The sequence below is a fragment of the Cryobacterium glucosi genome (genome assembly GCF_004402235.1).
GTDB classification, from domain to species: Bacteria; Actinomycetota; Actinomycetes; order Actinomycetales; family Microbacteriaceae; genus Cryobacterium; species Cryobacterium glucosi.
Window position 1 is genome coordinate 1 of record NZ_SOFS01000012.1, and the last position, 227,876, is coordinate 227,876.

Sequence of the window (227,876 nt, forward strand, 5' to 3'; positions counted from 1 at the left end):
CCGCCGAATCCTGGTGGGCAGATCTGTTGGCCATGAGTGGGCAGTTTTCATGGCCATCAGCGGGCATTTTCCGTGGCCGCCAGTGGGCAGTTCTTCATGGCCCTTGACAAAGGTATCCAAGGGTTTTGAATATCTTGTTTCCGCGCCCTGCGGAAAAGGCAGCCGCGGGTCTGGCGGCGCCTATTTTTGCGACTGCGCGCTTAACAGAGGCCCGAACCCGCGCCTACTTATCAAACGGGCGCGGGATGAGATCTATAAGTTGACACTCAGGACATAGTTGACGCACCCGGAGCCCGTATGGTGTCTCCACCGTCGCCACGTTCATCTCGTGGCCGCAGGCAGGACATACCGGTCCCTCCCAGGGGATGCCGTCATCGTCCATCGTAGGATTCTGCCTCAAATTGTGAAGTCCCTCGCCGACGGGCGACGGACGCTTTCGCTTCCCTGGACTAGCCGCGCAGAAGGTCGATCATGTGTTTGTCGTGTGCGACGAGAGCGGCCGTGACCCTCTTATCGATCAAAGCCGTGAGCTCCGCCATGGCTTGGTGTGCATACTCGTCCGCGCTGAGCTCCGTTGTCGACGTTTTGAAAACATTCTCCGACGATCGTGCTTCTATGTAGCGAATGATCGCGTCTAGCAATTCGCGATTCGGCATTTCCTATCCCCCCCCCCCCCGAGCGTGGTTATTGATCCCAAACGTAGTCCCTCGTGGCATGGCTCGGCAACGAATGTTAACAGCCATGCCAGACTCGGAGCAGCGAGGCTAATCTCGACTCGCCAACCCCTAAGGGTAATCTGTGTGTAGACGACGGAGTCTTGTCGTCCACAGGGTGCGATCCAAGTCGCAATTTCACTGCCTATCCGCGCAGCTTCATTGGAGTCTTCAACGTCGACGACTTATTAAGATAGTTCGGTGCTGTTATCGGCAGAAACGACTCTTGACCATCCCAGGTCGCCCGTTCGCCTTAGTCCATTTCTATTGTCGGAGTCCAGAGCTGATATTCATTTTGACTCTCGTCAACCATTTTTTAGAAGACGATCTCAGCGATCGATGACTTTGGGTTTTGCCTTGACATAGAGCACAAGATGTTTGGTAGGCCTACGGCTTTATGATCCGCACACGGCTCAGTGAGAAGATAACAGCTCCGACGATTACGGTGGCGACGAAGATGACGATGGAATAGATCGCAACGCTTCCGTACCCAGTGGCGGGGTCGAGGAACGGGTAGGGCACCCAGCCGTCAGTTGCACCGCGGATGATGACGACGATGATCCAGAGCACCGGATAGATCAGGACGACCCAGAGTCGCTTCCACGCCAGGGCGGTGCGGTCGCCGAAGAGGATCCAGTCCAGTGCGGCGTAGATCGGGAATGCGACGTGGAGCACCCAGTTCGCCCACTCGAGTGAGACGCCTCCCTCGAGGCCGGCCAGGAGGAGATTATAGACGATGCCGACGATCACGATGTAGGTCGTCGCGCAGGCACGCGCGAACATGAGAAGTCGCGTCTGTGTGCGGCCTATGAATGTGGTTAGAGCGGCGAGGAGCAGGATTACCGCGGTGATGATGTTGCTCTGCATCGTGAAGAAGCCGAAGAAGTTGAACGGGTTGATGTTCGCTCGCGTCGCTGTGTCGAAGAAGGTGGCCACGATGGCGATCACAACTAGCGCGACGATGGCCACTCGGAGGACGGCAAATAGGTATTTCCGTGATCCGGTCGATGGTTCCGTCTTGATATCGCTGGTTGTCGTCATGCTTCTCTCCCCGCTAGATGTTGTGCGTATGTATGAAGCATGAGCGCGATGCTGTCAAGCCTACGAGTATCCGGGGGCATCAGATAGATCGTACCGACCCTTTACTGACGTCATCGCCGAAGGCGATGCGTCGTCCAGCCAGCACCTCTTGCACGTGGTCCCAGGCCTCGTCGTCCACGAGTGGTTCGTGAGTGCCGTCGTGATTGGACGGGCGACCGGATGGGTCGAGCGGACTTTTTCGATGGCCAGATTGATCAACTGTTGTCGGGTTGTCGCGTCAAGCACCGCGCCATATATGCGGGGCTGGCTTGCCCTCCTCGGGGAATCTCTGGGCCCAGACGAACCGATCCACTGGTGGCCAGTCATCGCGCTCGCGCTATCACCGCTTGCCTTCCTGGCAACCCCTGCCCTTCTGAACGACTTGCGCCTTCCTGAACTCATGACGCAGTCTCGCCGTTGGCAAACAAACGGCACGCCGGTAGAGACGGGCGATGTCGCCGGACCTGACTGCCGCCATTGCACGCGGCCAGGGAAACGAGATTGTGGCGATTCCAGCGCTCGGCGATGACGGCGAACCAATGGTTGTGAGTCTCGTTTTGGGCCCGACGAGTTCACTGATCAGCGTCCCGAAGGCGTGGAGTGAGCCAGTACCGGACTACACGGACGCGGTCGAAAGCCTTTACACACTTGCCTACGACGCACTCTCGGCTGGGCCAGGGGGATTTTCAGAAGCAATCGAAATGACCGATTTTGAACTGTACGACCCGGACGACACAGGTTAGGTGGCCCGTGCATCACCTAGCTTGGCAGCAGGTTTACGTGACGCAAGTCCGTTTTGCGACCGGACAGTTCGAGCGGGCGCGGGATCCTTCCGATGCCTTCCGTGCCTCGCCGTGATTGAACAACGCGACGAGAGGGAGGATGGGTCCTTGATTCCTGCGCTGTTCACCCCTAGTCAGCATGCGCCACGGCGGCATCCAGCAACGGTTGAAGAGTTTCACGACCGGTTTATCAGAAGGTAGGGGTTCCTCGAAGAGCGGCGGCGGCGGGGGTTCACCCCGCAGGAGGCTGATCTCGCCCTGCGCGAGGCGGCGGTCGCACTCGGCGTTGTGCCCGGGCCGGCCGCGGTCCTGCGGCTCATCTGGTGGTGCAGATCAGTTGTCGATGCTCACGTGCTGGGTCGCGGCCTCGGCCCGGAGGGTGGCGCCGTCGGCCGCGATTACCTGGATAACGTCGGCGATCGAGAGCGGGCGGCCGAGCAGGAACCCCTGACCGTCGTCGCAGGCGAGGTCGAGGAGGTCGTTGAGCTGGGCGACCGTCTCGATGCCCCCACCGACCACGCTCATGCCCAGGCCATGCGCCATCGCGATGACCGCCGCGACGATCCCGCGCTCATGCGATGACACGGTCAGCTGCTCGAGCTTGACGACACCCACCGGGAACTTCGGCAACCGGGTGAGTGAGGTGTACGTCGCGCCAAAGTCGTCGACCGCGAGCTGGACCCCGAGGGCGGCGAGCGCCTCGAGGGTCCTGCGCGAGTCCGGCCCATCGTAGACCAGGGCTCGCTCGCTGACCTCGAGGCATAGCTGGCCGGGCGCGAGCCCGTGCTGCTCGAGGGTACTGCGGACGAGGTCCACGAAGTGTCGCTCGCGCAGCTCCCGACCCGAGACGTTGACGGACATCGTCAACGAGGCGATGTTCGGGTCCCGATCGGCGGTCCACGCCGCGAGCTGCTCGCAGGCCGTGTCGAGCACCCAGCGCCGATCCGCACGATCAGGCCGCGGGCCTCGGCGACGGCGAGGAAGTCCGCGGGGCTGAGCGTCCCGCGCCGGGGGTGCTCCCAGCGGATCAGCGCCTCGAACCCGAGGACATGCTGTTCCGCCAACGAGAGCCGTGGCTGGTAAACGAGCCTGAACTCCTTGTTCTCCAGGGCAAGCCGCAGCTCGGCTTCGATTGCGGAGCCCTCGGCGGCCTCGATCGGCGCGAGCGGGTCGAAGATCTCGAACCGGTTCCGGCCGCCCTCCTTGGCCCGGTACATCGCCGAGTCCGCGTTGCGCAGCAAGCTCGAGGCATCGTTTCCCGGATCGTCGGTGACGACGGCTCCGACGCTCGCTGAGAGACGCAGAGTCAGGGTGCCGACCTCGAACGGCTCGGCCATGGCGTGCACGATGCGGTCGGCGACCTGCTCGACGTCGTCGGCGGTAGGTACCTGCTCGCACAGGACGATGAACTCATCACCACCGAGGCGGGCGATCGTGTCCGTGCGGCGTCCGGCCCGCTCCAGCCTGCGGGCGACCTCGATGAGCACGCTGTCTCCGACCTCGTGGCCGTACGTGTCGTTGACGTCCTTGAAGCGGTCGAGGTCGACGAAGAAGACCGCGAGCCGGTTCCCAGCGCGCTCCATGCGGACTAGAGCCTGACCCAGGCGGTCCGTCAGGAGGTGCCGATTGGCCAGGCCCGTCAGGGAGTCGTGCATGGCATGGTGGGCCAGGGCCTGCTCTGCACGCTTGATCTCAGTGATGTCCCGCATGGAGGTCAGCACCCCGACGAGGGCGCCGGTCGTGTCCCGGTCGGGTGACAGGGTGGTGTGGAACCACTTCTCGCCGCCCTGCAGGTCGCGCGCCGAGAACTCGATCTCGTCCGGTTCACCGGTCTGCAGCACTGCTCGCAATGCGGGCTCCCACATCGCGAGCAGACCTTGGTCCATCCCCGTCTCACGGTCGGTGCGACCGATCAGCTGCTCGAGCGTCGTGGCACGGGCGCGCTCACCGGCCGGGTTGACGTACCTGTAGCGCAGATCGCCGTCGTACTTCACGATCGCGTCGGTCGAGCCGTTCAGCACCGCCCGCAGCTGGGCCTCGGCCACTATCAGCCGCGCGTGCTCGTCGGCCGCCGCCTTCGCCATCCGCGCGACCTCCTGTTCGGCTCGCCCCTGGCGGGTGACGTCCCGGCTGGCGCCGAACGTGCCGACGATCGTGCCGGTGGCGTCGCGCAGCGGGAACTTGCTCGTCTCGACCCACGTGCCCGGCCGATCGACGAGCCGGTCGACCTCAGCCTTATCGATCAGTGGCTCACCGGTCGCGATGATGCGCTGCTCGTCGGCGAGGAGCTCCAGAGCGTGCGCCCGATCCGTCAGATCGAAGTCCGTCAGACCGACCAACTCCTCCGGCGTCCGGCCCGTGAGGGCCGCACACGCCGGACTGACCCGGATGAACCTGCCCTGCAGATCCTTGAAGAACACGATCGCCCCGGGGGCCTCGAGGAGGTTGCGGGTCCAGAACTCGCCCAGGTCCTCCTGGAGGCCGGGGTCTTCGGCGGCCTGAGGCGCGAGAGCGCCAGGGCCCTGCTCCGCACCGTCAGAGGTCCACGTGCTCATCACTTCACCAATCATCCAGTCGCGGAGCGCCTGAGGTTCGCGATCGCCGCAGATTCGCTCGTTGAGTAAGTCCTTTTGGGCTGGGTCCGCGTGGGCGCTATTAATGGCTGGCGGCGGGCGATAAACCCTTGGTGCGAACAACGAACTCAACACGCTGCCGACCATACTCTACGTCAAGCACCCGGCGTTGCGTCCCTGAGCGTGCTGTAACGGATCCCGGAGACCGTGTCGCCGCAAATGGCGACGGTCACCGCGGGATCCTTCGAGAACAAGGGGACGCCGGCCAGGGGTGACGGCCCAGATGGGACGCATTTCAGAGTTCGAATTCGTCCGGGGCACACATAGATCCCCAACAGACTGCGGCTTTGACGCAAGGTCATGCTGCACCCATCCCGCGTGATCACCCTGGTGTCTGCGCTCAAACCACGGCCATCTTGTTACCCGTCCGATCTGCACTGCGACGCGAGCCAGTGGAGGAACTTCATGGGCAGGAATCATTGGTGTGTCGGAGCACCGGGTGACGCGCGCGATGTCGGCGGGGGCGGCGGGGTGGCCGGAGCTGGCGACCGGGCGGACGGCGACCGAACTATCTAAATATCACTGATGTCCTGATGCACCAGCGCGGCGAGTTTCTCGCGGAGTGCCGTCACGACGCCGGGCTAGAATCACGCGCATGCGAACGATTCGCGAGCGCCGCCGATCAGTTCCCCTGTGGTGCGGCTTGATGAACGCGGTCGTCCTGATCTCGTCGCTCGCAGGGGGCACGACGGTGTCCGCTCGCGCCACTGAATTACCGTCGCCCGGGTGGGCATCGGCGTCCGAGATCAATGCTTTTCTGCAAAAGGAGCGCGCCGATCTGAAGCTGTCGGGCCTCGCCGTGGTCGTGCTGTCTGAGGGATCGGTCCTATTCGAGGGGGCATTCGGCGACGCGACACCGGGCGGGCCCGCCGTCACGCTCAACACACCGTTCGTGCTCGGGTCGACGTCGAAACAATTGGCGGGACTCGCGATCCAACAACTCATTGCACAGGGCAAGCTGTCTCTCCACGACACGGTTGGTACGCTGCTGCGCCGTCTCGGCAGCGAAAGCAGCCCCTTCGCTGACGTGACAGTCGCGGAACTCCTCAGCCACACGTCAGGAATCAGCACTGCCGCAGGCACGGCAGATGTGTTCGACCCAACGCCTGCGTTCACCTCACTCGGAACCGAGACACGCCATCTGTTGACGACCGCGTCGTCGTCGCTGGCGGGCACGAGGTTCGAATACTCGAATGGCAACTACACCCTGCTCGGATCGATCATCGAGGAGGTCACGAGGCAGACATTTGAGGCCGCCTTACAGAGCCTCGTGGCCCGGCCCCTCGGGCTCAACACGACCACGAGCGACCTCACAGCTGCCCAGGCGAACGGGCTAGCGCCGGGCCATTACACATGGTTCGGGATGATCGACTCGACAACGCCCGGCCCGCGCTGGCCGATGGGCGCACCATCCGCCTATACGAGCTCGACCGCGGTCGATCTCTCCCGCCTGCTCGAAGCCGAGCTGGGTCGGCCATCCGGCATCGACTCCGCCGTGTTCGCGGCCGATCACGTGCCGTTGGCCGCCGTCGATAAATACAGCAGGTATGCGAGTGGCTGGTACGTGCGCTCGTTCTGGGAATTACACGATGGTGACGAAAACTTCGACGACCCGGCCCTCCCGCTGATCTATGAGCACGATGGCGACACCACACGGGAAACCTCATACCTGGCGTTCTCTCCCGACCTTGGCTTCGGAGTCGTCGTGCTGAGCAACACCGGGCTCGGCACCGATTCGGGCCGATTCAGCGAATTCACCTACCAGCTCCTCCACACCATCGTCGGCACAACGGCGGCCCCGCATGTGGTTGATCCCGTTGTCGCCGCCGCGCCGATCATTATGATTGCGCTGCCCCTTCTCCAGCTGGCCGCTCTGATCCTTCTGACCGTCTCGTTCGTGCGCCGGCGCCTGGGCCGCCTCGCACGATCGATGCTGCGGGTCATCGCCGCGCTCGTAACAGTGGTCACATTGTTCGTCGCATTCGTTGTCGTACCGGAAAGGACGCACCAGTCCCTTTTCAATCGCGTGTGGTGGGCCGGAGTGCCGGACCTGGCGGTATCGACCGCGTCTAGCCTGTTATTCGCGACGGCGACCATCGCCGTGGGGGTCGTCGCGCTGATTCATGCGCAGCACAGGAGACGCAGCCTGTCTGTGAATGATCCCGCCGACAACGCATCCTGGAAGCAATAAGGAAACGGTTGCGGGTTCGAATCCCCCTGCCGCTCAAGCGGTTTTAGACACCACATCGTGCGCATAGAGAGGCTACCCAAGCCGCATCGATGGTCGGTCTCGGTCAGTCAGTCTCGGCGACCTCTGGATGAGCGGCAGCGTACCCAGCGTGACGACGGTGCCCCTGGAGGCCGTCATGGGTATCTTCATCCAACGAGCGCCATCGAGCGGGCAGCATCAACGCGGCCGCCCCTCCTTGCGACACGTGGGCGGCGAGGAGGATGTCGATGGACGCATCTGTCCGCGCTCACACCCTCCTGGAATGCGCAGGAAGTCTAATAGGACCCGTGCGCCGCATGGCTTGTCTCGGTGGTCGGGACCGGCAAGAATGTGGCCGAACGGAGTTACTTAGTCGACGCCGACGTAGGGCCTGACGGAAATGAGGAGCGAAATGAACAGACAAGATGGCCTTCCGCCCAAAGATCCCCGAGTCACCAGCGAGGCAGTCGCCGAACCGGATGAAAAGGGTGAGTACACCGACGTGGATCCGGACCTGGATTCAGTGAGCGCTGACACCGACAGCGTCTCCGATAGCAATGGGCCCGCGAAGCCCGGGGACGGGTCCGAAGAAGGGGAGTACACCGACAGCGACGAGCCGGACTGACAAATCTCACCGTGCCGGCAGTGGAAATGGAAGTGTCGCGAAGTGGGGCTAGGTTCGCAGTGCCCAGCAGTGGCCCAGGAACGCGGACGATTTCGTCATCACTTTTAGCCGGATCTCGGTGTCCATCCGAGTCATCGATGCTGTCGTTGGCTAAATGCCTAGGCTCTCGTAGCGAGGTCTGTGTTCGCGCGCACGACAAACGGCGGATTCTTCAGCGTCGGCATCTGGCCGCTAATAGCAAGCATGTGTCCGGACGTCGAGTTCGAGCTCGCGCCGAAGTGATGGTCGGCGAAAACGAATTCCTTGGCCAGCCAACTGTAGAACGGGTTCACCGTGTCATTGTCGATTTGGGCGGGCAGGGCCGGGTAGTCGCCCATCGCGTAGTGCACCCAGCTGTTGCGATCGTGAGGTTGATCGAAGTTCGGTCCCGCCGTCAAGAGGTTGCCGCGGTTCTCGACCAGGGCGCCCGAGGCTGACAGGGTTGGGAAGTAGAAATCGTTGGTCTTGTTCTCCTGCAGGAACACGATCACTCGATGCGCCGCTACTGCACCCATGTCATGCCCTCCCTAGTTGAGCGTCACCGATTGGCGCCGGAGACAGGAAAACACGCATGGCGTCAGGTCGCTACAACAACAAGGTGAATTCTTCTGGCCAGATCAAGATCCATTGCCGACACCGAGCGCGCGAGGCCGTGGTCTTTCTGTGCGCTGCTATCGCGATACTTTCCGCTCGACGAGCAGCCGTCGAGCGATATCGCGCTGCGACACGCATCGGAGTGGGTGTTTCCGCGGCGTTCGAGCCAAGCTGGAACAGTGCCAAGTAAATAGCGTTTGCTGTCGGTTTCGTGTGCATCACGCTCGGGCCCGGCAGGCCCCATTTCCTCCCCCGCTATATCGCCAGCGGTTTCCAAAAAAAGTAGTCCAGTCGCGCAGAACTGTATCTGTCTTCAGCTGGCGTTAGTAGAAGCGTTCAGGACCACCCGACCAAGTCCTGCCTGCCTGTATCTCAGGACGCTAATCCGGTGCATGATGACGCTGACAGACGCCATCAACATTGCCGGACTGTCGGTCCGGCCCAGACGCGCACTGATGAAAGGGCTGCCCGGAAACCGGACAGTGCCGAAGGACAAAGGCGGCCCGGTCCGGCGTGGTGCCGAATCCGTCGGGGAAAGCAAGCCGTTCTAAAACCACAAGGAGTGATAAGCATGCTGAAGGAAAATGAGGTCTTCGCGGTCCTTCCAGCGAAGGACATGGCCCGGGCTAGAAGCTTCTATCGGGACAAGCTTGGGCTTGAGCCCGCGGACGTCATGGACGAGGACAACGTCCAATATCGATGCGGGAACGGAACGACTTTCCTGCTGTACAAGACCGACAATGCGGGTACGGCCCAGAACACGCAGGTCGGCTGGAGAACCGACGACATTAATGCTGAGGTTTCGGATCTTCAGAGTCGCGGCATTGTCTTCGAAGAATACGATTTTCCAGGGCTCAAGACGGAGAACGGCGTCGCAACGACACCGGTCGGTAAAGCAGCGTGGTTCATAGATAGCGAGGGCAACATTCTCAACATCTTCCAACGCCCATAGCCCCGACGCCGTGCGTCACTTGATGTGCCTTTAGTGTCCCGTGGGAATCGGCAGACGCCTTCAGGTGTCAGGATCCTCCGAACGGCGCCGATAGCGTGGTGGCGGTGGCGCGGGAGAACTGGTCGAGCAGAGTGGCAAAGTCGGTCACGGTTTGGTCATCCCAGCCTTCCACGGCGTGCCGGAGGAAGCCGATTCGGAAGCCCTTCGCGGTCGCGTTCAATTCCTCACCGGCCGGGGTCAGGTCGAGGGTGACACTCCTCGGGTCATCGGGGCTGGGCGTGCGGCGGATGAAACCGGCCGCCTCAGTCGACGCCACGAGCCGGCTCGCAGTGGAGGGTTTCACCGTCAGGTTCGCTGCGATATCGGCGATCCGGGCCCGCTCCCCATTGTCCCTGAGACGTGCAACCGTGTCCGTGACGAGCATGGCCGACAGGTCGACCGTGCTGGTCAGGTGCGCCGGCAGCTCGAGCAGCCGTCGCATTCGGATCAGGGCGGCGTCAATCGTTTCCCAGGGACTCTCGGTCATAGGTGTACTCTACACATATGATCGAACGAAGAGGGAAGTCTGCTCGGGGGAGAGGAACCCGATGGCAGTCGAAGTGATTCTGGTCACGGGCGCGACCGGGAACGTGGGCAGGGTCGTCGTGGAGCGGCTCCTGGCCGCGGGGCGGCCTGTGCGAGCTGCCGGTCGTACCGCTGAGTCCGTTTCCCGGATGTTCGGCGACCGCGTGCAGGCCGTTCCGCTGGACTTCACGGATGAGTCAACCTGGGCCTCGGCGTTCGAGGGGGTTCACAGCATGTTTCTTATGCGTCCGCCGCAGCTCGGGAAGCCGAAGACCCAAATGGTCCCCGCCCTTGACTATGCCCGTGACCACGGCGTCCAGCAGATGGTGTTCCTCTCGCTACAGGGTGCCGAAGGGAACAAGATCGTGCCCCATGCTGCGATCGAGTCGTGGTTGCGCGCCTCGGGCATTTCGTGGACTTTTGTGCGCGCGTCCTTCTTCCATCAAAACCTCACGACCACCCACCTGACCGACATCCGCGATCTGAACGAGATCATGGTTCCCGCCGGCCGGGGCGCGACCGCGTTCGTGGACGCCGAAGACGTTGGCGCGGTGGCCGCGGCCGCACTTCTGGACCCGCTCTCCTATGCCACCGCTGCGTTGACGGTGACCGGAGATGAAGCGCTCACGTATGACCAGATCGCCGGGATCCTCACCCGGGAACTCGGCCGCCCCATCCGTTATGCCCGACCAGGGATGTTCCGCTACGTTCGTCACGCACGCCGCATTTTGGGGATGCCATGGGGGCTGGTCGCCGTCACGACGGCCATCTACACCACCGCCCGGCTCGGACTCGCCGCCGGTCGCACCGAAACCGTCCGCGAAGTCCTGCACCGCGACCCGATCGGCTTCGCCACTTTCGCCCATCGAGAACGCGACATCTGGAACAACACGTGACTATTGAGGAGATCCGGCGGGCCATCAACACGGATCCCGCGAATTCGGACTGGGCGAAGCAAGGCGCGGGGCCTTTGTTCGTTGCGGACCCTGCCGCTCGGATCGTGATCATCGGTCAGGCGCCTGGCCAGAGGGCGCAAGCCTCCGGCATCCCCTGGGACGACGCAAGTGGCGCAAAGCTCATGATGTGGCTGGGTGTGACAGAGACTCAATTCCGAGACCCCGAGCTGTTCGCGATCCTGCCGATGGACTTCTACTACCCCGGCAAAGGCACCAGCGGGGACTTGCCACCCCGAAAAGACTTCGCACCGAGATGGCATCCGCTCATCTTGAGCCAGCTGCCGCGGATTCGTTTGACATTGCTCGTCGGCAAGTACGCGCAAGACCAGTATCTGGTCGGCCGAGCCAAGAGCAACCTCACCGAGAACGTCCGAGCGTTTCGAGAGTACCTGCCCGAGGTGTTTCCCGTGGTGCACCCGTCCCCGCTCAACTTCCGTTGGCAAGCGCGCAATCCATGGTTCGAGGCTGACTTAGTGCCCGCGCTCAGGGCATCGGTCGCTGACGCGATCGGGTAAGCGCCAACGAGTCATCGACGGCGTCCGCGGCGTTTCGGGTCTGCATTGAGCAGATCGATGTCAGGCCTCGTGCCAGATGAAAAGCCGGAGGCGTGGGGATGGGAGCGGTTCACTAGGGGTATCGCCCTGAATCGCCTTGCCGAGGTCGCCGACGTCGCAGGCGTCGTCTCTTTCCTGGCCGGACCCGACTCCAACTACATCACCGGACAATCGATTCTGGTCGACGGTTGAATGGTCTTCAACTAGTCAGGTAAGAATCTCCGCCCCGTGCAAGATCGGGCAGCCGCACGACTTTCAGCGACAGCCTGAGAGAAATGGGGAATTGATGCGTGCACGTTTATTCAACGTTTATTGCCTCGAGACCGGCCGAGGCGGGCCGAGGGGTTGCGATAAAGTATGTTCCAAACATCGCAAGGAACTCTTGATCAGATCGAGATCAGTCAAGATGAGTCTAGGTTTCGAAAGCTGAGTCGCTTGGCCAAGAAGCGCCCAACGCAATCCGTCGGTCCCGGGTTCAAGTCCCGGCCGCCCTACTCCAAAGTATGGTTTGATCAGGTTTTCTTGTCCTCACAGAAGGGGCAAGACTTGATGCATGCAGTCTCTATCCATTGTTTATTCCGAAGTGCCCGCCTACTGACGGCGCTCATGGAGAAGGTGCGCGACCGAGTTCGCTCGGTCTGGAGTGACCTCGAACACCTACGGGTGGACATCATCGAGGTGATGCTCGGCACAGCGACACGCGCGCCGCTCAGCAACACGACGTTCTCTCCACGAGGCCTACAGTTCTCGCCACGGAGTCAGATCGGGATCGCGCTGTTCATTGTCGGGCTGGCAGTGCTCGCATTCGGTGCCGGCTGGATGCTCGGGCAACGTCAAGCGGCGAGCCAGCGACGATTGTCCGATCCGTGCAGGTCAGGCAACTGAAAGGTTCCGCTGCGTGGCCCGCGAGCCCAACCCCTATCGGGACGCTATCGAGAACGGTGTCACGGGTGATACCGTGTGTCCATGCCAATGACCCTTCGCTTGACCGATGACGAGGCGGACGCTCTGCGTCGCCGTGCCGAGTACGAGAGGCGGTCCATGCAGGACATCGCCAAGCAGGCGGTGCGTGAATACGTCGAGAACCACAGCCGACAGGACCTTCTGGGTAGTGTCCTTGACGAGGAGCTCCCGCGCTACGCCGAAGCGCTTGAACGCCTGGGAAAGTGATCTATCTCACCTACGCTGATCTCCTCTTCGTCGGGCAGCGGGCCCTCGGAGGAGACATGCCGGTCCGTGACCAGGGGCTGCTTGAGTCGGCGCTGGCCCGTCCGCGCGCGAGCGCATTCGGAAGGGATGCCTACGGAAGCCTCAACGAGAAGGCCGCGGCGCTGACGCACTCCTTGGCCCGCAACCACGGCTTGATTGACGGCAATAAACGCCTGAGTCTCGCTGCTCTGCTCGCTTTCCTCGGTATTAATGGAAGACGGCTGACCTGGTCGAATGATGAGGCCTATGAATTCATCATGGACGTTTCTTCCGGGCGGCTTGACGACGTTTCCGAGATTGCGGAACGCATTGATCTGGGAAGCGAGGAGCGCTGAGACGCAGGCGCCGTGGTCGACTCGAGAGTCGTGAAGGCTTCATTCCTCTCGCCGAGGTGTGGGTGACTGTCACTGGAAGTTGAGCCTCTGTCCCAGGGGACCTGCAAAGGCGTATCTGGTCGACTGGTCAGGCATGCCCTACATGCGATTCCTGCTAGGCAACATCGCAAAGGGAGAATCCCTCCCGCAACGGCTCAAGGTGATGGGCACTCTGCTCCGGGATACCCGTGGCCAACTCGCGAGCCTGATCCACTCGCACTGCACCTCGGCAGCTGCCCTGGGCCGGCAGATTGGGCTTTCCGCGGATGTCGAGAACACGCTCGCGTACACCTTCGAGCGATTCGACGGCGAGGGCCTGCCGGCGGCAGTTTCCTGCGACAAGATCCCGATCGAAATGAGAGTCGCCCAGTTCGCGGATGTCGCCGAAGTTCACTACCGGATATACGGGCTCGACGCCGTGATCGCGATGGCCAGAAGCAGGCGGGGCGGACACCTCGATCCCGACGTCGTCGATGCTGCGCTTGGCTCGCCCGACGAGATCTTTGCGCCCGTGCCCGCCGGTGACTCCTGGAGTGATGCTCTTGGCTATGCACCCGATCGGGAGGTCCGACTCACCGACGAGAGTCTCGACCGGTTGGTGTGCGCGATAGGCGACTTCGTTGACCTCAAGTGCCCCTTCGCCTTCGGCCACTCCCGGCGCGTGGCCACGCTGTCGGCGAAGGCAGGTGAATTGTTGGGACTCGACGCCGGTAACCTCCGAACGCTTCGACGAGTGGGATACGTGCACGACCTCGGCTGTCTGGGCGTCTCCAACCAGGTGTGGTCCAAACCGGGCGAGCTGACTCCGTCAGAGTGGGAGCGCGTTCGCAGCCGGGGCCGCCAATGAACGTCTTGGGATGCGCCTGCCGGAGCACACCGACGCCGTTAGGCACGACGAGCGTGCCGCTTCCTCGGCAGAGGAGCAGAATGCTCGTAGTCGAGTTTCAACGTTGACCGGGAGGAAGAATGAGCGACCTCGATGTGCGCGAATCTTTTCTGCGGGCAATCACAGACAACGATCCGGAGGCCATGCGCGAGGGCCTCGAGCGTTTGTTCGGCCTCACCAAGGAGGGGCTCTCACCTGACGCTGAGTTTCGGCTTCGTGATGAGACCTACGTGATGGAGATGCCGCAGTCGGGGGAGCGCATCCGTGGACGTGAGGCCATGCGGGCAATGCAGGAGGCTTTTCCTGTTCCCCCCTCGATCACCCTGCGCCGAGTCGTGGGGTCGGGGCAAATCTGGGTCGTCGAGGGGACGAATGACTATGCCGGGGATGTGTGGCACGTGGTGGTCATCCTGGAGTTCGGAGCGGACGGGTCGATCATCCGGGATACCCGCTATTACACGCGAAAGTCGGAGGCACCCGGATGGCGGTCTGAATGGGTGGAGCCCCTCGACTAGATGACTCTGCTCAGGGGTTGTGTCAGTTGTAATTTCTCACAGAACAGGACACTCCTGGAGCTGCATGAGACCACCTGTTCACTGGAACCCGTGAACCCCGACTGCGGAGTTTCTGTCATTCGCTCCGAGACCTGATCTCGACGGATTCCCCGTTTCCTGGGGAACCTCAAGCGGGCGACGTGCGTGTCAGCCGGGGTACGTTGGGAGACGTGACTAGCCGAAGCGGACGCATCGCCCTCATCGCCGTCGGCGTGATCGCTCTGATCCTTGGTGGCGTCTGGACCGGGCAGGGCATGAATCTGATCCCGGGAAGTTTCATGACGGGTAGCCGGATGTGGCTTTCCATCGGGCTCATCCTCGCAATCGTTGGCATCATCCTGATTTGGCTCGGCCTGCGACGGCCGGGGCACGGCCGCACGAGCAGGTGAGACGTGCCTTCCCCGCAGTCACTCAGCGAAGGTGACCGACGCCTCGTCGCAACCTGGGCTGCTGACTGTGCTGAGAGAGTCTTGGTCCATTTCGAAACGGAGGCGCCAACGGACGGCCGGCCACGTGATGCCATCGCTCGTACTCGGGCATTTGCTCAGGGTGATCTTGATACCGCCGGTGAAATTCGCAGGCGCTTCGTTGCTGGTCGGGCCGCGCAGGCAGTGAACTCTCCCTCGGCAGTGGCAGCTGCTCGGGCTGCCGGACAAGCTTCCGGCGTCGCGCACATGGGCGCGCACGCACTCGGCGCAGCCGCATACGCAGCGAAAGCCGCCGGGCTAGCCGCCGCTGATCAGGCTACGGCAGTCTCCGATGAGGTCTCCTGGCAGCTCGAGCACATGAATGCCCAAGTCAGGGCGGCGCTTCGGCAGTTGCCGCCCCTTGGTGAGGATTCCGCGGGCCCACTCGGTTCAGGTCTTCTCGCGTCGGGCATCCTCGGGTCGATCATTCGGAGGATTCAGGCCGCCTTGGGCAGTAGCTCGACAGAGCAGGGTCTCCGGTAGCCGGACGGCCACGGTGACATTTCAGCGCGGAAGTGCGATCGACCGGGACCGATGGATTGGCTGGAAGTTGACGATCGATTCTCTCCCCTGAGTGACATGCACCAAGCGTGAATTGCGGAGGCTCGAGGTTGCCCACATGTGGTGCCGGGGGAGCTGTTGCGACGGGCGAGCGGCTAGAGTCCGATCACGGAGTAGCGGCGTTCGATTCCCGCGGTGGCGTGACCCCACTCGCTGCTGGCGACACGTTCCTGGTGGGCTTCGAAGGCGGATGCGTGCTCAAAGCGCTCTTCGACCTGCCACACCAGGGGATTGCTCGTCCGGGTGACGTTGAACGACAGGCATCCCGGTTCGGCGCGGGTGAGGGCAAGGTGCAGTTGCAGGTATTCCCGGACAGTTTCCGCTTGGTCCTGGGTGCGACAAACAAGCTGCCCGCTGAGGGACACCTCGCCGCCGACTAGCTTCTTCTTCATCTTGAAATTGGTCAGCTGCACGCCGGCCGTCACCGGATGTTGTTCTGCCTCGACGGTGAATCCGGAGCGCTCAAAGAAGGGGCGGGCTGTAATGCTGACGTCAGCTGTCAGCTCTGTCAGCTGCTCCTGGCGCGCGCGGGCCTCCACGTGGCCGATCAGTTGCCGTGCCACCCCGCGTCCCAGGTAGCGAGGGGCGACGAACATCATGTCGATATGTCCCTCAGAGTCCACGTCGGAGAAACCCGCCGGCGCACCATCCACGGTTGCCACACAACTGTTCCGCGCCTGCATCGCCGTATGCCAAGCGGACAGCTCGCGCGCTTCTGGCCGCGCCCACGCCTGAATCTGCTCCCGCGAGTAGTCGGCGGCAGCGGTTTCTGTCACTGCGGCAAGGAAGATCGCTAACGTGTCTGCGGCATCCGCTTGACAATATGGCCGGATGATAACGGCCGGCGTGTCGGCACCTGTGTTCAGATCCACAGGATCAGCATCCCACGTGGACTGTGCATGACCGTGCGGCATTCACTGTGAATCAACGGGGGCAGTCCGCCGTCGTCGATCTGGTCGGTCGGCCGCAGGGTTGAACGATCCGACAAGGCGACCGAGCAGACTTGCTTACCGTCGTCGACCCGCCCGGTCCTGCGGTCGGCGATCGTGCGCCCAAGAATGCTGGTCTGGGTCTTTCGTCACCTGATCGGCGGGCACGGATTGCGCGCAGAGCTCGGCGTCGTTCTGGTTTCGGAGACGATTGACCCTGAGACACCCCTCGCCTACGCTGGCATCGTGTCCAGGATCTTCGGTACCCAGTTCTCAGCGGTGTATCCGCTCTACGTGGCGAAGGTGGAGCGCAAGGGCAGGACGAAGATGGAGCTCGATCAGGTGATCATGTGGCTGACCGGATTCGACGACACGACGCTTCGCCGTCACGCCCAGGGTGGAACAACGTTCGAGGAGTTCTTCGCAGAGGCGCCGATGAATCCCAGCGCGTCGCTGATCACCGGTGTGGTGTGCGGCATCCGCGTGGAGACCATCGAGGACCCGCTCATGCAAAAGATTCGCTATCTCGACAAGCTCGTCGACGAGATTGCGAAGGGTAAACCGTTGGAAAAGGTGCTCCGTGCACCCGCCACGACCAGGACGGCCTGAATTTCTGATCAGTTCCCGCTGGCTCGACTGAAAGCCACGAGGCGAGCCTGCATTTCCCAGTAGGACGTCGCGGTCGGTGCCTGACGGTTATCGCGCAGGGCCGTGACAGTGTCCACGGCCCTGTCTATGGCTGCACGGTACGGCAGCGACCCCGAGCTCACACGCTTCACCCCCAGATCGCCGAGCTCGGCCACAGTCAGGGAGGGGTGCGCGAGCACATTGACCGGCAGCGCCACAACCGCGGTGATCCTCCGGATGTCCTCAGGATTCACGAGGCCGGGCACAAAGATTCCGTCGGCCCCGGCGTCGGCATAGGTGCGTGCTCGAAGCAGGACGGCCTCGACAGTCGCGTGCTCGCCGAACCAGAGATTGTCCACCCGCGCATTGACGAAGATGTCGGGGCTGAGGTCTTTGACGGCGCTGATTTTGGCGGCAGCCGTCGATGCATCCACGAGATGCCCATCCCGGCTGTCCTCAAGATTGACGCCGGCCACGCCCAGGACCTCTAGCTCGGCCACAAACTCCGCAACCTCCGCTGGGTCGTCGGAGTAGCCGTCTTCGACGTCCGCTGTGATGTGGACCGACATGCGGCCCAGTCGCGCCGCAAGTGCGACGGTTGCCGCCTTGCTGGACCCGCCACCATCCGGCAGGCCGGCGCTGGCCGCGATGCCAAAGCTCGTCGTGCCGACGGCCGGAAATCCGGCGTCCGCGAATGCCAGGGCCGAGCCGACGTCCCAGGCATTGGGTAGCACGAGCGGTGAGTCACGGTAGTGGAGTTGCCGAAAAGTTGACATCGTTGTTCCCGTCCTGCGCCAGCCGAATCGATGAATTCTCGTCAGCGTACTAGTGGGTGGCGAGCGCGCAAGCCGGTCCGAACGCTAACGCTTCTCGTCGAGTTCTTCCGCGGGCCAATGCTCCTGCATTGTCGCCCACCAGCGGGCCAGTGCTTCGCGTTCCGGCTGCGCCGTGACAGCACCGGCTGCAACCAGGTCCCGCCCGATCGGGAGGTCGATGCACGCTCCATCGAGTACCTGTGCGTCGACATAGCCGAGTACCGATCTCAATGTGGCGAGTGCACCGTGCCCGCGTCCCGGTGAGGCCACGTTGATCCACGCGACCGGCTTCCTGGTCAGAACGCTGCTGCCGACAGTCCAATCCAGAAGATTCTTGAAGCTGCCCGGGAGTGTCCCGGCATACTCTGGCGTGCTGAACACCACCACGTCGGCGTTGTTGATCTGTTGTCGCAACTCCGCGACCGGACCTGGAACCGGGTCGTGGTCATCGTCCGGGTTGAAGGCGGGTAGTGCAGACAAGCCTTGGTACACCAGTGCGATCGAGCCTGCTGGCGCCAGGTCGCGCACCGTGGTCAGCGCCGCGTTGTTGGTTGAAGACTGCCGAGTGCTGCCCGAAACAAGGAGGAGTCTCATATTCGTACTTCCCATACAGGCCACAGGCGGAGGAAAGCAGCCGGAAGGATCATCTCGTCGGCGCATCGTCTCCGGCCCGGGCGCATCAGCGAGCCGTGAGTTCGTGTGCCGTACGCGCGGAGCGTACCGATTGGTAATGCCGCGCAGCGCGAGCGCGGTTGCCGCAAGCGACCGAGCACCATTCCCGTCTGGGGTGTGTCTTCACGAAGTAGAGCACGCATCCGGGCGCGTGGCATGCCCGCAGATTCGAACCGTTTTCGCCCAGCAGGTGCTGGGCGTGGTAGGCGACGTCGGCGAGGCCGGCAACCACCGGAGAAACCGCGGATTCGGGGGAGAGCGCGAGAGCCGCTCCGCTCAGCCGCAGCTGCGGGATCGGACGCTGGTTGGCGGCGGCGTTGATAGTGAGCAGCGCGTCCTCCACGCTCGCCATGGGCGATTCGGCAGTCCGACGATCATCGTCCGTCACGTGGGCTGCCAATCGGCGCACCGCGTCTCGCAGATTCCGTGCCGTCAGGAACTCGTCCCGAGTCGTTGCCGCGCCTGCCCGATCGATGCGGACGGCATCCAGCCAGGCGTCTACGCCTGTCGGTGTCGCGAAGTCGTCGTGAAGGCCCTCCGTGTCTGCCCAGATAGTCGCCATCAGGCGGACCGGCATCGGCTCGTCGGCGAGCGCCCAGCTGCGGTCCAAGCTCCTGTTTCCCATGCGGACAAACTATCACGGAAGAAATCACTTGCATACGTTAGAAAGATCGTGATAGTAATTGTCACGGATGAACATGAGTTCATGCATTAGTAAACGAGGAGAAGAACCATGACTGCCACCATCACTGCTATCGTCCCGATCCAGCCCGAAACCGCGACGGGCGTCGCCAGGGACCTGCTTGACCAGGTCCAGAAGGGACTGGGTCTCGTGCCGAACATGGCCAAGGTCATGGCCAACAGCCCCACCCTGCTGAAGGGTTACCTCGCTCTCTCCACCGCAGTCGGATCCGGCAGCCTTTCTGCTGCGGTGCGCGAGCGCCTCGCTATCTCGACCGCTCAGCTGAACGGTTGCGAGTACTGCCTCTCCGCCCATACCTTCATCGGAGGCAACATCGCCAAGGTCGATGCTGCCGAGCTCGACTCCGCGCGCCGAGCGCAGTCACGTGACCCGCATGTGGCCGCACTGCTGACCCTCTCCAACATGATCGCGGAGAATGCCGGTGACGTCGGCGATGACGCGCTTGGTGCAGCCCGTGCCGCTGGTGTGACCGACGCGGAGATCGGCGAGGTCGTCGCGAACCTCGCGCTGAACATTCTGACCAACTACTTCAACGTGCTCGCTCACGTGGAAAACGACTGGCCTGTCGTCGGGCTGTAATCCTCGACTCGATTCTCCAGGAGATGATGACGATGATCGGGACGCCCCAACTCGCCGACGTCGGCTTTCACGCCGGCGAACTGGCCGTGCAGCGCCAGGCCGGTGTCACAATCGACGCGGCCCGCCTGTCAGGGATGCTCGGGCCTGTCACTCTGACCGCCCGGATGGCCGGGTTTCTCAGCGATCGAACGTTTCTCGTCATCTCCGGGAGGGATCGCTCCGGACGCCTCTGGACGTCCCCGCTGGTCGGCCGTCCCGGTTTCTTGGAGGTGCTGTCCGACACCTCCGTTGCCGTTCATGCCGTGATCCCGCCGGGTGACCCACTCCGCGGGCTGCAGGCCGGTCAGAAGATCGGGATGGTCACGGTTGAATTCGCCACCCGGCGCCGGGTGCGTATCAACGGCGCACTCACGGTGAGCGGCGGCGATCTCCTTGTCGTGGACGTCGAACAGGCCTTCGGCAATTGCCCGCAATATATCCAGCAACGTGTTCTCGTGCCCGATGAGATCGATGGGGCGGGCAGCGAGCACGTCAGACACGGCAGCACGCTCTCGATGGAAGACCGTGAGCTGATCAGTGCCGCCGACACGTTCTTCCTCGGCACAGTGAATCCCGAGCGGGGGTCCGACGCGTCCCATCGTGGCGGTCCGTCCGGGTTCGTCCGCATAGACGGGCACGGGCTGTGGTGGCCCGACTACCAGGGCAACAACCTCTTCAACAGTTTCGGCAACATCACCGTCAACCCCGAAGCCGCCCTGTTGGTCATTGATTTCGCGACCGGCAAGTCGTTGCAGCTATCCGGCACGACCCAGATCGAATGGGGTGAACCCGGTCGGCCCGGAGATGACGGACATACAGGCCGCATTGCTCGCTTCACCCTGCAACGCCTCGTGGCCGGCCAGGTTCTTCCGGTCCGGGAGATCACTCACACCCCTTATCCGCGCAACCTCGCGCTGACCGATTGACAAGGACCGTTCCGTTGACACTGGCGGCCACTCCGCACCTACGCTGCAGCGCTGCTCTGGCGTTCCCTCAACGCCCCGGACGAGTTTTAATCGGACAACCGGAATGTGGCGCGGTGAGAGGCGCCGACTGAACTGAACCACGGAAGGAACGTGATCTGCATGAATGCGAATCAGGAGTCCAATGGCGAGACCCGCCTGGCCTACATTCTCGGCGTACCCCTGGCCGAGAATGTCGTGCGCCAATGGCCGCAAATGGGCGAAATCGTGCGCACCAGCACACTCATCGGCAGCGTCGAGGGCAACTTCGCGGAACTGACACTGGAAGTCGGCAGACGCCTGCGCCTCGGGGATGTCCTGGTGGTCGAGTGGACCTGCAACTACGGCGACGGACGCCTCTACCGCAACGTGACCATCGGCGAACTCGAGAACGGGGAAGCCGTGCGCGTCACGGACTACTGGGGCGAACCCACCGACACGCCTCTCTGGCGAGTGCCGCTGACCGACCGCCTCGACATGCCCGGCGACGGCATCTGGAAGGACAACGACCACCTGAGCCACCACTGACGCGAAAGCGACCTGACAACCGGTCCGCGGATTCCGAGCACAGGACGGTCGGGGTGCCGCCGTGCTTGCGGCGCCGTTCTCGGCGCCGATGGCTGCACTGCCTCAGCGGCGGCCCAGCCGACCGATGGCGAACCCGACGACGCCGATGAGCCCGCCGAGGGCGACCCAGCCCGCGGCGCGGCCGCCTCTTGCCGCGTCCGGTAGCGGATGCGGCGACGCGGCCTCCGTCGCCCCCGCCCCGACAATGGCCACGGAAGCCGCCTCTGCCAGCGGCACCGCGGCATCCGCTGCCGGGGCGACGACGGACGCGTTGCGCACGAACAGCACGAACCACGCGAACACGATCAGCACGGCGACGAGTTCGAGGGCGGTGAGGTTGTAGTACCCGATCGGGTACCAGAGCAGCACCGCACCGCCGATCGCGAGTACGAAGACCGTCGTCGTGACGACGAAGCTCCGGGGGAGGTCCTTCAGGACGAGCGGGACCAGCACGATGAGCGCGACGAAGCCGACGACGGCAGAGGTCGCGAAGGTGTTGTGCACGACGAAACTGACGTCGACGGGCACGAGGCCGACTCCGATGAGCGCAACGCCGACGATGATGATGATGATCCGCACGAGCGGGACGCCGCGGAGGTCGCTGCCTGCGGCGCTCCGCCGCGAACGCAGGTCGAGGGTCAGGTAGTCCGCGAGGGTCGTCATCACGAGTCCGGCGAGGAGGATCGTCAGGTTGAACGCGTATGCGGAGGTTGCGTCCCCCATTCCGAGTGCGCTGAAGTTCGCCTGCCACCAGCGCGGGTCGGCCGCCGTGAGCATGCTCGAGAATACCCCGGCGGCGAGGAAGAGGCCCAGGAGTGAGGCGAGGCGGGTCGTCGTGATCTCCGCGGCGAGGAGGAACAGCGCGAAGGTGCTCGCTGCGACCGTCAGCGTGACGAACAGGGTCGCCGCGAACGGGTCGAGCAGCAGTTCGCGGAAGGCCAGCTGGAACACCGCGTAGACCGAGCTGATCAGGAGGCCGGCCATTGCGGCACCGGTCACCGACAGCCCGATGGTGTCGAGGATGCGTCGGATGCGGGCACGACTGCGCCATCGCGGAGAGTGCCGGGTGAAACGGACATAGGACCATCCGAAGACCAGCAGTCCGATCAGTCCGGCGATCTGGGCCGAGAGCCCGCCGACGGAATTTTCGCCGGCGAGGCCGACGGCACGGCCACCGAACACGATCACGGCAGCGAGGAGCCCCGCGAGCGCGCCGACCGCAGCGGCGATCAGGGCACCGGATTCCACCTCGGATCGGCCGTTACCGGTGCGTTCGTCCTCCACCGGCGGTTCCGGGTCCGCGCGGGAAGGAGTCATCTCCCTATCCTGTCGCGCTTTCGAGGCTGCTGTGGCCGCTGAGCGAGGTGTCGGCCTATGCGGGCGGGGCCTCACTCACGAAGCAGGAGATTGCACTCGCGAGGTCCGGCCGGACCATCCGGGCGACCGGGGTGCCGAATTCGATGACCTCGTAGCCGTCGCGGTTCCTGGCGATGAAGCCGATCACGCTCAGCGCGTTGTCCTTCGCGATCCGGGAGTCGCTGACCCGCCACTCCCGTCTCGAGAGCGCGCGCACCTGGACGTCGCTGGGCGAACGGGACTGAAGTGCGGCGGCGATCATGGTGGGTCCTTTCCTCGACATGAACCGACCGTAGGTTCGGTTCCTATCGGTTGCCTTGGGGCCCGATGTGAAGCCGATGAGGCCCGGTACACTCCGATCCGGGACTCAGGTTCCGATCCCGAGCAGCAGGCTCACCGCGATCACGGTCATGATCACCGCGATTCCGATGTCGAGAATCCGCCACGACACCGGCCGGCCGAAGACCGGGCGCAGCAGCCGGGCGCCGAAACCGAGCGCTGTGAACCAGATGACACTGCCGAGCACCGCCCCGAGACCGAAGTACCAGCGTTCGTCGCCGTGGGCGGCGGCGACGGAGCCGAGGAAGACAACGGTGTCGAGGTAGACGTGCGGGTTGAGCCAGGTGAGCGCCGCGGTCGTCGCGAGGACCTGGGTGAGGCTCGCGGCAGTGCCGACGACCGAGGTGTCGAGCGGCCGAGGGAGAACGGCCCGACGTGCGGCGAGCGCCGCGTAGCCGAGCAGGAATGCGGCACCGACGATCCGGACCACGACGAGCAACCACGGCACCGTGCGGATCAGCGCCCCGAATCCGGCGACACCGACCAGGATCAGGACCGCGTCGGAGGCTGCGCAGACGATCACCACGGCGAGCACATGTTCCCGGCGCAGTCCCTGCCGCAGCACGTAGGCGTTCTGGGCGCCGATCGCAACGATGAGGGACAGGCCGAAGCCGAGGCCGGCGAAGGTGGTGAGGATCATTCTCCGACCGTACCTCGGCGGCGAAGGATGAGTACAACGAAACTTTCTTAGCAGGCATTAGTCTGGCTAATCATGACGATTGACAATGCGCAGCTCAGGGCCCTCGCGGCGACGATCGATTGTGGCTCCTTCGACCTCGCCGCCGCGACCCTGCACATCACGCCGTCCGCGGTCAGCCAGCGGATCAAGGCCCTCGAGACCTCCGCGGGCCGGGTGCTGGTGCGGCGGACGAAACCGACAGAGATCACGGATGCCGGCCTGCCGTACCTGAGGCTGGCCCGGCAGATCGACGCTCTCGTCCAGGACGTCGTCTCCGGGTCGGAGTCGGAAGCGCGCGCGGGCGTTCCGCTCGCCGTCAACAGCGACTCGCTCGCGACCTGGGTGCTTCCGGCACTCGCCGGCCTGCCCGACTCGATCACCTTCGACGTACGCCGTGAGGACGAGGATCACTCGGCCGAACTGCTGCGCGCGGGAACGGTGATGGCCGCGATCACGACCGACGCGCGTCCGGTGCACGGTTGCTCCGTCACCCGGCTCGGCAGCATGCGTTACCGGCCGATGGCGCACCCGCGCTTCGCCGCTCGATGGTTCGCCGCGGGGCCCACAGCGGATGCGCTGTCCCGCGCGCCCATGGTCGTGTTCGACGCCAAGGACGACCTGCAGGACCGCTTCCTCCGGGGGCGGAGCCGTCGGCCGCTCACGCCTCCCCGGCACTCGATCCCGGGGTCCGCGGACTTCGCGGAGGCCGTCCGCCTCGGGCTGGGCTGGGGCATGGTGCCCAACCAGCAGATCCTCAGCGGCGAGGCCGACGGTGTGCTCGTCGATCTCGCGCCGGGCCGGCACATCGATGTGGTGCTCTACTGGCAGCAGTGGACGCTGCACACGCCCGTCCTCGCGACGATTTACGAGGCGATCCGGGCCGCGGCCGTGGAGCACCTCGACTGAACCCTGTCGCCACCAACCACTGCCGGCAGGGACCTTGCCGTCAGTCGGCGAGGATTCCGTAGAGGGAACGTCGGAGGTCGTCGATCTGGGTGACGGCCTTCGCGCGCTGCTCCGGGGTCGCGGCGAAGCGGAGTTGGTGGATGACGCCCATGAGCTTGGCGACGCTCTCGTGGAGATTCGCTTCGGCTTCGACGCGTGCCGTCGAACTGTCCCAGACGCGGGCAAGGGCGTCCGCGTTCTCGGTGACGTAGGCGCGGCCGGGCTCGCTGAGCTGGAATTCGGTGCCGGTGCCGTCACCGGTCGGGGCGATGAGGCCCTCGTCGACGAGCTGCTGCAGCGTCGGGTACACCGATCCGGGGCTCGGGCGCCATGTGCCTCCCGAGCGCTCGGTGATCTCCTTGATCAGTCCGTAGCCGTTGAAGGGCGCTTCGGAGAGCAGCGAGAGGATGGCGAGGCGGACATCCCCCTTGAGCTTGCGCTGGGCACCCGGCGGCATGAAGCCGCGCGGGCCGAAGCCGCCGAAGCCCGGGCCGAAACCCGGGCCGAAACCGGCTCCGAAACCGGGCCCGGCGCCCCGGCCGAAGCCGCGGCGCTCGTGCCGGTCGCCGGAGTCGTGGGTATGGGGTTCGCGAAAATCGTTGTGCATGGTGGTGTCCAATCGGGAAGCGGGTGGTCGACGGTCGAGAGGATCGGCGATGGCTTAAAGATATATCGGTGAATAGTCCTGAGCAATGACTCTCAGTGAATACGCAGCCGGGAGGTCGAGCGTGATGCGCGGTGAGTGCGGCAGCATGGACCACATGCAGGCCGACCCAGAGTTCAATCCGGAGTTCTTCGAGATCAACCCACTCTTCTCTCGCCCGGGGGAGGACAGCGTTGCGCCGCGGTACGTCCTCGGCGCGGGCCCGATGGAACCGGAGACGGCATACCAGATCATCCACGACGAGATCATGCTCGATGGAAACGCCCGGCTGAACCTCGCCACGTTCGTCGGAACCTGGATGGACGAGCACGCCGGGCGGCTCTACGCGGAGTCCTTCGACAAGAACATCGTCGACAAGGACGAATATCCGCAGACCGCCGCGATCGAGGAGTATTGCTGGCGGATGATCGCCGGCCTCTGGCACGCGCCCGAGCCGATGGAGACCATCGGCACGTCGACGATCGGCTCCTCGGAGGCCTGCATGCTCGGCGGACTCGCCCTGAAACGCCGCTGGCAGCAGGCCAGGCGAGCGGCCGGGAAGCCGACCGCGCAGCCGAACCTCGTGATGAGTTCCGCGGTACAGGTGTGCTGGGAGAAATTCTGCAACTACTGGGACGTCGAGCCTCGATTCGTGCCCATCAGCGAAGAGCATCCGAGCCTGGACGGGCACGACCTGGCGAGCTACGTCGACGAAAATACCATCGGCGTCGTGGCGATCATGGGTGTGACGTACACCGGGGTCTATGAGCCGGTCGCGGCGATCAGCGCCGCCCTCGACGAGATCGAGGCGCGAACCGGAGTGTCCGTTCCCATCCATGTTGACGCGGCCTCCGGCGGGATGATCGCACCCTTCCTGCAGCCGGAGCTCGAGTGGGACTTCCGATTGGTACGGGTGCACTCGATCAACACCTCCGCGCACAAGTACGGCCTTGTCTACCCGGGACTGGGCTGGATCGTCTGGCGGTCGAAGGATTCACTGCCAGAGGACCTGGTCTTCCATGTCAGCTACCTCGGCGGGAGCATGCCCACGTTCGCGCTCAACTTCTCGCGTCCCGGCGCGCAGGTGCTCCTGCAGTACTACCTCTTCCTTCGGCTCGGATTCGACGGCTACCGTGCCGTGCAGCAGTCCGCCCAGGACGTTGCGCGGTACCTCGCGCGCGGCATCGAGAAGATCGGTGCCTTCACACTGTGGAATGACGGGTCGGACATCCCGGTCTTCGCCTGGCGCCTCACCCCCGGCCACACCCGGAACTGGAACCTCTTCCACCTGTCGGACCGGCTGCGCTCCCACGGCTGGCTCGTTCCCGCGTACTGGATGCCCGACAACCTGTCCGAGATGACCGTCCAGCGGATCGTCGTACGGAATGGGCTCAGCATGGACCTCGCTGCGCGCCTGCTCACAGTGATCGAGGAGGAGACGGCGTATCTCGACCGGCTCGAAGGTCCCATGCCCGTCGAGGGGCAGCATCCGGGCTTCACACACTGACTCCTGACGGGTGCCCCCTTGCCGGTTCGGGCGTCTCTTCCTATGCTCACGACGGGACCGCCGCCCAGGCGGGCCGACGTACAGAGGAGAATGCGATGACGCTCAAATACGGTGTGCTGGCTGTCGTTGAGGCCCGGGCCGGGCAGGAACAGGCCGTCGCGGATTTCCTCGCCGGTGCACAGGCACTGGCGGCCGCCGAGCCGGGCACCCGGACCTGGTACGCCTTCCGGGTCAATGACGATACGTTCGGCATCTTCGATACCTTCGACACCGAGGAGGATCGCCAGGCACACCTCACGGGGGCCATCCCGGCAGCGCTCGCCGAACATGGTCCGACCCTGCTCGTGAGGGACCCCGACATCAGCCTGATCGACATCCTCGCCGCCACCTAGTCGACGGCGAACCCCTCAGCCGCCGCCGACGTGGGTGCCCGGACGGCGGAGCGGGTCGGGTTCGACCTCGCGCATGATCTCCCGCACGACGGGGGCGGTGTCGCCCTGGCCGAGCAGGAGGTAGCGCATCAGATGGAAGAGCGGGTTCCCCTCCGACCATTCGAAGTAGACGTGCGGGCGTACCCCGGAGGCATCCCGCAGGGCGAGCAGGATCGCAGCGATGGCGTTCGGCGCCGCCGGGCTCTGCGCGCGCAGCACCCGGTAGCCTTCGATCTCAACTCCCCGGACGTGCACGATCTTGCTGAAGCCGGAGGGGTCGATGACCTCGATCTCGAGGAAGAGCACGTCCGCGGTTCCGGGAACCGGATTCATCCCACGCTGGTCGGCCTCCTTCGCCGCGTACTCGGCGCGGTCGCCGCTCTGGGGCTTGTTCGCGATGATGTTCAGGGCGCCGTCATAGACGAGGGAATCGGCGACGAACTGCCGGGCCATCCCGTCGAATTCGACGCTGTCCACCCGGAGCTCGGTCGTCCGTGTCACGCGTGAGATCAGGGACACGGCGATGATCGCCGCGATGAAGAACACTGAAATCGTGATCCCGTCCGGTTTCTCGACGATGTTCGCGCCGAGGGCGTAGAGGAGCGCGAGCGACAGGACACTGAAGCCGATGCTCGCGCGGCGTTGCCTGCGGCGGACGGCAGAGATGGTCACGGCGACGGCGCCGGACACCATCATGGCGAGGATCCCGGTCGCGTACGCGCCGGCCTGCGCGTTCACATCCGCCCGGAAACCGATCGTGATCAGCACACTCACCCCGGTGTACACGAGTACGACCGGGCGGATGGCGCGGCTCCAGTCCGGCGCCATCCCGTACGACGGCAGATACCGCGGCACGATATTGATCAGTCCGGCCATCGCGGACGCACCCGCGAACCAGAGGATCAGGATGCTGCTCACGTCATAGACGGTCCCGAAGACCTCGCCGACGCGCTCGTGGGCGAGGAAGGCGAGCGCGCGCCCGCTCGCCGCGCCGCCCGCCTCGAACTCGGCCGGTGGGATGAGCACGGTCGTCACGAAGCTGCTCGAGAGCAGGTAGACGCTCATGATGAGGGCCGCGGTCGTGAGGAGCCTGCGGGTGTTGCGGATCCGCGAGGCGAGTCGTTCCTCGGGGCTCCTGCCGTCCGCGGCGACGAGCGGCATCATGCTGACCCCGGTCTCGAAACCCGAGAGACCGAGGACGAGGAGCGGGAACGCGATCACGGCGGGCCCGAGGATATCGCCGAAACCGCTTCCCCGTGCGGTGAGTGCGTCCATCCAGTTCGCGATCACCCCGGGTTCGGTGAAGGCGTCGTGGAGTCCGACGCCGATCACGACTCCATTGAGCAGCAGATACACCGCGACGAGGGGAATGGCGACGGAGACGGCCTCGCTGAAACCGAGCAGGAAGACTCCGCCGAGGATGAGCAGCAGCACGACCGTGATCGGCACGGCCTGGCCCGCGAGGAAGCTCGGCGCAAACGGGTTCTCAAGGATGTGCACCGTCGCATCCGCCGAGGACAGCGTGATCGTGATGATCCAGCTGGTCGCGACGAAGCCGAGCAGGATGAGCACGAATATCTTGCCGCGCCAGAACGGCAGCAGCCGCTCGAGCATCGCGACGGACCCTTGCCCGTGCGGGCTCTCCTTCGCGACGCGGCGATACATCGGCAGCATGCCGAGGAGGGTGAGCGCGACGATGAGCAGGGTCGCAACGGGTGAGAGCGCGCCGGCGGCGAGCGCTGCGATACCGGGCAGGTAGGAGAGGGTCGAGAAGTAGTCGACGCCGGTGAGGCACATCACCTGCCACCAGGGGTGGGTGGATGCCGTCCCCTCTGCGCTCTCGAGACCCACCGGTTGCACCCGGTTGGCCAGGAGCCACCGGCCCAGGGGCCCATATGCTGCCTTCGTGCGGATCGGACTCGGAACGCTCGCGGGGATCTCGGGACGAACTGCACGGCCCGGAGTCTGGTCCATGGTCACACGAGCTTTCGGGCGTCATCCTCGTCGCGCACGTCGACGATGTCGTGGGCGGCCAGGTCGTGGTGGATCGGTGTCCGGCGGTCGCCGAGCGGTTCACCGGTGCCACCCCACATTCCGGAGATGACCTCGGCCATGATCGAGACCGCGGTCTCCTCCGGCGTGCGGGCGCCGAGATCGAGGCCGATCGGGCTGTGCAGCCGCGCCAGTGCGACCTCGGGCACGGCTGCCGCGCGCAGCCGGTCCAGGCGGTCGTCGTGGGTGCGCAGGGAACCCATGGCGCCGACATAGGCGAGGTTGTCGTCGGAGAGGGCCAGCTCGAGGAGAGGGACGTCGAACTTCGGATCGTGGGTGAGCACGCAGACGACGGTGCGCGCGTCGAGGAGGCCGGCGGCATTCTGCTCGGCGAAGTAGCGGTGCGGCCAGGCCACGACGACCTCGTCGGCTCCGGGGAACCGTGCAGGAGTCGCGAACACGGCGCGGGCATCGCACACGGTGACCCGGTACCCGAGGAAGTCGGCCAGCCGGGTCAGGGCCGCGGCGAAGTCGACAGCGCCGAACACGAGCATCCGTGGCCGCGGGGCGAAGCTCGTGACGAAGACGCGTAGTTCAGCGCCGTCGCGTTCTCCGTCCGGCCCGTAGCCGATCGTCGAGGTGCGTCCCGCCGCCAGGAGGCCGCGGGCATCGTCGCCCACGACGTGGGTGAGCCGTTCGGAACCGAGGTCTCCGGTCACCCCGTCGCCGCGCACGATGAGGTGACGGCCGAGGATGCGGGGGTCGGGGTGCTCGATGACGGTCACGATACCGACCGGAACGGACGTCGCGAGGTCGCGCAGGACTGTGTCGAGCTCCGCGAAGGTCTCGCGGGAGACCGGTTCGACGAAGACGTCGAGGATGCCGCCGCAGGTCAGGCCGACCGCGAAGGCGTCGTCGTCGCTGATGCCGTAGCGCACGAGGGCCGGCCGTCCGGTGCGGATCACCTCCTGCGCGAGTTCGTAGACGGCGCCCTCGACGCAGCCTCCCGATACCGAACCGACGACGGCGCCGTCGCTCGTGACGAGCATCGATGCTCCTGCGGGCCGGGGCGCGGAGTGGAACGTGCGTACGACCGTGGCGAGCGCCGCCGTCCGCCCGCGTTCCCAGGCGGGAACCAGTTCTTCGATGACGTCACGCATTGCGGAGTCTCACGGTCGGCGCCCCTGGCGGATGTCTGCGGCCGAGCGGGCTGCACCGTGCCGGCCGAGCCGGTAGCCGACGAAGCCGACGACGGCGAGCAGGCCGAGAAGCGTGGCCGGGTTGCTGAGGCGCTGCATGATCATCGCCCTGGCGAAGCTGAAGGCGTCGAGGCTCGATCCGGCGGCCGGAGGCGGCGGAGTCCTGGGAACCGGCCGGGCGGGAACATCCGCCGGGTGCGCGATGCCGATCGGTGCCGTCGCGCCCGGCTCGGCGTCCACGGGCACGGTGTTCGCAGGCACGGTGTTCGCAGGCCCGGTGTCCGCCGGCGCGGGGGCCTCGCTCAGCATCGCCTGGAGGTTCTCGGCGAAGAGCGCCATCATCTGGTCGGTGACACTGCCGATGATGCTCTTGCCCATCACGGCGACCTTCCCGGAGAGGTCGACGTCGGCGTTCACGGTGCCGTGGGTCGTCCCGTCCGCCTCGGTGAGCACGAGCGTCGCCGTGCCCTGCGCGGTGCCCTGGCCGCGCGCCTCCTGGGCGCGCCCCTCGAAGACCGCCCGGTGGGCGTCTGCATCCCGCTCGATCACGTTCATCATTCCTTTGTACTGCATTGCCACAGGTCCGAGCTTCACCTTCATGCCGACCTGATAGGCGTCGTCGGAGAGACGGTTCAGGATCTGCGCTCCCGGTACGCAACCGGCGACACGTTCGAAGTCCATCAGGGTCGCCCAGACCTCCTCGATCGGCGCGGTGACGGAAAAGGTGCTGTCAAGCTGCATGGTCATGTCCTTTGGTCGTCGGGTGGGGTCGAGTACGGGGATCGGTGCTGGATGCGGTGCCGGGACGAGTGCGGGGGTCGAGCCGTTCCGCGCGGATCAGGTCGGCGAGTTCGCCGAGCGCCGCGTAACTGTGGCCGCTCACGATGGCGTCGATGTAGGGCAGGGCGGCGTTCATCCCTCCGACGAGCGGCTGGAATCCGGGAGCGACCGTACGCGGGTTGACCCAGACGATCCGGTACGCGAGGCGGCGCAGACGGGCCATCTGGTCGGCAACGAAAGCGGGGTCGTCGAGGGCCCAACCGTCGGAGAGCACCACGATCACAGCGCCCCTGGCCAGTCCGCGCCGACCGTGGTCGTCGATGAACCGGCGGATGCTGTCGCCGAGCCGGGTGCCGCCGGCCCAGTCCGAGGAGCTCGCCGCGGCGTTCGCGAGCGCGGCGTCCGCATCCCGGACGGCGAGTTGGCGGGTCAGCCGGGTCAGCCCGGTCGAGAAGACGAAGGCCTCCGCGTGCGCGCCCGCAACGGCGCCCTGGAGCAGGGTGAGGAACACCCGGGTGTACGGTTCCATCGACGCCGACACATCGCAGAGCAGGACGAGCCTGCGCGGTTGTTCCCTGCGGCGGGAGGAGACCAGAAGGATCGGCTCCTCGCCGGTGCGGTGTGCGGCCCGGACGGTGCGCCTCAGGTCGAGCCGGGCACCCTCCGCCCGGGTCGGCCGAACCCGCCTGCTGCGCCGAAGCGGGGTCGAGAGCGAGATCCGGCGCACGAGGTTCCGAACCTGCTCTGTCTCCTCAGCGCTCAGGAGCGAAAACGAGGTCTCGTGCAGGCGGCGTTCGAGCGAGGCGAGCATCAGGATCGTCTCGCGTTCGACGGCGCCCGGATCTGAGGGCCCTGCTGCGAGAGCAGGCGTCGGAGCCCGGGTCTCTGGTCCTTCGCGCGGTTCCTGCCGTCTTGCGGCGAGGTCGTCGTGTGGCGCCGGGCGGGTCCTGGCCTGCGAGCCGATGGCCGGCGGCGCGTTCGGGTCACCGCGCTGGTCCGCCGGGTCGAGCAGGCCGTCGAAGACGGCAGAGAAGACCGCGTCGAACACCGGCAACTGGTCTCTCGACGAGAGGAGCACGATGCGGCACGTCCAATAGAGTGCCGAGCGATGGGTCGGCGGCACCACCTGGACCGCGTCAGCGAGCCGGGCAGCCCCGTCGACCGAAACCGGCAGGCCCGCGCGGCGGAGCGCGGTGACGAACCCCGCGGCGAATGCGGCCGGTTCAACCCGCGGGGCGGCATCCGCCGGTGCGCGCTCGGTGATCTCTGCCATGTCAGCTCCCGGCCATCCAGTCGGCCCCGCGCACGAGCGCGAGATCGAGGTCGTCCCTGTTCTTGATCAGGGAACCCCAGGTCTGGGCGACGTACTGCGGATCAAGACGGTCGGCCCCGAGAACGGCGAGCGCAGCCGCCCAGTCGATGACCTCGGCGATGCCGGGTGGTTTGACGAGGTCGAGGGAGCGCAACCGGGTGATCGCGGTCGCGGCGTCGAGGGCGAGGCGTTCGGTACTGCCGGGCACCCGGCGGCGCACGATCTCGGCGATCCGTTCCGGGCTCGGGTAGTCGATCCAGTGGTACAGACACCGCCGGGTGAGGGCGTCGTGCAGGTCGCGGGTGCGGTTCGAAGTCAGGATCACGATCGGCGGCACCGCGGCCCTGATCGTGCCGAGCTCGGGGATCGTCACGGCGGCCTCGGCGAGGAGTTCGAGGGTGAAGGCTTCGAACTCGGCGTCCGCACGATCGATCTCGTCGAGCAGCAGCACGGCGGGCCGGGGACCGGGGTGTTCGATGGCCTGCAGGAGGGGGCGTCGCAGCAGGTACTCCGGCCCGAACAGCGCATCCTCGTCGATCCCTGATCCGCTGGCCTCCGCGAGCCGGATCGCGAGGAGCTGGCGCGGGTAGTTCCACTCGTAGAGGGCCTCGCCCGCGTCGATGCCCTCGTAACACTGGAGCCGGAACAGGGGCGTGTCGAGAGCCCTCGCGAGCGCCTTGGCCGCCTCGGTCTTACCGACACCCGGTTCGCCCTCGAGCAGGATCGGCTGCGGCAGGCGTACCGCGAGGAAGAGGGCCGTCGCGAGGCCTTCGTCTGCGAGGTAGTCCTCCGCGGCGAGCGCAGCCTGCAGTGCAGGCACGTCAGGGACCAGTGCCCGGACAGCGGACGTCGCCCCGCCCCTGGCCGGGCTCGAGGGGATTCCCTCAACGCTCGGTGCCATGGTCAGTGCTCCACGGTCGAGGTGTGGACGTGGGTCTTCGTGAGGGCGAAGCGCTCTGGATCTGCGACGAAGGCCGCGCGACAGCCGGGGGAGCAGAAGTAGTGTGTTGCCCCCGCGTGCTCGTAGTGCAGGCTCGTGGGCAGGGCGGCAACCGTCATCCCGCAGACCGGATCGATGGCGCTCGGAGGCTCCAACGTCGCGTCGGCCTCCCCCGGGGACACCGGGAGCGGCAGGGCCCCCGCGGCCCCGGCGAGCCCCGCCGACCGGAGCCTGAAACGTTCGGCGACGAGTTGCGCGAAGACCGACACCGCGATCTCGCCGGGGGTCCGGCCGCCGAGGTCGAGTCCCGCAGGGTTGAACACCCTGGCGCGTTGCTCGGCGTCGACGTTGAGGGAGGCGAGCACTGCGGCGCCCCGGGTGGGGCTCGCGACGAGCGCGACATAGGGCACCCCCGCGCGGAGGGCCGCCTCGAGGGCGGGTTCCTCTTCCCGGCCATGGGACGCGACGATGAGTGCGGCGTCGTCCCGGCGCGGTGACGTGGCCGTGCCGGGGGCGCCGATCGTCTCGCTGAGCTCGACGTCGAAGCCGAGGTCGACCCCGATCGTGGCGAGGGCCCGCGCGACCGGTGTCGCGCCGACGACGATGACCCGCGGTGCCGGATGCCACGGCTCGAGGAAGATCTCGACAGCGCCCCCGCTGAGGCACGGGTTCCGCACCTCGACAGCGCCGTCCTCCGCCACGCCGGACGGGTCTCCTGGCACGACCCGGAGCAGGAGGGGCTCGCGTGCGGCGAGTTGCCTGAGCCCGTAGTACCGAACGGATGCCTCGACGCAGGCACCGCCGACGAACCCGTCGATCCGGCCGGCGGCATCCACAACGGCGGTGTCGCCGGCGTGTGCGCTCGTCGGACGCTGGGCGCGTACGACGGTGGCGCGGACGAACGGCTCGCGGCGTTCGGTGAGTTCGTGCGCCCTGCGGGCGAGGGCGTCCGGAATCGGTGGTGGCATCGGCACGGCAATCAGATCGGCGGGCGGGGACGACCCTGGATGGCCGCCCACACCCGTGCCGGCGTGCACGGCATGTCCATGTGCGTGATCCCGAACGGGGCGAGGGCGTCGACGACCGCGTTGACGATCGCGGGGGGTGAACCGACCGTCGCGGACTCTCCGATGCCCTTCGCTCCGATCGGGTGGTGCGGCGAGGGGGTCACGGTGTACCCGGTCTCCCAGTCCGGCACCTCCATCGCCGTCGGGATGAGGTAGTCCATGAAGGAGCCGCCGAGGTTGTTGCCCGATTCGTCGAATTCGATGAACTGCATGAGCGCCATGCCGACGCCGTCGGTCAGGCCCCCGTGCACCTGCCCCTCGATGATCATCGGGTTGATCCGGGTACCGCAGTCGTCGACGGCGACGAACCGGCGCACCGTGACGTGCCCGGTGCCGGGGTCGACGTCGACGACGCAGATGTAGGCGCCGAAGGGGAAGGTCAGGTTCGGCGGGTCGTAGGTCACTTCGGCGTCGAGGTTGCCGTCGATCCCTTCCGGCAGGGCTACGGTGCCGTATGCGCCCATCGCGATCTCGGCGATGGTCTTGCCGACACTCGGGTCGCCCTTGACGAACCAGCGGCCCTTCTCCCATTCGAGGTCTTCCGGGCGGGTCTCGAGCATGGCGGCGGCGATGAACCGGGCCTTCTCGCGCACCTTGCGGGCGACGAGGGCCACGGCGGCGCCACTGACCGGGGTCGACCGGCTGCCATAGGTGCCGAGGCCGAACGGCGTCTGGTCGGTGTCGCCGTGCACGACGTCGATATCCTCCGGCGGGATGCCGATCTCCTCGGCGACGATCTGGGCGAAGGTCGTCTCGTGGCCCTGGCCCTGGCTCTGCACCGAGATGCGTACCACCGCCTTGCCGGTCGGGTGCACGCGCAGTTCCGCGCCGTCGTTCATGCCGAGGCCGACGATGTCCATGTGCTTGCGCGGGCCGGCACCGACCGTTTCGGTGAAGAACGAGATACCGATGCCCATCAGTTCGCCGCGGTCGCGTTTGGCTTGCTGCTCCCGGCGCAGGTCGTCGTACCCGGCCATCTTCATCGAGAGCCGCAGTGCACGCTCGTAGTCGCCGGAGTCGTACTCCCAGCCGGTCTTGTTCGGATAGGGGAACTGCTCCGGCTTGATCAGGTTCTTCAGGCGCAGTTCCGCCGGGTCCATCTCGAGCTTCGCGGCGAGGATGTCGACGAGCCGCTCCACGAGGTAGACGGCCTCTGTGACCCGGAAGGAGCACGCATATGCGACACCGCCGGGCGCCTTGTTCGTGTAGACGCCGGTTACCGAGCAGTGCGCGGCCTGGAGGTCGTAGCTTCCGGTGAAGATGTGGAAGAAGCCGGCGGGGTATTTCGTGGGCTGCGCCGTGGCGTTGAAGGCACCGTGGTCTGCGAGGACCTTGGTGCGCACGGCGAGGATCCTGCCGTCTTTCGTCGCGGCGATCTCGCCCTGCATGATGTAGTCGCGGGCAAAGGAGGTCGACATCAGGTTCTCCGAGCGGTCCTCCATCCATTTCACCGGTTTGCCGGTCACGATCGAGCCGACGACGGCGAGGATGTAGCCCGGGTAGATTCCGACCTTGTTGCCGAAGCCGCCGCCGATGTCGGGGGAGACGATCCGGATCTTGTGCTCCGGGATGCCCGCGACCATGGCGAACAGGGTCCGGTGGGCGTGCGGGGCCTGGCTCGTCTCGTAGAGTGTGAGCTTGCCGGTCACCGCGTCGAAGTCTGCGACGGCGCCGCAGGTCTCCATGGGAGCCGGGTGCGATCGCGGGTAGACGATCTCCTGGCTGACGACGACGTCTGCTGCGGCGAAGACGGCATCCGTCTCGGCCTTGTTGCCTGCCTCCCAGTCGAAGATGTGGTTGTCGGTGCGCCCTTCCATCTCGTCGCGCACGACCGGTGCGTCTGCGTCGAGCGCCTTCCTGGCGTCGACGACAGGCGGGAGCACGTCGTAGTCGACCTCGATGAGTTCGAGTGCGTCCCGGGCGGCGTAGCGGTCCTCCGCGACGACGAAGGCGACCTCCTGGCCCTGGAAGCGCACCTTGTCGGTCACGAGCACCGCCTGCACGTCGGCGGAGAGGGTCGGCGCCCACGCGAGGCCGAGGCCGAGCAGGTCGGCCCCCGTGATGACGGCGACGACGCCCGGGTGGGCGAGGGCTGCGGTCGTGTCGATCGAGACGAGCCGGGCGTGCGCGACCGGTGAGCGCAGGATCGCGCCGTGCAGCATTCCGGGCAGCGTGATGTCGTCGACGTAGTGGCCGCGGCCGCGCACGAAACGGGGGTCTTCCTTGCGTTGCAGCCGGCCGTAGCCGATCGGGCGGCCCTCGTCGTCCGCCGCCGGGTTGGGTGCGTGTTCCTGCAGGATGGTCATGCGGTCACCTCTTCCGGTTCCGTCTGCGAGGCCGGGATCGCCCTGGCCGCTTCCGCGGCGGCGGCGCCCGGTTCCGTGGTCGTGCCCGCCGAGTCGTCGAGCGCTGCGGGGTCGCCACCTGCGGCATCCGCTTCGGTCATGCCCGCCGGGTGGTCTGCTGCCCAGTGCACCGAACGGACGATCGTCGCGTAGCCGGTGCAGCGGCAGATCTGCCCCGAGATCGCCCGGCGGATCTCGGTGTCGTCTGGGTGAGGGTTCACGTCGAGGAGAGCGCGGGCGGTGAGCATCATGCCGGGGGTGCAGAACCCGCACTGCAGCCCGTGTTCCTCCATGAAGCCCTGCTGCACGGGGTCGAGGGTGCCACCGGTGGCGAGGCCTTCGACCGTCGTGATCGCATGACCATCGGCCATCGCCGCGAGCACGGTGCACGACTTCACCGGCTGCCCGTCCATGAGCACGACGCAGGTACCGCAGTTGGAGGTGTCGCAGCCCCAGTGGGTTCCGGTGAGCCTCAACACGTCGCGGATGTAGTGCACGAGCAGGACGCGCGGTTCGACCTCGTTGGTCACGTCGGTCCCGTTCACCGTCATGGTGATCTGCATGGATTCAGCCTTCCTGCGGTGTGGTGGGGTGCCCGGTCGCGCCGGCGAACTCCGCGACACGATCTGTCGCGCGGCGCAGGACGCGGCGGGTGAGCTCGTCGGCGAGGTGCCGCTTGTAGTCGACCGGTCCGCGCTGGTCGGCGACCGGGTCGGCCGCGAGTGCTGCGAGGCGGCCGGCCTCGATGAAGAGCTGCTCGCCGGGGCGTTCACCGCGGAGCAGCTCCGTGACCGCGCCGACGGTGCCGTCGAGCCCCACGGCGGTCAGGCCGACGGATGCCTCCGCGATCGTGCCGTCCTCCGCGAACGAGAGCGCGGCTCCTGCCGCGGCGACGGCCCAGTCGCCGACCCTGCGCTCGACCTTTTCGTATGCGCTTCCTGAGCGCGGCCGGATCGGGATGCGCACTTCGCAGAGCAGCTCATCCGCGGCGACCGCCGTCTCGTAGGCTCCGCGATGGAACTCGGTCATGGTCAGCATCCGCTCGCCGAGGGGACCGCGAACGATCGCCTCGGCACCGAGCACATCGCAGACGGTCGCGAGGTCCTCCGCAGGATCGGCCTGGCAGAGCGAACCTCCGATCGTGCCGCGATTGCGGACGATCGGGTCTGCGATCACTCGCTCGGCGTCGCCGACGATCGGGAAGAGCGCGGCGATCTCAGCTGACTCGAGGAGGGTCGTGTGCCGGGTGAGGGCGCCGATCCGCAACCGGTCTCCGTCCCGCAGCACGAAGTCGAGTTCGAACAGGTCGTTGATGTCGATGAGCCATTCCGGCCTGGCCAGCCGGAGCTTCATCATCGGCAACAGGCTGTGACCGCCCGCGATGATGCGGGCCTCGGGGCCGTACCGGGAGAGCAGTGCGATGGCGTCGTCGACCGTGTCGGCGCGGGCGTATTCGAATGGTGCCGGAATTTGCACGGACCCTCCCCATTGAGGCATGCCCTGCGGAATGGGGGGCACTGGATGCCACACATAGTGGCCCCGGGCCCCAGCGAAGTCAATGACCCGCCGATCGGGCATTTCCTTTCGGTTCATGGCAAAGACCTAGACAACGCACAGGCTTCGGATTAATCTGCCAGCGTCGGCACCCGTGTGTGTGCCGGCCTCCCCGGGAGACGCTGTGCATCACACGTTCTCTCCGCGGTGCTTGACAACATGCAACCGTCATCTGCTCTCGGCGTACCTGCGCAGCGCTTGTCTTCCGGTGCTTCTGTCCCAGCGGTCGTGGCGAGAGCCGATCGTGAAGAGAACAGAGATCATGACCAGGACACTGCACGGAACAGGACTGCACGGAACGGCACGGCACGGAACAGCACGGCACGGAACAGGACTACGCAGGCGGCTCCTCGCGGGGGTGGCGTGCGCCTCCCTCGCGGTGGCGTTCTTCGGCGCCACCCCGGCATCGGCCGGACAGGGATCCGGACGCGGCGACGGCGACGGGGAAGGAACAGGCGCGCCGGTGACGCTCGCGGAGGGCCTGCTCGGCCCGCTCAGCCTCGAGGTCGGCCGGCACAACACCGTCTACGTCAGCCAGAACTTCGCCGGCGAACTCACGAGGGTGGCCCGCGACGGAACGACAGCGACCATCGCGAGCGCCCCGGGCGACGAGATCTCCGCGGTCACCGCGCGGAAGGGCACCGTCTACTACGCCCGGGTGGCGCAGGACCACAGCGCGGCCACGCTCAGGTCCATCGCGCCGGACGGCACGGACGCACAGCTCGCCGACATCTGGGCCTACGAGAATTCGGCGAACCCGGACCAGGACAACAGCTACGGGTTCGTCGACCTCGACCCGGCGTGTGCCGCCCAGTTCGATCCGGCCCAGCCGCCGTTCATTCCGGCGGCGTACACGGGGGTCGTCGACACGCACCCGTACGCGTCGCTCGCCCTCTGGAACGGGGTGTACGTCGCGGATGCCGGCGGGAACGCGATCCTGCACGTCGACTGGGACGGCACGGTGTCCACCACCGCGGTTCTTCCGCCGAGCGACCCGATCACGATCGATGCGGCGATGATCGCGGATATCGGTTTCCCCGCCTGTGCAGCCGGGCACGACTACCGCTTCGAACCGGTTCCGACGGATGTCGAGCTCGGCCCGGACGGTTGGCTCTACGTCACGTCGCTCCCGGGCGGGCCCGAGGACGCGAGCCTCGGCGCGCGCGGCTCGGTGTACCGGGTCGATCCGGACTCCGGTGACGTCGAACTCGTCGCGACCGGGTTCGTCGGTGCGACGGGCCTCGCGGTCTCGCAGGACGACGGCACGATCTACGTCGCCGAGCTGTTCGGGGGTCCGGACGGCACCGGCCAGGTGTCGGTGCTCGATTCCGGTTCGGACACGCCGAGTGCGCTCGTGGCGGTGTCGCAGCCGGCCGCGATCGAGTTGCGCCACGGTGCGCTCTACCTCACGACGGATGCGATCAGTCCGGACGCGAACGGAGCGCCGACCCCGGTCGGCAAACTCGTGCGCATCCCGCTGACGGGTGGCCACGCCGCGAGCGACTCCCTCGACGACACGACAGACTGACCCTCGCCGCCCACCCGGCCCTCCCGGTCCGGGTGGGCCGGGTGCGGGGATCAGGCAGGGGCCGGGCAGCAGGCAGGGCCGGCAGCAGACCGGCAGGGGCTACGGATCGGGGGTGAAGCGGTAGCCCATTCCGGCCTCCGTGAGCAGATAGCGCGGATGCGCCGGGTCGGGTTCGAGCTTCTTGCGCAGCTGGGCGAGGTAGAGGCGCAGGTAGCCGGAGTCCGTCGTGTGGTGCGGACCCCAGATGTCCGTCAGCAGCGACTGCCGGGAGACGAGCTTCCCCGGGTTGCGCAGCAGGAACTCGAGGATGCGCCACTCGGTGGGGGTGAGCCGGATGGCCTCGGGTTTTCCGGGAGCGCCCCCGGAACCCGTGCCCGTGCGCACGACGCTCCGTGCCGAGAGGTCGACGGCGATCGTGCCGAGCATGATCACCGGTTCGGCACCGGAGTCGACCGGGCCGAGCCTCCGGGTGAGCGCGCGGATCCTGGCGAGCAGTTCGTCGATGGAGAACGGCTTCGTGACGTAGTCGTCCGCTCCCGCATCGAGAGCGTCGACCTTGTCGGCGGCGCCGCTGCGCCCTGAGACGACGAGGATCGGCACCTGGGTCCAGCCGCGCAGGCCGGCGATGACCTCGATCCCGTCGAGGTGCGGCATTCCGAGGTCGAGCATCACGAGGTCGGGATGCTCATGCGCTGCAGCGGCGAGGGCCTCAGCGCCGTCCCTGGCGGTCACGACGTCGTACCCGCGCGCGCCGAGGGTGACCCGCAGCGCACGCAGGATCTGCGGGTCGTCGTCTGCGATCAGGATCTTCACTCAGGTCTCCTCATCAGTGCCAGTGCCAGTGCCAGTGCCCGTGCCAGTGCCCGTGCCCGTGGCTGCGGCCGTGCCGGCTGTCTGGCCCGCCGGCGCTGCGGGGTCGAATGCGGGCAGGGCGATGACCATCGTCAGCCCGCCGCCCGGGGTGTCCTCCGCCTCGAGCCGACCGCCCATGCCCTCGGTGAATCCCTTCGCGAGTGCGAGGCCGAGGCCGAGGCCGGTCAGGTTGTCGGTGTCGCCGAGGCGCTGGAACGGAAGGAAGACCTCATCGCGCCGGTCGGCGGGAATGCCGGGCCCGCGGTCCATGATCCGCAGTTCGACGACGCCGCCGAATTCGCTCGCCGAGACGAGCACGCGCCCGCCCGTCGGCGAGAAGCGGATGCCGTTGGCCAGCACGTTCACGACGACCCGCTGCAGGAGTCCGGCATCGGCGAGCATCGGCGGCAGCCCGGGAGGGAGCTCGAGTTCAACCGTGTCCGGCCCGACGCCGAGCTCATCGAGTGCGGGGAGCACGACGTCCGCAGCGTCGACGGGGCCCAGGGAGACCGCGAGGGCACCGGCCTGCACCCGGCTGACGTCGAGGAGGTTCGTGACGAGGCTGGCCAGCGACTCGAGACTCTCTTCGGCCGTCTCGAAGAGCTCCTCCCTGTCGGCGGGCGACAGCGTGAGTTCGGCCGAGCGCAACCCGCTGATAGCGGCTGTCGCAGCGGAGAGCGGCCGCCGCAGGTCGTGACCGACGGCGGCGAGAAGGGCGCTGCGCATCCGGTCGGCCTCGGCGAGCGGTCCGATCGCACTGGCCGTCTCTGCGAGGTCGCTGTGTTCGAGCGCGGCGTCGAGCTGGGTCGCGATCACGCCGAGCAGTCGTCGCTCGGACGCTGCGAGGTCGCGTCCGGAGAGCTCGAGGGTGCCCCGGGTGCCGACGGGGACCGTTGCGAGGGGGGTGTCCGGGCCGGCCTGGGCGGGCGAGCCGTCGGAGTACAACAACGTCCCGCCCGCGAACAGGCGCACCCCGGTGAGGTTGAAGGCCTCGCGGGTCCTGGCGACGAGCGCGGGAACGGCGTCCTCGCCGCGGAGCACGCTGCCGGCAACGGTGGCGAGGAGTTCTGACTCACCCGCGGCGCGCTGGGCGCTGCGGCTTCGTCGGGCGGCGAGGTCGACGACGTAGCTGACGACGCCCGCGTTGGCCAGGTACAGGACGAGCGCGAGGGCGTGTGCGGGTTCGGCGATCGTGACGGTGTAGAGCGGGTTCACGAAGAAGTAGTCGAGGGTGAGCCCGGAGAGCAGCGCGGCGAACAGGGCAGGCCAGAGTCCGCCGACGAGGGCGACGACGATGACGAGGAGTTGATAGCTGAGCACCTCGCTCGTGATCGATTCCTCGCTGTGGGTCGCCACGAGGAGCGCGGTGAGCAGCGGACCGCCGACGACGGCGAGGCCGAGGCCGGCCAGCCGTCTGCGGAGGCTCAGTGCACCGCCGATCCGGGGGAGGCGCATCCGCTCGCCCGCGGCGGAGTGCGTGACGACGTGCACGTCGATGTCTCCGGACTCCCTGACGACCGTCGTGCCGATTCCCGGCCCGCTGAAGGCCGCCTTGAGCCGGGTACGCCTGCTCACACCGATCACGAGCTGGGTCGCATTCGAGGCCCTGGCGAATTCGACGAGGGCGGTCGGGACGTCGTCGCCGACGAGCTGGTGGTAACTGCCGCCGAGTTTCTCAACGAGGGCCCGCTGGGCCGCGAGCGCGCCGGGGTGTGCGGAGCGGAGTCCGTCCTGGCTGATCACGTGCACGGCGAGGAGCTCGCCCCCGGCTGCGCGCCCGGCGATCCGTGCCCCGCGGCGCAGCAGCGTCTCGCCCTCCGGCCCGCCGGTGAGCGCGACGACGACACGTTCGCGGGCTTCCCACTTGCTGTCGATGCCGTGTTCGGCCCGGTAGTTCTTGAGTGCCGTGTCGACCTCGTCGGCGAGCCAGAGTAAAGCGAGCTCGCGCAGGGCGGTGAGATTGCCGAGTCGGAAGTAATTCGACAGGGCGGCGTCGATCCTGGCGGCGGGATAGACGTGGCCCTCGGCGAGCCGGTCGCGCAGGGACTGCGGGGCGAGATCGATCACCTCGACCTGATCCGCGGCACGCAGCACGCTGTCCGGGAGGGTTTCGCGCTGGGGGACACCCGTGATCTGCTGCACGACGTCGTTGAGCGACTCGATGTGCTGGATGTTGACCGTCGAGATGACGTCGATGCCCGCGTCGAGGATGGACTGGACGTCCTGCCACCGTTTGTCGTGGGCGAGTCCGGGGGCGTTGGTGTGGGCGAGCTCGTCGACGAGTGCGATCGCGGGTGCGCGATCGAGGACAGCATCCAGGTCGAGGTCGGTGAGTTCGATCCCGCGGTGCCGCCTGACGAGGCGCGGCACGACCTCGAGTCCTTCGAGCATCGCGGCCGTCGCAGGGCGGTCGTGGGTTTCCACGACCGCGACGACGACGTCCTTGCCCTCTGCGTGCAGCCGCCTGCCCTCTTCGAGCATGGCGTAGGTCTTGCCGACGCCCGGTGCGGCACCGAGCAGCACCCGCAGTCGACCGCGTTTCATGTCACGCCTTTCAGCCCTGGCCGGGCAGCGCCGCGAGGGCGAGGTTCAGTTGGAGCACGTTGACGGTGGGTTCGCCGAGGAAACCAAGGTCCCGTCCCTGAATCCTAGACTCGACCAGGGCGCTGACCGTCGCGACCGGAAGGCCGCGGGCCGCCGAGACCCTGTTCACCTGGATCCGGGCGTACTCCGCGCTGATCTGGGGATCAAGACCCGACGCGGATGCCGTGAGCGCGTCAGCGGGGATCTGGGCGGCGGTCACGCCGTCGGATCCCTCGATTGCGGACGTCCGGTCGGCGATCGCGGCGATCAGGTCCGCGTTCTCCGGACCGAGGTTACTGCCGCCGGAGGCCGCCGCATCGTAGCCGTCGCCCGCTGCGGATGGCCGGGACTGGAACCACTCCGGAAGGGCCGCTCCCTGGGCATCCGTGAATGACTGGCCGATCAGCGAGGAGCCGACCGCTCCAGAACCCCCCTGGATGAGGGAACCGTTGGCCTGGTTCGGCAGGGCGACCTGCCCGAAGGCCATGATCGCGAGGGGATAGGCGACACCGAGGATGACGGTGAAGACGAGCATGGCGCGAAGGGCGACGCCGTACTGGCGGGCCGAGCTGCGAGGGGAACTCATGGTGACGTTGTCCGTTTCCGTGGAAGTGAGGTTGGGGAGAGGTCCGGCGGGTCAGAAACCGGGGAGCAATGCGACGAAGAGGTCGACGAGCTTGATCCCGAGGAACGGTGCGATCACACCACCCAGGCCGTAGATCAGCAGGTTGCGGCTGAGCACGCTCGCGGCGGCGGCCGGACGGTAGGTGACTCCGCGAAGCGCGAGCGGGATCAGTACAACGATGATGATCGCGTTGAAGATGATGGCGGACAGGATCGCCGAGGCTGGCGAGTGCAGCTGCATCACGTTCAGCACGGCGAGGCCGGGGAAGACTCCTGCGAACATGGCCGGGATGATCGCGAAGTACTTGGCGATGTCGTTGGCGATCGAGAAGGTGGTGAGGGCGCCGCGGGTGATCAGAAGCTGTTTGCCGATTCGGACGATATCGATGAGCTTCGTCGGGTCAGAGTCGAGGTCGACCATATTGCCGGCCTCCTTCGCGGCGCTGGTGCCGGTGTTCATCGCGACCCCGACGTCGGCCTGGGCGAGTGCCGGTGCGTCGTTCGTTCCGTCGCCCGTCATGGCGACGAGATTGCCGCCCTCCTGCTCACGCCGGATGAGGGCGAGCTTGTCCTCTGGGGTGGCCTCGGCGAGGAAGTCGTCGACGCCGGCTTCCGCTGCGATCGTCTTGGCGGTCAGCGGGTTGTCGCCGGTCACCATGATCGTGCGGATGCCCATGCTGCGCAGTTCGGCGAATCGTTCGGCGATTCCCTCCTTGACGATGTCCTTGAGGTACACCACTCCCAGGATCCGCCGCGCCCCGGGTCCAAGGTCCGCCGAGTTGTCCGCCGTGTTGCCCGCAGCGCTGCCCTCGGCCACGACGAGGGGGGTGCCGCCCAGTTCTGAGATCCGTTCGACGGTCGCGTTCAGGTCGTCGAGGATCGTCGACTCGACGTTCGTGGTTTCGCTCACCCAGGCGAGCACGGCGGAGCCGGCGCCCTTGCGCACGAAGGAGCCGTCGGGCAGGTCGATCCCGCTCATCCGGGTCTGCGCCGTGAAGGGCACCACGACGGCGTCGAGGATTCCCGGATTCCCGAACCCGGTTTCGATGGCGAGGTCGACGATCGATTTGCCCTCTGGGGTCGGGTCGCTCAGGGAGGACAGTGCTGCTGCGTTGATGAGTTCGCCTCTGTCGACCCCGGCGAGCGGGGTGAACTCCCGTGCCTGCCGGTTGCCGTAGGTGATCGTGCCGGTCTTGTCGAGGAGCAGGATCGTGACGTCGCCTGCCGCCTCGACTGCGCGTCCCGACATGGCCAGCACGTTGCGCTGCACGAGCCGGTCCATTCCTGCGATGCCGATCGCGGAGAGCAGGGCGCCGATCGTGGTCGGGATCAGGCAGACGAGCAGGGCGACGAGGACGGGCAGGCTCACGGCGGCGGCGGAGTATCCCGCGATGGGGTTGAGGGTGAGGGTGACGACGAGGAACACGATCGACAGGCTCGCGAGCAGGATGTTGAGCGCGAGCTCGTTCGGGGTCTTCTGCCGGGAGGCGCCCTCGACAAGGGCGATCATGCGGTCGACGAAGGTCTCGCCCGGCTTGCTCGTGATGCGGACGACGATCCGGTCGGAGAGCACCCGGGTGCCGCCGGTGACGGCGCTCCGGTCGCCGCCGGACTCACGAACGACGGGTGCGGATTCACCGGTGATCGCGGACTCGTCGATCGACGCGATGCCCCAGACGATGTCGCCGTCTCCGGGGACGAGCTCCCCGGCGGTCACGATCACGGTATCGCCCAGTGTCAGGTCGGCGGAGGAGACGGCGGAGACGGTGGCCCGTTCGGCCGCGGCATCCGCTGCCTCGTCGTAGCCGGCCACGAGGTTGGCGATCGTGCTCGTTCGGGTCTGGCGGAGGCTGTCGGCCTGCGCCTTGCCGCGGCCCTCGGCGACGGCTTCCGCGAGGTTCGCGAAGATCACGGTGAGCCAGAGCCAGAATGCGATGCCGACGGTGAAACTCGCCGGTACGTCGCCGCCGCCCGAACGGGCCGGTCCGCCGAGGAAGGGTTCGACGATCGCGAGCAGCGTGGTGAGCGCGGCACCGACCTCGACGATGAACATGACGGGGTTCCGCCACATCAGCCGGGGGTCGAGCTTGCGCGCCGCCATCGGGAGTGCAGCGACGAGCTGGGCAAGGTTGATCGCGCTCGATGCGCGTTTCCGCGGATGTTCTCCAGCGGGCGCTCGGCCCTCGCCCCGTGGAGAGGTGGATGCTTCGGTGACTGTCGACATGATTACTGCTGCCCTTCCGTCGGGGAGTCCGGCGTGAGTGGTGACAAGGAGAGGAACGGGGGAGCCTGGGTGCCGGAGGCGGTGGTCATGGCTACTGCAGCCCTTCCGCGAGCGGACCCAGCGCGAGCACCGGGAAGTACGTGAGCGCCGTGATGATGACCGTCACGCCGACGAGCAGCCCGACGAACTGCATGCGGTGGGTCGGCAGGGTGCCGCGCGTCGCAGGAACGGTGTCCTGGGCGGAGAGGGCTCCGGCGAGGGCGAGCACGAGGACGATCGGCAGGAAACGGCCGAGGAGCATGGCAACGCCCAGCGCCGTGTTGAACCACGGCGTGTTGGCCGTCAGTCCCGCAAAGGCGGAACCATTGTTGTTGGCCGCGGAGGTGAAGGCGTAGAGCACTTCGGAGAGACCGTGCAGCCCGGGGTTCCAGATGGAGGTGCCCTCGACATCCGCTCGCACGGCGGGGATCGCGAAACTCAGGGCCGTTCCGGCGAGGACGAGGGTCGGGGTCACCAGGATGTAGAGGCTGGCGATCTTGATCTCGCGCGGGCCGATCTTCTTGCCGAGGTATTCGGGAGTGCGGCCGACGAGCAGGCCGGCGATGAAGACCGTGATCACGGCGAGGATGAGCATTCCGTAGAGCCCGGACCCCGTGCCGCCGGGGGCGACCTCGCCGAGCATCATGTTGAGCATCGGCATCAGGCCCCCGAGGGCCGTGAAGGAGTCGTGCATCGAGTTCACGGCACCGGTCGAGGTGAGGGTCGACGCCGTCCCGAAGATGGCGGACCCGATAATGCCGAAGCGCTGTTCCTTGCCCTCCATGGCGCCACCCGCTGCGAGTGGGGCCGTTCCGGCACCGCCGAGCTCGAAGAGGGTGAGCGCGGTGAGGGAGACCACGAAGATGGCGGCCATCGCTCCGAGAATGGCATAGCCCTGTCGTTTGTCGCCGACGATCGTGCCGAAGGTGCGGGGCAGGCTGAACGGGATCGCGAGCATGAGAACGATCTGGAACATGCTCGTCCACGCGGTCGGGTTTTCGAACGGATGCGCCGAGTTCGCGTTGAAGAATCCGCCGCCGTTCGTGCCGAACATCTTGATCGCCTCCTGCGAGGCCACCGGCCCGCCCGGTATGGACTGGGTGGCGCCCGTGATCGTGGTGACGTCCGTGAAGCCGGTGAGGTTCTGGATGACGCCGCCGGCGAGGAGGACGAGCGCGGCGAGAATCGCCACAGGGAGCAGCAGGCGCAGTACCCCGCGGGTCAGGTCGACCCAGAAATTGCCGATCGTGCCGGTCCGGCGCTGAGCGAAACCGCGCACCAGGGCGATCGCAACGGCGATGCCGACCGCGGCGGATACGAAGTTCTGCACGGCGAGGCCGAGCATCTGCACAGAATAGCCCATGGTCACGTCGGGTGAATAGGACTGCCAGTTCGTGTTGGTCACGAATGAGACGGCCGTGTTGAACGACAGGCCCGACGGGATGGCCGGAAAGCCCAGGGAATAGGGCAGTACCGCTTGGGCTCGCTGAATGACGTAGACGAAAAGCACGCCGATGAGGGAAAAAGCGAGCACGCTGCGCAGGTAGGACTGCCAGGTCTGCTGCGACCGGGGATTGACCCCGACCAGGCGATAGAAGCCGCGCTCGACCCGGTTGTCACGCGACGACTGGTAGAACGCCGCCATGTAGTCGCCCAGGGGGCGATAGATGAGGGCGAGGACAAGCGCAAGGGTGAGCGCCTGGAGAACGGCGAACCAGAGGTCCATCAGAACCTTTCCGGCTTCACGAGCGCGAGCACGAGGTAGGCCAGGGCCGCGACGGCGAGGAGGGCGCCGAGCAGGTCGAAGACGATCACAGTTTCTCGACTCCCTTGGCCACGAGGCCGATCAGGGCGAACACGGCGATCACGCCGAGAACGTAGACGATGTCAAGCACGAGGTCGGGCACAGGAGAACTCCATCCACACGGTGACCGCGCCGGTGCAGGCGCGGGTATCCCGGGGTCGGAACCGGGGTACTCCACAGGATTACGCCGGATTCGGGGCGGAGAATGGGGTCCTCACGGTATCCATACGGCGCACCGGCGGAACCTAACGGTTTCTCTGCGCTGGTGCGCGCTCCCGTGCAATGTGCGCGGTCGCTCGTCGCAGCGAGGGTCGTCGGTGCGCGCTGGCAGAATGGAAAGCGTGTACATACTGGTCGGTCGAAGGGGGAACGGGGAGTTCCTCGTCGAGGTGCTGAACGCCGGGGGTGTGACTCTCGGTGCCGCCCGCCCGGTGTCGGCGGACGACTTCCCCGGGTATGTGCTCCAGGAGGAACCCGGGTCGCCGCGCTGGGTCTGGGAGGACACCGCGAGCATCTACCCGGTCCTGCTCGAGGCCGGCGTCCGCGTCGAACGTGCCCACGACCTGCGGCTCTGCCACGCGATCCTGCGCCACTCCGTCCTCACCGCCGCGAGCGACCTCGCAACGGCGGCACCGAGCCGGTGGGATGCCGCCCTCGCCATCGTCGCGGAAACCCGCGATCCCGGAGCCACGCTTTTCGAACTGCTCGGAGAGGACATCGATCCCGCCGGAGAAGCGGACGCGGGCTTCACGGACGCCGGTGCCGAGTTCCGGCGCCAGCTCACGGCCGTCGCCGAGAGCGAGGAGCCGGGGCGGCTGCGCCTGCTGCTCGCCGCGGAGTCCGCCGGCGCGCTCATCGCCGCCGAGATGCGCTTCGCCGGACTGCCCTGGCGCACCGACGTGCACGACGAGCTGCTGACCAGGGTCCTCGGTCCGAGGGTCGGCCCCGGGATCCGGCCGGCGCTCCTCGAAAAACTGGTCGGACGCATCCGCCTGGCACTCGGAGACCCCCTCGTCAACCCGGACTCCCCGCCCGAGCTCACCCGCGCCCTGCGCCGGGCCGGACTCGCCGTGACCTCGACCCGGGCCTGGGAACTCAAGGAGCTCGACCATCCCGTGATCGAGCCCCTGCTCGAGTACAAGAAGCTCGCCCGGCTGCTGAGCGCCAACGGCTGGTACTGGATGGACACCTGGATCGTCGACGGTCGCTTCCACCCGGAGTACCTGCCGGGCGGCGTCGTGACCGGCCGGTGGGCGACCCGCGGCGGGGGAGCCCTGCAACTGCCCAAGCAGGTGCGCGGTGCTGTTGTCGCGGACTCGGGCTGGAAGCTCGTCGTCGCGGATGCCGCCCAGCTGGAACCGCGCATCCTCGCGGCGCTCTCGAGCGACACGGCCATGGCGGATGCCGGCCGTGGCACAGACCTCTACGCCGGCATCGTCGCGAGCGGCGTCGTCGAGACCCGCGCCCACGCCAAGGTGGCCATGCTCGGCGCGATGTACGGTGCGACGACGGGGGAGAGCGGGCGGTTGCTGCCCCGGCTCGCGCGGGCGTATCCGCGGGCACTCGCGTTGACCGAGACAGCCGCGCGCGCAGGCGAGCGCGGCGACCAGGTCACGACCAGGCTGGGCCGGTCCTCGCCGCCTCCCGGAGAAGAATGGTATGCCGCGCAGTCTCTGGCTTCGTCGGAGGGAGCCGGCGATGCCGATGAGCGGAGGGCGCGCACCCAGGCCAGGGACTGGGGTCGTTTCACGCGCAACTTCGTGGTGCAGGGGAGTGCGGCCGAGTGGGCGTTGTGCTGGATGGCGGAAATCCGGCGGGAACTCCGGAAACTGGCGTCGGACGTCGGCGCAGATGCCGGATCCGGGTTGGAGCCCCGGTCTCCTTCCCGGGCTCCTTCCGGGTCTTCTTCCGGGTCCCGTTCCGGTCGGGGCGGTGTCGTGTTCGCCGATATCCCGCACCTGGTGTTCTTCCTCCACGACGAGGTCATCGTGCATACCCCGGAGCATCTGGCGGCCAGGGTCGCGACCATTGTCGAAGATGCCGCGGCCACGGCGGGGAGGCACCTGTTCGGCACCTTCCCTGTCGACTTCCTGCTGACCGTCGCCACCGTCGACAACTACGGCGACGCGAAATAGCGCCCGCCGCGGCAATAAACCCGGGCCCGTGACCGTTGCACTGAAGACACTCACACGACGGGATGGCGCAGGCATGACACAGCAGGTAGAGCAGGGCAGCACAGACCAGGACCGGACGGACGCCGCACTCGCACAGCTCGCCGAATTCCGGGACGCACGCTCCCGCGCGGTCGTCGGCCCGCGCGGCAACCTCGCCCTCGTGAACACCCAGTGGATCACCGGTGACCCCGCGGTCGGCCAGCCGGTCTGGGGCGTCCCCGGGCTCTGGGCGCCGCTCCCCGCTGGGGTGTCCGGGCTCGCGCTGACAGCGGCAGCGAGCGAGGGGATCACCGTCGACGGTGACGTGGTCGATGGATCGGTGCTCGTGGCCGGACTCGACGCGATGCAGCCCTCGAGCATCCGCTTCAGCGACACGCTCACGGGAACAGTGATCGCCGGCGAAGACGGCGGGTATGCCCTCCGGGTCTGGGACGCCGCCTCCGAGGGAATCCGCGATTTCGGCCGGATCGATGCATTCCCCTACGATCCGGACTGGGTGGTCGAGGCGACGTTCACGCCGATCCCCGGGCGGGGTGAGGTCAGCATCGCACACCTGCAGGATGAGGGACGGACCCGCCAGCGCGCCCTGCCCGGCGAGATCACCTTCACCAGGGATGGCATCGACTACAACCTCGTTGCCTTCGAGGACGGGCCGAGCCTGCTCCTCGTGTTCGCCGACGCGACCAACGGGGTCAGCACCTACAGCGTCGGCCGATTCCTGCGCGTCTCACCGGAGGGCGACGGAACGATTCGCCTCGACTTCAACCGGGCCTACCTGCCGCCGTGCGCCTTCAGCTACAACTTCAACTGCCCGATCGCACCTGCCCAGAACCGACTCACCATCCCGATCGAGGCCGGCGAGCGCATGGTCCTGGCCACGGACGGCACGCCGCTGCACGACTGAACCGATCGTCTCGACTTTCGGCGAAGTCGTCCACGGGCTGCATCGTCCACGGGCTGCGTCTCATACTTCTTCCGGACTGGACGCCGTGATCGAGCTATGCCGCCACCGCCGGCCGCCGGCCGCGCCGTGGCTTCTGAAGATTGAGACCGTGCCCGAACTCGCCTGGGGCGGCGGCCAGCGTGCGCTCCGTGCTCTCGAGCCAGGCCAGTGCCGCGGTCGCGAGGGCATGCCGCGCCCCCGCGCCGAGCAGGTCCTGCCCGGCGCCCGGCCGGAGCTCCCCGCCGTGCGCCCCGGCGACGGTGGAGTCGCTTCCTGCGCCGGGACCGGAGTCCGCAAGGTCGGACTCCCACTGCGTGCGATAGCGGGCGATGATGCCGAGAACGTCCGTATCAGGGAGTGACGACGCGAGCAGCACCCGGTCGACGAGGTCGTTCCACTCCTCGCCGACGGCGCTCTCCGTCGCGGTCAGCCAGGCAGATGCTTCGCTCAATCCGGACGAGGTCGCCCGGTACAGGGGGAGTCCGTCGTCAGTGGTCCCTGCCGATTCCACGACTCCCTGTTTCACGAGTCGCTCGAGAGTGCCGTAGACCTGGCCGGCGTTCACGTTCCGGCGACCGGCCGTACGGGAACTGAGTTCAGCGTGAAGCTGGAATCCGTATGCCGGACCGATCGACAGGATCACAAGCAGACAACTGCGTACCGACACCGGGCCTCCGAAGCGAGAGATAACTATACCGAGTATAGCGAACCGGTCCACGGGAAAACGCGCGGGAACCGGTTGAACTGGTGGGATCAAATAACCCGATCTTCCTTGAATACCCACAGGCGGCTGAGGCATAATCCAAGGAGACGGCAGCAATTCCGTCGTAGCGACAAGTTCACACTCGCTTGCATCGTATTGAATCCGCAGTTCTGAGGTCGTTGGGGAAGACGCACCTCACAGAACGGAGAAAATCGATGACAGCAATACCTGCGCGCCGGCCACCAACTGCGCGAGGGGTGCTTTTGGTGCATTCGTCGCCACGGGCACTCAGCCCGCATGTGGAGTGGGCGGTCGGTCGCGCCCTCGGCGAGGCCGTCAACTTCGACTGGTCCGATCAGCCGGTGCTCACGGGTTCCCAGCGCGCCGAATACCACTGGGAGGGCGCACCAGGGACCGGCGCGTGCCTCGCATCCGCGCTGCTCGGATGGGACCACTTGCGCTTCGAAGTGACCGAGGACGCCGGGTTCGGCGTCGATGGCGGGCGGTGGCTGCACACGCCGGAGCTCGGCATTTTCTTCGCCCAGACCGACACCGTCGGGAACATCGTGATCCCGGAAGACCGGATTCGCTACGCCATGGAATCCGCCGGCGCGAACGCCGTCGAACTGCATCGCGAACTGCGCCTCGCCCTCGGGCAGGCCTGGGACGACGAACTCGAACCCTTCAGGCACGCGAGCGACTTCAATTCCGTGGTCTGGCTGCACAAGGTCGGCTGACAGTCCTCATTCGCACAAGGCCGGGGAAAGAGACACCTGGCGGAAACGAGAAAAGGCGGAAACGAGAACAGGCCCGACCCCGGGGGGTCGAGCCTGTTACTGATAGACGTCCGAAGGGACCGAGCTTGTCGACTAGACCGAGCGGAAGGCCACGACGGCGTTGTGGCCGCCGAATCCGAACGAGTTGCTGATCGCGAGCAGGTTGCCGCCGGGCAGGGTGCGCGGTGAGGTCACGACGTCGAGCGGAATGGCCGGGTCCTGCTCGACGAGGTTGATCGTCGGCGGGGCGGTCCGCGTCGAGAGCGCCATCACGGTGAAGAACGCCTCGATCGCACCTGCACCACCGAGCAGGTGCCCGGTGGATGCCTTCGTCGCGGAAACGGGGATGCCCTCGAGCAGGTCGCCGAACACGCGACGGAGTGCGTTGTACTCAGCGATGTCCCCGACTGGCGTGCTTGTCGCATGCGCATTGATGTGGGCGACATCACTGAGATCGGCACCCGCGTTGCGGATGGCGGTGACCATGGCCCGGGCGGCCGCCGATCCCTCGGGGTCGGGAGCCGTGATGTGGTACGCGTCACTCGTGACGGCACCGCCGAGCAGTTCGGCGTAGATGTGCGCACCGCGGGCCTTGGCGTGTTCTTCGGTTTCGACGACGAGTGCTGCTGCACCCTCGCCGAGCACGAAGCCGTCGCGTGACACGTCGTACGGGCGTGAGGCATGGGCCGGGTCGTCGTTCCGCTTGGACAACGCCTGCATCGCCGCGAACGACGCGATCGGCAGTGGGTGGATCGCGGCTTCCGAGCCACCGGCGATGACGACGTCCGCGCGGCCGGCCTGCAGCCGGTCATAGGCGTTGACGAGGGACTCGGTGCTCGACGCGCAGGCGGAGACGACGGTCGTGATACCGGCGCGGGCGTGCAGGTCCATGCCGATTGCCGCGGCGGGACCGTTCGGCATCAGCATCGGGACGGTCATCGGCAGCACGCGGCGTGGGCCGCGTTCGCGCAGGGTGTCCCAGGCGTCGAGGAGGGTCCACACGCCGCCGATGCCGGTGGCCCAGTCGACGGCGAGCCGGTCGGCTTCGACCTCGGGAGATCCGGCATCCGCCCAGGCCTCGCGGCCGGCGATCAGCGCGAACTGGCTCGAGGGGTCGAGACGCTTGATCTCGTGCCTGGCGAGGACCTCGCTGGCGGGGACCCGCGCCTGCGCGGCGAAGGTGATCGGCAGCTGGGTGCGTGCGACCCATTCCTGCTCGAGGGTGGTGGCGCCGGACTCGCCGCTCAACAGCGCAGCCCAGGTCTCGGCGGCAGTGCCTCCGAGAGGGGAGGTCGCACCGATTCCGGTGATAACGATCTTCTTGGTCATATGCAACTCTCCGTGGTACATCAAAACGGCGGGCGGAGCCCACAGCCCAGGCCGGTCGGCGATGCCGGCCGGCCTGGGCTCGTTAGTTTTAGTCCTGGGCCTTGACGATGAAGTCGACGGCGTCGCCGACGGTCTTAAGGTTCTTGACCTCTTCGTCGGGGATCTTCACGTCGAACTTCTCTTCTGCGTTGACGACAATGGTCATCATCGAGATGGAATCGATGTCGAGGTCGTCGGTGAACGACTTACCCATCTCAACCGTGTCAGCCGCAATGCCGGTCTCATCATTGATGAGCTCAGCGAGGCCGGACAGTACTTCTTCGGTGGACAATGCCATTTTTTTCTCCTTGGGGTGTCTCGTATGACCGAGATTCAGTTTAGAGGCGGTACGGGAAAACTACGGGAGCACGACGACCTGCGCGCCGAACACCAGTCCGGCTCCGAAGCCGATCTGCAGGGCGAGACCGCCACTGAGCTCAGGGTGTTCGGCAAGCAGGGTGTGCGTGGCGATCGGGATCGACGCCGACGAGGTGTTCCCCGTTGTGGCGATATCGCGCGCGATGACGACGGACTCGGGGAGCTTGAGCAGCTTCGCGAACTCGTCGATGATGCGCATGTTGGCCTGGTGCGGGATGAAGGCCGCGAGGTCGGCACTGGTCACGCCGGCGGCCTCGAGGGCCTGCTTGGCGACCTTGGCCATGTCCCAGACCGCCCAGCGGAAGACTGTCTGGCCCTCCTGGCGGAGCGTGGGCCACTCGGATTCACCGCGGTGGTATTCCTGCAGGGTGTGATTCATCTGGATCGCGCCGGCCTTGGAACCGTCGGACCCCCAGACGGTGCTCGAGATACCGGGGTAGTCGCTCGGACCGATCACGACGGCGCCTGCGCCGTCGCCGAGGAGGAACGAGATGCTGCGGTCGGTCGGGTCAACGAGGTCGGAGAGCTTTTCGGCCCCGACGACGAGCGCGTAGTGAGCGACACCGGTGCGGATGAGGGCGTCGGCCTGGGCCACGGCATATGCGTAACCGGCACAGGCGGCGTTGATGTCGTAGGCAGCGGCCGGGTTGGCGCCGACCTTGTCGGCGAGGACGGCGGCCATCGACGGGGTCTGGCGGCCGTTGCTGATGGTGGCGACGATGACGGCGTCGATCAGGGTCGGGTCGATGCCGGACTTCTCGATGGCCTCGGTGGCGGCAACGACGGCGAGGTCGACGGCCTGGACGTCCTTGCTGGCCCTGACGCGGCTGATGATGCCGGTACGCTGCTGGATCCACTCGTCGGACGAGTCGATCGGACCGACCAGGTCGTCGTTGGGAACGGTCAGGTCACCGCGGGCGGCACCGACCGACAGGATGCGCGTGAACGCGGGGCCGTGCGACTGCTGGAGTGTGGGCTTGGTCATGGTCTCTTTCCGTCGGGCTTACTGCTGGTCGATCAGTGCAAACGCGGCGGGCAAATCGTCCGGGGTCTTGATCGCGACGCTGGGTACGCCTTTGAGTGCACGCTTCGCAAGGCCGACGAGGGCGCCGGCTGGCGCGATCTCGATGATTCCGGTGACGCCGGCGGCCTCGAAAGACTGCATGCACATGTCCCACCGTACCGGCGAGGAGACCTGGTCGACGAGATATCCGACGAACCGCGCGCCGTCGGCGACCTGGCTGCCGTCCCGGTTCGTCCAGATCGGCAGGGTCGGGTTCGAGGGGGTGAGACGCGCGGCGACCGCGGCGAGCGAGGCGACGGCAGGCTGCATATACCGGGTGTGGAATGCACCGGCGACCTGAAGGGGGATGACACGCGAACGGGCAGGCGGAGCGGCGGAGAGACGGGCGAGTGCGTCGATCGCACCGGCTACGACGACCTGGCCGCCGCCGTTGAAGTTGGCCGGTTCGAGGCCGAGTTCGGTGAGGAGCGTGAGAAGTTCGGCTTCGTCGCCGCCGAGCACGGCGCTCATCCCGGACGGTTCGAGGGCTGCGGCCTCTGCCATCGCCGCGCCGCGTTCGCGCACGAACCCGAGGGCATCGGCGTCGTTCAGGATGCCGGCCCCGGCTGCGGCGGTGATCTCGCCGACTGAGTGCCCCGCGATCCCCGCGATGCGGTCGCGGCGACCGCCGGCGAAGAGCGCCCGCATGGTGAGGATTCCGGACGCAACGATCAGTGGCTGGGCGACGGCCGTGTCACGGATGGTGTCGGCGTCACTGACCGTGCCATGGGTGACAAGGTCGAGTCCGCTCGCGGCGGACATCGCGTCGAGTCCGGCGGCGAAGGCGGGGTCTTCAAGCCAGGGAACGAGGAAACCAGGGGTTTGCGAGCCCTGTCCGGGACAGACGACAACAATCATTCCCCTAGTCTCCCAAGCTCAATTCGCCGCGGAGTGTCGATGATCGACCAAGTATCCGGAAAACGTTTGTGTCTTCCCGCAGAAACAGGTCAAACGAGGGGTGTCAGCGTCGGCGGGTGGAGCCGTCGTGGTCGCTGATCGAGCCGAGGATGAGCGCGGACTGCAGGATGAGCGCCTCACGGGCGCCCGTCGCGTCATAGCCGATGACCTCGGAGACGCGCTTCAGGCGGTAGCGCACGGTGTTGGGGTGAACAAAGAGTTCCCTGGCCGTCGCTTCGAGCGAGCGGCCGTTGTCGAGGTAGCACCACAGCGTCGTGAGCAGTTCGGTCGAGTGCGCCTGGAGCGGCCGGTAGATGCGGTGGATGAGGGTGGCGCGGGCGAGCGGGTCGCCTGCGAGCGCACGCTCAGGGAGCAGGTCGTCCGCCTGGACAGGGCGCGGCGCGTTCCGCCACGACCTGGCTACGGCGAAACCGGCCAGGGCCGCCTTCGCGCTCTTGGAGGCGTCGACGAGGTTGGGCACTTCGTGTCCGAGCACGAGGTGCCCGGCACCGAAGCTCGGTTCCAGTTGCACCGCGATCTCCATGAACGTCAGGGCGGATGCCGTCCCGACGGTGTCCTCGGAGTCCGCTGAGGCGGGGTGCGCGCGACCGATCACGAGAACAAGCCGGTTTCCCTGCACCCCGATCAGCACGTCGGCGGCCATGTGCCGCGCGGAGCGGCGCAGCTGGTCGACATCGAGCATCTTCGGGGTGGTGCCGACGAGCACGCAGACCTCGCCGTGGCCGTGCCAGCCGAGTGCGGCGATCCGGCTCGGCAGTTCGTCGTCGTACTCGCCGCTGAGGATCGAGTCGACCACGAGGGCCTCGAGCCGCACGTCCCAGAGCCCGCGTGCCTCGGCGGCGCGCGCGTAGACATCCGCAGCTCCGAAGGCGATCTCGCGGGAGTAGAGCAGGATCGCCTCGCGGAGGATCTCGCCGCCGTCCTTGACGCGTTCCTCGACGACCTCGACGGAGACCCGGATGAGCTGGAGGGTCTGCTGCAGGCTCACCGAGCGCAACAGCTCCCGCGGCGCGGCACCGAAGACGTCGGCCGCGATCCACGGAGTGGATTTCGGGTCGTCGAACCACGCGATGAAGGACGTGATGCCCGCCTGGGCCACCAGCCCGACCGAGGACCGCCGTCCTGGCGGCATATCGCCGTACCAGGGCAGCGTGTCCTCGAGTCGTTTCAGGGTCGCCGTGGACAGCTCCCCTGAGATGGTGCGCAACCAGGCGAGCGTCTGCTCCTTCGTCTTCGGTGCCGGGGCCACGGTCGGGTTAGCTCTCGCCCCCGGCGGAGCCCGTTGTGCCCGCGGTCACGTCGTGCAGCTGGTACTTCTCGATGGCCTGGCCGACGACCGCCCTGTCGATCTCGCCGCGACGGGCGAGCATCTCGAGGGTGCGGACGACCATGGACGGTCCGTCGATCTTGAAGAACCGACGGGCGGCAGGGCGGGTGTCCGAGAAGCCGAAGCCGTCCGCGCCGAGGGTGGCGAAATCACCGGGGATGAACTGGCGGATCTGGTCGGGCACGGCGTGCATGAAGTCGCTGACCGCGATGAACGGGCCGGCGGCTCCGGCGAGCTTCTTCGTGACGTACGGCACCTGCGGGCCCTGGTCGGGGTTGAGGAAGTTGTGCTCCTCCGCCCGCATGCCGTCGCGGCGCAGTTCGGCCCAGGACGTGACGGACCAGACATCGGCCGAGACTCCCCAGTCGGAGGCGAGCAGGGCCTGCGCCTCGAGCGCCCACGGCACGGCGACACCGGAGGCCAGGAGCTGCGCCTTCGGTCCGGTGACCTGCGAGTGGTTGATCCGGTGGATGCCGTGCACGATGCCGTCGACGTCGACCTCGTCGGGCTCGGCCGGCTGCACGGCCGGCTCGTTGTACACGGTGATGTAGTACATGACGTTCGGGTCGTCGTGCAGGCCGCCGTACATCCGCTCGAGACCGGAACGCACGATGTGCGCGATCTCGTACCCGTACGCCGGGTCGTAGGACACGACGGCAGGGTTGGTGGATGCGAGGAGCGGCGAGTGGCCGTCGGCGTGCTGCAGTCCCTCACCGGTCAGGGTCGTGCGACCCGCGGTGGCTCCGATCATGAAGCCGCGGGCCATCTGGTCGCCGGCGGCCCACATGGCGTCGCCGGTGCGCTGGAATCCGAACATCGAGTAGAACACGTAGATCGGGATGAGCGGCTCACCCTGGGTGGCGTAGGTGGTCCCGACGTTCGTGAACGCGGCCATCGCGCCGGCCTCGTTGATGCCGACGTGCAGGATCTGGCCCTGCGGGCTCTCCTTGTACGCGAGCAGCTGGGCGTGGTCGACGGACGTGTACTGCTGGCCGTTCGGGTTGTAGATCTTGGCGTTCGGGAAGAACGCGTCGATTCCGAAGGTGCGGGCCTCGTCGGGGATGATCGGGACGATGCGGTTTCCGAAGTCCTTGGCGCGCAGGAGCTCCTTGAGCAGACGGACGAACGCCATCGTCGTGGCGATCTCCTGCGTGCCGGAGCCTTTCAGGGTCGGCGCGTACGTCGAGTCCTGCGGGAGGTTGACCTGGGTGTACTTGCTCCGGCGTTCCGGCACGTAGCCGCCGAGGGCGCGGCGGCGTTCGTGCAGGTACTGGATCGCCTCGTCGTTCTCGTCCGGACGGTAGTACGGCGGGAGGTAGGGGTTCTCCTCGAGCTGGGCATCCGTGATCGGCATGTGGGTGCTGTCACGGAAGGTCTTCAGGTTCTCGAGGGTGAACTTCTTCATCTGGTGGGTCGCGTTGCGGCCCTCGAAGCTCGGGCCGAGGGCGTAGCCCTTGACGGTCTTCGCGAGGATGACGGTCGGCTGGCCCTTGTGCTCCGACGCGGCCTTGAACGCTGCGTAGACCTTGCGGTAGTCGTGGCCGCCACGCTTGAGGTTCCAGATCTCGTCGTCGGTGTAGCCCTCGACGAGCTTCAGGGCGCGCGGGTCGCGGCCGAAGAAGTTCTCGCGAACGTATGCGCCGCTCTCGGCCTTGTACGTCTGGTAGTCGCCGTCGGGGGTGACGTTCATCAGGTTGAGCAGGGCGCCGTCGACGTCGCGGGACAGGAGGTCGTCCCACTCGCGGCCCCAGACGACCTTGATGACGTTCCAGCCGGCACCGCGGAAGAAGCTCTCGAGCTCCTGGATGATCTTTCCGTTTCCGCGGACGGGTCCATCGAGGCGCTGCAGGTTGCAGTTGATGATGAAGTTGAGGTTGTCGAGACCCTCGTTCGCGGCGACCTGGAGCTGGCCGCGGCTTTCGACCTCGTCCATCTCACCGTCGCCGAGGAACGCCCAGACCTGCTGGTCGCTGGCGTCCTTGATTCCGCGGTTGGTGAGGTACCGGTTGGTCTGCGCCTGGTAGATGGCGTTGATCGGACCGAGGCCCATCGACACCGTCGGGAACTGCCAGAACTCCGGCATCAGGCGCGGGTGCGGGTAGGACGACAGTCCCTGCGGCGCGTGCGACTTCTCCTGGCGGAAGCCGTCGAGCTGGTTCGCGGTCAGGCGGCCCTCGAGGAATGCCCGGGCGTAGGTGCCGGGGGAGGCGTGGCCCTGGATGAAGATCTGGTCTCCGCCACCCGGGTGGTCCTGGCCGCGGAAGAAGTGGTTGAAGCCGACCTCATAGAGGGCGGCGGATGAGGCGTATGTCGAGATGTGTCCGCCGACGGAGATCCCGGGTCGCTGTGCGCGGTGCACGAGCACGGCTGCGTTCCAGCGGATCCAGGCGCGGTAGCGGCGCTCGATGTCTTCATCGCCGGGGAAGTCCGGCTCGTTGCCGGCCGCGATCGTGTTGATGTAGTCGGTGGTGGGCACCATGGGGACGCCCAGGTGCAGTTCCTTGGATCGTTTGAGCAGGCTCAGCATGATCTCGCGGCCGCGTTCGTGTCCCTGGGCGGCCACGAGTGCGTCCAGAGATTCGGACCACTCTTTCGTCTCTTCCGGATCCGCATCCGTGCTGTTCACCGAGTATGGGTCCTGGTCGTTGACAGTCACAGTCGACCTCTCTCTATCGGGCAGGTCGTGTGATACGCGACCGTGCCTGGTTAGGCGTGCCGCAAAGCGGTCCCTGTGGACCGCTGGCACCACGCCAGCCTACAGATTCCAGCTGTGTGCCGCGCACGCGCGGCCGGTACGCGACGAACGCTGTCAGCGAAAGAATTGTCTAGGTTTCCCCCATCCCCGGGGCTAGGCTGTTCCGGCGCTTGCCACTGGTGGCTGACGCAGGAAAGGACGCACTATGGCTCTGGAGAATGACACCCAGGCACCCGACTTCGAATTGGTCAACCAGTACGGCGAGCACATCCAGCTCAGCCAGTATCGCGGTGACAAGTCGGTGGCATTGGTCTTCTTCCCTCTCGCGTTCTCGGGAATCTGCAGTGGCGAGTTGTGCACCCTGCGCGACAACCTGAGCCTGTTCGAGAACAGTGGTGTTGAACTCCTGGGTATTTCGGTGGATTCCCGGCACGCGCTGCGCGCCTGGGGAGAGCAGGAGAACTACGGATTCAACCTCCTCGCCGACTTCTGGCCGCATGGAGCCGTCGCCAAGGAATACGGCGTCTTCCTCGAGGAGAAGGGTTTCTCGAACCGCGCAACCTTCCTGATCGACCCGGACGGCATCATCCGTGCGAGCTTCATCACGGCTCCCGGCGAGGCGCGTTCGCTCGACGCATACCGTGCCGCGATCGGCGAACTCCAGCCCGCGTGACCCGATCGCCGCTCCCACCGGTATAGTGGTGTCGGTTCAACCCCGGCGGAAGTCGATACGCAGGGGCCTTTAGCTCAGTTGGTAGAGCGCCACGTTTACACCGTGGATGTCATCGGTTCGAGCCCGGTAGGGCCCACCAGTAGGTCAGCACCTCGGGGTGTCCGAGAGTGATTCCCCGGTTGACCGGGATCTGGTCTCGCGGGTTAGGCTTGGGGTAATTCGGTGAGTCCTGCCGGGACTCCCGTGTGAACCGGTCGCTCCTCCGGGAGCCGAAAGGTCGTGTGTGCCAGTGGCTCTCCTGTGGAGTGATCTGCGAGTGGATGTCCCGGTCGGCCGCAACAGGCATGCCCCCGGGGCACAGGACCCGGCCCGTGTCCCCCGTTAGCCGTGCGGCATTCGATACTGCCGCCCGGGAACTCGAAGCCTGGGACGACTCCGGCACGGAGCTCTGCGCCCCGTTCCTGAGAGTGCTCCCCATCGATGGAGCAGCGATCTCCACCCTCGGCGCGCCCTTCGGGACCGAGACGATCAGCGCGAGCGACGCGTTCGCCGCCCGGATCGACGAACTGCAATTCGATCTCGGCGAGGGACCGTGCTGGCGGGCGCTCGCGACCCGGCGCCCGGTCCTCTCGCCGGACATCCGCCTCGAGCAGAATCCGGCCTGGCCGATGTTCCGCGCGGCACTCGACGACGCGGAGGTCGGGGGACTGTTCGCCTTCCCTCTCGTCATCGGAACGCTCGAGATCGGCGCCGTCGACCTCTACTCGTCCGTTGCCGGCCCGTTGCCGCCGGAGGCTGTCGCCGACGCAACGGAACTCGCGGATATCGTCGCCCGGGTCGTGCTGCGCCGGGCGCTTCGAGACCACGTCTCCGTGGAACAGGATCCGGAGCGACTGGATGCCGACGGACCGAACCGTGCCGCCCCGACGCAACCGGAAGCCGAGGGATTCTCGCGCCGCGTGATCCACCAGGCCACGGGGATGATCCTTGCCCAGCTGAATCTCTCCGCCACGGATGCATTGCTGCTCCTCCGTGGTTACGCTTTCTCAAACGGACGATCGGTGCGGTCCGTCGCACACGATGTGGTCGCCCGGAAAATTGATTTCTCCACGGTTATCGCACCTTAGGATTACAACATGGTCACACAATCCCGGGAGGGTCAGCTCGTCGAGACGTTCGTCACGCTGGCCGACACGCTCGTCGTCGGCTACGACGTCGTCGACCTCCTGCAGACTCTCGTCGAGCGGTGCGCGCTCCTCTTCGGAGCGTCCGCGGTGGGTATCATCCTCTCGGCCGGTCACGGAGACTTCGAGGTCGTGGCCTCCACCAACGAGCGCACCCGGCTGGTCGAAATCCTCCAGCTGCGAGCGGGCGCCGGTCCCTGCGTCGAGTGCGTGACGACCGGTGCCGCTGTCGCCATTCCCGACCTCGACGTCGTCGCCCCGAAATGGCCCCTCTTCCGTGCGGGTGCACTCGAACAGGGATTCCTCTCGATGCACGCCGTTCCCCTGCACCTGCGGGCGACGACCATCGGCTCACTCAATCTTTTCTGGGACCGTCTCGGCGGCCTTGGCGCCGAGGACCTGCGCACCGTTCAGGCCCTCGCGGACACGGCGACGATCGGAATCCTGCAGGAACGCGCGATCCGCGAGAGCGACATCGCTCGCGCACAGCTCCAGCACGCGCTCAACAGCCGCGTCGTGATCGAACAGGCCAAGGGCGTCATCGCGTTCATGCACGACGTCGACATGAGCGAGGCGTTCACGATGCTCCGTGACTACGCCAGGAGCCACAACAGGCCGCTCGCCGAAGTATCCGCGGCCGTCGTCGATCGCACCCTTCGCCTCTGAACCGGTTCTGCATATACTGGGGTTGCGCCCCGGACCCTGGCTGCACATGGACAGTTCACTGAGCCAGTGAGGGAAGACGATGAAGCGCATATTCCACGCAGGGGGATCCGTCGTAACCGGGAGTGACCTTGCCGATGCTGTCATGCAGTATGCCGAGAGACTGAGTACCCGAGGCCAGGTCGAAGTTGTCGACATTCCCGTCATCGGCGACAGCGGTCAGGTCGGGAGGGCCCAGTTCCTGATCGGCGCGGCGAGCCAGTTGACGAGCGTCACGTCCCCGACAGGTTTCCGCGAACTCGTCGATACCGACATCACCGCGGGCCTGCGCAGGAAGGCGCTCGCTCCGATGGCGGTGCCCCAGGGTGCTTGGACCGGCGACGGTCTCGATGCTCCCCAGTTCGACGAATTCGACTACTGAGGACGTCCCGTCTGACCGCTTGACGACGTCCCGTCGATTCGGCGCGGAATGACCACGATCGGGCAGGGCAGGTTGAGCAGCACGTCGTGGCTCACCGAGCCCAGGATGAGGCTCCCGACCGAGCCGCGTCCGTGCGTGCCGACCACGAGCAGTTCAGCCTCGGCGGACGCATCGACGAGTGCAGGGGCGGCCGGCCCGGTGTCGAGGATCTCGACGACGTCGAGTCCTGGACGGGCGTCCCGCACCCGTTGGGCCGTGATCGCGAGCGCTTCGGCATTGGCTTCGCGGAGCGCTTCGAACGGCACCGTCGCGCCGAGGTCGATCGCAACCGTCATCGGAATCGACCAGGAGTGCACGATCCGGAGTCCGCGCCCGAGCCTGACCGCTTCGTCGGCAGCCCAGTCGAGGGCTTCCGTGCCGGCGGGGTCGTCGTCGAACCCGACGACGACAGGGCCGATCCGCGGTCGCCACGTCGCCGGAACGACGACGACCGGGCAGTGCGCGTGCGCTGCGAGGCGGAGGGGGAGCGTCCCGTAGACGGCGCCGGTCAGGAGCCCGGTCTTGTTCGAGCCGATCACCATCAGGTCCGCAGAAGCGGATGCCCTGACGAGCTCGTCGACGGGGACACCGTGTCGGATGTAGCTCGTCCTGCGGCACCCCGGAGCCCGGCGTTCCACTTCATGGGTCGCCGCGGCCAGCGCGCGTTCGTAGGCAGGCTGGAAGCTGAGGGCGACGTCGTGCGGCGACCAACCCAGCTCGACGACGGTCGTGAGTTCGAGCTCGATCGGTTGTGCGTCCGATTCGGCGGACGAGCGGTCGACCGCTCGGGTGATCGCCCAATCCAGGGCTGCAGCACTGGCCGGCCCGCCGTCAATCGCAACGATCACGTTCTCCGTCATGCCCGCAGTGTACGCCCGGGGTGCACTGCCAGCCCGCCGCCGGACCGCCGGGCTACTATGGCCCGATGACATCCGCACACAGGGACAGGGTCGTCCCCGGTCCCGGCCAGGAATCGGTGTGGGACTACCCGCGCCCGCCCAGGGTCGAGCCCGTCTCCGAGGAAGTGGTGATCCGCTTCGGTGGGCTCGAGATCGCGCGCACCGAAAACGCGGTCCGCGTGCTCGAGACGAGCCACCCGCCGGCGTATTACCTTCCCCGCGATGCCTTCCGCCCCGGTTCTCTCGTGCCGGCGGACGGCCGATCGGTGTGCGAATACAAGGGAACCGCGTCATACCTGACCGTCGTGTCCGGCACTGCTCGTGCCGTCGGCGCTGCCTGGACCTACCCTGAGCCCGAGCCTGGGTTCGAATCGCTCGCGGGCCGGATCGCACTGTATCCGGGGCGGATGGATCTTTGCACTGTCGACGGTGAAGTCGTCCACGCGCAGGCCGGATCCTTCTATGGCGGTTGGATCACCTCGCGGGTCGTCGGGCCGTTCAAGGGGGAGCCGGGCACCCTCGGCTGGTAGACCTGCCGCGATTTCGGGCATCTGGCTACACTCGGGGCATGTCCGACAGGTACCCGAGGGGGCAGGACGGCCCCGTTCCGCCCGAACCCGCCTCCCCGGCTGACGACGACGCGCTCACGGTGGAGTCACCGGCCGTGATCGAACTGGGCATCACGCCACTGGACGGGAGCGCGCCGAGGACGGCCGCGACCGAGATCGTCGGCTTCGGAGTCGACGACGACCTGCCCGACGACGCCGACGACGTACCGACGGGGGTGGCCGCGCCCGTGGCGAGTCCACGGGTCAGCGACGACGAAATCGTCCTCGTCGATGCCGCTCTCGCCGAGGAGCCGCGGCTCGTGATCGAGCGTTACGCACAGGCTCCGACCCCGGTGGTGAACCGGGTCGGACGCGGAAGCCGGGTCTTCCGTCTCTGGTTCGCGGTCATGGCATCCGTCGTCAGCGTCGCGGTCGGTGCGCGCCTCGCCTACCTCGGACTCAGCATCCGCCAGGTCGTACTCGTCACCGTGCTCGGCATCGTGCTCTCCCTGATCCCGCTCGGCCTGGGAACCCTGGCCGGTCGGCGCAACGGGCAGTCGATGGTCATGCTGTCGCGGGCAACGTTCGGCGTGATCGGAAACGTCGTTCCCACCGTGTTCGCCCTGCTTGTCCGGATGGCCTGGGGCGCACTGCTCCTCGCCATCCTGGGCCGGGCCGTGACCGCAGCAACGAGGCCGCCGACGCTGGCAGGTGGAACCAGGGACGGGTCCGTTCCGCTCCCCGCGCTGGCGGTCCTGATCGTGGCGACCGTGGTCGCGCTCTTCGGCTATGCGCTCATCCGCTCCGTTCAGGCCGTGCTCGCCGTCGCAGGTGCCGCCCTGGTGATCGCGGTGATGGTGCTCTCGGCCGGACTCGTCGACGTGGGCTCGGCGCTCACTGTTCCGGATGGAAGCGGTTTCACGGTGTTCGGCGGGGTCACCCTCGTGTTCGCCTACCTGGGACTCGCCTGGGCGTCGAGCGGCGCAGACCTTGCACGCTATCAGGGCAGGTCCGGTTCCGGATCGAATGCGGTTCTCTGGCTCCTCGCGGGGGTCGGGGTACCTGCCCTCGTCCTCGCCTCCTGGGGGGCACTGCTCGTCTCGTCCCAGGGCCAGCGGGGAGCAGACCTCGCCGTCGACCCGGTCGGAACGCTCGCCGCGCTCCTGCCCGCCGGTCTCGAATGGCCGTTGCTTCTGCTCGGAACGGTCACCGTGCTCTCCGCACTGATCCTGACGTTGTACTCGGGCGGCCTGGCGGCCGCGGCGCTGTCCTCCGGGCTCCCTCGGGCCGCGGGAGTCGCTCTCACGGCGATGGGCGCGGCACTGCTCCTCCTGCCGTCCGGTGGGTTGGGTGTCCGGGCGGCGTTCCTCACCGTGCCACTGACCCTCGCGATCCCGGTCGCGGCCTGGTCGGGGCTGTTCTCCGCCGAGACGTTCGTGCGCGCCAATCGGTACGACACCCGCAGCCTCCTGAAGCGCGGTGGAGCGTATGCGGACGTGCGCTGGGTCAATCTGGCCGCCTTCGTCGTCTTCAGCGTGGTCGGCTGGGGGCTTCTCGTCCCGGGGGAGGGCTGGTCGGCCTGGCAGGGATACCTCTTTGAACCACTCGGCATCGACCCCGGCGGGGAATTCGCGGCGACGAACCCCGGCGTCCTGATCGTCTTCGCCCTGGGCCTCGCGACACCCCTCCTCGCGGGCATTCCGGCGATCCGCAGGCAGGAGAACGCCAGGACCCCGGCGTCCGCGGGGTGAGTCCACGGGTCGCCGGGTGGGTGTCGTGAGACCGGCGCCTGCGAGTCGGCGCCCTGAGAATGGCCGGCGTAGCGCACGGGTAGGCTGACGGGGTGTCCTATTCGCTCGCAGAGATCACCCGGACCGTCCACGAGCTCTGGCCGTTGTCGGGTGCGGAGACGTGGGATGCACCCGGACTCGTGAGCGGCGACCCGTCGAACCGGGTCGATTCCGTCCTCCTCGCGGTCGACGCCGTCTCCGCGACCGTCGATGAGGCGATCGAGGTCGGTGCCGACCTCCTTCTCGTCCACCATCCGCTCCTTCTTCGCGGAGTCACGTCCATCGCAGAGGACCGGTACAAGGGTGCCCTCCTGGCCAGGTTGATCCGGTCGGACTGCGCACTCCTCGCCGCGCACACGAACGCGGATGTCGTCGTCGACGGTGTCTCCGACGTCCTCGCGTCGCGACTCGGACTCGTGGACGCCCAGCCGATCACCGCGGGAACCGTGCCAGGGACCGGTATCGGGCGGGTCGGGCTGCTCGGGACTCCGACCACACTCGGCCAGCTCGCCCGGCGCCTCGCGACGATCCTGCCCGCGACAGCCTCCGGGATCCGCGTCTCGGGGGAGTACACCGCACCGGTTCGCTCTGTCGCGCTCTGCGGTGGAGCGGGGGACTCCCTGCTCAGCGTTCCGTCCGTGCTGGCCGCGGATGTCTACATCACCGCCGACCTCCGTCATCACCCGGCCTCCGAGGCGAGGGAACAGGCGCTGCTCGACGGAAACACACCGGCGCTGATCGACGTGTCACACTGGGCGAGCGAGTGGTTGTGGCTCGACACCGCCGCCGACGCGTTGCGGAACGCTTTTCCGGGACTACGGGTGGACGTGAGCGATCTGCGCACGGACCCGTGGGACTTCGTCATCGTGCAGTAACCTGCACAACCCCACCGACAGTATCCGGCCACCGGGCCGGTCGAACTCAATACCCGTGAAGGTCAGGACTCAAGTGAAGGCATCCCCCATCGAGCAGAAGGAACTGCTCCGGCTCCAGGCTCTCGACATCAGGCTCCAGCAGGTCGACCACCAGACCAGGGCGCTCGCCCAGCACGCCGAACTCACCGCACTCGCCGGAACCGCGGACAAGACCCGGATGAACCTCACGACTCTCCACGGAGAAGTCGAGGACGTTCGTCTCGAACTGAACCGGATCGAGTCCGACGTCGAGGTCGTCGAGAAGCGCATCAAGCGCGACGACGAACGCCTGCAGACGACGAGTTCGGTCAAGGACGTCCAGGCGCTCGACACCGAACTCGCCGCACTCCGCAAACGGCTGCTCGCCCTCGAAGAGATCGAGATCGCCGTGATGGAGCGCCTCGAGGAACGTGAATCCGCTGTTGCGGTCGTCGAAGCGGAACGGGACGCGCTGGCCGCCCGAGTCGAGGAGACCGAGACCTCACGCGACGCCGACCTCGCCACCCTGCACCGCCAGCTCGAGGAACTCCGCCGCGACCGGGCCGTGATCGCAGGGACGATCGCGCCGGATCTCGCGAGCCTCTACGAGAAGCTCTTCGTGAGCGGCCACGGGAACGCTGCCGCGCTGTTGCGCCAGCGCACCTGCAGCGGATGCACCATCACCCTCACCGGAAGCGACCTCGAGTCCGTGCGGTCGTCTGCGGCCGACGAGGTGCTGTTCTGCCCGGATTGTGGTGCGATCCTTGTGCGCACGGAGGAGTCCGGAATCTGATCCTGTAGTCTGGGAGGAAGAATGGGTCGGCAAGACGGCCGCGTCAGCCGGTTCCCTTCGGGGGAGCGGCTGCCGAGGAACGTCCGGGCTCCACAGAGCAGGGCGGTGGGTAACACCCACCCGGGGTAACCCGCGAGACAGTGCCACAGAAAGTAGACCGCCACCGTTTTTCGGTGGTAAGGGTGAAACGGTGGTGTAAGAGACCACCAGAGGCCAGGGTGACCTGGTCGGCTCGGTAAACCTCGTCCGGAGCAAGGTCACACAGGAAACGTTAAGGCGGCTCGCCGAGTTTCCGGGTAGACCGCTAGAGGGCTGCGGCAACGTAGTCCCGAGATAGATGGCCGTCCCCGGTGAAAACCGGGACAGAACCCGGCGTACCAGCCGGCCCATTCCCCTTTTCCCCGTTGGGGCCGCTTCCCCCACGGGGTGCCGTCACCCGGCCACGGGACGAGACCGGTCCTGGTCTAGTCCAGGTCTTTCACGGCGAGGGCCGCAGCCCCGAGAATGCCGGCGTTGTTCTTGTGCACGGCCGGGACGATCGGCGTGTGCAGCGCGAGCAGGGGCAGGAAATCGTCGTGGTGCTTGGAGACGCCGCCGCCGACGACGAACAGGTCGGGGGAGAAGAGCGCCTCGAGCGTGGAGTAGTACCTCTGCAGGCGTGCCGCCCAGGCCGACCAGGAGAGATTCTCCCGTTCCCGCGCGGAGTACGAGGCGCGGGTCTCGTAGTCGACTCCGTCGATCTGCAGGTGACCGAGTTCGGTGTTGGGCACGAGCACCCCGTCGTTCAGGAGCGCCGTGCCGATGCCGGTGCCGAGGGTGGTCAGGATCACCACGCCCTCCACCCCCTGCGCGGCACCGAACTGGGATTCGGCGTACCCCGCGGCATCCGCGTCGTTCACGAACGTGATGGGTGCGCCGAGGCTCCTTGCGAACAGGGCCGCGGCCTCGAGGCCGATCCATTTCTTGGACACGTTGGCGGCCGACATCGTCCGTCCGTGCCTGACGATCGCGGGGAAGCAGATGCCGACGGGGACATCCGTCACGCCAGCAATGGCACTGACCCTTTCGAGGATGACGCGGGTCGTCTCGACGATGTCGGCAGGGCGCCCGCCCTTGGGCGTGGGGAGCTTGACGCGGTCGGTCAGCAGCGCGCCCGTCGCAAGATCGACGAGTGCCCCCTTGATGCCGGTCCCGCCGATGTCGATGCCGATGGCCGTCTGAGAACTCATAGTAGAAAACCTACCGTCTAGGGGAGGGTCAAGACCTCTGCGCCGCGTTCGGTCACGACAAGGGTGTGCTCGAACTGGGCGGTGATGCTCTTGTCCCTGGTCGTCACGGTCCAGTCATCCGCCCACATGTCCCAGTCCGTTCCGCCGAGGGTGAGCATCGGCTCGATCGTGAAGACCATGCCGACCTCCATCACGGTGTCGTACTGCGGGGCGGAGTCGTAGTGGGGGACGATCAGGCCGGAGTGGAAGGCCTCGCCGACCCCGTGGCCGGTGAAGTCGCGAACGACGCCGTAGCCGAACCGCTTGGCGTATGACTCGATGGTCCGGCCGATCACGTTGACCTGACGCCCGGGGGCGACGGCCTTGATACCGCGGGCGAGGGCCTCCTTCGTGCGTTCGACGAGGAGCGTCACCGCTTCGCTCGCCTCCCCGACGATGAACGTGACGTTGGTGTCCCCGTGGACGCCGTTCTTGAAGGCGGTGATGTCGATGTTGACGATGTCTCCGTCTTCGAGGACTGTCGTGTCGGGGATGCCGTGGCAGATGACCTCGTTGACCGAGCTGCACAGCGACTTGGGATAGCCCCGGTAGCCGAGCGTGGAGGGGTACGCGTCATGCTCGATCAGGAATTGGTGTCCGATCCGGTCGAGTTCTTCCGTGGTCACGCCCGGGCGGATGCCCCGGCCGACGGCTTCGATCGCCTCCGCGGCGATCCGGCCGGCCTCACGGATCAGTTCGATCTTCGCGGCGGGGTAGACGTCGGAACCGGTGAATCGCGCCGGTGCGGCGTGGCCGACGTATTCCGGACGGGGGATCCTGGCGGGGACGGGACGGATGGGGGATACCGGGCCTGGCAAGAGGTGACCGGCGGAATCCTTAGGCATAGGATCTAGCTTATGGCCGAAGATACTGAGCACCAGTTCTGGTACAACCTGCGCACGGGCGCCGTCGAGGAGGGAATGGTCTCTCTCGCCGTCGATCGGGTCGGGCCGTTCGCCACCCGCGACGAGGCAGCCCACGCACTGGAGAAGCTCCGCGCGAACAGCGCGAAATGGTCGGCGGAGGACGCTGCGGAGGACCGCTGACAGCTATTCGTAGCTGTGTTCCGGCCCGGGGTACACGCCGCTCTCGACGTCTGACTTGAACTGGTGCACGGCATCCGTGAGGACGCTGCGCACGTTGGCGTACTGCCGCACGAAACGCGGCACGCGGCCCTCGGTCATGCCGGCGAAGTCTGTCCAGACCAGCAGCTGGCCGTCGACGTCTGGTCCTGCCCCCACACCGATCGTCGGGATCTCGAGCTTGCTGGTGACCTCCGCGGCCACGGTCGCCGGAACCATTTCGAGGACGACGGCGAACGCGCCGGCGTCCTGCACGGCGAGGGCGTCTTCGAGGAGTTTCTCCGCGGCGTCGCCGCGGCCCTGGATGATGTGGCCGCCGAGACCGTGTTCGCTCTGCGGTGTGAAACCGATGTGGGCCATCACGGGGATACCGCTCGTCACGATTCTCTTGATCTGCTTGTGGCTGCGCACCCCGCCCTCGAGCTTGACCGCGTGGGCCTGTGCTTCCTTCATGAACCGCACTGCGGTGTGGAGGGCCTCCGTCTGGCCGGTCTCGTAGGAGCCGAAGGGCATGTCAGCGACGACAAGGGCGCGGGTGACGGCGCGGGCGACTGCACGGGTGAGCGGGATCAGCTCGTCGACGGTGACGGGAAGAGTGGTCTCGTAGCCGAAGACATTGTTCCCCGCCGAGTCTCCGACCAGGAGGAAATCGATCCCGGCCTGGTCGAAAATCTGCGCCGTGAGCATGTCGTAGCTGGTCAGGCCCGTAATCGGGATTCCATGCTGTTTCGCGTTCGAGAAATGGCGGGTCCGCACCCGCTTGGGTCCTGCGGGGGCGGGAACGAAGGGATTCAGGTCATTGACGGAACGGGGAGCATCTGACGCGGTCGACTCTGGCATGCCTCCAGTGTAGCCAGCGGCCGATTCCGCCCGCCGGGGCCGTTTTCGCACGCGAGGTCACGACAGCCAGTAACCTAGTGATCAACAAGAAAGGGCGTGGATGGACAAGCAGCGCGACTTCGTTCTTCGTACCATCGAGGAACGGGGCATCAAGTTCATTCGTCTCTGGTTCACGGACGTCGTCGGCACCCTGAAATCGGTGGCGATCGCACCGGCCGAGGTCGAGGGCGCATTCGCAGAGGGTCTCGGTTTTGACGGCTCGGCCATCGAGGGCCTGACCCGGTCCTTCGAAGCGGATGTCCTCGCACATCCGGATCCCACAACGTTCCAGATTCTGCCGTGGCGGGGCGAAGTCGACCCGACCGCACGCATGTTCTGCGATATCACGACCCCCGACGGGCAGCCCGCGGTTGCCGACCCGCGCAACGTGCTCAAGCGCACGCTTGCGAAAGCGGCGGATCGCGGCTTCACGTTCTACACGCATCCTGAAATCGAGTTCTACCTCCTGAAGTCGTCGAAGTTCGGCAAGGACGGGCCGGTGCCCGTCGACTCCGCCGGATACTTCGACAACGTCCCCGGCGGAACGGCCCACGACTTCCGGCGGCGTTCCGTGCGGATGCTCGAGGAGCTCGGCATTTCGGTGGAGTTCAGCCACCACGAGGCCGGCCCCGGCCAGAACGAGATCGACCTCCGGTATGCGGACGCCCTCTCGACGGCCGACAACATCATGACTTTCCGCACGGTCATCAAGGAGGTCGCTATCGAGCAGGGCGTCTACGCGACGTTCATGCCGAAGCCGATGTCCGACCAGCCTGGCTCGGGCATGCACACCCACCTGTCCCTCTTCGAGGGCGAGACGAACGCCTTCTACGAGGCGGGCGCGCAGTACCAGCTGTCCCGCACCGGGCGTCAGTTCATCGCCGGCCTGCTCAAGCACGCACCGGAGATCACGGCAGTCACGAACCAGTTCGTGAACTCGTACAAGCGGCTCTGGGGCGGGGATGAGGCGCCGAGCTTCGTCTGCTGGGGCCACAACAACCGGTCCGCGCTGATCCGCGTGCCGCTGTACAAGCCGAACAAGGGCAACAGCTCCCGCATCGAATACCGGGCGATCGACTCCGCAGCGAACCCGTACCTCGCATACTCGCTCATGCTCGCTGCCGGCCTCAAGGGCATCGAAGAGGGCTACGAGCTGCCTCCGGAAGCCGAGGACAACGTCTGGGGGCTCAGCGACACCGAGCGCCGCGCACTCGGTTACCGCCAGCTGCCGGCGAGCCTCGACCACGCCATCCAGTTCATGGAGGAATCCGAACTCGTCGCCGAGACCCTGGGCGAGCACGTGTTCAACTACGTGCTGCTCAACAAACGGCAGGAGTGGAAGGAGTACCGCTCCCAGGTCACTCCATTCGAGCTGCAAAAGAACCTCGAGATGTTGTAGCGCACGATGGCGCGAGAGGCGCTGACCCTCACCGAACTTGCGAGGGTCGGCTTCGCTGAACTCGGTGAGGTCCGGGCGTGCCTCGACGAGGTCGTCACCAGGGGCGGGCCCGATTCGGCAGAACTCTTGCCGTTGCTCGCCCGCACGGCGAGCCCGGACGCAGCACTCTCCGGCCTGATCGCCCTGCTGCGGCAGGCACCGGCGGAGCTCCTGGCCCTCCTGGCCTGCCCGGGCGCTCCGCTGCGCCTCCTGCTCGTGCTCGGCGCGTCCCGCGGCCTGACCGATTTCTTCCTGCGGCACCCGGAGGAGCTCGGCGTCCTGGCCACCCGCTCACGGTCCCTTCCCGGCCCCGAGGAACTCACCAGGGATCTGCTCGCCTCGGTCGGGGCCGTCGACGGCTTCGCTGCCCTCGTCGACGACGCCGGCTGGGTTGCGCTCCGGGTGCGGTACCGGCGGAGGCTCGCGGAGGTCGCCGCTTTCGATCTCGAACAGGCTGACCCCGTCGCCGGCCTTGACGGTGTCGCCAGGGCGCTGTCCGATCTCGCCGCCGCCGCGCTGGAGGGGTCCCTCGCCGTCGCGCGAACGATGGTGGCTGCCCCCGTTGCCGCCCCTGGCGTCTTCCCCGTCGACCAGGTGCGCTCCACCCGGCTCGCCGTGATCGGCATGGGCAAGGCCGGGGCGAGGGAGCTCAACTACGTCAGCGACGTCGACGTCATCTTCGTCGCGGAAGCAGACCCCGAAACCGGGCTCGAGTCCGGTCGTGCGGTCGACATCGCAACCAGGCTTGCGATCCTGCTGATGCGCGGCCTCAACCAGCCGACGCTCGAACCCGAACTCTGGGAGGTCGACCCGAACCTGCGTCCAGAGGGAAAGTCGGGGGCGCTCGTGCGTTCCCTCGACTCACACATCGCGTATTACGAGCGGTGGGCGAAGAGCTGGGAATTCCAGGCCCTGCTCAAGGCGAGGCCGCTCGCCGGCCATGCCGGGCTCGGTGAACGGTACCTCGCCGCGGTCGGTCCGAAGGTGTGGACGAGCGCCAGCCGGGAGAACTTCGTCGAGTCTGTGCAGCGGATGCGGGAACGGGTGACCGACAACATCCCCGACGACGAGGTCGATGTCCAGCTCAAGCTCGGCCCCGGCGGGCTGCGCGACATCGAGTTCACCGTGCAGCTCCTCCAGCTCGTTCACGGCCAGGCCGACGAAGACGTGCGACAGGCCGGCACCCTCCCCGCACTCGCGGCCCTCGCCGAGTCCGGCTACGTCGGTCGCGCGGAAGCGGCGGAATTCTCGCAGGACTACCGGATCCTCCGGTTGATGGAACACCGCCTGCAGCTCTACCGCCTGCGACGTACCCACCTCGTGCCGCGCGACGAGGCGAGCCTGCGCATCCTCGCCCGGGCGACCGGACTCGCCTCGGGAGCCGCCCAGCTCAGCACGCGCTGGGCGGACACCAAACACCGGGTGCGTGGACTGCACGAGCGCCTCTTCTACCGGCCTTTGCTCTCCGCCGTTGCCGCGCTGCCAGATGGTGAGCTCGTTCTCACGAGCGCGCAGGCCGAGGCCAGGCTCGCGGCGATCGGTTTCCGCGACACCAAGGGCGCCTTCGCCCACATCGCCGCGCTCACCGGGGGCGTTTCCCGTCGGGCGACGATCCAGCGCCACCTCCTTCCCGTCCTCCTGCAGTGGTTCTCCGAGGGTGCCGACCCCGACTACGGCCTGTTGGCCTTTCGGCGCCTCAGCGACAGCCTCGGGTCGACCTACTGGTTCCTGCGGATGCTTCGTGACTCCTCCGGCGCCGCCGAACGGCTGACCCGGGTGCTGTCCTCGTCCCGGTTCGTCGGCGAACTCCTCGAAACCATTCCGGAGTCGGTCGCATGGCTCGAGAACGAGAACGACCTGCGTCCGCGGCCCCTCGCCGTGCTGCGCGCAGAGTCCCGCGCGGTCCTGGCACGCCACCAGACGCCGGAAGCAGCGGCATCCGTCCTCCGTACGGCGCGGCGCCGCGAGATCCTGCGCCTGGCCTTCTCGTCCATCCTCGGCAGGATCAGCATCGACCAGCTCGCGACGGGCCTGACCGACGTCACCGCGACCGTGATCGAGGGCGTCACCGCGGCGATCCGCGGCACCGGCCTCCGGGGCGAGCCCGACGGCGACGCGGACGGCATCGAGTTCGCCGTGATCGGCATGGGCCGGTTCGGGGGAGCCGAGCTGGGCTTCGGGTCCGACGCCGACGTGATGTACGTGTTCCGGGCCGGAAAACTTACCGGCGAGGCCGCGCATGCCCGGGCGATGTTCATCGCGAGGGAACTCAAACGCCTCACCGAGGACAGCCGCCTGCCGCTCGACCTCGACCTCGGGCTGCGCCCGGAGGGCAAGAACGGGCCCGTCGCCCGATCCCTCGACTCGTACGAGGCGTACTACCGGCGCTGGTCGCTGACCTGGGAGGCGCAGGCGCTGCTGCGGGGCAGGGGCGTCGCCGGCGATGCCCGGCTGCTTGCCGACTTCGAGACCCTCGCGGACTCGGTTCGTTTCCCGCTCGCGATCGACGACCAGGCTGTCCGGGAGATCAAACGGATGAAGGCCCGCGTCGAGAAGGAACGGTTACCGCAGGGCGCAGACCCGAACCGGCACCTCAAGCTCGGCCGCGGATCGCTCAGCGACGTCGAGTGGTTCGTCCAGCTGTTGCAGTTGCAGCACGCCGCGGCGATCCCCGAGCTGCGCACGCACTCGACCCTCGGTGCACTGCACGCCGCCGCCAGGGCCGGGCTCGTGAGCGACTCGGATGCCGAGACCCTCCGGGCGGCGTGGATCTTCGCCTCCCGCTGCCGGTCCGCGATGACCCTGTGGATGAACCGGACTGCGGACACCCTCCCGACCGACCGCATCCAGCTCGAGGGCATCGCCCGCATCCTCGAATACCCGCCGGGCTCCGCCAACCGGCTCGAAGACGACTACCTCGCCGTCACCCGGCGCGCCCGCGCCGTGTTCGAGCGTCGCTTCTACGGCCCCGTCGAACACGCGGGCCCGTTCGCCGGCTGACCGGGGAACGACGAACGGGCCGTACCCCGAGAGGTACGACCCGTTAGGGTCAGGCTCGGTGCGGTTTAGACCCCGTAGTACAGTTCGTACTCGAACGGGTGCGGACGCTGCGCGAGCGGCTTGATTTCCTGCTCGCGCTTGAAGCTGACCCAGGTCTCGATCAGTTCGGGCGTGAACACGTTGCCGGCGAGGAGGAAGTCGTGGTCGGCTTCGAGGGCCAGCAGCGCCTCCTCGAGGGAAGCGGGAACCTGCGGGATGTTCTTGGCTTCTTCGGGCGGGAGCTCGTAGAGGTCCTTGTCGACCGGCTCGTGCGGCTCGATCCGGTTCTTGATCCCGTCGAGGCCGGCCATCAGCTGGGCGGCGAAGGCGAGGTACGGGTTGCCGGAGGCGTCGGGCGCGCGGAACTCGATGCGCTTGGCCTTCGGGTTGGTGCCCGTGATCGGGATGCGGATCGAGGCCGAGCGGTTACCGGCAGAGTAGACCAGGTTGACCGGGGCTTCGAAGCCGGGGACGAGGCGGTGGTACGAGTTCACCGAGGGGTTGGTGAACGCGAGGACGGCCGGGGCGTGCTTGAGCAGGCCGCCGATGTACCAGCGGGCGATGTCGGAGAGTCCGCCGTAGCCGGCCTCGTCGTAGAACAACGGCTTGCCGCCGGACCAGAGGGACTGGTGGGTGTGCATGCCGGAACCGTTGTCGCCGAAGAGCGGCTTGGGCATGAACGTCGCCGTCTTGCCCCACTCGTGTGCCGTGTTCTTCACGATGTACTTGAACTTGAGCAGGTCGTCCGCCGCGTGGACCATGGTGTCGAAGCGGTAGTTGATCTCGCCCTGTCCGCCGGTGCCGACCTCGTGGTGGCTGCGCTCGAGGATCAGGCCTGCGTCGATGAGCTTGAGGCAGATGTCGTCACGCATGTCGACGTGCTGGTCGACGGGGCTGACGGGGAAGTATCCGCCCTTGTACGGGGTCTTGTTGGCGAGGTTGCCGCCCTCTTCCTTCTTGCCGGAGTTCCAGGCGCCTTCGCTGGAGTCCACGGCGTAGAAGCTCGAGTACTGGTTCACTTCATAACGCACGTCGTCGAAGATGTAGAACTCGGCTTCGGGGGCGAAGAACGCGGTGTCGGCGATGCCGGTCGACTCGAGGTACTTCTCGGCCTTCTTCGCGACCTGGCGGGGATCCTTGGAGTAGATCTCACCGTTGCGCGGGTTGTAGATGTCGAAAAGCATAATGAGCGTGCGTTCGGCGCGGAAGGCATCGACGTATGCCGTCGTCACGTCCGGGATGAGCTGCATGTCCGACTCGTGGATGGACGCGAAGCCGCGGATCGACGAACCGTCGAACATCTGCCCGACCGTGAAGAATTCCTCATCGACGGTCGACGCGGGGATGTTGAAGTGCTGCTGCACACCAGGAAGATCGGTGAAGCGAATGTCAAGAAACTTGACGTCAGTGTCCTTGATGAACTTGAGTACTTCTGACGAATCGCGGAACATGCGGTTTTACTCCAAACGACGAGGGCGTTAATGACAGAAAGTCGCGCACGGCGGCTACCCAGAGAGTATTACGGCAGCATTACTCAACTGTGACGACTTTGTTTCTCACATGTTACAGGCGGGGCCCTTGGCTAGGATCATCCCGTGCCTCCCTCTGCCTCGCAACCGACCACCTTCGGACAGCTCCCGCCGAGCAGATGGCCGGGGGAGCGACTCGGGCTTCCCGACGCCGGCCCACTGTCCATCGGCCGCGCCGGGCGACGGATGCTGGGACTCCTGATCGACTATGCCCTCGCGATGGCGCTGGCATTCACGGTGTTCCGCTATACGTTCCTCGACTACAACGGTTTTGTCGTGACCGGGACCTATGTCCTGCTCCAGGTCGTGTTCATCCCGACGATCGGCGGCAGCATCGGCCACCGCCTCGTCGGACTCCGGGTGATCCCCCTCGCGGGCGGCTGGGTCGGTCCGTGGCGGCCGATTGTGCGTTCCGTGCTTCTCGGCCTGGCATTGCCCGCACTGGTCTGGGACTCCGACCAGCGCGGCTTCCACGACAAGGTCGCCGGAACCGTCCTCGTCCGCGGCTGAGCCGCGCGCCGACAGGCAGACGCAAGAACCCCTCGTCGTGACGACGAGGGGTTCTTGACGTACGGAATGGATGGGTGGACGCGCCTAGTTGCCGCGCTGGGGGCGGGCCTTGGTGGGATCGACACCCTTCGGGATCGGAAGCTTCTTCGTGATCGAGCTCAGCCGGTTGTTGACGGCGAGCACCTCTGCCTTGGTCAGGCTCGGCTTGATCTTGCGCAGACGGCTCGCGAGCTTGTGCAACGGCACGGCGTCGGAGTCCGGACCGACGGAGAGGACTGTGACGGGCACGTGACCGCCGAGACGGGTGACCGTGCGGCGTTCCTCCTCGAGCATGCGCGCGGTCCGGGTGCGCGGGCCCTCGCTGATCAGGACGACGCCGCCGCGACCGACCGCACGGTAGACCGCGTCCTGGGTCTTGCCGTTGACGGCGATGGGCATCTCGCTGCCGACCCAGCCGCCCTTGAGGGAGCTGCGCAGCACGGCGCCGACGGCGCCGGGCTGGCCTTCGATCTGGGAATAGGCGGCCTTCTCGGCACGACGGCCGAGGATGATCAGCACCGCGAGCACCCCGGCGAGGAGTCCGGCGATGATCCAGAGGACCAGCGTGAGAACGTTTCCGTCCGTCGCAACGATCGCGACGATGATCGACGCCACGAGCGGCACGAAGAAGCCCACGAGGAGGAGCGGAACGATTTTGGAATCGTACCGCCGGGTCATCTGGAACACCTGCCACATCTGCTTGATGCGGCCGGGTTCCTTGTGGGGTTTGGGAGTCTTGTCCTTGCTGCGTGCCATGATGTCGAGTTTACCGAGTCGCCAGAATCTCCGATGACCGATTTTCGGTCGAGTCAGCGACGATGCCGCCTGGGCGGGCGACGGCCTGGGCGAAGCCGAGGGAGGCATCCGCCAGGTGGCGGAGCTCGGCGGGCACCTCGCGGTTCGTCGCGAGCATCGACTGCGCCCAGAGGCGTCCTGCCCGGTAGGAAGAGCGCACGAGCGGACCGGAGAGCACCCCGAGGAATCCGATGGCTTCCGCTTCGGCATTCAGCTCGACGAACTCCTCCGGCCGCACCCACCGGGCGACGGGGAGGTGCCGGGCGCTCGGCCGCAGGTACTGGGTGATGGTGATGATGTCGGTTCCGGCGTCGTGGAGGTCCTGGAGCGCCTGGCTGACCTCGGCTCGCTCCTCGCCCATGCCGAGGATCAGGTTCGACTTGGTGATGAGGCCGGCGTCGCGGCCCTGGGTGATCACGTCGAGGGAACGGTCGTAACGGAAGGCCGGGCGGATGCGTTTGAAGATGCGCGGGACCGTCTCGACGTTGTGCGCGAAGACCTCCGGCTTTGCCGAGAACACCTCGCCGAGCAGGTCGGGGTTGCCGGAGAAGTCCGGGACGAGGATCTCCACTCCCGTACCGGGGCTCTGCGCATGGATCTGCCGGATCGTCTCGGCGTACAGCCAGGCACCCTCGTCGGGAAGGTCGTCACGGGCGACGCCGGTCACCGTGGCGTACCGAAGGTTCATCGCGACGACGGATTCCGCGACCCGTCTCGGTTCGTCGGTGTCGTACTCCGCAGGCTTGCCCGTGTCGATCTGGCAGAAGTCGCAGCGCCGGGTGCACTGCGAGCCACCGATGAGGAAGGTCGCCTCGCGGTCCTCCCAGCATTCGAAGATGTTCGGGCAACCGGCTTCCTGGCACACGGTGTGCAGGTTCTCGCCCTTGACGAGGTCCTGGAGCTTCCGGTATTCCGGTCCCATCTTGGCGACCGTCTTGATCCAGGCGGGTTTGCGTTCGATGGGCGATTCCATGTTGCGGATCTCGAGCCGCAGCATCTTGCGGCCCTCTGGCACGGCGCTCACGCGGCAGCCACCAGTTCCGCGGCGAAACGGGCCCGGATCGGTTCCACCAGTTGCTCCGGTGTCACCTCCCGGCCGAGGACGCGGGAGATCGTGGTGACGCCGGCGTCGCGGATGCCACAGGCGATGATGTGGTCGTAGGGTTCGAGGGAATTGTTGCAATTGAGCGCGAAGCCGTGCATGGTCACGCCTTCGGCGACCCGGATTCCAATGGCGGCGATCTTGTCCTCGAAGCCGGGACGGCCGACCCAGACCCCGGACCGTCCGGTGACGCGACAAGCGTCGACTCCGAACCCGGCGAGGACATCGATGAGGATGCCTTCGAGGCGTCGGACGTACCCGACGACGTCGATGGGTTCGGCGAGGCGGAGGATGGGGTAGCCGACGAGCTGGCCGGGACCGTGCCAGGTGATCTTTCCGCCCCGGTCGGTGTCGATGACGGGAGTTCCGTCCGTCGGCCGCTCATCGTCGGACGTGCGTCTGCCCGCGGTGTACACGGCGGGGTGTTCGAGGAAGATGACGGTGTCCGGTCGTTCCCCGGAAACAACGGCACGATGGACGGTGCGCTGGAGCTCAAGGCCCACGAGATACGGCACGGAGTTGGCGCTTAGCCCCGCGACGAGAAAGTCGAGCATTGGGCCAGTCTAGGTCAGCCCGTCCTCACCAGCTACCGGATCGGCCGGAGTGTGCACAGCCTGTCCTGAGTGGGCTTGCCGCCGGCTCTCAGCGGGCGAAGATCGCCGCGTGACGAGACGTGCGGGAAGTCGGCGGAGTAGGACGCCTGCTGCGGAGTCCCCTGCCGTGGTGGGGGACTCCGCAGCGAAGCCAGCGGATGCCGTCGGAAACGTCGCCGGATACCGGGTGCTGAGGCGCATCGGCTCTGGTGACCTGTCCGACGTCTACCTCGGTGCCTCTGCCGAAGGCGGGATCGACGGCCAGAGGGAGGTCGTCGTTCTCAAGGTGTTCCGTGAGGTGCACGCGGTGGGCGCAGGCACCGGCGGCGCGGCGATCGACAGGGAGGTGCGCGCCCTCGAGAGCATCCCGGACGGCGGGGTGGGCCGGTTGCTGGACGTTGCGACGTTGCCGGACGGCCGGGTCTGCCTCGTCCTGGCCGAGGACCGCGGCGGGGCGCTCGGGGCGGTCCTGGCCGGCGAGCGATTGCTGGACCCGGGGGAGGCGGTCACGATCCTGGCGCCGGTGCTCGCGGCCGTTGCGCGGCTCTACGACGGGGGCTGGCTGCATCCGGGGATCAGCCCGGGTGTGATCCGGTTCGACGGTGCGGGCCGACCGGTCGTCGGGGGCCTGGGCGGTTTGCGGGACCTGCCGCCGCCGGGGCAGGACCGCGACGAACTGCAGGGCGAGGCCAGGTGCGCCTGCGGTGATGTTGTGCAGGCCGTTCTCGACCGGGTCGCGAAGCGCGGGCAGCCGCCGGCCGACGCCCTGTTCGCGGCCTGGCGCTCTGGCACGTACCGGGAGGCGCTTGCCGGACTCGAGCGGGCGCTGTTCGAATGGTCTCCCGCGGCACCGGTACGGTTCGGCGGGCACGACGTCGCCCCGGGACACGGGACGTCGACGGACATCCGGGGGCGTTCCCCCGGCCAGGGTCCGCTGACGAGCCTCGAGGCCGCGCTGGACGCGCACGTCTGGCCGCTTCTGCGGGCCTGGGCGGTTCAGGTCGCCGGGACCATCGGAGGACGGCTGACGGGAATCCGGCGCGTGGTGCCTGCGCCGCGGGCGCACCGCGGCCGGGCGGCGCACTCCTTCGGACCTGGAACGAGACCGGGTCCTGAGCGAAGTCCCCGGCCGTCGACGCGCCGGGGCACGTGGACGGCCGCGGACGACCCCGCCCGCTGGCGGCGCCGAGGCCTGATCCTGGCCGGAGCGTCCGTCGCCGTCATCCTCGTCGTCGGCGCCTGGACAGCGCTCGCCCCACCGTCACTCAGCTCGGGTGCGCACCCGTCTTCGGTCGGCGCTGTTCCTCCGCGGTCTGCACTCGGGAGCGGGGAAGGGCCCGCCACGGGTCCGACCACTGCTGACCAGGTCGTCCTGCGGGGCGAGGACCCCGCCGCTGCCACCGCGGCGCTGCTCCGCATACGGGCCCTGTGCCTTGTCACGGCGGATCGGGACTGCCTTGCGGAAGTGTCCCAACCGGACTCTCCGGCACTGGCAGGGGCCAGCGCCCTGATCGGGCACGCGCCGGACGGTGCGACGGGCAGCGCGACGGGATATCCACACGACAGCAGCGCCCCGACCGTCGACGGTTCCCTACCGACGGTCGTCAACCGGATCGGGAATCTCGCGCTCGTGGCCCTGTCCGTCGGCGGAGCGGCACCCGGAAACGACAAACCGGCCTCCGTCCTTGTGGTCAAGGGCGAGGCCGGTTGGCGATTACGCGAGTTCTTCGGTGCCGGCTAGCAGAACGTGCCGGCTAGCAGAACGTGCCGGCTAGCAGAACGTGCCGGCTAGCCGGACATGCCGACTGGCCGACTCAGATGCCGAGGTTGGCTTCGAAGTCGCCCGCCTCGAGACGCTGCTTCATCGTGACGAGGAAGCGTGAGGCATCCGCGCCATCGATGATGCGGTGGTCGTAGGACAACGCCAGGTAGACCGAGGAGCGGATCGCGATGGCGTCGAGGCCACCGCTCGTCACGACGAGCGGCTTCTTGTAGACGACGCCCGTTCCGAGGATCGCGCTCTGCGGCAGGAACACGACGGGGGTGTCGAACAGTGCCCCGCGCGAACCGGTGTTGGTCAGCGTGAAGGTTCCACCGGACAGCTCGTCGGGCTTGAGCTTGTTGTCCCTCGTGCGCTGGGCGAGGTCGGCGATCTGGGCCGCGAATCCGGCCAGGTCGAGTTCGCCGGCGTTGCGCACGACCGGGGTGAGCAGACCGCGCTCGGTGTCGACGGCGATGCTGATGTTCTCCTGAGCCGGGTACACGATCGTGTCGCCGTCGATCGTGGCGTTGATGATCGGGTTCGCCTGGAGTGCTTCTGCGGCGGCGAGGGCGAAGAACGGCAGGAAGGACAGCTTGTTGCCGGTCTTCTCGAAGAAGGATGACTTGACCTTGTCGCGGAAGATCGCGACGCGCGTGACGTCGACCTCGACGACGGTCGTCAGCTGGGCCGACGACTGCATCGAGATGACGGCGCGCTCGGCGACGACCTTGCGGAGCCGGGACATCGGCTTGGAGGTGCCGCGCAGCGGCGAGACCTCGAATGCCGGGGCGGATGCCGCGGCGCCGGCGGCCGGGATGGCTGCCGTGATGTCCTGCTTGCGGATACGTCCGCCGACACCGGTTCCGGTGACGCTGGACAGGTCGACGCCGGCCTCGTTCGCGAGCTTGCGGACGATCGGGGTCACGTAGCCGGAGGTGCCTGCGTGGGAGCCACGGGAGACGGCGGGCTCTGCCACGACGGGTGCCGCGACGGGCGCAGGCGCTGCGACCGCTGCCGGAGCCGCAACGGGAACCGGCGCAAAGACCGGTGCCGGTGCTGCGACGGGGACCGGGGCGTAGACCGGCTGGGCGACAGGTGCTGCGACCGGGGCGGGTGCGTAGACCGGGGCTGCGACGGGAGCGGGGGCTGCAGGCGCCTCGACCACGGGAGCCGCGGCCGGGGCCTCGACCACGGGAGCTGCGACCGGTGCGGGAGCGGCGGCGGCCGAACCGTCACCGATCAGGACCAGGGCGGTACCCACCTCGACGGTTTCGTCCTCCTGAACCAGGATCGCTTCGATGATGCCGGCAACGGGGGACGGGATCTCCGTGTCCACCTTGTCGGTCGATACTTCCAACAGGGGCTCGTCGACCTCGACGCGGTCGCCCACGTTCTTCAGCCAGCGGGTAACCGTACCCTCTGTGACACTCTCACCGAGTGCCGGAAGGCTAACGGATTCGCTCATGCGTTTGTCTCCTTCAAAACCATTATGTGATCTGTACTTAGCTTATAGACGGTCGGTAGCCTGGAAACGGCTACATCGCGTGGAGGGGCTTCCCGGCCAGGGCCAGGAATGCCTCGCCGAGCGCTTCGTTCTGGGTCGGGTGCGCGTGCAGGAACGGGGCGATGTCCTCCGGGTACGCCTCCCAGTTCACGACGAGCTGGCCTTCGCCGATGAGCTCGCCGACGCGCGCGCCGATCATGTGGATGCCGACGATCGGGCCGTCGTTGACCCGGACGACCTTGATCGAACCGCTCGTGCCGAGGATCGAGCTCTTGCCGTTGCCGCCGAGGTTGTACTCGTAGGACGAAACCTGGTCTGCGCCGAACTTCTCGGAGGCCTTCGCCTCGGAGTAGCCGACGGACGCGATCTCGGGGTCGCAGTATGTGACCTTCGGGATGTTCAGGTCTTCGACGATGATCGGGTTGAGGCCGGCGATCTCCTCGGCGACGAAGATGCCCTGCTGGAAGCCGCGGTGCGCGAGCTGCAGGCCGGGAACGATGTCGCCGACGGCGTAGACGCCGGGGATGTTCGTCGCGAGGCGTTCGTCCGTGAGGACGAAGCCGCGATCCATCGCCACGCCGACCTCGTCGAAGCCGAGTCCGGCCGTGACGGGTCCGCGTCCGACGGCGACGAGCAGGATCTCGGCCTCGACGGTCGAGCCGTTCTCGAGGGTGACGACAACGCCGTTCTCGTGCTGGGTCACGCTCTGGAAACGGATGCCGAGCGAGTACTCGATCCCGCGCTTGCGGAAGGCGCGCTCAAGCTGCTTGGAGACCGATTCCTCTTCGTTCGGGACGAGGTGCGGCAGCGCCTCGATGATGGTGACGTCTGCACCGAAGGACTTCCAGACGCTCGCGAACTCGACTCCGATGACGCCGCCGCCGAGCACGGCGACCTTGTTCGGGACGAAGTTCAACTCGAGGGCCTGCTCACTCGTGATGACGCGGCCGCCGATCTCGAGGCCCGGGAGGGATCGCGAGTACGAGCCGGTGGCGAGGACGACGTTCTTGCCGACGATGCGGTCGTCGCCGACCTGGACGGTGTTCGGCGCCACGAGGCGGCCTTCGCCCTGGATGACGGTGATGCCGCGTGCCTTGATCAGGCCCTGGAGGCCCTTGTACTTGGATGCGACGATTCCCTCACGGAAGGCCGTGACGGTCGCCATGTCGATGCCCTCGAACTGGGTCTTCACGCCGTACTTCGCGGCGTCCCTGCTGACATCGGCCACCTCGGCCGAGTGCAGCAGGGCCTTCGTCGGGATACACCCGACGTGCAGGCAGGTGCCGCCGAGTTTTCCCTTCTCGATCAGGCCGACGGTCAGGCCGAGCTGGACGGCGCGCAACGCTGCTGCGTAGCCACCGCTTCCTCCACCGAGAACGACAAGGTCAAAATTCTGTTCCGACACTCAGGGACTCCCTTTTATTCACATACGGGCGCTGGACACAAGCGCGTACTCACAAGCGGAAAAGCACAAAAAGTCTGCGGGACGGGAATCGATGACACCCGTGAGCCGGGCGCTTTCTTCCCCATGCCACCTCGACTGTACTACGGGCGCGAAAAGTCCTCGGCCAGACGCAGCAAAGCGCGCACCGAAACGCCGGTGGGACCCGCGTTCGTGAAGCCCCAGCCGCCTCCGGTGTTGTGCGCAGGTCCGGCGATGTCGAGGTGCGCCCAGGGGATGGTCACGGCATCGTCCCCGGTCCCGCGGGTCCCGATGAACTCGCGCAGGAAGACGGCGGCGAGGAGCATTCCGCCGGCACTCGAGCCCATCTTGGCGTTCGCTATGTCGGCGACGTCGGAGTTCAGCGTGGAGCGGAGCTCGTCGGGGAGCGGCATCGCCCACAGCTGTTCACCGACACCGGCACCGGCGGCGAGCACGCGGGCGACGAGGGCGTCTTCACCCATGACGCCGTAGTAGCGGTTGCCGAGGGCGACGATGGCGGCTCCCGTCAGGGTGGCGACATCGATGATCGCGTCGGGTTCTTCCTCACCCGCTGCGACAAGCCCGTCGGCGAGGACGAGACGACCCTCGGCATCCGTGTTGAGCACCTCGACCGTGCGGCCGCCGCGGATGCGAAGAACGTCGTTCGGGCGGATCGCATTGCCGGACGGCATGTTCTCCGCGATGCAGAGCCACGCAGTGATGCGCACGTCGAGGGAGAGGCGGGCCGCGGCGAGCACGACAGCGAGCACCGTTGCAGCGCCGGTCATGTCGTATTTCATGCCGACCATGGAGCCGGCCGGCTTGAGGGAGAGTCCGCCGGTGTCAAAGGTGATGCCCTTGCCGACGAGGGCGATGTGACGGCTCGCGGTTTCAGGCGCGTAGCTGACCTTGACCAGGCGCGGCGGACGGGTGGAACCCTGGCCGACGCCGGCGATGCCGCCGAAACCGTCGGCGGCGAGTTCGGCCTCGTCCCAGACCCTGACCGTGACGGGCAGGTCTGCGGCGGCGGCGACTGCGCGGTCGGCGAGCGCCTCGGGGTACAGATCGGACGCCGGCATGTTCACGAGGTCCTTGACGAGGGCGACGGCCTCCGACACGACGAGGGCGTGGGCGACGGCGTCCGTTCCGTCGAGCGCACTGTGCACGGTGACGCGGCCGGCGGGAAGCCGGGTGCCCGCGAGGGACGCCTGGCGGTACTCCGTGTACGAATAGGCTCCGAGCGCGGCGCCCTCGACGACGGCGGTGAGCTCGGCGGTGCTCGCGAGCGGGAACGCGAAGGCGACGCTCTCGACGCCGGTCAGCTGGCGGACGGCGGAACCGGCGGCCGCGCGCAGGGCGTCGACACCGGCGTCCTTGCCGAGTCCGACGATTGCGATCGTGCGCGCGCCGCCGACGGATGCCGGAATGCGGACCACCTGGTCCCGTGCGCCCGTGACGCCGAGGTCGGCGAGGACGGCGGACAGGGCCGCGAACGCCGGGTCGGCGAAGAGCACCGCGGAGTCTGCGGACTGGAGCGCGCCCACGATGAGGACGTCGGCGGTTGATTCGATGGCGGGTTGTGCGGACACGGAGAGAACGGGAGCGGTCATCCTTCGATGCTACTGGCCGCCCCTGTGCGACCCGTTCGGCCGGTGATGCCTGCACGGCCTGTTCGCTTACGGCACTATGCGGGGACCCGCGGATTCCCACCCGGCCGCGAGGACGCGGCCTAGTGTTAACGGCATGCGCGATCCTGGTGACATCTACGAGCTGACGGCTGAATCGGCATCCGTGCCCGAGGGCCTGAACCTCGTCGCGGGCCTGACCGGGTTCGCAGACGCCGGGGGAGCGGTGGCGCAGTTCACCGAATACCTTCTCGGAAACCTCACCCACACGCTGATCGCGTCCTTCGACGCGGATGTCCTCCTCGACTACCGGGCCAGGCGGCCGATCATCTACTTCGATCGCGACCACCTCACCGGCTACCAGCCGCCGGTGCTTCGGCTCTACCTCGCGCACGACGAGATCGGCCAGCCGTTCCTGCTGCTGTCCGGTTTCGAACCGGACTTCCGCTGGGAGCAGTTCACCGCCGCCGTCCTCGAGATCGGCAAGCGTTTCCGCGTCGCAGCGACGACGTGGGTGCACGCGATCCCGATGCCGGTTCCGCATACCCGCCCGATCGGCGTCACCGTGAGCGGCACCCGCTCAGACCTGATCGAGGGCATGTCCGTCTGGCGTCCGCACACCCAGGTTCCGTCCAATGTCCTGCACCTCGTGGAGTTGCGCCTGCACGAGAGCGGCGCCGCGGTCGTCGGGTTCGTGCTGCTCGTCCCGCACTACCTCGCAGACACCGAATTCCCGGCTGCAGCGCTGTCCGCCCTCGAGAGCACGAGCGCGGCAACCGGCCTGATCTTCCCGACGGACCAGCTCCGCGAGCAGAATCGCGATTTCATCAATCGGATCGACGAACAGGTGCGCGAGAACCCGGAGCTCGCGAAGCTCGTTGGCACCCTCGAGGAACGCTACGACACCTACATGGAGGGCAGCAGCGTGCGGTCGCCCCTGACCGATGAAGATGGCGAGCTTCCCAGCGCCGACGAGATCGCAGCAGAACTCGAGAACTTCCTCGCGACCCGCCGCAGCCGCGACGACGGCACGGGCGCCTGAGCCGAGGAACGGCCCGGACCGGATAGATTGGGAGCAATGAACTCCCGTCGCTCCTGGCTCATCTTCTCTATCGGGTCGTTCGCGTACCTATCGGCAGTCCTGCAGCGCACGTCGCTCGGCGTCGCCGGAGTCGCGGCGTCTGAGCGCTTCGGCGGCACCGCCGCGCTGCTCTCCAGCCTCGCCGTCGTGCAGCTCGTGGTCTACGCAGCGGCGCAGGTGCCTGTCGGGGTGCTCATCGACCGGTTCGGACCCCGGATCCTCGTGATCGTCGGGACAACGCTGATGATCGGCGGACAGGTCACCCTCGCGTTTTCCACCGACATCACCGCCGCCGTCGCCGGTCGGATGCTCGTCGGTGCGGGAGACGCCGCCATCTTCATCTCCATGATCCGCCTGATCGGATCCTGGTTCGACGGCCCCCTTGTGCCCCAGCTTTCGCAGTGGCTCGGCAACATCGGCCAGCTCGGCCAGGTCCTCTCCGCCGTTCCGCTCGCCTGGGTGCTGCACACCTTCGGCTGGACGCCCGCGTTCCTGTCCGCGGCATCCGTCGCCGTCGTCGCGCTCGTCGTCGTGATCGTCGTGATCGAGGACCGGCCGGTGGGATCGACGGACGAGGCTCGGCCGACGAGCCTGCGGGAGGCGCTCGTGCTGCTCAAGAAGAGCTTCCGCAGGCCGGGAACGCAGCTCGGATTCTGGTCGCACTACGTGACACAGTCGCCAGGAACCGTTTTCAGCATGCTCTGGGGTTTCCCCTTCATGGTCTACGGCCTCGGCTACGACCCCGCTCTTGCCGCCTCGATGCTGATGGTGCTCGTCGCGGCCGGCATGGTTTTCGGCCCCATCCTGGGCATCCTCACCGCACGCTACCCCCAGCGCCGCAGCAACATCGTGCTCGCCGTTGTCATCCTGATGGCGGCGGCCTGGACCGTCGTCCTCGCCTGGCCGGGAACGCCACCGTTCTGGCTCATCGTCCTACTCCTCGTCACCCTCGGAATCGGCGGCCCCGGCTCCCTGATCGGGTTCGACTTCGCTCGCAGCTTCAATCCGAAACGCAGCCACGGCTCGGCCAACGGCGTCGTGAACGTCGGCGGCTTCACGGCGAGTTTCGTGATGGTGTACCTGATCGGGGTCCTGCTCGACCTGCAGAATGGCTGGCGAGTCGCCGGGGGAGCGCCGAGCAACCTGTACTCCCTGGAATCCTTCCGGGTCGCCTTCCTCGTGCAGTTCCTGGTCGTCGGGATCGGCGTCGTGTTCCTGCTCCGCGCCCGGCGCCGCACCCGATTCCTGTTGTCCCGCGACGAGGGCGTCGAGGTGGCGCCCCTCTGGATCGCCGTGGCGCGGGCCTGGCGGCGTCCGCGTTCGCGCTGAGCGTGTTCGAGAGGCCCTGAACTGGCTCGTTATATACACAAAGCATGCAATAATTGTCAATAGGGCCCGTTCTGGTCCTGGGTGCACCGTTACCAGTTGATGGTGCGCAGCCCGGGACTTGACATGGGTCCTAGTACTGCCCAAAATCCATATCTGCCCGGCTTGGCGCACGGACCGTTTCCCCCGGTTCACCGCACCTGCGGGCAGCGCCGCCGGTGCACACCCGACGGCATGAGAGGTGTTCGAATGGCAACCCGCACAAAGACCGAGCCAACCGAAGAGACCACCGTTGCCGAGACGGATGCCGCGAAGAAGGCCCCCGCCAAGGCCCCGGCCCGCAAGGCAGCGGCGAAGGCCCCCGCCATCAAGCGCGCCCCCACCAAGGCCGCCGTCGCGAAGGCAGCCGCAGCGGCAGCTGCATCCGATGCCGCCGCCGTCGCTGCTGCCGGTTCAGGCAACGACGACGATGACGACGACGATGACGAGCACCGCACGCCGCGCAAGCGGGCCGGCGCGAAGTCCAAGGCCGGCGCGGACGACCACGACGACCTGAACGGTCACGATGAGGTCGAAGACGACCACAACGACGACGACCACGGCAAGAAGACGCCGACGGAGCCCCTCCCGAGCGGCGCGCTCGTCCTGTCCCTCGTCGACGACGAGGACGAGGTCCCCGTCTACTCGAGCGCCATCACCGGCGCAACGGCAGACCCCGTCAAGGACTACCTGAAGCAGATCGGCAAGGTCGCCCTGTTGAACGCGGCCGAAGAGGTCGAGCTCGCCATGCGCATCGAGGCCGGGCTGTTCGCAGAGGACAAGATGTCCCAGATGACCGACGCGGAAAAGAAGAGTGCGCTCGGGCGCGAACTCCTCTGGGTCGCCAAGGACGGCGCGCGCGCCAAGAGCCACCTTCTGGGTGCGAACCTGCGCCTCGTCGTCTCGCTCGCCAAGCGCTACACGGGCCGTGGAATGCAGTTCCTCGACCTGATCCAGGAAGGCAACCTTGGACTGATCCGCGCCGTCGAGAAGTTCGACTACACCAAGGGCTTCAAGTTCTCCACATACGCCACGTGGTGGATCCGCCAGGCGATCACACGCGCCATGGCCGACCAGGCCCGTACCATCCGCATTCCCGTGCACATGGTCGAGGTCATCAACAAGCTCGCCCGCGTGCAGCGCCAGATGCTCCAGGACCTCGGTCGCGAACCCACGCCGGAAGAACTGAGCCGCGAACTCGACATGACCCCGGAAAAGGTCGTCGAGGTGCAGAAGTACGGCCGCGAACCGATCTCCCTGCACACCCCGCTCGGCGAAGACGGCGACAGCGAATTCGGTGACCTCATCGAGGACACCGAGGCCGTCGTCCCCGCGGACGCCGTCGGATTCACCATGCTGCAGAAGCAGCTCGAGAGCCTGCTCGACTCGCTCTCCGAGCGCGAAGCCGGCGTGATCCGGATGCGCTTCGGCCTCGGCGACGGCATGCCCAAGACGCTCGACCAGATCGGTGACACCTTCGGAGTGACCCGCGAGCGCATCCGCCAGATCGAATCCAAGACGATGGCCAAGCTGCGTCACCCGTCGCGGTCGCAGTCACTACGCGACTACCTCGAATAGAATCCCGTGCGCTATGCACCGGCAATCCTGGTCGGCCGAACTGTGCGGGTCCTCGCGCGCTGGCGAAAGCCGGGCGGGGGATCCGCGGTTCCCGGCCTCGTCGTCAACAAGATCGCTCCGGGGTTCCTCGCGAGCGTTCTGAACGGCTTTCCAGACGGTCTCGTGATCGTGTCCGGCTCGAGCGGCAAGTCCACGACCACCAAGATGCTCGTCGCGGCCCTCCGTGCGCACGGCGTCACGGTGTTCACGAACCAGTCGACCGCCAACATCAGCCAGGGACTCACCTCCGCCCTGCTCGAGGAGGTCAGCCTCACCGGTCGGATCCACGGTGACATGGCCGTGCTCGAAATGGATGAGGGGCACGGCGCCCTCATCTCGGCGACGCTCAACCCCCGGGTCGTGGCACTGACGAACGTCATGGTCGACCAGATCGACCGTTTCCACGACTCCGACATGGTCGTGGCCATGCTGGCCAGGATCGCGAACCGTGCGAGCGGGACCGTCGTCATCAACGCAGACGACGCGTCCCTCCTCGGCCTCGTCGACCACCTCGACGGCCCGGCCGCCGTGGCCCGCTACGGTGTGACGGCGGAGATCCTCGCGGAGAACCCGCGCGGTCTCGGCTACAGCGTGACCGCGTCCGAGCGGATGCCGCCGGTCGGCGGCATCCTGCTCACGCGCGTCTCCGGTCGCTCGGCTTCGGTCCTGCTCGACGGCCGGTCCTTCGACCTCGGCTTGCCTGCGCGCGGCGTGCACTACGCCGTGGACGCACTCACCGCGATCGCGGCCGCCCGGGCCGCTCTCGGGGACCGCTTCGACGCGGCAACGGCCTGCGCCGCCGTATCCGCGATCCCGCCCGTCTTCGGCAGGGGCGAGATCGTCACCGTCCGCGGCCGCCGCGTCGAGTTCGTGCTCGTGCAGAACCCGGCGAGCTTCCAGCTCAACGTCGACAGCCTCGAACCCGGCCTCGACCAGGTCCTGGTCGCTATCGGGTCCGATGTCCGCGATCCGTCATACTTCTGGCCGGTCGACACCTCCGGCCTCGGCCGGGTGCTGATCGCGTCTGGATCGAAGGCCCACGACATTGCACTGCAGCTCGCATACGACGGGGTTGTCGTCGACCGGATCGAGCCAGACCTCGGCCGGGCACTCGACGACTTCCTGGCCCTGCCGGATCCGGAGCACGGCATCAAGACCATCATCTTCTCGGCGGATTCGATGCGGCGCACCCGCGCACACCTCGGCCTCGCCTCGAACCGGGAGGGTTGAGCCATGCGCGCACTCACGATACTTTCCGTGCTTCCCGAACTCCTCGACACCAACGGGGACGCCGCCAACGCACGCGTGCTCGCACAGCGCGCCCGCTGGGCCGGCTTCGACGCGACCATCGTGCCGGTCAGGTCGCTCGAGGAACTCCCGAGCAAGGTCGACGCGATCGTGATCGGTTCCGGAAACGACTCCGACCTCCTGGCGACGCGCGATCTCCTGGCCCCCCTGGTCAATGCTCTGCGCGCGTGGACAACGGCGGGCGTTCCCGTGCTCGCGGTCGGAACCGGCTGGGAACTCCTGAGCTGGGGAGTCGAACTCGCGGACGGCAGCGTCGTCGAAGGTCTCGGTCTCGTCGCGGGGCGTGCTGTCCCGCTCGCGGAGCGTGCGACGGGCGACCTTGTCGTCGAATCAGCGTTCGGCCGGCTCGTGGGCTTCGAGAACCACGCCCGCAGCTACGTCGGAGCGGAGGCATCCGTTCTCGGCCGGGTGCTCAGCGGCGTGGGCAACGGGGCGAAGACGGAGGGTCTCCGAATGGGGAGCTTCCTCGGCACGCACCTGCACGGTCCGGTCCTCGCCCGCAATCCGGGTCTGGCGGACCATATCCTCTCCGCAGCCGTCACGCGGGCAGGCGGCGTCTATGTGCGTTCGGAGCGCGCAGCTGCCGCCGATGCGATCGCGGAGGCCGCGACGGCCGTCGTGGTCTCCACCCTCAGCCTCGACGCGGACTCCTAGAGGCACAGCGGACAAGAAAACGGCGCCGCCGCGACCTCAGTCGCGTCGACGCCGTTTCCGGTCGTACTGCCTGTCGCGTTACGAACGCTGGTCTTCGAGGAGCCTGCTGGACTCGTCGTGCCAGCTGTCCGCGATGGCGGAGAGTTTTTCCTGGTGCTTGCGACCGTGGTGGGCGCAGAACATCAGTTCGCTGTTGTTGACGCTGACGCGAATGTACGCCTGCGCGCCACACGCGTCACACCTGTCGGCGGCCGTGAGCTGGTGCGTGGCGCTCTGGTTTTCGATGGCACCATGTGCTGCGATCTGGGACATTTTTTTCCTCCTCCAGACTGATACCAAGCGATACCAATTGAACTTGGTCCTATACAAACACGGCCGAGCCTCGATAAGGAGTCGATTCGGTTACATTTCGCTTACCGCGTAGCGGATTGCTCACTGCAGTGAGGAGGTGAGTCGCGCCAGGCTGTCACCGATTTTCTGGGTGACCGGCCGTGCGAGCCAGTCGGCTAGTTCGAGCCTGACGCTGTTGGCCCGGTAGCCGTCTTCGACGAGCCGCATGCCGGTTGTGAAGTCCCGTCCGTGGACGAGCACCGAAATCTCCATGTTGAGACGGAATGAGCGGATGTCCATGTTGCTCGATCCGATCACGGCGATGTCATCATCGATCGTGAAGTGCTTGGCATGCAGCACCGTCGGGGCTCGGTACAGGTAGATGGAGACGCCTGCGCGCAGCAATGCCTCGTAGTACGACCGCTGGGCGTGGTAGACGAGGGCCTGGTCTCCGACAGCGGAGACGAACAGCTCGACGTCGAGTCCGCGCGACGCCGCGGTGATGATCGCGAGGAGCGTGGACTCCTCCGGCACGAAATACGGGCTCGTGATACTCACCCGGCGTTCGGCCTTGTGGATCAGCAGGGCGTAGAGCTTCAGGTTGTTGTCGTTCTCGAAACTCGGCCCGCTCGGGACGACTTGCGCGTCCAGGTGCTCCACCCGGGGCTCGAGCAGCAGCGGGGTCGTGTCGAGCGGGAGCAGGGCATCCGTCTCGCTGTACCAGTCGGTGACGAAGACGGCGTCGAGCTCCCGGACGACCGGCCCGTCGAGCCGCACCATGAGCTCGTGCCAGCGCAGGCCTCTCGCGAGATTCTTCTTCTTCAGGTAGGTCGGGTCGATCAGGTTCTGCGAACCGGTGAACCCGATCCGACCGTCGACGACGACGAGTTTGCGGTGGTTGCGCAGGTCGGGTCGTTGCCAGTGCCCGCGCAACGGCCGGAGCGGGAGCATGGCGTGCCATTCGGCGCCCATGTCCGACAGGGCGGCGAGTGTCTCGGCCCGCCGGGGCAGGAGGAACCCGGAGAGATGGTCTGAGAGCACCCGGACGGTGACACCCCGCGCGATCGCCCGGCGCAGCGCGTCGAAGAACGGCTCCGTGACGCTGTCGAGCACGAGGATGTAGAACTGGACGTGCACGTACTCCGTCGCGGTGTCGACGGCCGCCGTCATGGCAGCAAGGGATCCTTCGTAGTCCGGAAGCAAGGCGGCTCGGTTGCCGCCGACCATGGGCAGCGCACCGAGGTTGACATTGAGCTGGACCGCGGACGGCAGCCACTGCGGCCACTGTTCGCGGTGGCTGACCTGGTGGAACCCTTCCGTCCGGGACAGGATGAGTTCGTTGACCTCGCGTTGCTTGTCCCGCCGAGGGGCGGGGAGCCGTCCGAACCCCACGAGCAGGAACGCGACGGCTCCGAGGTAGGGGATGAAGACGATCGTGAGTACCCAGGCGATCGCGCTCGCGGGCGACCGGTTCGCCGACACGAGCACGGTGGCCGTGAAGCCGACGATCACGTGCACCATGATCAGGACGAGAGCGACGGTTTCGAGATCCTGCATCCGGGTGCCTCAGCGGGTGTTCCGGGTCGGCGCGATGCTGTCCGCCGCGAAGTTCAGTGCGAGGTCGATCAGCAGCCGGGTGCCGAACCCCGTCGCCCCCTTGGTATTCCATAGCTCGTCTGTTTCCGACTGCATGGTACCCGCGATGTCGAGGTGAGCCCAGGGCACGTCCTTGACGAACTCGGCGAGGAACAGGGCGGCGGCCGTCGCCCCGGCGTACTTGCCGCCCATGTTCGACAGGTCGGCGACGTCGGACTTCAACTGGGGTCGGTAGCGGTGTTCGAGCGGCAGTTGCCAGATCGACTCCGCCGTAGCGCGAGACGCGGCGATGGCGCGGTCGACGAGGGCCTGGTTGTTTCCGAAGACGGCGGCCGTGTGCGTGCCCAGGGCCATCAGCGCGGCCCCGGTGAGCGTAGCGACGTCGATGATCGCGTCCGGATTCTCCTCGCCGGCCAGGACCAGGGCATCGGACATGACGAGGCGGCCTTCCGCGTCGGTGTTCTTGATCTCGACGGTGGTTCCGCCTCGGATGGTGAGGACGTCGCCGAGCTTCATGGCGGAGCCGCCCGGCATGTTGTCCGTGCACATCAGGAAGGCGGTCACCGCGGACGCGCAGTCCAGGGCGCGGAGTGCCGTCATCATGGCCAGGACGGCGGCGGCGCCGGCCATGTCCATCTTCATCAGCAGGTGCATCGGGTCGGAGGGCTTCAGCGAGATCCCGCCGGAGTCGTACATGATGCCCTTGCCGACCAGCGCGAGGTGGGCGGGAGGCGCCTCACCGTCCGTTGGCGCCGCACCGACCGTTGGCGGGGGAGAGTACGTCACCTTGATGATCCGTGGCTCTTCGACGCTTCCGGCATTCACGCCGAGGAGACCGCCACAGCCCAGCTCGATGATCTGCTGCTTGTCGAAGACATCGATGGCCAGCCCGTGTTCGAGGCCGAGGCCGATCGCGATGGTGCCGAGATCGGTGGCGGTGAGGTGACTCGGCGGAGTGTTGGCCAGGTCCCGGGCGAGATTTGTGGCGCGTGCGGTGATCTCGCCGACACGGACCCCAACGCGAGCCTGATCCGCGACCCCGGAGCCGGTACTCGGGGTGTCGAGGACGATGTCGAGGGTGACGAGCGCGCAATGGTCGGAGGAAGGCTGCAGCTCGACGTATCGGTAGCGGGCGAGCAGGACCCCTTCGACGACCGCCTGGCCGACGGTCGCAGCGTCGAGGGGGAAGGTGTCGCCGATCGCGAGTGCGATCCGGGGATAGCGCTGGGCCGCCCGCGCGAAGGTGGCCGCGACGTCGCGCAGGAGATCCGCATCCTGGGCATCTGCGGGTCCGGCACCGACGACGATGAAGATCGGACCGTTCGGTTGGGGGAGAAGCAGGGTCTGCCCGATGCTGCCGGTGAAGCCGGCAGAGACGAGGGTGGCCCGTTCGGCACCCAGCGTCAGGGGAAGGGGGCCATCCGGGCCGATGAGGAATCCGACGGCGTCAAGACCGACCGGCACCTCGGAGACGACGAGGATTCCGACAGCGGAGGCCGGAGTCTGGGATGGCGTCCGGGTGAACGATTCCGGGATGAGTTTGTATGTGCCGAGGGACATGCGCGGTCTACGCGATCGCCTGGGCCTTGAGCAGGGCGAATTCCGCATCGGTGAGGGCGCCGGCAGTGTGCAGAGCAGCGAGGCGCTCGATCTTGCTGATGATGTCCTCCTGGGGTGCCGCTGGCGGGATGGCGACAGGCGCCGTCGCAGCGATGGGCGCAGCGACGGCCGGGGCGGCTGCCGCAGCGGCCGCCTGCTTGCGTGCGGCGGAGCCGTGAACGGCATTGCTCGTCGCGGTTGCTGTTCCGACGATGACGGCAGTGCGTGCCGCACTTGCCGCGAGTCCGCGTGAACGTCGTCCGAATGCCATGGTGTTCCTCTCGAGTGGTTTAACCGGGGTGGTGTTCGTGGTGTTGTGGTCGGGTCAGGTCAGGGGTGGAAAGGCCAGAAGACTGGAACCAGGAAGGTGGCAACGGCGACGAAGAGCAGCAGGAGGGGCAGCCCGAGCTTCCAGTAGTCGCCGAAGCGGTACGCTCCAGGCCCCATCACCATGGTGTTCGCCGGGGTCGCGACCGGGGTGAGGAACGATGCTGCCGCTGCGACCGTGACGCCCATCAGCAGGGGGAGCGGTGAGATCCCCGTTTCGGTTGCGATCGCGATGGCGATCGGACCAAGGATGAGTGCTGTGGCCATGTTGCTGATCAGCTGCCCGAGCACGCTCGTGACGACGGCGATACCGAAGAGCAGCAGATAGGGGCTCGAGGTGCCCACTGCGGCGACGAGCCCGTTCGCGATGACGTCGGCAGCGCCGGAGACCTGGATGGCGGTCGACAGCGGAATCATCCCGCCGACGAGGATGAGGGTCGTCCAGGAGATCGAGCGGTGCGCCTGGGAGACCGTGAGCACGCGCAGGAGGACCATCGCCGCCGCAGCGGTCAGGGCTGCAACCGCCGCAGGCACGATCCCGGTGGCAAGCAGGACGACCATGCCGGCGAGGATCACGAGGGCGGTCGTTGCGCGCGGGCCCATCGGCACGGCCTGGCGACGGATCAGCTGGGGTGCGTCGACGACGACGACGTTGGGGTCTGCGGTGTTCCGGTCGAGCGCCTGCCACGGGCCGCGCAGCAGCAGCACGTCTCCAGCGGCGAGGACGGCATCCGTCAGGTCCTCCCCGCTCCGCTGGATCGCGATGACGACGAGTTCCCCACTGTCCGTCACCATTCCCGTGAAGACGCTTTCACCCACGAAGGACGAGCGTGGTGCGATGACGACCTCTGTGACACCGTTCTTCCGGCCCAGCAGGCTTCCCGCGTCCGCGAGAGAGTACTGGGCTGCGAGGGTACGCGCGTGGTCGCTGAGATCCTTGGGCGCGACCTGGGCGGTTCGGTTGGGCAGGAGCCTCGGGCCGAGGAACACGGTGATCAGGATGGTTCCGACGACGAGCGGGAGGCCGACGAGGCCGAATTCGAAGAATCCGAACGGTGTATGGCCCGTGCTGACCGCGAGCTCGGAGACGAGCACATTGACCGGGGTTCCGGTCAGGACGAGAAGCGACCCGGCATGTGCGCCGAAGGCGAGTGGCATCAGCATCTGGGAAGGAGGCTGCCGAATCCGGATCGCGAGCACGACGACCATCGGGAGCAGGGACGCGACGGCGCCGTTGACGCTGATCAGGGCGGTGACGACCGCAACGAGCAGCATCACGAACGTCACGATGATGCGCCGGTTCGTTCCGGTGCGTTTGGTGAGCTGCTGGCCGGCCCAGGTGGTCACCCCGGTCGCGTCGAGTGCTTCGCTGACGACGAACAGGGCGGCGATGAAGACGATGACCGGGTCGCCGAACCCCGCCAGGGTCTGCTCGAAAGAAATCACCCCGGTCAGGAAAAGCGACAGCGCGACGCCGATGGCGACGATCTCCGCGGGAACCGCGTTCCAGACGAAGAGCACGATCGCGGCGAGAAGCACGAGCAGGGTGATCGAGATGTCGTTCACGGCTGCGCCCCAGGATGCCGGTGAACGGCGTCGCCGCGTGGCCTGCTCATGACCGGGAGGCCGGCCGTTCCAGGCCGTCCTCGTCGTCGTCCGGTTCCTTGCCGCTCGAGAGCGCCGCGGGGATGTCCCCGGGAATGTAGTCCGGCATCCGCCCGGCCGGGATGATCGCGAGGAGTGCGATGCCGGCGAGGCCGAGCAGCGAGATCTGCAGGGCACGGAGCCGCGCGTCCTCGTTGATGGCCACGGCCTCTGCAATCTGCTCCGGGGTGGCGGATGTCTGGCTCAGGACCGACTCGAGGTGGTCGTTGGTGACGAAGTTCACACTGTCGAGGGGCACTTGCGCGACCAGTTCCGGCGGCAGGGCCTGGCTGCTCGCGACACTCGACGCCACGATCGCGCTGAGGATTCCGACGGCGAAGACGCTCGCGACGGCGATGCCGACGCTCCCCGAGATGTTGTGGACGAGGCCGCGCCAGGCGCCTACGTCTCCGGCGAGGCGTTTCGGGGCCGCGGAGAGCAGGGTGTTGAACACGAGCGCCACAATCGCCCCCTGGCCGAGGCCGAGGATGATGAGGCCGATGACGACGGCGAACTGTTCCCATTCGTTCCGGATCGTGAAGGCGAGGATCACCAGCCCGAGGGCGACGACGACGAACCCCACCCGGGCGATCTGGTGCGGCGGGTACCGCTTGTACAGGGTGGCCACGACGGAGCTGGCGATGAAGATCGAGAGGGTGTACGGGATGATCGAGATCGAGGTCTGGAAGCTCGACCGGCCCTGCACGATCTGGATGTAGAGCGGGATCAGGAAGTTCGCCGCGGTTCCCACGAACAGCATCGCCGCCATCGCGAAGGTCGTCGCCTTCTCGGATCCGGACTTCAGCACCTCGAGGTCGAAGATCTGCGGCAGGTGCGCGGCCTTCCTCCGGCGCAACCACACGAAGAACGCCTGCCCGCCGATCGCCCCGAGGAGGATCAGGACCGGCGCAGGGGAGACCCCCAGGACCGTGAAAGGCGCGCTGGGCGTGGCCAGGACCACGCCCCAGGAATTCAGGCCGCTGAACCCGAAGCTCAGCAGGATGATGGACCCCGCAGCGAGGACGGCGCCGACCCAGTCGATCACGACGGCGGGCTGGGGCGGCACGACCTTCAACCGGAAACTCAGCAGCAGGTTCACTGCCGCGAGCGCCACGATCAGGGCGAAGGAATACCGCCAGCCGATCGTGGACGCGAAGGTACCCGCGATGAGGAGCGCGAGCACCCCGGCCGCGGGGATGGCCGCCGCGAGGAACCCGATCGAGCGGGCCTGCTGCTCACCGGAATAGTTCGCCGCGATGAACACCACGAGCGCCGGCGCGATCAACGCGATCACCGCACCGGACGCGGCCTGCGCGATGAACAGCATCGTCGGACTCACACTCACGGCAACGGCCGCCATCGCGAGTCCATGGATGACGACTGCGATCTGGAACACCCGGCGGGACCCGAACTTCGCACCCAGCTTGGCACCGAGCAGGATGAACGCCGCCATCGCGAACGTGCCCGCGGTGATCGCCGTCCCCACACTCGTCGCTGGAGTGTTCAGATCCGTCGTGATGCCCTGCATCGACACCGTCAACGCATTCACCGCGAACGACGCCTGAATCTGCGTGAGCACGACCACGACCAACGGCAACCACGACGCTGCAACGGCAGGGCGGGTGGCACCCCCGGGTACGACGGTCTCTGAGGACATCCTTCACGCTCCCAACTGGGTTTCCGACTGGTTCTGTCTGGGTCTGTCCGGCGAATTCTTGTCAGACTAGGGCCACTGATCCGGCGTCCAGCAGAGTTGGCGCAGGACTGCGCTTGTGCTGGCGCAAGAACGCCGTGCCGGGTCCGGAGCTGTCAGGCGACAACCCGGAGTTCTTCCGCGTTGCATTGTGTTCCCGTTTGGGGGGCGATAGCCTGCGGTTCTGGAATGGATCGCAGGTCTGCGTCGCAGCGGGCCGCGCGGAGATCGCGCAGCAGAAGTGAGGGGTTTCAGATGTGGGTGCCGGTGTCCAGCGACGCGGTGCGGCATCTCACCGTTCAGTCCGGCATCCCGGTTCCGCTTCCCGACGACGCTGTCGGCTTCCTCGCGCAGCGCCTCGAGGTTCCGGCCTCTGACGTGTTTCATTTTTCGGCGATCAGGAAAGCGATCGGCAGCACGACGGTGACGCTCGCCACCCAGTCGGCCTTCCGCTACACAGGGGGCACCGATTCCACCGCGGGGGTCCTGCACGTCGGTTTCATGCTCAATGGCAGCATGACGATCGGACTCGGTCAGCACCCGCCCCAACGGTTCAGCCCGATCAGCGCATACGTGATGCCGGCGGGGGTCGCGTCGTCCGTCCAGACGACGGAGGTCACGCGCGGACTCGGCATCCAGCTTCCCCAGGCCCGCCTGATAGCGAGGGGGATCCAGCTCGAGGGTGAACGCCTGCGCCTCGAACGCTCGGCGTCTCTCGCCGCGCCCCTGCGGGTCCTGGCGCTCGCGGTGGTCGAAGCGGCCTGGACGCCGACGGCCATCGGAGTGTCTGTCACAGAGAGGACGATCGAGGACCTCGTGGTCGGCATGTTTCTGGAGGGCGAGGGTTATGCCATGGACAGCGCTGACCTCCGGGCGGGCCTGCGCATGCGCGCCGTCGCCCACATCGAGGCCAGGCACCGGAACCGCGATCTCAGTCCTGCTGTCGTTGCCGCCCAGCTGGGGATCTCCCTGCGGCACCTGCAGCGCGCGTTCGAGGGCGGGGGCAGTACTGTCGCCGCGGAGATCAGCCGGTGTCGCGCGGAGTCTGCCGCCCAGCTGCTGCTCGCACCGCGCACGGCGGGGCTGACAATCGCCGACATCGCAACGCGTTCCGGATACACGTCCGCTTTCGAGCTCCGCGCCGGGTTCCGCGCACGGTATGGCGTCCTGCCCTCCCAGTACCGCATCGGCGGCATCGCCCTGCCGGAGACACGAGCGTCCGGACGTGCGTAGTCCCCGGTCCTCGGCCAGTATTCTTGGGACGGTGAGTTCTTCTGACTATTCCGCCCGCCACCTCTCGGTCCTCGAAGGCCTCGAGGCCGTGCGCAAGCGCCCCGGCATGTACATCGGCTCGACCGACTCCCGGGGGTTGATGCACTGCCTCTGGGAGATCATCGACAACTCCGTCGACGAGGCGCTCGGCGGATTCGGTGCCGGAATCGACATCGTGCTGCACCCGGACGCGAGCGTCGAGGTCAGCGACACCGCCCGCGGTATCCCCGTTGACATCGAACCGAAGACCGGACTGACCGGCGTCGAGGTCGTCTTCACCAAATTGCACGCCGGCGGCAAGTTCGGCGGCGGTTCGTATGCGGCGTCGGGTGGACTGCACGGAGTCGGCGCATCCGTCGTGAATGCCCTGTCGGAGCGCCTCGACGTCGAGGTCGACAGGGACGGCAAGACCTGGGCGATGTCCTTCCACCGCGGTGAACCCGGACTGTTCGCCGACACCGGGGAGAAGAGTCCGGACGCCCCCTTCACCCCCTTCGAACACCAGAGCGAACTCCGTGTGGTCGGCAAGGTCCGTCGAGGCGTCACGGGAACCCGTATCCGCTATTGGGCGGATCGGCAGATCTTCACCAAGGGCGCGACGTTCCAGACCGAGGAACTGCTCGAACGGGCCAGGCAGACGGCGTTCCTCGTTCCCGGGCTCGCCTTGTCGATCGACGACCGCCGTGGCGATGAGCCCGTTGTCGAGGTATTCCGGTTCGAGGGTGGCATCTCCGAGTTCGTCGAGCACCTCTCGACGGATGCCGCGATCACGGACACCTGGCGCCTCACCGGCCACGGCACGTTCACCGAAACCGTTCCTGTGCTGATGCCGACGGGTGCCATGGTCCCGACCGAGCTCGTCAGGGACTGCGCCGTCGATATCGCGCTGCGCTGGGGGACCGGCTACGACACGATCGTCCGCAGTTTCGTGAATATCATCGCGACGCCCAAGGGCGGCACCCACCAGGCCGGATTCGACGCCGGGCTGATCAAGTTCCTCAGGGCCCAGGTCGAACTCAACGCGCGCAGGCTCAAGATGGGTTCTGACAAGCTCGAGAAGGACGACGTGATGGCGGGGCTCACCGCCGTGCTCACCGTGCGTCTGCCCGAGCCGCAGTTCGAGGGACAGACCAAGGAGGTCCTCGGAACGCCCGCCGTGCGCGCGATCGTCGCGAACGTCGTCGCCCAGGCGATGAACGAACGCTTCGTGTCCACGCGGCGCGACGACAAGACGCAGGCGGCCGTGCTGCTCGACAAGATCGTCGCGGAGATGAAGTCGCGCATTTCCGCTCGTGCCCACAAGGAGACGCAGCGGCGCAAGAACGCCCTCGAAAGCTCCTCCCTGCCCGCGAAGCTCGTCGACTGCCGCAGCAACGACGTGCTGAACAGCGAACTGTTCATCGTCGAAGGCGACTCGGCGCTCGGCACCGCCAAGCTCGCGCGCGACAGCGAGCACCAGGCCCTGCTGCCCATCCGCGGCAAGATCCTGAACGTGCAGAAGGCATCCGTCGCCGACATGCTCTCCAACCTCGAGTGCGCCTCGATCATCCAGGTCATCGGCGCCGGCTCCGGCCGCAGCTTCGATCTCTCGGCGGCGCGCTACGGCAAGGTCATCATCATGAGCGATGCGGATGTCGACGGGGCGCACATCCGCACCCTGCTGCTGACCCTGTTCTTCCGGTACATGCGCCCGATGATCACAGAGGGGCGGGTGTTCGCCGCGGTGCCGCCCCTGCACAGAGTGGTCGTGATGAACCCGGGCTCGAAGCCCAATGAGACCATCTACACCTACTCGGAACCCGAGCTGCACAGCGTGCTTGCGGCCCTGAAGAAAAGCGGAAAGCGGTACCAGGACCCGATCCAGCGGTACAAGGGGCTCGGCGAGATGGACGCGGACCAGCTGGCGACGACGACGATGGAGCGCTCGCACCGGATGCTCCGCCGCGTGCGGGTCGCCGATGCCGAGCAGGCCGGCAAGGTCTTCGAACTCCTGATGGGCAACGACGTCGCCCCGCGCAAGGAGTTCATCATCGAAAGCTCGGACAAGCTCAGCAGGGACCGCATCGACGTGTAATGCCTGTTCACGGTGATATGGTCGCCGCACATTGCCGGCACTGGCGCCGGCACAAGGCGGAGGGCATTCCAGATGAGCACCCAGGCGGACCAGGCAGGATTCCAGCAGGCACGGTTCACGGGCCGGACCGTCATCGTGACCGGGGCGGGCAGCGGCATCGGGAGGGCGACGGCGCTCCGGCTCCTCAGCGAGGGCGCCCGCGTCATCGCCGCCGATATCTCGGCGGAGCGTCTCGCGGCTCTGGAGCAGAGCAGCGGCAGCGGGGAGCTCGTCGGCGTGGCCGGCGACGTGAGCCTGCAAGCGGATGTCGACGCGCTCGTGCTGGCCGCGGGACCCACGGTCGACGGGCTGGTCAACAATGCCGGGATCATGGACTCGTTCCTCCCGACGGCGGAGATCACCGACGAGGTGTGGGAGCGGGTCTTCCGGGTGAACGTGACCTCGCAGATGCGGCTGATGCGTGCCGTGCTGCCCGGCATGGTCTCGGCCGGTTTCGGGCGGATCGTGAACATCGCAAGCGAGGCAGGCATCCGCGCGGGGGCATCGGGCACCACGTACAGCGCGTCCAAGCACGCCGTGATCGGACTGACCAAGAGTACGGCGTTGTTCTACGGGCCGAAGGGGGTGCGCTGCAATGCGGTGGCGCCCGGCGCGGTGAAGACGAACATCGAGGCTCCGTTCCTGTCCGCGTGGGCCGCCGAGCGTCTCGGACCGATCATGCAGACGACCATTCCGGCCCCTGCGGAGCCGGAGGAGCTGGCCGCGTCCATTTGCTGGTTGCTGAGCGAGGACTCGCCCAACGTCAATGGAGCCGTCCTGATGTCCGACGGCGGCTGGTCGACAATCTAGCGAACGCCGGTCTGCGGAGGTCAGGCGGGCGGGGCGAACGCGGAACTGGGCAGGTCGCGCTCCCCGGCGGCGATGGCGCCGACGATCCGCGCGGCCACGGCCTCCGGCTGCAGACCGGCAGGGAAGTTCGGCGCGACGCCTGAGATCGGGTGGTCGGCGAGGCCGGTTTCGGTGTGTCCGGGGCGGGCGTCGATCATGCGGATGCCGCTGCGGCGAAGCTCCCGCCCCGCGGCCTGTCCGAATGCTGCGAGGGCGGCCTTGGACGCCGAGTACGCCGCAAGGCCCGCGGTCGGGCTCTCGCTCACGACACCGCTGAGGGTCACGAAGAACGGTTCCCTGCCGGCGGCGGCGGATGCCGTGAGGCTGTCCGCTGCGGCGCGGAGCAGGCGGATGGGCGCGAGCGTGTTCACGGCGAAGAGTTCCTCCATGGCCGCGTCTCCGAGCTCACGTGCCGGCCCGAAGGCCACGACACCGGCCGCGTTGACGACCCCGTCGAGTCCTCCGGTGGCCTGGACCGCACGGGCGACCAGGGCGTCGACTGCCGAAACGTCGGTGAGGTCACCCGTGACGAGCGTGCCGGGGATCCCGAGGGCTGCGAGCCTGGCCGTGTCACGCCCGGCCAGGACAAGGGTCGCTCCGGCGGCCGAGAGCTGCCGGGCGATTTCACGGCCGAGGCCGCCGGTCGCGCCGACGACGAGGACGACCGAGCCGGGAAGTGTAGTCATTCGGACACTGTAGCCGTCTGAGCCGGCCGCATGAGCCGGACGCATGAGCCGGCCGGCCGGTTCAGGCGATCCGGGCGCCGATCGTGCCGACCAGAGCTTCGAGCATCGTCCCAGAGGCATCCCGCCTGGCCCCGGTTTCCGGAAGGGTGCGCGGGGCTCCGTCCGGACCGACCGCGCGGGCGGGCATCGGACCGACCCACGCGACGGCGATGGCGTCTTCCCCCTTGAGGAAGCGGTGGGCGCGGACTCCGGACGTCGCCCGGCCCTTCGCGGGGAATTCGGTGAACTCGGAGACCTTGGCACTGCCGGGGTCCGTTCCGGCGAGGGTGTGGCTGGACGCTGCGACGGTGGCGACGACGGCCGTCTCCGCGTCGTCGGCCGCGAGACTCGTGAAGAACACGGCCCGGGCATCCGCTGCGAGTTTGATCCCGGCCATTCCGCCGGCAAGGCGGCCCTGGGGCCGCACCGATGCGGCCGGGAACCTCAAGAGCTGGGCGTCGGACGTGACGAAGACGAGCTCGTCGTCCTCCGTGCCCTGCTCGGCCCCGATGACGGAGTCCTTCGGCTTGAGCTGGATGATCTCGAAGTCAGGCCGGTTCGCCCAGTCGCCCGCGACGACGCGCTTGACGGTGCCGAAGGCGGTTCCGAGCGCGATGGAGCGGTCGGACTCGAGGGAAACGAGCGCGAGCACGGTCTCGGACCTGTCGGTCAGGCCCAGGTAGTCGGCCACGCGCACGCCGGCGCCGAGCTGGATGGATGTGGGCGGCATCACGGGCAGGTCGACCGGGGTGAACCGGATCAGCCTGCCGCGGCTCGTGACGGCGCCGACCTCTGCACGGCTCGTCGTGTCCAGGGTGGAGAGCACGGCGTCGTGCTTGCTGCGCCGCTGGGTGGGCACGGTCCTGGTCCGGGGCGCGGATGCCGCGTCACCGGTCTCCGTCGCGGCGTCTCCAGCCGGGAGGGCATCGGGATCGAAGGGGTCGTCAGCAGTGGGCTCGATGGCGGCGAGGTCGACCCTGGCGATGCGACCGGTGGCACTCAGGTAGACCCTGGTCGGCGTGTCGGTGAGTTCGAGCACCGGGGCGTTGCGTTTGGCGACGGCGCCGGCGATGCTCGGCTTGGCCTCGGTGAGGAGGGTGCGGCGCGGGGTGCCGAACTTCTCCGCCACGGCGGCGAGCTCGTCGGAGACGAGGGTGCGGATGGCCTGCTTGCTCCCGAGCAGTTCTTCGAGGAGGGCGATCTCGGCGAGGAGCTGGTCGCGTTCGGCCTCGAGTTCGATCTGGGAGAAGCGGGTGAGGCGGCGCAGACGGAGTTCGAGGATGTACTCGGCCTGGATGTGGCTCAGCTCGAAGACGTCGATCAGGCGCGTGCGGGCCTGCTCGGTGTCGTCGCTCGTGCGGATCACCTGGATGACCTCGTCGATGTCGACGATGGCAATGAGGAGGCCCTCGACGAGGTGCAGGCGTTCCGTGCGCCTGGCCAGGCGGTAGGCGCTGCGCCGGGTGACGACCTCGATCCGGTGGCCGACGTAGACGGACAGCAGCTCGCGCAGGCCGAGGGTCTGCGGTCCGCCGTCCACGAGGGCGACCGCGTTGATGTTGAAGGAATCCTCGAGGGGGGTGTAGCGGTAGAGCTGTTCGAGAACGGCCAGGGGGCTGAAGCCGGTCTTGATGCCGATCACGAGCCGCAAGCCGTGGGTGCGGTCGGTGAGGTCTGTGACGTCGGAGATGCCGCTGAGCTTCTTGGAGGTGACGCCGTCCTTGATCTTCTCGATGACCCGCTCCGGGCCGACGAGATAGGGGAGCTCCGTCACGACGAGGCCCGATTTCCGGGCCGTGATGGCCTCGACGGAGACCTTGGCGCGGGTCTTGAAACTGCCGCGGCCCGTGAGGTAGGCATCCTTGATCCCCGAGAGACCGACGATCGTCCCCCCGGTCGGCAGGTCGGGTCCCGGAACGTATTCCATCAGCTCGTCGAGCGTCGCGTCGGGGTGCGCGAGCAGGTGCCGCGCCGCGCCGACGACCTCGATGAGGTTGTGCGGCGCCATGTTCGTCGCCATGCCGACGGCGATGCCCGCGGCCCCGTTGACGAGCAGGTTCGGGTAAGCGGCAGGGAGCACATCCGGTTGGGTCAGCTGGTTGTCGTAGTTCGGGACGAAGTCAACGACGTCCTCGTCGAGGTTTTCCGTCATGGCGAGGGCGGGGGCTGCGAGGCGCGCCTCGGTGTACCGCGGCGCGGCGGGGCCGTCGTCGAGGGACCCGAAGTTGCCGTGGCCGTCGATGAGGGGAACGCGGAGGGTGAAGGCCTGGGCCATCCGCACGAGCGCGTCGTAGATCGCGGTGTCACCGTGCGGGTGCAGCTTCCCCATCACTTCGCCGACGACGCGCGCCGACTTCACGTGGCCCTTGTCCGGACGCAGGCCCATCTCGGCCATCTGGTAGAGGATCCGGCGCTGCACGGGCTTGAGCCCGTCCCTCGCGTCGGGGAGGGCGCGGGAATAGATCACCGAGTACGCGTACTCCAGGAACGATCCCTGCATCTCCGTCGAGACATCGACGTCCTCGATGCGTTCGGTGAATGCTGCGGGCGGGGTAGCGGGTGTGCGACTCATTCGTGAATTCTGCTTGGGGTGCTCCGGTGGCAGGACCAGCGGCACGATCGGGTGGGCGCGCAGGCTGCGCGCCAGTGCAGGGCCGTGTCCATGACAGACTTGACCCAATGCCCCCCATGCTACCGGCCCGCCAATTCAGTGCGCTGCGCCTTGCCGACGTCCTGTCAAGTTGCCACGCTGCGGTCCTCGGCCGGGAGAATGCGCTTGCCCTCGCCGCTGTCGACAAGGCCGTCGTCGTGCTCGTCGACGGCCTCGGCGTCAGCTCGCTGCGGGCACGGGCAGGCCACGCCCGGTACCTCATGTCGAAACTGACCAGGGCCGGGGTCGTCGATACAGTCTTCCCCGCCACGACCGCCGCAGCGATCACGAGCCTGACCACCGGGGTCGAACCCGGTCGGCACGGGCTCGTCGGCTACCGGGCCCTCGACGCCGCCAACGACAGGGTCGTCAACCAGCTGAGTGGCTGGGACGAACGGATGCCGCCGGAAACGTGGCAGCGGACCCGTACCGTCTTCGAACACGCCGCCGATGACGGTGTGCCGAGTTTCACCATCGGCCCGAAGCGCTACGCCCACTCCGGATTCACCCTCGCGTCCCTCCGTGGTGCGCACTACGTGCCGGCGGAGAGCATCTCCGATCGGTTCGCGGCGGCCCGTGCCCTGCTGGACACCGAGTCGCGCGCCCTCGTCTACCTGTACGTGCCCGAACTCGACGTCGCCGCACACGCGCACGGCTGGGAGTCCGCGAAATGGCTCGCGGCCCTCGAAGCCCTCGACTCGGCCGCCGGGCGCTTCGCTGCCGGTATGCATCGGGACGAGGGGCTCATCGTCACCGCAGACCACGGCGTCCTCGACGTCCCCGCCACGAAACACGTGCTCTTCGACAGCGTTCCCGAACTCGTCGCGCCGGTGCGGCACATCGGGGGAGACCCGCGCTGCCTCTACCTGTACCTCGACGAGTCCCGCGGCGACGCCGGAACGTCCGCGTCAGAGGCGGCGACCATGCTGGCCGAAACCTGGCGCGCGGTCGAGGGCGACCGGGCGTGGATCTTCACGCGTGCGGAGGCGGTCACGGCCGGACTCTTCGGCAGGGTCGATGACGAAGTGCTGCCCAGGATCGGCGACGTGATCGTGGCCGCGCGGAAGGCCGTCGCATACTACGACTCCCGCGAGCCGAACCAGTCCGCCCGGTCGATGATCGGCCAGCACGGGTCGCTCACGGACGAGGAATTGCGCGTCCCCGTGATCCGCGACGGTGCCTTCGGCGCGTAGCCGCGGCATCCGCACGGGGGAACACCTCAGGCCCGCCCCCGGGGGGACGGGCCTGAGGGAGAGCCTGATGCTCAGGAGGGGTACTGGCCGCGCTTGACCTGGGGCTTCGGAAGCCGCATTGCTCGCAGCTGGAGCGCGCGCATCGCCGCATACCAGCGCACGCGCTCCGCCTTCGCGTCGCCGAACTTCGCTTTGACCTTCCGGGTGAGGGTGAAGCCGAGCACGGTGCAGTCCACGACGGCGATCAGGAAGAAGGCCCAGAGCGCGAGGATCCCGTAGGTCTGCACGTTACGGTCGGGGAAGAACGTGAGGAGGATGACGAGGAACATCACCGGGATCATGAACTCGCCGATGTTCACCCGGGCGTCCACGTAGTCGCGCACGAAGCGCTTCTGCGGGCCGCGCTCGCGGACGGGGAGGAACTTGTCCTCACCGGCGGCCATGCCGATCCTGGCCCTGTCGCGGGTCTCCGCGGACTTGGCACGTGCCTGGCGTGCCGCGAGCTTGCGGTCGTCCGGCACGAGGGGGCGCCGGTTGGCGGCCTCCTGCTCCTTACGGCTCGGCGTCGGCTGGCCCTTCCCTTCCGGGTGGCCGGCGGGGTGGGCGGCGGCGAGGCGCGCCCTCGTCTCGTCGATCGATTCAATCGGCGATTGTGCGTCTGGGTTCACTGGCTTGGCCACATCAGTTCCTTGCAATTAGTTGGCTTAAGATTACCTGATGACCGTTACTCCAGATACTGCACCCGAAGCCGCACTCGCCGACGCGCCTGTGCGCGCCGCGGTCGAGGCCGCCCTTCCCGCCACGATTGCCGACCTGTGCGCCCTCGTGCGCATCCCGTCCGTGTCCTGGGACGCGTTCGATCCGGCCAGGGTGGCGGAAAGCGCGGAGGCCGTCGCCGCCCTGGTGCGGGGGCTCAACGTCTTCGACGAGGTTGTCGTGACCCGGTCGGGAATTCCCGGCACCACGGAACTGGGCCAGCCTGCCGTGCTCGCCCACCGGCCGGCCCGCAACGGCCGACCCACGGTCCTGCTCTATGCCCACCACGATGTGCAGCCCCCCGGCCACGACATCGACTGGGAATCCACCCCGTTCGAGCCGACCGTTCGCGGGGATCGGCTCTACGGAAGAGGCGCAGCGGACGACAAGGCAGGGGTGATGGCGCACGTAGCGTCGATCCGGGCACTCGCCGAGACGGCCGGCCCCGACTTCGACCTCGGAATCGCCGTGTTCATCGAGGGTGAGGAGGAGTTCGGCAGTCGCTCGTTCGCGGCATTCCTCGAGGACAACCGGGAGTCGCTCCGCGCCGACGTCATCGTCGTCGCCGACTCCAACAATTGGGACGTGGACACCCCCGCCCTCACGGTCGCCCTGCGGGGCAACGTCACCTTCCGACTGACCGTGCGCACTCTCGACCACGCCTCCCACTCCGGAATGTACGGGGGAGCGGTGCCCGACGCCATGATGGCAACCGTGCGCCTCCTCGCGAGCCTCTACGCGGAAGACGGCTCCGTGGCCGTCGACGGGCTCACGAGTCGGGACGTCCCCGCACCCGAATACACCGAGGAACAGCTGCGCCTGGAAACCGGCCTCCTCGATGGTGCGACGCCCATCGGCCACGGCCCGCTGCTCAGCAGGCTCTGGTCCCAGCCCGCCATCACGATCACAGGCATCGACGCCCCGAGCGTCGCGAACGCGTCGAACACCCTGTCCCCGGTCGTGAGCGTGCGTCTCAGCACCCGGATCGCACCAGGACAGCCCGCTGCTGAGGCTTACCAGGCCCTCGAGGCGCACCTGCGCGCCCACGTCCCGTACGGGGCGAGCATCACCATCGACGACGTCGACACCGGCGAGGCGTTCCTCGTCGACGACAGCGGCTGGGCCGTGCCGCTCGCGCTCGGTGCGATGACGGATGCCTGGGGCAAGCCCCCGGTCAACGTCGGCATCGGCGGCTCCATTCCGTTCATCTCGGACCTCGTGCGGGTGTTCCCGGAGGCCCAGATCCTCGTCACGGGTGTCGAAGACCCCGATTCCCGGGCGCACAGCCCCAACGAGTCCCTCCACCTGGGCGTGTTCAAACGGGCAGTCCTCGCCGAGGCGTTCCTGCTCGACCGGCTCAACCGCCGCACCGGGACTCTGGAGGCCCCCACCCGATGAACCCATCAGCCCCGGTCAGAGACGAGAGACCGGCAGGCGGGAATTACTGCGGCGGACTCACCGTTGCTGCAGGTAGAATCTGTCAGAATTCGAGCACAGCGCAAGGAGCGTCATGACCGACACCATCACAACCAGCACCGCCGCCCACGGAGTGGGCCTGAGCGAGGCCGCAGCGCTGAAGGTACGAAGCCTGCTCGCCCAGGAGGGCCGTGAGGACCTGCGCCTCCGCGTCGCCGTCCAGCCCGGCGGCTGCTCCGGCCTCATCTACCAGCTCTACTTCGACGAGCGTGTGCTCGACGGTGACGCGCTCGTCGACTTCGACGGTGTCGAGGTCGTCGTCGACAAAATGAGCGTTCCGTACCTGGACGGGGCCTCGATCGACTTCGAGGACACCATCCAGAAGCAGGGCTTCACCATCGACAACCCCAACGCCGGCGGCAGCTGCGCCTGCGGGGACTCGTTCAGCTAGGGAACCACAGACGATGCCGGGCAGGCCGCCCGGCATCTTGGCGTGGATTCGTTACCGGATCAGCGCCTGCGCTGCACCCCGAAGCGCATCCCGCGCAGTAGGCTGTCATTCACACAGAGGCACTTCCGATGAAGTGATGTCGAGACTCCCCGAAAGGTTACTGGTGCGCAAAAACCACCGTCTCCGATGGGCTGCAATTCCGATCGCAGCGTCGTTGGTCATTGTTCTAGCGGGGTGCACCCAAGCCCAGCTCCACGGCTTCCTGCCCGGCTTCGTCGAGGGCGAACCGGCGGTGACGAACCAGACCGACCGCGTCGCCGGACTCTGGACGACATCCTGGATCGTGCTCCTGATCGTCGGCCTGATCACCTGGGGCCTGACAATCTGGGCCGTGATCGTCTACCGGCGCCGCAAGGGCCAGACCGGACTTCCGGTCCAGCTGCGGTACAACATGCCGATCGAGATCTTCTACACGATCGTTCCTCTCATCCTCGTCATCGGTTTCTTCGCATTCACCGCGAGGGACCAGGCCGCCATCGAGGCCCGCTTCGACTCACCGGACGTGAAGATCGAGGTCATCGGCAAGCAGTGGGCCTGGGACTTCAACTACGTCAACGAGAACGTCTACTCCGCCGGCATCCAGGGCCAGCCGAACCTCGACGGGCCCAAGGGCTCGCTCGTCGAAGCCGAGTTGCCGACGCTCGTCCTCCCGGTGGGCAAGAAGGTCGAACTCGCGCTCGAATCCCGCGACGTCATCCACTCCTTCTGGGTCATCGACTTCCTCTACAAGAAGGACATGATCCCGGGGAAGACCAACTACATGTCGGTCATCCCTGAACGGATCGGCACCTATTCCGGCAAGTGCGCCGAGCTGTGCGGTGAGTACCACTCGCTCATGCTCTTCAACGTCAAGGTCGTGTCAGAGGCCGACTACGAGGCGTACACGGCCTCGCTCAAGGCCGCGGGCAACTCCGGGCAACTCGACAACGGGTACAACCGCAACCAGAATCTTCCGGGCACGTCCGCCCCGGCGGTAGAGGAAGGCAAGTAGGCCATGACCACAACCGCACCCGCAGCACCCGCGACGCCGGCAGCCCCGGCCGCTACCCGTCGTCCCACGGGCGTCGAGCGCAAGGGCAACGTCCTCGTCCGCTGGATCACCTCCACCGACCACAAGGTGATCGGGTACATGTACCTCATCACCTCCTTCGTCTACTTCTGCCTCGCCGGCGTGATGGCGCTCGTCATCCGCGCGCAGCTCTTCGAGCCCGGCCTCGAGGTCGTGCAGACCAAGGAGCAGTACAACCAGCTCTTCACGATGCATGGAACGATCATGCTGCTGATGTTCGCGACGCCGTTGTTCTTCGGCTTCGCGAACTCGCTGATGCCCCTGCAGATCGGCGCTCCTGACGTCGCCTTCCCGCGCCTCAACGCCTTCTCGTTCTGGGCATTCTTCTTCGGCAGCCTCATCGCCGTCGGCGGGTTCCTGACGCCGCAGGGAGCAGCATCCTTCGGCTGGTTCGCCTACCAACCGCTCGCGAGCACGACCTTCTCGCCCGGCGTCGGCGGAAACCTGTGGATGGTGGGCCTGGGACTGTCCGGTTTCGGCACCATTCTCGGCGCGGTGAACTTCATCACGACCATCATCACGATGCGCGCCCCCGGCATGACCATGTTCCGGATGCCGATCTTCACCTGGAACACGCTCGTCACCTCGCTGCTGGTCCTGATGGCGTTCCCGGTGCTCGCCGCGGCCCTCCTTGCAGCGGCCTCTGACCGCATCTTCCTCTCGCACATCTACGACCCGGCCAACGGCGGTGCCATCCTCTGGCAGCACCTGTTCTGGTTCTTCGGCCACCCCGAGGTGTACATCATCGCGCTGCCGTTCTTCGGCATCGTCTCCGAGGTGTTCCCGGTCTTCAGCCGCAAGCCGATCTTCGGGTACAAGACGCTCATCTACGCGACCATTTCGATCGCCGCCCTGTCGGTGGCGGTCTGGGCCCACCACATGTACGTGACCGGTTCGGTGCTGCTGCCGTTCTTCTCGCTCATGACGATGCTCATCGCGGTTCCGACCGGTGTGAAGATCTTCAACTGGATCGGCACGATGTGGCGGGGGTCCCTGACCTTCGAGACGCCGATGCTGTGGGCGCTCGGCTTCCTCGTCACCTTCACGTTCGGCGGGCTCACCGGTGTCATCCTCGCCTCGCCGCCGCTCGACTTCCACGTCTCCGACACGTACTTCGTCGTGGCGCACTTCCACTACGTCATCTTCGGAACCGTCGTGTTCGCCATGTTCAGCGGCTTCTACTTCTGGTGGCCGAAGTGGACGGGCAAGATGCTCAACGAGAGCCTCGGCAAGTGGCACTTCTGGTTCCTGTTCATCGGATTCCACACCACCTTCCTCGTGCAGCACTGGCTCGGAGTGGTCGGCATGCCGCGCCGCTACGCCTCGTACTCTCCGGAGGACGGCTTCACCTGGATGAACCAGCTGTCCACCATCGGGTCGATGATCCTCGCCGTCTCGATGATCCCGTTCTTCCTGAACGTGTACATCACTGCCCGCAAGGCGCCGAAGGTCACGGTCAACGACCCGTGGGGCTTCGGAGCCTCCCTCGAGTGGGCCACGTCGTGCCCGCCGCCGCGGCACAACTTCACGTCGATTCCGCGCATCCGCTCGGAGCGGCCGGCCTTCGACCTCAACCACCCCGAGGTCGCCATGCCGGTCGGGATCGGGCCGGGCAAGGACGCGCCCGATGCCCCCGTCTACGACGCCGCAACGAACGAGGTCAAATAAATGAGGGCAAACACCAACCTGCTCTGGCTGCTCGCGGGCTTCTTCGCCCTCGTCACGGTCGCGTACATCGTTTGGGGTCTCGTCGACCCGCACCAGCACAGCATCGAATGGGCGGGGACCTTCGCCCTGGCACTGAGCTCCGTGTTCGTGAGCTTCGTCGCCTTCTACCTGTCCCGGGTGCACGGCGCTCAGGGAGGAGAGCTTCCAGAGGACCGCCTCGACGCCAACGTCGACGACGGCGATCCCGAAGTCGGCTTCTTCAGCCCGTGGAGCTGGTGGCCCATCCTCCTCGCCGCCAGTGCTGCGTTGCTTTTCCTCGGCCTCGCGATCGGGTTCTGGATCTCGATCATCGCGGTCGGCATCGGCGTGATCTGCCTCATCGGCTGGGTCTACGAGTACTACCGCGGTAACTTCGCGCGCTAGCCGGTCCGCGAAAGCGGGTGAGCAGTTGGTCTCGATTCCTGAGACGGCGGCTCACCCGCTTTCGCGTTAATGGGTGAGAGCGTGCAGGGCGCGGCGCCGGAAGCCGAGCACGTCGAAGGAGAACGTCACGGGACTGCGGGAAGGCCAGCGGCCTGCGATGGCCTCCGTCCCGGTGTGATGTGCCGACGGGCCCATGCCGATCAGGACGGCAACGGCGTCCGCGCCGAGGTCGTGACGACTGGTGACCCTGATCCGGGTCTCCAGGGCGAACCAGGGCTGCAGGGAGTCCCTGAGGTCCTCGGCTTTGTTCGGCGGGATATCGAGGGCCAGTCCGGCATCCCTGAGCTCGCGAAGATGGTCGTCGTGGGGAACGACGACGGCGAGGAGACCCCTGTCGCGCAGCACGCGATGGAATTCGGCCGGGTTCCGCGGTGCGAAGACGTTCAGGAGGGCATCGGCGACTCCGGTCCGCACCGGAAGGTCGGCCCAGACGTCGGCGACGAGCCCGTCCACGTGCGGCGGTTCAGGGAGCCTGCCGCCTGAGGCTGCAGCATGTTCGTGCCCAGGCGCGGCGACGGTGCGGGCAGCGGCCACAGTTCGGGCCACGGCGACGGGGGAGAGGTCCATTCCGAGGTATCCGGCGGTCGGACAGGCTTCGGTCACTCCGCGGAGGTAGTACCCGGTGCCACAGCCGATGTCGAGCACCCGAGCGGGCTGTTCCGCTGCGATGAGCGTCGTGACGGCCGTGCGCAGGTCTTCGTACCAGCCGGCTTCGAGGAAGGCCTCACGCGCGTCGAGCATCGCGGCGCTGTCACCGACCACGTGGCTGCGCCCGCCCAGGAGCGACAGATAGCCGCGCCGGTTGGCGTCGAAGGAATGCCCGGAAGCACACCGCAGCACGAGGCCGCCGTTCGCCGCGAGGGGCGACAAACAGTTCGGGCACCGAAGCCACTCCGACAGGGTCTGGAGGGACATCGATGCCCGATCTGTTCATGTTGTGTTGTGTTGAATGTGGAACTACCGCTGGTTAGTGGTGGTCTCCGTGGCTCTGCTCGAGCTCCGTCGTGGTGACCGGAACAATCCGGTCCTCGAAGAACCAGCGAGAGAGTCCGCCGCGCAGGCGCTGGCCGGTCGTGATCTTGCCCTGGTCGTTCGGGCGGATCATCAGCGGCTTGTAGTCCGAGTAGCTCACGAGCTTCCAGCGCTCGTACTCGTCGACGGGCTGGTGCACCTCGATGTACTCGCCACCGGGCAGGCGGACGATCCGGCCGGATTCGTAACCGTGCAGGACGATCTCGCGATCCTTCTTCTGCAGCGCGAGGCAGACCCGCTTGGCGACGAAGAACGCGATGAACGGTCCGACGATCGTGGCGAACTGACAGGCGTGGATGACGCCCTCCATCGTCACGTGGAAGTGCGTGGCGATGATGTCCGAGGATGCGGTCGACCAGAGCGCGGCGTAGAACGTCACGCCGGCCGCGCCGATCGCCGTGCGGGTCGGGGCGTTGCGCGGGCGATCGAGGATGTGGTGCTCGCGCTTGTCCCCGGTGACCCAGGCCTCGATGAAGGGGTAGATCAACACGACCAGGATGAAGAGTCCGAGGCTGATCAGAGGGATCAGGATGTTGAACGACCAGGTGCGGTCGAGCCAGACGAACTCGAGTCCCGGCGGAATCAGGCGCAGGGCCCCGTCGGCAAAGCCGATGTACCAGTCCGGCTGGGTACCCGCCGAGACGGGGGAGGGGTCATAGGGTCCGTAGTTCCAGATCGGGTTGATCGTGAACAGTGAGGCGATCAGCATCACGACACCGAAGACGATGAAGAAAAACCCGCCGGCCTTGGCGGCATAGACCGGGAGGACCGGGTAGCCGACGACGTTCTGGTTCGTGCGTCCGGCACCGGGGTACTGGGTGTGCTTGTGCACGACGACGAAGAGCAGGTGCATCGCGATGAGGGCGATGATGATCGCGGGCAGCAGCAGGATGTGGAGCGAGTAGAGCCGACCCACGATCGCCTCGCCCGGGAACTCGCCGCCGAAGAGCAGGAAGGAGATCCAGGTTCCGATCAGCGGGATGCCCTTGACCATTCCGTCGATGATCCGCAGGCCGTTACCGGAGAGCAGATCGTCGGGGAGGGAATATCCGGTGAAGCCCTCTGCCATCGCGAGGATGAACAGGATGAAGCCGATGACCCAGTTGAGTTCGCGGGGCTTGCGGAACGCACCCGTGAAGTAGATCCGGAGCATGTGCAGGCCGATGGACGCCACGAACAGCAGCGCAGCCCAGTGGTGCACCTGGCGCATCAGGAGGCCGCCGCGGATGTCGAAGGAGATATTGAGCGACGAGGACATCGCCGCCGACATTTCGACGCCCTTGAGCGGAACGTACGAGCCTTCGTAGTGGACGGGTGCCATCGAGGCGCTGAAGAAGAACGTCAGGAACGTCCCGGACAGCAGGATGATGACGAAGCTGTAGAGGGCAACCTCACCGAGGAGGAAGGACCAGTGGTCTGGAAAGATCTTCCTGCCGAGTTCCTTCACCGCGGTGGAGATGCTCGTGCGCTCGTCGATGTAGTTCGCCGCCGCGCCCGTGAAGCCGCCGTTGGTTTTCGTCGTCTCGACCACGCCTGTGGTCGTTTTCGTGATACTCAATGCCGCTCCCAGAAACTCGGTCCGACGGGTTCAGTGAAATCGCTCTGCGCAATGAGGTAGCCCTCAGAGTCTACGGCGATGGGCAGCTGGGGGAGCGGCCGCTTGGCCGGCCCGAAGATGACCTCGCAGTGGTTCGACACGTCGAACTGTGACTGGTGGCACGGGCAGAGCAGGTGGTGGGTCTGCTGTTCGTAGAGGGCGACGGGGCAGCCGACATGGGTGCAGATCTTGGAATACGCGACGATGCCGTCGTACGACCAGCCTGCACGCTCGGGGAGTTCGTTGAGGTCCTCGGGCTTGAGGCGCATCAGCAGCACGGCCGCCTTGGCCTTCTCTTCCAGACGACCGCTCGGAAGGTCCTGCAGACCCTCCGGAATGACGTGGAAGGCGGAGCCGAGGGTGACGTCCGAGGCCTTGATTGGTGTGCCGGTCGGGTCGATCGCCAGTCGGGTCCCCTTCGTCCACATCGTGTGGGTGAGCAGCTCGGAAGGGTTCTCGTTCATCGGGCCGAGGCCGCGGAAGAGCACGACCGCGGGAAGGGGGAAGGCGATGAGCGCGCCGATCAGGCTGTTCCGAATGAGGCTGCGTCGTCCGATCCCGGATTCCTCGTTGGCTTCGGCGAAGATTTCGACCGCCCTGGCCCTCGTCTCGTCTGAGCCGCGGACCGGGTGCCGGACATCGATGCCTTCGTGGTCGCTCATCAGCGCCTTGCCCCAGTGGACGGCGCCGATGCCGATCGCCAGGAGCGCGAGGGCCAGACCGAGGCCAATGAAGAGGTTGTTCAGCCGCACGGAACCCGGGTCGGTTTCCACGATCGGGAACGCCATGTACGCGGCGATAGCAAAAACGCTGCCGACGATCGAGAGGTAGAAGAGCGTGTACACCGTGCGCTCGGCACGGCGCTCGGCGCTCGGGTTCAGGTCGGTGACGCGGGGGCGGTGCGGCGGGAATCCGGGGTTGTCCACGGCGTCGCGCACGACAACGGCCGTGCCGGCGTTCGCGGGGTCGTGCCCGGCGCCGGAGTCAGCAGCGGTGAGGTCCTTCCCGCTGTTATCGTCCGTGGCCATTGTGCTCCTTTGTCTGCTGTGTGTCGTGCAGTTGTGTGCTGAGCAGGTGTGTCTGCTGCATGATTCTGATTCCGCGCCCTGTTCGGATGCGGGTCAGTTCGATTTTGCGGTGATCCACACCGTCAACCCGACGATCGCGCCGAGTCCGAAGATCCAGAGGAACAGTCCTTCGGAAACCGGACCGAGCGAGCCGAGGGCGTATCCGCCCGGGGACGGGTTGTTCTCGAGGTACTTGAGGTACGTGATGATGTCGCGTTTGCTCTCCGGTGAGATGTTCATGTCGTTGAAGACCGGCATGCTCTGCGGTCCCGTGATCATGGCCTCATAGATGTGCTGGGCGGAGACGCCGTCGAGTGCGGGTGCGAACTTGCCCTCCGTGAGGGCGCCTCCGGCGCCTGCGACGTTGTGGCACATCGCGCAGTTGATGCGGAAGAGCTCGGCGCCCTTGGCGGAATCGCCCTGCGCGTCGAGGTACCGCGCATCCGGGATGGCCGGCCCGGGGGCGAGGGAGGCGACGTATGCGGCGAGGGCTGCGATCTGTTCGTCCGTGAACACGACGGCCTTCTTCTCAGCCTGAGGCCCGTCCATCTGCATGGGCATCCGGCCGGTGCCGACCTGGAAATCGACGGATGCCGCACCGACACCGATGAGGCTCGGGCCGGATCCGGTTCCCGCGGCGCCGAGGCCGTGACAGGTGGCGCAGTTGCTCGCGAAAAGCTTCTGGCCCTCTCCGATGGTCTGCTGAGACGAGGCATCCGTCTGGGCACTCGCGGTGCTCGTGCTGAACAGCGCATAGGCGCCGCCCGTGAAGAGGAGGCCGATGGCGATCAGGGCGACACTGGCAAGTGGGCTGCGGCGGCCGGACTTGCGCACGCGGGCCGGCTTGGGGGTGTTGGTCTTGGTCATTCTGAGGTGTCCGCTCCGGATCTCTATTTGAGGACGTAAATGACGAGGAAGAGGCCGATCCAGACGACATCGACGAAGTGCCAGTAGTACGAGACGACGATGGCGCTCGTCGCCTCCTTGTGACCGAAGTTCTTGACCGCGAACCCGCGGCCGATGACGAGGAGGAAGGCGATCAGGCCGGCCGTGACGTGGATGCCGTGGAAGCCGGTGGTGAGGTAGAACGCCGATCCGTATGCGTTGCTCTGCAGCGAAACGCCCTCGGAGACCAGGGTGGCGTACTCCCAGATCTGCCCGGAAACGAAGACGGCGCCGAGGGCGTACGTCAGGAAGAACCACTCGACCATGCCCCACTGGCTGGGCTTCCAGCCCGTTGAGCGGGCCTGGAGACGCTCCGCGGCGAACACGCCGAACTGGCAGGTGATCGACGAGGAGACGAGGATCAGGGTGTTCACGAGTGCGTAGGGAAAATTGTGCTTCTCGGCTTCGAATTGCCAGAGTTCCGGCGATGTCGACCGGAGCGTGAAGTAGATGGCGAACAGGCCCGCGAAGAACATGACTTCGCTGCCCAGCCACACAATGGTGCCGACAGCAACGCTGTTGGGCCGATTAACCACGGGCGCTGTGGCTGAATAAGTTATCGAAGGGCTCGTCACTCGTCCATTATGGCCGATTTCGCAGCCGGGGTGCGCACCATGCGGACGCGGGTGCGTCATTTACCCAAAAGGTAACCAGATTGGAACGAAAGCGCCGCTGGAGCAGATTCGGAACGCGGGAGCCGATGCGCTTAAGATCGGTTTCATGCTCGAAATCCAGTCCTGGCCCAATGTCCTCAGCGCCCTGCTCAGTGGAGAGGACCTGAGTGTCTCCGATGCGGCGTGGAGCATGGAGCAGGTGATGCAGGGGCACGCGACCCAGGCCCAGATCGCCGGGTTCCTCGTCGCCTTGCGCGCCAAGGGGGAGACCGTCGACGAGATCGTCGGTTTTCGTGACGCCATCCTCGAGCATGCCGTCGCCCTCCCGGTCAACCCGATGGCGCTCGATATCGTCGGCACCGGCGGTGACCGTTTCGGCACCGTCAACATTTCGACGATGGCTTCGATCGTCTGTGCCGGCGCGGGCGTTCCGGTGATCAAGCACGGGAACAGGGCCGCGAGTTCGGCATCGGGCGCCTCGGACGTGCTCTCGGCGCTGGGCATCGACCTGACCCTCTCCGCCGAGAAGGTCGCCGAGATCCTCGAGGCGACCGGGATCACCTTCGCCTATGCGGCGGCATTCCACCCAGGATTCCGTCACGCCGGACCGGTCAGGGCCGAGCTGGGCATCCCGACGGTGTTCAACTACCTCGGCCCGCTCTGCAACCCGGCGCGTCCGGAAGCCTCCGCTGTCGGTGTCGCCGGACTCGACCGGGTACCGCTCATCGTCGGTGTCTTCCAGACCCGCGGAGCTGCCGCGCTCGTCTTCCGCGGGGACGACGGTCTCGATGAACTCACGACGACCGGTCACAGTCACGTCTGGGAGGTCTCCCGGGGACTCGTGACCGAGCATGACATCGACCCGCGCGAGCTCGGCATCCGCCGCGCCTCGATGAGCGAACTCCTCGGCGGCGATCCGGAGCACAACGCGGAGGTCGTGCACCAGACGCTCGCCGGACAGGCGGGCGCCGTGCGCGACATCGTGCTCCTCAACGCAGCGGCCGGTCTTGTCGCCTTCGATCTTGCGAAGAATCCGGTGTCCGCGCAGTCGAGCATCCTCGACCGATTCCGCGACAAGCTGGCCGTGGCAGCGGAATCCATCGATTCAGGGGCCGCTACGGCCAAGCTCGCCGAATGGGTCGCGGCCAGCCGCGCCTAGCCAGCCTGCACGCACCGATTCGACGGAGATTCTGGTGGGAAAGCGCCTGAGACGCGCTCCCGCGTGTGTGGAACCCGGAATCTCCGTCGAATCGGTTGGTTGTGCGGCAGCGAGTTGTGCGGCTTAGAGCACGTCCTCGTCGACCCAGCCGAAGGTCTTCGTGACGGCCTTCTTCCAGTTGCGCAGCTGCCGGTCGCGCTCGGCGACCGTCATCTGCGGCGTCCAGCGGCTGTCCTCCTGCCAGTTGGCGCGGAGCTCGTCGAGGTCGCTCCAGAAGCCGACCGCGAGGCCGGCCGCGTATGCGGCACCGAGCGCCGTGGTCTCCGCGACGACGGGCCGGACGACGGGCACGCCGAGGATGTCGGCCTGGAACTGCATGAGCGTGTTGTTGGCGATCATGCCGCCGTCGACCTTGATCTCGGTGAGCGGGACCCCGGAGTCGGCGTTGACGGCGTCGATCACCTCCCGGGTCTGGAACGCGGTCGCCTCGAGGGCCGCCCTTGCGATGTGACCCTTGTTCACGAACCGGGTCAGCCCGACGAGGGCGCCCCGGGCGTCCGAACGCCAGTACGGCGCGAACAGCCCGGAGAACGCCGGCACGAAGTAGGCGCCGCCGTTGTCGTCGACGGACTTCGCGAGCGTCTCGACCTCTTCGGAGGAACTGATCATGCCGAGGTTGTCGCGCAGCCACTGCACGAGCGCGCCTGTGACGGCGATCGAGCCCTCGAGCGCGTAGTGCGGTTCGGCGTCGCCGAGCTTGTAGCCCAGGGTCGTGAGCAGCCCGTTCTTCGAGTGCACGATCTCGGTGCCGGTGTTGAAGATCAGGAAGTTACCGGTGCCGTAGGTGTTCTTGGCCTCGCCCTGGTCGAACGCGGCCTGGCCGAACGTCGCGGCCTGCTGGTCGCCGAGGATGCCCGCGATCGGCACCTCGCGAAGCAGGCTGTGTTCGTTGACCGTTCCGTAGACTTCGGAGGAGGAGCGGATCTCGGGCAGCATCGACCGGGGCACGTCGAAGGCGGCGAGGATGTCGTCGTCCCACTGCAGGGTCTCGAGGTCCATGAACATCGTGCGGCTCGCGTTGGTGACGTCGGTCGCGTGCACGCCGCCCTCGAGGCCGCCGGTGAGGTTCCAGAGCACCCAGGAGTCCGTCGTGCCGAACATCAGCTCGCCGGCATCCGCCTTGGCCCTGGCGCCTTCGACGTTCTCGAGGATCCAGACGATCTTCGTGCCCGAGAAGTACGTGGCGAGCGGCAGGCCGACCTGCTTCTTGAAGCGCTCCACGCCCCCGTCGGCGGCGAGGCGGTCGACGATGGGCTGGGTGCGGGTGTCCTGCCAGACGATCGCGTTGTAGACGGGGAGCCCGGTGGTGCGGTCCCAGACCACGGCGGTCTCGCGCTGGTTGGTGATGCCGACGGCGGCGATGTCGTGCCGGGTCAGGTTCGCCTTGGACAGGGCCTGCCCGATGACCTCACGGGTGTTGTTCCAGATCTCCATCGGGTCGTGCTCGACCCAGCCGGCCTGGGGGAAGATCTGCTCGTGCTCGAGTTGTCCGGTCGAGACGATCGAACCGGCCTTGTCGAAGATGATCGCCCGCGAACTCGTGGTGCCCTGGTCGATGGCGATGACGTATTGGGCCATGGAATACCTCCTTGTATTGTTCTGACACGTTGTGCTGAGACGTACTGACTACTGATGGACATGCAGAAGCCGACCGGTCGGTCCTGGTTGGGGAACCGGCCGGTCGGCAGGCGCACTAGGTGAGAATGGGCAGGAGAGCGTACGAGGCCCATCCGGCGAGGACGCCGCCGATGACGGGGCCGACGACCGGCACCCAGGAGTACGCCCAGTCGGACGAGCCCTTGCCCTTGATCGGCAGGATGAAGTGCGCGATGCGCGGTCCGAGGTCACGGGCCGGGTTGATCGCATACCCGGTCGGGCCACCGAGCGAGGTGCCGATCACGATGACGAGCAGGGCCACCGGCAGGGCGCCCAGGGCCGCGAGGCCGCCGGACGTGCCCTGGCGACCGCCGCCGAAGGCGATCACGACGAAGACCAGAACGAAGGTGCCGATGATCTCGGTGACGAGGTTCCAGCCGTAGGAGCGGATGGCCGGACCGGTCGAGAAGACGCCGAGCTTGTTCGCCGGGTTCGGTTCCTGGTCGAAGTGCTGCTTGTAGGCGAGCCAGCAGAACACGGCCCCGATGATGGCGCCGAGGAACTGAGCCGCGATGTAGACGAGCACCGACAGGAAGTTCACCGGGACCCCGGAGCCGAACTCGGTCGCGCCCGATGCGACGAGGCCGAGGGTGACGGCGGGGTTCAGGTGCGCACCTGAGTTGTACGCCACGATGACGCCGGAGAAGACGGCGAAACCCCACCCGATGGTGACCATCAGGAAGCCGCCGCCGAGACCTTTGTTCTTGGCCAGGGCGACGTTGGCTACGACACCGGTACCGAGGAGGACGAGCATCGCGGTGCCCACGACCTCCGACAAAAATACGACTCCAATATTGTCCACGTTGACCTTCCTAGGTAGGGCTCGAGCGCTGAACAGTCTGGCCGCGGTGAGCGACTGGCAACACCATAGCGCGCTGGTATCCCGAGCGAAATGGGCAGGTCGAGGCGTGGTTCGTCCCTTACTTCCCCGGCTACCTGCGCGTAGGTTAAGGACAGCTCCGTATCGAATCGCACGATGCGACGCCGACCGATCGTCACCATCCGACCCGAAGGAAGAGTCATGAAAAAGCTCGTCAATGATCCCAAGAACGTTGTCGATGAGGCCGTGGCCGGCTTTGCAGCCGCGCACGGCGACATCGTGCGCGTATCCAGCGACCCTACTTTCATCGTCCGCGCCGATGCCCCGGTGTCGGGCAAGGTCGGCCTGGTCAGCGGAGGCGGAAGCGGCCATGAGCCGTTGCACGGCGGATTCGTCGGCGTCGGCATGCTCGACGCCGCCGTGCCAGGCGCGGTCTTCACCTCGCCGACCCCCGATCCCATCCTCGCGGCGACGCAGGCGGTCAACGGCGGCGCAGGGGTGCTGCACATCGTGAAGAACTACACCGGCGACGTCCTCAATTTCGAGACGGCTGCCGACCTGGCCCTCGCGGATGGGATCGAGGTCCGCACGGTCATCGTCAATGACGACGTCGCCGTGAAGGATTCGCTGTACACCGCCGGACGTCGCGGAGTCGCCGGAACGGTCCTCGTCGAGAAGATCGCCGGAGCTGCGGCCGAACGCGGCGATGACCTCGCCTCCGTTGCCGCCGTCGCGGAGAAGGTGATCGGGCAGGTGCGCACGATGGGTGTGGCGCTGACGCCGTGTATCGTCCCGCACGCGGGAGAACCGAGCTTCACCCTCGCAGAGGACGAGATCGAAATCGGCATCGGCATCCACGGCGAGCCGGGCCGGGAGCGGATCAAGCTCGAACCCGCAGACGCCATCGTCGACCGTCTCCTCGGACCGATTCTGGAGGACATCCCGTTCGTGAGCGGGGATTCGGTGCTCCTCCTCGTCAACGGCATGGGCGGCACTCCCCAGATCGAGCTCTATATCGTCTTCCGGAGGGCCGCCGAGGTCCTTGCTGCCAAGGGGATCACTGTCACGCGGACGCTGGTCGGGAATTTCACCACCTCCCTCGAAATGCAGGGCATGTCCATCACGGTTCTCAAGCTCGATGACGAGCTCACCGCGCTCTGGGATGCGCCGGTGCAGACTGCGGCGCTACGGTGGGGACGGTAGAAGGAGATTCGATGAATCTGAGTGTCACCTGGGCTGAAGCCTGGATCCGGCAGTGTGTGGACGTTATCGCTGACCATCGTGTGGAGCTGATCACCCTCGACAGGGACATCGGCGACGGCGACCACGGCGAGAACATGGACCGTGGTTTCCAGGCGGTGCTGGGGAAACTCGACACGCTCCCGGCAGACGCCGTTCCCGGCGATGTCTTCAAACTCGTCGCGACGACACTCATTTCCACGGTGGGCGGCGCCGCGGGGCCGCTCTACGGAACGGCTTTCCTGAAGGCGGCCGTCGCCGTGGCGGGGAAGCCGGACCTGGACGGTGCCGCGGTCGTCGCACTCCTGACGGCGGCACGCGACGGAATCGTGCTCAGGGGCAAGGCGGAGAGCGGCGACAAGACCATGGTCGACGCCTGGACGCCCGCTGTGAACGCTGCAGCGGCCGCGGAACGCGCCGGAGCGACGCCCGTCGCCATCCTCGTCGAGGCCGCGGATGCTGCGGAGGCCGGCGCGGTTGCGACGGAGCCGCTCATCGCGCACAAGGGACGCGCGAGTTACCTCGGCGAACGCGCCATCGGGCATCGCGATCCGGGTGCCCAGTCCAGTGCCCTGCTTCTGCGTGCTGCCGCCGACACCGCCGAGCAGGTTGCGGATGAGTGATTCAGAACCCGCCGTCCCCGCCGTACTCGTCGGCCTTGTCTTTGTGTCGCACAGCTCGCTGATCGCGAGGGGCCTCGTCGATCTCGCCCGCCAGATGGCTCCGACCGTGCGGATGCTGCCGGCGGGCGGCACCGACGACGACCGGATCGGAACGAGCTTCGCCAAGGTGGCGGCGGGCATCGAGGCCGCAGAAGCAGGCAGGGGAGTTGTCGTGCTTTGCGACCTCGGCTCCGCAATCCTGACGGCGGAATCAGCGCTCGATTTCCTCGATGACGACACTCGATCCCGGGTCGTCATCGTCGACGCACCCCTTGTCGAGGGCGCCGTCGCCGCCGCCGTCGCCGCACAGATCGGTGGCGACCTGCCTGCCGTGGAGTCTGCGGCCCGGTCGGCTGGGGCAGCGTACTCGGGTGCGCCCTCGGCCCAGGCGCCGGTCCCGGCCGCAGATGCCGGGTCCGGTCAGTCGGGGGCCGACACGACGGTGATGAGGACGGTGACCCTGATCAACGCTGACGGCCTGCACGCCCGCCCCGCCGCGGAGTTCGTGACCCTCGCCGCGGCGCTCGGCGTTCCGGTCACGGTCAATGGCCGCGATGCCGCGAGCCTGCTGGCCATCATGGGCCTCGGGTTGACCCGGGGCGCACGGGTTGAACTCTCGGCAAGCGGTGCCGGCGCGGCCGCGGCGGTCGACGCCCTTGCCACACTCCTCGAATCGGGGTTCGGCGAGGCCTGAGAGTCCCGGGGGAGCCAGCGGCATGGCGGAAGATCGCGCCGGGAAATTTCGGCTCATACCGACCCGATTGGTTCTATGCTGGCCGCATGATCCAGGACACCACAGTGCCGTGCCCCGTGTGCGGCCATGCCATGAGTGAACACACGATCGTGCACGGCGTGCACGACACGATCCTGAACTGTCCGGTGCCCCATCCGGGCGCCTGGGACAGGGACGCATTCGAACCGGTGAACGAGTTCGGCATGGTCACCCACCAGCACCCTGCGGAGGACCCTCCCGTTCACGGCTGAATTCTCCTGCTCCGCACCTGCAACGGCTGGTCAGCGTACGAGTTCACCAAGAATTTCCCCGGATGCCCTATTGTCTGCAGTGCAGATCTCCTGCACAACGTCGTCCCACCTAATCCAGACGGTATCCATCGAATGAGCGCCACAGCCAAGCGTGTGATCGGGCTCGTCCTCGCGGGCGTGCTCGTCGTCGGCGTGGTCATCGTCGTGGTCGGCGGTCGCCTGTTCGGAGCACCGACAGGGACGGCTCCGGTGACCACGGACCTCGCTGTCGTCCACGGGGTCATCGGCTCGGAGAAGAAGCCGTTCTTCGACGACCCGGCCGTCCGGGCGGTCTTCGCCGAGAAGGGCCTCGACGTCGAGGTCGTGACGGCGGGATCACGCCAGATCGCCACATCCGTCGACCTCACCGGCGTCGATTTCGTGTTCCCGTCCTCCGCGCCCGCCGCCGAGAAGATCCGGCGCGAAGCCGGGGCGCGCAGCGTGTTCTCCCCGTTCTACTCGCCGCTCGCGATCGCGACCTTCACGCCGATCGTGGCCCTCCTGCAGTCCGCGGGGATCGCGAACCAGGACGCCGCGGGCACCTGGCACCTGAACGTCGCGGAATACCTCAAGGCCGTCGCCGCGGGAACCCGCTGGAATCAGCTCCCCGGTGCGGCGGCGAGCTACAACAGCTCCCGTTCGATCCTGATCTCCAGCACGGACATCCGCCAGTCGAACTCAGCGGCCATGTACCTTGCGATCGCGTCCTACGTCGCCAACGGGAACAGCGTCATCAGCTCCGCCGACGCGGAGGCCGCCGTCATCGACCCGATGGCCGCGCTCTTCCTCGAGCAGGGCTTTTCGGCCTCCTCCTCCGAGGCACCATTCGAGGACTACCTCTCCCAGGGAATCGGCTCGAAACCGCTCGTGATGGTCTACGAGGCACAGTTCCTCGGCCGGCAGATGAGCGTCACCGGCCGCAGCGCCATCACCCCTGACATGGTCCTGATGTATCCGGACCCGACCGTGCTCTCCAAACACACGGTGGTCCCGCTGTCCGAGCAGGGAACCCAGGTCGGCGAACTCCTCCAGTCCGACCCCCGCCTCGCCCGGCTCGCGGCGCAGTACGGGTTCCGGCCCGCCGACCCGGCCGTGTTCACGGCAGCCCTCGCCGGCAACGGCCTCGCGGCGCCCGCAAGCCCCGTCAACGTCATCGAACCGCCGAGCTACGAGACGCTCGAGGCGATGATCACGACCATCAGCGGGCGGTACGACACCCCTCTTGCCTCACCAGACGCCAACGTCGACAAATGACCAGACGAACACCCGCCGAACGATCACCCGGAGACCAAGGAGCACCATGGCAGACTCATCCCTCGATCTGAGCACTCCCACACCGGGCGAGAGGCCGGCCGCCGCTGCGACGACAGCACCGCGCGTCGACACCGGACTTGTGCTCGTGCCGCCGAACGCTGTCCCGGACATCGGTGGCACCCAGGCCAGCGCGATGATGCCGATCGACGACGCCCGCACTGAGGAACTCGCCGGACGCGCCAGGGCCTTCGTCGCCGACCTCATCGACCGCGATCCCTCGGCCCCGGAATTCCAGAAGAAGATCTCGGACGTGGCCCAGATGGGCCGGGACGAGATCCGGGCCGCGTCCGAGGTCAGCAACCGGATGCTCCAGCGCCCGGTCGCAGCGCTTGCCGCCGCGCGCGGAAAAGGCGACGAGGCCGACGCGCAACGGCGCGTCGCCAGCACACTCGTCGAACTGCGCGGAACGATCGAAGACCTTGACCCGTCCAGGGCCGACGGCGGGGTCGCCCAGTTCCTCCTGAACCTGATCCCGTTCCGGGACAAGCTCCGCAGCTATTTCGCCCGGTACGCCTCCGCACAGAGCCAGCTCAACAAGATCATCCACTCGCTTCAGAACGGCCAGGACGCCCTTCTCAAGGACAATGCGGCGGTCGAGGGGGAAAAGGTGCGGCTCTGGGAGACGATGAATCGCCTGCAGGAGTACGCCCTCCTCACGAGCGCCCTCGACACCCAACTGGTGGAACAGATCGACACGGTCAGGACGACCGACCCGGCCAGGGCCGACGCGCTCACGAGCGATCTCCTCTTCACGATCCGACAGAAGCACCAGGACCTGCTCACCCAGCTCGCCGTGAGCGCCCAGGGCTACCTCGCCCTCGACGTCGTGCGGAAGAACAACGTCGAACTCATCAAGGGCGTCGAACGGGCAACGACGACGACCATATCCGCCCTGCGCACGGCCGTGATCGTGGCACAGGCACTGGCCAACCAGAAGCTCGTCCTCGACCAGATCACCGCCCTCAACACGACGACCTCGAACCTGATCGTCTCGACCTCGCAGATGCTCAAGACCCAGTCTGTCGCCATCAGCGAGCAGTCGGCATCCGCGACCATCAGCCTCGAATCGTTGGAAACGGCCTTCCAGAACATCTACGAGACCATGGACGCCCTGGACAGCTACAAGCTCAAGGCGGTCGCGACGATGGCCCAGACGGTCGACACCCTTCAGACCCGCCTGGCCGAGGCAACCGCATACCTCGAGCGAGCCCGGCCGGAAGCCCACTGAGCATGCTTCGCCTCCTGAGGAGCTTCGGCGTGGTCGCGGTCGCGGCGCTGCTGCTGGCGGGCTGCACCGTTGCGCAGCCGAACGAGCAGGACGGCCTGCCCAACGACGCCACGACTCTTCGGGTCCTTGCGGGCAGCGAGGTCAAGGATATGGCTCCGATCCTGGAGTCCGCGGCCGCAGACAAGGGAATCCGGGTGGTCTTCGACTACACCGGCACCCTCGCCGGCACGGAACTCGTCGCATCCGGTCGTGCCGCCGGTCGCTACGACGCGACGTGGTTCCCGAACAACCGCTACCTGTCGCTGCTTCCCGGGGCGGCCAAGGCCGTCTCCTCGAGCGTCAAGATCATGAGCTCCCCGGTCGTCCTCGGGCTTCGGCCCGCAGTGGCGGCGCGGCTCGGCTGGGACTCCGCCCCGCCGACCTGGGCGGACCTCGCCACCGCCGCTGCCGACGGTGAATTCACATACGGCATGACCAATCCCGCGGCCTCGAACTCCGGGTTCAGCGCCCTCGTGGCGGTCGCGACGGCACTGTCCGGAACGGGAACCGCGCTCACCGATGCGGACGTCACTGCGGTCGGTCCTGAGCTGACCCGGTTCTTCTCCGGGCAGAAACTGACCGCCGGGTCCTCCGGCTTCCTTGCTGACAAATTCGTCGCAGACCCCACCCTCGTCGACGGCGTCATCAACTACGAGTCCGTACTCCTCGGTCTCGCCGGCAAGGGTGCACCGCTCACGATCGTCCGGCCGACCGACGGAGTCGTCACGAGCGACTATCCGCTCACCCTGCTGGCCTCGGCCGACACGGGCAAGCGTCCACTCTTCGACACCCTGACGGCCTGGCTCACCACTGACGCCGTACAGAAGCGAATCGTGTCGGAGACCCACCGTCGGCCAGGCGTTCCCGGGATCGACACCGGGTCGGCCTTCCCGGCCGGCATCCTCTTCGAGACGCCGTTCCCGAACACGCTGGACGTCGCCAACACCCTGATCGCGACCTACCTCGACACGGTGCGGGCTCCCGCGCAGACGCTCTTCGTGCTCGATACCTCCGGGTCGATGGCGGGGGAGCGGCTCACCGCGCTCCAACAGGCGCTCAAGAACCTCGCCGGGGCAGATTCCTCGACGACGGGCGGTTTTGCCGCGTTCCGCAACCGTGAGCGCGTGACCCTGATCCCGTTCAGCACCGCCCCGGATACCCCGACGATCGTCGACGTGCCTGCGGCGGACAAGACCGAGGCCCTGCAACGGATTCGCGATGTCGCGGATGGACTCTCCGCAGACGGCGGCACGGCGATCTATGACTCGCTGGAACGGGCGTATGCCCTCGCGCGGCAGCAGAAGGCCGAGCGGCCGGATACCTTCGTCTCGATCGTGCTCATGACCGATGGTGAGAACACCGACGGTGCAACGGCGAAGGACTTCTCGGACTACTACGCGACCCAGGGTGCGGATACCCGGTCCATCGCGACCTACGTCGTTCTCTTCGGCAATGGCAACGTCGATGAGCTCACGAGCGTGGCGAAGCTCACGGGCGGGCAGGCCTTCGACGCGCTGAACGGCGACCTGTCGAGCGCGTTCCAGGACATTCGTGGGTACCAGTAGCGTGTCGCGGTGGCTCGCCTCCACGAAGAACATCGTGGGCTCGGTAGTCGGCATCGCGACCCTCGGCGCGCACGTCGCCGTCGGCCTCGGTCCGCTGTGGCCCGTTGTCGTCGTCGCGATGTACGCGGTCGGCGCGCTCGTCGCACCGCGCGACAGGGTGGACCTGCGGCCGGGACCACTGCATGGAGAGGGGGGAGTGGCGTCAGCCGCGGACCTTGCTGCCCAGCTGGCCGTGCTGAGGAGATCGATGACGGCGGAGAACCGCCGCCTGCCGGACGAAGCGACCTCGAGGCTCGCCCGAATCCTGGATGCCCTCGATCAGGTCATCGCCCGCTGGACGGACCTGACCGAAGCGGCCGATCAGGCTCACACGGTCGAGCAGATGATCCTCGACTACCTGCCCACGTCGATTCAGCGGTTCCTGAACCTGCCGCGGAGCTTTGCGATCGCAAGCCGGGTCGAAGGGAAGAAGACGGCTGAGGACGAACTGATCGAGCAGTTGGACATCCTCGAGACGGAGAGCGATCGCATCCGCACCGCACTCTACGCGAAAGACCTCGCGGCGCTCGAAGACCAGAGTCGTTTCCTGCGTGAGAAATTCGGCCGATCCGAACTGGACCTCTGATTCAGGCGAGCCCGGGCAGGGGGACCGGCGGCGCCGGTGCGACGGGGGCCGCTGGGCGATAGGTCGCGATGATGACACCCGTGCTCGTCGTCGTGCTGTCGACGAGGTCGAGGGATGCCGAGGGGCCACCGTCCGGGAAGAGGCGTCGACCGGTGCCGAGCACCAGGGGGTGGATCAGGAGCGTGTACTGGTCGATCAGGCCCCAGCGCATCAGTGCACGCACGAGCTCGCCGCTGCCGAGGATCACGATGTCCTTGCCGGGCTGCTGGCGCAGTTCCGCGACGGTCGTCGTCGCCTCACCGCTCAGGAGGATCGAGTTGTTCCAGGCCAGGGGGCCGGGGAGGGTCATCGACGTCACGTACTTCGGGATGTTGTTGATCACCTCGGTATACGGGTTCTCCAGGGTCATCGCCGGCCAGATCGAAGCGAAATCCGCGTACGTCTTGCGTCCGAAGAGCAGGGCGCCGGCATCGCCGATTCCCGCGGCCATGACGCTGCCCATCACCGAGTCGGCATAGGGCTGGGCCCAGCCGCCGAGGTCGAAGCCGTCCCGGCGATCCTCGTTCGCCCGGCCGGGCGCCTGCATCACGCCATCGAGGGTCACGCTGTTGGTGACCACGATTCTGCTCATCGAAATCCTTTCCTCCGTCTGCAAACTTACTGCCCGATGCCGAATCTCCTAATTCGGGGGACAACAGATGACGCCTGCTCCAGACAGCCTTTCACCTTCTTGACAAAAAATATTGTCGGTGGAAGGCTGGTTGCATGCTCGAAGTCGCCGTCATCGACACCGCCGGAGCGGCGGCAGCGTCGCTCGAGCCCACACGGAGCCGGCTGCTCGCCGAGCTCGGCGAACCGGGTTCGGCCACGACCCTGGCGGCCAGGCTCGGCCTGCCGCGCCAGAAGGTCAACTATCACTTGCGCGAACTGGAACGCCACGGTCTCATCGAACTCGTCGCCGAGCGTCGCAAGGGGAACATGACCGAGCGGGTGATGCGGGCGACGGCACAGTCATTCGTGATCTCGCCAACGGCGCTCGGGGGAGTGGCTCCCGATCCGCGGCGTGGCGTGAATGAATTCTCGGCGCGCTGGATGCTCGCGGTTGCCGCCCGGCTCGTCCAGGAGGTCGGAATCCTGCTCGACCGCGCGGGGCGCGCACACCGCCCGCTTGCCACATTCACAATCGACAGCGAGCTGCGCTTCGCTTCGGCGGCCGATCGTGCCGATTTCAGCGCGGAACTCGCTCTCACGGTCGCCACCCTCGTCACGCGCTACGACGCGCCGCAGTCCCCGGGCGGTCGCGCCCACCGGCTCGTCCTCGCGCTGCACCCGAGCATCACCCGACCTCCGGAAGAACCCGGTAACCCAGCAGGCAAGGAGAACTGACATGAGCAAGGACTTCGAGATCGTCGTCGAGGGGGAGTTCCCCGGCGATCCTGAGCAGATGTGGGACGCCATCACCCAGAACACGGCGGCGTGGCTGTTCCCGACGGACGACATGCCCGGGGTTGACCTGGTCTCGGAGCGCCCGACCCATCACGTGAATCGGATGGAGGGACCCGACGGCTGGTTCAACCAGCTCGAACAGGTCATCGAACCGCGTCCGGGTGGGCATTCGTTCCTCCGCTGGGTGCACAGCGGCGTCATCCAGGACGACTGGGACAACCAGTACGACAGCGCGAGCAAGCACACCGTGTTCTACCTGCACACCCTGTCCGAGTACCTCGAGCACTTCGCCGGCCGCAGTGCCGTCTACGCCGATGTCCAGGGACCGGAGGCCTCTTGCGGTCCCGAGGGATTCGAGACGCTCCGGAGCGCACTGGGTTTGACTCCCACGTCGGCCGTGGGGGAGACCGTCACCGTCGCCCTGCCCGGAGTCCCGGCGGGAACGACAAGCGTCGACTGGAACGCAGAGCACTTCATCGGCCTCCGCACGGCCGACGCTCTCTACCGATTCTTCGGTCGGAACGCCTTCGGTGCTGTCGTCGGGCTGACCGTGCACCGGTTCGGCGACATCGGGAGCGCGGGACTTCCCGAGGACTGGAAGACCTGGCTCGACGCCCTGTATGGCTGACGCCGGTCGGGAAGCAACGTCCGGGCACGTCGGACCTCTGGAAACCGTGTGCCTCGCGCGCTACCGTGGCAGCATGAGCGCAATGGATCTGGCCACCCTCCGCCGCCTGGCCGCGGAGGGCAACGAAGAGGCCGCGAACCGGCTCGCCGAACTCGCGGCGACTCGCGGCGACCTGGCCGAACTGCGCGAGCTGGTAGATTCCGGCAACGAACTCGCCGGCGAGAAGCTCGCGCAGCTCGCGGGGGAGCGCGGCGACATCGACGAGTTGCGCCGTCTGGTCGGCGCGGGAAACGAACTGGCGGCAGACAAGCTGGCCCAGTTCGCCGCGGCGCGGGAGGACATCGACGAACTCAGCCGTCTCGCCGACGAGGGCAACGAGGTTGCTGCGACACTCCTGACCCAGCTCATCCGTGGAACCGGGTAGGGGAGCCGACCATGGCAGTGACGGGTATCGGCGGGCTCTTCTTCCGCAGCAATGATCCGGACACCCGGGCGGCCTGGTACCGGGAGCACCTCGGTATCGAAGCGGGCCAGGCCGGCGTCTGGCAGCAGCAGGCAGGCCCGACCGTGTTCGCGCCGTTCCCCTCCGAAAGCGACTATTTCTCAGAAAAGCAATCGTTCATGCTCAACCTCCGTGTGACGGACCTCGACGCGCTCACCGCACGGCTCACGGCGGCGGGAGTCCACGTCGAGCGTCGCCCAGAGTGGGATACGACCGACTACGGCCACTTCGCCCGCATCCACGATCCCGAGGGGCTTCCGATCGAGCTCTGGGAGCCTCCGGCCTGAACGGGCCGGATCGCATCAGCCGACCCATTCGCCCTGTAAACTGACATAATGTGCATTATCGGTCATTACCGGGTTCCTGTAATCTGAGCCGTGTCGCCGTTGTTTCGTCGTCGTTGTTTCGTCGGATTCTGCTAGACGGCCCCCGGAGCCGTGCGGCCCGGTCAGGCGCCGACGTACGCAGCGAGGAACTGGCCGGTGAGGGTCGACCGGGCGGCGACGAGATCGGCGGGCGTTCCTTCGAAGACGATCCGTCCGCCGTCGTGGCCCGCACCGGGGCCGAGGTCGATGATCCAGTCGGCGTGTGCCATGACCGCCTGGTGGTGTTCGACGACGATCACGGACTTGCCGGAGTCGACCAGCCTGTCGAGCAGGCCGAGAAGCTGCTCGACGTCGGCGAGGTGGAGGCCGGTGGTCGGTTCGTCCAGGACGTAGATGTCGCCTTTCTCTGCCATCTGGCTCGCGAGCTTGAGCCGCTGCCGTTCGCCCCCGGACAGGGTCGTCAGCGGCTGTCCCAGGCCGAGATAGCCGAGTCCGACATCGGCCAGCCGGACGAGGATCGCGTGAGCGGCGGGCGTGCGCGCCTCCCCCGAACCGAAGAAACTTTCGGCCTCGGTGACCGACATGGCAAGGACCTCGCTGATGTCGCGCCCGCCGAGGTGGTAGTCGAGCACGGATGCCTCGAACCGCTTGCCCTCGCAGACCTCGCAGGTCGTCGCGACGGTGGCCATCACGCCGAGGTCGGTGTAGATGACGCCTGCCCCGTTGCAATTGGCGCAGGCGCCCTCGGAGTTGGAACTGAACAGCGCAGGCTTGACCCCGTTGGCTTTGGCGAAGGCCTTGCGGATCGGCTCGAGCATTCCGGTGTACGTCGCCGGGTTGCTGCGTCGGGAACCCCGGATGCCACCCTGGTCGATCGACACCACATCCGCGCCTGCCGGGATGGAACCGTGCACGAGCGAACTCTTTCCCGACCCGGCCACCCCGGTCAGCACGACGAGCACGCCGAGCGGGATGTCGACGTCGACGCCCTGCAGGTTGTTCCTCGTTGCGCCGCGGATCTCGAGCGCCCCCCTGGGCGTGCGCACGGTGTCCTTGAGGGCGGAGCGGTCGTCGAAATGACGACCGGTCAGGGTGCCGCTGGATCGGAGTTCCTCGACGGTGCCCTCGAAGCAGACCGTGCCGCCGGCCGTTCCCGCGCCAGGGCCGAGGTCGACGACGTGGTCGGCGATCACGATCGTCTCCGGCTTGTGCTCGACGACGAGCACCGTGTTTCCCTTGTCCCGCAGCTGCAGCAGCAACGTGTTCATCCGTTCGATGTCATGGGGGTGCAGCCCGATGGTGGGTTCGTCGAAGACGTAGGTCACGTCGGTCAGCGAGGATCCCAGGTGCCGGATCATCTTGGTGCGCTGGGCTTCACCGCCGGAGAGGGTGCCGGCCGGCCGGTCAAGGGAGAGATAGCCCAGTCCGATCTCGACGAAGGAATCGAGGAGCTGGCGCAGCGCGGTCAGGAGCGGCAACACGGAGGGTTCGTCGAGAGCGCGAACCCACCCGGCCAGGTCGCTGATCTGCAGGGAGCAGGCATCCGCGATACTGATGCCTGCGACCTTCGAGGACCGCGCGGCCGCACTGAGGCGGGTCCCCCGGCACTCCGGGCAGGTCGTGAACGTGACCGCGCGGTCCACGAACACGCGGATGTGCGGCTGCATCGCCTCGCGGTCTTTGGAGAGGAAGGCCTTCTGGACCTTGGGGACCAGACCCTCGTAGGTCATGTTGATGTCCCCCACCTTCACCTTGGTCGGTTCCCGGTACAGGAAGTCCTCGAGCTCCTGCGCGCTGTAGTCGCGGATCGGCTTGTCCGCGTCGAGGAAGCCCGACCCCGTGAAGATCCGCACGCCCCAGCCGTCCGGGGTGTAGCCGGGAATCGTGAGCGCACCCTCGTTGAGCGATTTGGCGGAATCATAGAGCTGGGTGAGGTCGATGTCGTTGACCGTGCCCATGCCCTCGCACCGGGGGCACATGCCGCCGGTGATCGTGAAACTGCGTCGTTCCTTCACGGTCTTGCCCGCCCGTTCGAGCGTGACCGCTCCCGCTCCGCTGATCGAGGCGACGTTGAAGGAGTACGCCTGCGGCGAGCCGATATGCGGCTGCCCCAGCCGGCTGAAGAGGATGCGCAGCAGCGCGTTCGCGTCGGTCGCGGTTCCGACCGTTGACCGGGAATTGGCGCCCATGCGCTCCTGGTCGACGATGATCGCGGTCGTGAGCCCCTCGAGCACGTCCACATCCGGCCGCGCGAGGGTCGGCATGAAGCCCTGCAGGAAGGCGCTGTACGTCTCGTTGATCATCCGCTGGGACTCTGCGGCGATCGTACTGAACACGAGGGAACTCTTTCCCGAACCGGAGACGCCGGTGAACACCGTCAGGCGACGTTTCGGGATGTCGATGGTGACGTTCTTGAGGTTGTTCTCCCTCGCGCCCTGAACCCGAATCAGATCGTGGATGTCGGCGGCGTGCGGAGGAAGACTCATCATGGCTCCATTCAACCAGCATCGCGCAATGCGCGAGCGGGGTGAACTCCCCCGGCGACCATTGCGCGCCAGGGGCCCTCCTCGCTACAGTCTGGGTGACCGAACCAGACGCCCAGGCGTCCCCAGTGGTATTTCGAGTCCGAGGAGCGCAGTCATGTCTCATCCCGTCACCGAATTCGATCTCACGGTGGACACGAGCCGCCTGAGCAAGCCCGAACTGACCACGATGCGAACCGCCATGGCCGTCGGCGGGGTCGTCGCCATCGTGCTCGGCGTGATGATCCTGGTCTGGCCGGGAGCGACGCTCACCATCGTGGCCGTCCTCTTCGGCCTCTACTTCCTGATCGGCGGAATCGTCCGGATCGTGCGCGGCATCGTCATGGCCGGCGGCGGCGCAGGCGTCCGGGTGCTGAACATCCTGCTCGGTGTGCTGCTGCTCGTCGCCGGTGTCATCGCGATCCGCAATCCGATCGGGACGATCGCCGTGCTCGGCATGGTCATCGGGATCTCGTGGCTGATCGAGGGTGTTGCGGCGCTCGTCGAAACGGCCTCGGACTCGAGCAGGTGGTTCGGCATCCTCTTCGCTGTGATCAGCATCGTGGCCGGAATCGTGGTGCTGCTCTCCCCCGTGAACTCGCTCGGCGTGCTCGTCATCGTCGGCGGGGTGTTCCTGATCGTGTCCGGCCTGGTCCAGCTGGTTGTGTCGTTCACGCTCGGACGCGGCGCGCGCACCAGCGTCACAGACTGACCTCGCTAGTCGGTGACCATGTCGGTGGTGTCGCCGACGTACCGGGTGTTGCCCGCGGGAACCGGCTCGACGGCGGCCAGGGCCACCTCTGCGGCGAATTCGCTCACGTTGTACAGGCGACCTGCGGCGACCTTGCGGGCGCTCATCGTTCCGGGGCTCGAACGCTCGAGGAGCGTCGCGGTGACGGTGCCCTCGATAATGTCTCCGGAGACCACGACGAAACCGATGCCTTCGGAGTCGAGTTCGGGGATGAGCGCGCGCAGCGCGTCCTCACCCGCACGCTTGCTCCGCGCGACCGGTACGTACTCCGGCATGGTCGGGGCTGTCTCGAAGAAGTGCGCCTGGTGGCTCGTGACGAACACGACCCTGGCGCCGGCGCCCAGCAGGGGGCGAGCGGCCGCGAGCAGGTTGAGCTGGGCATCCCGGTTGAGCTTCATCGCGTAGTCGGGGGCCATCCCGGTTTCCATGCCGCCTGAGGCATTCATCACGAGGATGTCGAGTCCGCCGTATTCCGCGCGGATCGTTTCGATCATGGCTGCGACCGAGGCCTCATCGGTGAGGTCGGCGCCCGCGGTGATGGCCGTTCCGCCGGCCGCGCGGATGGCGTCGGCGACTTTGATCGCCCGCGCCTCCTTGTTGCGGAAGTTGATGACGACGCTCGCTCCGGCCTCCGCGAAGATTCCGACGGTCGCGGCTCCCACGCCCCGGGAAGAGCCGGTGACGAGGACACGCTGTCCGTTCAGTGAACCTGCGGCAAGTGGGTTGGTCACACGAACTCCTCAAATAACGAACTGGGTCTAGCAGAAGACCTTACCAAGAACCCCGACCCCGCCCTTGTCGGCACACCTGCTAGTTTGAGAAGGGGAACACAATGGGGAGGGTCACTATGGACGTATTCGCTGCGAATTACGCGTGGGTTGTCTGGCTGGTGCTCATATTGATCTTCATCACGATCGAGATGGTCACTCTTGACCTCACGTTCCTGATGATCTCCCTTGGCAGCCTCGGCGGCCTGATTTCCGGCCTGTTCGGTGTGCCGTGGTGGGGCCAGCTCGTGATCGCGGCGCTCCTGTCCATGGTGCTGCTGCTCGGCATCCGCCCGCCCCTGCTCCGGGTGCTCAAACGAGGTGGCGACCCGACCCTCAGCAACGTCGACGCCCTCCTCGGCCAGGACGGTCACATCGTGAGCTCGACCGGCGCCCTCGCCCAGGTGCGCCTCGCGAACGGTGAGACCTGGACCGCGCGCTTCTCCCCCCTCGTCGAGCCGGCCGTTTTTACGCCGGGCGAACGCGTCATCGTCATCGCCATCGACGGGGCGACCGCAGTGGTCATCCCCGCAGAAAGGAACATTTCATGAATGATCCGACCCAGGTCGTCGTGCAGGTGATCGTTGTGGCCTTCGTCGCGGCGCTGGTCATCTTCGTGATCGTCACCCTCGCGAAATCCATCCGCATCATTCCCCAGGCCAGGGCCGGGGTCGTGGAAAGGCTGGGCCGGTACCACAAGACGCTCATGCCCGGCCTCAACATCCTGATCCCGTTCGTCGACAGGCTGCGTCCCCTCATCGACCTGCGCGAGCAGGTCGTGTCCTTCCCGCCCCAGCCGGTGATCACCGAGGACAACCTCGTCGTGTCGATCGACACGGTCGTGTACTTCCAGGTGACGGATGCCCGGGCAGCGACCTATGAGATCGCCAACTACCTGGGCGCGGTCGAACTGCTCACGACGACGACCCTCCGTAACGTCGTCGGCGGGCTGAACCTCGAGGAAGCGCTTACGAGCCGTGACAACATCAACGGCCAGCTCCGCATCGTTCTCGACGAAGCAACGGGCAAGTGGGGCATCCGGGTCGGCAGAGTCGAGCTCAAGGCCATCGATCCGCCGCACTCCATCCAGGACTCGATGGAGAAGCAGATGCGCGCCGAGCGTGACCGTCGCGCGCTGATCCTGACCGCAGAGGGCACCAAGCAGTCCGCCATCCTCACGGCGGAGGGCGCCCGACAGGCGGCCATCCTCTCCGCGGAGGGCGACGCGAAGGCGGCTGTGCTGCGGGCCCAGGGTGAGGCCGAGGCCATCACGACCGTGTTCCGGGCGATCCACGAAGGCGACCCCGACCCGAAACTCCTCGCCTACCAGTACCTGATGACCCTGCCGAAGCTCGCAGAGGGCAGTGCGAACAAGCTGTGGATCGTGCCGAGCGAGCTCACCGAGGCGATGAAGGGCATCGGCCGCGCTTTCGGAGAGCGGCCCGTCGCCGGTTCCTCCACCTCCCCGGCCGCCGCTCCCCCGACTGCCGCGTCCGCCGGGCCGTCCGTGGAGATTCCCGCCGACGCGCCGGCCGGCTCACACGCCGCAGAGGGGTAGCCCCGTGGTCTCGGGCGGCCCCCCTTCATTCCTGGCCGGGTCGCCCCCGCGCATTTTCGCGCACCGCGGCCTCGCACTGAACGCCCCCGAGAACACGGTCCTCGCCTTCCGGCACGCGCTCGAGCACGGCGCGACCCACCTGGAGACCGACGTGCGCGCCTCCCGTGACGGGGTCGCCGTGCTCAGTCATGACGCGAGTCTGGCACTGCCCGAGTTGGACATCCCGCTCGAGGAGCTGCGTATCGCCGAACTGCAGCGGATCGACCTCGGCTACGGCCAGTCCTTCTCCTCACTGACGGAAGCCCTCGAGGCCTTCCCGGAGGCGCTGTTCAACCTCGACGTGAAATCCGAGGGCGCCATTGCGGCGACGGCGGCCGCCGTTCTTGCGGCGGGAGCGACCGGGCGGGTCCTGGTCACCTCGTTCTCCGAGGAACGACGCAGGAAGACGCTCCGGCTCCTTCCCGGAGTCGCGTCGAGCGCGTCCGCGCCGGTTGTGGCTCAGTCCGTTGTCGCCGCGCGGCTCGGGAACAGGGCGCTGCTGCGACGCGTTCTCAACGGATGCGTTGCGGTCCAGGTTCCGGAGACGGCATCAGTGCTGCGAGTGGTGACACCCCACTTCGTAAGGGCCATCCACTCGGCGGGCGTCGAGGTTCACGTCTGGACGGTCAACGACCCCGCCGCCATGGAACGACTGCTGGACACCGGTGTCGACGGCCTTGTCACCGACCGACCAGACCTCGCCGCCGCGCTCGTGGACCGCAGATCCGACCGTGGAACCGACCGCGGAACAGCCCGCGACACGCCCGGCATGCCATAAATCCCACTTCCGAAACTGAGAGTTATCACCGAGTAGGGGCATAACGGAAAGATAACGCCCAGCTTGACGGTTTATAACTGAGAGTTGCATCGCGAGAGGAGACCACACAATGGCGGATCGCAGTTTGCGTGGCATGAGGTTGGGCGCACAAAGCCTTCAAAGCGAAGAGGGCGTAACCTTTTCACCACGAGTTAGTCACACATACCTGTGTGCAACGTGCTCACGAGAGACGGTGATGATCTTTTCGGCGGAGGCGGAAGCCCCCGACGAGTGGGAATGCCGGTTCTGTTCCCAGACGGCCACCCGGCTCGTCGATTCCAAGCCCGTCATCGTCGATCACTCGGCCGAGAAGGTACCGCGCACACACTGGGACATGCTCCTGGAACGTCGCACCCGTCCCGAGCTCGAGGAACTGTTGCAGGAGCGCCTCGCGTTCCTCCGCGCACGTCGCGGCCAGCAGAAGATCGGCGCCTGACACCGAGCAGACACTACGCACGCACCCGATTCCGTCGGGTGCGTTCTGCGTTAACCGGCCGGATCGATGCCACCTCTGCACGCCGGCGCGCATCGCTCCGGGCGGACGGCGCGAAGAACAGGCAGAAGACGAGCCCCGCGAGTCCGAGCCCGGAGACAAGCCACTCGATGCCCCGACCGGCAACCATCGCGGGGGTCAGCGTCGTGCTGAGCGGAACGGTCTGCACCATGGCCCCTGGCACCCACGTCGGCAGGCTGTCCATCGTGTGGCCGTCGGGCGCGATGATGGCGCTCGACCCGACCGTCGAAATATTGACGACGGTCCGCCCGGCCTCGATTGCGCGCAGACGGGCGATCGCGAGCTGCTGGACGCTCTCGTCCGTGTGCCCGAAGTCGGCGTTGTTGGTCTGCGCCAGGATGACCGTGGCCCCGGAGTCGATCATCTGGTGAACCAGCTGGTCGTCTGCGATGTCGAAGCAGATCGCGATGCCGGCCAGGATCCCGTTGACGTCGAAGACGTTCGGCTGGGTGCCGAGCTGGTAGTCCCGCGAGATCAGGTCGATCAACTCCGGGGCAAAGGGGCGCCAAAATGCCCGATCAGGCATGTATTCTGCGAACGGTACCGGGTGGACCTTGTCGTAGAGCGCTGTGACGCCCTCCCCCGCCTTCCAGAGCAGGCTCGTGTTGTAGTACTTGCCGTCCCGGTACGTGATCGTTCCCGTGATGAGCGGGGCCACCATCGCGCGGCTGACGTAGTCGAGGACGTCGGCGGCGTCCTGCGACCGGGTCGGGTCGATGTCACTGCCGTTCTCCGGCCACACGACGAAGTCGACCGGCTGCCCGACGAGCGGGAGGGTGGCTGAGGTGTGGTCGGCGAGGATCTGCCCCGGCGAATACCGCGCAAAGAGCCCGGCATCGGAAGCGCCCTGGACGGCGGCGATCCTGGCCTCCCCCGACTGGGCGATGGACACCGCCGGCACGAGGAGGAGCAGGGCGACGGATGCCGTGAGCACGGTCCACCTGGCCAGCACGCCCCAGCCGACCTCACGCAGCAGCTGCAGCGCGAGCGCACTCAGCCAGACCATCAGGAAGCTGAGCCCGGACATCCCGACCCAGGCGACGAGGCCGGCAAACGGACTCTCCGACTGCGAGATCGCCACGCGGCCCCAGGCGAAGCCGCCGTACGGCCAGACCGCGGAAATCGCCTCACGCGCCGTCCAGAGGCCGGCCACGACCAGCGGAACCATGCCCAGGCGTCCCCATCGGGTCGGCCAGGCCAGCGGTCCGCGGTTGAGGACCACGGCGATGAGCCACAGCCCGACGCCGAAGAAGATCGCCTCGAGTCCGCCGAGGGCGAGCCAGGGCACCGGGCCGAGGTAGAGGGTGATCCAGCTGATGTGGATCAGCCAGAAGGACAGTCCGGCGACCATGCCGACCAGAAGCGCCGGTCCCGGCCGGCGGCCGAGCAGGGCGAGGAACATCAGCAGTACGCCGACCGGAGCGAGGATCCACCAGGAGCGGTCGGGGAACCCGCCGTCGAGGATGGCGCCCGCGCCCGCGGCCAGCACCAGGGCGGCCGGGAGCGGCAGGCGGAAGTCCCCGCGGTCCGCGGACCTCCCGACGCGGTTCACCTGTACGTCGACACGGTTCACCGGGGCGACACTCACCGGCACGACACTCACCGGCACGACACCCGCCTGCACGACACTCATCTGCACGGCCTAGGCGAACGACGAGTATGCGACGATGCCGCGTCGAATGGCATCGAGCGCGATCCGGGCTGTCGCGCCGACCGGGGCATCGGCGACGACGGACAGCTGATCAAGGAGGTCGATGGTCTGCTTGGTCCAGCGCACGAAGTCCCCCGCGGCCATTTCGGCCTCGTCGAGGACGTCGATGAGCGAGCCCTCACGGGCCCATTTCCACATGGCAAGGCTGAGCCCGACCGCGAGCGGGTTACTGCCAGGCAGCTGGTGGTCCCGTTCGAGGTCGTCGAGGCGGCTCCAGAGCTCCTGGGTGTCGTGCAGGGCTGCGCGGAACGGGCCCCGCGGCAGGTAGCGCTCGTCGATCAGTCCCTCTTCGCGTCTCGGTTCGAAGACGAGGGCGCAGGCCATCGCCGCGAGTCCGGCCGGGTCGAGGTCGTTCCACAAGCCGCGGCGCAGGGACTCGGCGACGAGCAGGTCCCTGTCGGCATAGATCCGCCGGAGGATGAGGCCGCTCTCGCTCAGGGTCACCGCACCGTCCCGGTCTTCGAGCAGGTAGCCGTAACCGAGGAGGACCTCGGTGACGCGGTCGAAGACGCGGGCGACGGCTCCCGTGCGGGTCGTGATCTGCTTGGTGAGGGCATCCGTTTCCCGACGCAGTTTCCACCACCGCTGCGCCCAGCGGGCGTGCGACTCGCGCTCGGGGCAGTTGTGGCACGGATGCGCGCGCAGCCGCTTCCGGAGGCTCGCGAGCTCGCGCTGGCGGCGTTCCTTCGCCGCGCGGGCGCCGGTCTCCCCCGTGAGCGTCTCGCGTTCGACCTCGGTGAGGCGGCGGCGGATCGCCGAGTACTCGGTGAAGTCTCCGAGGTGGCAGACCATCGAGGCGGCGAAGCCCGTGAGGGATTCCTCCTGCTGGCGGACGGCCCTGGCCATGTCGACGACGGCCCTGTCGGCCTGGAACTGGGCGAATGAGGATTCCAGGACCGTGCGTGTGCGGTCACGGCCGAACTGGTCGATCAGGTTCACGGCCATGTTGTAGGTCGGCTTGAAGCTCGAATTGAGCGGGTACGTGCGCCGGGAGGCGAGCGATGCGACGGTCTGCGGGTCGAGTCCTGAGGCCCACTGGATGACCGAGTGGCCTTCGACGTCGATGCCGCGGCGGCCGGCGCGGCCGGTGAGCTGGGTGTACTCCCCCGGCGTGATCGGGACCCGGGCCTCGCCGTTGAACTTCTCGAGCTTGTCGAGGACGACGGTTCGCGCGGGCATGTTGATCCCGAGGGCGAGGGTCTCCGTCGCGAAGACCGCTTTGACGAGCTTCTTCTGGAAGAGTTCCTCGACGACCTCCTTGAAGGCGGGGAGCATGCCGGCATGGTGGGCGGCGACGCCGCGTTCGAGACCGTCGAGCCATTCGAAGTAGCCGAGCACGCCGAGGTCCTCGTCGAGCAGGGTGCGGCAGCGTTCGTCGACGATCGCACGGATCTCGGCCCGTTCCGCGGCATCGGTCAGGCGGACGCCTGCCCGCAGGACCTGGTTGACCGCCTGGTCGCAGCCGACCCTGCTGAAGATGAAGAAGATGGCGGGGAGCAGATGCTTGCCGCCGAGGAGCCGGACGATCTCGGCTCGGTCCATCCTGCCCGGTTCGAAGGTCGAACGCGGGGGCTGCGCGCGGCCGCGGTTGCCCCCGTGCCTGCCGTCCTGGCGGACGGAGACCCCGCGGCCCGCGCCCTGGGCCAGACGGACCAGTTCCGGGTTCACCCGGTGCGTTCCCGCGGCGCCCGCAGCGTCGAACAGGTCGAGCATCTTGCTCTTGACGAGCACATGCTGCTCGAGCGGCACCGGCCGTTCCTCGGAGACGATCACGTCGGTCTCGCCGCGAACGGCCTGCAGCCAGTCGCCGAACTCCTCCGCGTTGGACACGGTCGCACTCAGCGACACCATCCGCACGTTCTGGGGCAGGTGGATGATGACCTCTTCCCAGACGGCGCCGCGGAACCGGTCGGCGAGGAAGTGCACTTCGTCGAGCACCACGAAGGCGAGGTTGGTGAGCAGGTCAGAGTCCGCGTAGAGCATGTTGCGCAGCACCTCGGTCGTCATGACGACGATCCGGGCCTGCGGGTTCACGTTGGTGTCGCCGGTGAGGAGGCCGACTTCGTCCGCCCCGTACTCGGCGACGAGCTCCTGGAACTTCTGGTTGCTGAGCGCCTTCATCGGGGCGGTGTAGAAGACCTTTTTGGTCGACTGCTTCATCGCCAGGTAGATCGCGAACTCCGCGATCAGGGTCTTGCCCGCTCCGGTCGGTGCCGCCACGAGGACGCTGTTGCCGTCCTCGAGGGAGGCGCAGGCGGCGATCTGGAACGGGTCGAGGTCGAACCGGAGGCCGGCTCGGAAAGCTGAGAGCCTGGGGCGGCTCGCCCGGTCGCGGGCCGCTGCGAAGCGCTCGGCCGGCGTCGGCTCGGCCGGGGTCTGGAGAGAGGTCATGGTCGACGCCTAGAGCGCCAGCTCCTGTTCGAATGCGAGGGCGCGCCGGGCGGCACGCCGGTCGTGCAGCACGGCCACCCCGTACGCGGCGAAGTACAGCACCACCATGGGGATGGCGAGGAGGAACATCGACACGACGTCAGCGGCGGGGGTCGCGATCGCGGTGAAAAGGATGATCACGAGGATGGCGACCCGCCAGGACTTGATGATCGACTGCGCACTGATCACCCCGGCGAAGTTCAGCAGCACGATGAAGACGGGCAGCACAAATGCGATCCCGATCGCGACGACGAGTTTCAGCACGAAATCGAAATAGCTCTGAGCGGTGATGAGCGCGGCGTCCTGCGACGGTGCGAAGCCGGTCATGAGTTCAACGACGTGCGGGAGGACATAGAAGCCGGCGGCACAGCCCGCCAGGAACAGCGGCACCGCGGTGAAGAAGAAGCCGAAGGTATAGCGCTTTTCCGTGCGGGTCAGGCCGGGCATCAGGAACGCGAAGACCTGGTACAGCCACATCGGGCTCGAGATGACGATTCCGACGTAGACGGAGATCTTGAGCTTGAGGTCAAAGGCGCTCGTGATGTCCGGGTAGTTCAGCTGCGCGCTGCGCCCCTGTGCCGACGCGATCGTGTAAATCGGCTCCCTGAGGGCGTTCCACACGAAGTCGGACAGGAAATAGCCGATCACGGCGCCGACGAGTATTCCGGCTGCCGCGAGGAAGAGGCGTTTCCGCAGCTCGAGCAGATGCTGTCCGAGGGACATCTTCCCGTCGGAGTTCGTGCGCCGAGGAGTGCGCCCAGGCACGGAGGTTACGGCTTTGTCGTCGGATCGGGCGCGTCGACTCCCGGGGCGGAGTCCGTCCCCGGTGCGCTCTTCGTCTCAGCGGGCTCATCGCTGCGGATCTCGCTCTTGAAGATCTTCATCGACTGGCCGAGGCTGCGCGCGAGTGCGGGAAGCTTGGGCGCACCGAAGAGCAGCAGAACGATGACAAGGATGATCAGGAAGTGCCATCCGGTCAGGTTGTTAAGCATGAGGGCGTGTCCTCTTCATCGGTGGGTCTGGTCTAACGATCGGGCCGTGTTGCAACAGCTTACCTCTGGCGATCCGACGATCGCGCCGTTCCTGCCTGGAGCGTTCACGCGCGGTGCGGTGCAGGTCGACGGTCAGGGCGAGTTCGTTCACGTCCGCGAAGATCGCAGGACGCCGCGGCGGCCGTGTCTCCTCGGCCGGGTCCGTGTCGAGTTCCCCGACGAGGTCACCGAGCGCGCCGACTGCATCCGCGAGCGCCATCAGCTTCCGGAAGAGCATGACGGCGAACCAGGCCAGCATGCCGAGGAGGACGAGCACCAGGCCGGTCCAGATCAGGAGCCAACTCCACCACGGCATCGGCTACTCCCCCGGCCCTGCCGGTGCACTGGGTGCCGCAGGCTCCGAATACCGTGCCGCGCCGGCATCCGCCCACGCGCGCACGATCTCGCGAGCGGCGGCGGGCTCGACGACGGTCACGACCCCGGAGAGACCCGCGACGAGGCGTTTGAGTGCGTGGTAGTGCGAGACACGCAGGGTCGCCCTGACCAGGTCACCCGCGAGGTGCTGGACCGGGCGGCCGGAGAGGTAGTCGCCCAGGAGCGGCAGCGCACCGGCAGCGAGCTCCACGACGACGTCCAGGTCGGATTCGGAGCCCTGGAACAGGGTCTCCGGCAGCACGAGTTCCTCTGTGCGGCTCGTCACGGGGCGATCGGTGACGGTGAGGGCGCTCATCCGGTCGAGCCGGAACGTCCGGACGGCTCCGCGCAGGTGGCACCAGCCGCGCAGGTACCAGTCCCGGTCGACGGATTCGACGCGGAGCGGGTCGACGTAGCGTTCTTCCTGCCCGCCGCGGGCGTTCAGGTAGTCGAACCTGACCTGGACGCCGGAGCGCAGTGCGGACTGGATGAGGGAGATGGCGTCTCCCGAGGTACGAGCGGATACGGCGAGCTGGCTCGGCGCGGCGGTGGCGCTCCGGCTGAGCTTGGCCATCAGGGATGCGATCGCATCCCGGTCGGCGTTCTCGGGAAGCGAGGAGAGGTATTGCAGTCCTGCGATGAGCGCGGCGGCCTCGCGGGCGGAGAACCGTGGCGAGTCCTCGATCGCCACGAGGTGGGTCAGCACGATCGTGTCGTCGGCCTCGAACTGGCCCCACTCGATGTCGAAGAGATCCCCTGGCAGGTACTGGCTCGTGTCTCCGGGCACCCCGGAAACGGCGATGAGGGTGACCGCGTCGCGCACCCGCTCTGGCGCGACGCCGAAGTGAGCGGCGACGTCCGTGACGCTGATGCCGTCGTGGTCGATGAGATAGGGAACGAGCGAGAGCAGGAACGTGAGCTTGTCGGGGGCGCCGAGGGGCACGCGGGGGGTCATGAACGCACCTCGAGCGGCTCATGGGCGTCGCGGACGCGGAGCAGCCGGTCGAGCACGGCGTCCCGGAGGGCCGGCGGGGAGAGCACGAGGACCTCGGGCCCGAACCCGGAAAGCTCGTCCGCGAGGATGTTGAGGTCCGTGTAGTGCAGGACGAGTGCCGCGATCGGCTGGGCGCCGCCGGAGGCATCCGCCGCCCGTTTGCCGAGACGCACCGCGGCATCGCTGCCCGGGAGGACCTCGATCTCAGCGACGTTGGCCGCGGAGAGCGCATCGAGTTCGGCGAGGGCGGTCTGGCCGGCGTCCGGCCCGGATTCGGGTGCGACCAGGTCGGGGACGACCACGACCGGTCCGACGATGCGGGACAGCAGGAACGTGCGGGTCGCCCCGGCGTCGAGGTCGGTACCGAACAGGTGCCAACGGCTTTCGTGCTGGACGACGGCGCGCGGCGCCACCTGACGGCGCCGGGGCGCCGCCTCGCCGGGCTTGAGGTAGAGGAAGGAGACCACGTGCGCGCGGTCCATGGCCTTGCTGAGCGGTTCGAAGGACGCGTCGCGGACCCGGAGGGTCGGGGCGTACCCGAGCACGGGGTCGCCGTCCGCTCCGCCGAGCGCGTTGAGCTTGGTGAGGGCGCGCCGGGACTCCGCCGAGAGCGATCCCTCGCGCCACACGGTCGCGGCGAGCTTGAGCAGCATCAGTTCGTCACCGGAGAAGGACACGTCGGTCGGAAGTTCGTAGAGCCCCTTGGGGATCCGGTAGCGCAGGTACCGGTTATTGCCGGGATCGTCGGGCTGTTCGACGGTCTCGAGCGGGATTCCGAGTTCGCGGATGTCGTCCTTGTCCCGCTCGAACTGCCGTTCCAGGCTCGCATTGTCGCCGCTGTGCACGTAGCGCTGCCGGTAGCCCTGAACGGTCGAGAGGATGTCGGCCTTCGTGAGGCCGATCTCGGTCGCTATCAGGGCCAGCACGAGGCTGAACAGGCGTTCTTCAACCGTGACGCGGTTGATCGGTTCGGGGGTCGTCGACACCCCGTGAGTCTAACCGAGCGCCGGCACACCGCCCGTGTCGCGGAGCGAGAAGCGGAGGCGACTCGTTGCCCGGGTCACTGGTCATGCACGGTTGGGCGGTCCGGTGAGGACTTGGTGGGCGCGGTGCCTGTTCGGTGGCCGCCAGAGCCGTTGCGGGTCGATGAGTCCGGGGGCCCGCACCTGGGGTGAGCCCTTCACCATCCGGATCTCCCACCCGGAGGTGTCGATGGTGTGGTGATGGAACCAGCACAGTAGGACACCGTTGTCGACGTTGGTCGGTCCGTCCTGCGCCCAGGGCTTCACGTGGTGTACTTCGGCCCAGTGAGCCGGGGCTTTGCACCCGGGGATGATGCAGCCGCCGTCCCGGGCGGTGATCGCCCGGCGTTGCGCCCGGTTGAAGTACCGCCGCTCCGGACCGAGCTTGAGGACTTCGTTGTTTTCCCCGAAGAGGACCCCTTGGAAGCCGCCGTCGCAGATGCGCTGGTGCACTGTCTTGAGCGATACCGGGGCCTCGACCCCGTCGATCCACCCCACCCCGACCCCGGAGGCGAGGTCGGCCGCGTTCACGTGCACCATCACGGTCGGGGCGGATCCGCCCATGCTGGGCGTGTCCTCGTCGCGGGCCGCGTGTTCGAACAACGCCCGGAGGATGTCCGCGCGTTTCTCCCCGCCCGTGCGGGTGTCCGCGCGGCGCTCCCGCAGCTCCGCCTCGATCACGTCCAGATCCGGGCCCGCGTCGGCGTCGGTACCCGCGGTCTCGGCGCCGGGGATCATCTGCCCCGAATCCATCAGGGCCTGCTCCTCGGCGGTGGGGAACGCCGGGCGGGAATGGAAGCTGAGGAAGGCGTCGAAGAGGGTGTTCATCACGCCGAACAGTTCCGGTGTCACTCCACCCTTCACCGGGTACAACCCGTTCTTCAACTGGCCGAAGCCGATGTTGGACTTCGCCTCGAACAGGTCCTCGGTTGGGAGGACCCCGTCGGGGTCCAGGGCCGCCTGCCATTGCGCGACCATGCCCCGGATCAGGTCCGTCGTCACCGGGACACCGGCCCCGGCCAGGTCCTCGGTCTCCGGGGTGATCAGCCCCGCCGCCGTGGCGACCAGGGCCCGCTCCGCCGTCAACAGGTCATCCGGCGCCACCCGGTGACTGATCACCTGTAGCCGGGCCACGATCAACTCCGCCGTCTCCACCCCGATCTGCCCCGCCGTCAGCGCTGCCCCGACGGTCGGGAACAAGGGCGGCAACCAGCTGCTCCCGCCGCACGGCCGCGGCAACACCGCATCGCCGAGCTTGACGCGCCGCTTCACCTCCCGGGCCGAGACCCGTGTCACCCGGGTGAGGACATCCCACGGGCCCGTGCAGCCCATCCGCCAGGCCAGGCCCTCGCGGCCGAGGACCCGGGCCCTCCGGTCCACATCCGTCGCCGTGCTCACCCTGGCCGCGTCCACCGTGCGCCCGATCGCCTCCACGGTGCTCAGCGCCGTGACCGCTTCTGTGTCGCTGAGCAGCCCCACCGGGATCGCCGCCAGGGCGTCTGCGAGAACCGCCTGCGCCTCGGCGAGCCGGGCGACAGCATCCGCATGAACCGATGGCACCGACGGAACCGAACCGGCCAACCCCTCAGCGCCCTCGAACCCCTCGGCAACCGCGACCGGATGGGCCGACTTGACGCCTGCGGTGGGCTGGTCACCCGCGGCCCCGGAACCGGGTGTCTGCGGGGTGTGTGACTGGGGATCTGAAGCTCCTGCCATACCCCGATTCAACCCCGAATCGAACACGAATACGAGACTTACTCACATAATTTTAGGCTTCTCATCTTGAGTTACACACCTGAAGACGGTTGATTCTCCTGCCCATGGTTCCGAATTCAGGAGATCCGCCCGGGCGGGCAACTCGGGTCCGCGGACAAGTGCAGCCGATCCCACCCGGCCGCACGGAACTCCTGAATTCGACACACTCAGGCGACCCCACGCGGCCCCAGGCGGCCGCGTGGTCCTGACCAGAGATTCGTGGGGCATCCATGAAGACCCGGCTCACCGGCGAAAGCACGGGCCGGTCGCCCGAAAGCACGCGGCACCCTCGCTCTCGTGAACGGAGGGTGACGCGTGCGGCAGTGGAGCGGTGGGGCTAGCCGATGCCGAGGATGTCGATGACGAAGACGAGGGTGGAGCCGGCCGGGATGGTTCCCTGCGCTGCGTCTCCGTAGCCCTTCGCGGGCGGGACAACGGTGAGGATCTGCGAGCCCACGGTCTGTCCGATGATCGCGGTCGCGAAGCCGGGGACGACGCCGCCCTGCGTCTTCGAGCCGTCGACGGCGAGGAGCTGTGCCGGCGCGCCCTTCGTCCAGCTGGAGTCGAAGACCTTCTTCTCCGCCCAGAGGACGCCGGTGTAGTGCACGGTGACCGTGTCGCCCTCCTTCACGGTGTCGCCGGTGCCCTTCTTCAGGACGGCGACCTGAAGGTCGGCCGGCGGCGTGCCGCCCGGGATCGTGATCCCGGGGGTGCCGTTGGCGTCGAGCACGACGGCGGGAAGGCCGTTGATCGGAGTCTGGTCGGCACCGTTCGCCCGGAGCAGGTAGGTCTTCACAACGTCGATCACGAAGACCAGGGAGTCCGTTGCGGCGATCCCGAGGGTGGAGTTGCCGCCCTGGGGTCCGAACGCGTCGTCCGGGGAGACGACGACGGCGATGCGCGAGCCGGCCTGCGCGCAGGCGAGCCCGTCGGTGATGCCCTTGATGGTCTGGTCGTTGAGGGTGAGCACGTTCGCGCTCGTGCTGTCGTACTTGCTGACCTGGATCGGTGAGCCCGTCGTCCCGTTGTAGACGTTCAGTTCGATCTTCGCCTGCTGGCCGGTGACGAGCCTGTCACCGGAGCCGGGGACGATGACCCTGCCCTGGGTCGTCCCCGTCATGAGCGGGGTCGGGAAGTCGACCTTCGGAACGGCGCCGAGGTTGTCGCTGACCGTGACGAGCTTCGAGGCGGCGCCATCGCTGATCGGTGCGACGCAGCTCGACGCGGCATCCGCACTGCTGCTGCACCCGGTGAGGGCGGCAAGCAGCAGGCCGGCAGTCGCAATGAGGGCAGAAGCTCTACGCACAGGATCTCATTTCAGTGTGGGACGTTCAGCGTGCGGCGCCCTCTGGCGCCCACAGTCGGGAGGCCGAACACGGCCGGAGCCTATCCTAACCGGCGTCGGCTGCGGTGTCGGTCGCGGCGTCGGCTGCGGTGTCGGCCGTGGTCTCGGTCGTTCGGGGCAGGTCGAGGGGCGCAGCGACGATGGCCGGGCCCCGACCGTCGAGGCCTCTGGCCTTGGAGGTGGCTGCGCCGGCCTCCGCGATCCGGACCCGCTTGCGCATGACCTTTCCGCTCACACTGCGTTCGCCGAGTGCGCCAGGGGTCCAAGCCTCGACATCCGCATCCGAGAAGTCGGTCTTGGAGGGCCGGCGCTTGAGCTCGGGCAGGATCGTGTCGGGGGCGAGACGCCGTGCCGTGATCAGGAACCCGGTGTGCCCGATCATGCGGTGGTCCGGGCGGACCGCGAGACCCTCGACGTGCCAGCCGCGCACCATGGTCTCGTTCGAATCCGGGTTCGTGTAGAACCCGGTTCCACGGATGGCCTCGGCCACCCGGGAGAGCTGGGTCACGGTCGCGACGTAGCAGAGGAGCACGCCGCCGGGCTTGAGGGCGGCGGAGACGGCCTCGAGGCATTCCCAGGGGGCGAGCATGTCGAGCACAACCCGGTCGGCCGTCTGATCCGGGACCGCGGACGGCAGTGCGTCCGCAAGGTCGCCGAGGGTGATCGTCCAGTTCGTGGGGTCGGCACCGAGGAACGTGGCGACGTTGTCCCTCGCGACGTCGGCGAACTCGGCCCGGCGTTCGAAGGATGCGAGGTGGCCGGCCGGCCCGATCGCGCGGAGCAGCCAGAGGGACAGCGCTCCGGAGCCCACCCCGGCTTCGACGACCGTCGCACCGGGGAAGATGTCCGCCTGGGCGAGGATCTGGGCCGCGTCCTTGGGGTAGATGATCGCGGCTCCCCGCGGCATCGACATGACGAAGTCGTTGAGCAGCGGGCGCAGGGCGAGGTGCTCGACCCCGACGTTGTTCACGACGACGGATGCATCGGGCAGGCCGATGATGTCGTCGTGCGCGAGGATTCCCCTGTGGGTGTGGAAGACCTTGCCCGGCTCGAGCGTGATGGTGTTGAGCTTGTTCTTGGGGCCGGTGAGCTGCACGCGATCGCCAACCCGGAAGGGCCCGCTGCTCTGGATGACCTGGGTGTATTCGCCGTTCGGGGTGATGCCGTTGCCGGCGCTCATGGTGCCGGTTTCGCTCATGTTGTCGGTGTCGCTCATGCGTGGATGTCGTCCTCGGTCGGATGCGGGCCGGAACCGGGCCGCGCGGGTACCTCGGCGACGGCAGCGCGCCGCTCGGCAAAGACAGTGTGGACGCCGGCCAGCGTGCGTCCATGCAGGGTCGGCCACAGTTCGTACCGGGCGCTCGCCTCGATCTCGACCATGTGCGGGACCGCGATGACAACGGCGCCGGAGGCGACGGCCGCCGCAATGCCGGGCAGCGAGTCCTCGACGGCAACACAGTCGGCGGGGGTGACACCCAGCAACCGGGCGGCCGAGAGATAGGCCTCAGGGTGCGGTTTGCTCTGGAGGACCATGTCACCGGCGACGATCGCATCGAATGCGGCGAATCCGACCTGGTCGGACACCTGCTGCGCCATCCGGTGTTCCGACATGGTCACGAGGGCCATCGGGATGCCCGCGGCCTTGACCTCCGTCATCAGCTCGAGGGCGCCGGGGCGCCAGGGCGCACCGAACTCACTGAGGAGGCCCTGGACCCGCGTGGTCAGACGGTCGACGATCACTTCGGCGTCGAGGCGGACACCGCGATCCTGCAGGATGGCCGCGGAGCCCAGCAGGCCGCTTCCGACCAGAAGCATGCAATCACTGTGCGTCCAGACACCGCCGAAGCTCTCGACGAGCTCGGTTTCGGCACGCATCCAGTACGGTTCCGAGTCGACGATCGTGCCGTCCATATCCCACAGCACGGCCGCGGGCAGGGGCGAAAGAGGACGGAACGGGTTCACAGGGTCCAAGTGTAAGGGGCACCGCTTATCCTTGACTGACGGTGCTTTTCCGGGCGCCCCGGCAGATCGAGGTTTCACGCAGTGACAGATGGCAATGGATTCCTGGGCGGACGCCTCCTCGTGGTGGCGTTTGCAGGCTGGAACGACGCGGGTGAGGCCGCGACCGGTGCCGTTGGCATCCTCAGGGACCTCCTCGACGTGTCCTCCCTCTTCGAGGTGGACCCCGAGGTCTACTTCGACTACCAGTTCAACCGGCCGACGATCTCCACGGATGACGAGGGTCACCGCCAGCTCGAATGGCCCGGCGCGACCCTGTTCGGTCCTGCAGAGCCTGGCGTCGTCGGGGAGCCCCTCGCCGACGACGCACAGCTGCGCGTGAGCGGCAGCAATGCGGGCAACATCTACCTCCTGCTCGGCACAGAGCCGAGCCGCAGCTGGAAGGGATTCACCGCAGAGGTGCTCGACGCGGCCCTCGCTGCGGACATCGGCGGAATCGTCTTCCTCGGCGCCATGCTCGCGGACGTTCCGCACACGCGCCCCATCTCCATTTTTGTCTCGAGCGAGAACCCCGAGGTGCGCAGCGAGCTGCAGATCGAGCGCAGCAGCTACGAGGGTCCCGTCGGGATCCTGAGCGTGCTCTCTCACGCGGCAGAGCTCGTCGGCATCCCGACCCTCTCGATCTGGGCGTCCGTCCCCCACTACGTGCACAACGCGCCGTCGCCGAAGGCGATGCTCGCCCTGATCGACAAGCTCGAGGAAATCATCGACGTGGTCATCCCGCGCGGCGACCTCGTCACCGAGGCCGAGGAATGGCAGACCGGCATCGACACCCTCGCGGCAGACGACGAGGAGATGGCGGCGTACATCAACCAGCTCGAGCAGGCCAGGGACACGGTCGACTCGCCGGAGGCGAGCGGCGAGGCGATCGCCCAGGAGTTTGAGAAGTACCTCCGTAAGCGCGGCGACGGCCGCGACGGCCAGTCCGGGCGCGCGGACGGGCGTCCGGGTCCTGACGTGCCGCGTCAGCCGTAGCCCTCGGCCGACCTAGAGGGTGATGCCCAGCAGGGCGTCGATGGCCCGGGCCACCAGTTCCGGCGCAGCCGTGCCCGCTTCTGCGGCGGCGTCCAGGATCCGCAGCGCGGCCGGGGTGTCGAGGTCGTTGACGAGCGCTGCGCGCAGCGCGACGATGACCTCGTCCGCGTTCGCGACGGCATCCGTGTTGACGTCGTCGACCAGGTCTTCGTCCACCGTGCCATCGGCGGCGGTCGTGTCTCCGGTGGCACGACCGAAGGCGTTCGTCCAGGCCTCGAGGCGCGCCTCGGCGGCGGAGAGCGAGTCGGTGGTCCATTCCCAGTCGCTGCGATAGTGCTGCGCGAGCAGGGCCAGGCGGATGGCCCGGGGGTCGGTGCCCCCGGCGCGTAGCGCCGAAACGAGCACGAGGTTGCCGAGCGACTTGCTCATCTTCTCGCCCTGGTATGCGACCATGCCGGTGTGGCTGTACACGCCGGCGAGCGGATGCCCCGAGAGGGCGGCCGCATGGCCGGCGCTCATGTCGTGGTGCGGGAAGATCAGGTCCGAGCCGCCGCCCTGAACGGTGAAGTCCGTGCCGAGTTCGGTGAGGGCGATCACGGAACATTCGATGTGCCAGCCGGGACGGCCGGCGCCGACGCGCGAGTCCCAGGCCGGTTCGCCTACCCGGGCGGCACGCCAGAGCAGCGGGTCGAGGGCGTCGCGCTTTCCTTCGCGGTCGGGGTCGCCGCCACGCTGGGCGAACAGGGTCAGCATCTGCTCGCGGTCGAGGTTGCTCTCGTCGCCGAGCTGCCAGGGCGCCACCCGCTCTGCGGCGGCGATATCGAAGTAGATGTCGGAGCCCGCAGCCTCCGCCGGACCTGCGGTGTCCGAGAGCTCGGCGGCATCGACGGCAACGGCGTATGCGAGGCCGTCGTCCCAGAGCTGGGCGACCGCGTCGGCGACCTCTTCGATGACCTCGGTCACGGCGACGTAGTTGTCCGGAGGGATGATGCCGAGGGCTTCCATGTCCGTGCGGAACAGGTCGACCTGGGACGCAGCGAGGTCGCGCCAGTCGACGCCGGTGGCCGTCGCCCGCTCCAGGAGCGGGTCGTCGACATCCGTCACGTTCTGTGCGTAGTGCACGCGGTAGCCGGCATCGAGCCACACCCGCTGGAGGGTGTCGAAGGCGAGGTAGGTGTTCGCGTGGCCGATATGCGTCGCGTCATACGGCGTGATCCCGCAGACGTAGAGCCGGGCGACGTCGACCGGTTCCGCGAGCACGAGTGCTTCCGTCGCCGTGTCGTACAGGTGCGGTGCTTCGGAGTTTCCGGGGAGGACGGGGATGTCGGGGTGTCGCCAGGCGCGCATTCCAGGGCCCCTAAGCCGCGATGGTGTTGGTCGCGAGCAGGGCCATCAGAGCGAAGCCGAGCACGATGCGGTAGATGACGAAGGGCAGGAAGCTGCGCTTGGAGATGTAGTTCATGAAGAATCCGATGACGAACAAGGCGACGACGAAGGCGACGACGGTCGCGACCGCGGTCTCGGCCGGGCCGAAGATCTCCGGGGTGCAGTTGGTGGCGCCCTCGAGGCAGGGGTGCGCGATGGCCTTGTACATCTCGTAGAAGCCGCTGCCGAGCACAGCCGGGATGGCGAGGAGGAATGCGTAACGGGCGGCGGCGCGGCGCTCGTAGCCCATGAACAGGCCGGCCGTGATCGTTCCGCCGGAACGGGAGACGCCAGGGATCAGCGCGAGCGCCTGGGCGAAGCCGTAGATGACGCCGTGCGTGACCGTGATGTCCTTCAGGCGGCGCCGGTGGGCCCCGACCGCATCGGCGACACCGAGCAGCACGCCGAAGACGATGAGCACGGTCGCCGTGATCCACAGGTTGCGGAGGGTGGACTCGATCTGGTTCTGGAAGACCAGGCCGAGCACGATGATCGGGAGCGATCCGAAGATGATGAGCCAGCCCATCCGCGCGTCGGGATCACTGCGCGGGATCTTGCCGAACAGGGACTTGACCCAGTGCGTCACGATGCGCGAGATGTCCCGCCAGAAGAACAGCACGACGGCCGCCTCCGTGCCGATCTGGATGATCGCGGTGAACCGGGCGCCCGGGTCCCCGCCCATGCCGAGGAGTTCGCCGACGATGCGGATGTGGGCGCTGGACGAAACCGGGAGGAACTCGGTCAGACCCTGCACGAGTCCCAGGATGATGGCGTTGAGGAAGTTCACCGGAGCTCGCTTTGCTAGTAGGTCGACAACAGGTCGGTAAGGACCCGCCTGCCAAAGACTAGCGCGTCGAGCGGAACCCGCTCGTCGACCCCGTGGAACATTCCGGGGAAGTCCAGCTCAGCCGGAAGGCGCAGCGGGGCGAACCCGTACCCGCGGATTCCAAGCTTGGACAGGGCTTTGTTGTCGGTGCCCGCTGACAGGAGATAGGGAAGCACGGGGGCGCCCGGGTCGTGCCGGTGCAGGCTGCCGACCACGGCGTCGACGAGCGGGCCGCCGAAGTCGGTCTCCAGGCCGATGTCGCGGTGCATCACGACGATCTCGATGTCCGGGCCGACGAGGCTCGCAACTTCGGCGAGCACCGCGTCCTCCTCGCCGGGCAGAGTGCGGATGTCGATGAGCGCCTCGGCGAGGTCGGGGATCACGTTGTGCTTGTACCCGGCCTTGAGCAGCGTCGGGTTGGTCGTGGTGCGGAGGCTGGCCTGGATGAACCCGGACGCTGTTCCCGTCGCGAGCGCGAGTTCGTCCGGGCCGACGCGCTGCGGATCGACGTCGAGGATCCGGGCGATCTCGGCGAGCAGCTGGGTCGTGGTGTCGGTCAGCCGGATCGGCCACTCCCGGCGGCCGATCGCCGCGACGGCCGTTGCGAGCTTGGTGACGGCGTTGTTCCGGATGAGCCTCGAGCCGTGGGCGGCGTCGCCGCGGGCGACGAGCTTGATCCAGATCAGGGCCTTCTCCCCCGTCTGCAGCAGGTAGGCGCGCTGGCCGCCGAGCGTGATCGAGTACCCGCCGACCTCGCTGATCGCCTCGGTGGCGCCTGCGAAGAGCTCCGGGCGGGTGTCGACGAGGTAGTGCGAGCCGAGCACTCCCCCGGCCTCTTCGTCGGCGAAGAACGCCACGATGAGGTCACGGGCCGGTGCCTCGCCCGCGCCGAGGATGTCGCCCAGTGCCGCGAGGATCATCGCATCCATGTTCTTCATGTCGACGGCACCCCGGCCCCAGAGCAGGCCGTCCTTGATGACACCGGCGAAAGGGTCGACCGACCAGGTCTCCGGGTCGGCGGGGACGACGTCGAGGTGGCCGTGCACGACCAGGGCGCCCGCGTCGCGGTTCCGGCCGGGCACGCGCACGACGACACTCGTGCGCCCCGGCTCCGAGTCGAAGAGCTCCGGCGCGAGGCCGAGGCCCCTGAGGTGCTCGGCGACGTACTCCGCGGCATCCGTTTCACCGTTGGAACGGCCCTCGCCGTAGTTCGTGGTGTCGAACCGGATCAGGTCGCGGGCGAGTTCCGCGGTCAGATCGAGGGGTGTTGCCGGATCGGTGTCGTCTGCCCAGGAAGCCATGACTTCACGCTATCGGTTGTCGCTGCGGGGAGCTGTCCCGGGGGTTCACGGACTGTCATGTGCGGGTGTGCGGTCGGGTTGTGCGGGAAGGCCTCGAAATCCGTGCTAGATTATTGACTCGTCAGCCGGTCACCGGCTGGCCAGCACCAGCCCGGGTGGCGGAATGGCAGACGCGCTAGCTTGAGGTGCTAGTGCCCTTATGGGCGTGGGGGTTCAAGTCCCCCCTCGGGCACAGAATGAAGATCCGGTAGTCCAGGTTCTTCGCTGTGAGAAGAAATAGGTCGAGACATCCAACGGATGTCCGGCCTATTTTTTTGCCCGGATCGGATACTCAGCGCTCCTTGCGATATGTGCAGCCTGCAGTTTGCTGACAGTGGCCCAAGGATTCGTTCCGATACGTTCCTGATCGTGCCGCCCGAGTCCTGAAGAACGGCTGACGTGCCTGCCCACCCGCTGTGCCCCGGGAACGGGAATGGTCGCGCCATGCGGCGGTCATTGGACGGTTGCAGTGAGCCTGCTGAGGTTGTCCAGGACCTGCGTGCCAAGCGGACGTTGCAGCCACTCGTCGAGCAGAACCTCCCGGGAGTGGCTCCGGTAGTCGTCCTGAATCCTGCGCAGCGCGTCGACGAAACGTCTCCCCCGGACCAGCAGCGAGATTTCGAAGTTGAGGCTGAACGAGCGCATGTCCATATTGCTCGACCCGATCACCGCGACTTCATCGTCGACGGTGAAATGCTTGGCATGCAGGACGACCGGTTTCTCGTACAGGAAGATGCGCACTCCCGCCCGCAACAGGGTCTCGTAGTACGAGCGTTGTGCGTGGTATACGAGGGCCTGGTCGGCGACTTCGCAGGCGTACAGGTGCACCGTTACTCCCCGTTCCGCGGCCGTCGTGATCGCGTAGAGCATGGAGTCGTCGGGGACGAAGTAGGGGCTGGCGATGACGAGTCGTTCCTGGGCCGAGTAGAGCAGGGCGTTGAAGACCCGCAGGTTGTTCTCGCCTTCGAACCCGGGCCCACTCCGAACGACCTGGCAGTCGAGGGTGTCCTCGGTGGTCACGGAATAGATCGGGTCTGCCTCACGGGTGAGGAGATCTTCCGTCTCGGAGTACCAGTCGGTGATGAAGATCGCGTTGACGCCCGCGACGACGGGGCCTTCCAGTCGCACCATCAGATCCTTCCACCGCAGGTTCCGTTTGATGTTTCCCCTGGTGTTGTAGCTGGGGTCGACCATGTTCTGCGAGCCCATGAATCCGACGATTCCGTCGATCACGAGCACCTTGCGGTGGTTTCGCAGGTCCGGGCGCCGCCATTGCGTTCTGAAAGGATGGAAGGGGAGCATTTCGTGGGAATCGATGCCGACGTTCCTCAGCCAACGGCGGGTCGCCCGGCCCTGCGGGCTCCGGATCGTCGAGATGTGGTCGTACAGAACCCTGACGATCACACCCCGTTCATGGGCTGCGAGGAGGGCGTCGAAAAACGGCATCGTCGTCCGGTCTCGGCTGAGAATGTAGAACTCCACGTGCACGTACCGTTCGGCCCGCATCACTTCCTCGGTCATCGCGGCGATCGACTCCTCGTAGTCGGGCAGAAGCACAGCGTCGTTTCCGCCGACGAGCGGCATGGCGCCCAACGTGTGGTTCAGTTCGACGACGGATTCGAACCATTGGGGCCAGGTCTCCGTCTTGGAGACCTGGTCGAGGCCGGCGGTCGTACCGAGGATGTAGTCGTTGATGTCCTGTTGCTTCTCGCGCCGTGCCTTCGGGAGCCTGCTGCTGCCGAAGATGCTGAAGAGCACCGCTCCCGGGATCGGCGCAATGAAGATCGCCATCAGCCAGGCCATCGCCGCCGTGGGACGGCGGTTCGGCGGAATCCTGATGACCGCCCCGACGCGGATGGCCATCTCGAGGACGAGGACCGCGATCGGCAGGGCCTTGGGCAGTTTTCGCAGGTTCACTCTGGAAGTCCGATCTGACGTGCGGCCGCGCGGATTCACGTGTCCCCACCTTAGTTGGGCCGCCGGTACCCCGGGAGGTAAGCTCGCCTTCACCCACGATCACCGCATGAGCATGGTGACCGGTCGGTGCCCATCAAACGATCCTTTGGCTGGAGTCATGGCCGGTAGTTCAACCGAACGCTCGGATGCAGCGCCCGGCGCGCGTCCTGAACGTGCGGCAACGTCGGGTGCACGCCGCGTCTCCCGCCGGTGGCCGCTGATCAGTGGCCTCGCAGCCGTCGCCCTGGCGTGTGCGCTGGGCGCTCTGATCGCAACGCGTGATCATGGGCTGCCGTTGCCCATCGATGTGGAATGGATGCGGGAACTGGTTGAGAATCGCGAACCCCTCTGGCAGGTCCTTGCACTGACGATGGACTTCCTCGGAGGAGGCGTGGTGGCGACCCTCGTCGTGCCGGCCCTCGTCGCCGTCGCGCTGCTTGTGGCACGACGTCCCTGGGCGGCGGCTTACTACCTGGTCGCGACCATCGTCACCGGAGCAGCCGTCCAACTCCTGAAACAATTCTTCGGGCGCGCACGCCCGGAAAATTTCCTGACGAACCTCGATTTCGGATCTTTCCCATCTGGCCACGTTGCGAATGCCGCGACGATGGCCGCAGTCATTGCGATTCTCCTGCCACGGATCTGGGTTGTGGTCGCCGGGACCGTTTACACGGCCCTCATGATGATCAGTCGCACCTATCTCGGTGCACACTGGCTCACCGATACCCTGGGCGCCCTGCTGCTCGGAATCGGCGTCGCGATTGTCACGTGGGCGCCGCTCGCCGCCAAGCTCGACGGTGAACGCGCACTCGCCAAGGAACGCAGGTCACGATCAGCGAAAGGAATTGCCCCGTGAATCCTCCCCGCACCAACGGCCAGCGGCCTTCCCTGCACGGCATGCGCACCAGATTCATCGCAGAGGAACGCGTGCTGGAGCCCGCCTCTCGCCGGCGATTCTATGTGACGTCGATTGTTCTGGTCGGCTTCGGCGTCGTCTGTTTCACGGCAATCCTCGCCTCCGTCCTGCAGCACAACGGACTCACCGTGGTGGACGCGCCTGTGCAGGACTGGCTCTTCGGTATGCGCTCGCCAACCCTGACCGCGATCATGATCGGACTGGCGATCGTTTTCGGGCCCGTCGCACTTCCCATCCTTCTTCTCGTCGTGTGCGTGGTCTGGGGCATCATAGGTAAGCACGGCCGACGTCCACTCATCCTGGCATCGGCCATGTTGGTCGGAGTCCTCTTGGGGCAGGTGATCGGACATGCGGTGGACCGCCATCGACCGCCGACCGATCTCATGCTCTTCGGCCCCGATCCCTCCTTCTCCTTCCCGTCCGGACACGTCCTGGGCGCATCAGACTTCGTCCTGTTGACCGCGTACCTCGTGTTCTCACGTCGTCGAAGCATCCGTGGAGCAATGGCAGGCTTCGGCTTCGCGCTCCTGTGCATCGTCGCCGCGGCGGTCAGTCGCGTTTATCTGGGCTACCACTGGGCAACGGATGTCATGGCATCCGTATCACTTTCCCTGGTCATTCTGGGCAGCGTGATCGCCTACGACACGTGGCGAAGCCTTCGGGCTTCCGGGGAGCTCCAGATCACGATCCCGCACTCTGCGGAATGACCTGAACCCGCGTGAACCTCAGATGTCAGAGCCGGGCGCGCCAGGCCCTGACGAAGCAGTACAGCCCATAGGCGATCAGACCCGCACCAAGAGCAGACAAGATAGGCCCGCCGTACGGAAGAGCGACGAGGGACCTCAGCGCCCCGTCCAGGCCGGTCGACTGGCTCGGGTCCACGGTGATGGCCGCAACCACGATGAGGACCGCCACGACGGCCAACACGATTCCCTTGGCGACGTAGCCGACGATTCCCAAAGCGAGGACAACCTTTCCAGCCGACCCGCTCGGCACCGAGATATCTGCCGTGAACTTCTGCAACGCACCCTTGCGCACGAAGTAGACCCCGATGGCCAGCACGAGAAGACCCCCGGCCAGGAGGACGATCACGCCTCCTGGCGCCGCAAGAAGCGATGCGCTGGCATCACGGGTACTGCCGGCGGAACTCGTCGCTCCCCCCTGCGCAAAGGTGAAAGCGGTCCCCGCAAGAAGGAAGTAGACAACCGCCTTGCCGACTTCAGTGACGCGCCGGGACCACTGACGTTTGGGGTCTGCGCCGCGCATCAGGAACGCTCCCAGAAGCAGCCAGAGCCCGAGGGCAGCCAGTCCCGCGACCACAACCCACAGAACGAATACTCCGCCCGGGCTCGTCGCGAGCTGCCCGAGAGCACCGGACTGATCTGCACTACCGCTTCCGGCACCAACCGCGATGGCGATGGCTATCGCGGCGATGAGGATGTGCAACAAGCCGTTGACGGCGAAGCCCAGGCGGGCAAGCATCTGCAAAGTGCGGCTGTTCTTTGCTGTGCTGGCAACGCTGGCCGCTGAGTTACTGATCACGGCCTCAGCATAGGACGACATCGGTGGTCCGGACTATCCTTCTTCCCTAACGAACTTCCCCAACGAATCAGGGAGTCCACCAGGGCCGCAGGGGCAGGCTCCCGAGGCCATCACCGTCCGACGGCTTCACCGCAAGGACCTGGTGCAGCTGGATTCCCCCGGTCTCGAAGGCGAGCCGTGAGCCGGCCATGTACAGGCCCCAGACCTTCGCGGTCTGCAGTCCGACGTCGGCGACGGCCTCATCCCAGTGCTCGACGAGGTTGGTGCACCAGTCGCGCAGGGTCAGGGCATAGTGCTGCCGCAGGTTCTCCTCGTGAAGCACCTCCAGGCCGGTGTCCTGTGCGGCGCTGATGATGCGGCCGGAGCCGGTGAGCTCGCCGTCGGGGAAGACATACCGGTCGATGAACCCGCGGGTGGACGCTTCGGAATGGTTGTCCGGGCGGGTGATGCAGTGGTTGAGCAGGAGCCCGCCCTGGCGCAGGCGGGACTGCAGGAACTCGAAGTACGCGGGATAGTTGCGCACGCCGATGTGCTCGAGCAGCCCGATCGACGACACGGCGTCGAAGCCGGTCTCGGCGATGTCGCGGTAGTCGCCGAACCGGACTTCGGCCAGACCGGCGAGGCCTTCCTCGGCGATCGCACGCTGCGCCCAGCCGGCCTGCTGTTCCGACAGGGTCACTCCGGTGGCCCTCACGCCGCGGCGGGCCGCGTAACGCACCATGCCGCCCCAGCCGCAGCCGACGTCGAGCAGCCGGTCGCCCGGCTTCAGCCGCAGCTTCTCGAACACCAGCCGGTACTTGTTCTCCTGAGCCTCGTCGAGGGAGGCGTCCGGGCGCGGGTAGCACGCGCACGTGTAGGTCATCGACGGCCCGAGCACCCACTCGTAGAAGGTGTTCGACACGTCGTAGTGGTGGTGGATCGCCTCGGCGTCCCTGCTCTTGCTGTGCCGGAGTCCCCCGGCGATCCGGCGCCAGCGCGGCGGTGCTTCCAGTTCCGGCGGTTTGATCGGGCGCAGGTGGCCGACTCCGATCGAGCGGATGATGGTGGCCATCACCCGGGGCGACGGCAGCGTGAAGACCAGGTCGCCGGTGAGCGCTCTGAGGAGCTCGTACGGGTCGCCGGGGTGCACCCCGTGGATCTCGAGGTCACCGGCGATATAGGCGCGGGCCAGGCCCAGGTCGCCGCGGCCGGTCGCCAGGTAGGTCGTGCCCCGCGGCGTTCTCAGCTCCAGCCCGAGCGGTGCCTCCGGCGGGCCGGCCGAACTCCCGTCGTAGGCGGTGAAACGGAGCGGGAGCCGACCGCCGGCCAGGATTTCGAGGATCCCGGCGAGGGCGAGCTTCCCCTCCGGCTCCGACGTGCGAGCCCCTTCCGTGGCTTCCGAGGATCGCTGCTGGAATGTGGTCATCGTCGTAACACCGCCTTTGCGTAGAGATCGAGGAGACGCGAATCGGGGTCGTATCGGTCCTTGACGCTCCGATAGACGTCTCCGCCATAGAGTCCGTCGAACTTCTCCGGAGAGTAGTACGAGTCCGAGTACAGCGACTTGTGCCCGTCGAACTCGCCGACCGCATCCTCGATCCGACGGTTCGTCTCCCCCTCGGTCGACCCCACCGGCACCGTCGACCAGAACCCGACGTTGACATACGTCTGTCGCGGCCGGATCGGGTACAGCGGCCAGCCGCCGTCGTCACGCAGCCGCAGCGGGCAGAGCCAGATCGGTTCGATCGGCACAGTGGCCAGAAACCACTCCAGGAACTCCGCACAGCGCTCGATCGGTATCTCGACGTCCTGCACGACACGTTCCCGGCGTGGACGATTCCGCAGCCACTCGAGGCGATCCCCGATCTGGAATCGCTGTTCGTAGCGCATCAGCTTCCCGTAGAAGCTGCTGCGCCGAAGCGTTCGGGGCCAGAGCCTGCGGACGAGCGGACGCTGTGCGCCGAATGCCGCCGAGCACCAGAACCAGTCCGTGTCCCACCGCCACAGGTAGTCGTGGATCGTGAGCCGGTCGACCGTGGTGCCGGCGTCGTGCTGGATGGACCGGTAGTAGATCTTCTGCCCGGTGTAATCGCTCACCGGGCCGGACGCGGCGGTCTGGGCGCCCACGCAGAGGTAGCCTTCGTCGGCGCTGAACACCACGCCGTCGAGGTAGTCGACGCGGTCGCCGTCCAGGTCACCGGTCGCGACGATGCGGTCCATCGCCGCGATGAGGTCGGGGAGCGAGTGGAACCGCAGGTGCCGGATCTCGACGAAGGGGTCAACCTGCTCCAGCTCAATGCGGAGGCGCACCGCGTACCCGAGCGTGCCGTAGGAGTTCGGGAAAGCGCGGAAGAGGTCCTCGTGCTCAGCCGGCGACGCCGTGATGACGTCGCCCGTTCCGGTGAGAATGTCCAGCTCCAGCACCGACTCGTGCGGAAGGCCGTTGCGGAAGGACGTCGATTCGATGCCGAGGCCCGTGACCGCACCGCCGAGGGTGATCGTCTTCAGCTGTGGGACCACGAGCGGAGCCAACCCGAGCGGCAAGGTCGCGGCGAGGAGGTCCTCATAGGTGCACATGCCGGCCACGTCGGCCGTCCGCGCTTCGGTATCGACCGCGATGACGCCCGTCAATCCCGACGTGTCGAGGCCCGGGGCGTCCGACTTCGCGCGTGACCGGAACAGGTTCGAGGTGTGCTTCGCGAGCCGGACGGAGGCCGTCGGCGGGACCGCCCGATAGCTCGCGAGCAGCCGCTCGACGCCGGCGGCGTGAATGGTGTGTGCGTCGATCGAGGGAGTGGACACCCACCCAAGCTAGTCCTCGATCGCCCAGCCCGCACGCATCGCCGTTACGAGAGATCGAGACTGGACCTGGCGAAACGAGCGGAGAGGAACCGGCCGTTGATCAGGAGACCTTCGGCATCATCACGGACGGCCGCGTCGTACATCTCGGTGACGGCCGTCTCGAGAACGGTCAACTGAGCGGCCAGTGCCGTGTCAGGCGTGGTGCCGTCGGCCAAGACGTGATTGTGCGCCCACTCGGCAGGGAGCGCAAGATACGTGCGCAGAGTCTCGGGGAGATACGAGGTCGCCGTTCGCCTGGCCGTCATCTCGGCTTCCAGGTTGCCCGCCAGCCTCGGCAGTGTCTCCAGCAGCAGCCCGGTGATCCGACGGACGGCCGTCACGGCTTCCGGCGGGAGACGGGACTCCACCCGCGCCGGAAGGCTTCTCAGATCGACGTCGAGGGTCGCATCGGCAACCCGTACGTCCGACCCTGTCGACTCGATGCCGAGGGTGTGGAGTGCGTGCGCCGCCGCGGAAGCCTCGCCCGCGGCATCCCCCGCCACGGCGGCGATACGGCCGGCGAAGACGCTGAGCCATTCGCCGAGGGTCAGGGTCCGCCGTGAGATCACGACGCCGCCGGAAACCTTCTGGGCCTGGGCGAGGAACCGGGGTCCCGCGAGGTGAGTGAGGGTCAGGGTCTCACTGTTCGCCCCAAGTCGAATCTCACGGATGGACCCGGGCTTGCCGGCCAGGCGGTCTGCCAGCGAGCGGTTCCGTTCCACCGTCAGGACACTCGCGGCCACCGGTGCGGACAGCGCACGTATGGCTCCGTCGGCGAGGCCGGCCAGAAACGCCTGGGGGTCGGCCGTGGCTTGCTCGAGGGTCACCAGCGGCCACCGTCCGTCAGGGGAAGCACGAGGCTCGGAGTGGCGATGACGTGATCCTCGCGCAGTTCGCGGACCGCGCTTCCGATCGCGAAGAATTCCGTGGTGTGCCCGCCCCACCGGTGCGGCAGCGACAGGAGTTGCACTCCGACGATGCCGTCAGCCGCGAGGGTTTCGGCCTCCGTCTGCATTCTCCCCATGGCCAGTTCGCGAGCGTCGTACAGCGCCTCCGTGAATTGGGTGATCTCGACGTTCGCTCCCAGGCTGCTGAGGGCGGCTATCGTTCCCCGGTGGGCGATGTGATAGACGCAGGTTCCCATCACGAGGCCGAGCGGTGCGTAGCCCGACTGGATCAGGGTCCAGAAGTCCTGGCCGGAGAGGTCCGAGGTGAACGGAAGACCCTTGTTGTTGCGCCAGGTACCGCTCGCCGGGGCGTGGTCTGCCACGACGGCTGTTCCGATGGCCACGAATTCGGCAAGGTTGTTGCCGTAGTCCTTGAACTCGATCTCGAGCCGAACGCCCACGATGCCGTCTGCGCCCAGGGCGTCGGCCTCCGCCTCCATGCGCGTCATCGCGAGTTCCCGAGCGTGGTACATCGCGGCACTGAGCTTGTCGAGCTCCATGTTCTGGCCCCAGCGTCGCGTCTGGATCCCGACGTGGTAGACGCTCGAACCGAGCACGAGTCCCACCGGGCGGAATCCGGCTTGCCGCACCAGGAGGAACTCGTTGACGGACAGGTCGGACGTGAACAGATGCTTCTTGCCGTCGGCCAGGCGCGCCCGGGCGCTCGCCGAGAGGGAGACGCCGGAGAATGGGTCCGTCATGGGGTGGTCGTCCGTTCGCTCGTCGTGGGTGCTGGGGAGATCATCGTTCAGGCGTTCGTGGGCGTTGCGGGGAATCGCGCAGGGGCATCACGGTCAGGGGCGGAGGAACGGCCGACCGGTTCCGCGCGCGCGGCAACGCCATCAGGGTGGTGCCGACGACGACGAATTCGGCGTGCAGGTCTCGCGCATCCGAGCCGCCGCACGCGGTGTCGAACTCGGACAGCGTGGTGTCGGTCACGACGAGATCTGCCGCACCCGTGTGCGTGACCCGGCGCGCGAGCCGCTCCCTGGCTTCGCGCCGCGCCGCCTGGACCAGCCTGGTCATCCCGGTCACTTCGCCGTTGATCCAACTGGTGCGCTGCTGCTGAAGCTGCCAATCCTCATGCTTCGTCGACACGGACATCCCGAGCACGACACTGTGCGGGAGATATCCGGCCAGGAGAGCCGCGGCGCAGTCTTCTCCGCTCAGGTTGGTGTACCAGGGGTCGGCCGCGGATCCGGGAGAAGGCACGAGAGAGGAATCCGTGGAGCGCACGGCCGTACCGAGGGCGCTGAATTCCCAGGCCGTGCCCTCGACGCGGGTGCGACGGATGCGAATGTCAACGACTCCGTGCGCCCCGAGTGCCTGCGCTTCGACGCGCATCCGCTTGAGTGCGCCATACCAGCCGCGTTCGTATGCGCCGACGTAGGGGGCGAAGCTGCCCCAGGTGGACCCGCCGCCTGAGGTCGTCACGGGCGAAACCTGGCCTATCGACGATCTCCCCATCTTCGCCCCCGACGTCCACCAGGCACAACCGCTGCCCTTCCACCCGAGGTTCATGACGGCGCAGCCGAAGACTTCGCCGACGGCGGTCAGCCCGACGCTCTGGATGCTCGCCGCCGCGGCGACCGAGAGCAGCGACCCCGCTGTTCGACTGGCCTTTTGTCCAGCGATGCGGGCATGCGCAGCAGGCGGCAGTCCCCCCGTCCATTCATCCACGTGCTCATATAAGCACCCCGGACCCGGATAGCCAGGCACGTCCGCGGTCGGACACGGTTTATTTCCCGGTGACGCAGAACGCCCGGTGCGCCGGAGACTCTCTCGGGCGCACCGGGCGAATGCCGGCCGGGGTGACTACAGGGTGGCGCGCACCTGCACGACGGCGCCGTCAGGGGCGTACGGCACGGTGCGGCCTTGGATGGCCACTCCGTCGACCTCGAGGCTCGCGCGCGACCCCTCCCTGCCCGAGTTGGCAACGGTGATGACGTAGGTCGCACCGCGGGCCCGGCGAGTGACGGTGAATTCAGCGACGTCCGGTCCGAGCTGCGGGTCGACGACGAGGCCGTCGTAGTCGGTGCGCACGCCCAGGAGGTACTGGGAGACCGTCACGAAGTTCCACGCGGCTGTGCCGGTGAGCCAGGAGTTCTTGGCCTCGCCGTGCCGGGAGGCCTCCTTGCCGGCGATCATCTGCGCGTACACGTACGGTTCGAGGCGGTGCACCTCGGAGATCTCCTCACGGTAGGCCGGCGTGATCTTGCGGTAGTGGTCGAAGGCCTTGGCGCCGCGGCCGAGAACCGTCTCGCCGATGATGACCCACGGGTTGTTGTGGCAGAAGATTCCGCCGTTCTCCTTGTAGCCCGGCGGGTACGTCGAGACCTCGCCGAGTTCGATGCGGTAGCTCTTGTACGCCGGGTATTGCAGTACGAGTCCGTGTGCGGAGCCGAGCAGGCGGTCCACGGAGTCGAGGGCTCGGAACGCGGGGCTTGTAGCGGACGGGGTTCCGTCCGCGTTGTGCTCGACGCCGACGCCGGCGAGGACCGCGAAGCCCTGCGGCTCGATCCAGATCTGGCCCTCGGTGTCTTCGTGGGTGCCGACCTTGTTGCCGTAGAAGTCGTAAGCGCGCAGGAACCACTCGCCGTCCCAGCCGTCGGAGAGCAGCACCTGGCTCATGGTCGCAGCGGCCTTGCGGGCGCGGTCGGCCTGCTGGGTGTCGCCGCCGCGCTCGGCGATGGTCGCGTACTGTCCGGCAGCGAGCACGAACTGGGCCGCGATGAATGTCGACTCCGCGACGCCGCCTGCCTGGTTCTCCGTGGTCTGGAAAGACTCGCCCGGCGTCGTCGAGAAGCAGTTCAGGTTCAGGCAGTCGTTCCAGTCGGCGCGCCCGATCAGGGGCAGGCCGTGCGGGCCGAGGTTGTTGAGGGTGAACTCGAAGGAGCGCGTGAGGTGGGTGTAGAGCGTCTGCGCGAGCGCGTCGTTGTTGTCGAACGGCACGACCTCGTCGAGGATGCTGAAGTCCCCGGTCTCCTTGAGGTAGGCATCCACCCCGATGATCAGCCAGGCCGGGTCGTCGTTGAAGCCGCTCCCGAGCTCGTTGTTGCCGCGCTTGGTGAGCGGCTGGTACTGGTGGTAGGCCGAGCCGTCCGGAAGCTGGGTGGCGGCGATGTCGAGGATGCGTTCGCGGGCGCGGTCGGGGATCAGGTGTACGAAGCCGAGCAGGTCCTGGGTCGAGTCTCGGAAGCCCATCCCGCGCCCGATTCCGGTCTCGAAGTAGGAGGCCGAGCGGGACATGTTGAATGTGACCATGCACTGGTACTGGTTCCAGATGTTGACCATCCGGTTGAGCTTGTCGTCCGGCGAGGTCACGGTGTACGCGGAGAGCAGGGTGGTCCAGTACTCCCCCAGGGCCTCGAACGCGGCATCCGCCTTCTCGGTCGTGTCGAGCCGGGCGAGAAGTTCGTGCGCCCGTGTCTTGTTGATGACCTGCTTGGCATCGTCGGCCCACTTGCCCTGGCCGTTCTCCTCCGTGTTCTCGACATAGCCGACGACGAACACGAGCTCGCGGGTCTCGCCGGGCTGCAGGGTCGAGTCGACCTGGTGCGAACCGATCGGGTACCAGCCGGACGCCATCGAGTTCTGCGCCGTGCCGGCGTTCGGGACCTTCGCCTCGGCCAGGGTCTCATAGAGCCCGACGAAGGTCTCCCTGTCGGTGTCGAACCCGGCGATCTCGGCGTTCACCGAGTACACGGCGTAGTGGTCGCGACGCTCGCGGTATTCGGTCTTGTGGTAGATCGTGCTGCCCTCGACCTCGACCTCGGCGAGGGAGAGGTTGCGCTGGTAGTTGGTCTGGTCGTCCTGGGCGTTCCAGAGGCAGAACTCGAGGTACGAGAAGAGGGAGAAGGTCTTGACGTGGTCCGAGGTGTTGGTGATCGTCACCTTCTGCACCTCGGACGTCTCGCCGAGGGGTACGAAGTACAGGGTGGAGACGCGCAGGCCGCCGCGCTCGCCGGTGATCCGGGTGTACCCCATGCCGTGGCGGGTCTCGAAGAAGTCGAGGTCCTTCTTCATCGGCAGCCAGCTCGGCGTCCAGACGTCGCCGCCGTCGTTGATGAAGAAATATCGTCCGCCGGAGTCGGTGGGAATGTCGTTGTAGCGATACCGCGTCAGGCGACGCATCTTCGCGTCCTTATAGAACGTGTACCCGCCGGCCGTGTGAGAAATCAGGGAAAAGAAATCTTCGCTGCCCAGGTAGTTGATCCACGGGTATGGCGTGAGCGGGGTCTCGATCACGTATTCCCTGGCCTCGTCGTCGAAATGACCGAACCTCATGTGTGCACCTTTGCGATATGCGGAGGACCGGATAGCGACGGGATCCGAAAATATCGGAATCCATCGATGCACCAGACCCAAACCTGTGTGAGAGCGCTCTCATTGGCGCCCACGGCTACCCTAGCAAAGGTAGACCCCGGGGTGCCACACCGCACGCCCACCGGATGCATACCCCGCCGGCTCCACTCTGCTGTGGCACGCTGGGACCATGGATCTGGAGGTGTCACCCGCGCTCACGATTCCCGCATCGGAACTCGGCTGGCGGTTCTCGCGGTCGCCGGGGCCTGGCGGGCAGCACGTGAACACCTCGGATAGCCGCGTCGAACTGTCCTGGAGCGTCGCCCTGTCGCCGTCCCTGTCCGACGACCAGCGGGCAAGGCTCCTGGCGCGACTCGACCGGCGACTCGTCGGCGGGGTGATCACGGTCGCAGCGTCGGAGCAGCGCTCCCAGCTCCGGAACCGCGAGATCGCCCTGGCCAAGCTCGCCGAACTCGTGTCCGCGGCCCTGGCCCCGGATGCCGCTCGCCGCCGGGCGACCAAACCGACCAGGGGTTCGAACCGTCGGCGCCTCGCGGCCAAGGAACAGCGTTCGGCGACGAAACAGCAGCGCCGGAGGCCGTCGGAGGACTAGCGCCGGCCAGCGGGAGGTCCCGTACGCTGGTCGGATGAAGCCGATCCGTCCCGCCGTGCCCGCCGATGTTCCCGAGATCCTTCGGCTGGTCGTCGAACTCGCCGAATACGAACGCGAACCCGACGCGGTCGCGGCGACGGAGGAGGGATTCCTCGCCGCCCTCTTCGGCGACGAGCCCGCGGTCCACGCGTTCGTCATCGACGGCGAGGAGGCCGGTACCCTGGCCGGGATGGCCGTGTGGTTCCTGACCTTCTCGACCTGGGAGGGCGTGCACGGCATCCATCTCGAGGACCTGTACGTACGGCCGGCCCACCGGGGCGGCGGGTATGGAACCGCACTCCTCACCAGCCTCGCGGCACTGTGCGTCGAGCGCGGGTACGCGCGCCTGGAATGGGATGTCCTCGACTGGAACGCGCCCGCGATCGGCTTCTACGAGTCTCTCGCCGCCCGGCCCCTCGACGGCTGGACGACGTACCGTCTCGACGGCGCAGCGTTGCGGCGCGCCTGAGCCCGCGCATCCGCTTCACCGGCCCGGTCCCGGACGTCGACTAGACTCGGTCCAGACTTCCGGTCGCTGATAACTTCAGCGAACGGACGAGCGCTGGTTGAGACAGTGCAGGAAGGCCCCCGGATTCGTCCGGGGGCCTTCTCTTTTGCCTCGGCTCGGACTTCTTATTCTGGAATGGGAATGCGGAACCGTCGGCGCCGATTACATCCCTCGTACCGAAATGACGACGGAGGCCGCATGAGCACGACTGAAGTAGGTTTCCGATCCGCGCGCGGCCCGATCCTGATCGCCCTGATGCTGACGACGGGGCTCGTGGCGATCGACGCGACGATCCTCGCCACAGCGGTGCCGACGATCGTCGGCGACCTCGGCGGATTCGCCCAGTTTCCGTGGCTGTTCTCGATCTACCTGCTCGCGCAGGCCGTCTCCGTGCCGGTCTACGCGAAACTCTCGGACACGCTCGGCCGGAAACCGATCGTGATGATCGGCATCGGACTGTTCCTTCTCGGGTCCGTGCTCTGCGGCCTGGCCTGGAGCATGCCTGCGCTGATCGCATTCCGGGCGATCCAGGGCCTCGGCGCCGGCGCCGTGCAGCCGATGGCGATCACGATCGCCGGGGACATCTACACCGTCGTCGAACGGGCCAAGGTGCAGGGCTACCTCGCAAGCGTTTGGGCGATCTCCTCGGTGGTGGGACCGAGCCTCGGCGGGATCTTCTCGCAGTTCCTGTCCTGGCGCTGGATCTTCTTCGTGAACATCCCGCTGTGCCTCATCGCTGCCTGGATGCTGCAACGCACCTTCCACGAGACCGTGACGGCCCGCCGGCACCGCGTCGACTACCTCGGCGCCGTCCTCCTGACGACGGCACTCACTCTTCTGATCCTCGCGGTCCTCGAGGGTGGTCAGGCCTGGGCCTGGGATTCCGTGCCGAGCATCGCGGCCTTCGCGACCGGGGCCGTGCTCCTCGTCCTGTTCGGGTTGGCGGAGCGTCGTGCCGCAGAACCGGTGCTGCCGCTCTGGGCGTTCAGCAGGCGCCTGCTGCTCAGTACCGCGTTGATCTCGGTCGGCGTCGGCGCGATCCTGATCGGGCTGACCTCCTTCGTTCCGACCTACCTCGAAGGCGTGCTCGGCACGCCGCCGCTCGTCGCCGGACTCGCTCTCGCCGCCCTCACGGTCGGCTGGCCCATCTCCGCGGCGCTGTCCGGCCGGTTCTACCTCAGGATCGGCTTCCGGAACACGGCGCTGATCGGCGTGTCCATCGTCCTGTTCGGCGCCCTGCTCCTCGCGGGGACGGCCGGCACTCCGATGGTGGTGGTGACCGCGCTGAGCTGCTTCGTCGTGGGCCTCGGCCTCGGCCTCGTCGCAACACCCACGCTCATCGCGGCGCAGTCGAGCGTCGAATGGGACGAGCGCGGCGTCGTGACCGGCGCGAACCTGTTCTCCCGGTCCATCGGCAGTGCCGTCGGTGTCGCGATCTTCGGCGCAGTGGCGAACGGGATCATCGGCTCGTCGGCATCGGGCGTGCGGGATGCCGCGAGCGTTCAGGCGGCATCCGTCGCCGTCTTCGTCGCGGTCGCCATCACCGCCGCGCTGACCGTGGTCGCCGCGGTGTCGATGCCCCGGCGCGCCCGGGCCTGAGGCCGATCCGGTCAGGGGGTCTCGTCGACGATTCCGATGAACCGGGTGCCGACACCGTCGACCTCTGTACGGCTGAGACCGGCGGCAGGCTCCGGCAGTTCGTCTGCGCCATGGTCGTCACACGTGAGGTACGTGAAGGCCGGCCACCACTTCTTCGGGCGGGCCGCCTCCGAGAAACCGCAGACGTCGCAGCGGAGCTCGACCCAGACCGGTTTCTTGCCCGTGCGGTTGGCCCGCGACTGCACCAGCCAGTCCGGCGGGTTGTTCTCAATCTCGGCCAGTTCCGCTTCGGTCAGGCGCGAGGGAAGGTCGTGTCGCTGCGCCATCTCGAGCGGAATATCCAGTCGCAAGGCGGCCATTCGTCTCGTAGTCATCGTGTTCAAGGATAGTCGCCGCCGGCCGGGTCTGGTCCGCCGACATCACCCGGGACGGTACCCCGGACGACATCCCCGACACCACCGCGGTATCCGGCGTCAATTCGGTGCTGAGGAACGTGCCAGCAGGCCTTTCGTGCGCGTAGGCTGATCCCTGCACTACGCGACCTCCAGACCAGTAAGGGCCCCTCGTATGCCTCACTCCTCGACGGAGGCCGGCTCCACCGCGGTTCCCCGACCCGTCACCACCCGGCGGGACCGTCTTTCGCACTGGCTCCTTCAGGACAGTGAGCGCCCGCACCAGGGTCCGCACGCCCGCACAGCGGAGAAGACGCACAGCTGGTGGCGCGTCATGTGCCTCACCGGCGTCGACTACTTCTCCACGCTCGGCTACCAGCCGGCCATCGCCGCGCTCGCGGCCGGCCTGCTCTCCCCCTTTGCAACGATCGTCCTCGTCCTGCTGACCCTGCTCGGCGCGCTCCCCGTGTATCGCAGGGTCGCCCGCGAGAGCTTCAACGGCTCCGGGTCCATCCACATGCTCGAACACCTCCTGCCCTGGTGGGCGGGCAAGCTCTTCGTCCTGGCCCTGCTCGGCTTTGCGGCCACCGACTTCATGATCACGATCACCCTCTCCGCGGCGGATGCCACGGCACACGCCATCGAGAATCCCTTCGCCCCCGAATGGTTCCACGGCAACGAGATCGGCATCACCCTCGCCCTGATCTCGCTCCTCGCGATCGTGTTCCTCAAGGGTTTCAAGGAAGCGATCGGCATCGCCGTCGTGCTCGTCGGCGTCTACCTCGCGCTCAACCTCGTGGTCGTGTTCGTCTCCCTGGCGCAGATCGCGAGCCGGCCGGTGATGATCACCGACTGGTGGAGCGCGCTCAACGCCCAGCACGGTGATCCGCTGATCATGGTCGGGATCGCCCTCATCGTCTTCCCGAAGCTCGCCCTCGGCCTCTCCGGCTTCGAGACCGGCGTCGCCGTGATGCCGCAGATCACCGGCGACCCGACGGACACACCCGAGCGTCCCGCAGGGCGCATCCGCGGCGCCGGCCGCCTGCTGACGACGGCCGCCGTGATCATGAGCGGCTTCCTGATCCTGACGAGCTTCATGACGACGTTCCTGATCCCCCAGGCCGAATTCCAGCCGGGCGGGCAGGCCAATGGGCGCGCGCTCGCGTACCTCGCACACGAGTTCCTCGGCCCGGTGTTCGGAACCGTGTACGACGTCAGCACGATCTGCATCCTCTGGTTCGCCGGGGCGTCCGCCATGGCCGGACTCCTCAACCTCGTGCCCCGGTACCTGCCGCGCTACGGCATGGCACCGCAGTGGGCTCGCGCCGTGCGGCCGCTCGTTCTCGTCTTCACCGCGATCGCGTTCATCATCACCGTCGTCTTCCAGGCCAGCGTCGACGCCCAGGGCGGCGCATACGCGACAGGCGTTCTCGTGCTGATCACTTCGGCGTCCGCCGCTGTGACCCTGTCCGCCCGCAGGCAGGGCCAGCGCAAGCGGACGATCGGCTTCGGAGCCATTTCCCTCGTCTTCGCGTACACGACCGTCCTCAACGTCATCGAACGCCCGGACGGCCTGCGCATCGCCGGGCTGTTCATCGCCGGGATCCTGCTCATCTCGCTGATCTCCCGGGTACGCCGGTCCTTCCAGCTTCGGGCGACATCCGTGGCCCTCGACGAGAGGGCCCTCGCTTTCGTGAAAGCGGATGCCGCCGACGGCGCAGTCCGGGTCATCGCGAACGAACCGGACGACGGCAGCGAACACGAGTACCGGCACAAGGACCGCGACGAGCGCCGGTACTCGCACATTCCCCGCGACTCGCAGACCATCTTCCTCGAGGTGCACGGCACCGACTCCTCCGAGTTCGAGGAGGACCTCCTCGTTCGCGGCGTCGTCAAGCACGGCTACCGGGTCCTCGAGGTCTACAGCGGCAACATCCCCAACACCCTGGCTTCCGTGCTCCTCGAAATTCGCGACGTGACCGGCATCGTCCCCACGATCTACTTCGAGTGGACAGAGGGCAGCCCGATCTCCAACATGGCCAGGTTCCTGTTCTTCGGAAACGGCGAGGTCGCCCCGGTGACCCGCGAGGTGCTCCGCGTCGCCGAGCGCGACGTCAAGCGCCGTCCGGCGGTGCACGTCAGCTGACCGCTGCCCAGGCCTCGCTCCGTACCGGGAGGGCAGGACACGGGTATGGTCTGCTGCATGAACGCGAGCGCAATGCCGCCGGAACGTCCACCGGTCCAGCCCCGAACGCCGGTGCCGCCCCAGCCGGCCGTGCCCCCGCAGCCGGATCGGCGCCGCGGAGGGCGGGCAGGCCTCATCGTCGCCGTCGTTGTGCTCGGCGTCGTCATCCTGGCCGGGGCCGCACTGCTCATCCTTCTTCTGACCGGCGGCGCGGTCGGCACGCCCGTCCATCTCGCAGCGGATGCCGAGGCCGGGTCGAGCGTGGCTGTCCGGGTTCCGAACTCCGCCATCCGCTTCGAACCCAGCCCCGATTCGCAGGTGCATGTGCGGGCAGACGGCAGTTCGCTCGGCGCCACGCCGACGCTGGCGATCACAACGGCGAACGGCGTGACCGAGGTCACCGGCGGGTGCCCGAGCCAGTGGCTCGGCTTCTGCTCCCTGAACATGACGGTGGCCCTCCCTGCTGCACTCTCCCTCACCGCGGACGGGGTGAACGGGCAGATCGAGGCGTCGGCACTCACCGGCGCGCTGAGGCTGACGACCACGAACGGAGCCGTCGAGACGACGGGTACGCTCGGCCGGGTGGAGGTCCACACCACCAACGGCGCGATCAGGGTGCGCGATGCCGGTTCCCGCCGCGTGGTCGCCACGACCACGAACGGAGCCGTCGAGGTCGATTTCCGGGATGCCCCTGAGGCCGTCGAGGCCCGCAGCACCAACGGTTCGATCACGGTGCGCATGCCGGCAGCCGGACTCTCCTACCTCGTCGACGCGCGGACGACGAACGGGAACGTCGACACAGGCTCCGTCCCGAGCGATCCCTCCGCACGGCGCACGATCATCGCCCAGACCACCAACGGTGATGTGCGCGTCACGACCGGCTGACGCCCGTCGACGGGCGGCCGCGCACCGGGCGGGCCGTGCACCGGGTTGGCCGTGCACCGGGCGGCCCATGAAACAATGGAGCCATGCCAGACAGCCTCCCTCCCCTCGGCCTCCTCCTCGACGTCGACGGGCCGATCGCCAGTCCGGTCACCCGAACGATCCGGCGCGACAGCATCATCGCCGACCTGATCACGCTCGCGGCCGCGAACGTGCCGATCGCCTTCATCACCGGCCGGTCGGCGCTCTTCATTCGCGAGCAGGTCATCACGCCCCTCCTCGCGGCCGGCCTCCCGGAGACCATGCGCATGTACGGTGTCTGCGAGAAGGGCGCCGTCTGGTTCCCGATCACCGCAGCGGGAATGGGCGACGTTGTCGTCGACCCGAGCGTCGCACTGCCTGCGGCCGCCGTCGACGCGATCCGTTCGCTCGTGCACGACCGTTTCGCCGACACCATGTTCTTCGATGAGACCAAGCAGGCCATGGTCTCGGTCGAACAACGCACGGATGCCGCAGACTCCGACTACGCGGCGGCCGCTGCCGACTTCAACGAGGCCTCATTCGCGATCCTCACGGGCCTCGGGCTCGGGGTCCGCTTCGGTGACCGGGTCTCCCCGGACGCGTCGGGTGCTGTGCCGTTCCGGATCGATCCCACGATCATCTCGACGGACATCGAATCCGTCACCCTCGACAAAGACCACGGCGCCGAACGCGCCCTCGCCTTCTTCGCCGAGACCGGCCCGCTCCCCCGGGTGTGGCGCTCCGTCGGCGACTCACGCAGCGACTACCTGATGGCCGACCACCTGCACACCGCCGGGTACGAGGTCGCCCACGTGGATGTGCGCCCGTCCGACGGGGTCCTCGAGCGACCGTACCCCGTGATCATCGAGGGTGACCTGATCCACGACGCCGCCGGCGCGAACTTCCTGGCCTACTGGGTCGACACACTCGGCCTGCGCTAGACCCGGGCCGAGTGGCGCGGGCCGCTAGTCGGTGACGAAGCGGATGCCGTCCTGCAGGCGGCTGCGCAGGTCGAACACCTTCTCGAAGCTGCCCCGATCCATCCCCGGCAGCCCCTCGCGCAACAGGCCGACGAGCCGCGACCGCGGAATGATGACGACCGTGGGACGCCGGCCGCGGCCGGGTACCGCAAGCGGGTCGGACAGGGCGTCGTCGGGGAGCACGACGACGAGGGCGGTGAAGCGCACGCCAAGGGCGCGCGAGAGCGCCCGCGCGGCATCCTCGAATTCATGAACGGGACGGTCCTCCGGCCGGAGGGTCTCCGCGAGGAGCTCGCCGCGCCGGAGTTCGACGGAGGCGCCCCAGTCCTCGGAGAGGATTGCGAACAGCCCGGCGGGGCCGAGGACGACATGGTCGATCGGGTCGGGGTGGGAGCCCGCGAGCACGTCGTGCCAGGCCGTGTAGCCGATGCCGAGCAGGGACACGAGGTGTGCCGTCGATTCCTGGGCGAGGGCGCGGGCCAGGCAGTGCCGGATCTCGCGGGGCGCGGAGCGGACGAGCTGGGGCGCGTACGGATCGTCGATGACGGTCCCGCGGCCGACCCACTCGCGCAGGAGCTCGAGGTACCGTTGCCGGGCGTGGCCCCCCGGGTGTCCGTACATCCGCGCACGCGGACCTGTCGCCGCCGACGAAGCGCGCGCCGAGCCTGCGGACGAACCGGAACCGGACGAACCGGAGGCGGAGCCGGTGTGCACGGTCCCGTGCTCGTTGTCCGGGTACCGGCGCCTGTCGTAATCGGCCCGGCTCTCGGGATTGCCGATCCGTTCCCACGCCACCTGGACGGCCTGGAAGTCGGCGGCGCGACCCCCGACATCCGGGTGGGTGAGACGCAGCCTCTTGCGGTAGGCGCGTCGCAATTCCTCGCTGGTCGCCTCAGGGCTCACGCCCAGCACCTCATAGGGTGATGCCGCCGCCGGGCTCTCTGACATCCTCGCGGTCTCTTTCGTTCGATCGTGTGCGGCAAGCCGCCGTCCGGGGTCTGACCTGTGTCAGACGTTCTCTTCACCTTATCGACCGTTTCTGTCATCTCGCCCCACCCGAGCCGCTCACGGGATCCTGACGGATCTGTGGGACGATCGGCCCATGAAGACCTGGGAACGCCTGACGGTGCGTCGCTCGAGCACCCGCCTGATCGTGATGGCCGTGATCGGCCTTGCCGCCGGGGTGGTGGCGTCGATCGGGGGCGACTGGGTGCTCGCCCCGATCGTGGGCTGGGCAGCGGCCTGCGTGACGTTCATCGCCTGGGTCTGGATCGTGATCGGGCCGATGGACGCCGCGACGACCGCGACGCATGCGACCCGTGAGGACCCGTCCCGGGGCGTGTCCGACCTGCTCGTGCTCCTGATCAGCCTCGCGAGCCTCGGCGCGCTCGGCCTTCTGCTCGTCGAAACGCATTCCACGACGGGAGCAGCGCAGGTCGTGCTGGCCCTGTTGTCCGTGCTGAGCGTCGTGCTGTCCTGGACGCTTCTGCACACCTTGTTCACCCTCCGCTATGCCCGGCTCTACTACGAGGGGGCGGATGGCGGGATCGAATTCAACCAGACAGCGCCGCCGAGCTACGGGGACTTCGCCTATCTCGCATTCACCCTCGGCATGACGTTCCAGGTGTCGGACACCAACCTGAAGACACACATCATCCGGATGACGGCGCTGCGCCACGGCCTGCTGTCCTACCTCTTCGGATCCGTGATCCTTGCGACGATGATCAACCTCGTCGCCGGGCTGCTGCACTGAGCCCGGCTTCGGGCCAGGCGCTGGGCCGGACGTTCAGCCGGCGAACGCGCGCACGGGCAGGCCGGTGACCCCGGCATCCACCCGGAACAACGATCCGGCGAGTGCCTCTTCCCCGTCGTCGAGGCCTTCCCGTGACGTCGTGATGAAAAGCTCGTCCAGGTTCGGTCCGCCGAAGGTGCACGCGGTGACGCGGCTTGCGGCGACCTCGACGACCTCGTCCAGGCGGCCATCCTGCGTGTAGCGATGCACGGCGCTGCCGCCGTAGAGTGCCACCCAGACCCCGCCGTCGCTGTCGACGGTGAGACCGTCGGGAAAGCCGGACTCCGCCGGGATCTCGACAAAACTGCGCAGGCCCGTCAGGCCCGTCTCTGCACTGTAGTCGAACACCGCGACCCGGCCCGTCGCGGTGTCGTTGTAGTAGGCGAGGGAGCCGTCCGGGCTCCAGTCCAGCCCGTTGGAGATGGTGAGGCCGGTCAGGACGACCTCGACCGAGCCGTCCGGGTCGAGGCGGCGGAGGGAACCGGCGCCCGGGTACTGGTCGAACGCCATCGAACCGCAGTAGAACCGGCCGTCCGGGTCGCAGCCGCCCTCGTTGAGTCTCAGGAGCGGATCGCTCCAGAGCTCCCCGAGTTCGGTGATCGTCCCTTCGGCATCCTCGAGGGCGAAACCGCGCTGCAGGGCCAGGACGGCGCCGCCCGCGCGGCGCGGCCGCACGGTCACGACCATGCTGCCGACGTGCCTGCGATGCACGGTGTCACCGTCCAGCGAGAGGATGTCTCCCGCGAACATGTCGAGCCAGCGCAGGCCGCCCCAGGACGGGGACCATACGGGGCCCTCACCGTGGAAGGCGAGGGGATCGGTACGCTGTTCGGCCTGCACGGGGTTGCTCAGTCGCGCAGGATCTGGACGGGAATCGCCACGGCGAGGGCCACGCAGAGGATCCCGCCGAAGAAGATGGGCAACTGGCCCGCGGTGACCGTGAAGGCGAACCCGAAGAGCCACAGTCCGAAGACGAACACGGCCATCGCGACGATGAAGGCGACAATTTTCATAGGGGTCCTTTCGACACCGGCCCGGCCGTTCCGTGCCATGACGAGCGTAGCCGCTCAGGCGACCGGTTCGATGAGTTCGGGCCCGTCGCCGATGAGGGGCGCAACCTCGTGGAACCGCAAACCCTCCACGGATTCCGCGGAGGCGGCCACGGCCGCGTCCACGAACTCCTGGTCGCCGACCGTGTGCGGGTCGAGCCACTGGTCCCAGGTCTCCTCCGGGAGCACGACGGGCATCCGCTCGTGAAGGCCCCGGAGACGGCCACTCGACTCCTGGGTGAGGATCGTGGCGCTCAGCACCCATCGCGCCGGGTCGTCTTCCGTGAGGGCAGGGTTGCGCCACCACGCGTAGAGACCGGCGAGGGCCAGGGGCAGCCCATCGTCCGAGTGAACGAAGTACGGGGTCTTGACGGTGCCTTCGGTGTGCCATTCGTAGTAACCGGTGGCGGGCACGAGAGCACGCCGCGATGCGAGGGAGGGCTGGAAGGTGGGCTTCTCCCCCACCGTCTCCGACCGGGCGTTGAACGTCGGGAACTTCGACACGAGCGCCGACGCGAAGGACGGAACGAGCGACCAGCGCGCAGACTCGATCCTGCGCACGACGGCGCCTGATTTCGCCGACTCGAGCACGATCGGAATCCGCTCGGTTGGCTTGATGTTCCACGACGGTTCCGGGAGGTCCTCGCCCTCATGCTCGACGTCGAACATCGCGGCGAGGTCCGGCGCCGTGTCCGTGATGATGAATCGACCACACATGGTCTCAGGCTAGCGCGGCCCACCGACAACCCTCTCCCCGGGCATCGGCCGTGCATCCGCCCGCCCCGGATCGTCTTGACTTAATCGAATGTCTGTTCGAATATGGTGGGGTGTCCAGTTTCCCCGTCCCCCGCAGCGGACCCGACCCGCGAGAACTCGCGGCCGGGTTGCAGGCGCGCATCCGCGGGATGGAATCCACTCGGGCGGGACTCGAAAGCCGCCAGGCGGCAACGGGATTCGCCGGCCTCCTGCCGGGCGGCGCGCTCAGGCCCGGGTCGGTCTACACCGTGGACGGCTCCGTCTCCCTCATTCTCGCGCTCCTCGCCGGGCCGTCCCAGGCCGGGTCCTGGTGCGGGATCATCGGGCTGCCCGACCTCAGTCCCGAAGCGGCGACGAGCCTCGGCATCGACCTCACGCGCCTCGTCCTGGTCCCTGCGCCGGGCGACCAGTGGCTCACCGTCACGGCGGCCCTCGCGGACGTTCTCCCCGTCGTCGCGGTGCGACCGACGCGGCGGGTCTCGGAGGCGGAGGCCTCCCGGCTCGCCGCCCGGCTCCGGCAACGCGGGTGCACACTCCTCGTCGCCGGCGATTGGCCGCAGGCCGAGGCGAGGCTCTCCGTGCGCTCAAGCACCTGGACCGGGCTCGGCGACGGTCACGGTCACCTCACGGGACGCGAGGTGACCGTCGCGGCGTCCGCGCGCTCCGGCGCACCCCGCACCGCACGGATGTCGCTCGCCGGCGGCCCGGCGGAGGCAGAGTCCGTCGACCCGCCCCGCCTCGGTATCCCCTTCGGCGCGCACCGGTACAGCGAGGCGGTCTGACAATGACAGCACTCACCGGTACGACAGTGGGGCACCCGCACGGACCCGAGCGCACCCTGGTGCTCTGGTGCCCCGACTGGCCCGTGACGGCGGCCAGGGTGCGCGCCGGGCTCCCGGAGGACGTGCCCCTCGTGCTCGTCGACCGCGGCATCGTATTTGCCTGCTCGCCGGCGGCCCGCACGACGGGCGTGCGGAGAGGACTCGCCGCCCGCGAGGCCCAGTTCCGCTGCCCGGAGCTCGTCGTGCTCGGCTACGACCGCGTACTCGACGACCGGGCCTTCGAACCCGTCATCGAGCGGCTCGAGGACACGACACCCGGCGTGCAGGTCCTGCGTCCCGGACTCTGCGCCATCCGCTCCCGCGGGCCTGCCCGGTTCTACGGCAGCGAAGAGGCGGCCGCGGACGCCCTCGTCGCGTGCGTCGCGGGGCTCGGGATCCCCGGCGCCCGGGTCGGCATCGCGGACGGCGCCTTCGCCGCGGAACAGGTCGCCAGGGACCAGGCCCCCACCCCGGTCAGGGTGGTTCTCCCCGGGGGGTCAGCGGCCTTTCTCGCCGTCCGCCCGGTCACGACCCTCGTCGACGCCGGGCTCATCGACAGGGACCTCGCGACCCTGCTGCGCCGCCTGGGCGTGCACACGCTGAGGGACTTCGCGGCGCTCCCCGCCGACCGGGTGCGGCACCGGTTCGGAGCGGCAGCGGCCCGCGCCCACCGGATCGCAGGGGCGGCGGACGATGGCCGAGTCGTTCCCCGGGTCCCTCCCCGCCACCGGGAGGTGGCCTTCGACTGGGAACCTCCCCTCGACAGGGTCGACCAGGTCACCTTCGCCATCCGGGCGGGACTCGACGCCTTCGTCGGCGACCTCGCCGCCTCGCGCCTGGTCTGCACCGAAGTCACGATCGAGGTGTGCACCGAGGCCGCGGCGGGGGCAGGAGCCGTGCACACGCGTTCGTGGCGGCATCCGCGTTGGTTCACCGGCGCGGACATCGCCGACCGGGTGCGGTGGCAACTGCAGGGGGCCGGCCCCGGTGCGAGCGAGCTCGAAGCCGCCATCACCCGGGTGCGGATCATCCCCGAACGCGTGGACTCGACAGCCGATCACGAGCAGGGTCTCTGGGACTCCGGGCCAGACGAGCGGATCCACCACGCGCTCACCCGGGTCCAGGGCCTGCTCGGGCACGACGGGGTGCTCACCGCAATCAGTGCGGGCGGCCGGCTACTCAGGGACCGCCGGGTGCTCGTTCCCTGGGGCGACGCCGTCCCCGTCGTCCCCGCCCAGCCGGCCTCGGCACGCGAACGCACGGCCACGGCGCCCTGGCCTGGCAGCCTCCCCGGGCTCTCCCCCGCGACCGTTTTCCTGGAATCGCCGTCGGTCCTGCTCCACGCCACGGACGGCGCTGCCGTCGGCGTCGACGAGCGGGGCATCCTCTCCGGGACTCCTGCCGCCTTCTCTCAAACCGGGCGAACCGACGACCTGTCCCCTGTCACGGCCTGGGCCGGACCCTGGCCGCTCGTCGAACGCTGGTGGGATCTCGCCAGGGCGCACCACGGCCATCGCCTCCAGCTCGTGGACGGATCGGGCGCGGCCTGGCTGCTCCTGCTCGAGTCCGCCCGCTGGGTTGCGGAGGCCCGGTATGACTGACGACGGAACCACTGGGAACGGTATGGCTGAGAACGGTATGGCTGACAACGGTATGACTCAGAACGGAACCGACTGATGGGCTGGAGCAATCCCCCGATCCCGTGGTCCGAACTCGAGCGCGCCCTCTCCGACCGGCGCCGCCCCGGCGGTCCGCCCGCGGGAGCCGACGGCGGCGACAGCCCGGCGTGGTCGGGCAGGCGCAGGCCATACCGCCCGGCGGAGCCCGCCGTTCCGGCCGGCTCAACCACGCGGGCTGCCCTCGTGCCGTACGCCGAACTGCACGCGCACTCCAACTTCAGCTTCCTCGACGGCGCGAGTTCGCCGGAGGCCCTGCTCGAGGAGGCCTCGAGGCTCGGACTCTCCGCTCTCGCCCTGGCCGACCATGACGGGCTCTACGGCGCCGTGCGCCTCGCCGAGACGGCCGAGAGCTTTCCCAACCTGGCCACCATCTTCGGAGCAGAGCTGTCCCTCGGCCTCGGCGAGCCGCAGGCCGGCGTTCCCGACCCGGTCGGCTCCCACCTGCTCGTTCTCGCCCGCGGCCAGGCCGGCTACCATCGGCTCGCCGCCGCCCTCACGAGCGCCCATCTCGCGGGAGGCGAGAAGGGCCGTCCGGTCTACGACATCGAGGATCTCGCAGCCCAGGCCGACGGCACCTGGGCCGTGCTGACCGGATGCCGCAAGGGCGCCGTGCGCCGGGCTCTCGTCACAGGGGGGCCTGCTGCTGCGGCGAGGGAACTGGCCGGACTCGTGCGCCTCTTCGGCAGGGACAACGTCTTCGTGGAACTGTACGACCACGGCTACCCCGCGGACAGCGCCGGCAACGACGCCCTCGCGGGCCTCGCCGCTGACGCGGGCCTGCCGGTGCTCGCCACGAACGCCGTGCATTACGCAACGCCGGCAGGTTCCCGGCTCGCCTCCGCGCTCGCCGCCGTGCGCGCCCGGCGCAGCCTCGACCAGATGGACGGCTGGCTCCCCGGCTCCGACGGAGCGCACCTGCGCGGCGGCGCCGAAATGGCCGCCCGGTTCGCGCGCTATCCCGGCGCGGTCGCGAACACCGTTCCGCTCGCCGCCGAACTCGCCTTCTCGCTACGCCGGGCGCGCCCCCGCCTTCCCCGCCAGGATGTCCCTGCGGGGCACACACCGATGACCTGGTTGCGGTCCCTGGTCACGGACGGCGTCGCCGAGAAGTACCCGGGAGCTTCTCCGTCGGTGCTCGAACGCATCGAGAAGGAACTCGCGGTCATCGAGGCCAAGGACTTCCCCGGCTACTTCCTGATCGTGCACGACATCGTCCGGTTCGCGCGCAGCCGCGGCATCCTCTGTCAGGGCCGCGGCTCTGCGGCGAACTCGGCCGTCTGCTTCGTGCTCGGCATCACCGCGGTCGACTCCATCTTCTACCGGCTCCCCTTCGAACGCTTCCTGTCGAGCCTTCGCGACGAGGAGCCGGACATCGACGTCGACTTCGACTCCGACCGGCGCGAGGAGGTCATCCAGTACGTCTACGGCCGTTACGGCAGGCTCAACGCGGCCCAGGTAGCGAACGTCATCACCTACCGGCCGAAGGTCGCCGTGCGCGACATGTCCAAGGCGCTCGGCTTCAGCACGGGCCAGCAGGACGCCTGGTCCAAGCAGGTCGAGCGCTGGAGCGAATCCGTCTCGAGTCCGGAACACGACATCCCCCCGCTCGTGACCGACCTCGCCGAGCAGCTGCTCGGCTCCCCCAGGCACCTCGGCATCCACTCCGGCGGCATGGTCCTGACCGACCGCCCCGTCGGCGAGGTCTGCCCGATCGAGCCGGCCAGGATGGACAACCGGACAGTGCTGCAGTGGGACAAGGACGACTGCGCCTGGATGGGCCTGGTGAAGTTCGACCTGCTCGGACTCGGCATGCTCGCGGCCATCCAGTACACCTTCGACCTCACCGCAGAACACCTCGGCGAGACCTGGACCCTCGCGACCATCCCCCGCGAGGAAGCCGGCGTCTACGACCAGCTCTGCCGGGCGGACTCCGTCGGAGTCTTCCAGGTCGAGAGCCGCGCCCAGATGGGCACCCTGCCCCGCCTCCAGCCGCGCCGCTTCTACGACCTCGTCGTCGAGATCGCCCTGATCCGGCCGGGGCCCATCCAGGGCGGCGCCGTGCATCCCTACATCCGGCGCAAGCTCGGCCAGGAACCGGTGACGTACCTGCACCCGAAACTCGAGCCCGTGCTCGAACGCACACTCGGCATCCCGCTCTTCCAGGAGCAACTCATGCAGATGGCCATGGCCGTCGGCGGGTGCTCCGGCGAGGACGCCGACCTGCTCCGTCGCGCGATGGGATCCAAGCGCGGCATCGAGAAGATCTCCACCCTCCGCGACCGGCTCTACGCCGGGATGGCGTCGAACGGCATCACCGGGGACGTGGCCGACACGATCTACGCTAAGATCGAGGCCTTCGCCAACTTCGGCTTCGCGGAGAGCCACTCGATCAGCTTCGCCCTGCTCGTGTACGCGAGCGCCTGGTTGCGCCTGCACTACCCCGGCGCCTTCCTGGCCGCCCTCCTCCGCGCCCAGCCGATGGGCTTCTACTCTCCGCAGTCGCTCGTCGCGGACGCCCGCCGCCACGGCGTCACCGTGCTCCGTCCGGACATCCTCCGATCGGGCGCCGACGCGGGCCTCGAAACCACCGACGGTCCCCCGACAGTTCGCCGTTCGGTGTGCCTGTGCCCAGAGCAGCCTCCGGTGCCGCCCTTCGACCGAGCTGTTCCGCCGGACTGGGCAGACCACCGCAGGGACGGCGACTTCGCGGTGCGCCTCGGCCTGGCCGAGGTCTCCGGCATCGGCGGCGACCTGGCGGGCCGCATCGTCGCAGAGCGCGGCCTCAACGGGCCGTACCTGTCGATGGCGGATGCCGCGGGGCGGGTCGGCCTGAACACGGAACAGCTCGAGGCGCTCGCCGCCGCCGGTGCTTTCTCCGGTCTCGGGCTCGAACCGCGGACCGCGCTGTGGACGGCCGGAGAGGCGGCGACCGAACGACCGAACCACCTCAGCGGAACCGCCGTCACCGTGCAGCCGCCTCTGCTCGACCTGCTCAGCCCCGTCGAACAGGTCGTCTATGATCTCTGGGCAACCGGCATCTCCCCGGACGACCATCCGATCAGCCACGCGCGCGCGGGCCTGGCCGCACGCGGTGCCCTTCCGATCGACCGGCTTCCCGCCGCCGAGTCCGGACGCCGGATCCAGGTCGGCGGCGTCGTCACCCACCGGCAGCGCCCGTCGACCGCCGGCGGGGTGACCTTCCTCAATATCGAGGATGAAACCGGGACTCTCAACGTCATCGCCGGAATCGGCGTCTGGAACCGCTACCGAAGAATCGCGAGGGAATCGCCCGCGCTCGTGGTGCGCGGCATCCTGGAGCGTTCCCCGGAGGGCGTCACGAATCTCCTCGCCGACAAATTCGAAACCCTCACCCTCGCGGCGCCGACGACCTCCCGGGATTTCCGCTGAGAGAGCCGTCCCTCTCCCGTGGGTCTTCGGCTAACGTCGAACGGGTGAATGACGATCGATACGGACAGGACGCCCTGAGGCCGGGCTGGCGCGAGGTGGGACGGAAGGTCATCCCGACCCACGACGCCGTCCGCGACCTCGTCGTCGAAGAAGTCGCCACGGGGTTCTGCGGCGCCATCGTGCGCCTCGAGAAGCAGATCGTGACCCTCGAGGACCGGCACGGCGCGCTCCGGCTCTTTCCCCTCGGCTCAGCGTTCCTGATCGACGGGGAGCCCGTCAGGCTCGTCGTGCCCGCCAGGGCGGCCCAGCAACGCGCCCGGACGGCATCCGGTTCCCTGGCCATGGCCGCGACCCGCGCGCGGGTCGCCCGCGGCAGCCGGATCTTCGTCGAGGGTCGGCACGACGCCGAACTCGTCGAGAAGGTCTGGGGCGCCGACCTCCGGATCGAGGGCGTCGTCGTCGAATACCTCGAGGGAGTCGACAACCTCGAGGAACTCCTCACCGAATTCGGCCCGGGACCAGGCAGGAAGGTCGGCGTGCTCGTCGACCACCTCGTACCAGGGTCCAAGGAGAGCCGGATCGCCGGGAACGTCGCTCGTGGCCCGCACGGGCGGAGCGTCCTCGTGGTCGGGCACCCCTACGTCGACGTCTGGCAGGCCGTCAAACCCGAGCGACTCGGGATGAAGGACTGGCCGACGATCCCCCGCACGGTCGAGTGGAAACACGGGATCTGCGAGCACCTGGGCTGGCCGCACGAGGACCAGGCCGACATCGCCAGGGCCTGGCAACGCATCCTGGGCCGGGTCCGGTCGTATGCCGACCTCGAGGCCGCATTCCTCGGCAGGGTCGAACAGCCCATCGACTTCGCGACCGTCGATTGACAGGTGGGCTGAATACCGCCCCTGTTCGGGCGAAATATTCATAAAACGTAACGGTTATGACTCGAATTCGCCCCAAATCCGGTTCTTACCGAGCGAAGTGGTCTAGTCTTGTCCCAGTAGTTGTAGTGCTTGCACGTCTTAAAACGCACGGACTTCGGTCCATGCGGCGTATTCCTTTCGGAAGCGGACGACGAATACCGCGACGAACGGCCCCGACAGTCGGGGTCGGTCTAACACTCCTGGAGGAGTTTCAAAAATGGCAACAGGTACCGTGAAATGGTTCAACGCTGAAAAGGGCTTCGGATTCATTGCTCCCGACGACGGAAGCGCCGACGTGTTCGCGCACTACTCCGCGATCGCTTCCAATGGCTACAAGTCCCTCGACGAGAACCAGAAGGTCGAGTTCGAGGTAACCCAGGGCCCCAAGGGTCCCCAGGCCGAGAACATCCGCGCCCTCTGATTCTGCTCAGTGCTGAATCAGCACACTGCTTGAACTGCGTCTGACCGAGGTCATTCGCCCAGAGAGCTCCAGTAATGCCCCCGCTTCGGCGGGGGCATTACTTCGTTAAGCCGAAGCTTTTCTCGCCGCCGCCCTAGTCTGCGCGGCCGTCTCCGACGAAACGCTCGACCCGCCGGTCCGGCACCAGCCAGATGAGTGCGGCGATCGCGAAAACGCCCATGGACACGAGCGGCTGCACCAGGGCGAGCAGAATCCCGGCCAGGTAGATGAAGGGCGAGCCCTTGCCCTTCCAGTCCCGTCCGAGGGCCGTGGCGAGGGCTCCGTCGGCGCCCTGGTAACGGATCAGGGTCCGCTGCAGGATGTAGAACGCCACGGCGGCCAGGAGCAGCGTGAACCCGTAGACCATGACCGGGACCTCGGCGAAGCCGGACTCGTCGCTCCACCTCGTAGCGAAGGGGAACAGGGAGAGCCAGAACAAGAGGTGCAGGTTCGCCCAGAGGATGCCGCCGTTCACGCCGGAGGCGAGGCGCAACAAGTGGTGGTGGTTGTTCCAGTAGATCCCGATGTAGAGGAAACTCAGCAGGTAACTGAACAGCGTGGGCAGGATGGTCACGAGCCCCTGCCAGGTCGGTTCCTCCGGGACCCGGATTTCGAGCACCATGATCGTGATGATGATGGCGAGCACGCCATCGCTGAACGCTTCCAGCCTGTTCTTGGTCATGTGCCTCCGGTCCCTGTCGTCCGTTCAGGTGCGCTGAGGGCATCATCCCAGATTCCGTTCGCCCTGTCAGGAGCCGGATTTCGCACAACCTGTCCGGCCGTCGGTGGCAGACTCAGGGTATGAGTGAGCGCACCCTGATCCTGCTGCGGCACGCCAAGTCCGACTGGTCCGGCGAGGTCTCCGACCTCGAGCGCCCGCTCGCCGAACGGGGACTGCGCCAGGCGCCGCTCGCCGGAGCGTGGCTCGCCCGCAATATCGGGCACATCGATCTCGCGGTCGTCTCCCCCGCGCACCGCGCTCGCAGCACCTGGGAAATCGCCGAGGGTGAACTGACGGAATCGCCGCCGACCGTGGTCGACAGCCGCGGCTATGCGGCATCCGCCGACGAACTGCTCGACGTCGTCAGGGAGCTTCCCGACGAGGACCACACGGTCGTTCTCGTCGTGCACAATCCCGGGATCACCGGCCTCGCCGAACTCCTCACCGGAACGTGGATACCGATGCCGACCAGCACCCTCGCCGTGCTGGGCCTGGCCGGACCGTGGTCTGACGCCGGCAGGCGACCGGCCGAGATCCTGGCGACCGGGCGCCCGCCGGAAGACTTTCCGCACCGTCACCGCGCTCAGTGAGGGGACGGTCGTCGACTAGTTGACGAGGTCCTGCCAGCCGTCACCGTCGACGTACTCGAAAATGAGGTTGGTCTCGGTGTGCGCGACAGCAGGATGCTCGGCGAGATGTTCGAGCACGAAGTCACGCAGCGCGGACGCGTTCGCCGCCGCGACGTGCAGGAGGTAGTCGTCGGCCCCCGCGGTGTGGAAGAGACCGATGACGCCGGGCCAGTGCGGAGCGGCATTACGGAAGTCGTCGATCTGCACCCGGGCGTGTTTGACGAGCCGCACCGAAATGAGCGCCTGCAGGGAGGCTCCGAGGGCTGCGAGGTCGATGTTCGCCCGGTACCCGCGGATGTGGCCCAGCTGCTGGAGCCGGCGCAACCGGAGCGACACGGTTGACTCGGCGACACCGATCTCGGCAGCCAGTGCGGCGCCGGAGGCTCGCGCGTTGACCGAGAGGGCCTTCAGCAATGCCCGGTCGACCCTGTCGATTTCGGCTTTCTTCGGTTCCATCAGTCACACTCTTTCGTCCCTAAGAGCTTATGCGACGAATCATTCCTTGACGCAAGGGTCTGCGCCCTGACCGGGTAACGATCGAGGATCGATCGCGCGAGGCGGTGGCTTCAGCTGCGGCCGAGGCGGCGACGCAGCAAGTCGATCCGGTTCTGCAGCTGGGTCACGCTCGCCTGGGCAACTGCGGGTCCCCCGCAGACCCGCCGTAGTTCGGCGTGTACGATCCCGTGCGGCTCATTCGCGAGTTTCGACCACATGCCCACGAGACTCGCGAGCAAGGTCCGCTGTTCCTTGAGGGTGCGGTAAAGCGGCGGCGGTTCCTCGGGGGCGATCTCGCCCGTGACCGGGTTCTTTCGCCGGTCGGTCGACCGTTTGGCCTGGCGGGACTGCCGTTGCCGGAGCAGCTCAGAAACCTGTTCCGGCTCGAGGAGTCCGGGGATGCCGATGAAGTCGAATTCCTCGTCCGTTCCCGGTTCGGCGAGTTGGCCGAACTCGTCGCCGTCGAACATGACCATGTCGAAGGTCGCCTGGGAGTCGATCGCCTGCCAGGTGAACTCGTCCTCGCCGAGTCCGTCCGACCCCTTCTCGTCCCGGTTCGCCGCGGCGACCATCGCGTCTTCGGGGTTGTACATCCCGTCGTCGCCGTCGTCCCTGTTGCTCCGGTCGAGCGCGTGGTCGCGTTCGAGTTCGAGGGCGTTGGCGAGGCTCAGCAGGCTCGGCACGTTGGGCAGGAAGATCGAGGCCGTCTCGCCGCGCCGTCTGGCGCGCACGAAGCGGCCGATGGCCTGCGCGAAGAACAGGGGTGTCGATGCGCTCGTCGCGTAGACGCCGACGGCGAGCCGGGGAACGTCGACACCCTCTGACACCATCCGGACGGCGACCATCCAACGCCGGGTGTTCTTCGAGAACTCGTCGATCCGGTCGCTCGACTCCTTCTCGTCAGAAAGCACGACGGTCACCGGTTCCCCGGAGATCTCCTCGAGGATGGTGGCATACGCGCGTGCGGCTGACTGGTCCGTTGCGATGACGAGGCCGCCGGCGTCCGGGATGCCGTGCCGGACCTGGGTGAGGCGCGAGTCAGCGGCGCGCAGCACGGCGGGGATCCACTGCCCGGTCGGCTCGAGCGCCGTACGCCAGGCCTGGCTCGTGATGTCCTTGGTGTTGCCCTCGCCGAGTTTGGCTTCCATCTCGTCGCCGGCACGCGTGCGCCACTTCATGTGCCCGGCGTAGACCATGAACATGACCGGGCGCACGACGCCGTCGGCAAGGGCGCGACCGTAGCCGTAGTTGTAGTCACTCTGCGAGAGACGGATGCCGTGCTCGTCCGGCAGGTAGCTGACGAAGGGGATGGGCGAGGTGTCTGACCGGAACGGGGTCCCGGTCAGGGAGAGGCGGCGGGTCGCCGGTTCGAAGGCCTCCCGGATCGCATCGCCCCAGCTGAGGGCGTCGCCCCCGTGGTGCACCTCGTCGAGGATGACGAGGGTGCGGCTGGACTGGGTGAGCTCGCGGTGCAGGGCGGCCCGGCTGGCGACCTGAGCGTACGTGACGGCGACACCGTGGAAGTGGTTGCCGTAACGCCCGTCCGCGTTCTTGAACGAGGGGTCGAGGCGGATGCCCGCGCGAGCGGCGGCATCCGCCCACTGGCGCTTGAGGTGTTCGGTCGGGGCTACGACGGTGATGCGGTCGATCAGGTGCCGCGCACGAAGCTCGGAGGCGAGCCGCAGTGCGAACGTGGTCTTGCCTGCTCCCGGTGTCGCGGCGGCGAGGAAGTCACGGGGCTGGTGCACGAAATAGGCGGCCAAGGCCTCTTCCTGCCAGGCGCGCAGCTTGGTCGCGGTACCCCAGGCGGCCCGGCCGGGGAACGACGGGGACAGGTGTTCGGCTGCACTCGTTCCCTGGTTCGGTTCGAACGCTGCTGAGGTAGTCACTTCAATAGAACCTAGCAAGGTGAACCGACAGTTTCGTGCAAACGAGGAGAATGGACTGATGACAACGCCATTGCATCCCTGGTCGCGGTACGTAGCCGTCGGCGATTCCTTCACGGAGGGTGTCGGGGATCCCGAGCCCGCGTGCCCGGGAGGATTCCGCGGCTGGTCAGACCGCGTCGCCGAGGTACTCAGCCAGGGCTCGACGGACTTCGCGTATGCGAATCTCGCCGTGCGCGGCAAACTGATCCGGCAGGTCATGGACGAGCAGCTGGAGCAGGCCCTCGACGTGCATCCGGACCTGATCACCTTCTCGGCAGGCGGCAACGACGTGATCCGACCGGGGTCAGACCCCGACGAGATCGCCGCCCGGTGCGATGAGGCCGTGCGCCTGCTCAGCCGCGACGGAGCCACGATCGTGCTGTTCACGGGCGCCGATGTCGGGTTCGCCCCGGTCTTCCGCGGGATCCGCGGCAAGATCGCGATCTACAACGAGAACATCCGTGCCGTCGCTGCGCGCTACGACTGCGTCGTCGCCGACCTGTGGGCCCTCACCGAGATCCAGGACGCACGGATGTGGGCGCCCGACCGGCTGCACCTGAACGCCCTCGGACATCACACCGTCGCCCGGATGGTGCTTGACGTGCTCAACGTGCCCAACAGTCTCGAACCCTCCGAGCCCGAGCCGTTGCCCGCGCAGACCTGGCGCCAGGCGCGCAGCGAGGACATGGTCTGGGCGCGGGAGTATCTCGTGCCGTGGGTGCTGCGCCGCATCAGGCACCAGTCGTCCGGGGACCACGTGCTGCCCAAACGCCCGGAGGCCGGGCCGTTCCGCCAGGCCGTCAAGTAGCCCAGCTCTTCACACAGCGCAGAGGCGTCAGCGGGACGCGAGCAGTTCGCCAGGGTGCGTGAAGCGCCAGCCGGGTCCGGGATCGCTGAGTGTGCCGTCCAGCACCAGGGGCACACTGATCTTCTGGGTGCCGACCACGAAGTCGAGAGACCCGACGGCGTCTCCGTCCGAGCCGACCCCGACCGAACGGGCCGTTGCGACGCCCGTGACGGCCGTGTCAGACCAGACGAGGGCGGATGCCTTCTCGGCGGCCACGACCGAACCGTTCTGCCCCCAGACGCTCGCGTACGCTCCATAGGACGCACCGGCTTCGGTCAGGGTGACCTCACGGAAGCCGGGTTTGACGCTCTCGATGAGCCGCCCGATGTCGGCGTCGAGGGTGTCGTGGGTGGTCCCGCCGAGCAGGACCCCGACGAGGGTCACGGTCGTGTCTCCGACGGTGAAGTCCGCGGAGAAGAGCAGGCACGCGCCGGCTTCGTCCGTCGTCCCGGTCTTGATGCCGTCGACACCGTGCTCGCCGAGCATCTCGTTGGTGTTGGTCACCGTCCCGATCGTCGGCAGCGTGGCCGTCTTCTCCGAGACGATCGAGGCGAGCGCCGGGTTCTTCAGCACGAGTTTGCCGATCTCGACGAGGTCGGCCGGCGTGCTGGCGCTCAGCGGCGAAATCCCGCTCGTGTCCGCGATCGTGGTCCCGGTCAGGCCATGGTCGGTGAGCCAGGCCCTGGCGACCTTCAGATACGCGTCGACAGAACCGAACGCCCAGTTCGCGAGGGTGATGCTGTAGTTGTTCGCGGAGGGCAGCAGCATGCCCTCGAGGGCCTGGCGCTGGCTCAGCACCATCCCGGACACGACGGGGGCGACCGAGCCGTCCTGGGCGAGCACGTCGTAGTAGATCTGCACATCGGCGTCGGTGAACTTCACGTCGGGACCGGCCTCGGTGGCCGCGAGCGGCTTCGCCTCGAGCAGCACGAGGGAGGTGACCATCTTGGTGATGCTCGCGATCGGCACGGCGGCCTGGCTGCCGTTGGAGCCGAGCACCCCGTCGTAGCCCACGGCGCCGATCGCGCCCTCCCCGATTCCCGGCCATTTCATTGCCGTCGCCGGCTGGGTGAGCGCGGCAGGCTGCGTGAGCGTCGCTGACGACGCTGGAAGTGCTGCGGCACTCGTTGTCGCGAAGTAGCCCCCGAGGAGGATCACGACGAGCAGGCCCCCGAGGACCGCGAATCGGCGACGCAGGATGGTGGAACGACTCGCGGAAGGCATCCGCTCACTTTACCGATCCACGGATAGGGAAACGCTGGACACCGCGGCGCGGCGCAGTCCCGGTCAGCGCAGCGCGTACAGTGCGACCGCGCTCGCGGATGCGACGTTGAGCGAGTCGACGCCGTGCAGCATCGGGATCGTGACGACCGTGTCCGCGACAGAGAGCGCCTGCCTGCTGAGCCCGTCGCCCTCGGCGCCGAGCACGATCGCGAGCCGCTCCGGCGGGTCGATCGCGAAGTCGTCGAGGCTCACCGCGTTGTCCGCGAGGGCGAGTGCTGCGAGGTGGAAGCCGGCTTCGTGCAGCAGAGGAACGGCTTCGTCCCACTCGGGGAGCCGGGTCCAGGGCACCTGAAGCACCGTGCCCATGCTCACGCGCACGCTGCGCCGGTAGAGCGGGTCGGCGCAGCGCGGGGTGATCAGAACGGCGTCGGCGCCGAGTCCGGCGACCGAGCGGAAGATAGCGCCGACGTTGGTGTGGTCGACGATGTCCTCGAGGATCACGATCCGGCGGGCGCCCCTGACCAGATCGGACACCGGCGCGAGCACGGGTCGGTGCATCGCGGCGAGTGCCCCCCTGTGCAGGTTGTACCCGGTCAGTTCTTCGAGCACGGATGCCGCGCCGACGTAGATCGGCACGTCCGGCCAGTCGGCGAGCAGTTCGAGGGCGTCGGGCAGCCACTGCTCCTGCAGGAGCACCGAGCGGGGGCGATGTCCGGCCTCGAGGGCGCGCGCGATGACCTTGGTCGACTCGGCGATGTACAGGCCGCCCGCCGGTTCGGACTTCCGCCGGAGTGCGACATCCGTGAGCTGGGAGTAGTCGGCAAGACCGGGAAGGTCGAGGGAGTCGATGGGGATGATCTGCACGGTGATTTGCCTTTCGAAGGAGAACACGTCCAGACTGCCAGTTGTCTCACCCGGTCACGTACTCGAGGTCACGTACCCGTGTTCTGTAACAAGGACGAAAACTGGCCAGCTTAGACTCGGAGTGGACAGGACGGAGCGTTATGACCACCGAGACGATTCCCGTCGCGGGCGAGGTTTCGGCCGACACCCTTGACACGGTCGCCGAACTCCTGCGCGGAAAGCGTGCTGCGGTGCTGACCGGCGCCGGGCTCAGCACGGATTCGGGCATCCCCGACTATCGGGGGAAGGGCGCGCCGGTCCGCACCCCGATGAACTATCAGACCTTCATCGACGACCCCAGGGCCCGGGTCAGGTACTGGGCGGGCAGCCACCTCGGCTGGCGTCGGTTCCGCGCAGCTGAGCCGAACCTCGGGCACCGTTCGCTCGTCGCCCTCGAGGCCCATGGTGTCATCTCCGGCGTGATCACCCAGAACGTCGACGGGCTGCACACCAGGGCCGGTTCCCGCCACGTCGTCGACCTGCATGGCTCGATGGATCTCGTCGTCTGCCTCGGCTGCGGCCAGGCCTTCGACAGGGAGAGCATCGCGGCCCGCCTCGAAGCCGACAACCCGTCCCTGCGGCGGCTGGACTCCGCCCGTCTCGCACCGGACGGTGACGCCGACGTCACCGACCTCACGGGCTTCGTCATCCCCGCGTGCACGGTCTGCGGCGGGATGCTCAAACCCAACGTGGTCTTCTTCGGCGAGCTCGTGCCGACGGTCAAGTTCGTCGAGGCCACCGCCCTCGTCGCCGGGGCCCAGGCGCTCATCGTCGCCGGATCGTCTCTCGCGGTGAATTCGGGCATCCGACTGCTCGAACAGGCCCGCCGGCGCAAACTGCCGATTATCGTCATCAATCGGGGCGTGACCAAGGGAGACGCGCGCGCACTGGTTAAGCTGGAAGCCGGCACCTCCGAGGTGCTGGCCGGGCTCGCCGAACGCCTCACGGGGTAGAGGAGGTCCTGGTCGCCAGACGGGACAGCGCCAGACAGGACAGCGCAGACAGGGGCCACGCGAGACCATGCACCGGTTGCAGACCAGGCTTTCGATCGTCCGACACGGCCAGACCGACTGGAACCTCGCCACCCGGATCCAGGGCCGCACCGACATCCCACTGAACTCGACGGGACGGGCCCAGGCCGCCGAGACCGGCCTGCGGCTCCTCAAGCGCAGCCGCGCGGGGTTGGCGCCCAGCCTCGACGGCGGCCTGACCGAGAGCTCCGCCGCCTGGGAGAAGATCGTCTCGAGCCCGCTCGACCGGGCCGCGGAAACCGCCCGCATCATCGCGGGGGAACTCGGCCTGCCGCGGCCGGAGATCATCGACGACCTCACCGAGCGTCACCACGGCCACATCGAGGGCCTCACGTTCGCAGAACGGCAGCGCCAGTTCCCGAACGGGATGCCGGTGCCCGGCCTCGAGTCGCGCCAACAGGTCCTCGACAGGGTGCTTCCGGCCCTCGGCCGCGTGGCCGAGGAGTTCCCGGGTGACGCGGTACTCGTGGTCTGCCACGGCGGCGTGATCGGAACCCTGATCCGCTACCTGACCGCCGGCGTGCGCCCGCACCCCGACGAGATCATCGCCAACGGATCCGTCCACGACTTCCTCTGGACCGACGGCCGGCTCGAGCTCGAGCACTTCGACGCGACGATCCGCGGTTTAGCGGAGAACACGCACTACTCGGGCTGAGCGGTCTCCCGGATCGCGCGGAGCAGGATCTGCGCGGAGTCCGCCCAGTTGTACCGGGCGGCCTGGTCGATGGCGAGCCCTGAGCGCTTCGCCCACTCCCCCGGTTCGTCGAGCTGGTGCACGGCAGCCGCGAGCCCCCCGGCGTCGCGCGGTTCGAAGTAGAGCGCGGCCTCACCGCCGATCTCCCGGAAGATCGGAATGTCGCTCACGACGACCGGGATCCCGAGGCTCATCGATTCGACGAGGGGGATCCCGAAGCCCTCGTCGAGGGACGCGGTCACCAGGGCCGTCGCCGAATCGAGCAGGGACACGTACTCCGCGTCGGAGACGCCGTCGTGGAAAACGATCCGCGCTCCGGGGGCGAGCCCCTGCAGGCGGGCCTTCTCCGTGTCACCGATCCGGCTGAGCAGGTGCAGGTCATGGCCGGAAAGGTCAGCGAGGGCGCGCACGAGCGTGTCGACGTTCTTGTACGGCATGAACGAGCCCATGTAGACGAGGCTGCCCGTTGCCGGCCCGGTGCGACGCACGCCCGTCCCTGCGCCTGCCGCCTCGCCGAGGGCACCGGCGGCGTTGGGGACGACCGTGATGGGCTTGCGGGTGAGGCGGTGCTTCAGCATGAGTGCCCGTGTCGTCTCGGAGACCGTGACGACACCGTCAGCGCGGTTCAGCAGCATCCGCTGGGGCCACCAGGACAGGTGGTAGAACCGCCAGAGCAGCCGGATGAAGGCGGGCAGGTCGCGCGGGGGTGTGCGGTTGCGATAGTAGATCAGGTCGTGGACGGTGAGCAGCAGTCTGTAGTTGCGGCCCCACGAACCCATGGTCTGCATCGGGCTGAAGACGACGTCGGGGTGCAGCCGGTTGACGCGGAGGGCGACGAGGGGCTCGCGGATGCTCGTGGGCGCGTTCACGAGCTGCCACGGGAGCGCGGGGAGCATCGCGAGTTGCCTGTGGTCGCTGATGAGCATCGTCACGGCGTGCAGCCGGCTCAGCTCGGTGACGAGTTCGGAGGTGTAGCGGCTGATGCCGTCGTGCCGGTCGAACCGGGTGTAGCGGCAGTCGAAAACGATCCTCATGCTGTCAACTCGATCCTGCTTGGGCCGATCATGCCGGGGCCGATCATGCCGACGCCGCCTCGTCGAGGAAGCGGCGCAGCTGTTCTGCCGCTTCGGCGGGAACTTCGTAGTGGATGAGGTGCCCGACGTTGGGGATGACATAGAGACGGGCGTCCGGGAACAGCGCGTGCAGCCGGTACTGGGCCTCGACGGGGGTGATGTCGTCCTTGTCCGCCGCGATCAGCAGGGTGCGTTGCGGAATGCGCGCGGCGAATTCACTCACGTCGCTTCCGACGGACGCGCGGAAGGCTTCGAGCACGACCCGGCGATCGGAGAAGGCGGAGAAATACCGGTCGTGCTGGTTGTGGATCCAGCGGCGCAGGGCGGGGTCACGGGTCTTGGCCATCGCGATGCTCATCACCCGCACGATGACGCGGTTGCGGAGCAGGGCGAAGCCGAGCCGCTCCGGTAGGGCGGCCGCTGACCAGTAGTAGAACACCGCGAGGCGGGTGAGGATTCCGCGGGGACCGGACAGGGCCGGCGCCGCGATCGGGTTGACGAGCACGACGACATCCGCGGGCAGTCCGCCCGCGACGGCGGAGGCCACGATGATCGAGCCGAACGAGTGCCCGAGGATCACGGTGCGCCCGGTCGGGGCGACCGCCGAGACGAAGCCCCTGAGCCACTCCGAGTAGCCGGGCACGTCGTGTCCCAGGGTCGTGAGCGCCGCCGATTCGCCGAAGCCTGGCAGGTCTGGCGAGAGGATGCGATACCCCGCGAGCTGGGCGACGACGGGCTCGAGGCCGTGGTGGTCGCCGCGGAAGCCGTGCACCATCACGATCGTCGTCGTCGCTGCCGGATCCCCGTACTCCCAGTAGCGGGTGTCGGTCCCGAGCACCGGGACGGTGTGAACGCTCACCGGGATCCGGGCGAGCTGGGCGTCGTATGGCGAAGGAACAATCATCCCCTCCAGTTTACGCAGGACTCGCGCGACGGGGCGGCGTCGACGCCCGGGGATGTCGGCGGTCGGCCCTAGGCTGGCCCCATGAGCAACTGGAGTGACACCCTCGCCGTCTTCGACCTCGAAACGACCGGAATCGACGTGGAGACGAGTCGCATCGTCTCGGCGACGGTGGCCGTGATCGATGTCTCAGGGGCCGTCGTCGAGCGCATCGACTGGCTGCTCGACCCCGGCATCGAGATCCCCGAGCAGGCGACCAACGTGCACGGCATCACGACGGCCCAGGCCGTTGCGAACGGGCGCGCCGCCGGCGAAGGTGTCACCGAGATCGTCGCGACCATCCGGGAACTGCTCAGCAGGGGCCTTCCGATCGTGGCATACAACGCGCCGTACGACCTCTCCCTGCTCAACCGGGAGGCCATCCGCTACGGGGTCGCACCACTCGTGTCGCCCTCCCCCGTCGTCGACCCGCTGGTCATCGACAAGCAGGTGGACCGCTACCGCAAGGGCAAGCGCACCCTCGAGGTCACGAGCGCCTACTACGGGGTGTCCCTCGACGACGCCCATGACGCCGGTGCGGACGCGATCGCCGCGGGCAGGGTCGCCCAGGCCATCGCGAAGGCCCACGTCGCCGTGCTGCCGGGCACGGTCGCCGAACTGCACGAGCTGCAGGTGCAGTGGTCCATGCAGCAGGCCGAGCGCTTCCAGGACTACATGCGCCGCGAACGCGACCCGAAGTTCGTCGCGAGCGGCGCGTGGCCCGAGCGGTAACGCGAGCAGCACCGCAGGCATCCGCGCGGGGTACGGAACGCGGGGTACAGAAAAGGCGAGCAGCCGTGGCTGCTCGCCTTTCGTGTATCGCGCTCGAGTGCGTCGGTCTTATTTGCCGAAGCCCTTGTAGCGGGAGTTGAACTTCTCCACGCGTCCGGCGGAGTCCATGATGCGCTGCTTGCCCGTGTAGAACGGGTGCGACTCAGAGGAGATTTCCACGTCGATGACGGGGTAGGTGGATCCGTCTTCCCACTCGATCGTCTTGGCGCTCGAGACCGTCGAACGGGTCAGGAAGGTCGCACCCGACGCGAGGTCGCGGAAGACCACGGGGGCATATGTGGGGTGGATGTCAGACTTCATGAAAACTTCCTTATATGAGTTGCGCCGGTCCGGACCGGATGGCCCGGGGAACGGCGGCAGGAAAAAGTTACACGGCCCGAGGACCGACTGTCGAGTCTAGCAGAAGCGAGCGTCAGGCCGCACGGGCCGTGAAGCGACCGGCGTCCTCGCTCAGGCCGATCGGCAGGCCGAACGTTTCGGTGAGGGTGTCCGCCGTCAGCGACTCCGCGAAGGGGCCGGCCGAAACGACGCGTCCGCCAGAGAGAAGCAGGGCGTGGGTGAAGCCGAGGGGGATCTCTTCGACGTGATGGGTGACCATGATGATGGCCGGTGAACTCTGCTCGAGGGCATAACCGCCGAGCAGGCGCAGGAGTTCTTCGCGGGCGCCGAGGTCGAGGCTCGCCGCCGGTTCGTCGAGCAGGAGCAGTTCGGGGTCGGTCATGATCGATCTGGCGATCTGCACTCGCTTCTGTTCACCGTCGCTCAGGGTTCCGAAGGTGCGATCGGCGAGGTGGTCGAGGCGCCATTCCTGGAGGACACGCTGGGCGCGGCGCTCGTCGATGGCCTCGTATTCCTCGGTCCAGCGACCGGTCACCGAATACGCGGCGGTCATGACGACGTCGATCACCTTTTCACCCGCCGGAACCTTCCGGGCGAGCGCGGTCGACGCGAAGCCGATGCGCGGACGCAGCTCGAACAGGTCGGTGCCGCCGATCGGCTCCTCGAGCACCTCGGCTGTGCCCCGGGTGGGGTGCAGCATCGCGGCGGCGATCTGGAGGAGCGTGGTCTTTCCAGCGCCGTTCGGGCCGAGGATCACCCAGCGCTGATCGTCATCAACACTCCAGTTCACTGAGTCGAGGATGGTTGTGCCAGCCCGGACGACGGAGACGTCGGTGAATTGAAGAACGTTGACCATGCATCCATGTTATCTGCCGTCGCCGAGGCGTCGGCACGCCGGGCGGGGCTCAGAGCAACCCGGCGTAGATCTCCCGGGTGCTCGTGGCGATCTGGCTCCAGCTGAACTTTTCCTCCGCCCTGATCCGGCCGGCCCTGCCCATTTCCGCGGCACGATCGGGGTCTGAGACGACCTCCAGGAGGGTGCGGGCGAGGTCGGCGACGAAACGGTCAGGGTCGATCGGCGTGCCGGTGCCATCACTGACCTGGTCGATGGGCACGAGTCGTCCGGTGACCCCGTCGTCGACGACCTCGGGGATGCCGCCGGTCGCCGAACCGACAACCGGGAGGCCGCACGCCATCGCCTCGAGGTTCACGATGCCGAGAGGCTCGTAGACCGAGGGACAGACGAAGACGGTGCCGGCCGTCAGGACGGCGGAGAGGTCGTGCTGGGACAGGTGTTCCGGAATCCACACAACCCCGGTGCGCTCGGCCTGGAGCGCCCTGACTCCAGCGGTCACCTCGGCCATGATTTCTGCGGTGTCCGGTGCCCCGGCGCAGAGCACGAGCTGGACCTCAGGCGGGAGAGACGCTGCGGCACGGAGAAGATACGGGAGTCCCTTCTGCCGGGTGATCCGTCCGACGAACACGACAGAGGGTCGGGTCGGGTCGATGCCGAGCGAACGGACGATGTCCTCGTCCGCGGTCGGCTTCCAGGCCTCGAGGTCGATGCCGTTGTAGACGACGTGCACCCGGGACTCGTCGAGTGCCGGATAGCTGCGGAGGATATCCGCCCGCATTCCCCCGCTGACGGCGATGACGGCATCCGCTGCCTCGAAGGCCGTGCGTTCGATCCAGCTCGAGACCCGGTAGCCTCCGCCGAGTTGTTCGGCCTTCCACGGCCGGAGCGGCTCCAGGCTGTGTGCAGTGACCACGTGCGGGACGCCGTGCAGGAGCTTGGCGAGGTGCCCTGCGCCGTTGGCGTACCAGGTGTGCGAGTGCACGATGTCGGTGCCCGCGGCGTCCTGGGCCATCAGCAGGTCGACGCCGAGTGTCGACAGGGCGCCGTTCGCCGTCGCAAGCTCGGCGGGGACGCCGTATGCGAAGGTATTCGGTTCGTCGCGGGGCGAACCGAAGCAGCGCACCACGACGTCGATGTCGGTACGGAGGGCCTTGACGAGCTCAGCGACGTGCACGCCGGCCCCGCCGTAAACCTCTGGTGGATATTCCTTGGTCAACAGATCGACTCGCATGAAAGTAAAACTAGCGCAGCATCGCATCCGACACACCGTTTTCGGGTGGCCACAGGCCCCGGATGCCCTTACTGTAAAGACATGGCATCGAAGAAGATCTTTGGAATCGTACTCGCTGGTGGCGAGGGCAAACGACTGATGCCGTTGACGGAGGACCGCGCAAAGCCGGCCGTTCCGTTCGGCGGCAACTACCGGCTCATCGACTTCGCACTGTCCAACCTGATCAATTCCGGGTTGACCCAGATCGTCGTCCTGACCCAGTACAAGTCGCACAGCCTCGACCGTCACGTCTCCCAGACCTGGCACGTCTCCGGCGGCTTGTTCAACTCATACATCGCGTCCGTGCCCGCGCAGCAGCGCCTCGGCAAGCGCTGGTTCTCCGGCTCCGCGGACGCAATCCTGCAGAGCCTCAACCTGATCCACGACGAGAAGCCCGACATCGTCGTCGTGGTCGGCGCCGACCACGTCTACCGCATGGACTTCAGCCAGATGATCGCGGCCCACATCGCCTCGGGGGCACAGGCGACGGTCGCTGCGATCCGCCAGCCGATCGGCCTCGCCGACCAGTTCGGCGTCATCGAGGTCGACGGGGCCACTCCGGACCACATCCGGGAGTTCCGCGAGAAGCCGAAGGACGCGATCGGCCTCGCCGACGCGCCGCACGAGGTGTTCGCCTCGATGGGCAACTACGTCTTCAACGCCGACGCCCTGATCGAGGCCGTGCTGCGTGACGGAGAACGCACCGACTCGAGCCACGACATGGGCGGGGACATCATTCCCGACTTCGTGTCCCGCGGCGAAGCCGGTGTCTACGACCTCCAGCGCAACGAGGTACCGGGCTCCACCGATCGCGACCGGTACTACTGGCGCGATGTGGGAACCATCGACTCCTTCTTCGAGGCACACCAGGACCTGATCAGCGCGCTCCCGGTCTTCAACCTCTACAACCAGAAGTGGCCGATCTTCAGCCAGCAGCTCAACTCGCCGCCGGCCAAGTTCGTCCGTGACGGGCGTGGTTCGCTCGGCACGATGATCGACTCGATCGTGTCCCTCGGCTGCGTCATCTCCGGCGCCCACATCGAGCGCAGTGTGCTCGGGCCGTGGGTGGCCATCGATTCCGGCGCCCACATCGCGGACTCGATTCTCTTCGACCGGGTGCAGATCCTGCCCGGCGCGACCGTCCGTCGGGCCATCCTCGACAAGAACGTCGTCGTCGCCGCCGGAGCCTCCGTCGGTGTCGACAGGGACCGTGACCTCGCGCGCGGCTTCAGCGTCACCGAGTCCGGCATCACCGTCGTCGGCAAGGGCGTGCACGTACACCCGTGACCCGTCCCACTCGTTTCCTTGTCGTCCTCGATTCCGATTCCACCCTGATTGAAAACGAAGTGATCGAGCTCCTGGCGGATGCTGCGGGCTCGCTCGAACTCGTCGCTGCGGTGACCGAGCAGGCCATGCGCGGTGAGATCGACTTCGCCGAGAGCCTCCGTGCCCGGGTGAAGACCCTCGCCGGGCTGCCGGAGAGCGTCTTCACCGACGTCGGGCTCCTGGTGCGCCCGACTCCGGGCGTGCACGAGCTCATCGCCGGACTGCATGCCCACGGCAGCAGAATCGGGGTCGTCTCCGGCGGTTTCCACGAAGTGCTCGATCCGCTCGCGGAGAGCCTCGGCATCGACCACTGGCGAGCCAACCGGCTCGAAGTCGTCGGCGGCCACCTCACCGGCAACCTCTTCGGGCCGATCATCGACGCAACCGCGAAGGCGGATACCCTCCAGGAGTGGGCGGCGGAACTCGGCGTCGCGCTCCCCCAGACCGTCGCCGTCGGCGACGGAGCGAACGACCTGAAGATGATGCACGTCGCGGGTCTCGGCATCGCGTTCAACGCGAAGCCTCTCGTGCGGGCACAGGCGGATGTCGCGATCGACATCTGCGACCTCAGCCAGGTCCTGCCCATCCTCGGCCTCCGCGGCTAGCACTTCCACTACAGGCGCCGCCGTGTCCGGTGGACTCTAGTCGCGTCTGGGTGGTCCGGTGAGGACCTGGTGGGCGCGGTGCCTGTTCGGTGGCCGCCAGAGTCGTTGCGGATCGATCAACCCAGGGGCCCGCACTTGCGGTGAGCCCTTCACCATGCGGATCTCCCACCCGGAGGTGTCGATGCTGTGGTGATGGAACCAGCAGAGTAAGACCCCGTTGTCGACGGTCGTCGGGCCGTCCTGGGCCCAGGGCTTCACGTGGTGTACTTCGGCCCAGTGCGCCGGGGCTTTGCACCCGGGGATGATGCAGCCGCCGTCCCGGGCGGTAATCGCCCGGCGCTGGGCCCGGTTGAAGTACCGTCGTTCCGGCCCGAGCTTGAGCACCTCGTTGTGCTCGCCGAACAGGACCCCTTGGAAGCCGCCATCACAGATGCGCTGATGCACCGTCTTCAAAGACACGGGGGCTTCGACCCCGTCGATCCACCCGACCCCGACCCCCGAGGCGAGGTCGGCGGCGTTCACGTGCACCATCACCGTCAGCGCCGACCCGCCCATCGACGGGGTGTCCGTGTCGCGGGCGGCGTGTTCGAACAACGCCCGGAGGATGTCGGCGCGTTTCTCCCCGCCCGTGCGGGTATCCGCCCGGCGCTCCCGGAGCTCTGCCTCGATCACGTCCAGATCCGGGCCCGTGTCGCTCTCGCCGTCCGCGGTCTCGGCGCCGGGAATCATCTGCCCCGAATCCATCAGCGCCTGTTCCTCGGCGGTGGGGAACGCCGGGCGGGCGTGGAAGCTGAGGAAGGCGTCGAAGAGGGTGTTCATCACCCCGAACAGTTCCGGCGTCACTCCACCCTTCACCGGGTACAACCCGTTCTTGAGTTGTCCGAAGCCGATGTTGGACTTTGCCTCGAACAGGTCCTCGGTTGGGAGGACCCCGTCGGGGTCCAGGGCTGCCTGCCACTGCGCGACCATGCCCCGGATCAGGTCCGTGGTCACCGGGACACCGGCCCCGGCCAGGTTCTCCGTCTCCGGGGTGATCAGGCCCGCCGCCGTGGCGACCAGGGCCCGCTCCGCCGTGAGTAGGTCATCCGGCGCCACCCGGTGACTGATCACCTGCAAACCCGCCACGATCAACTCCGCCGTCTCCACCCCGATCTCCCCCGCTGCCAGGGCGGCCCCGACCGTCGGGAACAAGGGCGGCAACCAGCTGCTCCCGCCGCACGGCCGCGGCAACACCGCGTCGCCGAGCTTCGTGCGCCGCTTCACTTCCCGGGCCGACACCCGCGTCACCCGGGTGAGGACATCCCACGGGCCCGTGCAGCCCATCCGCCAGGCCAGGCCCTCGCGGCCGAGGACCCGGGCCCTCCGGTCCACATCCGTCGCCGTGCTCACCCTGGCCGCGTCCACTGTCCGCCCGATCGCCTCCACGGTGCTCAGCGCCGTGACCGCTTCTGTGTCGCTGAGCAGCCCGACCGGGATCGCGGCCAGGGCATCGGCGAGAACCGCCTGGGCCTCGGCGAGCCGGGCGACAGCATCCGCATGCACCGACGGCACCGACCCGGCCAGACCCTCCGCGCCCTCGAAACCCTCGACAACCGCAACCGGATGGGCCGACTTGACGCCTGCGATGGGCTGATCTCCCGCGACCCCGGAACCGGGTGCCTGCGGGGTGTGTGACTGGGGATCCCAAGCTCCTGCCATACCCCGATTCTACCCCGAATCGAACACGAATGCGAGACTTACTCACATAATTTTAGGCTTCTCATCTTGAGTTTCACACCTGGAAACGAGGGTACCGACCCCTGACGGACGCTGTGCATGTGACCGGCGCCGTTCGCCAGCGGTGTGACGATCCGTCCGACCTCAGTCGGGGAGTTCAGCGCGGAAGGACGACGAGTTTTCCGCCGGCGGTACCGGCCTCCATGTCGCGGTGGGCCTGCACGATCTCATCGAGCCTGTAGACACGGCCGAGCGGGACGCGCGCGTGACCGGCTGCGACGGCGTCGAGGAAGGCCTGCAACTCCGCTGATGTCAGGTCTGCGGCCTCTCCGGAATACGCGGTGAGGCGCACTCCGTTGGGAAGCCAGTCCATCGGGTAGAACTCGTCGATCGTCCAGGTGTCGGAGAGCATCCCGGTGAAGCAGACGGTGCCTCCGGCTCGCACCGCTCGGAGGGTGTCGCGCAGGACGTTGACGCCGACGAGCTCGACGGCTCCGTCGACACCGCCAGGCACGATCTCCCGCACCCGGCGCGCGACCTCGCCATCGTCGATGATGACGTGGTCGGCGCCTGCAGCCTCGAGCAGGCCGACGCTCGAGGGATTCCGCGTGGTCGAAAGCACCCGCATCCCGCGCAGCGCGCCGAGGGTGGCCAGCGCGAGGCCGACAGAGGACGTTCCGCCGCGGATGAGCAGGCTCTGGCCGTCGGCGGCCTGCAGCCCGACACGCAGCGACCCCGCCGCGGTCTGCAGCATCTCGGGCACGGCACCGAGCACGTCCCAGCCGAGTCCGCTGGTGAAGGGCACGACGATCGCGGCCGGCACCGACACGTATTCGGCGTAACCGCCGTCGAAGGAGCGGCCCATGCCGCCCATCATCGCGGCCACCTGGGCGCCGACGGGATACTCCCCACCCGGGGCATCCGCTATCGTTCCGACCGCTTCGATCCCAGGAATGCGCGGAAACGAGCCGGTCGACGCGACACCGGAACGGAAGTGGAGTTCGGACCGGTTGAGCCCGAAGGCCTCAACCCGGATCAGCACCCATCCGGGTCGCGGCGTCGGCATCGGCACGTCACGGACGCGCAGAACACCGGGGTCACCAGGCCCGTCGACGACAACCGCCCGCATTGTCGCCGTCATTGTCGGTCTCATGGCGGAGGTCAGTGACCCATTCCGAGTCCGCCGTCGACCGGGATCACGGCGCCGGAGATGTAACCGGCGTCGTCGCCCGCGAGCCACGTGACGACCTTGGCGACCTCGGCGGGGGAAGCGAAGCGTCCTGCCGGGATGTTCTTCTTGTATTCGGCCTGGACGGCCTCGGAAAGCTCCGCGGTCATCTCGGTCTCGATGAAGCCGGGTGCGACGACGTTCGCAGTGATGCCGCGGGCGCCGAGCTCGCGGGTGACCGAGCGGGCGAGCCCGACGAGCCCGCTCTTGGAGGCGGAGTAGTTGACCTGCCCGGCGGAACCGTAGAGGCCGACCACGCTCGAGATGAGCACGATCCGGCCGAACCTGGCCTTGAGCATGCCCTTGGATGCGCGCTTGACGACGCGGAAGGCACCGCTCAGGTTCGTGTCGATGACGGAGGTGAAGTCGTCTTCCGTCATCCGCATCAGAAGGGTGTCTTTGGTGATGCCGGCGTTGGCCACGACCACTTCAACCGGTCCGAGGGACGCTTCGATCTCGGTGAACGCGGCGTCGATCGATGCGGCGTCGGTGACGTCGGCACGTACCGTGAGGCTGCCCTCTGGGCCGGACCCGGAGCGGGCCGTGACCGCGACGCGATGGCCCTGGCGCACGAATTCTTCGGCGATGGCAAAGCCGATCCCACGGTTGCCCCCGGTCACGAGAACGGTCCTGACGGAGGGCATACGGTTCCAATCTATTCCCAGCGAACGACCAGCCGTACGCACGTATATTCCAGTTTACGGTGTCATCCCACAGACCGGGCGAGACGTAGGCTTATCAGGCAAAACCTCCACCGGTTGACCGAAGCGATGAGAGTATGAAACAGCAGTCGATCACGTCCCTGCCTCCGTCTCCGGAGGCCGAGCGACGCGCCCGGATGATCAAATACTCGGTGACCATGGGCATCCGGATGGTGTGCATCGTCCTGATGCTCTTCGTGCACGGCTGGTGGCTCCTGGTCTGCGCCGCCGGAGCGATCCTGCTCCCCTATTTCGCGGTCATCGTCGCAAACGTCCACGGAAACGGCGCGGGAACCGCCGTCGTCCGCCCGGGAGCCGTTCAGCTCTACCGCGGTCAGTCCTCGACCAGTCCTGAATCCTCGTCGGCCGCCCAGTCGCCCCCCGGGCAAGCCTCCGACCGGCCGGCGCCGACTCACGACCCGTCCCGCGGCCCGGGTACGGACGAATGATCGGTTTCGACGACGACCTCGACGTACCGCGTTGTTCGAGGGCCGGCTGCCGGGAGGACGCGCAGTGGCGCATCGACTGGCGCAACCCGCGTATCCATACCGCTGACCGGGTCAAGACCTGGCTCGCCTGCCCGGAGCATGTCGAGTATCTGCGGGAATTCCTGGGTGCCAGGGATTTTCCGGTGGCCGTCTTCGCGCTCGAAGCTGCACCGGACACAACACCGGGCCGCCCGGCCGCAGGGACGGACCCGTCGTGACCGGCTGGAAGTTCGCCTTCACCCGCAGGTGGGCCGGATACCTCGTGCTCACCATCATCTTCGGCGCCGCCTGCGCCGGCCTCGGTATGTGGCAGTTCGCCAGGCGCAACGAGGCCCTCGTCGAGATCAACAAGGTCGACGCGAACTACGACCACATCCCGGTGAGCCTGACCGAAGCACTTCCCACTCTCGATTCCTTCAACGAGTCACAGAAGTGGCTGCCGGTGACGATGACGGGAACGTACCTCGTCGCCGATGAGCTGATCGTGCGGAATCGCCCGCTGAACGTGCACCCGGGCTTCGAGGTGCTCACGCCGCTGCTCCTCGCTGACGGCACGGTCTTCGTCGTCGATCGTGGCTGGGTCCCCACCGGCGAGACGGCGGAGGCCCCCGGCCCGGTTCCCGCAGCGCCGACGGGTGAAGTCACGGTCATCGCCAGGCTCAAGGCCGGAGAACCGACCCTTCCCGGGCGCACGGCGAGCGGGAACCAGATCGCCACGATCCACCTCGCCGACGTCGCCGACCGGGTCGGCGCACCCACGTACACCGCGGCATACGGCCTGATGGCCTCCGAGGATCCCGCGCCGGCCACCCGGCCGGCCGGCGTGACCAGGCCGGTCGCGGACGAAGGCTCGCACCTGTCGTACGCGTTCCAGTGGATGCTGTTCGCCCTGCTCGGCTTCATCGGGCTCGGCTGGGCGGTGCGGCAGGAATTCCGCTCTCTCAACGCGGACGACCCCGAAGAGCGCACGCGCGCAGAGGAACGCGCCCGCCGTGCGGCCGCCAAGCCGCGTACGGACGCAGAGGTCGAAGACGACCTCATCGACAGCACGCACTGACAGACAGTACGCACCGACCGATAGCGGAAGCTAGGCGAGCATGATCAGGTCGAGGTAGTCCTTGTTCCAGTGGTCCTCTGTGCCCTCCGGCATAATCAGCACGCGTTCCGGGTTGAGCGCCTCGACGGCGCCCTCGTCGTGGCTGACCAGAACGACGGCACCCTCGTAGTGCGCGAGCGCGTCGAGGATCTCGTCACGGCTCGCGGGGTCGAGGTTGTTCGTCGGTTCGTCGAGGAGTAACACGTTGGCGCCGGAGACCACGATCATCGCGAGGGCAAGCCTGGTCTTCTCTCCACCGGAAAGAACCCCGGCCGGCTTGTCGGAATCGTCACCGGTGAACAGGAACGAGCCGAGGACCCGGCGGGCTTCCATTTCGGTGATGTTCGGCGACGAGGACACCATGTTCTGCAGAACGCTGCGCTTGACGTCGATGGTCTCGTGTTCCTGCGCGTAGTACCCGATGCGGAGACCGTGGCCGGGGACGATCGTGCCGGTGTCCGGCTTGTCGACGCCCGCGAGCATCCGCAGAAGCGTGGTCTTGCCCGCACCGTTGAGGCCGAGGATGACGACCTTGGACCCGCGGTCGATCGCGAGGTCGACAGCTGCGAAGATCTCGAGGGAACCGTAGCTCTTCGAGAGGTCGTTCGCCATCAGCGGGGTGCGGCCGCACGGGGCCGGCACGGGGAAGCGCAGCTTGGCCACGCGGTCGACGGCGCGCACGGCGTCGAGTCCGGAGAGCAGCTTCTCAGCCCGGGCGACCATCTGGTGAGCCGCTGCCGCCTTGCTCGCCTTGGCGCCGAACTTTGCGGCCTGCAGCTGCAGGGTGGACGCCTTCTTCTCGGCGTTGGCGCGTTCCTTCTTACGACGGTCGGCGTCTGCGAGGCGCTGGCGCTGGTAGTTCTTCCAGTTCATGTTGTAGATGTCGATGACCATGCGGTTGGCATCGAGATAGAACACCCGGTTGACGGTCTCGCCGACGAGTTCGATGTCGTGGGAGATGATGATGACGCCGCCGCGGTAGTTCTTGACGAACTCGCGCAGCCAGACGACGGAATCGGCATCGAGGTGGTTGGTCGGTTCGTCGAGGATCATCGTCTCCGCGGCGGAGAACAGGATGCGGGCGAGCTCGATGCGGCGGCGCTGGCCGCCGGAGAGGGTCTGCAGCTCCTGGTCGAGGATCCGGTCCGGAAGGTTCAGGTTGCTCGCGATCGAGGCCGCCTCCGCCTCCGCTGCGTAGCCGCCGAGGGCGTTGAACTGGTCGGTGAGGTTGCCGTAGACCTTCATGGCCTTCGCGGCGACCTTGGGGTCGTCGCTGCCCATGTCGAGGCCGGCCTGGTAGAGGCCGAGGGAGATCGTGCCGAGGCCGCGGGCGTCGAGGATACGGGTGCGCGCGAGCATGGTCGGTTCACCGGAGCGCGGGTCCTGCGGAAGGTAGCCGATCTGGCCGGAGCGGTCGATCTGGCCGTGGGTCGGCATCGTCTCGCCCGCGAGCGTCTTCGTGAGGGTCGTCTTTCCCGCACCGTTGCGGCCGACGAGGCCGATCTTGTCGCCGGCGGAGACGCGGAAACTGACGTCTTCCATGAGCACGCGCGCCCCGACTCTGATTTCGAGGTTTTGCACACTGAGCACAGCAATAGTCCGTTCGGAAGGTTCGTGGGAGGGGTTCGGCCCGACCGGGCCAGCTATCTAGTATATTCTCGCGCGGCGACGGGGAGGGACGCTCAGAAAAGTGTGGCCCGGAGCGTGTTCCCGAGCCACTCCCGGTAGGCCCCGAGGGACCAGTCCAGATCGAGCACGAGGGAGCGGTAGACCTGCGGGTGGGCGAGCGCCCAGATCGCCGCGGCCGCCTCGTGGTCGCTGAGGCCGCTGCGCAACGCATGGCGGTCGCGCAACGCCGTTGCCGTCTCGCTGAAGTTGTGCAGCAACCGTGCGGACTGGCGCAGCTCGAGACGCGCCACGTCGGCATCGACCCCCGCGGCCTGCGCGACGACCCTCCGCAGGGCGGCGGTGCGCACGTTCGTCTCGACGCACCAGTCGACGAGGAGGCGGATGATGTCGGTCGCCGAGCGCGGTCCGCTCGCCTCCCGGGGTGACGCCACCGGATCCTGGAGCGCGGACTCCCCACTGCCCGACGGCTCCGTGGCACCACGCTCGAGTACCGCCGCAAGCACGTCGGCCTTGAGGCCCACGGAATTGTAGATGGTCTGCACCGCGACACCGGCCTCCGCGGCGATCGCCGCGATGGATGCCGCGATGTACCCGCGCTCGAGCATGAGGCGCTCGGCCGCGTCGAGGATGACCGTCCTGGTCGCCTCGCTTTGCGCCGATCGACGGCTCGGCCGCGTCCTTCCGGGGGAATCCATCTCATTAGCATAGCGTTCCAATGAGTGGAGGAGCATACTAATTCAGTCGCGGGCGTGGGGATGCCGCCGGCCGACGGCATCCGCCGATTAACGCAGTGTCGCCCCGGATCGGAATCCGGGGCGACACTGGGCGGGTGATACTGGGGCGACGGTCAGATCGCGAAGCCGAGGGCGCGCATCATGTCACGGCCGTCGTCGGTGATCTTCTCAGGGCCCCACGGCGGCATCCAGACCCAGTTGATCCGGAACTGGTCGACGACCCCGTCGAGCGCTTCGGCGGTCTGCTCCTCGAGCACGTCGGTCAGCGGGCAGCCTGCCGAGGTCAGGGTCATGTGGATGATCAGGGCGTCGTTCTCGTCGTCCCAGCCCAGGTCGTAGATGAGGCCGAGGTCGACGACGTTGATGCCGAGCTCGGGGTCCATGACGTCTTTGAGCGCCTCTTCGATCTCATCGAATCGCTCGGGTGACAGCGTTGAAACCATGCGGTCAGCCTACGTTCGAATCGACGAGAAAGCGATCGTAGCCTTCGTCCTCGAGCCGGTCGGCAAGCTCGGGTCCGCCCTGCTCCGCGATCCGCCCGTTGACGAACACGTGCACGAAATCGGGCTCGATGTAGCGCAGGATGCGGGTGTAGTGCGTGATCAGGAGGATGCCGAGTCCGGTGTTCGCCTTGGCGCGGTTGACGCCCTCCGAGACGATCTTGAGCGCGTCGACGTCGAGGCCGGAGTCGGTTTCGTCGAGGATCGCGAACTTGGGCTTGAGCAGTTCGAGCTGCAGGATCTCGTTGCGCTTCTTCTCACCACCGGAGAAGCCCTCGTTCACGTTGCGCTCCGCAAAGCTCTTGTCCATGCGCAGGTTCGTCATGGACTGGCGGACGTCCTTGATCCAGGAACGGATCGCGGGCGCTTCGCCGTCGATCGCGGTCTTGGCGGTGCGCAGGAAGTTGGTGACGGTGACTCCGGGGATCTCGACCGGGTACTGCATCGCGAGGAAGAGGCCGGCGCGGGCGCGCTGGTCGACGGTCATGGTGAGGACTTCCTCACCGTCGAGCAGGATCGAGCCGCTGTCGGCGTGGTACTTGGGGTGGCCGGCGATCGTGTACGCGAGGGTCGACTTGCCGGAGCCGTTCGGCCCCATGATGGCGTGGATCTCACCCTCGTTGATCGTGAGGTTGACACCCTTCAGGATCTGCTTGGTGCCCTGGTCGGTCTCGACGCTGACGTGCAGGTCCTTGATCTCAAGAACTGACATGGATTCTCTGGTCTCTTTCATTCAACGGCGCGCAGGCGCCGGTACGTGTGGGGGTTACGCGGTGACGTAGTGCGGGGTCGGGTCGATGAAGACGTCGCCGTTGATCAGCTCGACCGTGAACACCGGAACGGGTTCGTAGGCGGGCAGGTTGAGCGGGCGACCGCTCTTCAGGGAGAACTTGGAGCCGTGTGCCCAGCATTCGACCGTGTCGTCTTCGACGAATCCCTCGGAGAGGGAGATGTCGCCGTGCGTGCAGGTGTCGCCGATCGCGAAGACGTCGCCCGCGCTGTCCCGCACCACGACGATGGGGACTCCGTCGATCTCGACCTTGACGGCCTGATTCTCTTCGAGTTCGTCGAAGGCGCAGATCTTCGTGGACGCCATGGTCAGTTCTCCTTGGTTGTTGCGGGTGCGCGGACCTCGTCGGTGCTGCGCAGTTCGGCTTCGATGGCCGCCTGGAGGCGGTCTTCGAGCGGTTGGGATCCGATGTGCTGCACGATCTCGCTCAGGAAGCCGCGCACGACGAGTCGCCGGGCCTCGTCTTCCGTGATTCCGCGGGACTGCAGATAGAACAGCTGCTCATCGTCGAAGCGGCCGGTCGCACTCGCGTGCCCGGCGCCCTTGATGTCACCCGTCTCGATCTCGAGGTTCGGGATCGAGTCCGCGCGGGTGCCTTCGGTCAGCACGAGGTTGCGGTTCTGTTCGTAGCTGTCGGTTCCAGGGGCGTTGCGACCGATCAGGACGTCGCCGATCCAGACCGTCCGAGCGCCTGCGCCCTGCAGGGCGCCCTTGTAGGTCACCCGGCTGCGGCTGTTCGCGGCGTCGTGGTGCACGTACACCTGCTGTTCGAGGTGCTGGCCGGCATCCGCGAAGTAGAGACCGTAGAGGTCGGTGTCGGAGCCGGGACCGGCGAGGCGCACCGAGGGGTTGACCCGCACGATGCTGCCGCCGAGGGACACGACGACGTGCTTGAGGTAGGCGTCGCGGCCGACGGATGCGAAGTGGTTGGCCAGCTGAACGGCACCGGTGTTCCACTCCTGCAGCGTGACGACCGTGAGGTGGGCGGACTCGCCGACGATGATCTCGAGGTTTTCGGTGAGGCGTGCGTCGCCGGTGTTCTCGAGGATGATCGTCGCCCGGCTGAACGGCCTGGCCTCGATGATCGTGTGGGCGCCGCGCGGGCCGGTGCCGAGACGGGCCCGGGTGATCGTGATCTCCTTGTCCTCTTCACCGGTGACGGTGATGGCCAGGGCCTTCTCGAAGCTCGTCCAGGCGTTGGCGGCGGCTTGTTCCTCCGGGGCGCCGACCGAACCGATGCGAGCGTCATCGCGCCCGACCCAGTCGATCGCGACACCGTCGGTCGGGGTCGAGTCGACGTCGTAGGCTGCGCCGTCGAGCTCGCCGGCCGTGAGGTCGGTGAACTTGGCGACCGGTGAGAGCTTCCATACGGCCTCGCGCCCCGTGACGGGGGCGAAGTCGGCGACGTCGACGCTCTTGAAGCGGTCGTTCCTGGTCTGCACGGGGACGAAGCCGAAGCGTCCGTCCGAGTGCGCCTTGATGCCGTGCTGTTCGCTGGTGGGCAGTGCTGCTGTTGTTGAAGTCGGGGCGGCGGACATTTAGCCGACGGATCCTTCCATGCCCATTTCGATGAGCTTGTTGAGTTCGAGGGCGTACTCCATCGGGAGCTCCCGTGCGATCGGTTCGATGAATCCTCTGACGATCATGGCCATGGCCTCGTCCTCGGGCATACCGCGGCTCATCAGGTAGAACAACTGCTCCTCGCTGACGCGGGAGACGGTGGCCTCATGGCCGAGCTGCACGTCGTCGACACGGATGTCGATGGACGGGTAGGTGTCGGAGCGGGACTGGGTGTCGACGAGCAGCGCGTCGCAGCGCACGGTGTTCGCGGAGTGGTGCGCACCGGCATCCACCCGGACTTCACCGCGGTACCCCGAGCGGCCGCCGCCGCGGGCGATGGACTTGGACACGATCGAGGACTGCGTGTACGGAGCCATGTGGATCATCTTGGCGCCGGCGTCCTGATGCTGGCCGGGACCGGCGAAGGCCACGGACAGGGTTTCGCCCTTGGCGTGCTCGCCCATCAGGTAGATCGACGGGTACTTCATGGTGACCTTGGAGCCGATGTTGCCGTCGATCCATTCCATGGTCGCGCCCTCTGCGGCTGTTGCGCGCTTCGTGACGAGGTTGTAGACGTTGTTCGACCAGTTCTGGATCGTCGTGTACCGAACTCGGGCGTTCTTCTTCACGATGATCTCGACGACGGCGGAGTGCAGCGAGTCCGACGAGTAGATCGGGGCGGTGCAGCCCTCGATGTAGTGCACGTAGCTGCCCTCGTCGGCGATGATGAGCGTGCGCTCGAACTGGCCCATGTTCTCCGTGTTGATCCGGAAGTACGCCTGGAGCGGGATCTCGACGTGCACGCCGGGCGGAACGTAGACGAAGGAGCCGCCAGACCAGACCGAGGTGTTGAGCGCGGCGAACTTGTTGTCACCGGAGGGGATCACGGTGCCGAAGTACTCCTTGAAGACCTCGGGGTATTCCTTGAGCGCGGTGTCCGTGTCCATGAAGATGACGCCCTGGGCTTCGAGCTCCTCATTGATCTGGTGGTAGACGACCTCTGACTCGTACTGGGCCGCGACGCCGGAGACGAGGCGCTGGCGCTCCGCCTCGGGGATGCCGAGCTTCTCGTAGGTCTTCTTGATGTCGTCAGGCAGGTCTTCCCAGGTCTGGGCCTGCTTCTCCGTTGAACGCACGAAGTACTTGATGTTGTCGAAGTCGATTCCGGACAGGTCGGCGCCCCACGTGGGCATCGGCTTGCGCTCGAACAGTTCGAGGGCCTTGAGCCGGCGCTGCAGCATCCAGTCCGGCTCGTTCTTGAGCTTCGAGATGTCGGTCACGACCTCTGGCGAGACGCCACGGCGGGCGGATGCGCCGGCCGCGTCGGAATCGGACCAGCCGAATTCGTACGTTCCCAGGCCCGCGAGTTCGGGCCGGTCGAGCAGGACGTCAGACATATTTACCTCTTCTCCCATCCACGACAACCCGGATATTAGTCCGGTCATTCCCGCACGGCTCCAGGCGAAGACGTGCGATGAACGGGTTGCGTGGGCGGCTACGTTGCGTACCTAAGATGATTAGAGGCGGCGAGGTGTCGAACCGCGGTTTGTACAACCGCGTGATCACCGCCCAGAAACACCTAATTCTACAGGTTCCCGATGCGTTAAGTGGCCGGACCCGGCGATTTCACATGCACCAGGCCCGAGAGGAAGCAGAACCCGTGAAACGGATTTCGGAATGGCTGCCCACGAGCGTTGACCGAAGGGTCCGCCTGATCGCGTGGGTGTACCTCGCCGCGCAGATCCTCCTCGTCGGCACGGGCGGCCTCGTCCGCCTGACGGGATCAGGGCTCGGTTGCCCGACCTGGCCGAAATGCACCGACGGTTCGCTCGTCAACACGCCGGAGATGGGCATCCACGGCGTCATCGAGTTCGGCAACCGCCTGCTCGGTGCCGTACTCGGCCTCGTCGCGGTCCTTGCCTTCCTCGCCGTCGTGCGGCTGCGTCGCGAACGCCCCGACCTGTTCCGCCTCGCCCTGTTCGCCGGGCTCGGCATCCCCGCCCAGGCGGTCATCGGGGGCATCAGCGTGCTCACGCAGCTCGACCCCACCGTCGTCGGACTGCACTTCGTCATCTCCGCAGTGCTCGTGGCGCTCTGCACGGCCTTCGTCTACCGGGTCTACACCGGCAACGGCCAGCGGGCTGCCGTCGTGCCCCGCTGGTACGCGATCCTCACGCATGTGACGAGCGCCGTGGTCGCCGTCACAATCGTCGTCGGCATCCTTACGACCGGTTCCGGGCCGCACGCCGGTGACGAGAACGCACCGCGAAACGGGCTCGACTCGGAGTTCCTGCAGCACGTGCACAGCTGGCCCGCCTACCTGACCGTCGCGCTCACCATCGCCCTCGTCATCGGCGCCTGGGGCCTCGGCCGGTCGCTCCGCACCTGGACCCTGGCCCTGCTCGGTGTCGAGGCCGTCCAGGTCGTCGTGGGGCTCGTTCAGGCGAACACCGGACTACCGACCGGCCTCGTCGGAATCCACATGGTCCTCGCGTGCGTACTCGCGGCCGCGATGACCGCCGTCGTACTGCACCTCAAAGAGCCGGTGGCGCAGCCCGTCGACGCCACTCCCCCGGTTCCGCACCAGGCAACCGCACGCTGACGCACCCGGCTCTGCTGGGAAGCCCCCGCGCGACCTAGAAGGGGAGCAACGGGTCGACGCCCACGGCGACGAAGAGCAGTGTCAGGTACGTGATCGAACCGTGGAACACCCGCATCGGCGAGACCACCTCGTGACGGATAGCGAGGTTGTACAGGCGGTGGGTCTCGTAGATGAACCAGCCGCCGGTGACGAGCGCGACCCCGGTATAGAGCAGGCCCATCGAAGCGACCGGGATCAGGAGCAGTGAGCACGCGACGGTCGCCCACGCGTAGAGGATGACCTGGAGGCCGACCTGGGCGCGTCCGCGCACGACGGCGAGCATCGGGACGCCGGCGGCCTGGTACTCGGCGCGGTATTTCATGGAGAGCGGCCAGTAGTGCGGCGGGGTCCACAGGAAGATGATCGCGAACAGGATCAGCGGCGGCCAGGACAGGTCGCCGGTGACGGCGGCCCAGCCGATCAGTACGGGCATGCAGCCGGCGATTCCGCCCCAGACGATGTTCTGGGCGGTGCGGCGCTTGAGGATGATCGTGTAGAAAACGACGTATAGCAGGATTGCGCCGAGCGAGAGAGCCGCGGCGACCCAGTTCGTGAAGACCAGGAGCCACACGATCGACGCGGCACCGAGCACCCACGCGAAGACGAGGGCCTCCCGGTCGCTGAGCTCGCCGGTGACGAGCGGCCGGTTCATCGTGCGCTTCATCACGCGATCGATGTCGCGGTCGATGTAGCAGTTAAACGCGCCGGCGGATCCTGCGCTGAGCGCCCCGCCGATGAGGGTCGCGAGCACGAGCCACAGGCTCGGAATCCCGCGTTCGGCGAGCAGCATGGTCGGCGCTGTCACAACGAGTAACAGTTCGACGACCCGCGGCTTGGTCAGGGAGAGGTAGGCGAGGAAGGTCCGACGGAAGCCTCGCGCTCCCCTTCCGCCGGGCGCCTGCACGCCCGCGGGGGTCGCGTCCTGGGAGATCTGCATAGTGGATTGAGTCTAACCAGTCCCGGCCGGGCGGAAGCCCATTCGAGGATCGTTCAGCTTTACGCCGGTCAACCTCACCCGGCCATGCCGACTGCCTATACTTGGGGGTGCTCGCCAATCATGGCGCGTGTCGGTGCGTCCTGGAAAATGGGCATTCGCCTGCCGCGCCGGATGACGTCGATGTCCACGGGCGCGCTCAATCCAACGGGTGCGGGTTTCCAAGGCCTGCCCTAGCTTGACGAAGGGTAACTACGAAGTGGCAGCACTGCAGTGGGATTCGATTGACAACAGGGCGGTCGACACGGCTCGCATTCTCGCGGCGGACGCCGTGGAGAAGGTCGGGAACGGCCACCCGGGCACGGCGATGAGCCTCGCCCCCGTCGCATACCTTCTCTTCCAGAAGGTCATGCGCCGCGATCCCTCTGACAATGAATGGATCGGCCGCGACCGCTTCATTCTCTCGGTCGGCCACAGCTCCCTGACCCAGTACGTCCAGCTCTACCTGGGCGGTTACGGCCTCGAGCTCGACGACCTCAAGGCTCTCCGCACCTGGGGTTCCAAGACCCCCGGTCACCCGGAATACGGCCACACCGACGGTGTCGAGATCACGACGGGCCCGCTCGGCCAGGGCCTCGCGTCCGCCGTCGGCTTCGCATACGCGTCCCGCTTCGAACGCGGACTGTTCGACCCTGAGACCGCGGCGGGCGAGAGCCCCTTCGACCACTTCGTCTACGTCATCGCGGGCGACGGCGACATGCAGGAGGGCATCACGAGCGAGGCATCCTCCCTCGCCGGCCACCAGCAGCTCGGCAACCTGATCGCGATCTACGACTCCAACCAGATCTCGATCGAGGACGACACCAACATCGCCTTCACCGAAGACGTCGCCGCCCGGTACGAGGCCTACCACTGGCACGTGCAGACCGTGGACTGGAAGAAGACCGGCGAATACGTCGAAGACCTCCACGCTCTCAACGACGCGATCGACGCGGCGAAGGCCGTCACGGACAAGCCGTCGCTGATCATCCTCAAGACGATCATCGGCTGGCCGAGCCCGAAGAAGCAGAACACCGGCAAGATCCACGGCTCGGCGCTCGGCGCCGCGGAACTCGCAGCCGTGAAGGAGGTCCTCGGCTTCGATCCGGCCGAGAACTTCTTCGTCGCCCCCGATGTCATCGAGCACACCCGCGAGGCGCTCACCCGCGGCTCCGACGAGCATGCCCGGTGGACGGTGCAGTTCGACGCCTGGGCCGCCGCGAACCCGGACGGCAAGGTCCTCCTCGACCGGATCCTGGCCGGCGACCTGCCCGAGGGCGTGGATGCCGCGCTGCCCGTCTTCGAGGCCGGCACCGAGGTCTCCACCCGTGCAGCTTCCGGCAAGGTCCTCACCGCGCTCGGCGCCGTGATCCCCGAGCTCTGGGGCGGTTCCGCCGACCTCGCCGAGTCGAACAACACCACCATCGGCGGTGCCCGGTCCTTCATTCCGGCCGAGCACTCGACCCACGAGTGGACCGGCAACGAGTACGGCCGCGTCCTGCACTTCGGGATCCGCGAGCACGCGATGGGCGCGATCCTGAACGGCATCGTGCTGCACGGCAACACCCGCCCGTTCGGTGGCACCTTCCTGATCTTCAGCGACTACATGCGCCCGGCCGTTCGCCTCGCTGCGCTGATGAAGGCGCCGTCGATCTTCGTCTGGACCCACGACTCCGTCGCCCTCGGCGAGGACGGCCCGACCCACCAGCCGGTCGAGCAGCTCGCGACCCTCCGCGCCATCCCCGGGCTCGACGTCGTGCGCCCCGGCGACGCCAACGAGGTCTCCTGGGCGTGGAAGACGATCCTCGAGCGCCGCGAAGGCCCCGCGGGCATCGTCCTCACCCGCCAGAACATCCCCGTGTTCGAGCGCGGCGACGGCGACGCGAGCGGCGAGGTCTTCGCCTCCGCCCGCAACGTCGCCAAGGGCGCGTACATTCTCGCCGAAGCGCCGAACGGCACCCCCGACGTCATCCTGATCGCCACGGGTTCCGAGGTCCAGCTGGCCGTGAACGCCCGTGCGGCGCTCGCGTCCGAGGGCATCAACGCCCGCGTCGTGTCTGCGCCGAGCCTCGAGTGGTTCCGGGAGCAGACAGCGGAGTACCGCGAGTCCGTGCTGCCCGCCGGCATCACCGCCCGCGTGTCCGTCGAGGCCGGTATCGCGCTGACCTGGGACCGCTACGTCGGCGACCGCGGCCGCAGCATCTCGATCGAGCACTTCGGCGCCTCCGCAGATTACAAGACGCTGTTCCGTGAATTCGGAATCACCACCGAGGCCGTCGTCGCCGCCGCGAAGGACTCGCTCGCCGCTCACTGAGCTCCCCGCCGGGCGGGGAGCCTGCGGCAACGCTGAGCTCCCCGCCCGACTCCCGCACACGTCACACACCATGTATCACAAGGAGATTGTCCCCATGACCGATACCACCCCCACCGCCGAGCTCTCCGCCGCCGGCGTCAGCATCTGGCTCGACGACCTCTCCCGCCAGCGCATCGCCTCCGGCGGGCTGCAGGACCTCATCGACACCAGGAACGTCGTCGGCGTCACGACGAACCCGACCATCTTCGCCGGCGCGCTCAGCAAGGGCGAAGCCTACGTCGACCAGGTCGCCGCCCTCGCCGCGTCCGGCGCGACCGTGCAGGAAGCCGTCTTCGAGATCACGACCGACGACGTCACCGCAGCGAGCGACATCTTCCGTCCCGTCTACGACCGCACCAACGGTGTCGACGGCCGCGTCTCGATCGAGGTCGAGCCCGGCCTCGCCCACGACGCCGCCGGAACCGTCGCCCAGGCCCAGGAGCTGTGGGCCAAGGTCAACCGCCCCAACGCCATGATCAAGATCCCCGCGACCATCGAGGGCCTCGAGGCCATCACCGCGACGATCGCCCTCGGCATCAGCGTGAACGTCACCCTGATCTTCAGCCTGCAGCGTCACCGCGAGGTCATCAACGCGTACCTGTCCGGCCTCGAAAAGGCCAAGGCCGCCGGGATCGACCTGAGCACGATCCACTCCGTCGCGTCCTTCTTCGTCTCCCGCGTGGACACCGAGATCAACCAGCGCCTCGAGGCCATCGGCACCGAGACGGCGATCGCCCTCAAGAGCAAGGCCGGCGTCGCGAACGCGCAGCTCGCATACGAGGTCTTCCAGCAGGCCTTCTCCACCGAGCGCGCCCTCGGCCTCCTCGCGGCCGGCGCCAACAAGCAGCGTCCGCTCTGGGCGTCGACGGGCGTCAAGGATGCAGCGCTCCCCGACACCCTCTACGTGACGAACCTCGTCGCGCCCGAGGTCGTCAACACCATGCCGGAGAAGACCCTCGACGCGACCTTCGACCACGGGGTCATCCCGGCGGACTCGATCACGGGCGCATACGACGAGGCGAACGCTGTCCTCGACGCCCTTGCGAACGAAGGCGTTTCCTACGTCGACGTCACGCAGGTCCTCGAGTCCGAGGGCGTTGCGAAGTTCATCATTTCCTGGAACGAACTCCTCGACACCGTGACGGTTGCCCTGGACGCAGCCAAGAACAACGCGGAAGCCCCGTCGGCCCTGTGAGTTTCCGCATCGCGGTGACCGGGGCGGCGGCCGATGCGGCACGCCGAACCGTTCCCACCCTGGTGTCCGACCTGGTCGCCTCGGGGATCACGGCCCTCGACCCCGCACTGTGGGGCCCTGAGGCCGAGTCCGAGGCGGCCAAGCGTCTCGGCTGGACCGAGTCCGTTGCCGTTTCACGCCCGCTCGTCCCGGAGATCCTCGCTCTCCGGGCGACCCTGGCCTCGGCCGGTGTCACCCGGATCGCGCTCGCCGGCATGGGCGGTTCCTCGCTCGCACCGGAGGTCATCACCCGCACGGCCGGCGTCGCGTTGACCGTGCTCGACTCGACCGACCCCGGCCAGGTACTCGCGGCCCTCGACGACCACCTCGCGGAGACGGCGCTGGTCGTCTCCTCGAAGTCCGGGTCGACCGCGGAGACCGACAGCCAGTGTCGCGTGTTCGAACGCGCCTTCCGGGAAGCCGGCATCGACCCCATCGGCCGCATCGTCGTCGTGACCGACCCCGGTTCGCCGCTCGACACCTCCGCTCGGGCGGCCGGTTACCGCGTCTTCAACGCGGACCCGACCGTGGGAGGACGTTTCTCCGTGCTCACCGCGTTCGGGCTGGTTCCATCGGGACTCGCCGGCGTCGACATCGGTGAGCTGCTCGACGAGGCGGAGGCCGTTTCGCTCGCGCTCGCGGTCGACAGCCCGGAAAACCCCGGGCTCATCCTCGGCGCCGCGATCGCTGCGACGGAGCCACGGCGTGACAAGCTCGCGCTCGTCGCAGACGGCACCCACATCGTCGGGTTCCCTGACTGGGCGGAACAGCTCATCGCGGAGTCGACCGGCAAGATCGGCACCGGAATCCTCCCCGTTGTCCTCGAGCTCGGCGCCCCCGAACTCACCGAGAACCTCCCGGACCTGCAGGTCCTGCGCCTCGTCGAGGACGCGGGCACCACGATCTTTCCCGCGGACGGCACCGATGAGATCCGCGTGAGCGGCACCCTCGGCGCACAATTCCTGGTCTGGGAATACGCCACCGTGGTCGCTGGACGGCTGCTCGGGATCAACCCCTTCGACCAACCGGACGTGGAGGCAGCCAAGGTCGCCACCCGCGCGCTGCTCGACGGCCGACCCGAGCCGGCGCCCGCGGCGTTCATCTCCGACGGCATCGAGGTGCGCGGCACCGCACACGTCATCGGCGCGGCGAGCGACCTCGCCTCAGCGATCGACGCGCTCCTCGAGGAGCTCGGCCCCGACGGGTACGTCTCCGTCCAGGCCTACGTGAACCGCCTCGAGCTGCCACAGCTCGCCGGCATCCGTGACCTGGTCGCGAAGCTCTCGAAACGTCCCGTCACATTCGGCTGGGGCCCCCGGTTCCTGCACTCGACCGGCCAGCTCCACAAGGGCGGTCAGCCATCCGGTGTGTTCCTGCAGATCCTCGCGACCGCACAGGAGGACCTGTCGATTCCGGATCGTCCGTTCACCTTCGGCGAACTCATTCAGGCGCAGGCCAGCGGCGACGCGAGTGTTCTCGCTCAGCACGGCCGTCCGGTGCTCACCCTCACTCTCACCGACCCCGCGGCGAATATCGCCGCCCTGTTCGGCGCCCTCAAGTAGAAGTCGTCCCCTGCAGCGGGGCCTGCTCCGGCGGGCCTCGTTGCCACAGAAAAGGAGTTGCATGTCCCCGGTGGAAATCACCCCGGAGTTCAATCCGCTGCGGTCGTCCTCTGATTACCGTCTGAATCGCATCGCGGGGCCCTCGAGCCTCGTGATCTTCGGCGTAACCGGCGACCTGTCCCGGAAGAAACTCATGCCCGCGGTCTACGACCTCGCCAACCGCGGACTCCTTCCGCCCGGATTCGCCCTCGTCGGCTTCGCGAGGCGCGACTGGGACGACGAGGACTTCTCCCAAGTGGTCCACGACTCGGTCAAGCAGTATGCCCGCACCGAGTTCAACGAGGATGTCTGGGCCCAGCTCTCCGAGGGCATCCGCTTCGTGCAGGGCACCTTCGACGACGACGACTCCTTCGAACGGCTCAAGGACACCATCGCCGAGCTCGACCGCGAGCGGGGCACGATGGGCAACCATGCGTTCTACCTGTCGATCCCGCCGAAGGCGTTCCCGCAGGTCGTCGGCCAGTTGCGCCGGTCCGGCCTCGCCGAGCAGAAGGACGGTCAGTGGCGTCGTGTCGTGATCGAAAAGCCCTTCGGCAGCGACCTGAAAACCGCCCGTGAGCTCAACGACGTCGTCGAATCCGTGTTCCCGCCCGACTCCGTGTTCCGGATCGACCACTATCTGGGCAAAGAGACGGTGCAGAACATCCTCGCGCTGCGCTTCGCGAACCAGCTCTACGAACCGATCTGGAACTCGAACAACGTCGACCACGTGCAGATCACGATGGCCGAGGACATCGGCGTCGGAGGACGCGCGGGCTACTACGACGGAATCGGTGCCGCCAGGGACGTGATCCAGAACCACCTCCTGCAGCTCCTCGCCCTCACGGCGATGGAGGAGCCCATCTCCTTCGACGCGGCCGACCTGCGCACCGAGAAGGAGAAGGTCCTCGCATCCGTCCGGCTCCCGGACAACCTCGCGACCGGAACCGCCCGCGGCCAGTACGCCGGCGGTTGGCAGGGCGGTGAGAAGGTTCTCGGATTCCTCGAAGAGGACGGAATGGACCCGGAGTCGCTCACGGAAACCTACGCGGCGCTGCGCCTCACCATCGAGACGCGCCGCTGGTCCGGCGTGCCGTTCTATCTGCGGGCAGGCAAGCGCCTCGGCCGCAGGGTGACCGAGATCGCTGTCGTGTTCAAGCGCGCCCCCCAGCATCTGTTCGCCAAGGAGAACACGGCTGCCCTCGGATCCAATGCACTCGTGATCCGGGTGCAGCCCGACGAGGGCGTCACGATCCGATTCGGCTCCAAGGTCCCCGGCGTCGGCATGCAGGTGCGCGACGTCACGATGGACTTCGGCTATGGCCATGCCTTCACCGAGGCGAGCCCGGAGGCGTACGAACGGTTGATCCTCGACGTGCTCCTCGGCGACCCGCCGTTGTTCCCCCGTCACGAAGAGGTCGAACTCTCGTGGAAGATCCTCGACCCGGTCGAGAAGTTCTGGTCCGAGCAGGGCCAGCCCGAACAGTACCGCCCCGGAACCTGGGGCCCCTCGTCCGCGGACGAGCTCTTGGCCAGGGACGGCCGTCAATGGAGGCGCCCATGATCGTCGATCTGCCAGACACGAACACCTCGAAGATCTCGAAGGCCCTCGTCCGCATCCGGGAAGAGGGCGGCGCCGTCGCCCTCGGCCGGGTGCTGACCCTGATCATCGCGTCGACCATGGGACGCGAGGAGGAGGCCATCGAGGCCGCAAACGACGCATCCCGTGAACATCCGATGCGCGTCATCGTCGTCTCCACCCAGGAAGAAACCGAATCGGAGACCCCCGTCGACGCGAAGGTCGACGCGGAGATCCGCGTCGGCGGAGACGCCGGGGCGAGCGAAGTCATCGTGCTGCGCGCGTACGGCGAAGCCGCGAGCGACCCGGAGAGCCTGGTCACAGGCCTCCTGCTGCCCGATGCCCCCGTCGTGACGTGGTGGCCGGGCGTCGCCCCCGTCATCCCGGCGGACTCTCCGCTCGGGCGCCTCGCCTACCGGCGGATCACGGATTCCTCCGCCCAGCCGGACCCGCAGGCCGCCCTGCACCGGCTGTGCTCCTCGTACCGCCCCGGCGACACCGACTTCGCCTGGACGCGGCTCACGCTCTGGCGGGCACAGCTCGCCGCCGTTCTCGACCAGCCGCCGTACGAAGCCGTCACAGCCGTCCAGGTCTCCGGCGCGGCCGACTCCCCCTCGACGACGCTGCTCGCCGCCTGGCTGCAGCTCCAGCTCGCCGTGGACGTCGACTACGAGTTCACCGGTGGGGCCAAAGCGAGCGGAATCCACGGCGTGCACTTCACCCGGGCATCCGGTGTGATCTCGCTCGAGCGTGAACTGCCGGGCATCGCAACCCTCACCCAGCCCGGCCAGCCCGTGCAGGACCTCACCCTCAAGCGCCGCAGCCTCCGGGATTGCCTCAGCGACGAGCTTCGCCGGCTCGATCCCGACGAGTTGTATGGTGAAGTGATCACCCGCGGACTGCCGAACCTGGACGCGGTTGCAGACAAAACCGGAGGACGACCGTGACACACGAACGACGCGTACTAGTGCATGCAGACCGGGCGGCCCTCGCCGCATCGGTCGCGGCACGATTCATCACCACCGCGGTCGACCTCCTCCACGAGGAGGGCGACATCCATGTCGTCCTCACCGGGGGAAGCGTCGCGACAGAGGTGCTCGACGCTGTCAACGCTTCCGCGGCCAGGGACACCGTCGACTGGGAGCACGTGAACTTCTGGTGGGGCGACGAACGCTGGTTGCCGTACGCCGACCCGGAACGCAACGAACTCCAGGCCCGTACCGCACTCCTCGACCACCTCGACATCCCCGCGGAGAACATCCACCCGTTTGCGTCCTCCGACGGACCGCTCGACCTCGACGCGGCCGGAGCAGCCTATGCGGAGGAGCTCGAGGCAGCCTCGAACGACGGAACCGTGCTGCCGCGCTTCGATATCACCTTCCTCGGCGTCGGCCCGGACGGGCACATCGCCTCGCTGTTCCCGCACCTCCCGGGAATCCGCGAGGACACCGCGAGCGTGCTCACGGTGCGCAATTCCCCCAAGCCCCCGGCCGAACGGCTCACCCTGAGCCGCCCTGCCCTGAACTCGTCGCGCTGCATCTGGCTGGTCCTCGCAGGGCCGGACAAGGCATCCGCCCTCGGGCTCGCACTCACCGGTGCCAGCAGGGACGAGGTTCCTGTTGCGGGCATCAAGGGGCGCCGCTACACGAACTTCTTCGTGGACCGGGAAGCGGCCGCAGAGGTACCGGAGAACCTGACCGCGTCGTCGTTCTGACACCGTTCGCGCACGAAAAAGCCCCGACCGTGGTCGGGGCTTTTTCGTGTCCGATGGACGAAAGGTCCGGAGCTAGTTGGTGGCGGAGAGCTTCCCGCGGCGAATCCGCAGCTGCAGAAGGGCTTCCTCGAGAAGCGAGTCCGCTTCCTCTTCCGTGCGGCGCTCCTTCA

212 protein-coding genes, 2 tRNA genes, 1 other RNA gene and 2 pseudogenes (1 of these 217 running past the window's edge) are annotated in these 227,876 nt (G+C 67.2%); 104 read left to right on the forward strand and 113 right to left on the reverse strand.

Annotation, left to right across the window (positions count from 1 at the left end; genetic code table 11):
* Positions 1-1,100 precede the first annotated feature (1,100 nt).
* On the reverse strand, positions 1,101-1,754 hold the full coding sequence (locus tag E3O46_RS02665; protein ID WP_134446427.1) for a Pr6Pr family membrane protein: 654 nt from the start codon (positions 1,752-1,754) through the stop codon (positions 1,101-1,103).
* A 491-nt stretch (positions 1,755-2,245) separates the two neighbouring features.
* Here E3O46_RS02665 and E3O46_RS02670 point away from each other — a divergent pair, with 491 nt between their 5' ends.
* Entirely contained in the window at positions 2,246-2,536 is a 291-nt protein-coding gene (locus tag E3O46_RS02670) for a hypothetical protein (RefSeq protein ID WP_134561052.1), read from the forward strand.
* A gap of 372 nt (positions 2,537-2,908) precedes the next feature.
* Here E3O46_RS02670 and E3O46_RS02680 read toward each other — a convergent pair.
* A pseudogene (locus tag E3O46_RS02680) lies at positions 2,909-5,295 on the reverse strand (sensor domain-containing protein).
* Between the two features lie 508 nt (positions 5,296-5,803).
* Between E3O46_RS02680 and E3O46_RS02685 the strand changes: the two are divergent.
* Positions 5,804-7,399, forward strand: coding sequence for a serine hydrolase domain-containing protein (locus E3O46_RS02685; protein ID WP_134561055.1), 1,596 nt, complete (start codon positions 5,804-5,806; stop codon positions 7,397-7,399).
* An 801-nt stretch (positions 7,400-8,200) separates the two neighbouring features.
* Here E3O46_RS02685 and E3O46_RS02690 read toward each other — a convergent pair.
* Positions 8,201-8,596, reverse strand: coding sequence for a hypothetical protein (locus E3O46_RS02690; protein ID WP_134561056.1), 396 nt, complete (start codon positions 8,594-8,596; stop codon positions 8,201-8,203).
* A 650-nt stretch (positions 8,597-9,246) separates the two neighbouring features.
* Here E3O46_RS02690 and E3O46_RS02695 point away from each other — a divergent pair.
* Positions 9,247-9,627 carry a VOC family protein gene (locus tag E3O46_RS02695; protein WP_134561057.1) on the forward strand — a complete coding sequence of 127 codons (381 nt, stop codon included), beginning with the start codon at positions 9,247-9,249 and terminating at the stop codon, positions 9,625-9,627.
* Positions 9,628-9,694: 67 nt separating this feature from the next.
* Here the strand turns inward: E3O46_RS02695 and E3O46_RS02700 are convergent, their stop codons facing one another.
* Positions 9,695-10,153, reverse strand: coding sequence for a MarR family winged helix-turn-helix transcriptional regulator (locus tag E3O46_RS02700; RefSeq protein ID WP_134561058.1), 459 nt, complete (start codon positions 10,151-10,153; stop codon positions 9,695-9,697).
* A gap of 61 nt (positions 10,154-10,214) precedes the next feature.
* Between E3O46_RS02700 and E3O46_RS18625 the strand changes: the two genes are divergently transcribed.
* The 10 genes from E3O46_RS18625 (at position 10,215) to E3O46_RS18630 (ending at position 15,674) form a co-directional block, all read left to right on the forward strand.
* Positions 10,215-11,087, forward strand: a complete 873-nt coding sequence (locus tag E3O46_RS18625) for an NmrA family NAD(P)-binding protein (protein ID WP_241987325.1) — start codon at positions 10,215-10,217, stop codon at positions 11,085-11,087.
* A complete protein-coding gene (locus E3O46_RS02710) occupies positions 11,084-11,662 on the forward strand; it encodes a uracil-DNA glycosylase family protein (RefSeq protein WP_241987326.1) in 579 nt (192 codons plus the stop codon). The genes E3O46_RS18625 and E3O46_RS02710 overlap by 4 nt, the downstream gene beginning before the upstream one ends.
* A gap of 57 nt (positions 11,663-11,719) precedes the next feature.
* Positions 11,720-11,893 carry an SDR family oxidoreductase gene (locus E3O46_RS02715; protein ID WP_134446437.1) on the forward strand — a complete coding sequence of 58 codons (174 nt, stop codon included), beginning with the start codon at positions 11,720-11,722 and terminating at the stop codon, positions 11,891-11,893.
* Positions 11,894-12,364: 471 nt separating this feature from the next.
* On the forward strand, positions 12,365-12,586 hold the full coding sequence (locus tag E3O46_RS02720; protein ID WP_134561060.1) for a hypothetical protein: 222 nt from the start codon (positions 12,365-12,367) through the stop codon (positions 12,584-12,586).
* Between the two features lie 81 nt (positions 12,587-12,667).
* The gene (locus E3O46_RS02725) at positions 12,668-12,871 is read left to right on the forward strand and encodes a ribbon-helix-helix domain-containing protein (protein ID WP_174774583.1); all 204 of its coding nucleotides are present in this window, start codon (positions 12,668-12,670) and stop codon (positions 12,869-12,871) included.
* On the forward strand, positions 12,868-13,245 hold the full coding sequence (locus E3O46_RS02730; protein WP_134558452.1) for a type II toxin-antitoxin system death-on-curing family toxin: 378 nt from the start codon (positions 12,868-12,870) through the stop codon (positions 13,243-13,245). Before E3O46_RS02725 ends, E3O46_RS02730 begins: the two co-directional genes overlap by 4 nt.
* A 79-nt stretch (positions 13,246-13,324) precedes the next feature.
* On the forward strand, positions 13,325-14,131 hold the full coding sequence (locus tag E3O46_RS02735; protein WP_198413683.1) for an HD-GYP domain-containing protein: 807 nt from the start codon (positions 13,325-13,327) through the stop codon (positions 14,129-14,131).
* Between the two features lie 119 nt (positions 14,132-14,250).
* Complete coding sequence (locus tag E3O46_RS02740; RefSeq protein WP_134558450.1) at positions 14,251-14,685, forward strand: nuclear transport factor 2 family protein; 435 nt, start codon at positions 14,251-14,253, stop codon at positions 14,683-14,685.
* Between the two features lie 209 nt (positions 14,686-14,894).
* Positions 14,895-15,113 (forward strand): hypothetical protein, encoded by a 219-nt coding sequence (locus E3O46_RS02745; protein WP_198413350.1) that lies wholly within the window; start codon positions 14,895-14,897, stop codon positions 15,111-15,113.
* Between the two features lie 3 nt (positions 15,114-15,116).
* Positions 15,117-15,674 carry a putative immunity protein gene (locus tag E3O46_RS18630; RefSeq protein WP_134561061.1) on the forward strand — a complete coding sequence of 186 codons (558 nt, stop codon included), beginning with the start codon at positions 15,117-15,119 and terminating at the stop codon, positions 15,672-15,674.
* A gap of 173 nt (positions 15,675-15,847) precedes the next feature.
* Here E3O46_RS18630 and E3O46_RS18635 read toward each other — a convergent pair whose 3' ends face one another.
* Positions 15,848-16,624, reverse strand: coding sequence for a GNAT family N-acetyltransferase (locus E3O46_RS18635; RefSeq protein WP_241987327.1), 777 nt, complete (start codon positions 16,622-16,624; stop codon positions 15,848-15,850).
* Between the two features lie 303 nt (positions 16,625-16,927).
* Between E3O46_RS18635 and E3O46_RS02760 the strand changes: the two genes are divergently transcribed.
* A complete protein-coding gene (locus E3O46_RS02760; RefSeq protein WP_134561208.1) occupies positions 16,928-17,290 on the forward strand; it encodes a DUF2200 domain-containing protein in 363 nt (120 codons plus the stop codon).
* An 8-nt stretch (positions 17,291-17,298) separates the two neighbouring features.
* Here the strand turns inward: E3O46_RS02760 and E3O46_RS02765 are convergent, their stop codons facing one another.
* The 3 genes from E3O46_RS02765 to E3O46_RS02775 all read right to left on the reverse strand — a co-directional run bounded on the left by E3O46_RS02765 (position 17,299) and on the right by E3O46_RS02775 (position 19,420).
* Positions 17,299-18,084, reverse strand: coding sequence for an isocitrate lyase/PEP mutase family protein (locus E3O46_RS02765; RefSeq protein WP_134446444.1), 786 nt, complete (start codon positions 18,082-18,084; stop codon positions 17,299-17,301).
* Positions 18,085-18,168: 84 nt separating this feature from the next.
* Positions 18,169-18,717 (reverse strand): NADPH-dependent FMN reductase, encoded by a 549-nt coding sequence (locus E3O46_RS02770; RefSeq protein ID WP_198413351.1) that lies wholly within the window; start codon positions 18,715-18,717, stop codon positions 18,169-18,171.
* An 85-nt stretch (positions 18,718-18,802) separates the two neighbouring features.
* Entirely contained in the window at positions 18,803-19,420 is a 618-nt protein-coding gene (locus tag E3O46_RS02775) for a CGNR zinc finger domain-containing protein (protein ID WP_134446446.1), read from the reverse strand.
* A gap of 108 nt (positions 19,421-19,528) precedes the next feature.
* On the opposite strand from E3O46_RS02775, the gene E3O46_RS02780 reads away from it, so the two are divergent.
* The 3 genes from E3O46_RS02780 to E3O46_RS02790 all read left to right on the forward strand — a co-directional run bounded on the left by E3O46_RS02780 (position 19,529) and on the right by E3O46_RS02790 (position 21,606).
* Positions 19,529-20,077, forward strand: coding sequence for a carboxymuconolactone decarboxylase family protein (locus E3O46_RS02780; RefSeq protein WP_134561063.1), 549 nt, complete (start codon positions 19,529-19,531; stop codon positions 20,075-20,077).
* An 86-nt stretch (positions 20,078-20,163) separates the two neighbouring features.
* Entirely contained in the window at positions 20,164-21,042 is an 879-nt protein-coding gene (locus tag E3O46_RS02785) for a pyridoxamine 5'-phosphate oxidase family protein (RefSeq protein ID WP_241987328.1), read from the forward strand.
* Positions 21,043-21,201: 159 nt separating this feature from the next.
* Entirely contained in the window at positions 21,202-21,606 is a 405-nt protein-coding gene (locus tag E3O46_RS02790) for a nuclear transport factor 2-like protein (protein WP_134446448.1), read from the forward strand.
* 102 nt (positions 21,607-21,708) lie between these two features.
* Here E3O46_RS02790 and E3O46_RS02795 read toward each other — a convergent pair whose 3' ends face one another.
* From E3O46_RS02795 to E3O46_RS02805, 3 genes are all read right to left on the reverse strand, one after another.
* The gene (locus E3O46_RS02795) at positions 21,709-22,962 is read right to left on the reverse strand and encodes a hypothetical protein (protein WP_134446449.1); all 1,254 of its coding nucleotides are present in this window, start codon (positions 22,960-22,962) and stop codon (positions 21,709-21,711) included.
* Positions 22,963-23,017: 55 nt separating this feature from the next.
* Positions 23,018-23,284: a hypothetical protein gene (locus E3O46_RS02800; RefSeq protein WP_134446450.1), complete on the reverse strand. Its 267-nt coding sequence runs from the start codon at positions 23,282-23,284 to the stop codon at positions 23,018-23,020.
* 84 nt (positions 23,285-23,368) lie between these two features.
* Complete coding sequence (locus E3O46_RS02805; RefSeq protein WP_134561064.1) at positions 23,369-23,980, reverse strand: LysE/ArgO family amino acid transporter; 612 nt, start codon at positions 23,978-23,980, stop codon at positions 23,369-23,371.
* Between the two features lie 72 nt (positions 23,981-24,052).
* On the opposite strand from E3O46_RS02805, the gene E3O46_RS02810 reads away from it, so the two are divergent.
* Entirely contained in the window at positions 24,053-24,925 is an 873-nt protein-coding gene (locus E3O46_RS02810; protein WP_174775110.1) for a LysR family transcriptional regulator ArgP, read from the forward strand.
* A 40-nt stretch (positions 24,926-24,965) separates the two neighbouring features.
* Here E3O46_RS02810 and E3O46_RS02815 read toward each other — a convergent pair whose 3' ends face one another.
* Positions 24,966-25,571, reverse strand: a complete 606-nt coding sequence (locus tag E3O46_RS02815; RefSeq protein ID WP_134558443.1) for a PadR family transcriptional regulator — start codon at positions 25,569-25,571, stop codon at positions 24,966-24,968.
* 145 nt (positions 25,572-25,716) lie between these two features.
* Here E3O46_RS02815 and gad point away from each other — a divergent pair, with 145 nt between their 5' ends.
* Positions 25,717-27,114 carry a glutamate decarboxylase gene (gene gad, locus E3O46_RS02820; RefSeq protein ID WP_370362653.1) on the forward strand — a complete coding sequence of 466 codons (1,398 nt, stop codon included), beginning with the start codon at positions 25,717-25,719 and terminating at the stop codon, positions 27,112-27,114.
* Between the two features lie 95 nt (positions 27,115-27,209).
* Positions 27,210-27,506 (forward strand): putative quinol monooxygenase, encoded by a 297-nt coding sequence (locus tag E3O46_RS02825; protein WP_134446454.1) that lies wholly within the window; start codon positions 27,210-27,212, stop codon positions 27,504-27,506.
* Between the two features lie 15 nt (positions 27,507-27,521).
* Here the strand turns inward: E3O46_RS02825 and E3O46_RS02830 are convergent, their stop codons facing one another.
* Genes E3O46_RS02830 through E3O46_RS02870 form a run of 9 tightly spaced genes read right to left on the reverse strand, consistent with a single transcriptional unit; the run spans position 27,522 to position 38,656 of the window.
* Positions 27,522-29,519 (reverse strand): APC family permease, encoded by a 1,998-nt coding sequence (locus E3O46_RS02830; protein WP_134561066.1) that lies wholly within the window; start codon positions 29,517-29,519, stop codon positions 27,522-27,524.
* A 2-nt stretch (positions 29,520-29,521) separates the two neighbouring features.
* A complete protein-coding gene (locus E3O46_RS02835; RefSeq protein ID WP_134446455.1) occupies positions 29,522-30,697 on the reverse strand; it encodes an XdhC family protein in 1,176 nt (391 codons plus the stop codon).
* A gap of 9 nt (positions 30,698-30,706) precedes the next feature.
* On the reverse strand, positions 30,707-31,477 hold the full coding sequence (locus E3O46_RS02840) for an SRPBCC family protein (protein ID WP_134561067.1): 771 nt from the start codon (positions 31,475-31,477) through the stop codon (positions 30,707-30,709).
* Positions 31,467-32,789 carry a vWA domain-containing protein gene (locus E3O46_RS02845; RefSeq protein WP_134561068.1) on the reverse strand — a complete coding sequence of 441 codons (1,323 nt, stop codon included), beginning with the start codon at positions 32,787-32,789 and terminating at the stop codon, positions 31,467-31,469. The genes E3O46_RS02840 and E3O46_RS02845 overlap by 11 nt, the downstream gene beginning before the upstream one ends.
* Position 32,790: 1 nt before the next feature.
* Positions 32,791-33,729: an AAA family ATPase gene (locus E3O46_RS02850; protein WP_134561069.1), complete on the reverse strand. Its 939-nt coding sequence runs from the start codon at positions 33,727-33,729 to the stop codon at positions 32,791-32,793.
* Positions 33,730-33,731: 2 nt separating this feature from the next.
* Entirely contained in the window at positions 33,732-34,736 is a 1,005-nt protein-coding gene (locus E3O46_RS02855; protein WP_134561070.1) for an XdhC family protein, read from the reverse strand.
* Positions 34,737-34,747: 11 nt separating this feature from the next.
* A complete protein-coding gene (locus tag E3O46_RS02860) occupies positions 34,748-37,141 on the reverse strand; it encodes an aerobic carbon-monoxide dehydrogenase large subunit (protein WP_134561071.1) in 2,394 nt (797 codons plus the stop codon).
* Positions 37,138-37,743: a (2Fe-2S)-binding protein gene (locus E3O46_RS02865; RefSeq protein WP_134446460.1), complete on the reverse strand. Its 606-nt coding sequence runs from the start codon at positions 37,741-37,743 to the stop codon at positions 37,138-37,140. Before E3O46_RS02865 ends, E3O46_RS02860 begins: the two co-directional genes overlap by 4 nt.
* 4 nt (positions 37,744-37,747) lie before the next feature.
* Complete coding sequence (locus E3O46_RS02870) at positions 37,748-38,656, reverse strand: FAD binding domain-containing protein (protein WP_134561072.1); 909 nt, start codon at positions 38,654-38,656, stop codon at positions 37,748-37,750.
* Between the two features lie 340 nt (positions 38,657-38,996).
* On the opposite strand from E3O46_RS02870, the gene E3O46_RS02875 reads away from it, so the two are divergent.
* Positions 38,997-40,262 (forward strand): ScyD/ScyE family protein, encoded by a 1,266-nt coding sequence (locus E3O46_RS02875; RefSeq protein WP_134561073.1) that lies wholly within the window; start codon positions 38,997-38,999, stop codon positions 40,260-40,262.
* A gap of 99 nt (positions 40,263-40,361) precedes the next feature.
* Here the strand turns inward: E3O46_RS02875 and E3O46_RS02880 are convergent, their stop codons facing one another.
* From E3O46_RS02880 to E3O46_RS02905, 6 genes are all read right to left on the reverse strand, one after another.
* Positions 40,362-41,075: a response regulator gene (locus tag E3O46_RS02880; RefSeq protein ID WP_134446463.1), complete on the reverse strand. Its 714-nt coding sequence runs from the start codon at positions 41,073-41,075 to the stop codon at positions 40,362-40,364.
* Positions 41,076-43,658 carry a DUF4118 domain-containing protein gene (locus tag E3O46_RS02885; RefSeq protein ID WP_134561074.1) on the reverse strand — a complete coding sequence of 861 codons (2,583 nt, stop codon included), beginning with the start codon at positions 43,656-43,658 and terminating at the stop codon, positions 41,076-41,078.
* Between the two features lie 10 nt (positions 43,659-43,668).
* Positions 43,669-44,283, reverse strand: coding sequence for a potassium-transporting ATPase subunit KdpC (gene kdpC, locus E3O46_RS02890; protein ID WP_134446465.1), 615 nt, complete (start codon positions 44,281-44,283; stop codon positions 43,669-43,671).
* Between the two features lie 51 nt (positions 44,284-44,334).
* On the reverse strand, positions 44,335-46,545 hold the full coding sequence (gene kdpB / locus E3O46_RS02895; RefSeq protein WP_134446466.1) for a potassium-transporting ATPase subunit KdpB: 2,211 nt from the start codon (positions 46,543-46,545) through the stop codon (positions 44,335-44,337).
* Positions 46,546-46,636: 91 nt separating this feature from the next.
* Positions 46,637-48,310, reverse strand: coding sequence for a potassium-transporting ATPase subunit KdpA (kdpA, locus tag E3O46_RS02900; protein ID WP_134561075.1), 1,674 nt, complete (start codon positions 48,308-48,310; stop codon positions 46,637-46,639).
* Entirely contained in the window at positions 48,310-48,399 is a 90-nt protein-coding gene (locus E3O46_RS02905; protein ID WP_134446468.1) for a potassium-transporting ATPase subunit F, read from the reverse strand. Before E3O46_RS02905 ends, kdpA begins: the two co-directional genes overlap by 1 nt.
* 321 nt (positions 48,400-48,720) lie before the next feature.
* On the opposite strand from E3O46_RS02905, the gene E3O46_RS02910 reads away from it, so the two are divergent.
* Both E3O46_RS02910 and E3O46_RS02915 read left to right on the forward strand, forming a co-directional pair.
* Complete coding sequence (locus E3O46_RS02910) at positions 48,721-50,523, forward strand: bifunctional 3'-5' exonuclease/DNA polymerase (RefSeq protein ID WP_134561210.1); 1,803 nt, start codon at positions 48,721-48,723, stop codon at positions 50,521-50,523.
* A gap of 73 nt (positions 50,524-50,596) precedes the next feature.
* Positions 50,597-51,466, forward strand: a complete 870-nt coding sequence (locus E3O46_RS02915; protein ID WP_134561076.1) for a DUF1684 domain-containing protein — start codon at positions 50,597-50,599, stop codon at positions 51,464-51,466.
* Between the two features lie 94 nt (positions 51,467-51,560).
* Here the strand turns inward: E3O46_RS02915 and E3O46_RS02920 are convergent, their stop codons facing one another.
* Positions 51,561-52,172, reverse strand: coding sequence for a PadR family transcriptional regulator (locus E3O46_RS02920; RefSeq protein WP_166791013.1), 612 nt, complete (start codon positions 52,170-52,172; stop codon positions 51,561-51,563).
* 251 nt (positions 52,173-52,423) lie between these two features.
* On the opposite strand from E3O46_RS02920, the gene E3O46_RS02925 reads away from it, so the two are divergent.
* Positions 52,424-52,945, forward strand: coding sequence for a DUF3145 domain-containing protein (locus tag E3O46_RS02925; RefSeq protein ID WP_134446471.1), 522 nt, complete (start codon positions 52,424-52,426; stop codon positions 52,943-52,945).
* Positions 52,946-53,077: 132 nt separating this feature from the next.
* Here E3O46_RS02925 and E3O46_RS02930 read toward each other — a convergent pair whose 3' ends face one another.
* From E3O46_RS02930 to aceE, 6 genes are all read right to left on the reverse strand, one after another.
* A complete protein-coding gene (locus E3O46_RS02930) occupies positions 53,078-54,313 on the reverse strand; it encodes a beta-ketoacyl-[acyl-carrier-protein] synthase family protein (protein WP_134446472.1) in 1,236 nt (411 codons plus the stop codon).
* A gap of 88 nt (positions 54,314-54,401) precedes the next feature.
* Positions 54,402-54,650, reverse strand: coding sequence for an acyl carrier protein (locus E3O46_RS02935; RefSeq protein WP_134446473.1), 249 nt, complete (start codon positions 54,648-54,650; stop codon positions 54,402-54,404).
* A 60-nt stretch (positions 54,651-54,710) separates the two neighbouring features.
* Positions 54,711-55,715 (reverse strand): beta-ketoacyl-ACP synthase III, encoded by a 1,005-nt coding sequence (locus E3O46_RS02940; protein WP_134446474.1) that lies wholly within the window; start codon positions 55,713-55,715, stop codon positions 54,711-54,713.
* A gap of 18 nt (positions 55,716-55,733) precedes the next feature.
* On the reverse strand, positions 55,734-56,651 hold the full coding sequence (locus E3O46_RS02945; RefSeq protein WP_134446475.1) for an ACP S-malonyltransferase: 918 nt from the start codon (positions 56,649-56,651) through the stop codon (positions 55,734-55,736).
* A gap of 103 nt (positions 56,652-56,754) precedes the next feature.
* The gene (locus E3O46_RS02950) at positions 56,755-57,960 is read right to left on the reverse strand and encodes a PucR family transcriptional regulator (RefSeq protein WP_134446476.1); all 1,206 of its coding nucleotides are present in this window, start codon (positions 57,958-57,960) and stop codon (positions 56,755-56,757) included.
* Positions 57,961-57,967: 7 nt separating this feature from the next.
* Positions 57,968-60,694 (reverse strand): pyruvate dehydrogenase (acetyl-transferring), homodimeric type, encoded by a 2,727-nt coding sequence (gene aceE / locus E3O46_RS02955; RefSeq protein WP_134446477.1) that lies wholly within the window; start codon positions 60,692-60,694, stop codon positions 57,968-57,970.
* A 244-nt stretch (positions 60,695-60,938) separates the two neighbouring features.
* Here aceE and E3O46_RS02960 point away from each other — a divergent pair, with 244 nt between their 5' ends.
* The 5 genes from E3O46_RS02960 (at position 60,939) to E3O46_RS02980 (ending at position 63,674) form a co-directional block, all read left to right on the forward strand.
* Positions 60,939-61,406 (forward strand): peroxiredoxin, encoded by a 468-nt coding sequence (locus E3O46_RS02960; RefSeq protein ID WP_134446478.1) that lies wholly within the window; start codon positions 60,939-60,941, stop codon positions 61,404-61,406.
* 63 nt (positions 61,407-61,469) lie between these two features.
* Positions 61,470-61,545 (forward strand) — tRNA-Val (locus tag E3O46_RS02965).
* A gap of 232 nt (positions 61,546-61,777) precedes the next feature.
* Positions 61,778-62,533, forward strand: a complete 756-nt coding sequence (locus tag E3O46_RS02970) for a GAF and ANTAR domain-containing protein (RefSeq protein WP_241987329.1) — start codon at positions 61,778-61,780, stop codon at positions 62,531-62,533.
* A gap of 9 nt (positions 62,534-62,542) precedes the next feature.
* On the forward strand, positions 62,543-63,256 hold the full coding sequence (locus E3O46_RS02975; protein WP_134446480.1) for a GAF and ANTAR domain-containing protein: 714 nt from the start codon (positions 62,543-62,545) through the stop codon (positions 63,254-63,256).
* A 79-nt stretch (positions 63,257-63,335) separates the two neighbouring features.
* Positions 63,336-63,674: a hypothetical protein gene (locus tag E3O46_RS02980; protein WP_134446481.1), complete on the forward strand. Its 339-nt coding sequence runs from the start codon at positions 63,336-63,338 to the stop codon at positions 63,672-63,674.
* On the opposite strand, the gene E3O46_RS02985 is transcribed toward E3O46_RS02980, so the two are convergent.
* On the reverse strand, positions 63,668-64,573 hold the full coding sequence (locus E3O46_RS02985; protein WP_166790607.1) for a universal stress protein: 906 nt from the start codon (positions 64,571-64,573) through the stop codon (positions 63,668-63,670). The two genes, E3O46_RS02980 and E3O46_RS02985, sit on opposite strands and share 7 nt — an antisense overlap.
* Positions 64,574-64,638: 65 nt before the next feature.
* On the opposite strand from E3O46_RS02985, the gene E3O46_RS02990 reads away from it, so the two are divergent.
* The 5 genes from E3O46_RS02990 to rnpB all read left to right on the forward strand — a co-directional run bounded on the left by E3O46_RS02990 (position 64,639) and on the right by rnpB (position 69,029).
* Entirely contained in the window at positions 64,639-65,142 is a 504-nt protein-coding gene (locus tag E3O46_RS02990; RefSeq protein WP_134446483.1) for a DUF427 domain-containing protein, read from the forward strand.
* Positions 65,143-65,180: 38 nt separating this feature from the next.
* The gene (locus E3O46_RS02995) at positions 65,181-66,911 is read left to right on the forward strand and encodes a purine-cytosine permease family protein (RefSeq protein WP_134558426.1); all 1,731 of its coding nucleotides are present in this window, start codon (positions 65,181-65,183) and stop codon (positions 66,909-66,911) included.
* A 92-nt stretch (positions 66,912-67,003) separates the two neighbouring features.
* Entirely contained in the window at positions 67,004-67,825 is an 822-nt protein-coding gene (locus tag E3O46_RS03000) for a Nif3-like dinuclear metal center hexameric protein (RefSeq protein ID WP_134558425.1), read from the forward strand.
* A gap of 73 nt (positions 67,826-67,898) precedes the next feature.
* On the forward strand, positions 67,899-68,636 hold the full coding sequence (locus E3O46_RS03005) for a zinc ribbon domain-containing protein (RefSeq protein ID WP_134446486.1): 738 nt from the start codon (positions 67,899-67,901) through the stop codon (positions 68,634-68,636).
* 22 nt (positions 68,637-68,658) lie between these two features.
* An RNA gene (gene rnpB / locus E3O46_RS03010) (RNase P RNA component class A) lies at positions 68,659-69,029 on the forward strand.
* 71 nt (positions 69,030-69,100) lie between these two features.
* Here the strand turns inward: rnpB and ppgK are convergent.
* Both ppgK and map read right to left on the reverse strand, forming a co-directional pair.
* Positions 69,101-69,865, reverse strand: coding sequence for a polyphosphate--glucose phosphotransferase (ppgK, locus tag E3O46_RS03015; RefSeq protein WP_134561079.1), 765 nt, complete (start codon positions 69,863-69,865; stop codon positions 69,101-69,103).
* Positions 69,866-69,882: 17 nt separating this feature from the next.
* On the reverse strand, positions 69,883-70,749 hold the full coding sequence (gene map, locus E3O46_RS03020; RefSeq protein WP_134446488.1) for a type I methionyl aminopeptidase: 867 nt from the start codon (positions 70,747-70,749) through the stop codon (positions 69,883-69,885).
* Positions 70,750-70,761: 12 nt separating this feature from the next.
* Between map and E3O46_RS03025 the strand changes: the two genes are divergently transcribed.
* On the forward strand, positions 70,762-70,950 hold the full coding sequence (locus E3O46_RS03025; protein WP_134446489.1) for an SPOR domain-containing protein: 189 nt from the start codon (positions 70,762-70,764) through the stop codon (positions 70,948-70,950).
* A gap of 3 nt (positions 70,951-70,953) precedes the next feature.
* Here the strand turns inward: E3O46_RS03025 and panB are convergent, their stop codons facing one another.
* Positions 70,954-71,826 carry a 3-methyl-2-oxobutanoate hydroxymethyltransferase gene (panB, locus tag E3O46_RS03030; protein ID WP_134446490.1) on the reverse strand — a complete coding sequence of 291 codons (873 nt, stop codon included), beginning with the start codon at positions 71,824-71,826 and terminating at the stop codon, positions 70,954-70,956.
* A gap of 100 nt (positions 71,827-71,926) precedes the next feature.
* Here panB and glnA (E3O46_RS03035) point away from each other — a divergent pair, with 100 nt between their 5' ends.
* Both glnA (E3O46_RS03035) and E3O46_RS03040 read left to right on the forward strand, forming a co-directional pair.
* Positions 71,927-73,264, forward strand: a complete 1,338-nt coding sequence (gene glnA, locus E3O46_RS03035; RefSeq protein WP_134446491.1) for a type I glutamate--ammonia ligase — start codon at positions 71,927-71,929, stop codon at positions 73,262-73,264.
* Positions 73,265-73,270: 6 nt separating this feature from the next.
* On the forward strand, positions 73,271-76,303 hold the full coding sequence (locus E3O46_RS03040; RefSeq protein WP_134558422.1) for a bifunctional [glutamine synthetase] adenylyltransferase/[glutamine synthetase]-adenylyl-L-tyrosine phosphorylase: 3,033 nt from the start codon (positions 73,271-73,273) through the stop codon (positions 76,301-76,303).
* Between the two features lie 65 nt (positions 76,304-76,368).
* On the opposite strand, the gene glnA (E3O46_RS03045) is transcribed toward E3O46_RS03040, so the two are convergent.
* On the reverse strand, positions 76,369-77,793 hold the full coding sequence (glnA, locus tag E3O46_RS03045) for a type I glutamate--ammonia ligase (RefSeq protein WP_134558421.1): 1,425 nt from the start codon (positions 77,791-77,793) through the stop codon (positions 76,369-76,371).
* A gap of 144 nt (positions 77,794-77,937) precedes the next feature.
* On the opposite strand from glnA (E3O46_RS03045), the gene E3O46_RS03050 reads away from it, so the two are divergent.
* On the forward strand, positions 77,938-78,381 hold the full coding sequence (locus E3O46_RS03050; protein ID WP_134561080.1) for an RDD family protein: 444 nt from the start codon (positions 77,938-77,940) through the stop codon (positions 78,379-78,381).
* 84 nt (positions 78,382-78,465) lie between these two features.
* On the opposite strand, the gene E3O46_RS03055 is transcribed toward E3O46_RS03050, so the two are convergent.
* From E3O46_RS03055 to lipB, 3 genes and pseudogenes are all read right to left on the reverse strand, one after another.
* Positions 78,466-79,176 carry a DUF4191 domain-containing protein gene (locus tag E3O46_RS03055; RefSeq protein ID WP_134446506.1) on the reverse strand — a complete coding sequence of 237 codons (711 nt, stop codon included), beginning with the start codon at positions 79,174-79,176 and terminating at the stop codon, positions 78,466-78,468.
* A 79-nt stretch (positions 79,177-79,255) separates the two neighbouring features.
* Positions 79,256-80,239 (reverse strand): annotated as a pseudogene (lipA, locus tag E3O46_RS03060) (lipoyl synthase); the annotation flags it as partial.
* Positions 80,236-80,871 carry a lipoyl(octanoyl) transferase LipB gene (gene lipB / locus E3O46_RS03065; protein WP_134446507.1) on the reverse strand — a complete coding sequence of 212 codons (636 nt, stop codon included), beginning with the start codon at positions 80,869-80,871 and terminating at the stop codon, positions 80,236-80,238. The gene lipB and the pseudogene lipA, both read right to left, overlap by 4 nt.
* Before the next feature lie 169 nt (positions 80,872-81,040).
* Here lipB and E3O46_RS03070 point away from each other — a divergent pair, with 169 nt between their 5' ends.
* Positions 81,041-82,651, forward strand: coding sequence for a serine/threonine-protein kinase (locus E3O46_RS03070; protein WP_134561081.1), 1,611 nt, complete (start codon positions 81,041-81,043; stop codon positions 82,649-82,651).
* Between the two features lie 73 nt (positions 82,652-82,724).
* On the opposite strand, the gene E3O46_RS03075 is transcribed toward E3O46_RS03070, so the two are convergent.
* The 3 genes from E3O46_RS03075 to E3O46_RS03085 all read right to left on the reverse strand — a co-directional run bounded on the left by E3O46_RS03075 (position 82,725) and on the right by E3O46_RS03085 (position 87,209).
* Entirely contained in the window at positions 82,725-84,137 is a 1,413-nt protein-coding gene (locus E3O46_RS03075) for a 2-oxo acid dehydrogenase subunit E2 (RefSeq protein ID WP_134561082.1), read from the reverse strand.
* Positions 84,138-84,207: 70 nt separating this feature from the next.
* Complete coding sequence (gene lpdA / locus E3O46_RS03080; protein ID WP_134561083.1) at positions 84,208-85,581, reverse strand: dihydrolipoyl dehydrogenase; 1,374 nt, start codon at positions 85,579-85,581, stop codon at positions 84,208-84,210.
* A gap of 140 nt (positions 85,582-85,721) precedes the next feature.
* Positions 85,722-87,209 carry a leucyl aminopeptidase gene (locus E3O46_RS03085; RefSeq protein ID WP_134561084.1) on the reverse strand — a complete coding sequence of 496 codons (1,488 nt, stop codon included), beginning with the start codon at positions 87,207-87,209 and terminating at the stop codon, positions 85,722-85,724.
* Positions 87,210-87,342: 133 nt separating this feature from the next.
* Here E3O46_RS03085 and E3O46_RS03090 point away from each other — a divergent pair, with 133 nt between their 5' ends.
* The 5 genes from E3O46_RS03090 to E3O46_RS03110 all read left to right on the forward strand — a co-directional run bounded on the left by E3O46_RS03090 (position 87,343) and on the right by E3O46_RS03110 (position 93,249).
* Positions 87,343-88,266 (forward strand): proteasome assembly chaperone family protein, encoded by a 924-nt coding sequence (locus E3O46_RS03090; RefSeq protein ID WP_134446512.1) that lies wholly within the window; start codon positions 87,343-87,345, stop codon positions 88,264-88,266.
* A 36-nt stretch (positions 88,267-88,302) separates the two neighbouring features.
* Complete coding sequence (locus E3O46_RS03095) at positions 88,303-89,634, forward strand: MFS transporter (RefSeq protein ID WP_134446513.1); 1,332 nt, start codon at positions 88,303-88,305, stop codon at positions 89,632-89,634.
* A 246-nt stretch (positions 89,635-89,880) separates the two neighbouring features.
* Positions 89,881-91,248: an RNA polymerase sigma factor gene (locus E3O46_RS03100; protein ID WP_134561085.1), complete on the forward strand. Its 1,368-nt coding sequence runs from the start codon at positions 89,881-89,883 to the stop codon at positions 91,246-91,248.
* 6 nt (positions 91,249-91,254) lie between these two features.
* Positions 91,255-92,517, forward strand: coding sequence for a MurT ligase domain-containing protein (locus E3O46_RS03105; protein ID WP_134446515.1), 1,263 nt, complete (start codon positions 91,255-91,257; stop codon positions 92,515-92,517).
* Between the two features lie 3 nt (positions 92,518-92,520).
* Complete coding sequence (locus tag E3O46_RS03110) at positions 92,521-93,249, forward strand: type 1 glutamine amidotransferase (protein ID WP_134558416.1); 729 nt, start codon at positions 92,521-92,523, stop codon at positions 93,247-93,249.
* A gap of 78 nt (positions 93,250-93,327) precedes the next feature.
* Here E3O46_RS03110 and E3O46_RS03115 read toward each other — a convergent pair whose 3' ends face one another.
* From E3O46_RS03115 to E3O46_RS03140, 6 genes are all read right to left on the reverse strand, one after another.
* Positions 93,328-93,561 (reverse strand): DUF7455 domain-containing protein, encoded by a 234-nt coding sequence (locus E3O46_RS03115; protein WP_134446517.1) that lies wholly within the window; start codon positions 93,559-93,561, stop codon positions 93,328-93,330.
* A 120-nt stretch (positions 93,562-93,681) separates the two neighbouring features.
* Entirely contained in the window at positions 93,682-95,136 is a 1,455-nt protein-coding gene (gene cls, locus E3O46_RS03120) for a cardiolipin synthase (RefSeq protein ID WP_134446518.1), read from the reverse strand.
* A 9-nt stretch (positions 95,137-95,145) separates the two neighbouring features.
* Positions 95,146-96,735, reverse strand: coding sequence for a leucyl aminopeptidase (locus tag E3O46_RS03125; protein ID WP_134446519.1), 1,590 nt, complete (start codon positions 96,733-96,735; stop codon positions 95,146-95,148).
* Between the two features lie 7 nt (positions 96,736-96,742).
* Positions 96,743-97,045 carry an SHOCT domain-containing protein gene (locus E3O46_RS03130; protein ID WP_134561086.1) on the reverse strand — a complete coding sequence of 101 codons (303 nt, stop codon included), beginning with the start codon at positions 97,043-97,045 and terminating at the stop codon, positions 96,743-96,745.
* 59 nt (positions 97,046-97,104) lie between these two features.
* Positions 97,105-98,667 carry an SLC13 family permease gene (locus tag E3O46_RS03135; protein WP_134561087.1) on the reverse strand — a complete coding sequence of 521 codons (1,563 nt, stop codon included), beginning with the start codon at positions 98,665-98,667 and terminating at the stop codon, positions 97,105-97,107.
* 46 nt (positions 98,668-98,713) lie between these two features.
* Positions 98,714-100,402: an MFS transporter gene (locus E3O46_RS03140; protein ID WP_134561088.1), complete on the reverse strand. Its 1,689-nt coding sequence runs from the start codon at positions 100,400-100,402 to the stop codon at positions 98,714-98,716.
* 291 nt (positions 100,403-100,693) lie between these two features.
* Here E3O46_RS03140 and E3O46_RS03145 point away from each other — a divergent pair, with 291 nt between their 5' ends.
* From E3O46_RS03145 to E3O46_RS03155, 3 genes are all read left to right on the forward strand, one after another.
* Positions 100,694-101,671, forward strand: coding sequence for a helix-turn-helix transcriptional regulator (locus tag E3O46_RS03145; RefSeq protein ID WP_166787267.1), 978 nt, complete (start codon positions 100,694-100,696; stop codon positions 101,669-101,671).
* Between the two features lie 31 nt (positions 101,672-101,702).
* On the forward strand, positions 101,703-103,784 hold the full coding sequence (locus E3O46_RS03150; protein ID WP_134446524.1) for a DNA gyrase/topoisomerase IV subunit B: 2,082 nt from the start codon (positions 101,703-101,705) through the stop codon (positions 103,782-103,784).
* Between the two features lie 72 nt (positions 103,785-103,856).
* On the forward strand, positions 103,857-104,633 hold the full coding sequence (locus E3O46_RS03155) for an SDR family NAD(P)-dependent oxidoreductase (RefSeq protein WP_134446525.1): 777 nt from the start codon (positions 103,857-103,859) through the stop codon (positions 104,631-104,633).
* 20 nt (positions 104,634-104,653) lie between these two features.
* On the opposite strand, the gene E3O46_RS03160 is transcribed toward E3O46_RS03155, so the two are convergent.
* Entirely contained in the window at positions 104,654-105,358 is a 705-nt protein-coding gene (locus E3O46_RS03160; RefSeq protein WP_134446526.1) for an SDR family NAD(P)-dependent oxidoreductase, read from the reverse strand.
* Between the two features lie 61 nt (positions 105,359-105,419).
* Entirely contained in the window at positions 105,420-107,969 is a 2,550-nt protein-coding gene (locus E3O46_RS03165; protein WP_134446527.1) for a DNA gyrase/topoisomerase IV subunit A, read from the reverse strand.
* 107 nt (positions 107,970-108,076) lie between these two features.
* Between E3O46_RS03165 and E3O46_RS03170 the strand changes: the two genes are divergently transcribed.
* On the forward strand, positions 108,077-109,240 hold the full coding sequence (locus tag E3O46_RS03170) for an alkaline phosphatase family protein (protein WP_134561089.1): 1,164 nt from the start codon (positions 108,077-108,079) through the stop codon (positions 109,238-109,240).
* A 71-nt stretch (positions 109,241-109,311) separates the two neighbouring features.
* Here the strand turns inward: E3O46_RS03170 and E3O46_RS03175 are convergent, their stop codons facing one another.
* Positions 109,312-109,920, reverse strand: a complete 609-nt coding sequence (locus E3O46_RS03175; protein WP_134558410.1) for a DUF3043 domain-containing protein — start codon at positions 109,918-109,920, stop codon at positions 109,312-109,314.
* Positions 109,921-109,957: 37 nt separating this feature from the next.
* On the opposite strand from E3O46_RS03175, the gene E3O46_RS03180 reads away from it, so the two are divergent.
* From E3O46_RS03180 to ctaF, 5 genes are all read left to right on the forward strand, one after another.
* Complete coding sequence (locus tag E3O46_RS03180; protein WP_134561090.1) at positions 109,958-111,394, forward strand: dipeptidase; 1,437 nt, start codon at positions 109,958-109,960, stop codon at positions 111,392-111,394.
* Between the two features lie 112 nt (positions 111,395-111,506).
* A complete protein-coding gene (erpA, locus tag E3O46_RS03185; protein WP_134446531.1) occupies positions 111,507-111,863 on the forward strand; it encodes an iron-sulfur cluster insertion protein ErpA in 357 nt (118 codons plus the stop codon).
* A 163-nt stretch (positions 111,864-112,026) separates the two neighbouring features.
* The gene (gene ctaC / locus E3O46_RS03190; RefSeq protein WP_166787268.1) at positions 112,027-112,914 is read left to right on the forward strand and encodes an aa3-type cytochrome oxidase subunit II; all 888 of its coding nucleotides are present in this window, start codon (positions 112,027-112,029) and stop codon (positions 112,912-112,914) included.
* Positions 112,915-112,917: 3 nt separating this feature from the next.
* Entirely contained in the window at positions 112,918-114,660 is a 1,743-nt protein-coding gene (ctaD, locus tag E3O46_RS03195) for an aa3-type cytochrome oxidase subunit I (protein WP_134446533.1), read from the forward strand.
* Positions 114,661-115,083 carry an aa3-type cytochrome oxidase subunit IV gene (gene ctaF, locus E3O46_RS03200; protein WP_134446534.1) on the forward strand — a complete coding sequence of 141 codons (423 nt, stop codon included), beginning with the start codon at positions 114,661-114,663 and terminating at the stop codon, positions 115,081-115,083.
* Positions 115,084-115,149: 66 nt separating this feature from the next.
* Here ctaF and E3O46_RS03205 read toward each other — a convergent pair whose 3' ends face one another.
* From E3O46_RS03205 to ctaE, 5 genes are all read right to left on the reverse strand, one after another.
* On the reverse strand, positions 115,150-116,058 hold the full coding sequence (locus E3O46_RS03205; RefSeq protein ID WP_134561091.1) for a methyltransferase: 909 nt from the start codon (positions 116,056-116,058) through the stop codon (positions 115,150-115,152).
* A gap of 52 nt (positions 116,059-116,110) precedes the next feature.
* A complete protein-coding gene (gene qcrB / locus E3O46_RS03210; RefSeq protein WP_370294571.1) occupies positions 116,111-117,733 on the reverse strand; it encodes a cytochrome bc1 complex cytochrome b subunit in 1,623 nt (540 codons plus the stop codon).
* Positions 117,730-118,800, reverse strand: a complete 1,071-nt coding sequence (qcrA, locus tag E3O46_RS03215; protein WP_134446536.1) for a cytochrome bc1 complex Rieske iron-sulfur subunit — start codon at positions 118,798-118,800, stop codon at positions 117,730-117,732. The genes qcrB and qcrA overlap by 4 nt, the downstream gene beginning before the upstream one ends.
* A 93-nt stretch (positions 118,801-118,893) precedes the next feature.
* Positions 118,894-119,706, reverse strand: a complete 813-nt coding sequence (qcrC, locus tag E3O46_RS03220; protein WP_134446537.1) for a cytochrome bc1 complex diheme cytochrome c subunit — start codon at positions 119,704-119,706, stop codon at positions 118,894-118,896.
* 23 nt (positions 119,707-119,729) lie between these two features.
* A complete protein-coding gene (ctaE, locus tag E3O46_RS03225) occupies positions 119,730-120,419 on the reverse strand; it encodes an aa3-type cytochrome oxidase subunit III (protein WP_134446538.1) in 690 nt (229 codons plus the stop codon).
* Positions 120,420-120,504: 85 nt separating this feature from the next.
* Between ctaE and trpD the strand changes: the two genes are divergently transcribed.
* Positions 120,505-121,557, forward strand: a complete 1,053-nt coding sequence (gene trpD / locus E3O46_RS03230) for an anthranilate phosphoribosyltransferase (protein WP_134561092.1) — start codon at positions 120,505-120,507, stop codon at positions 121,555-121,557.
* Between the two features lie 123 nt (positions 121,558-121,680).
* Here trpD and glpK read toward each other — a convergent pair whose 3' ends face one another.
* Entirely contained in the window at positions 121,681-123,195 is a 1,515-nt protein-coding gene (gene glpK / locus E3O46_RS03235) for a glycerol kinase GlpK (RefSeq protein ID WP_134561093.1), read from the reverse strand.
* A 115-nt stretch (positions 123,196-123,310) separates the two neighbouring features.
* Positions 123,311-124,027 (reverse strand): MIP/aquaporin family protein, encoded by a 717-nt coding sequence (locus tag E3O46_RS03240; RefSeq protein WP_241975266.1) that lies wholly within the window; start codon positions 124,025-124,027, stop codon positions 123,311-123,313.
* A 267-nt stretch (positions 124,028-124,294) separates the two neighbouring features.
* Here E3O46_RS03240 and dhaK point away from each other — a divergent pair, with 267 nt between their 5' ends.
* The 8 genes from dhaK (at position 124,295) to E3O46_RS03280 (ending at position 131,788) form a co-directional block, all read left to right on the forward strand.
* Positions 124,295-125,296 carry a dihydroxyacetone kinase subunit DhaK gene (dhaK, locus tag E3O46_RS03245; RefSeq protein WP_134561094.1) on the forward strand — a complete coding sequence of 334 codons (1,002 nt, stop codon included), beginning with the start codon at positions 124,295-124,297 and terminating at the stop codon, positions 125,294-125,296.
* Positions 125,297-125,307: 11 nt separating this feature from the next.
* Positions 125,308-125,955 carry a dihydroxyacetone kinase subunit DhaL gene (gene dhaL, locus E3O46_RS03250; protein ID WP_134561095.1) on the forward strand — a complete coding sequence of 216 codons (648 nt, stop codon included), beginning with the start codon at positions 125,308-125,310 and terminating at the stop codon, positions 125,953-125,955.
* Positions 125,948-126,688 (forward strand): dihydroxyacetone kinase phosphoryl donor subunit DhaM, encoded by a 741-nt coding sequence (dhaM, locus tag E3O46_RS03255; protein ID WP_134561096.1) that lies wholly within the window; start codon positions 125,948-125,950, stop codon positions 126,686-126,688. The genes dhaL and dhaM overlap by 8 nt, the downstream gene beginning before the upstream one ends.
* Positions 126,689-126,774: 86 nt before the next feature.
* Entirely contained in the window at positions 126,775-126,978 is a 204-nt protein-coding gene (locus E3O46_RS03260) for a hypothetical protein (RefSeq protein ID WP_134446545.1), read from the forward strand.
* Positions 126,979-127,110: 132 nt separating this feature from the next.
* Entirely contained in the window at positions 127,111-128,271 is a 1,161-nt protein-coding gene (locus tag E3O46_RS03265; RefSeq protein ID WP_134561097.1) for a hypothetical protein, read from the forward strand.
* Between the two features lie 46 nt (positions 128,272-128,317).
* Positions 128,318-129,559 carry a toxic anion resistance protein gene (locus E3O46_RS03270; protein ID WP_134446547.1) on the forward strand — a complete coding sequence of 414 codons (1,242 nt, stop codon included), beginning with the start codon at positions 128,318-128,320 and terminating at the stop codon, positions 129,557-129,559.
* A gap of 2 nt (positions 129,560-129,561) precedes the next feature.
* Positions 129,562-131,163 (forward strand): VWA domain-containing protein, encoded by a 1,602-nt coding sequence (locus E3O46_RS03275; protein ID WP_134561098.1) that lies wholly within the window; start codon positions 129,562-129,564, stop codon positions 131,161-131,163.
* Entirely contained in the window at positions 131,150-131,788 is a 639-nt protein-coding gene (locus E3O46_RS03280) for a hypothetical protein (RefSeq protein WP_134446549.1), read from the forward strand. The genes E3O46_RS03275 and E3O46_RS03280 overlap by 14 nt, the downstream gene beginning before the upstream one ends.
* Before the next feature lies 1 nt (position 131,789).
* Here the strand turns inward: E3O46_RS03280 and E3O46_RS03285 are convergent, their stop codons facing one another.
* Positions 131,790-132,419, reverse strand: coding sequence for a dihydrofolate reductase family protein (locus tag E3O46_RS03285; RefSeq protein WP_134446550.1), 630 nt, complete (start codon positions 132,417-132,419; stop codon positions 131,790-131,792).
* 134 nt (positions 132,420-132,553) lie between these two features.
* Between E3O46_RS03285 and E3O46_RS03290 the strand changes: the two genes are divergently transcribed.
* The 4 genes from E3O46_RS03290 to E3O46_RS03305 all read left to right on the forward strand — a co-directional run bounded on the left by E3O46_RS03290 (position 132,554) and on the right by E3O46_RS03305 (position 134,651).
* Entirely contained in the window at positions 132,554-133,174 is a 621-nt protein-coding gene (locus E3O46_RS03290) for an ArsR/SmtB family transcription factor (protein ID WP_134446551.1), read from the forward strand.
* Between the two features lies 1 nt (position 133,175).
* Positions 133,176-133,862 carry an SRPBCC family protein gene (locus E3O46_RS03295; RefSeq protein ID WP_134561099.1) on the forward strand — a complete coding sequence of 229 codons (687 nt, stop codon included), beginning with the start codon at positions 133,176-133,178 and terminating at the stop codon, positions 133,860-133,862.
* 73 nt (positions 133,863-133,935) lie between these two features.
* Positions 133,936-134,286: a hypothetical protein gene (locus E3O46_RS03300; RefSeq protein WP_198413353.1), complete on the forward strand. Its 351-nt coding sequence runs from the start codon at positions 133,936-133,938 to the stop codon at positions 134,284-134,286.
* Positions 134,287-134,297: 11 nt separating this feature from the next.
* Positions 134,298-134,651: a VOC family protein gene (locus tag E3O46_RS03305; protein WP_134561100.1), complete on the forward strand. Its 354-nt coding sequence runs from the start codon at positions 134,298-134,300 to the stop codon at positions 134,649-134,651.
* A gap of 161 nt (positions 134,652-134,812) precedes the next feature.
* On the opposite strand, the gene E3O46_RS03310 is transcribed toward E3O46_RS03305, so the two are convergent.
* Positions 134,813-137,179, reverse strand: a complete 2,367-nt coding sequence (locus E3O46_RS03310) for an ATP-binding cassette domain-containing protein (RefSeq protein WP_134446554.1) — start codon at positions 137,177-137,179, stop codon at positions 134,813-134,815.
* A gap of 151 nt (positions 137,180-137,330) precedes the next feature.
* Here E3O46_RS03310 and E3O46_RS03315 point away from each other — a divergent pair, with 151 nt between their 5' ends.
* Positions 137,331-137,924 (forward strand): HdeD family acid-resistance protein, encoded by a 594-nt coding sequence (locus E3O46_RS03315; protein WP_166787271.1) that lies wholly within the window; start codon positions 137,331-137,333, stop codon positions 137,922-137,924.
* Positions 137,925-137,929: 5 nt separating this feature from the next.
* Here the strand turns inward: E3O46_RS03315 and E3O46_RS03320 are convergent, their stop codons facing one another.
* Complete coding sequence (locus tag E3O46_RS03320) at positions 137,930-138,694, reverse strand: SDR family oxidoreductase (RefSeq protein ID WP_134446556.1); 765 nt, start codon at positions 138,692-138,694, stop codon at positions 137,930-137,932.
* A 116-nt stretch (positions 138,695-138,810) separates the two neighbouring features.
* Here E3O46_RS03320 and E3O46_RS03325 point away from each other — a divergent pair, with 116 nt between their 5' ends.
* From E3O46_RS03325 to E3O46_RS03340, 4 genes are all read left to right on the forward strand, one after another.
* A complete protein-coding gene (locus tag E3O46_RS03325; RefSeq protein ID WP_134558398.1) occupies positions 138,811-139,281 on the forward strand; it encodes an NfeD family protein in 471 nt (156 codons plus the stop codon).
* Positions 139,278-140,288: an SPFH domain-containing protein gene (locus tag E3O46_RS03330; protein ID WP_134561101.1), complete on the forward strand. Its 1,011-nt coding sequence runs from the start codon at positions 139,278-139,280 to the stop codon at positions 140,286-140,288. The genes E3O46_RS03325 and E3O46_RS03330 overlap by 4 nt, the downstream gene beginning before the upstream one ends.
* A gap of 4 nt (positions 140,289-140,292) precedes the next feature.
* Entirely contained in the window at positions 140,293-141,105 is an 813-nt protein-coding gene (locus tag E3O46_RS03335) for a glycerophosphodiester phosphodiesterase family protein (RefSeq protein WP_134561102.1), read from the forward strand.
* Between the two features lie 109 nt (positions 141,106-141,214).
* Positions 141,215-141,580, forward strand: coding sequence for an RNA polymerase-binding protein RbpA (locus tag E3O46_RS03340; protein ID WP_134446560.1), 366 nt, complete (start codon positions 141,215-141,217; stop codon positions 141,578-141,580).
* 13 nt (positions 141,581-141,593) lie between these two features.
* Here the strand turns inward: E3O46_RS03340 and lnt are convergent, their stop codons facing one another.
* The 11 genes from lnt to E3O46_RS03395 form a co-directional block, all read right to left on the reverse strand.
* Positions 141,594-143,291 (reverse strand): apolipoprotein N-acyltransferase, encoded by a 1,698-nt coding sequence (gene lnt, locus E3O46_RS03345; protein WP_134561103.1) that lies wholly within the window; start codon positions 143,289-143,291, stop codon positions 141,594-141,596.
* A 9-nt stretch (positions 143,292-143,300) separates the two neighbouring features.
* Positions 143,301-145,760, reverse strand: coding sequence for a DEAD/DEAH box helicase (locus E3O46_RS03350; RefSeq protein ID WP_134561104.1), 2,460 nt, complete (start codon positions 145,758-145,760; stop codon positions 143,301-143,303).
* A gap of 9 nt (positions 145,761-145,769) precedes the next feature.
* Positions 145,770-146,522, reverse strand: coding sequence for a twin-arginine translocase subunit TatC (tatC, locus tag E3O46_RS03355; protein WP_134446563.1), 753 nt, complete (start codon positions 146,520-146,522; stop codon positions 145,770-145,772).
* Between the two features lie 47 nt (positions 146,523-146,569).
* Positions 146,570-146,791 (reverse strand): twin-arginine translocase TatA/TatE family subunit, encoded by a 222-nt coding sequence (gene tatA / locus E3O46_RS03360; RefSeq protein ID WP_134561105.1) that lies wholly within the window; start codon positions 146,789-146,791, stop codon positions 146,570-146,572.
* Positions 146,784-147,146: a hypothetical protein gene (locus tag E3O46_RS03365; RefSeq protein ID WP_134446565.1), complete on the reverse strand. Its 363-nt coding sequence runs from the start codon at positions 147,144-147,146 to the stop codon at positions 146,784-146,786. The genes tatA and E3O46_RS03365 overlap by 8 nt, the downstream gene beginning before the upstream one ends.
* A gap of 3 nt (positions 147,147-147,149) precedes the next feature.
* Complete coding sequence (locus E3O46_RS03370; RefSeq protein ID WP_134561106.1) at positions 147,150-148,160, reverse strand: helix-turn-helix transcriptional regulator; 1,011 nt, start codon at positions 148,158-148,160, stop codon at positions 147,150-147,152.
* Positions 148,157-149,185, reverse strand: a complete 1,029-nt coding sequence (locus tag E3O46_RS03375; protein ID WP_241984946.1) for a helix-turn-helix transcriptional regulator — start codon at positions 149,183-149,185, stop codon at positions 148,157-148,159. Before E3O46_RS03375 ends, E3O46_RS03370 begins: the two co-directional genes overlap by 4 nt.
* 81 nt (positions 149,186-149,266) lie before the next feature.
* Positions 149,267-150,937, reverse strand: coding sequence for an HNH endonuclease signature motif containing protein (locus E3O46_RS03380; protein ID WP_134561107.1), 1,671 nt, complete (start codon positions 150,935-150,937; stop codon positions 149,267-149,269).
* Positions 150,938-151,313: 376 nt separating this feature from the next.
* Positions 151,314-152,282 (reverse strand): FKBP-type peptidyl-prolyl cis-trans isomerase, encoded by a 969-nt coding sequence (locus tag E3O46_RS03385; protein ID WP_134561108.1) that lies wholly within the window; start codon positions 152,280-152,282, stop codon positions 151,314-151,316.
* A gap of 85 nt (positions 152,283-152,367) precedes the next feature.
* On the reverse strand, positions 152,368-153,501 hold the full coding sequence (locus E3O46_RS03390) for a tRNA (adenine-N1)-methyltransferase (protein ID WP_134560183.1): 1,134 nt from the start codon (positions 153,499-153,501) through the stop codon (positions 152,368-152,370).
* 32 nt (positions 153,502-153,533) lie between these two features.
* Complete coding sequence (locus tag E3O46_RS03395; protein ID WP_277612960.1) at positions 153,534-154,283, reverse strand: HAD family hydrolase; 750 nt, start codon at positions 154,281-154,283, stop codon at positions 153,534-153,536.
* Between the two features lie 81 nt (positions 154,284-154,364).
* Between E3O46_RS03395 and E3O46_RS03400 the strand changes: the two genes are divergently transcribed.
* Entirely contained in the window at positions 154,365-155,315 is a 951-nt protein-coding gene (locus E3O46_RS03400; RefSeq protein ID WP_134446569.1) for a PAC2 family protein, read from the forward strand.
* 12 nt (positions 155,316-155,327) lie between these two features.
* On the opposite strand, the gene mshC is transcribed toward E3O46_RS03400, so the two are convergent.
* From mshC to E3O46_RS03415, 3 genes are read right to left on the reverse strand one after another with little or no spacing between them, the layout of a single operon-like run.
* The gene (gene mshC, locus E3O46_RS03405) at positions 155,328-156,662 is read right to left on the reverse strand and encodes a cysteine--1-D-myo-inosityl 2-amino-2-deoxy-alpha-D-glucopyranoside ligase (protein ID WP_134561109.1); all 1,335 of its coding nucleotides are present in this window, start codon (positions 156,660-156,662) and stop codon (positions 155,328-155,330) included.
* Between the two features lie 10 nt (positions 156,663-156,672).
* Positions 156,673-157,527, reverse strand: coding sequence for an undecaprenyl-diphosphate phosphatase (locus E3O46_RS03410; protein ID WP_134446571.1), 855 nt, complete (start codon positions 157,525-157,527; stop codon positions 156,673-156,675).
* Positions 157,528-157,541: 14 nt separating this feature from the next.
* A complete protein-coding gene (locus E3O46_RS03415) occupies positions 157,542-158,867 on the reverse strand; it encodes a M20/M25/M40 family metallo-hydrolase (protein WP_134446572.1) in 1,326 nt (441 codons plus the stop codon).
* A gap of 149 nt (positions 158,868-159,016) precedes the next feature.
* Here E3O46_RS03415 and E3O46_RS03420 point away from each other — a divergent pair.
* Positions 159,017-159,099 (forward strand) — tRNA-Leu (locus E3O46_RS03420).
* 260 nt (positions 159,100-159,359) lie between these two features.
* On the opposite strand, the gene cls (E3O46_RS03425) is transcribed toward E3O46_RS03420, so the two are convergent.
* Positions 159,360-160,769, reverse strand: coding sequence for a cardiolipin synthase (gene cls / locus E3O46_RS03425; protein ID WP_134561212.1), 1,410 nt, complete (start codon positions 160,767-160,769; stop codon positions 159,360-159,362).
* 211 nt (positions 160,770-160,980) lie between these two features.
* On the opposite strand from cls (E3O46_RS03425), the gene E3O46_RS03430 reads away from it, so the two are divergent.
* Together E3O46_RS03430 and E3O46_RS03435 are read left to right on the forward strand one after the other, a co-directional pair.
* Entirely contained in the window at positions 160,981-161,718 is a 738-nt protein-coding gene (locus E3O46_RS03430) for a phosphatase PAP2 family protein (RefSeq protein WP_134446573.1), read from the forward strand.
* Positions 161,715-162,485, forward strand: coding sequence for a phosphatase PAP2 family protein (locus tag E3O46_RS03435; protein ID WP_241987330.1), 771 nt, complete (start codon positions 161,715-161,717; stop codon positions 162,483-162,485). Before E3O46_RS03430 ends, E3O46_RS03435 begins: the two co-directional genes overlap by 4 nt.
* A 25-nt stretch (positions 162,486-162,510) precedes the next feature.
* Here E3O46_RS03435 and E3O46_RS03440 read toward each other — a convergent pair whose 3' ends face one another.
* From E3O46_RS03440 to E3O46_RS03470, 7 genes are all read right to left on the reverse strand, one after another.
* Complete coding sequence (locus E3O46_RS03440) at positions 162,511-163,341, reverse strand: DUF1206 domain-containing protein (protein ID WP_174775111.1); 831 nt, start codon at positions 163,339-163,341, stop codon at positions 162,511-162,513.
* 46 nt (positions 163,342-163,387) lie between these two features.
* Positions 163,388-164,725, reverse strand: a complete 1,338-nt coding sequence (locus E3O46_RS03445; RefSeq protein WP_134561110.1) for a class I SAM-dependent methyltransferase — start codon at positions 164,723-164,725, stop codon at positions 163,388-163,390.
* Positions 164,722-166,101, reverse strand: a complete 1,380-nt coding sequence (locus E3O46_RS03450; protein ID WP_134561111.1) for an FAD-binding oxidoreductase — start codon at positions 166,099-166,101, stop codon at positions 164,722-164,724. Before E3O46_RS03450 ends, E3O46_RS03445 begins: the two co-directional genes overlap by 4 nt.
* Positions 166,102-166,145: 44 nt before the next feature.
* Positions 166,146-166,967 carry a hypothetical protein gene (locus E3O46_RS03455; protein ID WP_134561112.1) on the reverse strand — a complete coding sequence of 274 codons (822 nt, stop codon included), beginning with the start codon at positions 166,965-166,967 and terminating at the stop codon, positions 166,146-166,148.
* Entirely contained in the window at positions 166,964-167,788 is an 825-nt protein-coding gene (locus E3O46_RS03460; protein ID WP_134561113.1) for a heavy metal-binding domain-containing protein, read from the reverse strand. The genes E3O46_RS03455 and E3O46_RS03460 overlap by 4 nt, the downstream gene beginning before the upstream one ends.
* Positions 167,789-167,828: 40 nt before the next feature.
* Positions 167,829-168,767, reverse strand: a complete 939-nt coding sequence (locus E3O46_RS03465) for a heavy metal-binding domain-containing protein (protein ID WP_134561114.1) — start codon at positions 168,765-168,767, stop codon at positions 167,829-167,831.
* A gap of 135 nt (positions 168,768-168,902) precedes the next feature.
* On the reverse strand, positions 168,903-171,374 hold the full coding sequence (locus E3O46_RS03470; RefSeq protein ID WP_134561115.1) for a glycoside hydrolase family 94 protein: 2,472 nt from the start codon (positions 171,372-171,374) through the stop codon (positions 168,903-168,905).
* 208 nt (positions 171,375-171,582) lie between these two features.
* Between E3O46_RS03470 and arfB the strand changes: the two genes are divergently transcribed.
* The 3 genes from arfB to E3O46_RS03485 all read left to right on the forward strand — a co-directional run bounded on the left by arfB (position 171,583) and on the right by E3O46_RS03485 (position 174,151).
* Complete coding sequence (gene arfB / locus E3O46_RS03475) at positions 171,583-172,005, forward strand: alternative ribosome rescue aminoacyl-tRNA hydrolase ArfB (RefSeq protein WP_134561116.1); 423 nt, start codon at positions 171,583-171,585, stop codon at positions 172,003-172,005.
* Positions 172,006-172,039: 34 nt separating this feature from the next.
* Entirely contained in the window at positions 172,040-172,513 is a 474-nt protein-coding gene (locus E3O46_RS03480) for a GNAT family N-acetyltransferase (protein ID WP_134446581.1), read from the forward strand.
* Positions 172,514-172,750: 237 nt separating this feature from the next.
* On the forward strand, positions 172,751-174,151 hold the full coding sequence (locus E3O46_RS03485; RefSeq protein WP_134446582.1) for an MFS transporter: 1,401 nt from the start codon (positions 172,751-172,753) through the stop codon (positions 174,149-174,151).
* Between the two features lie 11 nt (positions 174,152-174,162).
* On the opposite strand, the gene E3O46_RS03490 is transcribed toward E3O46_RS03485, so the two are convergent.
* On the reverse strand, positions 174,163-174,525 hold the full coding sequence (locus E3O46_RS03490; protein WP_134561117.1) for a hypothetical protein: 363 nt from the start codon (positions 174,523-174,525) through the stop codon (positions 174,163-174,165).
* 193 nt (positions 174,526-174,718) lie between these two features.
* Here E3O46_RS03490 and E3O46_RS03495 point away from each other — a divergent pair, with 193 nt between their 5' ends.
* The 3 genes from E3O46_RS03495 (at position 174,719) to E3O46_RS03505 (ending at position 178,572) form a co-directional block, all read left to right on the forward strand.
* The gene (locus tag E3O46_RS03495) at positions 174,719-176,689 is read left to right on the forward strand and encodes an APC family permease (protein ID WP_370294576.1); all 1,971 of its coding nucleotides are present in this window, start codon (positions 174,719-174,721) and stop codon (positions 176,687-176,689) included.
* A gap of 57 nt (positions 176,690-176,746) precedes the next feature.
* Positions 176,747-177,613, forward strand: coding sequence for a DUF4097 family beta strand repeat-containing protein (locus E3O46_RS03500; protein ID WP_166787272.1), 867 nt, complete (start codon positions 176,747-176,749; stop codon positions 177,611-177,613).
* Between the two features lie 83 nt (positions 177,614-177,696).
* Complete coding sequence (locus E3O46_RS03505; protein ID WP_134446585.1) at positions 177,697-178,572, forward strand: hypothetical protein; 876 nt, start codon at positions 177,697-177,699, stop codon at positions 178,570-178,572.
* A 24-nt stretch (positions 178,573-178,596) separates the two neighbouring features.
* Here the strand turns inward: E3O46_RS03505 and E3O46_RS03510 are convergent, their stop codons facing one another.
* Complete coding sequence (locus E3O46_RS03510; protein WP_134446586.1) at positions 178,597-179,559, reverse strand: J domain-containing protein; 963 nt, start codon at positions 179,557-179,559, stop codon at positions 178,597-178,599.
* 154 nt (positions 179,560-179,713) lie between these two features.
* Between E3O46_RS03510 and E3O46_RS03515 the strand changes: the two genes are divergently transcribed.
* Positions 179,714-180,364: a DUF1345 domain-containing protein gene (locus E3O46_RS03515; RefSeq protein ID WP_134446587.1), complete on the forward strand. Its 651-nt coding sequence runs from the start codon at positions 179,714-179,716 to the stop codon at positions 180,362-180,364.
* Positions 180,365-180,397: 33 nt separating this feature from the next.
* Here E3O46_RS03515 and E3O46_RS03520 read toward each other — a convergent pair whose 3' ends face one another.
* The 3 genes from E3O46_RS03520 to E3O46_RS03525 are packed head-to-tail and all read right to left on the reverse strand — an operon-like array spanning position 180,398 to position 182,169.
* Positions 180,398-181,243: an SMP-30/gluconolactonase/LRE family protein gene (locus E3O46_RS03520; protein ID WP_134446588.1), complete on the reverse strand. Its 846-nt coding sequence runs from the start codon at positions 181,241-181,243 to the stop codon at positions 180,398-180,400.
* A gap of 8 nt (positions 181,244-181,251) precedes the next feature.
* Positions 181,252-181,416 (reverse strand): hypothetical protein, encoded by a 165-nt coding sequence (locus E3O46_RS18160; RefSeq protein WP_166787273.1) that lies wholly within the window; start codon positions 181,414-181,416, stop codon positions 181,252-181,254.
* A gap of 54 nt (positions 181,417-181,470) precedes the next feature.
* Positions 181,471-182,169: an SOS response-associated peptidase gene (locus E3O46_RS03525; protein WP_134446589.1), complete on the reverse strand. Its 699-nt coding sequence runs from the start codon at positions 182,167-182,169 to the stop codon at positions 181,471-181,473.
* Positions 182,170-182,279: 110 nt separating this feature from the next.
* Here E3O46_RS03525 and E3O46_RS03530 point away from each other — a divergent pair, with 110 nt between their 5' ends.
* From E3O46_RS03530 to cspE, 5 genes are all read left to right on the forward strand, one after another.
* Positions 182,280-182,990 (forward strand): hypothetical protein, encoded by a 711-nt coding sequence (locus tag E3O46_RS03530; protein ID WP_174775112.1) that lies wholly within the window; start codon positions 182,280-182,282, stop codon positions 182,988-182,990.
* A 2-nt stretch (positions 182,991-182,992) separates the two neighbouring features.
* Positions 182,993-184,630, forward strand: coding sequence for a DNA polymerase Y family protein (locus E3O46_RS03535; protein WP_134561118.1), 1,638 nt, complete (start codon positions 182,993-182,995; stop codon positions 184,628-184,630).
* A gap of 75 nt (positions 184,631-184,705) precedes the next feature.
* Entirely contained in the window at positions 184,706-188,116 is a 3,411-nt protein-coding gene (locus E3O46_RS03540; RefSeq protein ID WP_134561119.1) for an error-prone DNA polymerase, read from the forward strand.
* Positions 188,117-188,160: 44 nt separating this feature from the next.
* Positions 188,161-188,997 (forward strand): DUF3097 domain-containing protein, encoded by an 837-nt coding sequence (locus tag E3O46_RS03545; RefSeq protein ID WP_134561120.1) that lies wholly within the window; start codon positions 188,161-188,163, stop codon positions 188,995-188,997.
* 256 nt (positions 188,998-189,253) lie between these two features.
* Positions 189,254-189,457: a transcription antiterminator/RNA stability regulator CspE gene (gene cspE / locus E3O46_RS03550; RefSeq protein WP_035840308.1), complete on the forward strand. Its 204-nt coding sequence runs from the start codon at positions 189,254-189,256 to the stop codon at positions 189,455-189,457.
* Between the two features lie 133 nt (positions 189,458-189,590).
* Here cspE and E3O46_RS03555 read toward each other — a convergent pair whose 3' ends face one another.
* Positions 189,591-190,178, reverse strand: a complete 588-nt coding sequence (locus E3O46_RS03555) for a TMEM175 family protein (RefSeq protein ID WP_134446593.1) — start codon at positions 190,176-190,178, stop codon at positions 189,591-189,593.
* Positions 190,179-190,297: 119 nt separating this feature from the next.
* On the opposite strand from E3O46_RS03555, the gene E3O46_RS03560 reads away from it, so the two are divergent.
* Positions 190,298-190,807: a SixA phosphatase family protein gene (locus tag E3O46_RS03560; RefSeq protein ID WP_134446594.1), complete on the forward strand. Its 510-nt coding sequence runs from the start codon at positions 190,298-190,300 to the stop codon at positions 190,805-190,807.
* Positions 190,808-190,822: 15 nt separating this feature from the next.
* On the opposite strand, the gene E3O46_RS03565 is transcribed toward E3O46_RS03560, so the two are convergent.
* Positions 190,823-191,302 (reverse strand): Lrp/AsnC family transcriptional regulator, encoded by a 480-nt coding sequence (locus E3O46_RS03565; RefSeq protein WP_134446595.1) that lies wholly within the window; start codon positions 191,300-191,302, stop codon positions 190,823-190,825.
* A 110-nt stretch (positions 191,303-191,412) separates the two neighbouring features.
* Positions 191,413-193,230, reverse strand: coding sequence for a DEAD/DEAH box helicase (locus E3O46_RS03570; protein WP_134446596.1), 1,818 nt, complete (start codon positions 193,228-193,230; stop codon positions 191,413-191,415).
* Positions 193,231-193,288: 58 nt separating this feature from the next.
* Here E3O46_RS03570 and E3O46_RS03575 point away from each other — a divergent pair, with 58 nt between their 5' ends.
* Positions 193,289-194,077, forward strand: a complete 789-nt coding sequence (locus E3O46_RS03575; RefSeq protein WP_134446597.1) for an SGNH/GDSL hydrolase family protein — start codon at positions 193,289-193,291, stop codon at positions 194,075-194,077.
* A 27-nt stretch (positions 194,078-194,104) separates the two neighbouring features.
* On the opposite strand, the gene E3O46_RS03580 is transcribed toward E3O46_RS03575, so the two are convergent.
* Entirely contained in the window at positions 194,105-195,340 is a 1,236-nt protein-coding gene (locus E3O46_RS03580; RefSeq protein WP_134561121.1) for a D-alanyl-D-alanine carboxypeptidase family protein, read from the reverse strand.
* 63 nt (positions 195,341-195,403) lie between these two features.
* The gene (locus tag E3O46_RS03585; RefSeq protein ID WP_134561122.1) at positions 195,404-196,204 is read right to left on the reverse strand and encodes a TrmH family RNA methyltransferase; all 801 of its coding nucleotides are present in this window, start codon (positions 196,202-196,204) and stop codon (positions 195,404-195,406) included.
* A gap of 140 nt (positions 196,205-196,344) precedes the next feature.
* Here E3O46_RS03585 and E3O46_RS03590 point away from each other — a divergent pair, with 140 nt between their 5' ends.
* Together E3O46_RS03590 and E3O46_RS03595 are read left to right on the forward strand one after the other, a co-directional pair.
* The gene (locus E3O46_RS03590) at positions 196,345-197,196 is read left to right on the forward strand and encodes a Sir2 family NAD-dependent protein deacetylase (protein ID WP_134561123.1); all 852 of its coding nucleotides are present in this window, start codon (positions 196,345-196,347) and stop codon (positions 197,194-197,196) included.
* Between the two features lie 76 nt (positions 197,197-197,272).
* Complete coding sequence (locus E3O46_RS03595) at positions 197,273-197,929, forward strand: histidine phosphatase family protein (protein WP_241975454.1); 657 nt, start codon at positions 197,273-197,275, stop codon at positions 197,927-197,929.
* On the opposite strand, the gene E3O46_RS03600 is transcribed toward E3O46_RS03595, so the two are convergent.
* Positions 197,917-199,002 carry a glycosyltransferase family 4 protein gene (locus tag E3O46_RS03600; RefSeq protein ID WP_134561124.1) on the reverse strand — a complete coding sequence of 362 codons (1,086 nt, stop codon included), beginning with the start codon at positions 199,000-199,002 and terminating at the stop codon, positions 197,917-197,919. The genes E3O46_RS03595 and E3O46_RS03600 overlap by 13 nt on opposite strands.
* A gap of 43 nt (positions 199,003-199,045) precedes the next feature.
* Positions 199,046-199,945 carry an alpha/beta fold hydrolase gene (locus E3O46_RS03605; protein WP_134561125.1) on the reverse strand — a complete coding sequence of 300 codons (900 nt, stop codon included), beginning with the start codon at positions 199,943-199,945 and terminating at the stop codon, positions 199,046-199,048.
* Positions 199,946-200,026: 81 nt separating this feature from the next.
* On the opposite strand from E3O46_RS03605, the gene E3O46_RS03610 reads away from it, so the two are divergent.
* A complete protein-coding gene (locus tag E3O46_RS03610) occupies positions 200,027-200,713 on the forward strand; it encodes an exonuclease domain-containing protein (protein WP_134446604.1) in 687 nt (228 codons plus the stop codon).
* 108 nt (positions 200,714-200,821) lie between these two features.
* Here E3O46_RS03610 and E3O46_RS03615 read toward each other — a convergent pair whose 3' ends face one another.
* The 3 genes from E3O46_RS03615 to glgA form a co-directional block, all read right to left on the reverse strand.
* Positions 200,822-201,073 carry a type B 50S ribosomal protein L31 gene (locus tag E3O46_RS03615; RefSeq protein ID WP_134446605.1) on the reverse strand — a complete coding sequence of 84 codons (252 nt, stop codon included), beginning with the start codon at positions 201,071-201,073 and terminating at the stop codon, positions 200,822-200,824.
* Positions 201,074-201,185: 112 nt separating this feature from the next.
* Positions 201,186-201,968 (reverse strand): ABC transporter ATP-binding protein, encoded by a 783-nt coding sequence (locus E3O46_RS03620; protein WP_134446606.1) that lies wholly within the window; start codon positions 201,966-201,968, stop codon positions 201,186-201,188.
* A gap of 49 nt (positions 201,969-202,017) precedes the next feature.
* A complete protein-coding gene (gene glgA / locus E3O46_RS03625) occupies positions 202,018-203,199 on the reverse strand; it encodes a glycogen synthase (RefSeq protein ID WP_134446607.1) in 1,182 nt (393 codons plus the stop codon).
* 81 nt (positions 203,200-203,280) lie between these two features.
* On the opposite strand from glgA, the gene E3O46_RS03630 reads away from it, so the two are divergent.
* Positions 203,281-204,525 carry a glucose-1-phosphate adenylyltransferase gene (locus E3O46_RS03630; protein WP_134446608.1) on the forward strand — a complete coding sequence of 415 codons (1,245 nt, stop codon included), beginning with the start codon at positions 203,281-203,283 and terminating at the stop codon, positions 204,523-204,525.
* Complete coding sequence (gene serB, locus E3O46_RS03635; protein WP_134561126.1) at positions 204,522-205,169, forward strand: phosphoserine phosphatase SerB; 648 nt, start codon at positions 204,522-204,524, stop codon at positions 205,167-205,169. The genes E3O46_RS03630 and serB overlap by 4 nt, the downstream gene beginning before the upstream one ends.
* 36 nt (positions 205,170-205,205) lie before the next feature.
* Here serB and E3O46_RS03640 read toward each other — a convergent pair whose 3' ends face one another.
* The 3 genes from E3O46_RS03640 to fabG all read right to left on the reverse strand — a co-directional run bounded on the left by E3O46_RS03640 (position 205,206) and on the right by fabG (position 208,757).
* The gene (locus E3O46_RS03640; RefSeq protein WP_134561127.1) at positions 205,206-206,867 is read right to left on the reverse strand and encodes an HNH endonuclease signature motif containing protein; all 1,662 of its coding nucleotides are present in this window, start codon (positions 206,865-206,867) and stop codon (positions 205,206-205,208) included.
* Between the two features lie 175 nt (positions 206,868-207,042).
* Positions 207,043-208,026 (reverse strand): zinc-binding dehydrogenase, encoded by a 984-nt coding sequence (locus E3O46_RS03645; RefSeq protein ID WP_134561128.1) that lies wholly within the window; start codon positions 208,024-208,026, stop codon positions 207,043-207,045.
* Positions 208,027-208,046: 20 nt separating this feature from the next.
* Complete coding sequence (gene fabG, locus E3O46_RS03650) at positions 208,047-208,757, reverse strand: 3-oxoacyl-ACP reductase FabG (RefSeq protein WP_134448668.1); 711 nt, start codon at positions 208,755-208,757, stop codon at positions 208,047-208,049.
* Positions 208,758-208,891: 134 nt separating this feature from the next.
* Between fabG and E3O46_RS03655 the strand changes: the two genes are divergently transcribed.
* From E3O46_RS03655 to E3O46_RS03665, 3 genes are read left to right on the forward strand one after another with little or no spacing between them, the layout of a single operon-like run.
* Positions 208,892-209,263, forward strand: a complete 372-nt coding sequence (locus E3O46_RS03655; protein WP_134448670.1) for a DUF3099 domain-containing protein — start codon at positions 208,892-208,894, stop codon at positions 209,261-209,263.
* Complete coding sequence (locus tag E3O46_RS03660) at positions 209,260-209,520, forward strand: hypothetical protein (protein WP_134448672.1); 261 nt, start codon at positions 209,260-209,262, stop codon at positions 209,518-209,520. Before E3O46_RS03655 ends, E3O46_RS03660 begins: the two co-directional genes overlap by 4 nt.
* A complete protein-coding gene (locus E3O46_RS03665; RefSeq protein WP_134448674.1) occupies positions 209,517-210,359 on the forward strand; it encodes an SURF1 family cytochrome oxidase biogenesis protein in 843 nt (280 codons plus the stop codon). The genes E3O46_RS03660 and E3O46_RS03665 overlap by 4 nt, the downstream gene beginning before the upstream one ends.
* Positions 210,360-210,389: 30 nt before the next feature.
* Here the strand turns inward: E3O46_RS03665 and E3O46_RS03670 are convergent, their stop codons facing one another.
* The 7 genes from E3O46_RS03670 to sufB form a co-directional block, all read right to left on the reverse strand.
* Entirely contained in the window at positions 210,390-211,988 is a 1,599-nt protein-coding gene (locus E3O46_RS03670) for an ABC-F family ATP-binding cassette domain-containing protein (RefSeq protein WP_134448675.1), read from the reverse strand.
* Between the two features lie 92 nt (positions 211,989-212,080).
* Positions 212,081-212,722, reverse strand: a complete 642-nt coding sequence (locus E3O46_RS03675) for a TetR family transcriptional regulator (protein WP_134448676.1) — start codon at positions 212,720-212,722, stop codon at positions 212,081-212,083.
* Positions 212,723-212,874: 152 nt separating this feature from the next.
* Positions 212,875-213,204 carry a metal-sulfur cluster assembly factor gene (locus tag E3O46_RS03680; RefSeq protein WP_134448677.1) on the reverse strand — a complete coding sequence of 110 codons (330 nt, stop codon included), beginning with the start codon at positions 213,202-213,204 and terminating at the stop codon, positions 212,875-212,877.
* 4 nt (positions 213,205-213,208) lie between these two features.
* Entirely contained in the window at positions 213,209-213,973 is a 765-nt protein-coding gene (gene sufC / locus E3O46_RS03685; RefSeq protein WP_134448678.1) for a Fe-S cluster assembly ATPase SufC, read from the reverse strand.
* 54 nt (positions 213,974-214,027) lie between these two features.
* Entirely contained in the window at positions 214,028-214,357 is a 330-nt protein-coding gene (locus tag E3O46_RS03690) for a non-heme iron oxygenase ferredoxin subunit (RefSeq protein ID WP_134448679.1), read from the reverse strand.
* Positions 214,358-214,359: 2 nt separating this feature from the next.
* Positions 214,360-215,589: a Fe-S cluster assembly protein SufD gene (sufD, locus tag E3O46_RS03695; RefSeq protein WP_134561130.1), complete on the reverse strand. Its 1,230-nt coding sequence runs from the start codon at positions 215,587-215,589 to the stop codon at positions 214,360-214,362.
* The gene (gene sufB, locus E3O46_RS03700) at positions 215,590-217,008 is read right to left on the reverse strand and encodes a Fe-S cluster assembly protein SufB (RefSeq protein WP_134448681.1); all 1,419 of its coding nucleotides are present in this window, start codon (positions 217,006-217,008) and stop codon (positions 215,590-215,592) included.
* A 263-nt stretch (positions 217,009-217,271) separates the two neighbouring features.
* Here sufB and E3O46_RS03705 point away from each other — a divergent pair, with 263 nt between their 5' ends.
* Positions 217,272-218,213 carry a COX15/CtaA family protein gene (locus tag E3O46_RS03705; protein WP_134560127.1) on the forward strand — a complete coding sequence of 314 codons (942 nt, stop codon included), beginning with the start codon at positions 217,272-217,274 and terminating at the stop codon, positions 218,211-218,213.
* 34 nt (positions 218,214-218,247) lie between these two features.
* Here E3O46_RS03705 and E3O46_RS03710 read toward each other — a convergent pair whose 3' ends face one another.
* Complete coding sequence (locus E3O46_RS03710) at positions 218,248-219,189, reverse strand: heme o synthase (RefSeq protein WP_134448683.1); 942 nt, start codon at positions 219,187-219,189, stop codon at positions 218,248-218,250.
* Between the two features lie 256 nt (positions 219,190-219,445).
* Here E3O46_RS03710 and tkt point away from each other — a divergent pair, with 256 nt between their 5' ends.
* The 6 genes from tkt (at position 219,446) to pgl (ending at position 227,706) form a co-directional block, all read left to right on the forward strand.
* A complete protein-coding gene (gene tkt / locus E3O46_RS03715; protein WP_134448684.1) occupies positions 219,446-221,539 on the forward strand; it encodes a transketolase in 2,094 nt (697 codons plus the stop codon).
* 94 nt (positions 221,540-221,633) lie between these two features.
* Entirely contained in the window at positions 221,634-222,773 is a 1,140-nt protein-coding gene (gene tal, locus E3O46_RS03720; protein ID WP_134448685.1) for a transaldolase, read from the forward strand.
* A complete protein-coding gene (locus E3O46_RS03725) occupies positions 222,770-224,374 on the forward strand; it encodes a glucose-6-phosphate isomerase (RefSeq protein WP_134448686.1) in 1,605 nt (534 codons plus the stop codon). The genes tal and E3O46_RS03725 overlap by 4 nt, the downstream gene beginning before the upstream one ends.
* 61 nt (positions 224,375-224,435) lie before the next feature.
* Positions 224,436-225,977 (forward strand): glucose-6-phosphate dehydrogenase, encoded by a 1,542-nt coding sequence (zwf, locus tag E3O46_RS03730; protein ID WP_134448687.1) that lies wholly within the window; start codon positions 224,436-224,438, stop codon positions 225,975-225,977.
* Positions 225,974-226,939: a glucose-6-phosphate dehydrogenase assembly protein OpcA gene (locus E3O46_RS03735; RefSeq protein WP_134448688.1), complete on the forward strand. Its 966-nt coding sequence runs from the start codon at positions 225,974-225,976 to the stop codon at positions 226,937-226,939. Before zwf ends, E3O46_RS03735 begins: the two co-directional genes overlap by 4 nt.
* Positions 226,936-227,706 (forward strand): 6-phosphogluconolactonase, encoded by a 771-nt coding sequence (pgl, locus tag E3O46_RS03740; RefSeq protein ID WP_134561131.1) that lies wholly within the window; start codon positions 226,936-226,938, stop codon positions 227,704-227,706. The genes E3O46_RS03735 and pgl overlap by 4 nt, the downstream gene beginning before the upstream one ends.
* Before the next feature lie 72 nt (positions 227,707-227,778).
* On the opposite strand, the gene E3O46_RS03745 is transcribed toward pgl, so the two are convergent.
* Positions 227,779-227,876 carry the 3' portion of an RNA polymerase-binding protein RbpA gene (locus tag E3O46_RS03745; RefSeq protein ID WP_134560126.1) on the reverse strand. Its footprint extends 271 nt past the window's final position, so only the last 98 of its 369 coding nucleotides appear in the window; its start codon lies off the right edge, out of view — the gene reads right to left on this strand; it ends in the stop codon at positions 227,779-227,781.

Coding starts and splice junctions, on each gene's coding strand:
- E3O46_RS03525 (WP_134446589.1), bottom strand. CDS start 182,169: ATGTGTGGTCGATTCATCATCACGGACACGGCGCCGGACCTCGCCGCG.
- E3O46_RS02835 (WP_134446455.1), bottom strand. CDS start 30,697: ATGCGTGACGTCATCGAAGAACTGGTTCCCGCCTGGGAACGCGGGCGG.
- E3O46_RS03445 (WP_134561110.1), bottom strand. CDS start 164,725: ATGACCACATTCCAGCAGCGATCCTCGGAAGCCACGGAAGGGGCTCGC.
- E3O46_RS03340 (WP_134446560.1), top strand. CDS start 141,215: ATGGCGGATCGCAGTTTGCGTGGCATGAGGTTGGGCGCACAAAGCCTT.
- E3O46_RS03165 (WP_134446527.1), bottom strand. CDS start 107,969: ATGAGTCGCACACCCGCTACCCCGCCCGCAGCATTCACCGAACGCATC.
- E3O46_RS02885 (WP_134561074.1), bottom strand. CDS start 43,658: ATGAAACGCGGTCGACTGCGGGTGCTGCTCGGTGCCGCACCGGGCGTC.
- E3O46_RS03260 (WP_134446545.1), top strand. CDS start 126,775: ATGATCCAGGACACCACAGTGCCGTGCCCCGTGTGCGGCCATGCCATG.
- E3O46_RS02825 (WP_134446454.1), top strand. CDS start 27,210: ATGACGCTCAAATACGGTGTGCTGGCTGTCGTTGAGGCCCGGGCCGGG.
- E3O46_RS03440 (WP_174775111.1), bottom strand. CDS start 163,341: ATGTCGTCCTATGCTGAGGCCGTGATCAGTAACTCAGCGGCCAGCGTT.
- tatC (WP_134446563.1), bottom strand. CDS start 146,522: ATGTCCCTCGGACAGCATCTGCTCGAGCTGCGGAAACGCCTCTTCCTC.
- sufB (WP_134448681.1), bottom strand. CDS start 217,008: ATGTCTGACGTCCTGCTCGACCGGCCCGAACTCGCGGGCCTGGGAACG.
- E3O46_RS03540 (WP_134561119.1), top strand. CDS start 184,706: ATGGGCTGGAGCAATCCCCCGATCCCGTGGTCCGAACTCGAGCGCGCC.
- E3O46_RS03090 (WP_134446512.1), top strand. CDS start 87,343: ATGCGCGATCCTGGTGACATCTACGAGCTGACGGCTGAATCGGCATCC.
- E3O46_RS02850 (WP_134561069.1), bottom strand. CDS start 33,729: ATGGCACCGAGCGTTGAGGGAATCCCCTCGAGCCCGGCCAGGGGCGGG.
- E3O46_RS03305 (WP_134561100.1), top strand. CDS start 134,298: ATGGCAGTGACGGGTATCGGCGGGCTCTTCTTCCGCAGCAATGATCCG.
- E3O46_RS03380 (WP_134561107.1), bottom strand. CDS start 150,937: ATGGCAGGAGCTTCAGATCCCCAGTCACACACCCCGCAGACACCCGGT.
- E3O46_RS02980 (WP_134446481.1), top strand. CDS start 63,336: ATGAAGCGCATATTCCACGCAGGGGGATCCGTCGTAACCGGGAGTGAC.
- E3O46_RS03290 (WP_134446551.1), top strand. CDS start 132,554: ATGCTCGAAGTCGCCGTCATCGACACCGCCGGAGCGGCGGCAGCGTCG.
- sufD (WP_134561130.1), bottom strand. CDS start 215,589: ATGTCCGCCGCCCCGACTTCAACAACAGCAGCACTGCCCACCAGCGAA.
- E3O46_RS03560 (WP_134446594.1), top strand. CDS start 190,298: ATGAGTGAGCGCACCCTGATCCTGCTGCGGCACGCCAAGTCCGACTGG.
- E3O46_RS03205 (WP_134561091.1), bottom strand. CDS start 116,058: ATGTCCCTCCAGACCCTGTCGGAGTGGCTTCGGTGCCCGAACTGTTTG.
- E3O46_RS02670 (WP_134561052.1), top strand. CDS start 2,246: ATGTCGCCGGACCTGACTGCCGCCATTGCACGCGGCCAGGGAAACGAG.
- E3O46_RS02990 (WP_134446483.1), top strand. CDS start 64,639: ATGACATCCGCACACAGGGACAGGGTCGTCCCCGGTCCCGGCCAGGAA.
- E3O46_RS03575 (WP_134446597.1), top strand. CDS start 193,289: ATGACAACGCCATTGCATCCCTGGTCGCGGTACGTAGCCGTCGGCGAT.
- E3O46_RS03735 (WP_134448688.1), top strand. CDS start 225,974: ATGATCGTCGATCTGCCAGACACGAACACCTCGAAGATCTCGAAGGCC.
- E3O46_RS03125 (WP_134446519.1), bottom strand. CDS start 96,735: ATGTCCCTCGGCACATACAAACTCATCCCGGAATCGTTCACCCGGACG.
- E3O46_RS03040 (WP_134558422.1), top strand. CDS start 73,271: ATGGCGCGAGAGGCGCTGACCCTCACCGAACTTGCGAGGGTCGGCTTC.
- kdpB (WP_134446466.1), bottom strand. CDS start 46,545: ATGTCGACAGTCACCGAAGCATCCACCTCTCCACGGGGCGAGGGCCGA.
- E3O46_RS02940 (WP_134446474.1), bottom strand. CDS start 55,715: ATGACCAAGCCCACACTCCAGCAGTCGCACGGCCCCGCGTTCACGCGC.
- E3O46_RS03310 (WP_134446554.1), bottom strand. CDS start 137,179: ATGATGAGTCTTCCTCCGCACGCCGCCGACATCCACGATCTGATTCGG.
- E3O46_RS03325 (WP_134558398.1), top strand. CDS start 138,811: ATGGACGTATTCGCTGCGAATTACGCGTGGGTTGTCTGGCTGGTGCTC.
- E3O46_RS02975 (WP_134446480.1), top strand. CDS start 62,543: ATGGTCACACAATCCCGGGAGGGTCAGCTCGTCGAGACGTTCGTCACG.
- E3O46_RS03160 (WP_134446526.1), bottom strand. CDS start 105,358: ATGACTACACTTCCCGGCTCGGTCGTCCTCGTCGTCGGCGCGACCGGC.
- E3O46_RS03535 (WP_134561118.1), top strand. CDS start 182,993: ATGACAGCACTCACCGGTACGACAGTGGGGCACCCGCACGGACCCGAG.
- qcrA (WP_134446536.1), bottom strand. CDS start 118,800: ATGGCCACGGACGATAACAGCGGGAAGGACCTCACCGCTGCTGACTCC.
- E3O46_RS03095 (WP_134446513.1), top strand. CDS start 88,303: ATGAACTCCCGTCGCTCCTGGCTCATCTTCTCTATCGGGTCGTTCGCG.
- mshC (WP_134561109.1), bottom strand. CDS start 156,662: ATGCGCGCCTGGCGACACCCCGACATCCCCGTCCTCCCCGGAAACTCC.
- zwf (WP_134448687.1), top strand. CDS start 224,436: ATGTCCCCGGTGGAAATCACCCCGGAGTTCAATCCGCTGCGGTCGTCC.
- ctaF (WP_134446534.1), top strand. CDS start 114,661: ATGAGGGCAAACACCAACCTGCTCTGGCTGCTCGCGGGCTTCTTCGCC.
- arfB (WP_134561116.1), top strand. CDS start 171,583: ATGGATCTGGAGGTGTCACCCGCGCTCACGATTCCCGCATCGGAACTC.
- E3O46_RS03690 (WP_134448679.1), bottom strand. CDS start 214,357: ATGGCGTCCACGAAGATCTGCGCCTTCGACGAACTCGAAGAGAATCAG.
- E3O46_RS02830 (WP_134561066.1), bottom strand. CDS start 29,519: ATGGACCAGACTCCGGGCCGTGCAGTTCGTCCCGAGATCCCCGCGAGC.
- E3O46_RS03130 (WP_134561086.1), bottom strand. CDS start 97,045: ATGGCATTCGGACGACGTTCACGCGGACTCGCGGCAAGTGCGGCACGC.
- E3O46_RS02740 (WP_134558450.1), top strand. CDS start 14,251: ATGAGCGACCTCGATGTGCGCGAATCTTTTCTGCGGGCAATCACAGAC.
- kdpC (WP_134446465.1), bottom strand. CDS start 44,283: ATGAGTTCCCCTCGCAGCTCGGCCCGCCAGTACGGCGTCGCCCTTCGC.
- E3O46_RS03510 (WP_134446586.1), bottom strand. CDS start 179,559: ATGTCAGAGAGCCCGGCGGCGGCATCACCCTATGAGGTGCTGGGCGTG.
- E3O46_RS02695 (WP_134561057.1), top strand. CDS start 9,247: ATGCTGAAGGAAAATGAGGTCTTCGCGGTCCTTCCAGCGAAGGACATG.
- E3O46_RS03660 (WP_134448672.1), top strand. CDS start 209,260: ATGATCGGTTTCGACGACGACCTCGACGTACCGCGTTGTTCGAGGGCC.
- E3O46_RS03580 (WP_134561121.1), bottom strand. CDS start 195,340: ATGCCTTCCGCGAGTCGTTCCACCATCCTGCGTCGCCGATTCGCGGTC.
- E3O46_RS02930 (WP_134446472.1), bottom strand. CDS start 54,313: ATGACCAAGAAGATCGTTATCACCGGAATCGGTGCGACCTCCCCTCTC.
- E3O46_RS03300 (WP_198413353.1), top strand. CDS start 133,936: ATGAGCGCAATGGATCTGGCCACCCTCCGCCGCCTGGCCGCGGAGGGC.
- E3O46_RS03075 (WP_134561082.1), bottom strand. CDS start 84,137: ATGAGCGAATCCGTTAGCCTTCCGGCACTCGGTGAGAGTGTCACAGAG.
- cls (WP_134446518.1), bottom strand. CDS start 95,136: ATGCAGGATCTCGAAACCGTCGCTCTCGTCCTGATCATGGTGCACGTG.
- qcrC (WP_134446537.1), bottom strand. CDS start 119,706: ATGACCAAGACCAACACCCCCAAGCCGGCCCGCGTGCGCAAGTCCGGC.
- E3O46_RS03515 (WP_134446587.1), top strand. CDS start 179,714: ATGAAGACCTGGGAACGCCTGACGGTGCGTCGCTCGAGCACCCGCCTG.
- trpD (WP_134561092.1), top strand. CDS start 120,505: ATGCTCGAAATCCAGTCCTGGCCCAATGTCCTCAGCGCCCTGCTCAGT.
- E3O46_RS03620 (WP_134446606.1), bottom strand. CDS start 201,968: ATGGTCAACGTTCTTCAATTCACCGACGTCTCCGTCGTCCGGGCTGGC.
- E3O46_RS03495 (WP_370294576.1), top strand. CDS start 174,719: ATGCCTCACTCCTCGACGGAGGCCGGCTCCACCGCGGTTCCCCGACCC.
- ctaD (WP_134446533.1), top strand. CDS start 112,918: ATGACCACAACCGCACCCGCAGCACCCGCGACGCCGGCAGCCCCGGCC.
- E3O46_RS02725 (WP_174774583.1), top strand. CDS start 12,668: ATGCCAATGACCCTTCGCTTGACCGATGACGAGGCGGACGCTCTGCGT.
- E3O46_RS03390 (WP_134560183.1), bottom strand. CDS start 153,501: ATGAGCGCCGGCAACGGCATCACCCCGAACGGCGAATACACCCAGGTC.
- E3O46_RS03330 (WP_134561101.1), top strand. CDS start 139,278: ATGAATGATCCGACCCAGGTCGTCGTGCAGGTGATCGTTGTGGCCTTC.
- E3O46_RS03710 (WP_134448683.1), bottom strand. CDS start 219,189: ATGCAGATCTCCCAGGACGCGACCCCCGCGGGCGTGCAGGCGCCCGGC.
- E3O46_RS03055 (WP_134446506.1), bottom strand. CDS start 79,176: ATGGCACGCAGCAAGGACAAGACTCCCAAACCCCACAAGGAACCCGGC.
- E3O46_RS03170 (WP_134561089.1), top strand. CDS start 108,077: ATGCCCCCCATGCTACCGGCCCGCCAATTCAGTGCGCTGCGCCTTGCC.
- E3O46_RS02995 (WP_134558426.1), top strand. CDS start 65,181: ATGTCCGACAGGTACCCGAGGGGGCAGGACGGCCCCGTTCCGCCCGAA.
- E3O46_RS03430 (WP_134446573.1), top strand. CDS start 160,981: ATGGCCGGTAGTTCAACCGAACGCTCGGATGCAGCGCCCGGCGCGCGT.
- lipB (WP_134446507.1), bottom strand. CDS start 80,871: ATGCTCGACTTTCTCGTCGCGGGGCTAAGCGCCAACTCCGTGCCGTAT.
- E3O46_RS02665 (WP_134446427.1), bottom strand. CDS start 1,754: ATGACGACAACCAGCGATATCAAGACGGAACCATCGACCGGATCACGG.
- E3O46_RS02715 (WP_134446437.1), top strand. CDS start 11,720: ATGTCAGGCCTCGTGCCAGATGAAAAGCCGGAGGCGTGGGGATGGGAG.
- E3O46_RS03025 (WP_134446489.1), top strand. CDS start 70,762: ATGGCCGAAGATACTGAGCACCAGTTCTGGTACAACCTGCGCACGGGC.
- E3O46_RS02915 (WP_134561076.1), top strand. CDS start 50,597: ATGACACAGCAGGTAGAGCAGGGCAGCACAGACCAGGACCGGACGGAC.
- E3O46_RS03460 (WP_134561113.1), bottom strand. CDS start 167,788: ATGACGGACCCATTCTCCGGCGTCTCCCTCTCGGCGAGCGCCCGGGCG.
- E3O46_RS03505 (WP_134446585.1), top strand. CDS start 177,697: ATGCCAGACAGCCTCCCTCCCCTCGGCCTCCTCCTCGACGTCGACGGG.
- E3O46_RS03365 (WP_134446565.1), bottom strand. CDS start 147,146: ATGCCGTGGTGGAGTTGGCTCCTGATCTGGACCGGCCTGGTGCTCGTC.
- E3O46_RS03630 (WP_134446608.1), top strand. CDS start 203,281: ATGGCATCGAAGAAGATCTTTGGAATCGTACTCGCTGGTGGCGAGGGC.
- E3O46_RS02780 (WP_134561063.1), top strand. CDS start 19,529: ATGACTGCCACCATCACTGCTATCGTCCCGATCCAGCCCGAAACCGCG.
- E3O46_RS02815 (WP_134558443.1), bottom strand. CDS start 25,571: ATGCACAACGATTTTCGCGAACCCCATACCCACGACTCCGGCGACCGG.
- E3O46_RS02840 (WP_134561067.1), bottom strand. CDS start 31,477: ATGCAGCTTGACAGCACCTTTTCCGTCACCGCGCCGATCGAGGAGGTC.
- ctaE (WP_134446538.1), bottom strand. CDS start 120,419: ATGACGCACCCGCGTCCGCATGGTGCGCACCCCGGCTGCGAAATCGGC.
- E3O46_RS02810 (WP_174775110.1), top strand. CDS start 24,053: ATGACGATTGACAATGCGCAGCTCAGGGCCCTCGCGGCGACGATCGAT.
- E3O46_RS02800 (WP_134446450.1), bottom strand. CDS start 23,284: ATGTCGAGGAAAGGACCCACCATGATCGCCGCCGCACTTCAGTCCCGT.
- E3O46_RS03265 (WP_134561097.1), top strand. CDS start 127,111: ATGAGCGCCACAGCCAAGCGTGTGATCGGGCTCGTCCTCGCGGGCGTG.
- E3O46_RS02935 (WP_134446473.1), bottom strand. CDS start 54,650: ATGGCATTGTCCACCGAAGAAGTACTGTCCGGCCTCGCTGAGCTCATC.
- tal (WP_134448685.1), top strand. CDS start 221,634: ATGACCGATACCACCCCCACCGCCGAGCTCTCCGCCGCCGGCGTCAGC.
- cls (WP_134561212.1), bottom strand. CDS start 160,769: ATGGCCATCCGCGTCGGGGCGGTCATCAGGATTCCGCCGAACCGCCGT.
- E3O46_RS03110 (WP_134558416.1), top strand. CDS start 92,521: ATGCGCGCACTCACGATACTTTCCGTGCTTCCCGAACTCCTCGACACC.
- E3O46_RS03240 (WP_241975266.1), bottom strand. CDS start 124,027: ATGCTCGTCCTCCTCGGTACCGGTGTCGTAGCCAACGTCGCCCTGGCC.
- fabG (WP_134448668.1), bottom strand. CDS start 208,757: ATGCCCTCCGTCAGGACCGTTCTCGTGACCGGGGGCAACCGTGGGATC.
- E3O46_RS02770 (WP_198413351.1), bottom strand. CDS start 18,717: ATGAGACTCCTCCTTGTTTCGGGCAGCACTCGGCAGTCTTCAACCAAC.
- E3O46_RS03600 (WP_134561124.1), bottom strand. CDS start 199,002: ATGAGGATCGTTTTCGACTGCCGCTACACCCGGTTCGACCGGCACGAC.
- E3O46_RS03680 (WP_134448677.1), bottom strand. CDS start 213,204: ATGGTTTCAACGCTGTCACCCGAGCGATTCGATGAGATCGAAGAGGCG.
- tatA (WP_134561105.1), bottom strand. CDS start 146,791: ATGCTTAACAACCTGACCGGATGGCACTTCCTGATCATCCTTGTCATC.
- E3O46_RS02845 (WP_134561068.1), bottom strand. CDS start 32,789: ATGGCAGAGATCACCGAGCGCGCACCGGCGGATGCCGCCCCGCGGGTT.
- dhaM (WP_134561096.1), top strand. CDS start 125,948: ATGAGTGATTCAGAACCCGCCGTCCCCGCCGTACTCGTCGGCCTTGTC.
- E3O46_RS03655 (WP_134448670.1), top strand. CDS start 208,892: ATGAAACAGCAGTCGATCACGTCCCTGCCTCCGTCTCCGGAGGCCGAG.
- glnA (WP_134446491.1), top strand. CDS start 71,927: ATGGACAAGCAGCGCGACTTCGTTCTTCGTACCATCGAGGAACGGGGC.
- E3O46_RS03350 (WP_134561104.1), bottom strand. CDS start 145,760: ATGACCTCTCTCCAGACCCCGGCCGAGCCGACGCCGGCCGAGCGCTTC.
- E3O46_RS03085 (WP_134561084.1), bottom strand. CDS start 87,209: ATGACCGCTCCCGTTCTCTCCGTGTCCGCACAACCCGCCATCGAATCA.
- lnt (WP_134561103.1), bottom strand. CDS start 143,291: ATGAGTGTCGTGCAGGCGGGTGTCGTGCCGGTGAGTGTCGTGCCGGTG.
- panB (WP_134446490.1), bottom strand. CDS start 71,826: ATGCCAGAGTCGACCGCGTCAGATGCTCCCCGTTCCGTCAATGACCTG.
- E3O46_RS02865 (WP_134446460.1), bottom strand. CDS start 37,743: ATGCAGATCACCATGACGGTGAACGGGACCGACGTGACCAACGAGGTC.
- map (WP_134446488.1), bottom strand. CDS start 70,749: ATGCCTAAGGATTCCGCCGGTCACCTCTTGCCAGGCCCGGTATCCCCC.
- E3O46_RS03295 (WP_134561099.1), top strand. CDS start 133,176: ATGAGCAAGGACTTCGAGATCGTCGTCGAGGGGGAGTTCCCCGGCGAT.
- E3O46_RS03155 (WP_134446525.1), top strand. CDS start 103,857: ATGAGCACCCAGGCGGACCAGGCAGGATTCCAGCAGGCACGGTTCACG.
- E3O46_RS02945 (WP_134446475.1), bottom strand. CDS start 56,651: ATGATTGTTGTCGTCTGTCCCGGACAGGGCTCGCAAACCCCTGGTTTC.
- E3O46_RS02690 (WP_134561056.1), bottom strand. CDS start 8,596: ATGGGTGCAGTAGCGGCGCATCGAGTGATCGTGTTCCTGCAGGAGAAC.
- E3O46_RS18160 (WP_166787273.1), bottom strand. CDS start 181,416: ATGAAAATTGTCGCCTTCATCGTCGCGATGGCCGTGTTCGTCTTCGGA.
- E3O46_RS03640 (WP_134561127.1), bottom strand. CDS start 206,867: ATGGCAGGAGCTTGGGATCCCCAGTCACACACCCCGCAGGCACCCGGT.
- E3O46_RS03590 (WP_134561123.1), top strand. CDS start 196,345: ATGACCACCGAGACGATTCCCGTCGCGGGCGAGGTTTCGGCCGACACC.
- E3O46_RS03500 (WP_166787272.1), top strand. CDS start 176,747: ATGAACGCGAGCGCAATGCCGCCGGAACGTCCACCGGTCCAGCCCCGA.
- E3O46_RS03115 (WP_134446517.1), bottom strand. CDS start 93,561: ATGTCCCAGATCGCAGCACATGGTGCCATCGAAAACCAGAGCGCCACG.
- E3O46_RS02775 (WP_134446446.1), bottom strand. CDS start 19,420: ATGGGAAACAGGAGCTTGGACCGCAGCTGGGCGCTCGCCGACGAGCCG.
- E3O46_RS02805 (WP_134561064.1), bottom strand. CDS start 23,980: ATGATCCTCACCACCTTCGCCGGCCTCGGCTTCGGCCTGTCCCTCATC.
- E3O46_RS03270 (WP_134446547.1), top strand. CDS start 128,318: ATGGCAGACTCATCCCTCGATCTGAGCACTCCCACACCGGGCGAGAGG.
- E3O46_RS03315 (WP_166787271.1), top strand. CDS start 137,331: ATGTCTCATCCCGTCACCGAATTCGATCTCACGGTGGACACGAGCCGC.
- E3O46_RS03180 (WP_134561090.1), top strand. CDS start 109,958: ATGACCGTTACTCCAGATACTGCACCCGAAGCCGCACTCGCCGACGCG.
- E3O46_RS02925 (WP_134446471.1), top strand. CDS start 52,424: ATGACAGCAATACCTGCGCGCCGGCCACCAACTGCGCGAGGGGTGCTT.
- cspE (WP_035840308.1), top strand. CDS start 189,254: ATGGCAACAGGTACCGTGAAATGGTTCAACGCTGAAAAGGGCTTCGGA.
- gad (WP_370362653.1), top strand. CDS start 25,717: ATGGACCACATGCAGGCCGACCCAGAGTTCAATCCGGAGTTCTTCGAG.
- E3O46_RS03485 (WP_134446582.1), top strand. CDS start 172,751: ATGAGCACGACTGAAGTAGGTTTCCGATCCGCGCGCGGCCCGATCCTG.
- E3O46_RS03610 (WP_134446604.1), top strand. CDS start 200,027: ATGAGCAACTGGAGTGACACCCTCGCCGTCTTCGACCTCGAAACGACC.
- E3O46_RS03675 (WP_134448676.1), bottom strand. CDS start 212,722: ATGGATTCCCCCGGAAGGACGCGGCCGAGCCGTCGATCGGCGCAAAGC.
- E3O46_RS02985 (WP_166790607.1), bottom strand. CDS start 64,573: ATGACGGAGAACGTGATCGTTGCGATTGACGGCGGGCCGGCCAGTGCT.
- E3O46_RS03140 (WP_134561088.1), bottom strand. CDS start 100,402: ATGTCCTCAGAGACCGTCGTACCCGGGGGTGCCACCCGCCCTGCCGTT.
- E3O46_RS03415 (WP_134446572.1), bottom strand. CDS start 158,867: ATGGCTTCCTGGGCAGACGACACCGATCCGGCAACACCCCTCGATCTG.
- glgA (WP_134446607.1), bottom strand. CDS start 203,199: ATGCGAGTCGATCTGTTGACCAAGGAATATCCACCAGAGGTTTACGGC.
- glpK (WP_134561093.1), bottom strand. CDS start 123,195: ATGGCCCAATACGTCATCGCCATCGACCAGGGCACCACGAGTTCGCGG.
- E3O46_RS03145 (WP_166787267.1), top strand. CDS start 100,694: ATGTGGGTGCCGGTGTCCAGCGACGCGGTGCGGCATCTCACCGTTCAG.
- E3O46_RS03645 (WP_134561128.1), bottom strand. CDS start 208,026: ATGACGGCGACAATGCGGGCGGTTGTCGTCGACGGGCCTGGTGACCCC.
- E3O46_RS03100 (WP_134561085.1), top strand. CDS start 89,881: ATGGCAACCCGCACAAAGACCGAGCCAACCGAAGAGACCACCGTTGCC.
- E3O46_RS03285 (WP_134446550.1), bottom strand. CDS start 132,419: ATGAGCAGAATCGTGGTCACCAACAGCGTGACCCTCGATGGCGTGATG.
- E3O46_RS03480 (WP_134446581.1), top strand. CDS start 172,040: ATGAAGCCGATCCGTCCCGCCGTGCCCGCCGATGTTCCCGAGATCCTT.
- E3O46_RS03565 (WP_134446595.1), bottom strand. CDS start 191,302: ATGGAACCGAAGAAAGCCGAAATCGACAGGGTCGACCGGGCATTGCTG.
- erpA (WP_134446531.1), top strand. CDS start 111,507: ATGACCGACACCATCACAACCAGCACCGCCGCCCACGGAGTGGGCCTG.
- kdpA (WP_134561075.1), bottom strand. CDS start 48,310: ATGGACCTCTGGTTCGCCGTTCTCCAGGCGCTCACCCTTGCGCTTGTC.
- E3O46_RS02960 (WP_134446478.1), top strand. CDS start 60,939: ATGGCTCTGGAGAATGACACCCAGGCACCCGACTTCGAATTGGTCAAC.
- E3O46_RS03470 (WP_134561115.1), bottom strand. CDS start 171,374: ATGAGGTTCGGTCATTTCGACGACGAGGCCAGGGAATACGTGATCGAG.
- E3O46_RS02875 (WP_134561073.1), top strand. CDS start 38,997: ATGACCAGGACACTGCACGGAACAGGACTGCACGGAACGGCACGGCAC.
- dhaL (WP_134561095.1), top strand. CDS start 125,308: ATGAATCTGAGTGTCACCTGGGCTGAAGCCTGGATCCGGCAGTGTGTG.
- E3O46_RS02795 (WP_134446449.1), bottom strand. CDS start 22,962: ATGACTCCTTCCCGCGCGGACCCGGAACCGCCGGTGGAGGACGAACGC.
- E3O46_RS02685 (WP_134561055.1), top strand. CDS start 5,804: ATGCGAACGATTCGCGAGCGCCGCCGATCAGTTCCCCTGTGGTGCGGC.
- E3O46_RS03275 (WP_134561098.1), top strand. CDS start 129,562: ATGCTTCGCCTCCTGAGGAGCTTCGGCGTGGTCGCGGTCGCGGCGCTG.
- glnA (WP_134558421.1), bottom strand. CDS start 77,793: ATGTTCCGCGATTCGTCAGAAGTACTCAAGTTCATCAAGGACACTGAC.
- E3O46_RS02910 (WP_134561210.1), top strand. CDS start 48,721: ATGGAAAGCGTGTACATACTGGTCGGTCGAAGGGGGAACGGGGAGTTC.
- E3O46_RS03555 (WP_134446593.1), bottom strand. CDS start 190,178: ATGACCAAGAACAGGCTGGAAGCGTTCAGCGATGGCGTGCTCGCCATC.
- E3O46_RS03370 (WP_134561106.1), bottom strand. CDS start 148,160: ATGACCCCCCGCGTGCCCCTCGGCGCCCCCGACAAGCTCACGTTCCTG.
- E3O46_RS02790 (WP_134446448.1), top strand. CDS start 21,202: ATGAATGCGAATCAGGAGTCCAATGGCGAGACCCGCCTGGCCTACATT.
- E3O46_RS03605 (WP_134561125.1), bottom strand. CDS start 199,945: ATGATTGTTCCTTCGCCATACGACGCCCAGCTCGCCCGGATCCCGGTG.
- E3O46_RS02700 (WP_134561058.1), bottom strand. CDS start 10,153: ATGACCGAGAGTCCCTGGGAAACGATTGACGCCGCCCTGATCCGAATG.
- E3O46_RS02765 (WP_134446444.1), bottom strand. CDS start 18,084: ATGTCAACTTTTCGGCAACTCCACTACCGTGACTCACCGCTCGTGCTA.
- dhaK (WP_134561094.1), top strand. CDS start 124,295: ATGAAAAAGCTCGTCAATGATCCCAAGAACGTTGTCGATGAGGCCGTG.
- E3O46_RS02855 (WP_134561070.1), bottom strand. CDS start 34,736: ATGCCACCACCGATTCCGGACGCCCTCGCCCGCAGGGCGCACGAACTC.
- sufC (WP_134448678.1), bottom strand. CDS start 213,973: ATGTCAGTTCTTGAGATCAAGGACCTGCACGTCAGCGTCGAGACCGAC.
- ppgK (WP_134561079.1), bottom strand. CDS start 69,865: ATGAGTTCTCAGACGGCCATCGGCATCGACATCGGCGGGACCGGCATC.
- E3O46_RS03615 (WP_134446605.1), bottom strand. CDS start 201,073: ATGAAGTCTGACATCCACCCCACATATGCCCCCGTGGTCTTCCGCGAC.
- E3O46_RS03490 (WP_134561117.1), bottom strand. CDS start 174,525: ATGACTACGAGACGAATGGCCGCCTTGCGACTGGATATTCCGCTCGAG.
- E3O46_RS18625 (WP_241987325.1), top strand. CDS start 10,215: ATGGCAGTCGAAGTGATTCTGGTCACGGGCGCGACCGGGAACGTGGGC.
- E3O46_RS02860 (WP_134561071.1), bottom strand. CDS start 37,141: ATGACCATCCTGCAGGAACACGCACCCAACCCGGCGGCGGACGACGAG.